We start from the raw sequence: 230,686 nt of genomic DNA, 5'->3' as shown, positions 1-230,686 counted from the left end.
CGATGACCCGGAAATGCGCGATATGGCGCAGGAAGAGTTACGCGATGCAAAAGAAAAAAGCGAACAACTGGAACAGCACCTGCAAATTCTTTTGCTACCTAAAGATCCTGACGATGAGCGCAGCGCCTTCCTGGAAGTGCGTGCCGGGACCGGCGGCGATGAAGCGGCGTTATTCGCAGGCGATCTGTTCCGCATGTATACCCGTTATGCCGAGTCGCGTCGCTGGCGTGTAGAGATCATGAGCGCCAATGAGGGCGAGCATGGTGGCTATAAAGAGATCATCGCGAAAGTGAGCGGCGAAGGCGTTTACGGACGGCTGAAATTTGAGTCCGGCGGCCATCGCGTACAGCGTGTTCCGGCAACCGAATCTCAGGGACGTATCCATACCTCTGCCTGTACCGTTGCGGTAATGCCAGAATTGCCGGAAGCCGAACTGCCGGACATCAACCCGGGCGATCTGCGCATTGATACCTTCCGTTCATCCGGCGCGGGTGGGCAGCACGTTAACACCACCGACTCCGCGATTCGTATTACCCACTTGCCGACAGGCATCGTGGTGGAGTGTCAGGACGAACGTTCTCAGCATAAAAATAAAGCCAAAGCCCTGGCCGTTTTGGGTTCGCGTATTCGCGCGGCGGAAATTGCCAAACGCCAGCAGGCGGAAGCCTCAACGCGTCGAAATCTGCTGGGTAGCGGCGATCGCAGCGATCGTAACCGCACCTATAACTTCCCGCAGGGGCGTGTGACCGACCACCGTATCAACCTGACAGTCTACCGTCTGGACGAGGTGATGGAAGGCAAGCTGGATATGCTGATTGAGCCGATTGTGCAGGAATATCAGGCCGACCAACTGGCAGCGCTCGCCGGACAGGATTGATGGACTATCAACACTGGTTGCGTCACGCGATAAATCGACTTTCGCACAGCGAAAGCCCGCGCCGGGATGCGGAGATTTTGCTGGGCTTTGTGACCGGAAAAGCGCGCACCTTTATTCTTGCTTTCGGCGAAACTGCGCTTTCGGACACTGAGCTCGCGCGGCTTGATGATCTGCTGGCCCGCCGTGAACAGGGTGAGCCGGTCGCGCATCTTGTGGGGGTACGCGAGTTCTGGTCGTTGCCGCTGTTTGTCTCGCCTGCGACGTTGATTCCGCGCCCGGATACCGAATGTCTGGTTGAGCAGGCGCTGAACCGTCTGCCGGAACAGCCGTGCCGGATCCTCGATCTGGGCACCGGCACCGGCGCTATCGCGCTGGCGCTGGCCAGTGAACGTCCGGATTGCCAGATTACGGCGGTCGACGTCATGCCCGATGCCGTCGCCCTGGCTCTGCGTAACGCGGAACATTTAGGAATAACGAACGTTTCGGTGCTGACCAGCCACTGGTTTAGCGCCCTGGAAGGGCAGCCGTTCGACCTGATTGTCAGCAATCCGCCTTATATTGATGAGCAGGACCCTCATCTTGCCATGGGGGATGTGCGTTTCGAGCCGCGTTCTGCACTGGTTGCGGCACAAGAAGGACTTGCGGATCTGGCGTGGATAATCGCACAATCAAGGCGTTTTTTGCGCCCTGGTGGCTGGCTGCTGCTGGAACACGGCTGGCAGCAGGGTGAAGCGGTACGTGCGCTGTTTGGCGAACAAGGATATGTGCAGGTGGAAACCTGCCGGGATTATGGTGATAACGAGCGTCTGACGCTCGGGCGCCTGCCGCAACAGGAGTAACAGGGAATGAGTGCGTTCACGTTTCTGATAAGCCTGCATTTGACCACGGTGGTTCTGACCATTAGCCTGTTTGTGCTGCGATACTGGTGGCGCTTTACGGGTGATCCTCGCGCACAGGCGCGCTGGGTGCGGGTTGTGCCCCATGCAGTGGACACGCTGTTATTGCTCAGCGGCCTCGGGCTTATCGTTGTAACGCGCTATATCCCATTTACTGCTAATGGCGCATGGCTGACGGAAAAGCTGTTTGGCGTTATCATCTACATCGTTTTGGGTTTCATTGCGCTGGGACGACATCGTCCGCGCAGCCAGCAAACGGGGTTTATTGCGTTTTTGCTGGGGCTGGTGGTGCTGTACATCATCATTAAACTCGCCGCCACAAAGATACCGATACTGGGGTAAGACATGCGGTCGTTAGCCGATTTCGAATTTAACAAAGCACCATTGTGCGATGGAATGATCCTGATATCTGAATTGATTCGTGATGATTTTCCCTCGCAGTTCGTGCACGACGAACTTGAGCGTCTGATCCGTCTGGCGCGTGAAGAAATAAGTGAGGCTCAACCGCAGGACTTGCAACTGGAGAAACTCCTTGAGCTGTTTTACGGCGAATGGGGTTTTAAAGACACCCGCGGTGTGTACCGTCTGTCGGATGCGTTGTGGCTGGATAAAGTCCTGCAAAACCGTCAGGGTAGCGCGGTGTCACTGGGCGCCATTCTGTTATGGGTTGCCGGGCATCTGGATATTCCGCTGATGCCGGTGATTTTCCCGACGCAGCTCATTCTGCGCGCTGAGTGGCTGGATGGGGAAATGTGGTTGATCAACCCCTTTAATGGCGACACGCTGGACGAGCATACGCTGGACGTCTGGCTTAAGGGTAACATCAGCCCTGTGGCTGAGCTGTTTAATGAGGATCTCGACGAGGCAGATAACGCGGAAGTCATCCGTAAGCTGCTCGATACTTTGAAATCGGCGTTGATGGAAGAGCAACAAATGGAACTGGCTCTGCGTGCCAGTGAAGCTTTGTTGCAGTTTAACCCGGAAGACCCGTATGAGATCCGCGATCGTGGCTTAATTTACGCGCAACTCGAGTGCGATCATGTTGCGCTGCACGATCTGAATTACTTCGTAGAGCAGTGTCCTGAGGATCCCATCAGCGAGATGATCCGTGCGCAAATTAACACCATTTCGCACAAGCAAATTACACTGCACTAAACTGAATTAATAGACTGAATCTTGATAAGGGAATTATATGACACAAAAAGTGGTTAGCATTGGCGATATCAATGTCGCGAACGATCTGCCGTTTGTTCTGTTTGGCGGTATGAACGTGCTGGAATCCCGCGACCTCGCGATGCGTATTTGTGAGCACTATGTGACTGTTACCCAGAAACTGGGTATTCCGTATGTGTTCAAAGCCTCTTTTGACAAAGCCAACCGTTCCTCCATCAAGTCTTACCGTGGGCCGGGCCTGGAAGAAGGGATGAAAATTTTCCAGGAGCTGAAACAGACGTTCGGCGTGAAAGTGATCACCGATGTTCACGAAGCCAGCCAGGCTCAGCCCGTTGCTGACGTGGTTGACGTGATTCAGTTACCGGCATTTCTGGCGCGTCAGACCGACCTGGTCGAAGCGATGGCGAAAACCGGCGCCGTCATTAACGTGAAAAAGCCGCAGTTCGTAAGCCCTGGCCAGATGGGTAATATCGTGGATAAATTCCATGAAGGCGGTAACGATAAAGTTATCCTGTGCGACCGTGGCAGTAACTTCGGTTACGACAACCTGGTTGTCGATATGCTCGGCTTTAGCGTGATGAAAAACGTCTCTGGCAACTCGCCGGTCATTTTCGATGTGACGCACGCATTGCAGTGCCGCGACCCGTTTGGCGCCGCGTCTGGTGGCCGTCGTGCCCAGGTTGCTGAGCTGGCGCGCGCGGGTATGGCGACAGGCCTGGCCGGTCTGTTTATTGAGGCGCACCCGGATCCAGCCAACGCGAAATGCGATGGCCCGTCCGCACTGCCGCTGGATAAACTGGAGCCGTTCCTGAAACAGATCAAAGCGATTGATGATCTGGTGAAAAGCTTCGATGAGCTTGATACCAGCAAGTAATCGGAGCAAAGCGTCTTAAGGTGACAGTTTGTCAACCGAACGGCGAGTAACAAAACAGGCATAGCTCCGGGCAATCTTTCATGTGTCAGATTGCCTCAGTCGGGTTGGTAGCTGTGCCTGTTTTAACAGCCTCCAGCCTGTTTTGTATCACTCTCACCGCGATCTAATGGCATCGGGAGCCTTATCGAGACTGCTGAGATCGCACTCCAGTTCAACATTATTCTTAGGTATCCAGATCCCCGCCGTAAACCCTCCCCATGCTTGCAGACGAAGCTGTGCGCGTCGTCCGCGGAACGCCACTTTGATGAGCGAGGGAGAAAAGGTTGGATGCAACGAGAACCAGGCAAAGTCGCCGATGCCGATATCCACTGAACGTCGCGCCTCTACGGTAAGAATGACCGTCCCCCAATGACGTCTTTTCGTCTCTTCGAACTCCACTTTCAGTAAGAACCCGTTATTCTCCGGCTTGCTACCAAAGCGCCCTTTATTGGGATCGTCCGGGAAGATAACAGGACGAGAAAAGGCGGGAAGTTCCGGTGAGTGTTCTGGCCGCAATTGGCCGGAAAAAGCACATGCTGTTTCCAAAACGCTTTGCGGAGGCGCCAGTCGAGGGGATCTCACGCTTTTTGGGCTCGATCGTGACAGGGTGATTTTTCCGGCGCTGATTTCGCCTTGAAAGATCACAAAAGTGTTATGCGTGGGAAGACGACCAGAAGGGGTCCGGTTTGGCGTGAGAATGTTGTACTTTTTAAGAGCGTCTAAATCGCGTGCAAGCCAGCTAAATGTTGGGCCGATACCACGTTGGAGTGGTAGCTCACGGCGCCAGCGTATATTTAGTCGTTCAAAGGTGCGTACTATCGCAGGCTGGATGGCTTCCCTATTGGTTTTGATGTAATTAGCTATACCTGACAACAGTTCATTGAATAATTGATTGGTATAACGGTAGTAGGGCGAGCCTGCTGTTTGTGCCTTTGCAAGGCTCAGAATTGCCTGCGCGACGGCGTGATGTTGCTCTTGTGAACCTTTTTCCTGCGCCGCAGAAAGAGATTTGCTGGCAATAATCACATGGGTATCAAACGCCCATGCGGCTCGTTCCTTGAGCGATATGATCGGGAAAGCATCTTGCTGCGCAAACAACTGCGGAAATCGTATCGACAGAAGACCAATAAGTATTGCGGCCCAGGGATCTGTGAATAATACAGTGACATCATCCTTGCGAATGATGTTATCCCTGACAGCCTGAACCTCTGCCGAGGTTCCTGCATCCAGTGCACGTAACAGCGCGCGTAATCGGGGGGCGGCAGGTGTAATGCTAAGCTCAAGATCTTCCGGGGCAAACGGAGGTGCCACTACCGTGATCAACGTACCACCTTGGTAAAGCGGCAACAAACAACGCTCAATCCTCACTTTTTCGATGGCTGCCGTTAACCGCACCCGATGACCCAGCCAGGGGGCGCGATCAGGCGCGTCCGGTATCTGGAGTTCAAGCCGCCCGGAAAATATTTCCATTTTTGATTCGCCGCGAAAGAGAGTAAACGTTTCTCGTCCGCCTTGTTCCTCGGACAGACCGAGCGAAATACGTCTTTTGTCTGGAGAAACCGCAACGGGCAATGTTTTGATCATCTCTGACACAGGCGCTGCACCGGAAGATCCCCATTCCTTATACAAGGGAAGGGCTGTTACATCAGAGCTAAACCATGGTGGAACTTTTGTCTCAGTCTGCTGCTTTATCGAATTAAAGAAAGTGGTTTTGCTTCCCGAAGACAGGAGGGCGGAAAAAGTGGGCAAGATAACGTTGTTCGTTTTTCCCGCTTCTACATAAAAAATAACCGATTGCGGTGCCATACCCGCAGGTGCAATGTCAGCCCAATAAATGCCGGGACTGATATTTTCTGATGAGAAGGTGCGGTTATTGGGTGTGGCAATCCAGTCGGCGAGAAATCGCTCTTTGTTTTGAATGCGAATCGTGCCAATGGAAAGGTCACGCGGTGCCACGAAATTAAGCGTTGTTTTCATGGGACGGTCACCCATTGTTCGAAGAGAGGCTCTTTAGGTTGAAAAAGCTGTGAGAAATGGCCTGTACCGTCTATCGCAATGGCATAAAGTGCGTTAATTCCCGGAGGTACGGTTGTACACCAGGGCAATGCATCACGTGTCTCTTTGTTTTTCAACCAGGGCGGTGAAGGTTCATCCCGCTGACTAATGGCAAAATCAAAATTGGGCATTCGCTCTGGCGGGTCGGTCATGACTACCAGGGGTAGCTCAAAGTTCTGTGGATAGACAAAGGGCGTGGGATCGCTTTGGGTTACAGCAAAATAGGGGTCGAAAGGTTCATTATCTCGCCAGTGTTCAAAGTAAATTCGCCGCAATGATTTGAGATCGCTCTGCAAATCGCGGCTATTGACTCCCCAACCTGAGCGGGAATAGCGCGCAGAGGAGCCGCTCAGCCCTTTAAGACATGTTTGCGTAAAGCGCCCAAATTTACGATTACTACCAGCGGCATCCGTCCCTTCATAGGCCAGTTGCCCTTCCGAGGCTGCACAGAGCAAGGAGACCTGATTACGGCTCACGGCAAAAAGATCCGGCTCAGGATAAAACAGACAAGGCTGCGCCTGAGGTCTCAGTTCGAATTTAGAAACAAATTGGCCGCATGCATCGGAAAATAAAAACGCAGCGGAAATCGTCTGGTTTTTTCTTAATGCGGTCGAAAGCTGCCCGAGATTGATGTGCGACCAGACATTGGTGATATCGTGGTTCAAGTCTTCCAAAAAGAGCACCGGTTGCTGCAGATGCGATGCACCATGGCCACAGCAATAAAAAAAAGCCACATCGCCCGGCTGTATGCATAAACGCTGATACCAGGCCAGTCCGCGTGTAGAGACGTTTAACTCTGTTGCGGGGTCAACAGGCACCGCAGCGGTCCATGGGTAGCGATTTGCTGTGACGGGTGGATCGGAAATCAATACATCGAGTGTTGCCAGCGGCGCGGCAAGGCGATCTTGATTATCGAGTAACCAGTCGCAGACAAGTTTTGCGCTATCTGCAGCGCTCGGTAAGGGAGGGACCGAGCGTAAGTCAGCGTCAACACCTTGCCCGGCGCGGGCGAAGGGATAATTTCCCACACCGACAACAAATGCGTGTGTCTTCGGGCCAATAACGTGACGATCCAAAAGTAGCGTCATTGACTGTCCCTCACAAAATACCAGACGCGTTAAGCCGCGCCCGGGTCCGTGCGTAAAACTGCGGACGCTGGAAATATTTCGAGTGCGTATCAGTAATGCCGGCCACAGAATTGAACATCACGTCTTCTGCTCCCGCATAAATCATGTCGGCACGGAAGGCCAGGGGATCGATCGGATCGAAGACATTGAACCAGTGCTTAACGCACTCCGGTCGGCGGCGAGGCGACCCGGCAGGAAGGTTAGAAGACAGGACACCGAGTGCGGCAAAAAGACCGGGTTGCGAGCCCACCGTGAAGAGCGCATCAACTTCAATATCCTTGGGTAATCCGGCGGCTTCCGGGTTGGTCAACATATCGGTGAGGATCACTCCTCCCATACTGTGTCCAACCACGATCAGCGGACCTTTAGCGGCTTTCTTCGCACTATAAGCGCGCATAAGGTCGCCACGTACAACATCCTGAATGGCATTTCGCGTTTTGCCCTCCTTGAGATAGACAAAAACATCTCCCATAAACAGACCGATGGCGGGGCTGAGACTTCCACGTACAGCATCAAACCCCAGCGTTGATGCCGCATTCGAGATACGTCCTGTTACTGCAGAAATCGCATTACTGATCGCACCTCCAATACTGAAAGTACCGTCGACGCCTTCTTTCAGCCGGTCACTAACACTTTGCGCTGTCGCATCCGCAGGAAACAGGCTGGCACTTTGCTCTGACGCAATGAGCGCAAATGCATTGCGAAACGCCTGAAGTTCCTCACCTGACAGCGGACGTTTTTGGCTCATGGCCTTGTCTGCAATCTCTGAACAAATTGCATCAAGGGCAGCAATAGGGTCTTGCTGCCCTAGCGCGACGATGGACAAATCAGACGTCTTACCGCCCGTGCTCCCGAGCCCTCCATCAAGACTGGTTAACAAGGGGAGATTTAGCGAGAAGGTGGCAATATCCGTATTGGTTTGAAATACCTCGGATGGAATGGGGGCGACAAATGTTCCCCACATCGGCGAATAGATGTCGACGGGGTTACCGTCAAAAACCAATTCCCGATAGAACGTATTGCGGTTAGCAACCGCGAGTGCGTAATCAGCGTCTGCACGTGTTGCGACACCATGGACAAAAACGAGTTGCGGCATGTTTATTCCCCATATCTTGTTATAAAGGGGGTCCTGAGTGTCCTTATGCCGGGCCTTCACCGTGAAGCACCACTTACCACGCTCAACTTTAAAAAGCGTAGCTAAGCGCAACGGTAAAGCAATATAAAAATCGGGGTTTTTATAAAGGGGAGAATAAAGGGGCTTTTACCTGTTATCGGATAGGAAAAGACGGAGAGTATGGCTGATCCTCTCCGCCTCTGTTGAAATAGTTTACATCGGGGTATATTCCGTCGGGAAAATACGACTGAATATCAGGCAAAAATCGTCATCAAATAGGCCGCAAACAGTGCCAGATGTGCGGCGCCGTTAAGGACATTGGTGCGACCCGTTGAAAACGAAATATGGCACAGCATCAATGACGCCAGCATCACCACCAGCTCCGGTTTGCCCAGGCCAAACATCAAATCATTCCCGGTCACCCAGGCAATCAGCGTGACAACCGGTACGGTCAACGAAATGGTCGCCAGAACTGAGCCGAAGAACAGATTCATTGCGCGCTGCACCTGATTATTTAATACCGCTTTCAGGGCGCCCAAGCCTTCGGGAGAGAGAATCAACAGTGCAACCAGGAAGCCGGTAAAGGCAACAGGCGCATTCATTTCCGTCAGCAGATTTTCCAGCGGATTGGCATTCATCTTGGTGACCGCAATAACGGCAATCAGATGGACCAGCAGCCAGACGGTGTGCCAGCCGCTACTGTGCGCAGACGGTTTGCCGTGGTGCGGGTCATCATCGTCGCCGTCATCTTCGTGCTCATAAACGAACAGACTCTGATGCGTTTTCGTTTGAATCAGCAGGAATACGCCATACATAGCGGCAGAAATAAGGGCCACCAGTAATGATTGTCCGGTCGTGAAATTGCCGCCTTCTAAGGCCACAGGGAAGACCAGAACAATAATGGCCAGCGGGAAGAGGGCAATCATATATTGCTTGATGCCGAACAGGTTCACATATTGCGTGGCAAATTTCCGCCCACCGAGCAATAACGAGAAGCCAACCAGACCACCGCTAACGATCATAATGATGGAATAAAGTGTGTCGCGCATGAGCGTTGGCGCAGCATCGCCGGTTGCCATTAACGCAGAAATCAGACTCACTTCAAGAATAACGACAGAAAGGCTTAAAATTAATGAGCCATAGGGTTCACCGAGACGGTGAGCAAGAACATCGGCGTGGCGTACGACGCTAAATGCGCTGGCAAGAATCCCCACCAGGGCCAGAGCATTCATTCCGATTATCACTGGCAGCGACTGACTGTTTCCCCAATAAAGCAGGGCTGCCAGTGCCAGAACCGGGAAAATGAGCGAAGTCTCCTTGTGGCGGGTTTTAACCGCCTCGTGCGTTGTTGTCATTGTTGATCTCCAACCAGCAGGTATTTGTAATTATAGAAAGAAATTCAGGGCGCATAAAATAACAAACATTCGCCTTTCATTATCCCTTTTTTACGCTTTTTTACGTCATGCGAATTTTCTGCATTGAGATGAATATTTATAAACATTTAATGGAAAATATAGTTAATTAACAATGTAATGCCGTTGGAGTTTTGTCGAAAATCAAAATCGGTTGGATAAGACGGGAAGAATAAACCAGACTTAAGTTTTTGCTTAAGGAGGTATATACGATGCCCTATAAAACGAAATCAGACTTACCCGACAGCGTGCAACATGTCCTGCCTGCCCACGCCCAGGAAATCTATAAAGAAGCCTTTAATAGTGCCTGGGAGCAATATAAAGATAAAGACGATCGCCGCGGTGATGCCAGCCGCGAAGAGACCGCGCATCGCGTAGCCTGGGCGGCGGTAAAAAATGATTATGAAAAGGGTGACGATGATAAATGGCATAAAAAGCGATAACTCTCTGAAATAGTGAGCCACATTTTTATATTGTCAACATGATGAATCGCCCTTCGCCTTACGCCCTATAGAGTTCACTTGAAAACGGCCTGTGAATTGCATATCGTCATTGAAAAGCGCCAGGAAGGCAGCAGTAAAGTCGTCGCAAGGAAGCAGGCAGTGGCGGAGGTAGAAAGAGATGTTGACGCGTGATTTCTTGATGAAGGCAGATTGTAAAACGGCGTTTGGAGACATTGAGGAATCGCTGTTATGGTCGGCGGAGCAACGAGCAGCATCGCTTGCAGCGACGCTGGCTTGCCGCCCGGATGACGGCCCGGTATGGATTTTTGGTTACGGTTCGCTGATGTGGAACCCGGCTCTGGAATATGACGAGTCCTGTACCGGTACTCTTCCCGGCTGGCACCGCGCATTTTGTTTACGTCTGACGGCGGGACGCGGCAGCGCATGCCAGCCCGGACGTATGCTTGCACTAAAAGAGGGCGGGCGCACCACCGGCGTGGCCTATCGCCTGGCAGAATCCACCCTACACGAAGAGCTTTCCCTGTTGTGGAAACGCGAGATGATCACCGGCTGCTATTTGCCGAGCTGGCGCAAGCTGGAGCTTGACGACGGGCGTACGGTAAATGCGCTGGTGTTCATCATGGACCCGCGTCATCCGCTTTATGAGTCCGATACCCGCGCGCAGACCATTGCGCCGCTTATTGCCTCAGCGAGTGGCCCGCTGGGTACCAACGCGCAATATCTGTTCTCGCTGGAACAAGAGCTGATCAAACTGGGTATGCAGGATGATTGCCTCAACGAGCTGGTGGGAAGAGTGCGTCTGCTGCTGGAGGGAGAAAAACCAGGTCCGGAGATGCAACCTGGTTTCGCCTGAGTGTGATGCTAACTTATGCTGGAACGTAACTGATGGAATGTTCCAGCGACTGGCTGTGGCTATCGATCAGCACATTCCAGATGCCGCTATAAGGAACCGCCAGATACGCACTGGCACGATCCTGAACGCTTAACACATCAGTCTGACTTGCGGCCTGACTCTTTTCGCTCATCAGATGGATATGGCAGCTCTCAGAACAACGTACTACCACTGTATCCCCACCAAATAACTTCAAACTTGTTTTTACCAACGCCATTGTTTTAAACCCCGTATATATCGACAACGCACTCCCTGCGGGAAAATCCCGTGCGTGATTTTGTTCACAATTCACTCATTGCATAACACCAAAGGGAAGGGGTTCAGATGCTGACTTTGATCAAAAAATGGCGTAACGATTAAACAATAATGACAAAATTCGGCGGGGGATTATGTCGGCGCGTTAAATTCGGGGAAAAACGCGCCGACAGAAGATTAAATGCGGAAATGCCCCGCAGTTTCAGCAAGCTCGCCCGCTTGTTCCTGCAGCGCGCCTGCTGCGGCGGCTGACTGGATCACCAGTTCGGCGTTTTGCTGCACCATTCGGTCAAGATCGATGACCGCATGGTTAATTTCCTGGATACCTTTCATCTGCTCGTTCGTGGCGACGGTGATTTCACGCATAATGACCGAGACGCTGTCAATGCTGGAGACAATTTCCCCCATACTTTCCCCGGCCAGGCGCACGTAGCGGGAACCCGTTGCCACGCTGTCTGTTGTCGAATCAATCAACGATTTAATCTCTTTCGCCGCCTGCGCGCTGCGACTGGCAAGGTTGCGCACCTCGCCGGCAACAACCGCGAAACCACGCCCTTGCTCGCCTGCACGTGCTGCTTCGACCGAGGCGTTCAGCGCCAGGATATTGGTCTGGAAAGCGATCCCGTCAATCACGCTGGTAATATCACCGATTTTGGCCGACGCCACTTCGATTGTCTGCATGGTTGAAATGGCCTGCGATACCACTTTGCCGCCGCGTGACGCCGCCTCAGAGGCGCTGTGCGCCTGTTCGTTAGCCTGAGCGGCGGAATCGGTTGACTGGGCGACGGAGGCGGTAATCTGCTCGACGGCACTGGCGGTCTCGCGCAGGCTGGAGGCGGCCTGTTCGGTACGCCCTGACAGATCCTGGTTGCCTGTCGCAATCTCTTGTGCCGCCTGCTGAACAGAGTGGCTGGAATCGCGCAGTTTAACCATCACTACGGCGAGTTTATCGCTAAAGGCGTTAAATGCATGGGCGATTTGCGCCACTTCATCGTTACCCTGTTCCGGCAAGCGCTGCGACAGGTCATCTGTGCCGCTGCTAATCGCGTTCATCGCGTCACGAATGGTGATCAGGCGCTTGAGCATAGTGGCGACAATCCAGTGCATGAGGGCACCCGCCAGCACGACCAGTACAATCAGCGAAACGGCTGAGGCTTTTAATTGCGCACGCAGGCCCGCAGTGGCGTCTGCGCTGTCCAGTGCGACAACCAGCAACCAGTTGGTGCCGTTCACTTTGGTGGCAAGAAACGCTTTTTCCGCACCGGCAAAGAGGCCCGTGAGCGGTTTACCCGCTTGCAGATCGGCAAATTTTACTTCCCCGATGGCCTCGCCAAACGGTTTCAGCGTCAGTTTGCCATCGTTGGCGGCAATCACGCTGCCATCACTGTTAAGTAACAGTCCGCTGCTGTTTGGGGTGGGTTTAATACCCTGTACGTTGGCCACCACGCTGTCCATTGACACATCACCTGCGACCACCGCTTTAAGCGTACCGTTTTCTTTGACTGGTACCGCGAAGGTGACCACCAGTTTCCCGCTGCCTGCATCGACATAGGGTGCGGTGACTATCGGAGCATCCGCTTTGGCGGCCTGCTGATACCAGGGACGAATGGTCGGATCATAATCCGCAGGCACACCGTCCGGGTTTGAGAATTTGGCCGTTTTACTGGCGTACCCCACATAGACGTTGATAAAGCCGGCGGCCTGAGCAATCTGGGTGAACACCGGAACGGGGTCGTCGGTTAGGGCGACTTTCTGGAGAGAGGAGATGGCGGTCGTTTTACTGCTGACCCAGTCGCTGATAGCGAGGCTATGGCTGGAGCTGGTGCTGGTGAGGATGTCTTGCTGAGCGTCCTGATTATGCTGGCTGGTTACCTGGTAGTTAATAACGGTGTTAAGAAGAAGAGCAATAGCGAGACAGCCCGCCGTCGCCGCAATGATACGAGCGCGAATTGACCTGAACATATTTATGAGTACCTGCTGTGTTGTCTTTAATGCCTATCGGCAGCACAGCAGGCAAACTTGATGCCAGAGAGGCACCCATAAGAAAAAAGTATTAAAGAATGGTGAATATTAGAAGGTCAGCACTTTATCTGCCGACAGCGTCCACTGCGCCAGTTCGACCAGGGTGCCAATCGCCACGCCATCCACTAAGGGCAACGTCGTGATACCGCGCCCGTCGGTGCAGGTCTTACACAATTTCACCGGTACATTTTGCGCAGTAAGGATTTCCAGCATTTGCTGAATATTGTACCCCTCGGCGGGTTTTTGCCCACGCAGCCCGGCGGTCACCGCATCGGACATTAAAAACAGGCGTAAATCGAGGTCGGCTTCTTGCTCGCGCAGGGCGATGGCCAGACGCAGACTGTTAAATAAGGATTCACTACCGTACGCCGCGCCGTTGGCGACAATCACGATCTTTTGCATCTTCACTCCTTCGATAGGGCATGGTTATTGCTTATTACTCTCCAGCAGACAGCCATGGAGAGTAAGCATGAATAATTATACTGATGCGACACCCGACGCCACCGACTGGTTTCGCTATGCGCGTCAGGTCCAGAAACAACAGCTTTACCAGCTCACCCAGCTTGGCGTGCTGGCGGGAAAAATCAGCCATCTGACCCATATGTTGCAGTGCGAACGCGGCGCATCGAATATCTGGCTGTGTTCAAAAGGGCAGCTTTACGCGCTGGAATGTCGTGCCAGCAGCGCCCTTGCCGATGAGAACATCACCCCGTTTTTACCGTTACTCGCCACGCTCAGGCCACTTGCCAGTAGCGCATTATGCCACCGTATTGCCGCCGCTGTTGGGTGTCTGGAACAACTTCCACAGTTACGCGAACAAATAAAAACCCAGCGTATTACGGCAGAACAGGCGATGGCGCAGTTCAGCCGTACCATTAGCCATCTGCTGAGCATTATTCCGCAGCTTAACGACAGCGTTGATGATCCCAGAATCGTTAAACATCTGGTGGCCCTCTACAGTTTTATGCAGGGAAAAGAGCTGGTAGGGCAAGAGCGCGCGCTGGGGGCGATTGGGTTTACCCAGGCGGCATTTAGCGATGCATTGCGCCAGTCGCTGGTGGACCGCATTGATGGTCAGCAACCCTGTTTTGAAGCCTTCCTGTCGCTTGCGGCGCCTGATGTCAGTGCGATATTTGCCCGCGAATGTACTGCCGGGCTGGAGATTGAACAGCTCCGTCGCCAGGCCTGCACCCGCGTGCCCCCCGCAGACGGCGGCGAAGGGGCGCTACGCTGGTTCGCACTGCAAACCCAGAGGCTGGAACATCTGCGTGCGCTGGAAGAGTTGCTGATCAATGAACTGATGCACACGACAGCGACCATGCTGGAGGAAGACGACGACGTTAATGTCAGTAGCTGGATTGAGGAAACGACGAGCGACCGCCTTTCCGCGCGGCTCGACAAACAGCTCTTACCCCTGGTGCGCCAGCAAGCCCGTGAACTGGAGCAGCTTAGTGCGCAACTGGCCTCATTACAGGATTCCATGGAGGAACGCACGCTGATTGATAAAGCGAAAAATATCCTGATGAATCACCAGAACATGAGCGAAGAGCAGGCCTGGCAATGTCTGCGCAAAATGGCTATGGACAAGAATCAGCGCATGGTTGAAATCGCCCGCGCGCTGCTCACTGTACGGGCATTATGGCCTCTAACACCTAAGGAGTAGTTGCACATTCTGCGGGCATTCCCTGCACATGTGCAGTGCGAAAACATCCTGAAAACAGATGAAAAGCACGAAAAACAGCGGCTTGTAACCTGGCATAGTGGTTGCATTGTTAAGTGTGTAAATGAATACATTTGTGGCGGGGAACCAACGGCGGTTCACTGACCATACGGATAAAGGCGTCCATTGGTGCGAAAGCATCGACGGGCGCTTTTTTTTTGCTTCGGGAGTGGGTATGGGCGATTCATCGGTTTTACTAACGCGCAGGCGTTTTCTACAGGCAGGAGCAGCACTGGGCGGTGCGATGCTGATGCCCGGCCTGATGCAGTCCGCGTGGGCGGCAGGTTCCGACAAACCGGAACTGACTACTGTTCGTGTCGGGTTTATTCCGCTGACCGATTGCGCGCCGCTGGTCATTGCTGCCCTGAAAGGGTTCGATAAAAAGTACGGCATCACCCTGGTGCCAACCAAAGAGGCCAGTTGGGCGGCGGTGCGCGACAAACTGGTCTCCGGCGAACTGGACGCCGCGCACGTGCTTTATGGCTTGCTGTACGGGCTGGAACTCGGGATCGCCGGGAAAACCCAGTCGATGGCCAACCTGATGACCCTTAACCAGAACGGTCAGGGGATCACCCTTTCCAGCGACCTGCTGGATAAAGGCGTCACCGATGGCGAGAGCCTGAAAAAACTGATTGGGCAGAGCGCCCCCGGAACATACACCTTTGCCCATACCTTCCCGACCGGCACTCACGCCATGTGGCTCTATTACTGGCTGGCGAGTGCGGGCATCAACCCCTTTACCGACATTCGCACGGTGGTCGTGCCGCCGCCGCAAATGGTGATGAACATGCGGATCGGCAACATGGTTGGTTTTTGCGTGGGTGAACCGTGGAACGCCCGCGCCATTAATGACCGCATCGGATTTACCGCTGCGACCAGCCAGTCCGTGTGGCCGGATCATCCGGAAAAAATTCTCGGCACGCGCAGCGCCTGGGTCGAACAAAACCCACACACCGCCCGTGCGCTGGTCTGTGCGGTGATGGAGGCGTCCCGCTGGATTGATGCTTCCGATGATAACCGCCGGGAAACCGCCCGCATCCTCGCGCGTCGGGCGTGGCTTAACACCAAAGAGCAGTATCTGACCGGGCGCATGCTCGGTGAATACGACAACGGTGCGGGCAAGCGCTGGCAGGACGCGCACGCTATCCGCTTTTTCAATGACGGCCAGGTGAGCTACCCATGGCACTCCGACGGCATGTGGTTTTTAACCCAGTTTCGCCGCTGGGGGCTGCTGAAAAGCGCACCGGATTATGCCGCCATCGCCGGGCGCATTAACCGTATCGATATCTGGAAAGATGCCGCCACGGCTATCGGGGGCATTACGCCGCCTGCGCAGACCATGCGAACCAGCACACTGATGGATGGCACGCGCTGGGACGGTACCGACCCGGAGCAATACGCCAGACGCTTCGACATTCAACGAACAGGGGCCTGATATGAAACATCAACAGAACACACAGCGCGTTACGCCGCCGTCCATAGCTGGCGAAGTGATTACGCTGCCTCCGGTAAAAGTCCGTACCCGTAAGCCGGCCTTGTCGCGTAAAACTCGCGCGGTAGCCGAACGTGTTGTTCCCGCGCTGCTGGGGCTTGGGCTGCTGCTTATCGCCTGGGAACTGGCGGCAATCAACAGCAAAGGCTTTCCCACACCGCTCAGTACGCTGGATTCGGCAATGACGCTGTTTGCCGACCCGTTCTATCGGGGTGGGCCGAATGACATGGGGATCGGCTGGAACGTACTGGCTTCATTGCAGCGCGTCGCCATCGGTTTTGGTCTGGCGGCGCTGGTGGGGATCCCGCTGGGTTTTATGATTGGCCGCTTTATCTTTCTGGCGCGGATGTTCAACCCGCTGATTGCACTGCTGCGCCCGGTCAGCCCACTGGCATGGTTACCGATTGGCCTGCTGCTTTTCCAGAAAGCGGAACCGGCATCAAGCTGGACCATTTTCATCTGTTCTATCTGGCCGATGGTGATTAATACCGCCGAAGGGGTGCGCCGCATTCCGCAAGATTACCTCAACGTGGCCCGCGTTCTGCAGTTGTCCGAATGGACGGTCATGCGCCGCATTTTGTTCCCGGCGGTGTTGCCCGCCGTGCTCACCGGCGTCCGATTGTCGATCGGCATCGCCTGGCTGGTGATTGTCGCCGCGGAAATGCTCACCGGCGGCTTGGGGATCGGTTTTTGGATCTGGAACGAATGGAACAATCTCAATGTGGAAAACATTTTAATCGCCATTGTCATCATCGGTGTGGTCGGTCTGCTGCTGGAGCAGGGGCTGATGCTGGTGGCACGTCGCTTTAGCTGGCAGGAGAAATAAGATGAGCAAAAAAACCATTATCCAGGTGCAGGCGGTGAGCCAGCGCTTTTCGACCGCGGGCGGTGAGTTTGTGGCGTTGCAAAATGTCTCATTCGATATTCATGAAGGGGAAACGGTCAGCCTGATTGGTCATTCGGGCTGTGGGAAATCGACCTTACTGAATTTGATTGCCGGTATCACGCTCCCAACCGAAGGCGGTTTGCTGTGCGATAACCGTGAGATAGCGGGGCCTGGCCCCGAGCGCGCGGTCGTGTTCCAGAACCACTCTTTATTACCGTGGCTGACCTGTTTTGACAACGTGGCGCTGGCGGTGGATCAGGTGTTCCGTCGCACCATGCACAAAGCGGAGCGCCGCGAGTGGATTGAGCACAATCTGGAGCGGGTACAAATGGGCCACGCGCTGCACAAACGTCCGGGGGAGATCTCCGGCGGGATGAAGCAACGTGTCGGCATTGCCCGTGCTCTTGCCATGAAACCCAAAGTGCTGCTGATGGATGAACCTTTTGGCGCGCTCGATGCGTTAACCCGCGCCCACCTGCAGGATGCGGTCATGCAGATCCAGCAGTCGCTGAACACCACCATTGTGCTGATCACCCATGATGTGGACGAGGCGGTGCTGCTTTCTGACCGGGTACTGATGATGACCAACGGCCCGGCGGCAACCGTCGGTGAAATCCTTGACGTCAATCTGCCGCGTCCGCGTAACCGGGTGCAACTGGCTGATGACAGCCGTTATCACCACCTGCGCCAGCAGATCCTCCATTTCCTCTATGAAAAACAGCCGAAAGCGGCCTGAGGTGAGTGAGATGACCCTGCGACTGTTAATCATTGGCAACGGCATGGCGGCCACCCGCCTTGTCGAAAAACTCAGCGAATCGGCTGCCGACCGCTATGCCATCACGATGATTGGCGACGAGCCGGGCCATGCCTATAACCGCATCCAGTTATCACCGGTGCTGGGTGCAGAAAAAGCGTTCAGCGACACCGTCCTGCATGACGCGCAGTGGTACAAAGCGCGCGGCATCAGAGTACTGACGGGGGAGACGGTCACCCAGGTTGATGTGTCGGCGCGTCGGGTCATTACCACCCAACGCGAGTTGACCTGGGATGAACTGGTGTTTGCCACCGGATCGACGCCCTTTATCCCGCCCGTACCGGGCCACGACTTACCGCATGTCCATGGCTTTCGCCGTATCAGCGATGTGCAGGCCATTCTGGCAGGCAGTGGGCCGGTGGTTGTCCTCGGCGGTGGCGTATTGGGGGTTGAAGCGGCTGCGGCGCTGCGCCGTCATGGTGACAACGTCACGTTGGTGAACCGCGGCGAATGGCTTATGGAGCAGCAGCTTGACGCACAGGCCGGGGGGCTGCTGGCAGCGCATCTGCGTGAGCGCGGCATTGACTGCGAACTCTCTGCCAGCATCCGCTGTATTACACCCGATAGCGTCACGCTGACCAACGGCCGCGTTTTGTCGGCAGGTCGCGTGGTAATGACCACCGGCGTGCGCCCCGCGATAACCCTTGCCCAGGCCAGCGGTATTCCCTGTGCCCGTGGCATCGTGGTGGACGGGCAGTTGCGCAGTGCGGTCGCCGGGGTGAGCGCCCTCGGTGAATGCTGTGAAATTGCCGGACAAACCTGGGGGCTGGTGGCCCCTTGTTTGCAGCAGGCGGAGATTCTCGCTGCGCGTCTGCTCGGCACGCCTGAGGCAGACTTTCACTGGCAGGCGGGCGGGTTGCGACTGAAAGTGACCGGCATCGACCTGTTCAGTGCCGGGGACGTGCAGGCGCGTGATGGCGATGACATCTGGACCAGCCTCGATCCCCTCAGCGGCCATTACCGTCGCCTGCTGGTGCGGGAAAACAGACTGTGCGGCGTACTGCTGCTGGGCGATTGTGCCAGTGCGGCAGCACTCACCGAACGATTAAATACGCCGGAACCGCCGCAGGCGGGCTGGCTTTTTGACAGCTTTACAGCGCAGCCAGCGGCTGCCGGGATCCCAAAGATGACAAAACCTACTCTGGTTGTGGTTGGACACGGTATGGTCGGCCACCATTTTTTAGAACAGTGCGTGAGCCGCAACTTGCATCAGGCCTATCACATCGTGGTATTCGGCGCGGAGCGTTATGCCGCCTACGATCGCGTGCATTTATCCGAGTACTTTGCCGGACGCAGCGCGCAGTCGCTCTCCATGGTCGAGGGGGATTTTTTCGACCAGTACGGCATTGAGCTGCGTCTCAACCAGACCATCACTGATATCGACCGCGCGTTACAGGTGGTGCGGGATGCCCAGGGGCATGAAACGCGCTGGGATAAACTGGTGCTGGCGACCGGTTCATACCCGTTTGTGCCACCGGTTCCGGGGCATGATGCCCGTGGCTGTTTTGTCTATCGCACCCTGGATGACCTGGATGAGATTGCCGCGCGTGCGAAAAACGCCACGCGTGGCGTCGTGATTGGCGGCGGGCTGCTGGGGCTGGAAGCGGCGAATGCGTTAAAACAACTGGGGCTGGAAACCCACGTGGTGGAGTTCGCCCCGGCGCTGATGGCCGTTCAGTTGGATGAACAGGGCGGCGCTATGCTGCGCAAGAAAATCACCGCGCTGGGGGTGCAGGTTCATACCAGCAAGGCGACCCGGGAAATCGTGGCGAATGGCGACACGCTCACCCTCAACTTTGCCGATGGTGAGAGCCTGACGACCGACATGGTGGTGTTCTCCGCCGGCATTCGCCCACAGGATGCGCTTGCCCGCAGCGGGGCGTTGGACCTGGGGGAACGCGGCGGGATCACCATTAATGAACAGTGCCAGACCTCGGATGAAAACATCTTCGCCATTGGCGAATGTGCGGTGTGGGAGGGCAAAGTCTATGGTCTGGTGGCGCCGGGATATCAGATGGCGCGTGTAGTGGCGGCTCATCTCAGCGGCGAAGCGGCGGCGTTTACCGGTGCGGATATGAGCACAAAGCTGAAATTGCTTGGCGTTGATGTGGCGTCGTTCGGCGATGCCCACGGGCGCACACCCGGCTGCCTGAGTTATCAGTGGACCGACGGCCCGGCGCAAATCTATAAAAAAATCGTGGTCAGTGAAGATGGCAAACAACTGCTCGGCGGCGTACTGGTGGGGGAAGCCAGCGACTATGCGACGCTGCTGCAAACCATGCTCAACGGGCTGGCGCTGCCAGCACAACCGGAAAGCCTGATCCTGCCTGCGCTTGCTGGCAGTGCGCCAAAAGCGCTCGGCGTGGCGGCCTTGCCGGACAGCGCGCAGATTTGTTCCTGTCATAACGTCAGCAAAGGCGATATTTGCCAGGCGGTCAGCGCGGGCGCCAGCGACATGGGGGCCATCAAAAGTTGTACCAAAGCGGCCACCGGTTGCGGCGGTTGCAGCGCGCTGGTCAAACAGGTCATGGAACACCAACTGGCGTCGCAGGGCGTGGAAGTGAAAAAAGACATCTGCGAACACTTCCCGTACTCGCGCCAGGAGATCCACCATCTGGTGCGCGTCAACCATATCCGTACTTTCGCACAGTTAATCAGCCGTTATGGTCACGGGCAGGGCTGCGAGGTGTGTAAGCCGCTGGTCGGGTCGATTCTGGCCTCCTGCTGGAATGAGTATCTGCTCAAACCGGCGCACCTGCCGCTGCAGGATACCAATGACCGTTATTTTGCCAACATTCAGAAAGACGGGACCTATTCCATCGTGCCGCGGATGCCCGCCGGGGAGGTCACGCCGGATGGTCTGATTGCCATCGGGCAGATCGCCAAACGCTATCAGCTTTATAGCAAAGTCACCGGCGGCCAGCGTATCGATCTCTTTGGCGCCCGTCTGGAGCAGCTTCCGGCCATCTGGCAGGAGCTGGTCGATGCCGGGTTTGAAACCGGGCACGCCTACGGCAAGTCATTGCGCACGGTGAAATCCTGCGTTGGTTCGACCTGGTGCCGCTATGGTGTGCAGGACTCCACCGGGCTGGCGGTCACCCTGGAGCATCGATACAAAGGGCTGCGTGCGCCGCATAAGATAAAAATGGCGGTGTCCGGCTGTACCCGCGAGTGTGCGGAAGCGCAGGGGAAAGATGTGGGGGTGATCGCCACGGAGAAAGGCTGGAATCTCTATGTGTGCGGTAACGGTGGCATGAAGCCACGTCATGCGGATCTGTTTGCCAGCGATTTAGATGAGGCCACGCTGATCCGCACCGTTGACCGTTTTTTGATGTTCTACATCCGCACGGCTGACCGCCTGCAACGTACCAGCACCTGGCTGGATAACCTGGAGGGCGGCATCGACTATTTGCGCGATGTTATCCTGAATGACAGCCTGGAGATTGCCACTGAGCTGGAAGAAGAGATGGCGCGGGTGGTGGACAGCTATCAGTGTGAGTGGCAGACCACGCTTAACGATCCTGACCGTCTGGCGCTGTTCCGCTCGTTTGTTAATAGCGACGTGCCGGACGAAACCGTTCACCGCGAGGTTGTCCGTGACCAGCCGCAACTGGCGGCGGCACCGGAGCAGTCAGAAGGGCAACTGCCGTGGCGGCCATGGCAGGTTATCTGCGACATCGCCGCGATACCTGAACAGGCGGGGATTGGCGCACGGCTGGGTGAGCGGCAAATCGCACTGTTCCGCTTTGGCGAAACCATCTATGCGCTCGATAACCACGAACCGGGCAGCCACGCCCAGGTCCTGTCGCGCGGGATCTTAGGCGACACGAACGGTGAACCGCTGGTGATTTCGCCGCTCTACAAGCAGCGTATTCGTCTGCGTGACGGCTGCTATGCGGAAAGCGGTGAACCGGCGGTCCGCGCCTGGCCGGTTAAAATTGAAGGTGGCAAAGTGTGGGTCGGCAACCAGGTCCTGTTGATGCGCGCGGAGGCATCATGAGTACCCGCACCACCTGCCCGTATTGCGGTGTGGGCTGCGGCGTGGTTGCGACCGTCACTGACGATGGGGTGAGCGTGGCGGGTGACCGCGCGCACCCGGCAAACGCCGGTCGGCTGTGCGTGAAAGGGGCGGCGCTGGGGGAAACCACCAGGTTAGCGGGGCGGCTTCTGGCTCCGCAGGTGGATGAGCAGACGGTAAGCTGGCAGGCGGCGCTGGATGCTGCCGGGGAACGCCTGAACGCCATCATCAGCGAATTTGGTCCGCAGGCGGTGGCGTTTTATGCCTCCGGGCAGTTGCTCACCGAAGATTACTATGCCGCCAACAAGCTGATGAAAGGCTTTATCGGCGCGGCAAATATCGACACCAATTCACGGTTGTGCATGTCATCTGCCGTTACAGGCTACAAGCGGGCCTTTGGTGCAGATGTTGTGCCGTGCAGCTATGAAGATATCGAAAAGAGCGATCTGCTGGTGCTGGTGGGATCGAATGCCGCCTGGACCCATCCGGTGCTCTACCAGCGCATTGTGCAGGCAAAGCATGATAACCCGGCGTTAAAAGTGGTGGTCGTTGACCCGCGCGTCACCGCCACCTGTGATATTGCCGACCTCCATCTGCCGCTAGCGCCGGGGAGCGACGCCGGGCTGTTTGTCGGCCTGCTGAATATGATTGCGAAGGAAAATCAAACACTTGTCGATTTTGATGACAGCGAGGCCGCACTGGCTGCCGCGCGTGTGTGGACGCCGGAGGTGGTCGCGTCATTCTGTAATTTGTCGCGTGACGTTGTCACAACGTTTTATGACTGGTTTATTACCGCGCCACGGGCGATGACGTTGTTCACCATGGGAATTAACCAGTCATCGAGCGGCAGCGATAAGTGTAATGCCATCATGAATGTGCATCTGGCCAGCGGCAAATTTGCCCGTCCGGGATGCGGCCCGTTTTCGCTGACCGGGCAACCGAATGCCATGGGCGGGCGCGAAGTGGGCGGTCTGGCGACACAACTGGCGGCACACATGAATTTTGAAGCGGCGGACCTTGCCCGGCTGGCACGTTTCTGGGGGACGGAGCGGCTGGCGCAAACGCCGGGACTGATGGCGGTGGAGCTGTTTGAGGCCATCGGGCGTGGCGAGGTGAAAGCGGTGTGGATAATGGGTACCAATCCGGCGGTTTCGCTGCCGGACAGCCATGCGGTGTGCCGCGCACTGGCGGCCTGTCCGCTGGTGATTGTCTCTGAGGTGGTGGCGCAGACTGACACCAGCCGCTACGCTCATATCCGTTTTCCGGCGCTGGCCTGGGGGGAGAAAAATGGCACAGTGACCAATTCCGAGCGACGCATCTCACGCCAGCGACCCTTTTTACCCCCGCCGGGCGAGGCAAAAGCTGACTGGTGGATAATCTCACAGGTCGCGCAGCGCCTCGGCTTTGGCTCCGCGTTTGCCTGGCAGCATCCTCATGAGGTGTTTTCTGAACATGCGGCGCTCTCGGGTTTTGAAAACAACGGTACGCGGGCGTTTGATATCAGTGAACTGGCCGGGTTAACGCGCGAACAGTGGGACAGACTGGAACCCTACCAGTGGAGCGTGACCCCGGCGGCATTACAACGCGGCTGGCGGCCTTCCGGGCGTTTACGCATCGTACCTGTATCGCCCGCACGCGCAGTGGCGCAACCGACGGCGCACTATCCACTTTTACTTAACACCGGGCGGATCCGCGATCAGTGGCATACGATGACCCGCACTGGCACCGTTGCGCGGTTGATGCAGCACATTGCCGAACCCGTGGTGGATATTTCCCCGGCGGATGCTGCCCGTTTTGCACTCAGTGAGGGAGACCTCGCACATATAAGCTCTCCCCGCGGCGTTATGGTGGCTCGAGCGCGTATTCAGCACGGTCAGCGGGAAGGTGAACTGTTTACACCGATGCACTGGAACCACGCCTTTGCGCGGCAGGGGAAGGTTAACGCACTGGTGGCCCCGGTGTGCGACCCGCATTCCGGGCAGCCGGAGAGCAAACAAACGGCGGTGCGCATCGCCGCCTGGCAGCCAGACTGGCAGGGCGAATTCTATGCGCGTGAAATGCCGCCGCTCCCCGCCAATCTCTACTGGGTGCGCAAAGCGACGGATAGCGTTTTGCATTTCACCCTGGCGGGCAATGGCGATGCGTCGGCATGGCTGACGGCATGGTGTCAGATGCAAGATTGGCAGATACAGACTGTTCGTGCCGGTACGGTGAAAAATCTGCTGGCTTGGCATCACGGGCAATTGATGCTGGGGTGGTGGAGTGATACGCGGCTTCCGGTTATTGCACATGATGTCATTGTGCAGGCATTTATCACCGCGCCGGCAACGGCGCAGGCGCGGCATAGCCTGTTAGCCGGGCAGTCACCGTCCAGCTTACCTGTGCCGGGGCGCACGGTCTGTAGCTGTTACAGCGTGGGGGAAAATGCGATTCGCGCCGCGATTGCCAAAGGGTGCGACAGTACCGCAGCGCTGGGGAATGTCCTGCGCTGCGGCACAAACTGTGGCTCCTGTCTGCCGGAATTAAAAGCGCTACTGTCCGAAGCGGCCAATTAAACCTGCCGCGCCCAGGGTGTGGCCTTTGAGTTTGGCAAACAACTCGTCCCGGGTTAATCCTTTGGGGAGATCCGGGGCGAGGCTGGTGGCAATCAGGGTAAAGGTGTAGTGGTGTGCGCCGCTACCCGGTGGAGGGCAAGGACCATACCACTGCACGGTGCCGGGGGTATTTTTACCGCCGGTATAGCCTTTGCCGTCACGCAGATCATTTTCGGCAAAACCGGTGCCGGAAGGGGGAATGTTGTAGGCCACCAGATGGGTAACGCCAAGGCCCATCGCCCCTTCAGGGTCATGTACGACCAGGGCGAAACTTTGCGTTTTTGCAGGCGGATTGTTCCACACCAGTGCCGGGGAAATATTCTCTCCCGTGCAGTTAGGATTGCTGGTGGCGTTGCCCGCGAATCTTTTCTCCATCAGCGCGTTATCGCCAAAAGCAGGGGATTGCAGTTGGAAAATGTCGGTGGCGCTGGCCGACACGGCATACAACAAAATGGAACTGCACATGGCCCATCGTAGTGTCTGAGTCATTCGCTTTTTCTCAGTTATCAGCATTCAGTTAACTGTAGTCTGGCGAAACGGGAAGGATTAAGGATTTTCCTGAAATTTGCGCAAAAGCTGAAATTGTCGGGCAAAGCCGCTAACCTGAACGACTGGCGATCATTTCCAGCCCGGAGCGACCCCCTACAAACGTGATGCACTGGTTTTCCTCTTCCCCAATACTGCTTTTATTCTTGCCGCTGGCGGGAAGCGCGGTCAGTGGCGTACAGACCGCCCCGCAATCCTGGTATGTTCAGCAGGCTCAACATCCGTTTGATAATGATGGTGATTCTCTGCCCGATCTCGGTATGACGCCCGACAAAGGCAGCAGTGAAAAACATCTGGCCGAAATGGCGAAAGCCTTTGGCGAAGCCAGCATGACAGACAACGGGCTGGATGCCGGGGCACAGGCGCGCCAGTTCGCCTTTGGTCAGTTGCGTGATGTGGTGAGCGATGAGGTAAACCAGCAGGTAGAGTCCTGGCTGTCGCCCTGGGGCAAAGCGACCATCGATGTCAAAGTTGATGACAAAGGGGGCTTTAACGGCAGCCACGGCGACTGGTTTGTCCCTTTGCAGGATACGTCCCGTTATCTCAGTTGGAGCCAGCTTGGTCTGACCCAGCAGGATGAGGGGCTGGTCGGTAACGTGGGTATCGGGCAGCGCTGGATTTCCGGTGACTGGCTGCTGGGGTATAACACCTTCTACGACAACCTGCTCGATGAAAACCTGGCCCGTACCGGACTGGGGGCTGAGGTGTGGGGACAGTCGCTGCGTTTTTCCGCCAATTACTATCAACCGCTCACCGACTGGACGTATCGTTCGGCAACGCTCCAGCAGCGTATGGCGCGCGGCTATGACATTACCGCTCAGGCGCGTTTACCTTTCTGGCAGCAACTCGATACCAGTGTCAGTCTGGAACAATACTTTGGTGAGAGCGTGGATTTATTCGACTCCGGGACGGGGTATCGTAATCCGCTGGCGGTAAAAGTGGGGCTGGATTACACCCCCGTACCGCTGGTAACGCTCTCGGCGCACCATAAACAGGGAGAGAACGGCGAAAGTCAGAACGATTTAGGCCTGAAACTGAATTATCGGTTTGGGGTTCCTCTCTGGAAACAGCTTTCCGCCAGCCAACTGGGAGAGGAGGCCTCTTTGCGCGGCAGCCGTTACGATAATCCGGTGCGTGATACGGTGCCGGTATACGAATATCGCCAGCGCAAGACACTCTCAGTATTTCTCGCCACACCGCCCTGGGATTTACAGCCTGGCGAAACGGTGGCACTCAAACTGGATATCCGCAGCACGCACGGGATACGTGAGTTACGCTGGCAGGGTGATACTCAACAGCTTAGCCTGACGCCGCCTGCTCACCCCAGCAGTACGGAAGGCTGGTCGATCATTATGCCGAAGTGGGATAACAGTGAAGGGGCGACCAACGAGTGGCATCTGTCGGTGATTGCCGAAGATGAAAAAGGTCAGCGCGTCTCATCCAATGAGATTGTGCTGACACTGACGCCACCGCTGGTTGACACCTCTGACGCGACGCCGCGCTGGGAGCTGATGGCGCCTGACAATTAGAAAATGCGTTCCTGATGAACCCAGACCGCTGCTTCCACGCGGGATTTCAGGCGCATTTTTTTCAGCATATGTTTCACGTGCACTTTTACCGTACTCTCGGTGATGTCGAGGCGACGGGCAATCATCTTATTCGGCAGACCCTGCGCGATAAGCTTAAGAATGTCGCGTTCGCGCGGTGTTAACTGGCTGATATCGCGATCCGAGGTTGCACGGTTGGCGCGCAGGCTGGCAGCCAGCACGGGGGTTAGCGCATCGCTCAGAACCATCTCACCCGCTGCGGCCTGCTGGAGGGCTTTGAGTAAATCTTCTGGCTCCATATCTTTAAGCAGATAGCCATCGGCGCCGCGTTTAAGGGCAGTGACAACATCCTCTTCGTGATTCGATACGCTAAAGACCACCACGCGACCCGACAGCGTTTTTTCACGCAGTTTATCGAGCGTTTCAAGGCCGTTCATCCCCGGCATATTCAGATCTAACAGAATCAGGTCCGGGTCCAGATCCTCTGCCAGTTCGATGCCTTGTTCGCCATTGCTGGCCTCGCCGACGACGGTGATTTCAGGCGACATGCTGATAAGTTGCTTGACGCCGGTACGCAACATCGGGTGATCATCGATGAGCAAAATGGTAGCCGGTTCCTGGTTAGTCATAGTTATCTCCTTGCACTGATGAGAGAAGATTTTCGGGAATAAACGTCACGGTCACATCGGTACCGCCGGACTCACGCCGTCGAACCTGGCAATCGCCACGTAAACTTTGCGCACGGTCGCGCATGATAATCAAGCCATAATGGTTTGTTCGCGCTGCGTTTTCCGGCACGCCACAGCCGTTGTCGCGAACTTGCAATATTACCCGTTTTTCCTGCTGGACGACCGAGACGATAACCTCAGTCGCGCCGGAATGTTTCAGCGAATTGCTTAAGGCTTCGCGGGCAATCTGCAATAAATGGATTGCCTGATGTGAGGGCACGAGACGCGCAGGGAGCTGGTAATCCAGCCTGACCTGAAAACCGAAGCGCGCGCTGTATTCCTGACAACTGGACTCCAGGGCCGGGCGCAGTCCAGGCTCTGTTAATTGTAAGCGGAATGTCGTCAACAGCTCACGCAACTGCGCCCATGAGGTATTGAGCTCGTTTCGTATTTGCCCCAGCAACTGCTGGCTACTTTCAGGCAGGTCGCCGCCCTGCATCTGCAAACAACTGACCTGCATCTTCATACAGGAGAGAGACTGGGCAATGGAGTCATGCAGTTCCCTGGCGATGGTGGCACGCTCTTCCATCACCATCATCTGCTGCAGATGTTCCTGATGACGGTCCAGCGCCAGCGTCGCGGTTAACTGCTCGACAAGCGTATCCACCAGTTGTTGCTGATCGTGGCTAAGATGTCTGCCGTGGGGGAGCTGCGCGAGTAGCAAACCATATTGTGTATGGTTGTCCGCCAGGCGCCATTTCAGGGTGGAACTGCCGCCAGCGGGAGCAGGCAGGATGCCGCGCGGACATAAATGGCACCCCCGATCATCACAGGTAATATCCGAATGGCAGGTGAATTCCTGGTGGTTTTTCTCATCTTCCATGTCGTAAACGCGCAGCTCAATATCATGCAGCAGCGTCAGGTTTTGCAGCCCGTGAAGCACCGGTGACAAACGTTCGCACAACGGAATACGCGAATGCAGACGATGGTTGGCCTGCCACAGGAAAGAGAGAATCTGGTTTTTTTGTTCAAGTCCGGCGGTTTTTTCCTGAACGCGCTGTTCAAGGACGGCATAACTTTCCGCCAGCTCTTCCGACATATTATTCAGGGCGGTACCGAGGGTTGCCATCTCATTGCGTCCGCTGATTTGTGCCCGCCGGGTAAAGTTACGCTGGCTGACCGCCTGGGCCATTTTCAGTAACTGTTCCCACGGCTGGAGCAGGCGGGCGCGAAGCCAGACAACGGTAAAGAGCAGCAGTAAGCCCAGCAAGATGGCCATCACCCGATGCAGGATCACCACGCGCGCCATGCGCTGTTCGGTGCTGTGATCGAAGGCGGTAACCAGCGTGTCGATTCGATTTACGTAGGTGGCTATTTTATCGGTGACAGCCTGAGGCTCCTGGGCCTGCTTAAGGGCTGGCGCGACCTCGTTGCGCCAGAAATGTTGCAGCGCCTCTAACTGCTCTTGCTGCCCGTCACGTTCGGCGACATCGGCCAGTTCAGAACTGAACGCCGTTTGCTCCATCTCTTTGAGTAATACGTCGTCTGCCGGGCGCAGTGGCACGCTTGCCAGCAGCCGATAACTTTGCATACGCAGCGAGCCCGCTTTGTTGATGGCGTGGGCACTGCCCTGAACGCCAAGCACCAGCCAGCCGGAAACCGCCATGCCCGCCACACCGATAACCGTCGACAGCAGCATTGTCAGTGCGACCTGGTTAACCAGGGAGAGCGGTGTAAAGAGGCGTTTAAGCATAGAGGGCAAGGCTCCGGCGCACGGAAATAAAGAGTGGTCGATATTGTCCGCCATACCCTGAGGTATACCCATACCTACAAAGAAGTACTCCTTTATCGTTGCCGGTATCCATAAAAGGAGTGGGTCTTTTTCATCGGGCGACAGGGTTGTGAAAAACCACACTTTTTTAAGAAAAACGATCTACTCACTAATGAGCATGGCTATTTTTTGCTCGTCGTTACGCACACTTTTCCTTTGATTTATATCAACTTACCTTGCGCTGTAAAAACTAATGTGGCCTCGTCAAATCAATAACCAGAGGTGTCTATGAGTCACTCTTCTACCCCCCAAAGGGCGTCAGGCCGAATTATTAGCGACTGGCGTCCGGACGATCCGCTTTTCTGGCAACGACAGGGGCACGGCATCGCCAGCCGTAACCTGTGGATTTCGGTTCCGTGTCTGTTGCTGGCGTTCTGTGTGTGGATGTTGTTTAGCGCCGTTGCCGTAAACCTGAATAAAGTTGGCTTTCAATTTTCGACTGACCAACTCTTTATGCTGACTGCTTTACCGTCCGTGTCGGGCGCACTGCTGCGCGTACCGTACTCTTTTATGGTCCCGGTATTCGGTGGCCGCCGCTGGACCGCGTTCAGTACCGGCATTCTGATCATTCCTTGCGTCTGGCTGGGCTTTGCGGTTGAAGATACCTCCACCCCATTTAGCACGTTCATCATCATTGCGCTGTTGTGTGGTTTTGCCGGAGCGAACTTTGCCTCCAGTATGGCGAACATCAGCTTTTTCTTTCCAAAAGAGAAGCAGGGGAGCGCGCTGGGGATTAACGGCGGTTTCGGTAACCTGGGTGTGAGCGTGATGCAGCTTCTGGCACCGCTGGCTATTTCGTTTTCGATGTTTGCTGTGTTTGGCGCAACGGGTGTGGCGCAGCCTGATGGCAGTATGATCTTCCTGGCGAATGCCGCATGGGTATGGGTGCCGTTGCTGGCCGTCTTTACTCTCGCCGCCTGGTTTGGCATGAACGAACTGACCGCCTCGAAAGCGTCACTGAAAGCGCAGTTGCCGGTGTTAAAGCGTAAGCATATGTGGATCATGAGCTTTCTCTATCTGGCAACCTTTGGTTCGTTTATTGGCTTCTCTGCCGGTTTCGCCATGCTGTCGAAGACCCAATTTCCGGACGTAGTCATCATGCATTACGCCTTTTTTGGCCCACTCATCGGCGCGCTCGCCCGTTCTGCGGGTGGGGCGCTGTCGGACCGGCTGGGGGGGACGCGTGTTACACTCGTGAACTTCATCCTGATGGCTATTTTTAGTGCCTTACTGTTCCTGACGCTGCCAACCAATGGCGTGGGCGGGAATTTTACCGCCTTCTTTGGCGTCTTCCTGATGCTGTTCCTGACGGCCGGGCTGGGCAGTGGCTCTACCTTCCAGATGATTTCAGTCAATTTCCGCAAGATGACGCTGGAACGGGTGAAAAACGCTGGCGGCAGTGAAGCCACGGCGCTGCGTGAGGCGGCAACCGAAACCGCTGCTGCACTGGGCTTTATTTCAGCTATTGGGGCGATTGGCGGCTTCTTTATCCCGAAAGCCTTCGGCACCTCGCTGGCGCTCACCGGTTCCCCGGCGGGCGCAATGAAAGTGTTCCTGGTGTTTTATATCGCCTGTGTGGTGATCACCTGGGCTATCTACGGACGGAATTCTAATAAAAAGTAAGTAAATGTTGATTATCCTTGCGCGGGCCTGGCTCGCGCTTTTTTTTGATCTGCCTTAGTTACAACATACTTTAAGAAGGAGTTACCCACGACAGCGAAAAACCCTCGTCTTCAGAGGGCTATACCCCTTAATACCTGCTTAGCGCATTTTTTCTCGCTTGCTGTCATTTTGGTTATTTATTTTCTTTATATATCAATAAATTAAATTTAAAACCATTCTACCCTTTTGGAGGTAGATAGTGATTTCCCTGCCTTTATGAAGCCCTTACAGCTTGATCGCCATCAATTCTTCTCGCCTTTCAGAGCGTTACTTTCGCCGCAAATGCTGTAACCCCTAATTTGTGCAATGTCGATTTATCAGAGAGCCGTCAGGCTCCATACAGGAGAAACCCGATGAGTAAATTCCTGGACCGATTTCGCTACTTCAAGCAGAAGGGCGAAACGTTTGCCGATGGGCACGGCCAGCTTCTCGAAACAAACCGGGACTGGGAGGATGGATACCGCCAACGCTGGCAGCACGATAAAGTCGTGCGTTCTACTCACGGTGTAAACTGCACCGGGTCTTGCAGCTGGAAGATTTACGTCAAAAACGGTCTCGTTACTTGGGAAACTCAGCAGACCGACTACCCACGTACCCGCCCTGATATGCCAAACCATGAGCCACGCGGCTGCCCTCGCGGCGCCAGCTACTCCTGGTATCTTTACAGTGCGAACCGCCTCAAATACCCGCTGATGCGCAAACGCCTGATGAAAATGTGGCGTGAAGCGAAAGTGGCACACCCTGATCCGGTGAACGCCTGGGCCTCGATCATTGAAGATGCTGATAAAGCGAAAAGCTTTAAACAGGCACGCGGACGCGGTGGTTTTGTTCGCTCCTCCTGGCAGGAAGTGAATGAGCTGATTGCGGCCTCTAACGTCTACACCGTGAAAACCTATGGTCCTGACCGCGTGGCAGGCTTCTCGCCGATCCCGGCGATGTCGATGGTTTCCTACGCTTCCGGCGCACGCTACTTGTCGCTGTTAGGCGGTACCTGCCTGAGCTTCTACGACTGGTATTGCGACCTGCCGCCAGCCTCGCCGCAGACCTGGGGTGAGCAGACCGACGTTCCGGAGTCCGCCGACTGGTATAACTCCAGTTATATCATCGCCTGGGGTTCCAACGTACCGCAAACCCGTACCCCGGATGCCCACTTCTTTACCGAAGTCCGCTACAAAGGCACCAAGACCGTTGCCGTAACCCCGGACTATGCCGAAATCGCCAAGCTGTGCGACCTGTGGCTGGCACCGAAGCAGGGCACCGATGCGGCAATGGCGCTGGCGATGGGCCACGTCATGTTGCGTGAATTCCACCTCGATAACCCGAGCCAGTACTTTACCGATTATGTGCGTCGCTATACCGACATGCCGATGCTGGTGATGCTGGAACCGCGTGAAGGATACTACGCCGCGGGTCGTATGCTGCGCGCATCGGATCTTGTGGATGCGCTGGGCCAGGAGAATAATCCGCAGTGGAAAACCGTTGCGCTCGCTGATAACGGCGAAATGGTGGCGCCGAACGGTTCCATCGGTTTCCGCTGGGGCGAGAAGGGCAAATGGAACCTTGAACAGCGTGATGGCACGACCGGCGTTGAGACAGAGCTGCAACTGAGCCTGTTGGGGCGTCAGGATGAGATCGCGGACGTTGGCTTCCCGTACTTTGGCGGCGACAGCACCGCGCACTTTAGTAAGGTTGAACTGGAAAACGTTCTGCTGCATAAACTGCCGGTTAAACGTCTGCAACTGGCCGATGGCAGCAGCGTGCTGGTGACCACCGTTTACGACCTGACCCTGGCGAACTATGGCCTGGAGCGCGGTCTTAATGATGAAAACTGCGCCACAAGCTACGACGATATCAAAGCCTATACGCCGGCCTGGGCTGAAAAAATCACCGGCGTTTCCCGCGCCAATATTATCCGCACCGCCCGTGAATTTGCGGATAACGCCAACAAAACGCATGGCCGCTCGATGATCATCATCGGGGCCGGGATGAACCACTGGTATCACCTCGATATGAACTACCGTGGGATCATCAATATGCTGATCTTCTGCGGCTGTATCGGTCAAAGCGGCGGCGGCTGGGCACACTATGTAGGCCAGGAAAAATTGCGCCCGCAAACGGGCTGGCAACCGCTGGCGTTTGCCCTGGACTGGAACCGTCCGGCGCGCCATATGAATAGCACCTCCTACTTCTATAACCACTCCAGCCAGTGGCGCTATGAAACCGTCACCGCGCAGGAGCTCTTGTCGCCGCTGGCGGATAAATCACGCTACACCGGCAGCCTTATCGATTTCAACGTGCGCGCCGAGCGTATGGGGTGGTTGCCATCGGCACCGCAACTGGGCACCAACCCGCTGCGTATTGCCGAAGCGGCGAAAAAAGCAGGTATGTCGGCGGTGGATTACACCGTGAAATCCCTGAAAGAGGGCACCATGCATTTTGCGGCGGAGCAGCCAGAAAACGGCAAAAACCACCCGCGTAACCTCTTTATCTGGCGTTCAAATCTGCTGGGCTCCTCCGGTAAAGGCCACGAGTACATGCTCAAGTACCTGTTGGGTACGGAAAACGGTATTCAGGGCAAAGATCTCGGCAAGCAGGGCGGCGTGAAGCCGGAAGAGGTGGAGTGGAAAGATAACGGGCTCGACGGCAAGCTGGATCTGGTGGTGACGCTGGACTTCCGTCTGTCGAGCACCTGCCTGTACTCCGACATCGTACTACCGACGGCAACCTGGTATGAGAAAGACGATATGAATACGTCGGATATGCATCCGTTTATTCATCCGCTGTCTGCTGCCGTTGATCCGGCCTGGGAGTCTAAAAGCGACTGGGAGATTTATAAAGCGATTGCCAAAAAATTCTCCGAAGTCTGCGTGGGCCACCTCGGTAAAGAGACCGATCTGGTGACCCTGCCGATTCAGCATGACTCTGCCGCTGAACTGGCGCAGCCGCTGGATGTGAAAGACTGGAAAAAAGGCGAATGCGATCTGATCCCAGGTAAAACCGCACCGCACCTGATTGTGGTTGAGCGTGATTATCCGGCGACTTACGAACGCTTTACCTCCATCGGCCCGTTGATGGAGAAAATCGGTAATGGCGGTAAAGGTATTGCCTGGAACACCCAGAGTGAAATGGACCTGCTGCGTAAGCTCAATTACACCAAAGCGGACGGCCCGGCGAAAGGCCAGCCGATGCTTAACACAGCGATTGATGCCGCAGAGATGATCCTGACGCTGGCGCCGGAAACCAACGGCCACGTGGCGGTCAAAGCGTGGGCAGCGCTCAGCGTATTTACCGGTCGCGACCACACGCATCTGGCAACCAACAAAGAAGAGGAAAAAATCCGCTTCCGCGATATCCAGGCCCAACCGCGCAAAATTATCTCCAGCCCGACCTGGTCCGGCCTTGAAGATGAGCATGTCTCTTATAACGCAGGCTATACCAACGTTCATGAGCTCATTCCATGGCGCACTCTCTCCGGTCGTCAGCAGTTGTATCAGGACCATCAGTGGATGCGTGACTTCGGTGAAAGCCTGCTGGTCTATCGTCCGCCCATCGACACCCACTCAGTGAAAGAGGTGATGGGCGAGAAGTCCAACGGTAACCCGGAAAAAGCGCTCAACTTCCTGACGCCGCACCAGAAATGGGGGATTCACTCCACCTACAGCGACAACCTGTTGATGCTGACCTTAGGCCGCGGTGGTCCGATTGTCTGGATGAGTGAGACGGATGCTAAAGACTTGGGTATCGAAGATAACGACTGGATTGAAGTCTTTAACAGCAACGGTGCCCTGACTGCCCGTGCGGTTGTCAGCCAGCGCGTGCCAGCCGGGATGACCATGATGTACCACGCTCAGGAACGTATCGTGAACATTCCCGGGTCAGAAATCACCGGTCAACGCGGGGGTATCCATAACTCGGTAACCCGAATTACGCCAAAACCGACCCATATGATCGGCGGCTATGCCCAACTGGCCTATGGCTTTAACTACTACGGAACGGTTGGCTCCAACCGCGATGAGTTTGTGGTGGTACGTAAGATGAAGAACATTAACTGGCTGGATGGCGAAGGCAATGACCAGGTACAGGAGAGCGTAAAATGAAAATTCGTTCACAAGTTGGCATGGTGCTGAACCTCGATAAGTGCATCGGCTGTCATACCTGTTCCGTCACCTGTAAAAACGTCTGGACCAGCCGTGAAGGGATGGAGTACGCGTGGTTTAACAACGTGGAAAGTAAGCCCGGTGTCGGTTTCCCTAATAACTGGGAAGACCAGGAAAAATGGAAGGGCGGCTGGATCCGTAAAGTGAATGGCAAATTGCAGCCGCGGATGGGTAACCGTCCGATGCTGCTGGGAAAAATTTTCGCCAACCCGCATCTGCCGGGCATCGACGATTACTACGAGCCGTTTGATTATGACTACCAGACGCTGCACACCGCGCCGGCTGACAGCAAACACCAGCCAATCGCCCGTCCGCGTTCGCTGATCACCGGCCAGCGGATGGATAAAATCACCCGTGGGCCGAACTGGGAAGATGACCTGGGCGGCGAGTTTGAGAAGCTGTCGAAAGACAAAAACTTCGAGAACATGCAGAAGGCGATGTACGGCCAGTTTGAAAACACCTTCATGATGTATTTGCCGCGTCTGTGCGAACACTGTCTTAACCCGGCGTGCGTGGCGACCTGCCCGAGCGGCGCGATCTACAAACGTGAAGAAGATGGCATTGTGCTGATTGATCAGGATAAATGCCGCGGCTGGCGTATGTGCATCACCGGTTGCCCGTACAAGAAAATCTACTTCAACTGGAAGAGCGGTAAATCCGAGAAGTGCATCTTCTGTTATCCGCGTATCGAAGCCGGTCAGCCAACGGTCTGTTCCGAAACCTGCGTGGGCCGTATCCGCTACCTCGGCGTGCTGCTGTATGACGCGGATGCCATTGAGCAGGCGGCAAGTACAGAAAACGAGAAAGATCTCTATCAGCGCCAACTGGATGTGTTCCTTGACCCGAACGACCCGAAGGTTATCGAGCAGGCAATTAAAGATGGCATTCCGCTGAGCGTGATCGACGCCGCCCAGCAGTCGCCGGTGTATAAAATGGCGATGGACTGGAAGCTGGCGCTGCCGCTGCACCCGGAATATCGCACGTTGCCAATGGTCTGGTACGTGCCGCCTTTGTCACCGATTCAGTCTGCAGCGGATGCAGGTGAGCTGAGTAGCAACGGTATTCTGCCGGATGTGGACAGTTTGCGTATCCCGGTACAGTACCTGGCAAACCTGCTGACCGCAGGGGATACCGGGCCGGTACTGCTGGCGCTGAAACGCATGCTGGCAATGCGTCACTACAAACGTGCGGAAACTGTGGACGGCAAAATCGATACTCGTGCGCTGGAGGAAGTGGGGCTGACCGAAGCACAGGCGCAGGAGATGTACCGTTACCTGGCCATCGCTAATTACGAAGATCGTTTTGTGGTCCCGAGCAGCCATCGCGAGCTGGCGCGCGAAGCGTTTCCTGAGAAGAGCGGTTGTGGCTTTACCTTTGGTGATGGCTGCCACGGTTCGGACAGTAAATTCAATCTGTTCAACAGCCGTCGCATCGATGCCATTGATGTTTCAGTGAAAACGGAGCCGCATCCATGATTGAGTTGGTCGTTATTTCCCGTCTGTTGGAATACCCGGATGCTGCTCTGTGGCAGCATCAGCAGGAGTTGATCGAGGCGCTGCAATCGTCAACGCACTTCACGGCATCTCAGTCACAAGGTGTTATCGATTTTTTGCAGCAGTTGACCTCGCAGGATCTGCTGGATGCCCAGGCAAACTACAGCGAACTGTTTGATCGGGGGCGCGCCACCTCATTGCTCCTCTTCGAGCACGTACACGGCGAGTCCCGCGACCGTGGACAGGCAATGGTCGATCTGCTGGCGCAATACGCCCGGCAAGGTCTGGAGCTGGACAGCCGCGAGTTGCCGGATCACCTGCCGCTCTATCTGGAGTATCTGGCGCAACTGCCGCCGGCGGAAGCGTTGGGCGGATTGCAGGACATTGCGCCGATCCTGGCGCTGCTGAGCGCTCGTCTGCAACAGCGCGACAGTCACTACGCGATGCTGTTTACGCCGCTGATCGAACTGGCGAATACCGCTATCGATCAACAAAAAGTGGCTGAAAAAATCGCTGATGAAGCGCGTGATGATACCCCGCAGGCGCTGGATGCCGTCTGGGAAGAAGAGCAGGTGAAATTCTTTGCCGAACAGGGGTGTGGCGAATCTGACATTACTGCGCATCAACGTCGCTTCGCTGGCGCTGTCGCACCGCAGTACCTGAATATCACAACCGGAGGACAGCAATAATGCACTTCCTGAATATGTTCTTCTTTGATATGTACCCGTACATTGCCGGGACGGTGTTTCTGGTGGGGAGCTGGCTGCGTTATGACTACGGCCAGTACAGTTGGCGTGCCGGTTCCAGCCAGATGCTGGACCGCAAAGGAATGGTGATTTGGTCAAACTTGTTCCATCTGGGGATCCTCGGCATCTTCGCCGGGCACTTCCTGGGGATGCTGACGCCGCACTGGATGTACGAATCCTTCCTGCCCATCGAAGTGAAACAAAAAATGGCGATGATTGGCGGTGGGGCCAGCGGTGTGATGTGCCTGGTGGGCGGTATCATGCTGCTGAAACGCCGACTGTTCAATCCGCGGATCCGCGCGACATCCACGGCGGCCGATATTCTGATCATGACTTTGCTGATGGTGCAGTGTGCGTTGGGGCTGTTAACAATTCCTTTCTCCGCACAGCATATGGATGGCAGCGAAATGATGAAGCTGGTGGGCTGGGCCCAGGCCGTGGTGACGTTCCACGGCGGGGCTTCCGAGCATCTTGACGGGGTAGCGTTTATCTATCGTATGCATCTGGTGCTGGGGATGACGCTGTTTGTGCTGTTCCCGTTCTCGCGGCTGGTGCATATCTGGAGCGCGCCCGTTGAATATCTGACGCGCAAATATCAGATTGTCCGCGCCCGCCGCTAACTGGACCGTGTTTTGATTCCAACCCCGCATTCGCGGGGTTTTTTTTCACCCCAACCCAGGTTATTACCAGCGGCAGCAAACAGAATCAATACGCCGCCCATCAGTTGTGTGGCGTTGAGCGAATGACCAAAGACCAGTTTATCGACCACAATCGCAATCACGGGATAAATAAAGGAGAGCGATCCTGTGATGGGGGTTGGCAGCTTCTGGATCGCGCTATAGAGCAACTGGTACATCACGCCGGTGTGTACGATCCCAAGAGTAAGTAAGATCAGCCACGGATAGTCGGCGGAAAACACAGGCCTGCCGGTCAGTGGCAACAGGAGAACGACCCCGGTTAACACCTGGATAAAGGCAATATGCTGCGGCGCTATCCCGCTGAGTTTGCGGGTGATGATTGCAGTCAGCGCATAAAAAAAAGCGGCGCTCAGGGCCAGCACAATACCAGAAAACAACTGTGCGGAGTGGCCGGACGTGAGCTCGCCGGAGAGCAGTATCACCACCCCTGCGAAGGCCAGAAAAAGCCATCCCCATTTGACCAGGCTGACCCGCTCGCCCAGCGCCATCCCCATTAAGACCAGCATGAACGGCTGCGTATTGTAGACCACTGTCGACAGGCCAATTGAGATACGGCTATAGGCGGCGAACAGCAATAACCAGTTGACGACCAGGGCGATACCGCCCGCAATGGCTAATGCCAGCGTGACTTTAGTCAGCGGACTAAAGGGCTGTTTACTGGCGCGGATAAAGATAAACAGTGTGAGTGCGCCGATCAGGCATCGCCAGAAAACCACTTCCGTGACCGGTAATCCCGACAGCAAAACGAATGCGCCAATGGAACCGGAAATCAACATCGCCAGGCTCATCTGCCAGACGCCTTTTTGCCTGTTATTCATAAACCACCTCCTGAATGATGGCCCTTATTGTCGAAAATGACAGGCCACTTTTACAGAGATGATGTAAGGTGGAATTTGCGTATAACGTTTATTAATTAGGTAAAATCAATGGAAAACCTTATCGATGAGATCGACCGACAAATTCTGGCGTGTCTGGTGGAAGATGCGCGGATGTCGCTAAAAGTATTAAGTGGTCGCGTCGGGCTGTCGTCACCCAGCACGGCAGAAAGGCTCAAACGCCTGGAAGAAAAGGGGGTGATTGAGGGGTACGCGGCGCGGGTGAATCTGGCGGCGTTAGGGTATACCTTGCAGGCGTTGGTACGTGTTCGGCCATTGCCGGGGTTATTACAGAAGGTGGATAAGTACATTCAGGCGATGCCCGAATGTATCGAGAGCGATAAGGTCACCGGGGAGGATTGTTTCGTTATCCGGCTGGTGGTGCGCTCCATTGAACAACTGGATACATTGCTGGATGGTTTAGCGGAATACGCACAGTGCAACACCTCGATTGTGAAAAGCTCGCCAGTCAAACGCCGTTTGCCACCCGTGTAATGATTTTGGCATCCCGATGCGCTGCGTTTATTCGACGTACGGACCGGTAGCCCTGATAAGCGCAGCGCATCAGGGGAAAAGTTGCTTCTCATCCTTCCCGGCATGGGGAGGATATGTGGCATTGAGGATGTGATTTGGCAATGTGCTACATGAAGTGATGGTGGTGGGGGAAGGATTACTCGTCGCGCTGCTCCTCACCCTTCGGGCCGTTGCCTGCGGCAACGTTGTCTCGCTTTCGCTCGACTCGAACCTTAGTCGAAGGTTCTCACCCTTCCCGGCATGGGGAGGATATATGGCATTGAGGATGTGATTTGGCAGTGTGCTACATGAAGTGATGGTGGTGGGGGAAGGATTACTCGTCGCGCTGCTCCTCGCCCTTCGGGTCGTTGCCTGCGGCAACGCTTTCTCGCTGCGCTCGAATCGAACCTTAGTCGAAGCTTCTCACCCTTCCCGGCATGGGGAGGATATGTGGCATTGAGGATGTGATTTGGCAGTGTGCTACATAAAGTGATGGTGGTGGGGGAAGGATTCGAACCTTCGAAGTCGATGACGGCAGATTTACAGTCTGCTCCCTTTGGCCGCTCGGGAACCCCACCAGGGGTAATTCATATTGTCGGGAACTGCTTTGAAGATGGTGGTGGGGGAAGGATTGTTCGTCGCTTCGCTCCTCACCCTTCGGGCCGTTGCCTTTGGCAACGTTGTCTCGCTTTCGCTCGACTCGAACCTTAATCGAAGGTTCTCACCCTTCCCGATAAGTGCAAACTTCGCAAACTCTCACCGGTGTTACCACATTGCAGTGGTCAATAATGGTGGTGGGGGAAGGATTATTCGTCGCTTCGCTCCTCACCCTTCGGGCCGTTGCCTTTGGCAACGTTGTCTCGCTTTCGCTCGACTCGAACCTTAATCGAAGGTTCTCACCCTTCCCGATAAGTGCAAACTTCGCAAACTCTCACCGGTGTTACCACATTGCAGTGGTCAATAATGGTGGTGGGGGAAGGATTATTCGTCGCTTCGCTCCTCACCCTTCGGGCCGTTGCCTTTGGCAACGTTGTCTCGCTTTCGCTCGACTCGAACCTTAATCGAAGGTTCTCACCCTTCCCGATAAGTGCAAACTTCGCAAACTCTCACCGGTGTTACCACATTGCAGTGGTCAATAATGGTGGTGGGGGAAGGATTCGAACCTTCGAAGTCGATGACGGCAGATTTACAGTCTGCTCCCTTTGGCCGCTCGGGAACCCCACCACGGGGTAATGCTTATACTGGCCTGCCTCCGTTTCAGGAAGCGGGGCGCATCATACCAAATGACGCGCCGCTGTAAAGCTTTCCTTCAACGAAACTGAACCGTTTGCGTACTTTTCATCCGTAACGGATTAAAGCTAATCAATTCATTCCGTTAGCGATTAAAGAATAATCGTTCTGTTACCGTAAACGAAGACACGTTGCGCCAGCACCTGATACAGCGCACGGCTCAGGACATTCTTTTCAACATCGCGGCCCGCACGCATCATATCTTCGGCAGTGTAAGTGTGATCGACGTGAATGACGTCCTGCATAATGATTGGACCTTCGTCCAGATTATCGTTTACGTAGTGTGCCGTTGCGCCGATGATTTTTACCCCGCGCTCATAAGCCTGGTGGTAAGGACGCGCGCCGATAAATGCCGGCAGGAACGAATGGTGAATATTGATTATCTTATTCGGAAAACGGGAGACAAAACCCGGCGTCAGTACACGCATGTACTTCGCTAACACCACATAATCCGGTTGATGTGCTTCAATGGCTTGCGCCATCCGCTCATCGTGCTCTTCGCGGGTTAACCCTTCATGGCTGACCAGTTCAAACGGAATATCAAAGCGCTCAACCAGCGAACGCAGCGTTTCATGGTTGCCGATGACCGCTGCAATATCAATATCCAGCCCGCCGTAGTTGGCTTTCATTAATAAGTCGCCAAGACAATGTGCTTCTTTGGTCACCAGAATAACCACGCGACGCTGTCCTGCGGGGTTCAGTTCGCGGACAGAACCTTCCGGCAGCGCGCTGTCCAGGTCGGCCAGCAGGGTAGAGTCGTTAAAAATACCTTCCAGCTCGGTACGCATGAAAAAGCGACCGGTGCGGTGGTCAACAAACTCATTGTTTTGCACGATATTGAGTTCGTGTTTGTAACAAATGTTAGTAATCCGCGCGATGAGACCTTTTTGGTCAGGGCAAATGGTGCGTAATACTTTACGTTGTAATGAATGCATTGCCGGGTAAATCCTGTTGATGGTGTTTGCTATGAGTTATCGCTGGGCGTATTGCCCGCAGCACTTTTTGAATTTCTTACCGGACCCGCATGGGCACGGATCGTTACGGCCAAATTGCGGACGTGTGCCGTCAATATAATACCACCGGCCGTTCTCCTTTAAGAATCTGGAACGTTCAATAATTGCTCCCGCTTTGCCATCCTCATTGAAACGGGCAATAAAACTGACGTAACCTTCTGTGTCGTTTTTCCCGCTGGCATGTTCGAACACCGTCAAACCCAGCCACTGGGTACGGTTGAAACCGGCTTCAATGTCCGGACGAAACGTGGCGGCATGGCAAGTCGGGTGCCAGGTGCTGACCAAATAGTCGGCGTCTTTCATCACAAATGCGCTATAACGGGAGCGCATAAGATGTGATGGATCTGGCGCAACCTGTGAGCCAGACAGATAAGGCTGGCAACATAGGCTATACTCGACTGCGCTACCGCAGGGACAGAGTTGAGACAAAATCGGCTTCCTGTACAAAAATAACGGCACTATAAGCCAGAGTAGCGTTATGTTAACTGAGCTGTAGCTTCGTGGCTACGCCAGTCGTTCCGGGGGACAAAAATCCAGGTAATGAGAACGGTTAAAATTGGGTTGGCGCTGGGATCAGGGGCCGCCAGAGGCTGGTCACACATTGGTGTGATAAACGCATTGCAACACGCAGGGATCAAGATTGACGTCGTGGCGGGGTGCTCTATTGGTTCCCTTGTGGGCGCCGCGTACGCCTGCAATAAACTCCCCAGACTGGAAACGTGGGTACGCTCTTTCAGTTACTGGGACGTCCTCAAACTTATGGATCCGTCGTGGCGACGCGGTGGATTATTACGCGGCGAACGTGTTTTTAACCACTATCGGCAAGTCCTGCCCGAAACGCTGTTCACTGATTGTCAGTTGAAATTCGGTGCTGTAGCAACCAACCTCAGCACCGGGCGAGAGCTATGGTTTACCGAAGGCGATCTTCATCTGGCGGTGCGCGCATCGTGCAGTATGCCGGGTCTTATGTCACCCGTTGCCCATAATGGCTATTGGCTGGTTGATGGCGCGGTGGTGAATCCCGTTCCTGTCTCCCTGACGCGCGCGCTGGGGGCGGATATCGTTATTGCCGTCGACTTGCAGCATGACGCGCATTTGATGCAGCAGGATTTAGTGTCGACGACGTTGATGGAAGAGGCGCAAGAAGGTGTTGAGAGTGATGAGTTGCGCTGGCATGAACGTCTTCGGGACAGGCTAAGTAAAATGAAGGCCCGGCGCACTGTTGTTGCACCTACGGCAATGGAAATCATGACCACCTCCATTCAGGTGCTTGAGAATCGACTTAAGCGCAACCGAATGGCTGGCGATCCCCCCGATATTTTAATACAGCCACTTTGCCCGCAAATTTCGACACTTGATTTTCATCGGGCAGAGGCGGCAATCGCAGCGGGGCAACTTGCCGTTGAAAAGAAAATCGATGAACTACTACCGTTGGTAAGGACAATAGTCTAAGTATGTTTTTTTTATTCGAGTTCAGCAAATTCTGACAGGCGATTATTGATAGATCATGCCACTATTTATTTATCGTCGGGCAGGGGAGATAAGATGACGCAGCCGTTAGCAGGAAAACAGATACTGATCGTTGAAGACGAACCCGTCTTCCGCTCGCTGCTGGATTCCTGGCTCTCCTCTCTGGGAGCGGAAACACTGGTCGCAGATGACGGTGTCTCAGCGCTCGAACAGTTGGATAATGCTTCCCCTGATCTCATGATTTGCGACATTGCCATGCCGAGAATGAATGGCCTTAAGCTTGTTGAACATTTGCGCAATAAAGGCGACCAAATGCCGGTGCTCGTCATTTCTGCAACCGATAACATGGCAGATATTGCGAAGGCGCTGCGTTTAGGGGTACAAGACGTTTTACTTAAGCCGGTTAAAGATCTTAATCGTCTAAAAGAGACCGTATTCGCCTGTCTCTATCCCAATATGTTTAATTCGCGTGTCGAAGAAGAAGAACGTTTGTTCCAGGATTGGGATGCACTGGTTGAAAATCCCCAGGCCGCGGCCAAACTTTTACAGGAATTACAGCCGCCGGTTCAGCAGAAGATGTCGGGTTGCCGGGTTAATTACCGCCAGCTCGTGTCTGCCGATCAACCCGGTCTGGTGCTTGATATTGCGCCAATATCGTCACACGATCTGGCTTTTTATTGCCTTGATGTGACACGCGCAGGCAATAATGGTGTTCTGGCAGCATTATTACTGCGTGCATTGTTCAACGGCTTACTTCAGGAACAATTGTCACACCAGCACCAAAAACTCCCCGAAATGGGCAGCTTGCTTAAGCAGGTAAACCAGTTACTGCGCCAGGCAAATTTGCCCGGACAGTTTCCTCTGCTGGTTGGGTATTATCACAGCGAATTAAAGAACCTTATTTTAGTGTCGGCAGGCCTTAATGCGACATTAAATACTGGCGAACATCAAATTCAAATCAGTAACGGCGTACCGTTGGGTACTTTAGGAAATACGTATCTGAACCAATTGAGTCAACGGTGCGATGCCTGGCAATGTCAGGTATGGGGGGCCGGTGGCCGTCTGCGTTTAATGTTGTCTGCGGAATGAGCAATCGCAACGTATTACGCAGATAGCTTTACCTCCTTTTTAAAGCGAGTGGTACTATCGCCACAGTTTTGCGTATTAATCCTAATTAAACGTTATAGCGTCCTTTTCAGACCAGGTCATTACGATGGTACTGATATACTCAGATGCGAATTAATTCATGAACATGCTCAAAGCGTGAACAGACCAGGAGATTTTCAATGGCTGCCATAAATTCGAGAGTGACTAAAGCAGTTATCCCGGTTGCGGGATTGGGAACCAGGATGCTGCCTGCGACAAAGGCGATTCCTAAAGAAATGTTACCGTTGGTTGATAAGCCATTAATTCAGTATGTCGTGAATGAGTGTATCGCTGCGGGTATTACCGAAATTGTTCTGGTTACGCATTCGTCGAAAAATTCTATCGAAAACCATTTCGATACCAGCTTTGAGCTTGAGGCCATGCTGGAAAAACGCGTGAAACGTCAGTTGCTAGAAGAAGTTCAGGCTATTTGCCCGCCGCACGTTACCATTATGCAGGTCCGTCAGGGGCTGGCTAAGGGGCTTGGACACGCGGTGCTGTGCGCGCATCCGGTTGTAGGAAATGAACCGGTGGCGGTTATTCTTCCTGACGTTATCCTGGACGAATTCGAATCCGATCTTTCCCAGGATAACCTTGCGGAAATGATCAAGCGTTTCGACGAAACCGGAGCCAGCCAGATTATGGTTGAGCCGGTTGCCGATGTGACTGCGTACGGTGTTGTTGACTGTAAAGGCGCTGAACTCAAACCGGGTGACAGCGTACCGATGGTCGGTGTGGTTGAAAAACCGAAAGCGAATGTCGCGCCGTCTAATCTCGCTGTTGTAGGCCGTTACGTTCTCAGCGAAGAGATTTGGCCGCTGCTGGCGAAAACGCCTCCGGGAGCAGGCGATGAGATTCAGCTGACCGACGCCATCGATATGCTTATCGAGAAAGAGACCGTCGAAGCTTATCACATGAAAGGCAAAAGCCATGACTGCGGTAATAAGCTGGGTTATATGCAGGCTTTCGTAGAATATGGTATTCGCCATAACGTACTTGGTGAAGAATTTAAAGCCTGGCTGGAAGACGTTGTCGGTGTCGCTAAAGCGTAACCTGATTTAGTCCCAGAGAATAAAGCCGGATTGATGATTATCACTCCGGCTTTTTTATTGCCTGTAGACACCTTTGGCGTGCCAGACCAGGCGCCAGGAGAAATCTTTGTCCAAAGTGGGAATATCGATAGGGGAACGTTGGTGAGCAAATAGTATCAGCAATGCACGTTTATCTTCATCGTTACAGAATATTGCTCAGCAACAATGGCTAAAAAAATGGTCAAAAAAAATCCCGCCATCGGCGGGATTCTTCATAAAGGCTTAGGATTATTCCTGGATCAGGAAATCTTCCAGTTGTTTACCTTGTTCGTCCATCGCTTTTTTGATTACTGCTGGGGTACGGCCCTGGCCAGTCCAGGTTTTAGTTTCACCGTTTTCGTCAACGTAGCTATATTTAGCCGGACGTGCAGCGCGTTTAGCTTTAGTTCCGGTTTTAGCTGCGACCATGCTGTTCAGCAGTTCATTCGGATCAATACCATCAGCAATCAGCATTTCACGATATTGTTGCAGTTTACGAGTACGTTCTTCGATTTCAGCAGCTGCAGCGCTTTCTTCTTCACGACGCTCGTTAACTACCACTTCTAATTTTTCCAGCATTTCTTCGAGCGTTTCCAGAGTGCATTCTCTTGCCTGCGCACGAAGAGTACGGATGTTGTTCAGAATTTTAAGTGCTTCGCTCATTGTAGTAATCTCAAACTTATATTGGGGTGGTTTGTTGAGCTAATAATAGAGCGTTAATTTGAGTAGTGCAATAGGTGAGAATGTAAGGAATTCAAATTTCCTCTTTATTTACCACATTTTTAAAAACCGCTAACTTAAATTTTTCTTGAAGAACCGCACAAAAAAGCCATATAGAAAGCATTATCACCCGAACGGCTCAGGTGTTTAATCAGCGCTTTTAACTGATTAATCTCATACGAATTATAGTTTCGATGGATAAATATCAACCTTTTTTATTAGGGTTCACAACAGTGTCGTTTTGCATAAAACATTAATAATTTCTTGAGCCTGGCGCTGAAACTTCTTGTTTTTTATACCCAGAAAAGGCGCGGTGCGCTTATTGTCTGTTTCTTTGTCAGCAACAGCTTACGAGAGAAAAATAGCGTGAAGTATATCGCTGAAATCATGTCCGCAATGTAAGTAAAGTGTACGCCCGGCATTCCAGGTGGCATGTTAAAATATGATACAATCCTGCCGAGGAATATCACACTTTGATTGGGGTCTTGCGGGCAATGGCGCAACTTTATTTCTACTACTCAGCGATGAATGCCGGAAAATCCACGGCTTTACTGCAGTCTTCCTACAATTATCAGGAACGTGGCATGCGCACGCTGGTCTATACCGCGGAAATTGATGACCGCTTTGGGGCAGGGAAGGTAAGTTCACGTATTGGCTTATCGTCGCCGGCGCGTCTTTTTAACCAAAATACATCCCTTAAAGATGAAATTAATGCTGAGCACCAGCGCGAACCTATCCACTGCGTTTTAGTTGATGAAAGTCAATTTCTAACCCGCCAGCAGGTATATCAGTTGTCTGACGTTGTCGATGAACTTGATATTCCCGTGCTCTGTTATGGATTAAGAACCGATTTCCGTGGCGAGTTGTTTATCGGTAGCCAATATCTTCTGGCGTGGTCAGATAAACTGGTTGAACTAAAAACGATCTGTTTCTGCGGACGTAAAGCCAGCATGGTGCTACGCCTTGATCAGGCGGGTCGGCCATATAATGAGGGTGAGCAAGTCGTTATTGGCGGTAATGAGCGCTATGTATCCGTTTGCCGTAAACATTATAAAGAGGCTCTCACAGAAGGCTCTCTGTCCGCTATTCAGGCGCGCGTAAGAGGATAGTTCAACTGTAGCTACGTGCGCTGCTGATTGATTACGGGCTCAAAAACAACGCTTAAAAGCCTCAGGATTTGCGCCCGGGACAATAAGAGCGTCGTGTAGGGCATATCACCTTTATGCGGCGCTAACTGCTTCTACAGCGATATCAGGGCACACGGTCTGGTGGTTGGATACTCAGTGTGCCTCTCCGCATTCCCTTCGTTTATCCCCGCCACCTGCCTGCTCATACGTATCTGTGCGTATGAAAATACTCGCATAGCCAATATCAGCCAGCCAGTGACGTCTTTGGGATGTTTATGCTTACGGCTGTGGACTTAAGTCGATTCGACAGAAATAGTCTGCTGTTAGCAGAAGAATGAGGCGGATTTAGCGCGGTTAGAGATTACATCAAGGTATGTTGAAAATATAAAAAAGCCCCATCAAAGAATTGATAGAGCCTTTGTCGTTTACCTGCCGGAAAGTTCAACCGGTCATCTTGCTTAACTGACAGGTGTTACCCATCAGGCAGGTTATCGTAGCCAGGACAATTAAGCGGTTTTCTTCGCTTTTTTGTCTGCTTTATCCGCTTTTACTGCTTCGGCTTTCACTTCTGATGGCGCGCCTTCTTTGAACTCACGTCCGTAGTAGGTATCCAGCAGGATTTGTTTCAGCTCAGAGATCAGCGGGTAACGTGGGTTAGCACCGGTACACTGGTCATCGAACGCATCTTCGGACAGTTTGTCAACGTGAGCAAGGAAGTCAGCTTCCTGAACGCCTGCTTCACGGATTGACTTAGGAATGCCCAGTTCAGCTTTGATGGTTTCCAGCCATGCCAGCAGTTTCTCAATTTTCGCAGCAGTACGGTCACCAACAGAAGTCAGACCCAGATGATCAGCGATTTCTGCGTAACGACGACGAGCCTGCGGACGGTCGTACTGGCTGAATGCAGTCTGTTTAGTCGGGTTGTCATTCGCGTTATAGCGGATAACGTTGGAGATCAACAGGGCGTTCGCCAGACCGTGCGGAATATGGAACTGTGAACCCAGTTTATGCGCCATGGAGTGACACACACCCAGGAAGGCGTTCGCAAACGCGATACCCGCGATGGTAGCAGCACTGTGTACACGCTCACGTGCAATCGGGTTTTTAGAACCTTCATGGTAAGACGCTGGCAGGTTTTCTTTCAGCAGTTTCAGAGCCTGCAGAGCCTGACCATCGGAGAACTCAGACGCCAGTACAGAAACGTAAGCTTCCAGTGCGTGGGTTACTGCATCCAGACCACCGAATGCACACAGTGATTTTGGCATGTCCATGACCAGGTTTGCGTCAACAACTGCCATATCCGGGGTCAGAGCATAGTCTGCCAGCGGATATTTCTGACCAGTGGCATCGTCAGTTACAACTGCGAACGGCGTCACTTCTGAACCGGTACCGGAAGTGGTGGTGATAGCAACCATTTTCGCTTTCACACCCATTTTCGGGAACTTGTAGATACGTTTACGGATATCCATAAAGCGCAGCGCCAGTTCTTCGAAGTGAGTTTCCGGATGTTCGTACATGACCCACATGATTTTCGCCGCATCCATCGGGGAACCACCACCCAGCGCGATGATCACGTCAGGTTTGAAGGAGTTCGCCAGCTCTGCGCCTTTACGTACGATAGTCAGCGTCGGGTCAGCTTCAACTTCGAAGAAGACTTCTGTTTCTACGCCAGCCGCTTTCAGCACAGAGGTGATCTGGTCTGCATAACCGTTGTTGAACAGGAAGCGGTCAGTCACGATCAGCGCGCGTTTGTGACCATCAGTAATCACTTCATCCAGCGCGATTGGCAGAGAGCCACGGCGGAAGTAGATAGATTTCGGAAGTTTATGCCACAACATGTTTTCAGCTCGCTTAGCAACGGTTTTCTTGTTGATCAGGTGTTTCGGACCAACGTTTTCAGAGATGGAGTTACCACCCCAGGAACCACAACCCAGAGTCAGGGAAGGTGCGAGTTTGAAGTTATAAAGGTCACCGATACCACCCTGAGAAGCCGGGGTGTTGATCAGGATACGTGCGGTTTTCATTTCCGCGCCGAATTTCTGCACGCGAGCCGGCTGGTTATCCTGGTCAGTGTACAGGCAAGAGGTGTGACCGATACCGCCCATGGCAACCAGTTTCTCTGCTTTTACTACCGCATCGTCGAAATCTTTCGCACGGTACATTGCCAGAGTCGGAGACAGTTTTTCGTGAGCGAACGGCTCGCTTTCGTCAACAACAGTCACTTCACCGATCAAAATTTTGGTCGTTGCAGGAACCGTGAAGCCCGCCAGTTCAGCAATTTTGTATGCCGGTTGGCCAACGATGGCGGCATTCAGCGCGCCATTTTTCAGGATAATGTCCTGAACGGCTTTCAACTCTTTACCCTGCAGCAGGTAGCCGCCGTGGGTAGCAAAACGTTCGCGAACAGCGTCGTAAACAGAATCAACAACCACTACTGACTGTTCGGAAGCACAGATAACACCGTTGTCGAAGGTTTTAGACATCAGCACAGAAGCGACAGCACGTTTGATATCAGCGGTTTCGTCGATAACAACAGGTGTGTTGCCTGCGCCTACGCCGATAGCCGGTTTACCGGAGCTGTATGCTGCTTTCACCATGCCCGGGCCGCCAGTTGCGAGGATCAGGTTGATGTCAGGGTGATGCATTAATGCGTTAGACAGTTCAACAGAAGGTTGGTCAATCCAGCCAATCAGATCTTTTGGCGCGCCGGCAGCGATAGCCGCCTGCAGAACGATATCAGCCGCTTTGTTTGTTGCATCTTTAGCGCGCGGATGTGGAGAGAAAATGATTGCGTTACGAGTCTTCAGGCTGATCAGCGACTTGAAGATTGCCGTAGAAGTTGGGTTAGTTGTTGGAACGATACCGCAGATGATACCGATAGGTTCAGCGATGGTGATGGTACCAAAAGTGTCATCTTCCTCAAGGACACCGCAGGTCTTCTCATCTTTATAAGCGTTGTAGATATATTCAGAAGCAAAGTGGTTTTTGATCACTTTATCTTCGACGATACCCATGCCGGATTCGGCAACGGCCATTTTAGCGAGAGGGATACGGGCATCAGCGGCAGCCAGGGCGGCGGCGCGGAAGATCTTGTCAACTTGCTCTTGAGTAAAGTTGGCATATTCACGCTGGGCTTTCTTCACGCGTTCAACGAGTGCGTTAAGTTCAGCGACATTAGTAACAGCCATAATGCTCTCCTGATAATGTTAAACTCTTTTAGTAAACCAGCTGTCCGAAACGACAGTATAGACAGACCGGGTGCAGGTTGCGTAAATTACAGAAAAACAAGTAGTTAACGCCTTGCCCAACCTAACTGATTTACTGAAAGAGCCTCAACGAAACATCATTCAAACTGATGGTTCTACTCCCTGACGACGTCTCCAAGAGTACTCACTTCTGAGTACCGATTACGTGATCTAAATCAAGTTACAGCAAAGCTGACACCTTTCAGCAGGCTGTTTTTGGGCATTTGTATCAAATGTTAATGATAAAAGGGCGGCGCCAACTAACATTATCATAATTAGTACAAATGCATAACATGCCGGGATGTAAGGAAGATGACAGGATTTATGGTGAGTTGTGCTGCAAATAATCGTATATTTAGCAGGGTCTTATTGTTTCTATACTTTCTTCTTTGCCTTGCAATGCTGCGGAGCACTCTGTGACTCAAACACTGTTTGACTTTCCTACCTGGTCTAAGTTTTTTATCGGCCTGTTCGCGCTGGTCAATCCTATTGGAATTATTCCTGTCTTTATTAGTATGACCAGCTATCAAACGGCTGGGGCGAGGAACAAAACTAATCTCACCGCGAACCTTTCCGTTGCCATTATTCTCTGGACGTCGCTTTTTCTGGGAGACGGGATTCTTCAGTTATTTGGTATTTCGATTGACTCGTTTCGTATAGCCGGGGGGATCCTGGTAGTCACCATAGCGATGTCGATGATCAGCGGCAAACTGGGTGAGGACAAACAAAACAAGCAAGAGAAATCAGAAACGGCGATCAGAGAGAGTATCGGCGTTGTGCCGCTGGCTTTACCTTTAATGGCAGGGCCGGGGGCCATCAGCTCGACTATTGTCTGGGGCACGCGCTACCACAGCGTGGAGTACCTCGCGGGATTTTCAGTGGCAATAGCTCTTTTTGCTTTTTGTTCCTGGGGCGTGTTCCGCATCGCTCCCTGGCTGGTGCGCCTGCTTGGGCAAACCGGGATTAACGTGATTACCCGTATCATGGGTTTATTGCTGATGGCACTCGGTATTGAATTCATCGTTGCAGGCGTTAAAGGGATATTCCCGGGTTTACTACACTGATTGCTGCCTGGTGAAATAATGCTGCGCAGGGCGTTCGAAACGCAGCATTATCAGCAAATCATATAACTAAAGTCAGAAAAAACCATAAATATAATAAATCAACATGATTTAAATAAGTGCTTTTATTTCAGTGCATTACATTTCGTTACATTGCCAGATGGCGAGAAATTAATCCAACAACACTGTTATTTCCCTCACACGATACTCTGGGGCTTGCTGTCAGATAATTGAAATGATATTAGTAATTTCGTCGCTCAGACAGACAAATGTGCTAGATAATAATCGAATGTTGATTTTTTGTGCAAAAAACGCGCAATCGTATTGCGAATGTAACAACACCGATGAATTGCTGTCTATCTGTATGATTTAAAATACTAATTTTTTATTTAAGCATGGTTGCGCGCTCTTGCAACACGGTTGTAAAGCCGAATAAAAGAGAATTAGTTAACAAATTTGCAAATTGTATTGGCGACGTAATGGGCCATTTGGTACTTTCCGGCCCTGTATTTATCTTAAGAATCTACGCAGATGAGAATTATTTTCAAATACAAATCTCATCCTGCAAATGCAAGAGAAACAGGCGTCTCGACAGGGGAGACGTGTAACAAAATCGACGTAAGGGCGCCATCCGAGCGGCTCGTAAGAAATAAAGTCGGTGATAGCAAGCAGTAAAACGATGCCTGACAGCAGCCAAAAGCTCCTGCGCTGTACAGGCCCCCTTTAGGGGACAAAACAGGCTGGCATTAATGTCAGTAATTATAATGAGTGGAGTATCAACACAATGTCCATCATCACAAAAAAAAGTCTCGTAGCGGCGGGCGTTCTCTCCGCGCTAATTGCAGGTAACGTAGCCATGGCGGCGGATGTTCCTGCTGGCGTTCAACTGGCAGAGAAGCAAACGCTGGTTCGTAATAACGGTTCGGAAGTACAGTCTCTTGATCCGCATAAAATTGAAGGCGTGCCGGAATCAAACATCAGCCGCGATCTGTTTGAAGGCCTGTTAGTCACAGATGTTGAAGGCCATCCAAGTGCTGGCGTCGCTGAAAAGTGGGAAAACAAAGATTTCAAAGTCTGGACCTTCCATCTGCGTAAAGACGCGAAATGGTCCGACGGTTCGCCGGTTACGGCACACGACTTCGTTTATAGCTGGCAGCGTCTGGCAGATCCAAAAACTGCATCCCCTTACGCCAGCTACCTGCAGTATGGTCACATTGCGAATATCGATGACATCATTGCCGGTAAAAAACCGACCTCAGACCTGGGCGTAAAAGCGCTTGATGATAATACCTTCGAAGTCACGCTGAGCGAACCGGTTCCTTATTTCTACAAACTACTGGTACACGCCTCTGTGTCGCCCGTTCCTAAAGCCGTTGTCGAGAAATTCGGTGATAAATGGACGCAGCCCGCGAATATCGTGACTAACGGTGCGTACAAACTGAAAGATTGGGTTGTCAACGAACGTATCGTGCTTGAGCGTAATACCAATTACTGGGATAACGCGAAAACGGTAATTAACCAGGTAACTTACCTGCCTATTTCCTCAGAAGTGACAGACGTTAACCGCTACCGCAGCGGTGAAATCGACATGACCTATAACAACATGCCGATTGAACTGTTCCAGAAACTGAAACAAGAAATTCCAAAAGAAGTCCACGTCGACCCGTACCTGTGTACTTATTATTACGAAATCAATAACCAGAAAGCGCCTTTTACTGACGTTCGTGTTCGTACAGCGCTGAAACTGGCTCTGGATCGTGACATCATCGTCAATAAAGTGAAGAACCAGGGCGATTTGCCAGCCTACAGCTACACCCCGCCATACACTGACGGTGCGAAACTGGTTGAGCCGGAATGGTTCAAATGGTCACAAGACAAACGTAACGCAGAAGCGAAAAAACTGCTGGCTGAAGCAGGCTACACGGCTGACAAACCGCTGACTTTCAACCTGCTGTACAACACCTCTGACCTGCATAAAAAACTGGCTATCGCGGTTGCTTCTATCTGGAAGAAAAACCTGGGTGTAGACGTCAAGCTGGAGAACCAGGAGTGGAAAACCTTCCTCGACAGCCGCCATCAGGGCACCTTTGACGTGGCGCGTGCAGGCTGGTGTGCGGACTATAACGAACCGACATCCTTCCTGAATACCATGCTGTCTGACAGCTCCAACAACACCGCGCACTATAAGAGCCCGGCCTTTGATAAGCTGATTACCGACACGCTGCAAGTCACCGACGAAGCGCAACGTACGGAGCTTTACACCAAGGCTGAACAGCAGCTCGATAAAGACTCTGCGATTGTCCCGGTGTATTACTACGTGAACGCCCGTCTGGTGAAACCGTGGGTGGGTGGTTATACCGGTAAAGACCCGATGGATAATATCTACGTTAAAAACTTGTATATTATCAAGCATTAATGGCAATGAGTGGGGCAGGGTAATCCTGTCCCACAGTGTCTTATTTCATCGCACTACAAAGGCACAGGCCAGAAGGTACGGGCAATGTTGAAATTTATCCTACGTCGCTGTCTGGAAGCGATTCCGACGCTATTTATTCTTATTACTATCTCATTCTTTATGATGCGTCTTGCGCCGGGTAGTCCTTTTACCGGTGAGCGTACGCTGCCGCCAGAAGTCATGGCGAATATCGAAGCGAAATATCATCTGAACGATCCGATTCTGACCCAGTACGCCAGCTATCTGAAACAGCTCGCGCACGGTGATTTTGGGCCGTCATTTAAATACAAAGATTACACGGTGAATGATCTGGTCGCGGCCAGCTTCCCTGTTTCTGCGAAATTAGGCGCTGCGGCGTTTTTACTGGCGGTGATTTTTGGCGTGAGTGCGGGCGTCATTGCCGCGCTGAAACAAAATACCAGATGGGACTATTCCGTGATGGGGCTGGCGATGACCGGGGTTGTGATACCGAGCTTCGTTGTCGCTCCGCTGCTGGTGATGATTTTCGCCATCACGCTTAAATGGTTACCCGCCGGGGGATGGAATGGCGGCGCGCCAAAATTCATGATCCTGCCGATGGTCGCATTATCTCTGGCCTATATCGCCAGTATTGCGCGTATAACGCGTGGCTCGATGATTGAAGTGCTACATTCAAACTTTATTCGTACCGCACGTGCGAAAGGCTTACCGATGCGCCGCATTATTTTCCGCCATGCGCTGAAACCCGCATTGTTGCCCGTGCTCTCCTATATGGGGCCCGCCTTCGTCGGTATTATCACCGGCTCAATGGTTATCGAAACGATTTACGGTTTACCCGGTATTGGCCAGTTGTTTGTGAATGGCGCATTGAACCGTGATTACTCGCTGGTATTAAGTTTGACCATACTGGTAGGGACGTTGACTATTGTATTTAACGCGATTGTCGATGTGCTGTATGCCGTTATCGATCCGAAAATTCGTTATTAACACTGGAGTACGCCATGATGTTAAGTAAAAAAAACAGCGAGGCGCTGGAAAACTTCAGTGAAAAACTGGAAGTAGAAGGTCGCAGTCTGTGGCAGGATGCACGACGTCGCTTTATGCACAACCGTGCAGCGGTCGCCAGCCTTATCGTCTTGTTCTTTATCGCGCTTTTCGTGGCCCTGGCGCCGATGCTATCGCAGTTTAGCTATTTCGATACGGACTGGGGCATGATGTCCAGTGCGCCTGATACAACCTCCGGGCACTATTTCGGGACGGATTCATCCGGCCGTGATCTCCTGGTGCGCGTAGCCATTGGTGGGCGTATTTCGCTTATGGTCGGTATTGCTGCCGCGCTGGTTGCGGTTATCCTGGGAACACTTTACGGATCACTGTCCGGTTACCTCGGCGGTAAAGTGGACTCTGTGATGATGCGTCTGCTTGAGATCCTCAACTCATTCCCGTTTATGTTCTTCGTTATCCTGCTGGTGACTTTCTTCGGGCAAAACATCCTGCTCATTTTTGTGGCTATCGGTATGGTTTCCTGGCTGGATATGGCGCGTATCGTCCGTGGTCAAACGCTGAGTCTGAAACGCAAAGAGTTTATTGAAGCGGCTCAGGTCGGTGGGGTATCGACGGGCAATATTGTCATTCGTCATATCGTTCCCAACGTGCTGGGTGTCGTGGTGGTGTATGCCTCGCTGTTGGTGCCGAGCATGATTCTGTTCGAATCGTTCCTGAGTTTCCTTGGCTTGGGAACGCAAGAGCCGCTAAGCAGTTGGGGCGCGTTGCTCAGCGATGGCGCGAACTCGATGGAAGTTTCCCCGTGGCTGCTGCTGTTTCCGGCAGGCTTCCTGGTGGTGACGTTATTCTGTTTCAACTTTATCGGCGATGGGCTGCGTGATGCTCTCGACCCGAAAGATCGTTAAGGAGTGCTGTTATGAGCAAGCATGAAACCTCATTGGCGCCACAGGCGCAGCAGCATTCGGGCATTCTTCTGGATGTTAACGATCTGCGTGTGACGTTTAAAACCCCGGACGGTGACGTTACGGCGGTAAACGACCTGAACTTTAGCCTGCGTGCCGGTGAGACTCTCGGCATTGTGGGTGAATCGGGTTCGGGTAAATCTCAGACCGCATTTGCACTGATGGGCCTGCTGGCATCGAACGGGCATATTGGTGGTTCGGCGAAATTCAATGGCAAAGAGATTCTGAACTTGCCTGAGCATGCGCTGAACAAATTGCGTGCCGAGCAGATTTCCATGATCTTCCAGGACCCGATGACCTCACTGAATCCGTATATGCGGGTCGGTGAGCAGTTAATGGAAGTGCTGATGCTACATAAAGGCATGGGTAAGGCCGAAGCATTTGAAGAGTCGGTCAAAATGCTCGACGCCGTGAAAATGCCGGAAGCGCGTAAGCGTATGCGCATGTACCCGCATGAGTTTTCCGGCGGGATGCGCCAGCGCGTAATGATTGCTATGGCATTAATGTGCCGGCCAAAACTGCTCATTGCCGACGAACCGACTACCGCACTGGACGTGACCGTACAGGCGCAGATCATGACGTTGCTCAATGAGCTTAAACGTGAATTCAACACTGCCATTATCATGATCACCCACGATCTCGGCGTGGTAGCGGGCATCTGTGACAAAGTGCTGGTGATGTACGCCGGGCGTACTATGGAATACGGCGTGGCGCGCGATGTGTTCTACCATCCGGCACATCCCTATTCGATCGGTCTGCTCAATGCGGTACCGCGCCTCGACGCCGAAGGTGAAGAGTTGCTGACCATCCCTGGTAACCCGCCGAACCTGCTGCGGTTGCCCAAAGGGTGTCCGTTCCAGCCGCGTTGCCCGCATGCGATGGAAATCTGTAACAGTGCTCCGCCGCTGGAGGAGTTTGCCCCAGGACGTTTGCGCGCCTGCTTTAAGCCGGTGGAGGAACTGGTATGAATGCCGTCACAGAAGAAAGAAAAGTACTCCTGGAAATTGCTGACCTGAAAGTCCATTTCGACATAAAAGACGGTAAGCAATGGTTCTGGCAGCCATCCAAAACACTGAAAGCGGTAGACGGCGTTACGCTGCGTCTGTATGAAGGGGAAACCCTCGGCGTGGTGGGCGAATCCGGTTGCGGGAAGTCGACCTTTGCCCGCGCGATTATTGGGCTTGTCAAAGCAACTGACGGCAAAGTGGCCTGGCTGGGCAAAGACTTGCTCGGGATGAAGCCTGATGAATGGCGCGACGTGCGCAGTGACATTCAGATGATTTTCCAGGACCCGCTGGCATCGCTGAACCCGCGTATGACCATTGGTGAAATCATCGCGGAACCGCTGCGTACTTATCATCCGAAAATGCCGCGTCAGGAAGTGCGTGACCGCGTCAAAGCCATGATGATGAAAGTGGGCCTGCTGCCAAACCTGATTAACCGCTACCCGCATGAGTTTTCCGGCGGCCAGTGTCAGCGTATCGGTATTGCCCGTGCGCTGATCCTCGAACCGAAGCTGATTATCTGTGACGAACCGGTTTCTGCACTGGACGTGTCAATCCAGGCACAGGTGGTCAACTTGCTGCAAAAACTGCAGCGGGAAATGGGGTTATCGCTGATCTTTATCGCCCACGATCTCGCGGTGGTGAAGCACATCTCCGATCGCGTGCTGGTCATGTATTTGGGACACGCGGTGGAGTTGGGCACCTATGACGAGGTGTACCACAATCCGCAGCACCCTTATACCAAAGCGCTGATGTCTGCTGTGCCAATCCCGGACCCGGATCTGGAAAAGAACAAGCAGATTCAGTTGCTGGAAGGGGATTTGCCTTCACCAATCAACCCGCCGTCGGGCTGCGTGTTCCGTACGCGTTGCCCGATTGCCGGACCCGAATGTGCGCAGACGCGCCCGGTGCTGGAAGGTAGCTTCCGCCATGCGGTCTCGTGCCTGAAGGTTGACCCGCTCTAAATGAAAAAGGCTGACGAAAGTCAGCCTTTTCTTTTTACTACTCGCGCCAGAGAATGTGGCACAACTTATGATCTTTCTCACGACAGAGAAGTACGCGGGCAAAGACATCGTTGATTTCGCCACCGTCGCTATCCGCGAGGCCAATCACCACCTCGGCGAAAAAGTCCGGGTTCAGATCGTAATCAACATGCTCTTGCCAGTCTTCGCTGGGATCAAACAATTCCGCACCGCCACGCTCTTCAAACTGAAGATTGAACAGAATGATATCTGCCGGGTCGAGATTATCCGCCGCAAGTTCGAGAAAAATATCGTAAGCCTGCTCCAGCGTTTCGTCTTCGCTCAGGCGGTTGTTCAGATCCATTTCCATAATGACTACCTGTTTAATATCATTTGGGCACGTTTTACAGCAATGGGCTAAAGAAGTAAAACAGTCGTTCTGCAATCCGGTGCCAGAACGGACGTTTAACCCACAGACGTGCGTCCAGCAAGCGAGACCGCGAAATATAATCATCCTGCACGGCCGCCAGATCGCTGCCAAAGCCGGTATCGTCGATAACCAGTGTAATCTCAAAATTAAGCCACAGACTGCGCATATCAAGGTTCACTGTTCCCACCAGGCTTAACTCGCCATCGACCAGCACGCTTTTCGTATGCAGAAGTCCGCCTTCAAACTGATAAATTTTTACCCCCGCAGCCAGCAGTTCGGTGAAAAAGGCCCGGCTGGCCCAGCCAACCAGCACCGAGTCATTCTTACGCGGCAGGATAATGCTGACGTCAACGCCTCGTTGCGCGGCGGTACAAATGGCATGCAGAAGGTCATCGCTGGGGACGAAATAGGGAGTCGTCATAATCAGGTATTCGCGCGAGGCATAAACCGCGGTCAATAATGCCTGGTGAATAAGGTCTTCCGGGAATCCCGGACCAGAGGCGATGGTGTGGATTGTGTGCCCGCTGGCCTGCTCAAACGGCATGATATTGGCATCCGGTGGCGGTGGGAGGATGCGTTTCCCGGTTTCTATCTCCCAGTCGCAGGAGTAGACGATCCCCATCGCGGTAGACACCGGGCCTTCCATCCTTGCCATTAAATCGACCCATTGACCGACGCCCGCATCCTGTTTGAAGAAGCGAGGGTCCACCATGTTCATACTGCCGGTATAGGCGATGTAATTATCGATAAGAATCATCTTGCGGTGCTGGCGCAAGTCCATCCGACGCAGAAACACACGCATCAGATTAACTTTTAACGATTCGACCACTTCTATACCTGAATTGCGCAGCATGCCGGCCCACGGACTGCGGAAAAACGCCACGCTGCCTGCTGAATCAAGCATTAAACGGCAATGCACACCGCGGCGGGCCGCCGCCATCAAGGATTCGGCGACCTGATCGGCCATTCCTCCTGGCTGCCAGATATAAAACACCATCTCGATGTTATGGCGGGCTAGCTGAATGTCGCGGATCAATGCCTGCATCACGTCATCTGAGGAGGTGAGCAACTGGAGCTGATTACCTTTCACCCCCGCAATGCCCTGACGCCGTTCGCAGAGTTTGAACAGAGAAGTGGCGACACTGCTGTTTTCAGTCGCGAAAATATGGTGATACGTCTTAAGGTCTTTTAACCACTTGGCAGTGGATGGCCACATCGCACGAGCGCGCTCGGCGCGGCGCTTACCAAGATGTAGTTCCCCAACGGACAGATAAGCGATAATCCCCACCAGAGGGAGAATATAAATAATCAGCAGCCATGCCATGGCAGAAGGGACCGCACGGCGCTTCATTAGAATACGCAGCGTCACACCAGCGATGAGCAGCCAGTAGCCCAAAAAGATCAGCCAACTCACAACCGTGTAGAAGGTTGTCATAACAAAAAAATCCTTTTGAAAATCTGATATAAGGAGTTTACGCATAAGGACTCATCTGGCAAACAAAAACGGCGCTGAAAAGGACTGGTCTGGTGACGTCCAGGGTTTATAATGGGGGTTCTTTGTTAGGAAAGAGTCGTAGAAATGAAGCGTAGTAGAACGGAAGTGGGGCGCTGGCGTATGTCCCGGCAGGCCAGTCGTCGCAAGGCGCGCTGGTTGGAAGGGCAGTCTCGTCGCAATATGCGTATCCACGCGATAAGAAAGTGTATTCTTAATCGGCATCGCAACGCGTTAGTTTTTGATTTTTACGGGTTCTGATGGTTCTGGGCACCTTTATGGTGCCCATTGTTTTTTATCTCTTACTCAAAAAGGGTGAATGCTGCATGACTGTTATTGATAGTTTGATTGCTTTTACCCTTGCGGCGACACTGCTGACGCTCACTCCGGGTCTCGATACCGCACTAATTTTACGTACTGCCGCGGTGGAGGGACGGAGTCAGGCATTTAAAGCAGCCTTCGGCATTAACACCGGTTGTCTCATCTGGGGGGCTGCCGTTGCCTTTGGCCTTGGGGCATTAGTTGCGGTGTCGGAACTGGCATACTCTATTCTCAAATATTGTGGCGCTGCCTATTTATGCTGGCTGGGCGTGAATATGCTCATTCGCCCGCGTACCGCTGTTTTCTCTGTTGCGGGTGAAGATAAAAAGCAGAACTGGTTTATTCGTGGCATGTTAGGCAATGTACTGAATCCGAAAATGGGTATTTTCTACGTCTCTTTTTTGCCACAGTTTATTCCGCATGGGCAGCCGCTTATTATTTGGACATTTGGCCTTGTGATGATTCATGTGGTGCTGGGAACCATATGGTCAACAACGTTAATCGCGGCGACGCGCCCACTGTCATCATTTTTACGTAAAGAAGCTGTTATACGCTGGATGGATCGCACAACCGGCGTTGTGTTTTTGCTTTTCGCAACCCGCCTTGCGCTAAGTAAACGTTAATTCGCCTTTGGATAACCATGAATAAAGAAGCCATTATTTTTCTCGCCCTGGCGATTGTCAGTGAAGTCATTGCGACCACTGCGCTTAAAAGTTCCGATAGTTTTACCCGCCTGGTGCCCAGCATCATCAGTATTGTTGGCTATTGTATTGCATTCTGGTGTCTGACCATCCCAATGCGCACTATACCTACCGGAGTGATTTACGCCGTCTGGTCCGGGGTAGGGATTGTATTGATTGGTACAGTGGGCTGGATTATTCACGGACAGAAACTGGATTTTCCGGCGATGCTGGGGATGGGGTTAATTATTGCCGGCGTGGTTATTATTAATTTGTTCTCAAAAACGATTACCCATTAAAAACGGATAATACAAAGGGGTATTATGACGCTTACCCCTTTGTTATTTCTGACAGTCAGAACACTTTCTTAAATTGTCATTCCGCCCGAGTTGATTGGTTTCACCCTAAAACGAACCGTTACCCCACACCCCCGATTTAACAGTCCTTCCGACTGAAAAACCTAACTTTTTGCTTATCATCGTTACATTGTATGTATCTTTGAGCAACGTATTTTGTGTACACTTTTGAGTACCAGAAAATGCCAGGTACACACAGGATGCTTACCGACACCAGACTAAAAAAATTACTCGGGAAAAGAAGGGAAGCGGTAGAGATAGAATCAGATTCTCATGGCTTGAATGCCCGAATCAGCCTGAATTGCCACAGGCTTAACAGACACCTCAGAGTCATTTAAGATGACTTAAGGTAGTCAGTACACAAGCTATGAATGGTAGTCGTTCCTGAAATCGCACGGACTGGAGGGCAGTATGAGTCTTCGCGGTAACCATCATGACAACGCGGTTGCAGAAAGCTTTTTCCAGCTACTGAAGTGTGAACGGATAAAGAAGAAGATCTACGGAACGAGAGACGAGGCCAGAAGCGATATTTTTGATCACATCGAAATGTCTTATAACAGTGAGCGTCGGCATGGTTCGAGCGAGCAGATGCCACCGGCTGAATATGAAAACCTATATTATTAACGGCTCAGAAGTGTCCAGATCATCCGTGTCGATTCAAGAAGCTGTTTCAGGGTATCTCCAAAGGAATACCAAGAACTGTGTTGATGCAGATATTTAATGACTATGGTGTAGCAAGTGAGAGGCCCTGGTTATATTGAGATGGTGGAATCCAATAAAAAATAAGGATGTATAGTATGCGGCTGAATATTGTCTTGTTAGTGACGTTATCGCTGGTAGGATGCGCGAAGAGTGAAATGCCCGTTCAGTGTAAAGGTTATGCCACTTTCCAACCTGTACCCAACGATGAGAATGTGAAACCAAAAACTGCAAGCATTAAATTGGATAAGTTACGTCAAAATGCAAACGGTACCTGGGATTTTCATCGAATTAACGGAAAAGGAATGACATCACAATCGGCGTGGATGAAGCCTACGGAATATGATCGCATTGAATGTACTCAGGGACCAGTTGAGCAACTCATGAGTTTAAAAAACCGCAAAGGGCAACCAGTGACAATGCTTTAATTTAATTGCTTTGATTTTCTAAAATTACCTGTTCATAATACCAGTGACAGCCTGAACAACTGACAGCCTGCGCGTCATCATAAGGACCTTATGGCGCAGCTAAACTGATGAGGCTTTCGTTAAGGGGATTCCCCGGCTTAAGTTAATGGCACCTATAAAATCGGACCGGGGAAGGGGAAATTATTGTGGTAACAACGAACTAATTAACTTACTCCAGGCTTGTCATTTTAATCATCTTTATTTCACTAATACGGCGGTTATTCATGTTTATATTGCACCCCGTAGAAGCTGCTCCCAGGAAGTGTGTTCCTTGTGCATCGGTTGTTGCTACATTGCAGTAATTGCCACGGTATTTTAACCATTCGCTCTGGCTCTTCTTGAAAGTATCGATCATACGCTTTTTACGATCTTCATCGCCCATCCACCATTTGGTGTAATCAAAACCTTCCATTTCTTTAAGCTTTGCGGTGTAAGCTTTGTTAAGTGAATCGTCTGCTTTATCGCTGATTTCTTCCAGACATTCGCTGTTGTTTTCACCGTATTTTTGGATGCAGGCATCTACATCTTTATTCGACGTAATACTATCATCAGCAGAAGCCAGCGAAGCATTAGATGCCAGTAACAGGGAAACTAAAACAAGGAGCTTTTTCATTACTGTAGGTTCCTTACTCTTATGTTTGTTCTTCTAACATCGCTGCTAAGATTACTGTCGTTGCGCAGATAATCGATGATTTTCTGTCTGCTACCACCTTCGGCCATGATTTTAACCATTTGTTGCGCCGTAGCGTTACCCTGATATAGCGTGTCAATAAAGGTATCTCTGATGGCTTGATCTAAGCTGTTCCAATTAAGAGCATTGGTAATGCCCAAGCGCCGCACCTGACGGTTGTAAACACCTTTTCCATATTCAATTTTTTCACGGTATGCTATTTCGAATAATCGTATTTGCTGCTGGTGTGTAATTTCACCTACGAACGGACCATACACTTTTACGAATTGATCTGCTTCTCGGTTCTTAAGCCCGGCAGCTTTTGCACACAGTTGGGCTTTATATTCCTCAATACCCGCCAGCCTGAGCGTCGCCAGAATTTCCCCCGCACTGCGATTACCCATATCGTATCCTCTGCCCAGAGTTACACCTGACCCGCCAACTGGTGGCCAGTGCAGTATTCTGGAAAAATATGGATATGGATTCTGCCTGAATGGTATCACTGCGGTGATATAATCTGTGCCTTCAGCATCAAACGTTGTCTGCCCGATGCTTACCCGAAGAGGGCCACTGATATTTTTGGGCCGCCAGTGGGGTGTGGTTGCTTCTTCCAGTGCCTGCATAAACCAGTTATCAGTAGCATTTATCAGTCCTGATGGTGATAAATTCAGCAATCGTTGATACCAGCGTATTGCTTCGACGGTATCAAGGTTACAACGCCCATCAGGTTGAATATGTCTTCCTGTCGCTACAGAATATCCGGCATCGACAACCTTCTGCTGGACAATTTTAACTTCTTTCGGATCGTTCGTTCCACAATCGCCTACTGAGGAAGTCAGCCTGAATACCCTGGGGGCATGTTGCTGGCTATGTCTCATTTGACTCTCCTTTTTCACGACATAATTCTGATTTATGCATAATACTTTTTTTGCACATTGCATTGTAACTGGCTTATTCATTGAAATCCCGCAATAGAAATTTTGAATATTAGGTATGTGCTGATTGCATAATGTTTCCCGTTTTGCTTTTCCGTACGCAACGCCACTGCATCAGAAAGTCTTACCGGCACTGACGTTATGGCTGGACTTGGCCTGTCCGGGGCGAAATGCGGATTCGGCTTTGATCTTTATCTGGCGAAAATTGGCATTAGCAGCCTCGAGCGGGCAATGGAGTATCTTTATGAGTCATCCGTCGAAATATCAAGACGCTATAAAGCCATTTCAGAGCTCAATGAAGGTGTACGCAGGAGAGTTCTAGAAATCATGTGTACTTTCATCTGCAAGGTAAGCCAGGCATTCTTCACGCGTTTGGACCTGGGTAAATCGTCCACACATGAACACCTCCGATTGGTCAGGTTTAAAGTATAGGAGATGGAAGAATGCCGAAAGGGCTAAAGCAGGATCGGGATGGTGCGAATTACTTTGGAGGCGCGAAGTGGATTGTTAACCGTGCGGGTGAGGACGGTACCCAATTTTGTGAGTAATAAAAAGGACACAAAAAATAACGTGTACTTCAATGTGTCCTTTTTTAAATAAATCAATATTTATATATTAGTAACATATTGGTTTATTTAAGTTAATTATCGTTTTTAGAAAACCTTTTTAAACGGCTTAACGATGACGTGCTGATAAACACCCGCCGCGACGTACGGGTCCGCGTCGGCCCAGGACTGCGCCGCTTCCAGAGATTCAAATTCTGCGATAACGGTTGAGCCGGTAAAACCCGCCGCACCCGGATCGTTACTGTCTACGGCTGGCATAGGGCCTGCCGTTAATAAACGACCTTCGTCATGCAGCAATTGCAGACGTGCCAGATGAGCCGGGCGCACGGAAAGGCGTTTTTCGAGGGAATCAGCAACGTCCTGTGAGAAAATTACATAAAGCACGGGTAGGGCTCCTTCATGATGAGAAAACAACTACGTTATGTGAATCCATAAGTGCCTGCAACGCAAAGATGATGGCGCGTGAATATCCTCTTTCAGAGTGCGCTTTTTTTAACCGTATGCGCGCAAAATCTGGGTCAGACGCGATGGCTGGTTGAATATGATTGCTATTTGCATTTAGAATCTAGCTTTGCTTTTTCAACTGAAACGATTATGACTTCAATGGCCCTTGATTTACCCCGTCGCTTTCCCTGGCCGACACTGTTGTCCGTCGGTATGCATGGCGCTGTCGTGGCGGCCATCTTGTATGCCTCGGTACATCAGGTTATTGAATTACCGGCACCCGCTGCGCCGATTACGGTGACCATGGTGACACCGGCAGAGCTGGAGCCGCCGCAGGCGGTGCAGCCACCACCAGAACCCGTTGTGGAGCCGGAACCCGAGCCGGAGCCCGTTCCCGAGCCGCCAAAAGAAGCGCCGGTGGTGATCCACAAACCTGAACCGAAGCCAAAACCTAAACCGAAGCCGAAACCGGAGAAAAAAGTCGAGCAGCCTAAGCGTGAAGCAAAACCGGTAGAATCCCGCCCGGCGGCACCGGTAGAAAGTAACGCTCCGCCGCGCCCGGCGATGAATAACGCGCCAGCCATCGCCACCAAACCTGTGCCGTCGGTCCCGGCAGGCCCGCGCGTATTAAGCCGCACCCAGCCTCAATATCCGCCGCGTGCACAAGCCTTACGTATTGAAGGACGTGTTCGCGTGAAATTTGACGTACTACAGGATGGCCGTATCGACAACGTGGAAATTCTTTCAGCACAGCCGGCGAACATGTTTGAGCGTGAGGTGAAAACGGCCATGCGTAAATGGCGTTATGAACCGGGTAAACCGGGCACCGGCATCACGGTTAATATTATCTTCCGTATGGACGGTGGAGCGACAATGGATTAAGCAAGGAAGCCTCCTGATGGAGGCTTTTTTTATGCCTGCACGGGCAGCGGTCGCGGTTTGCCGTCGTTATCCACGGCAACATATATAAACAGTGCCTCCGTGGCTTTATAACGTTGACCAATAGGTTCTGAGGCGACCTTTTTAATCCAGACTTCGACGTTGATGGTAACCGACGTATTACCGCGTTTCACACAACGCGCATAACAACACACCACATCGCCCACGGCGACAGGGCGCAGGAAACTCATGCCATCGACGCGGACAGTGACGACGCGTCCGTGGGCGATCTCTTTAGCAAGGATCGCACCGCCCATATCCATCTGCGACATCAGCCAGCCGCCAAAAATATCACCGTTCGCATTGGTATCTGCCGGCATTGCCAGTGTGCGCAGAACAAGTTCGCCCTGCGGTGCATCCTGAGTGTTAGACATGGTTATCTCATCAATGAAGAAGGGGGAATTCTGGCGGGATGCTACTATGGATTTATGGCTGAAAACAATTAGATAAGCTGATATGTAGAAAAAAAACCGGGCTGTGCCCGGTTTTTTATGTGCCACTCAGGGTTTATCGTCCTGCGGCATGTGACGATAGATATAAACACCGCTTAATACGGTAAAGATAAGGGTCAGCGCCGTTAAGCCAAACACTTTGAAATTCACCCAGATATTTTGTGGCAGCCAGAAGGCGATATAAATATTGGCCAGACCACAAAGGATGAAAAACAGCGCCCAGGCAAGGTTGAGGCGCTCCCATACTACCGGGGGCAGGGTGAGCTCTTTACCCAGCATGCGTTGGATAAGTGGTTTTTTCATTACCCACTGGCTAAACAGCAAGGCACCGGCAAACAGGGCGTAGATAACCGTGACTTTCCATTTAATGAATTCGTCATTGTGGAAGAAAATCGTCAGTCCACCGAAAACGGCCACCAGTACAAAAGTAATCAGCGCCATTTTTTCGACTTTACGGTAACGCACCCAACTATAAATCAGGACAACAGCCGTAGCGATGATCAAAGCTGTCGTTGCTGCATAAATGTCATACAGCTTGTAAAAAGCGAAAAACACCACCAGTGGGAGAAAATCAAGAAACTGCTTCATTCTACGGTTCCGTTAAATTGCCTGCTATCGCAGGCGAAAAATCACTGACGTATCAGCATATACAGGCGAAACAGATAAATGAGCAAAGCGACAGATATCATGTTGCTCACCGTGTTTGCGACCACCGCACCGACTTCCGGCGTAAGAAACGCTAAATTATGTGCAAACATCAGCAGTGCGATTTTTGCCAGCAACCAGCCGATGACCGCAGGCGCGACCAGACGCATATTGTTCCAGCCCAGACGCATACTGCCGCGCATCGCCGAGAAGACGCCCACGCGATCCTGAACCATCATCACCGGTGCGAACGCCAGCAAAATTGCCAGTAATACGCCGGGTACGAAGATGAACATCATGCCAATTTGCACCATAAAGGTTGTCAACATGAACAGGATAAACAGCGCGGGCAAAACCGGCGCACTGGCACCGATAGCACGAAGCGCGCTAACGCGTTGCCCTGCCGAGATCATCCGGATCATCATCAACGTGCTGCCCGCCAGGATGGCATTCCCGATCAAACCGGAGAAGGTGGCTGCCGCTGATAAGCGTAGCAATACCTGCTGCTGTTCCTGCGTCATATTGCGCACCAGGTCAAACAACCCGGTGCTTTCCGCCAGATAATCACCTTCACCCAGGATCGAAAGCTGGGCGTCACTGGGCGAAAAGACGCGCCCTAACAGCACTGTAATAAATGCACATAGAAGTGCAATCAGTAAAATGGTAACAAACTGATTACGAAAAAAATTCCCCGTGTCACGGTAAACGGATTCTGCCGTGATAGACATGCACTCTCCTTGAGTTCTGCAATGTTAAATTCATCACAATTGTACCCTGAAAGCGTCATCGGTGGCAGCCTCCGTGGATGTATGGAAAAGCATATCTTTGTAAAGCGGTGGTAATCCGTAATACGCACGGGCGCGATCGCAGGCCTCATTGGCCTCGTCATTCTCGCCCGACATCATAAATTCGCGGCAAGGAGATGGTCGTTGCTCATAAATACGGCAACGCGCTGACTCACCCGGAATGCCTTCCAGCGCGACACAATGGCTTCGCTTCTGATTGGTTCCGCGCATACAGCGTAAAAAGGGGGTGACAGGCTCAGTCAGTTGAGCCGGTACGGAACCGCCAGCGTCATCCGCCTCGGCCCAGTAGAAAGAGACACGAAAATAAGCACAACAGGCTCCGCACGACATGCACGGGTTGAGATCACTCATGGCGCACCTGCAATAACTACGCATCAATTCAAATTGTGAGTTCATTAAAGTAGACCCACGAACACGCGTCGGCAAGAGGGAACGATGACGATTTTTTTAGCAAGTTTAAACGGCAAAATTGATGTGAATACAAAAACTAAAAGTGTGGACTGGCAGTCAAAATTAACTCAGATCAATAAATGTTAAATTAACGAATGTAATGTGATCCAGATTGGATCACGATGTACTTATTTATAGGTATATTCACGGCGCCTATGAAAAACCACATACATGGAGTGGATATGAATAAATTAGCCGTGGCAGCATTGATCCTCAGCAGTCTTTCCGCAGGTGCGTATGCGCATGAAGCGGGGGAATTTTTCATGCGTGCCGGTTCCGCGACTGTGAGGCCGACGGAGGGATCGGATAATGTGTTAGGGAGTCTGGGAAGTTTTAACGTCGATAATAATACCCAGCTCGGACTGACCATGACGTATATGGCAACGGACAACGTTGGCGTGGAATTGCTGGCAGCGACGCCGTTTCGTCATAAAGTAGGGACCGGCCCAACCGGTAATATCGCAACCGTTCACCACTTGCCCCCAACGCTGATGGCACAGTGGTATTTTGGTGATGCCGCAAGTAAAGTCCGCCCGTATATTGGTGCGGGTATCAACTACACCATGTTCTTTGATGAAAAATTCAACGATACGGGTAAATCGGCTGGACTTTCTGATTTAAGCCTGAAAAATTCCTGGGGCGCGGCAGGACAGGTAGGGGTGGATTATTTAATTAACCGTAACTGGCTGATTAATGCCTCGGTCTGGTACATGGATATTGATACGGACGTTCGCTTTAAAGCGGGAGGCGCTCAGCAAAGCGTGAGTACGCGGCTCGATCCGTGGGTATTTATGTTCGCTGCTGGTTATCGCTTCTGACAGGCACTATAAAAAACTGGCCGCATAAGGGTGGCCAGTTTTTATCAACGAGAAATTCAGGTGAGTTTTTTCAGCACACCGTACGATCCCCAATTGATGACTATTGCGGCAATAACCCCTATAAGCCATGGAATACGTGAACCGGCAAAATAGTAATGGCCAATATAACTGCCAAGGGTGAAACAGGTGAAAATCGTCGCAATTGTAAACCAGCCTCTTATCAATGCGGCTTTATTAAACATATGGACATCCTTCCCATTAAAGACATCAGCGTCTGACGGATGATGAATACGCTACGTTGTTTACTGTCATCCGTGTCCCACATATCCGCGACATTATTAAGCCTTAGCGTTATGCAGGCAACGCAGAATTGACCCGCTATAGCCGTCGCGAGTCAGGATTGTGTTGTAGTTAACAGTCAGCCACCGGGTGAAGAAACGGGAAACGACAGGCCGCTGAAAAACGAATAATAAGACAGACGCATCAGCAAAGAATGAGTGCTATTGGTGAAATGGGGCTGTGCCGAAGGTGCAGACGCTGTTTCAGTGAGCGGAAAAAAACGCCCGGCGGTGGGCCGGGCGTCAGGAGGCATTACTGACGAGTGCCGGCTTTCATCGCCCGGACAAATGCGCCAAGTTCTTCGAGCATCACGGCAGGTTTATCAAGGTTCTTCTCAATAATCTTGACGATAGCGGAACCTGATATTGCCCCGGCAGCGCCCGCATCAATGGCTGCGGTCACCTGGTCAGGCGCAGAGATGCCAAACCCTTGCAATGGCGGCGCAGCATGATACTCGGTCAGTTTTTCGACCAGGTGGTAGAGCGGCAACGCGGCACGGTTTTCCGCCCCGGTAACCCCGGCACGGGAGAGCAGATAGGTATAACCGCGACCGTTCGAGGCGATTTGACGCAGCAACTCGTCATCGGCGTTTGGCGGGCAGATGAAGATCGGCGCGACATTATGCCGCAGCGCGGCCTGACGGAACGGCGCAGACTCCTCCACTGGCACATCGGCGACCAGCACTGAGTCGACACCCGCTTTCTCGCACTGGGCATAGAACTCATCTATACCGCGGCTAAAGACGAGGTTGGCGTACATCAGCAGGCCAATCGGGATCGTCGGATGTTTCTGGCGAATCGCGGCCAGCATTTCAAAACACTGGCTCGGCGTGACGCCTGCGGCAAAGGCGCGCAGCGTGGCGTTTTGAATGGTCGGGCCATCTGCCAGAGGGTCTGAAAACGGGATCCCTAATTCCAGTGCATCGGCGCCAGCTTCAATCAGCGTATCGATGATTTTCAGTGATTGCTCAGGTGAGGGATCGCCCAGTGTGACAAAGGGAACAAATGCGCCTTCCTTGCGTTCCTTCAATTGTTTAAAAAGTGTCTCGTAGCGTTCCATCAGATTTCCCCTCGCGCTTTCAAAATATCGTGTACGGTGAAGATATCTTTATCTCCACGGCCAGACAGGTTAACCACCAGCAGTTGCTCTTTTTCCGGGTTCTCACGCATCATTTTCAGCGCATGGGCCAGGGCGTGGGAGGATTCGAGTGCCGGAATAATCCCTTCGTGGCGGCACAGCGTCTTAAAGGCTTCGAGTGCTTCGTCATCGGTAATAGAGACATAATCCGCACGACCGGTGCTGTTCAGATAAGCGTGCTGTGGCCCCACGGACGGGAAATCCAGCCCCGCAGAGATAGAGTACGACTCCTCGATCTGGCCTTCATCGGTCTGCATCATTGGGGATTTCATTCCGAAATAGATCCCCACGCGGCCATGCTTAAGCGGCGCGCCGTGTTCACCGGTTTCGATACCGTGTCCGGCAGGTTCGACCCCAATAAGGCCAACACTGGTCTCTTCAATGAAATCGGCAAACATGCCGATCGCATTGGAGCCGCCGCCCACGCAGGCGATGACGGCATCCGGCAGGCGGCCTTCTTTTTCGAGGATCTGCACTTTGGTCTCTTCACCGATCATCCGCTGGAATTCACGCACAATGGTCGGGAAGGGGTGCGGGCCTGCGGCGGTACCGAGCATGTAGTGCGCGGTATCGTAGCTGCCAGACCAGTCGCGAAGCGCTTCATTACAGGCATCTTTCAGGGTGGCGGAGCCGCTGTGTACCGGGATCACCTCTGCGCCCATTAAGCGCATACGGAAGACGTTTGGTGACTGACGCTCCACATCTTTCGCGCCCATGTAGATGCGGCATTTCAGGCCGAGCAGGGCGCTGGCGAGCGCCGATGCCACACCGTGTTGCCCGGCACCGGTTTCGGCGATGATTTCTGTTTTACCCATCCGTTTGGCCAGCAGCGCCTGTCCTAATACCTGGTTGGTTTTGTGTGCGCCGCCGTGCAGTAAATCCTCACGCTTCAGGTACAGGGTGGTATTCGTCCCTGCGGTAATGTTCTGGCATTTGGTCAGTGCGGTCGGGCGACCGGCGTAGTTTTTCAGTAAATCGGTGAATTGCGCCTGAAATTCAGGATCTTTTTGCGCGCTGACAAAGGCTTCTTCCAGCTGACGCAGTGCAGGCATCAGGATTTGCGGCACATACATGCCACCAAACTCACCAAAATACGGGTTTAATAATGTCGTCATGGTTTTCTTCCTTAATAAGCGCGTAAAGTTCGGAATACCGAGGCCACTTTATCGGCGTCTTTTTTCCCGGGTTCAGACTCTACGCCTGAATTGAAATCGAGTCCGGCACAGCCGGTTTTGGCCGCCTCCACGCAGTTATCTGCGCCAAGTCCGCCTGCCAGCAGTACGTTGTCCAGCGTTTGCCCTGACAGCAGGCTCCAGTCAAAACGCTTACCGCTACCGCCCTGGCCGTTATCAAACACATACTTATCGACATGGTTCAGGTCGCGGGCCGGCAGGGTGTCGCCCACGCTCAGCGCCTTCCAGATTTGTACGCTATCCGGTAACTGCTTACGCAGTGTGTCGATATAGTGCTGGTCTTCACTGCCGTGTAACTGTACGGCGACTAACCCCAGTTGCTCCACGTTGGCCGACACGGTTTCGACCGGCGCATTACGGAACACACCAACGTACTGGAGCGGTGCGCCCGCCATAACCGTGCGGGCCTGGGCGACGTTGACGGCACGGGGGGAAGAGGCGACGAAAATCAGACCGCCATAAATCGCTCCCGCTTCATAAGCGACCAGCGCATCTTGCGGGCGGGTCAGGCCGCAGACTTTATTTTCGCCAAGCAAGACGCGTTTAACGGCGGCGTCCAGATCGTCATGAGACATCAGCGCGGAGCCAATCAGGAAACCATTAGCGAAATGGCTCAGTTCACGCACCTGGGCGTAAGTGTTAATCCCTGATTCGCTGATAACCGTTACCCCTGCGCCCAGGCGCGGAGCCAACTGACGTGTACGATTCAGATCGATGGACAGATCGCGTAGGTCGCGGTTATTGATGCCGACCACTTTTGCCCCAAGCGCGATAGCGCGTTCCAGCTCTTCTTCATTGCTGACTTCGGTCAGTACACCCATGCTCAGGCTGTGGGCGACGGCAGAGAGCTGGCGGTATTGCTCATCATCCAGTACCGAGAGCATCAGCAGGCAGGCATCGGCCTGGTAAAAGCGCGCCAGATAAATCTGGTAAGGGTCGATAATGAAGTCTTTACACAGAATCGGCTGATGCGCGATCTGGCTGACAACAGGCAGGAAATCAAAACTGCCCTGGAAATATTTCTCGTCGGTCAGTACGGAGATGGCCGACGCATGGCGTTTGTAAACCCCGGCGATTCGCGCCGGGTCGAAATCATCGCGAATCACCCCTTTTGACGGGGATGCTTTTTTGCATTCCAGGATAAACGCGGTGCGCGTACCCTGCAGGGCGTCGTAGAAGCGACGAGTGCTCGGCACCACGTCATTCTGAAAACTGGCCAGCGGCTGCTGCTCCTTGCGGGCGGCTACCCAAATCGCCTTATCCGCGACGATTTTTGCTAATACGGTTTGCATTCTTTACCCTCTTGCCGCAAGTGCGGTGACTTTGTCATAGGCGGCGCCGCTGTGCAGCACCTGCATAACTTTTTGTGCGTTAGCTTGCAAATCCTCTTCACCATGTAAACGCATCAACATGGCGACATTTGCAGCGACGGCGGCCTCATGGGCGGCTTCACCTTTACCTTGTAGTAAGCGTGTCAGAATGTCACGGTTTTCTTCCGGTGTGCCGCCTGCCAGTTGCTCCTGGTGATAGGGCGTCAGACCGAAATCAGCAGCGGTAAGCTGGTAGCTTTTGATCTCGCCGTCACGCAATTCAGCCACCACCGTCGGGGCATGCAGTGACACCTCATCCATCCCACCGCTGTGCACAACGGCCGCACGTTGATAGCCCAGAACACGCAGGGTTTCGGCAATGGGTAACACCAGTTCCGGGCTGTAAACACCGATCAACGCCAGCGGCGGGTGCGCCGGGTTAATCAATGGCCCCAGGACGTTAAACAAGGTGCGCGTTTTAAGCTGCTGGCGCACCGGCATCGCGTGACGGAACCCGGTGTGATACTTCGGTGCAAATAAGAAACAGACCCCCAGTTCATCCAGCGCAGTGCGGGATTTATCCGCATTCATATCCAGATTAATGCCGAAAGCTGCCAGTAAATCGGATGAGCCGGAACGGCTGGAAACGCTGCGGTTACCGTGTTTGGCAACCTTAAGCCCGCAGGCCGCCGCCACAAAAGCGCTGGCGGTGGAAATATTGATACTGTTGCTGCCGTCGCCACCGGTGCCCACGATATCGGCAAACGGATAGTCCGGGCGTGGGAACGGCGCGGCATTTTCCAGTAACGCGGTGGCCGCCCCGGCGATTTCATTGGGGTGCTCACCACGCACTTTCATACTGACCAGCGCTGCGGCCAGTTGTTCAGGCTTCAGCTCGCCGCGCACCACGGCAGAGAAAAGCTGGTGGCTTTCCTGTTGGCTCAGGGTTTGCGCCTGATACAGTTTTTCCAGTACTGGTTGCAGGGTATTGGTCTGCTCCAGTTTCTGCAGCGCCCAGGCCAGGGTTTGTTCCAGCAAGCGGGCGCCTTGCGAAGTCAGAATGGATTCCGGATGGAACTGGAAGCCACACACGCGATCCGCATCATGACGCACGGCCATCACCATGCCATTAAAATGCGCGTTGATGGTTAACCCTGCTGGAATGTTGCTGCCCACCAGTGAATGGTAGCGCGCCACCGGCAGCGGGTTCGCCAGCCCGGCAAACATGGCCTGACCGTCATGTTCAATGCTTGAGGCTTTACCGTGCAGGATTTCGCCTGCCTGACCGACATAGCCGCCATAGGCTTCTACAATTGCCTGATGTCCCAGACAGATGCCGATAATCGGCAATTTGCCGCGCATGCGGGTCAGCAACTCAGGCATGCAGCCTGCTTCTGACGGCGCCCCTGGCCCTGGCGAGAGCATCAGCACCGGGTTTTTCATGGTCGCCAGGCGGTCAATCAGGGTTTGTGCCGGAACATGGTTACGGTAAATCACCACGTTATGCCCGCTGGCGCGCAACTGATCCGCCAGGTTATAGGTAAATGAGTCGATATTATCGAGCAGCAGAATGTCAGCCATCAGAATGTCTCCTGAGCGTTATGCGCTTTAGCAATGGCGCGCAGAACCGCGCGGGCTTTATTACGTGTTTCATCGGCTTCTGATTGCGGTACTGAATCCAGTACCACGCCAGCGCCTGCCTGAACGGTGGCGACACCGTCTTCAACCCAGGCAGAACGAATCACGATGCAGGTATCCAGGTCACCGTGGGCGGTGAAATAGCCCACCGCGCCGCCGTAACTGCCACGGCGGGAGCCTTCTGCATCGGCAATAAGCTGCATGGCGCGTACTTTTGGGGCCCCACTGAGCGTGCCCATGTTCATACAAGCGCGATAGGCGTGGAGCACGTCCAGGTCCTGTCGCAGTTCACCGACCACACGCGAAACCAGATGCATTACGAAGGAGTAGCGGTCGACTTTGGTCAGATCTGCCACATAGCGACTGCCTGGAGTACAAATGCGTGCCAGATCGTTACGCGCGAGGTCAACCAGCATCAGATGCTCGGAAAGCTCTTTATGGTCGGTACGCATTTCGAGTTCAATACGGCTGTCCAGGTCACGATCCAGGGAACCGTCGGCGCGACGTCCGCGTGGGCGAGTCCCGGCGATCGGGTAGATTTCGATCTGGCGTGAGGTGGCGTCATATTTGAGAGAGCTTTCCGGCGAGGCGCCAAACAGGGCGAAGTCATTGTCCTGCATAAAGAACATGTACGGGCTTGGGTTGCTCTTTTTCAGCACTTCATAGGCGGCCAGCGGTGACGGGCACGGCAGGGTAAAACGACGAGACGGCACGACCTGAAAAATCTCACCGGCACGAATCGCTTTTTGCATCTGACGCACAACCGCACCGTACTCCTCATCGCTCTGGTTGCATTCGCAGCGCATATCGCTGACAGATTCAACCGGCAATGGCCCTGGCGGCACATTTAATTGTTCATGCAGGGTTTCAATTCGTTGAGTCAGTCGCGCTTTTTCGTCAGCATCGGCGGAAAACAGGCTCACCTGAATGCGGGTGTGACGCTTCTGATGGTCGATCACCAGTAAGGTTTCTGCCAGATAAAAGCAGTAGTCCGGGCAGCGACGGTCATGGCGCAGCGCGGGTAAATCTTCGAATCCGGCCACCAGGTCGTAGGCAAACAGGCCGCCGAAGAACATGGCTTCGCGCTCATCGGCAGGGACATCGACCAGCCCCTGTAACAGACGGAAGGCATCGAAAACAGAGAGTGAACACAGGCGTGCGTCTTCGTCGAGCAGGGTGCTGACGGGCGGAAAACGTAAGACGCGAGCATCTGCCCGGACGGTGTTTTCTACACCAGCCGGAAGCGCGGCATCCAGCAGCGATAACAGAGACGCGCCGTTTTGCGTTAACGCCTCAATAGTGACAGTGTCACCCAGCGCGGTAATGCGCAGCGCGCTATCCACCAGCAGCAGGCTTTTTAAATCGTTTTTGCTGTCGATGTCGGCGGATTCCAGCAACAAGGTTGCCGGACGTGCACCACACAGTTGATGGAATAACGCGGTCGGGTTCTCCCGGTACAGCGCGTTGCTAGTGAGCAATTCGAGTGTCGGTTTTTGCGTTTGCATAGTTGCTCTCATAAATGTGTTCAAAAAAAAGCCCGCTCAGTTGGCGGGCCGGGTATCGGTGTGCTGAATACGCACGTGAAACACTGCCCAATGTCAGGGAGTGCGCCACCAGCGGTTTACGGAAATATGCATATTCATCAGTGATACCTCGTGGAGTGAACTTGCGTACTAGTTAACTGGTTCGAGCGAGGAAAGTCAACCCTCGATTTCAGAAAATCGCCGCAGAACGTTATGATAGGGCACAGTTATTGTTTTATCGGCCACGGGAGCCGCTTTTGAGCGACACGAATTACGCAGTGATTTATGACCTGCACAGCCACACTATTGCCTCCGATGGCGTCCTGACACCACAAGAACTGGTCCACCGTGCGGTTGCAATGCGCGTAGGGACCCTGGCGATTACCGATCATGACACTACCGCCGCCATTCCCGCTGCGCGTGAAGAAATTGAACGTGCCGGGCTGGCACTCAAACTCATTAGCGGTGTGGAGATTTCCACCGTCTGGGAAAACCACGAGATCCACATCGTGGGGCTGAATATGGATATCGAAAACCCGACGCTGTGTACTTTTTTACAGGATCAGCATGAACGACGCCAGCAGCGCGGCAGACTGATTGCCGAGCGGCTGGAAAAGGCGCATATTCCGGGCGCATGGGAGGGCGCGCAGCGACTGGCGCAGGGGGCTGCCGTCACGCGTGGCCATTTTGCCCGCTTCCTGGTGGAGTGCGGCAAAGCCACCAATATGGCCGATGTATTCAAAAGGTATCTTGCGCGCGGGAAAACCGGATATGTTCCACCGCAGTGGTGTACAATAGAACAAGCTATTGAAGTGATTCATCATTCTGGCGGAACGGCAGTCCTGGCCCATCCGGGTCGATATGATCTCTCCGCTAAATGGTTGAAAAGACTGCTGGCGCATTTTGCCCAAAGCGGCGGAGAGGCGATGGAAGTTGCCCAATGCCAGCAGGCTCCCAATGAGCGTAAACAACTCGCCGAGTATGCCCGCCAGTTTGGTTTACTGGCCTCGCAGGGATCGGATTTCCATCAGCCATGTCCATGGATTGAGTTGGGGCGCAAGCTTTGGCTACCGGCTGATGTTGAGGGCGTCTGGTGCAAATGGGAGCAGCCGCAAAACAGTGAAGAGAGGGAAGTATGAGTCAGTTTTTTTATATTCATCCGGAAAATCCTCAACCGCGTCTGATTACCCAGGCCGTTGAGATTGTCCGTAAAGGCGGGGTGATTGTTTACCCTACCGATTCCGGCTATGCGTTAGGCTGTAAAATTGAAGACAAAGGGGCGATGGAGCGTATTTGCCGTATCCGTCAATTGCCGGATGGCCACAACTTTACCCTGATGTGCCGCGATTTGTCTGAGCTATCGACCTATGCGTTCGTCGATAATGTGGCTTTTCGTCTGATCAAAAATAACACCCCAGGTAACTACACCTTTATCCTGAAAGGAACGAAAGAGGTGCCGCGTCGCCTGTTACAGGAAAAACGTAAAACCATCGGTCTGCGTGTCCCGGCGAATCCAATTGCGCTGGCGTTACTCGATACCCTTGGCGAGCCGATGCTCTCTACCTCGCTGATGCTACCTGGCAGCGAATTTACCGAGTCCGATCCGGATGAAATTAAAGACCGTCTGGAAAAGCTGGTGGATTTGATTATCCATGGCGGCTATCTGGGGCAACAACCGACAACGGTGGTCGATCTTACCGACGATGCCCCGGTTGTTATTCGTGAAGGCGTCGGCGACGTTAAACCTTTCCTATAATGAAGCAAGCCGCTATACTACGCGGCCATTTCACAGGCGCCGCAGTGGCCTGATGACCTTATTCGACGCCTGTGAAGGCGACACCCGAGGAAGCTCTATGAGCGAAAAGTTACAGAAAGTGCTGGCGCGAGCTGGCCACGGCTCCCGCCGTGAAATCGAAACCATCATCGAAGCAGGCCGCGTCAGCGTAGACGGCAAGATTGCCACGCTGGGCGATCGCGTTGAAGTGAACCAGGCGCTGAAAATTCGCATCGACGGTCATCTTATCTCGATAAAAGAGTCCGCTGAACAAATCTGCCGCGTGCTGGCGTATTACAAACCAGAAGGTGAGCTGTGCACGCGTAACGATCCGGAAGGCCGTCCGACCGTTTTTGATCGTCTGCCAAAACTGCGCGGCGCTCGTTGGATTGCGGTTGGACGTCTTGACGTCAACACCTGTGGTCTGCTGCTGTTCACCACCGACGGTGAACTGGCGAATCGCCTTATGCACCCAAGCCGTGAAGTGGAACGTGAATACGCGGTGCGTGTATTCGGCCAGATTGAAGAGGCCAAGGTGCGTGAACTGTCACGTGGCGTTCAACTGGAAGATGGTCCGGCAGCATTCAAAACCATTAAATTTAGCGGTGGTGAAGGGATCAACCAGTGGTATAACGTGACCCTGACCGAAGGGCGTAACCGCGAGGTGCGTCGCCTGTGGGAAGCGGTTGGCGTGCAGGTTAGCCGTCTTATTCGTGTGCGTTACGGCGACATTCCACTGCCGAAAGGATTGCCGCGCGGTGGTTATACCGAACTGGATCTGGCCCAAACCAACTACCTGCGCGAGCTGGTAGGGTTGCCGCCGGAAACCGCATCAAAAGTGGCGGTCGAAAAAGATCGTCGCCGCATGAAAGCCAATCAGATTCGTCGTGCGGTGAAACGCCACAGCCAGGTGTCAGGCAATCGTCAGGCACCGGGTAGCCGTCGTTCCGGTGGGCGTAACAGCAACGGCTAATTTCCTGACGTTTCCGGTTACCTTGCCGGAAACGTCCTCTCGTTCCCGCATATTATAATTTCCGCCATACTGCGCTGGAAAAGCGTGACGCTGTCACATGTGTGGGCGAGTGTGATGGTTGAACAAATCATTGGCTTGGCAGCAGTGCCGCATTGCTACGCTGCTGCCAGCGGTGTCTTAATAGTCGATACCAATCTGTGCCTTGACGCCCGCTTCGAAAGCATGTTTTACCGGGCGCAGTTCACTGACCGTATCGGCAATCTCCAGGATATCGCGGTGACAGCCGCGACCGGTGATGATCACCGTCTGGTTTGCCGGGCGCTTTTCCAGCGCATCAAGAACGGTTTCCAGCGGCAGGTAATCGTAAGCCACCATATAGGTCAACTCGTCGAGCACCACCATATCCAGCGATTCGTCCGCCAGCATACGTTGCGCATGTGTCCATACCTCAAGGCAGGCGGCGGTGTCGCTCTCGCGGTTTTGCGTGTCCCAGGTGAACCCGGTTGCCATCACCTGAAATTCGACACCGTGCGGTTCCAGTAAATTACGTTCACCATTAGGCCAGGTGCCTTTAATAAACTGAATGGCACCAACCTTCTTTCCGTGGCCGACGGCACGTGCGGCGGTGCCAAATGCGGCGGTGGTTTTGCCTTTACCATTACCGGTAAAAACGATAATGATGCCGCGCTCTTCCTGCGCTGCCGCCACGCGGGCATCGACTTTATCTTTCACCCGCTGCTGGCGTTGCTGGTAACGTTCTTCACTCATTGTGATATCCCCGGTTTTCGTCCTGGCTGAGCATCAAAGCTCATGCCTGTTTTGCGACGGCTGTCATCGCCCATCAGCCATAGATAAAGCGGCATAATATCGGCTGGCGTTTTTAATTTCTGCGGATCTTCGCTCGGGAAGGCGCTGGCGCGCATCTGCGTCCGGGTACCGCCCGGGTTGATGCAATTGACCCGTAAACGGTTTTGGTACTCCTCAGCCAGCACTTGCATCATGCCTTCGGTGGCAAATTTAGAGGCGGCATAAGCCCCCCAATTTGCACGGCCCTGGCGGCCAACGCTTGACGATGTGAAGACCAGCGAGCCGCTTTCCGCTTTGAGTAATAAAGGAAGGAGCGCCTGGGTCAAATAGAAAGTGGCGTTGACGTTAACCTGCATTACGTTATCCCAGACGGCTGGCTGCTGTTCGCTCATTGGGCAAACATCACCCAGCACGCCAGCGTTATGCAGCACACCGTCCAGTCTCGGGTAGTGTTGCGTTATCTCGTTAGCAAGACGCTGACAATCATCGGGTGTACAGGTGGCCATGTCCAGTGTGAAGAGGCTGGCGGCCTGGCCGCCTTCGGATGCTATCTGTCCGGCAACGGCCTGGAGTTTGTCTTCGTTACGCCCCAGTAAGATGACGCGCGCGCCGTAGCGGGCATAAGTCAGCGCCGCTTCTTTGCCGATGCCGTCACTGGCACCGGTGACCAGAATAATGTGGTTTCGCAACAGGTCGCGTTGTGGCTGGTAATGCACGCTAACTCCTTGGTCTCAACCCGTTTTTAAATCGTGTTGGCTTTATGCCTGAAACAGAAAGCGATTTCAATCAGTCTGGCAGAGAGTCTCCCGTGCGTTGGGATAATGTATAGCGGAATGTGCTGAAACTGGTCGACTGAATATCCGAAAGGGTGGCAATGCGAGACTCGCCAGAAAGGCTCATGTACACTGAATGCGATTGTTAAGTGGCTGAACCAAGGTGGAATGCGTGGAATTACTGTCTGAATATGGTTTGTTTTTAGCCAAAATTGCGACTGTTGTGGTTGCGATTGCGGTGGTCGCAATTCTTATTGTTAATCTGACACAGCGCAAACGTCAGCGGGGGGAATTACGTATTACCCGCATGAGCGAAGACTATAAGGAAATGCAGGAAGAGATGGCTGTGGCGTTGCTGGACAGCCAGCAGCAAAAGCTGTGGCATAAAGCCCAAAAGAAAAAAGCCAAACAGGATGCAAAAGCGGCAAAGGCCAAAGCAAAATCTGGCGACATGGCCTCAGCGGGCAAACCACGCGCCTGGGTGCTGGACTTTAAAGGCAGCATGGATGCCCATGAAGTGGGCGCGCTGCGCGAAGAGGTAACCGCAGTGTTGACGCTGGTGAAGCCAGAAGATCAGGTGGTTCTCCGTCTGGAAAGCCCCGGTGGCGTTGTTCATGGTTACGGGCTGGCTGCGTCGCAGTTGCAGCGTCTGCGCGATAAGCAGGTTCCGCTCACCGTCGCGGTTGATAAAGTCGCCGCCAGCGGCGGTTATATGATGGCCTGCGTGGCGGATAAAATTGTTGCGGCGCCGTTTTCTATTATTGGATCGATTGGCGTTGTGGCGCAGATCCCCAACTTCAACCGCTTCCTGAAAGGTAAAGAGATTGATATCGAACTGCATACCGCCGGGCAGTTCAAACGCACGCTGACTCTGTTGGGTGAAAACACCGAAGAGGGAAGGCAGAAATTCCGCGAGAGCCTCAATGAAACGCATGACCTGTTCAAAGGCTTTGTGCATCAGATGCGCCCGCAATTGGATATAGAACAGGTAGCGACCGGCGAGCACTGGTATGGTTCGCAGGCACTGGAAAAAGGGCTGGTCGATGCGGTCGGTACCAGTGACGAGCTGCTGCTGGGGCTGTTTGAGAGCCATGAGGTCATTGGCTTGCGCTATCAGCAGCGCAAAAAGCTCATCGACCGCTTTACCGGAAGCGCTGCAGAAAGCGCAGACCGGTTGCTGATGCGCTGGTGGCAGCGCGGACAGAAACCGCTGATGTAAGGCGAGTACAAACAAAAACGCGAGGCCATGGCCTCGCGTTTTTGTTTAATCGATCAGATGGTATTTTTCAGACAGTTCATGCGCCAGATATTTGAACATATTGAACACTGCAGTGCTTTTCCCGGTCGGCAGCCCCTGTTCATCCAGAAAATACTCGCCGCTAAACACCAGCACCCCGTTGCGCTGGCTTACGCCGGTTGCTTCAATGCCGGACAGTGTGTCTTCATGATCGCGGATAAGTTGGTTTGCCAGCTCAAGCAGAGACTGACGATCGATAGGTTGCTTAGTCGGCTCCATTTCGCCCCTCCTTAAAAATTTAACAAGTTTACGCCCCACGCGGCCCAGGGGCAAATTTTCCCTGTGCAGGCAAGGGGTTTCCCGTTACGGTAGTGCTGGCGTGATTCGAATTTGCATGCTAATAAAGTTGCGTAACAAATTTTATCAGGTACAGTGTGACCCTTTCGTCAATCTGGCAACAGATTTGCTTGACATTCGACCGTAAAATCGTCGTGCTGTATCGTAGACTAGCGAAAAAGCCTGTTAACTCAATCATCTGCTAGCGATTACTTTCGCTTATGGTCAAGAAAAGGGTTGATATCCATTGTCGCCACCGCAATATCATTGGCTCGTCGCCAGCGGAAGGTGAATCAATGTGCGACGTATTCCTGGAAGAATTTTATTAGGTAAAGGTGAATATGGGTAAAGCTCTCGTCATCGTTGAGTCCCCGGCAAAAGCCAAAACGATCAATAAGTATCTGGGTAATGACTACGTGGTGAAATCCAGCGTAGGTCATATCCGCGATTTGCCGACCAGTGGCTCAGCACCTAAAAAGAGCGCTGACTCTGCCTCCACCAAAACGGCTAAGAAGCCTAAAAAGGATGAACGCGGCGCTCTCGTCAATCGCATGGGCATTGACCCATGGCACAACTGGGATGCGCACTATGAAGTGCTGCCCGGAAAAGAGAAGGTGGTTTCTGAGCTGAAATCGCTCGCTGAAAAAGCCGACCATATCTATCTCGCAACCGACCTTGACCGCGAAGGGGAAGCCATTGCATGGCACCTGCGGGAAGTGATCGGTGGCGATGAAACGCGCTATAGCCGCGTGGTGTTTAACGAAATCACCAAAAATGCGATTCGCCAGGCGTTCGAAAAGCCGGGCGAGCTGAACATTGATCGTGTGAATGCCCAGCAGGCGCGGCGCTTTATGGACCGCGTGGTGGGTTACATGGTTTCTCCACTGTTGTGGAAGAAGATTGCCCGTGGCCTGTCCGCTGGCCGAGTACAGTCGGTTGCTGTGCGTCTGGTAGTTGAGCGTGAACGCGAAATTAAAGCCTTCGTTCCGGAAGAGTACTGGGAAGTTGACGCTAATGCCGCAACGCCGGGTGGCGATTCTCTGCCACTCCAGGTGACGCACGAAGGGGATAAACCTTTCCGTCCGGTTAACCGCGAACAAACGATGGCGGCAGTTAGCCTGCTCGAAAAAGCCCGTTATACGGTGCTTGAGCGCGAAGACAAGCCGACCAGCAGTAAGCCGGGCGCACCGTTTATTACTTCCACACTGCAGCAGGCGGCAAGTACCCGTCTTGGCTTCGGCGTGAAGAAAACCATGATGATGGCCCAGCGCCTGTACGAAGCGGGTTACATCACTTATATGCGTACTGACTCCACCAACCTGAGTCAGGATGCGGTCAGCATGGTGCGTACCTTTATTGGTGATAAGTACGGCAAAAAATATCTGCCGGAAAATGCCAACCAGTACGCCAGCAAAGAGAACTCCCAGGAAGCGCACGAAGCGATTCGTCCCTCCGATGTTGGGGTTGAGGCTGACGCCCTAAAAGATATGGAAACTGATGCGCAGAAACTGTATCAACTGATCTGGCGCCAGTTTGTCGCCTGTCAGATGACGCCGGCGCAATACGACTCCACCACTATTACCGTGGGCGCGGGTGATTATCGCCTGAAAGCACGCGGTCGCATTTTGCGTTTCGATGGCTGGACGAAGGTGATGCCAGCGCTGCGTAAAGGCGATGAAGACCGTACGCTGCCAGCGGTAAACACGGGTGATGTCCTGTCGCTGATTGATCTGACACCTGCTCAGCACTTCACCAAACCGCCTGCGCGCTTTAGTGAAGCGTCACTGGTTAAAGAGCTGGAAAAACGTGGCATTGGCCGTCCGTCAACGTATGCGTCGATCATTTCGACCATTCAGGACCGTGGCTATGTGCGCGTGGAAAACCGTCGCTTCTATGCGGAAAAAATGGGTGAAATTGTTACCGACCGTCTGGAAGAGAACTTCCGTGAGTTGATGAATTACGATTTCACCGCGCAGATGGAAGACCGTCTCGACCAGGTGGCAAACCACGAAGCGGAATGGAAGAAGGTGCTGGACAGTTTCTTCGGCGATTTCTCCCGTCAACTTGACCAGGCGGAAAGAGATCCGGATGAAGGCGGCATGCGCCCGAATCAGATGGTGCTTACCAGCATTGATTGCCCGACTTGCGGTCGTAAGATGGGGATCCGTACCGCCAGTACCGGGGTGTTCCTCGGTTGCTCCGGTTATGCACTTTCACCAAAAGAGCGCTGCAAAACCACCATTAACCTGGTGCCGGAAAATGAAGTATTGAACGTGCTGGAAGGCGACGACGCGGAAACCAATGCGTTGCGCGCCAAACGCCGTTGTACTAAGTGCGGTACGGCGATGGACAGCTACCTGATCGATCCGAAACGTAAACTACATGTTTGCGGTAATAACCCGACCTGTGACGGTTATGAAATCGAAGAGGGCGAGTTCCGCATCAAAGGTTATGACGGTCCGGTGGTTGAGTGTGAAAAATGTGGCTCTGAAATGCACCTGAAAATGGGACGTTTCGGTAAGTACATGGCCTGTACCAACGACGACTGCAAAAACACGCGTAAGATCCTGCGTAATGGCGAAGTCGCGCCACCGAAAGAAGATCCGGTTCCGTTGCCGGAACTGCCGTGCGAAAAATCGGACGCGTATTTCGTTCTGCGTGACGGCGCAGCCGGGGTTTTCCTTGCGGCTAACACCTTCCCGAAATCGCGCGAAACGCGTGCACCGTTAGTGGAAGAGTTATATCGCTTCCGCGACCGTTTGCCGGAAAAACTGCGTTATCTGGCGGATGCGCCGCAACAGGATCCGGAAGGGAATAAGACCATTGTCCGTTTTAGTCGTAAAACGAAACAGCAGTATGTTGCGTCGGAAAAAGACGGCAAAGCGACAAACTGGTCGGCGTTTTACGTTGATGGGAAATGGGCGGAAGCCAAAAAATAACGCTGTAAGATTAATAGCTTAAATTGAGGGCCGGTTATCCGGCCCTTTTTTTATAACATGGTTATTATTTTTTGTTCGAATCTATACATAGAAGATATAAATGATATAGTGGTTATAGTTAAATCCTTTTTTATTATGAAATCGTCTTAAGCGATTGCCCGTTTGCGCGAATTTGGATGGTCTTTCATGAAATTACAGCAGCTTCGCTATATCGTTGAAGTGGTGAACCATAATCTCAACGTCTCCTCAACGGCAGAAGGTCTTTATACCTCTCAGCCAGGCATCAGTAAGCAAGTTCGCATGCTTGAAGATGAACTGGGGATACAGATCTTTGCCCGCAGCGGTAAACACCTCACGCAGGTAACGCCAGCCGGACAGGAAATCATCCGTATTGCCCGCGAAGTTCTCTCTAAAGTTGACGCCATTAAATCGGTGGCGGGGGAACATACCTGGCCGGATAAAGGCTCGCTCTATGTTGCGACCACCCATACGCAGGCGCGTTATGCGTTACCCAACGTGATTAAGGGATTTATCGAACGTTATCCCCGGGTCTCGTTACATATGCATCAGGGGTCGCCAACGCAAATTGCGGAAGCTGTCTCCAAAGGTAATGCGGATTTTGCTATCGCTACCGAAGCACTGCATCTCTATGACGACCTGGTGATGCTTCCGTGCTACCACTGGAATCGCTCGATTGTGGTGACCCCGGATCATCCTCTGGCAGGTAAGCCGTCGGTGTCGATTGAGGAGCTGGCGCAATATCCGCTGGTGACATACACCTTTGGTTTTACCGGGCGTTCTGAGCTGGATACCGCCTTCAATCGGGCAGGGCTGTCGCCGCGTATTGTCTTTACGGCGACCGATGCGGACGTTATCAAAACCTATGTGCGTCTGGGGCTTGGTGTAGGGGTGATTGCCAGTATGGCCGTCGACCCGATTTCCGACCCGGATCTGGTAAAACTGGATGCGCAGGAAATTTTCAGCCACAGTACGACCAAGATCGGTTTTCGTCGCAGCACGTTCTTGCGCAGCTACATGTATGATTTCATTCAGCGCTTTGCGCCACACCTGACGCGTGATGTGGTTGACGCCGCCGTGGCGTTACGTTCGAACGAAGATATTGAGGCGATGTTTAAGGACATTAAACTTCCGGAAAAATAATGTTAGCGGGGTAGCCTTTTATAGCAAAAGGAACCCCTTAACCTTCCCTAAGTCGAATTATTGTTATCATCCTCTTATTTCCATCTGATACTTTTGCCTGATTGATTTTCCCTCCTGTTACATAATCTGTCATAAATTTGCGACAAACATAGAAACTAAATTGCCCCTTCGCAAATTTTTCACTTCAATAATTTATTTGCGGTCAAAAGATTAAATATTCTTTGAACAGGATGCGTAAATTCACTAGCTTTTCGACTAAAGTTTCTTTAGGATTTATCTCATCCATGATTAATTGTACCGATTGTTGGTGCCTAAAATGATAAGTGATGTCGATTGTACGAGGTTAGCAATGCCATCAGGAAGCGAAGAACCGCAAAGGGACCCGCAGCTCAAGCGTAAAGCGTGGCTGGCGGTATTTCTGGGTTCTGCCGTCTTTTGGGTCGTGGTAGCGTTAATTATCTGGAAATTCTGGGGTTAAAATGGCTGTGACAGGTCGCTCTGAGCCAGTGAAGCAAGTGTGTCATCCGCATGACAAACCGAAAGCAGCGAAACCGCAAGCTTCAACTACTGTTCCGGCGTCCTGGAAATTGACGCCTCAGCAGCAAGCGTTTATTGACATCTTCGCGGAAGACGAAGTGCCAAAACAATAATTGTTATCATTAGAATTAGCGAGGTAATTAACTCGTGATTCTGATGTGTACTTGTGTACTGTTAAATAAATACACCACAGCAATAATAAATTGCGTCTCAACGCAGCTTCTATGAATACATTCTTTGGTGTGTATATGATGAATAATCGCCGTTCTGTAAAATACTGGTCATGGATGAGCGCGTTTTCTTTTTCCCTGTTGTTTTGGGGAGAGCTCATCAGGATATGGTTATCCTAATCAATTGAAAAACCTCGCTCAGGCGAGGTTTTTTGCTTTACTCTCCAGCACTTGCCCGCCTGACCTCAAGATTTAGCCTTTTGAGTTGTTATAAAAACGTTACGACATGTTTGTGTTATCTTTAATACAGACCCTGATAAGCATCAGGGTTTCGCTATCCCTGTTATTAAGGAGGAGCTTATGTCGTCTACCCTACGCGAAGCCAGTAAGGACACGTTGCAGGCAGAGAATAAAACGTATCACTACTACAGCTTGCCGCTGGCCGCAAAGGAACTTGGGGATATTGCGCGTCTACCCAAGTCGCTAAAAGTATTACTCGAAAATCTCCTGCGCTGGCAGGATGACGATTCTGTCACAGAAGAAGATATCCGTGCCCTTGCGGGATGGCTGAAAACAGCCCATGCCGACCGTGAAATTGCTTACCGTCCCGCCCGCGTTTTGATGCAAGACTTTACCGGCGTCCCGGCGGTGGTCGACCTTGCCGCCATGCGTGAGGCGGTTAAACGTCTCGGTGGCGATACCGCTAAAGTGAATCCGCTTTCCCCCGTTGATCTCGTTATCGACCACTCCGTCACTGTCGATCATTTTGGTGATGATGACGCTTTCGAAGAGAACGTCCGCCTTGAAATGGAACGTAATCACGAGCGCTATGTTTTCCTGCGCTGGGGACAGCAGGCGTTCAGCCGTTTTAGCGTCGTACCGCCGGGAACCGGAATTTGCCACCAGGTCAATCTGGAATATCTGGGCAAAGCGGTATGGAGCGAATTACAGGACAAAGAGTGGGTGGCGTATCCGGACACCCTGGTGGGAACCGACTCGCATACCACGATGATCAACGGTCTCGGCGTGCTGGGGTGGGGTGTTGGGGGGATTGAAGCGGAAGCGGCTATGCTGGGCCAACCCGTCTCCATGCTGATTCCTGATGTGGTCGGATTCAAACTGAGCGGTAAATTACGCGAAGGGATCACCGCCACAGACCTCGTTTTGACCGTAACCCAGATGCTGCGCAAGCATGGCGTAGTGGGCAAATTCGTTGAGTTTTACGGTGATGGCCTGGACTCGCTTCCTCTGGCTGACCGGGCGACTATTGCCAATATGGCGCCGGAGTATGGCGCGACCTGCGGCTTTTTCCCGATTGATGGCGTAACGCTTGAGTACATGCGTCTTAGCGGGCGTAGCGAAGAGCAGGTTAGCCTCGTTGAGGCTTATGCCAAAGCGCAGGGGATGTGGCGTAACCCAGGCGACGAGCCCATCTTTACCAGCACGCTTGAACTGAACATGAATGATGTTGAAGCCAGCCTGGCCGGGCCGAAACGTCCCCAGGACCGTGTGGCCCTGGGAGATGTGCCTAAAGCTTTTGCTGCCAGTACTGAACTGGAACTCAATACTGCCCAGAAGGATCGTAAGCCAGTAGAGTACGTGTTCAAAGGTGAAAAACATGAGCTTCCTGACGGCGCGGTAGTGATCTCTGCGATTACCTCTTGCACTAACACGTCGAATCCAAGTGTCCTGATGGCTGCGGGGTTGCTGGCAAAAAACGCGGTCAAGGCCGGGTTAAAACGTCAGCCATGGGTGAAAGCCTCACTGGCGCCGGGCTCGAAAGTGGTTTCTGATTACCTCGCTCAGGCGAAACTAACGCCGTATCTCGATGAGTTGGGATTCAACCTCGTCGGGTACGGTTGTACTACCTGTATCGGTAACTCGGGGCCGCTGCCAGAACCTATCGAGCAGGCCATCAAGCAGGGGGATCTCACGGTTGGCGCGGTGCTCTCGGGCAACCGCAACTTCGAAGGGCGCATCCATCCTCTGGTGAAAACCAACTGGCTGGCATCACCGCCGCTGGTGGTCGCTTATGCGCTGGCGGGTAATATGAACATCAATCTGACCACGGATCCGCTGGGTCACGATCGTAAAGGCGATCCGGTCTATCTGAAAGATATCTGGCCATCCAGCCAGGATATCGCCCGCGCTGTCGAGCAAGTCTCCACCGATATGTTCCGTAAAGAATACGCAGAAGTTTTCGAAGGGACAGCGGAATGGAAGGCGATTCAGGTGGAAAGCTCGGACACCTACGACTGGCAGGGTGATTCAACTTATATTCGGCTGTCTCCGTTCTTTGAGGATATGGAAGCGAGTCCGAAACCGGTTGAGGATATTCACGGTGCGCGCATCCTGGCGATGCTCGGCGACTCCGTCACCACCGACCATATCTCACCGGCGGGTAGCATCAAAGCCGATAGCCCCGCAGGTCGTTATCTACAAAGCCACGGCGTCGAGCGGCGGGATTTCAACTCGTATGGCTCGCGTCGCGGTAACCATGAAGTCATGATGCGCGGCACATTTGCTAATATTCGCATTCGTAACGAAATGGTTCCCGGTGTGGAAGGGGGAATGACCCGTTATTTGCCGGGTGAAGAAGTGGTTGCTATCTATGATGCCGCGATGCGCTACCAGCAGCAGGGTACGCCGCTTGCGGTCATTGCCGGTAAAGAGTACGGTTCCGGCTCCAGCCGTGACTGGGCGGCGAAAGGGCCGCGCCTGTTGGGCGTGCGGGTGGTGATTGCGGAGTCTTTCGAACGTATCCACCGCTCAAACCTGATTGGGATGGGCATCTTACCGCTGGAGTTCCCGCAGGGCGCAACGCGTAAAACGCTGGGGCTGACCGGGGAAGAGAAACTGGATATCGCCGGGCTGAATCAGCTTACACCCGGTGCGACCATTCCGGTGACGTTAACCCGCCCTGACGGTACGCAAGAGGTGGTGAATTGTCGCTGCCGTATCGATACGTCCACAGAGCTGACCTACTACCAGAACGACGGCATTCTGCATTATGTGATCCGCAATATGCTGCATTAAACGTCCGCTATGCCGGGTGGCTGCGTGACAGTTACCCGGCATATTCAGTGTTATTCGCTCAGCAGATGACCCATCTTCGCGGCTTTGGTATCGAGATAGTGCGCATTTTTCGGGTTGCGCCCGACAATCAGCGGCACGCGTTCAACGATATTGATTCCGGCCTCGGTGAGGATCTCGACTTTGAGTGGGTTATTGGTCAACAGACGTACTTCATCCACACCCAGCAGTTTGAACATATCGGCGCACAGGGTGAAGTCGCGTTCGTCGGCGGCAAATCCTAACTGATGGTTTGCTTCCACGGTGTCGTAACCCTGATCCTGCAGCGCATAGGCGCGAATCTTGTTGAGCAGGCCAATATTACGACCTTCCTGGCGGTGGTACAGCAATACGCCCCGGCCTTCCTCGGCAATGTGCGTTAATGCCGCTTCGAGCTGAAAACCGCAATCGCAGCGCAAGCTGAACAGCGCGTCGCCCGTCAGGCATTCCGAATGGACTCGTGCCAGAACCGGTAACTGCCCGGAAATATCCCCAAAGACAAGTGCAACATGATCCTGCCCGGTTGCCAGTTCTTCAAAACCCACCATCAGGAAATCGCCCCATGGGGTTGGCAGTTTGGCTTCTGCCACGCGTTTAAGCTGCATGTGATTCTCCAGATTTATGCTGGCCGTCAGACGATTGGCCTTTTGTATAACGTCATTTTGCCACAATGCGCTTTACATCACTAACCACCTCCTGACGCATTGCTGTTAAAACGCACAAATCTGGCACTTTTCCCGAAAATGTTATTTATCAGTTATGATTGTGAAGTTACAGATCAAAGGAGAAGAGATGTTTTCTATTGCAAAGCGCACGACAGTCGGTGCGGGAATACTGTTAATTATGCCGGTTGTTGTATGGATATCAGGCTGGCGCTGGCAGCCTGGGGAAAGCAGTGGATGGCTGCGCGCAATGTACTGGATGACGGAGACCGTGACCCAACCCTGGGGCATTATCACCCATGTGATTCTCTGCGGCTGGTTTTTGTGGTGCCTGCGTTTTCGATTAAAAGCGGCACTCATGCTGTTTGCTATCCTGGGCTGTGCGATCCTTGCGGGCCAGGGGGTGAAATCCTGGGTGAAAGAACGGGTACAGGAACCCAGGCCATTTGTGGTCTGGCTTGAAAAAACACATAATATTCAATCCGATGAGTTTTACAGCCTGAAACGTAAAGCGCGAAGCCAACTCGTGGAAACACAGTTGATCAACCAGGCGGCTATTCCTGAGTTTTTACGCAAACACTGGCAAAACGAAACGGGGTTTGCCTTCCCCTCAGGCCATACCATGTTTGCTGCAAGTTGGGCGCTCCTTGGTGTCGGTTTGCTTTGGCCTCGTCGTCGTACCTGGACCCTTGTCGTGTTACTGCTGTGGGCTACAAGTGTCATGGGAAGCCGATTACTGCTGGGCATGCACTGGCCTCGCGATCTGGTTGTCGCGACACTCATCTCTTGGATGCTGGTGACAATCGCCACCTGGCTTGCGCAACGCCTGTGTGGACCGTTGACGCCACCCGTCGAAGAGAAGCAGGAAATCGCCGAAAGGGAGCAGGAAAGTTGAAATTCTGCATTTAGACCCTAAATCAGTATGAGGTGTCACGCATTTCCGTTTCCCGCCAGACGCTAAAATGGTAGTTTATAAGGCTGGATGCAATCAGTTGAACATAACTTATTCGCTCATAACCACATAACGGGAAGTAATGTGAAATATTTACTCATTTTCTTATTGGTGCTGGCGATTTTTGTCGTTTCGGTCACGCTTGGTGCACAAAACGATCAGCAGGTGACCTTCAATTATCTGCTCGCCCAGGGCGAATATCGCATCTCGACATTACTGGCCGTTCTTTTTGCTGCTGGTTTTGTCATTGGTTGGCTGATTTGTGGTCTGTTCTGGCTGCGCGTACGTGTTTCTCTGGCGCGTGCGGAGCGGAAAATTAAACGACTTGAGCATCAACTCGCGCCTGCTACCACGGCTGCTGTGAATCCCGGTACGCCGGTAGTAAAGGAATAATCGTATATGTTGGAGTTGTTGTTTCTGCTGTTACCTGTTGCGGCTGCATACGGCTGGTACATGGGGCGCAGAAATGCTCAACAAACTAAGCAGGACGAAGCAAACCGGCTATCGCGTGATTACGTAGCCGGTATGAACCTGCTTCTGAGCAACCAACAAGATAAGGCGGTGGACCTGTTCCTCGACATGCTCAAAGAGGATACCGGCACTGTCGAAGCCCATCTTACCCTCGGAAACCTGTTCCGCTCGCGCGGCGAAGTCGATCGCGCTATCCGCATTCACCAGACCCTGATGGAAAGCGCGTCGCTCTCTTATGACCAGCGATTGCTTGCCGTTCAGCAACTGGGCCGTGACTACATGGCCGCAGGGATGTATGACCGTGCGGAAGATATGTTCAATCAACTTGTTGATGAGACAGATTTTCGTATCAGCGCGCTCCAGCAGCTCTTGCAAATTTATCAGGCGACCAGCGACTGGCAGAAAGCCATTGATGTTGCGGAGCGGCTGGTTAAGCTTGGTAAAGATAAGCAGCGAGGCGAAATTGCCCATTTTTACTGTGAACTGGCGTTACAGCAAATGGGGAATGACGATATGGACAAGGCGATGGCCTTGCTGAAAAAAGGAGCGGCCGCCGACCGCGATAGCCCGCGCGTGTCGATCATGATGGGACGCGTGTTTATGGCAAAAGGGGAATACGCCAAAGCGGTAGAGAGCCTTCTGCGTGTCATCGACCAGGATAAAGAACTGGTCAGCGAAACGCTGGAAATGCTGCAGGTGTGTTATCAGCATCTGGGCAAACAGGACGAGTGGGCCGCGTTCCTCCAGCGCTGTGTCGAAGAGAACACCGGCGCAACAGCGGAATTGATGCTGGCGGAAATTATGGAAAACCGCGAAGGGCAGGATCCTGCGCAGATGTACGTCACGCGTCAATTGCAGCGCCACCCAACGATGCGTGTTTTCCATAAATTGATGGATTACCATCTGAACGAAGCGGAAGAAGGGCGCGCAAAAGAGAGTCTGATGGTACTGCGCGACATGGTAGGCGAACAAATTCGCAGCAAACCGCGCTATCGCTGCCATAAATGTGGTTTTACCGCCTTTACGATGTACTGGCATTGCCCGTCCTGCCGTGCCTGGTCGACCGTTAAGCCTATTCGCGGTCTCGACGGGCAGTAGTATTAAAAAAAAGCGCGCTTTAGTTACAACATACTAATGGTTTTTTTCACCCGTCAGATTTAGCACCGCAGTCTCATCGCCTGGCAGTGGGTGAATGGAGCCTGTCAATTCCGCTTTAGCACAGGTAGAATGCTCGCCGTTTATTATTCGCGCCTGAGCGGGTGCCCTCATCAAAGAAGGTCTCATCATGACGTCCACTGCTTCATCTATTTCCCGCGCGTTAACGTCTTCTCCGGTCGTGGTCGCGCTTGACTACGATAACCGTGATAAGGCTCTGGCCTTTGTTGACCGCATCGATCCCCGTGACTGCAGGCTGAAAGTCGGCAAAGAGATGTTCACGCTGTTTGGCCCGCAACTGGTTCGCGACCTGCAACAACGCGGTTTTGACGTGTTTCTGGACTTAAAATTTCATGACATTCCAAACACGGCAGCGCACGCGGTAAAAGCAGCGGCAGATTTAGGTGTGTGGATGGTGAACGTACATGCTTCTGGCGGTGCACGAATGATGACCGCCGCCAAAGAGGCGCTTCTCCCTTTCGGTAACGATGCGCCACTTCTTATTGCAGTAACGGTACTCACCAGTATGGAAGCCAGCGATCTGCAAGGATTAGGTATTACCGCTACCCCTGCTGAATACGCAGAACGTCTGGCGGGCCTGACGCAGCAATGCGGTCTGGACGGTGTCGTCTGCTCAGCGCAAGAAGCGGTGCGCTTTAAAGCGGCTTTTGGTCAACAATTCAAACTGGTGACGCCGGGTATTCGTCCGCAGGGCAGTGAGGTGGGCGATCAGCGTCGCATTATGACCCCGGAGCAGGCGCTGGCAGCCGGTGTAGATTATATGGTGATTGGTCGCCCGGTCACGCAGTCTGCTGATCCTGCTCAGACCCTGCGCGATATTAACGCATCTCTTGGCCTGGAGGCGTAATGAGCGATAACAATAGTCGTCTGGTCTATTCCACCGAAACCGGGCGAATTAATGAAGAAAAAGCGCCCTTTGAGCGCCCGAAAGGCGATGGCGTTGTGCGTATACAGCGTCAGACCAGTGGCCGTAAAGGGAAGGGGGTATGCCTGATCACCGGTGTTGAAGGTGATGACGCCGCGCTTGCAACCTTAGCCGCTGAGCTCAAAAAGAAATGTGGCTGCGGCGGCTCAGTAAAAGATGGCGTTATTGAAATTCAGGGCGATAAACGTGATTTGCTTAAATCGTTACTGGAAGCGAAAGGGATGAAAGTTAAACTGGCAGGCGGGTAAGATTTCTGCCTAAGAGAAAGGCCGCGATTTTCATCGCGGCCTTTTTAATACTGCTTATTCAGACCTGAAAGAAAGTATCTTTATTCTGTTTTAAATGCCGTGATGAAGCGAATTATTTACCAACCTGGTGACCGATAATACCACCAACCGCCGCGCCACCCAGTGTACCCAGCGTGCTACCATCGGTTAAGACAGCACCACCTAAAGCACCCGCGCCGGCACCGATTGCGGTATTACGATCGCGTTTAGACCAGTGACCGCAAGCACTCAGAGACATTGCCAGGGTTACAGCCAGCAGAGCGGCTGCCATTTTTTTGCTTGTTAACATCATCATACTTTCTCCTGAATAGTTGATTCACGGAAAGTGTTCTCTTTAAGTATAGTGCCTTTAGCCTGTACTAAAGACTTTCCGTAAAACCTTATGGCGCAGGTGTTACTAAATTCACGCGTGTGATAGTTACGTCCTGTTATATCGCTGAATATAATTTTACGTCCGAACATTTTTACCGGCAGGGTAAATAGTCTTAATTGGCGGGTCAGAATAGTCTCAGATATGAAGGAGATAGCCCGACTGAGCGGGCTGTTTCTATTAAAGCGAAGCGGCTGTGTTGACGATATCGACCAGAAGACCAGATTCCTGCAACTGGCGCTGAGCATCTGCGGGGATACCCGCATCGGTGATTACACGATTAAAGCAGTTGCCCACGCCCAACGTGTATGGATGCACCGCGCCAAATTTTGAGCTGTCGGTCAGGACAATGGCTTCGTTGCCTTTTTCCAGCACCGCGTTAACCACGTCAGAGCGCATCATATCTCTGCCGGTAAAACCGGTATCAGGCAACCAGCCATCAATACCAATAAATGCCTTGCTGAAATGCACTTGCTGAACGTATTGCCGGGTAAGGGGGCCGACGACGCTTTCACTCTTCTTCTGATAGATACCGCCCAGCAGAATAACGTCACACAGGGCATCTTTAAGGAGATGTGCGATATAGCTGCTAACGGTAATGATAGTGATGCCACGTTGCTCACCAAGACGACGGGCCAGCAGCGCGTTGCAGCTACCGTTTTCGATAAATACCGTTTCGCCGTCACTTACCAGCGATGCGGCGTAGTCAGCAAGCTCACGTTTTACGGTGTAGTTATTCATCATGCGCGTTTCGACGTCGTCGCTATCCAGCGGAACGGCAAAACCGTGCGTACGACGCAGGTAACTCTGTTTTTCAAGGGTATTGAGGTCCTGTCGGATGGTCACTTCGGAAACCCCTGTCATTTTTGACAGATCCGAAACGCTCATTCGCCCTTTATCGATTACCGTCTGCAGTATTAATTGTTGTCGGGAATTCATGTCCACTACTTTCAGAGTCGTTACGTCTATTAATAAAAAGCTATAACGGCGCCACCTTCCTGTGGTCCGCTAACGCGAGAGGGTATCAGTCAGACTTCCCAGGGTGTTTTAGGGGTGCCTGCAGGTGCGGATTTATCCGCGTTATCAAGGTGCTGTAATTCAGCCTTCAGAATTTCCAGGTTACGAATGGCGGATTGGTAATCGCCCGCAACCAGAATGTCCAGCACGGTATCGAGCCGTCCGGTCAGTTGCTTTACATCAATGTCGGCCATGTCTTCACCTTTATGTTTGAAAATTAACAAAATGAATGATGCAGAAAACAGTGTAAAAAGAGAAGGGGAAAAGCGAAATCTCAAAATATTATAAGTACCAATTATATATTCATTAAGTTACATACAGCTAAGGTTGCTGCTGGATTAGTCTTGCTCTGCGCACACTGCGCTTTTATTTCCGGAGGAGTAAGTCTATGACAGTTATCAACCAGGCTACGTGTAAACTTTTTACGGATAATGAACGTTTTACGCAACTTTCGGGCTACTACGAAGAAGAACGCCGCACTGTATGGATGATGTTGCGCGCTCAGCCTCGGCCCTGTTTTAACCATGTATTAATCGAAGAGATCATGAACATCTCCTGGCTTGTCCGGCAAGCGGGATTTGCCGTCGATTTTTGGGTAACGGGCTCGCTGGTACCCGGCATGTACAACGTGGGGGGCGATCTGAACTTCTTTGTTGAGTGCATTCAAAATGGCCGCCGGGAAGCACTGCGTGCCTATGCCCGTGCTTGCGTCGATTGCGTACATGCGGCGTCTCGCGGGTTCGATACTGGCGCGATTTCGCTGGCCATGGTCGAAGGCAGTGCATTAGGCGGCGGCTTTGAAGCGGCGCTGGCGCACCATTTTGTCCTGGCGCAACGCGATGCTCGCCTCGGATTTCCGGAAATTGCCTTTAACTTGTTCCCGGGCATGGGAGGTTATTCGCTGGTGGCCCGTCGCTCAGGGATGAAACTGGCGGAGGAATTGATCTACAAAGGCGAGTCTCATACTGCGGAGTGGTATGCGCACCAGGGTCTGGTGGATGAGCTTTTTGAGCCCGGACAAAGCTATCTGGCTGTACGTACGTTTATTGATACGCTGCAACCCCGGCTCAATGGTGTCCGCGCGATGTTGCGCGCGCGTCAGCGCGTAATGCAGCTTCCTCGCAGTGAGCTCATGGACATTACCGAAGACTGGGTTGATGCCGCCTTCTGCCTGCAACCGAAAGACGTGGCTTATATGGAACGTCTGGTGCAGTTGCAGAACCGGCATTCATCCACCAGTTTAAGTAAAGCAAGCTAGCCCTTTTTCCGCGCCTGATAGCGCTTATACCATCGCTCGAATACGGCAGCGGGCATGGGTTTAGCAAATAAAAATCCCTGCCGTTCGTTGACGCCGTTCTTGGTAAGGAAGGCGTCTTCTTTCGCATTTTCAACCCCTTCGGCAATCACCTGTAAATTCAGCGCCTGTGCGACCGCAACAATCGCCCGCACCAGTGACTGCGAAACAGACTGCTTATGGATATCCTTAACGAAGGATTGATCGAGTTTTATCGCATCTATAGGAAAACGCGCCAGTTGTGAAAGGGAAGAGTAACCGGTACCAAAGTCGTCGAGATGTACCTGAGAGCCCAAATCGCTGAACTGCTGAATCACCGACAGCGCAAGATCCGCATTTTCAATCAGACAACTTTCTGTCAGTTCAACGTCTATCGGGCAATATTCAAAATTCAGATCATGCAAAGCCTGTTTTAAATCGCTGAATATCGACTGGTCTGCTAACTGCCGTGCTGAGACGTTTACCGCCACACGCAAATTGATGCCCTTATCGCGCCACTTCGCAACCTGACGCACGACATCGAGCATAACCCAGCGCCCCAGGGGCACAATCAGCCCTGATTCTTCTGCATAGGCAATAAAATCCTGCGGCGGAATTAACCCACGTTCCGGCGACTGCCAGCGCACCAGGGCTTCCAGGCTGCGCACTTCACCACGCCAGGTGACTTTGGGCTGATAGTGAATCACCAGTTGGTCATTATCGAGTGCTTTACGCAGGTTAGTATCAAGCCATAAATACTCGAAAACCCGCTGATTCATCTCGGGAGTGAAAACACAGAATTTCCCACGTCCGTTTTCTTTTGCGATATACATCGCGGTATCGGCGTTACGAATAATGCTTTCGCGATCGTTACCATGCTGTGGGGCAAGGGAAATCCCCAACGAACAACCGGTGTAAATCTCGATTAGGCCAATCCGGAATGGCTGGCGCAGACGGGTGATAATACGCGAAGCCATCGCCTCCAGCGCGCTTTGCGACGAATCTGTCGCCAGGACAATAAACTCATCACCTCCCAGGCGCGCCAGAGTCTGGCCTTCGTCCAGACAGCTTAAAATCGCCAGGGCCACGGCCTGTAAAAGTTGGTCGCCGAACATATGGCCATAGGCATCGTTTACTTTTTTGAAATTATCCAGGTCCAGGTAAACGATACCAATTTGCGTGTCGCCACGATTATCAATCGCGTTGCTGATTAACTCATGAATAGCATTACGATTGGGCAACCCGGTAATGGTGTCGGTATTCGCTAAAACCCGTAAACGCTCTTGTGCCCGACGTTCTTCGGTAATATCGGTGCCAGAACAAATAAGGAAGATTTCGTTTTTTCCGCTGCCGCTGTGTACGAATTTATTGCGAAATAAGAACAGACGTTGCCCCTTTCGCGTTTTAATCCAGCGTTCGACTTCGTAAGAAGCGCCGTTACGGAAAAATTCAGAGATATTGCGTTTAGAGGCTTCGGCTTCGTTATGGCTCATAAAGAGTTTAAAAACGTTTTGCCCTATAACCTCTTGCTCTTTTAAACCCGTATATTCTTCACAAAGTCGATTAAAGCGCTGGATATTGCCATGGCGATCGAGGATGACGATTACGGAATTGGCTTCGGAAACAACCTGTTCGGCAAAGGAGAGCCCTTGAACCAGATCCCGTGCCACGGATGACGTGTCATTCCACGCTGACGCGGTTCCGGCCCACTCGGTTTTATTGATTTTGCGGCCAACTAAATGAACGGGAACATTATCGCCAAATAAAGATATATGCATAGTCAGGCTGGAAGTAATAACGGTCATTTGTCGTAGCTGTGTTGCCTGCTCATCATTAAGTGTCACCACCTGACTTGACTCAGAGTCTTCATCAGGAGCGAAATGTAATGCGTTGCTGTCAGCGGTCAATCGCCAGAATGGGCTGCTGGAACCCAGGTAACGAAACAGTAGATTCTGTTCCTGATCGTCTCTCATGCTGTCTCCCAACCCACCAAAAAGCGCAACGGTTACTCATCTAATGACGGATTAACCCCCTTTTATTAAGGGGTAATCAGGGATGAAGGTATTGTTTTTATTTACAATCTTATAATAAAACGAGTTCCGTACAAAAGAACATCAGATGCGAAAAAATGGATAAAACGCCGCAAAAATGTGCAAAGTTATTTTATTGTGGTCGCTTTTAATGCTTTTTGTGAGGATTTGAAAAAAAATGAGGGTGGTATCGCTTTCACAAAGAAATTTTTGCTCCCTCTGAATGAAAGAGGGAGCAAAACAACGTGGTTTATCAGGCGGCTGGGCGCGCGATAATACTACGGGTTTCCATACGAACTTCCGCAATGGTGACATCAATAACGTCAGTCACTTTATAAACGGTTTCGCCCTTAATTTGCACGGTCCCGGTTTCCTGGCTGCATACTAATTCATCGCGTACTGCATGCAGGAACGGTGCCGGGATAAACGCAATGGCGCCGTTATCCACCAGACGAACACGCATGCCGCCACGGCTGATATCGATAATCTCGGCACTAAATCGGGTTTCGGTACCGGCTTTATTCTGCAAGAAACGGGCATACAGCCAGTCACCAACATCGCGTTCCGCCATGCGATTAAGACGACGACGTTCAGCCATCTGCACGGTAGCTTCGGCCTGTGGGCGTTCTGCGGTTTCACCTTTGATTACCGCTTTCAACAGGCGATGGTTGATCATATCGCCATACTTACGAATAGGGGATGTCCAGGTGGCGTAAGCTTCGAGACCCAGACCAAAATGTGGACCTGGATCGATGCTGATTTCCGCAAAGGACTGGAAGCGGCGAATGCGACTGTCGAGGAAACCGGACGGCTGTGCGTCCAGCTCGCGACGCAGCTTACAGAAGCCATCCAGCGTCAGCACTTCTTCCGCATCCACGTGCATTCCGTGGCCTTTCAGTAGCGTGGCAAGCTGTTCACTGTTCGCCGGGTCAAAGCCCAAATGCACGTTATAAATGCCAAAGCCGAGCTTGTCTCGCAGTACGCGAGCCGCGCAGATATTGGCGGCAATCATTGACTCTTCCACAATACGGTTTGCGATTCGACGCGGCTCGGCAACGATATCCAGCACTTCGCCTTTTTCGCCAAGAATAAAGCGATAGTCTGGGCGGTCTTTAAACACCAGCGCATGGGTCTGGCGCCACTGAGAACGAGCCTGACATACGCGCTGCAGCAGACGAATTTGAGTAGCGATAGCCTCGTTTTGTGGCTGCCAGCTACCGCTGTTTTCCAGCCAGTCAGAGACCTCGTCATAAACCAGTTTGGCTTTTGACGTAATCGTCGCGGCGAAGAATTCGATATTGTCTTCGATAGCGCCTTGCGCATCCAGCGTCATGCGGCAGGCCAGTACCGGGCGAACTTCATTAGCGCGCAGTGAACACAAGTCATCAGACAGTTCACGCGGCAGCATCGGAATGTTGAAGCCTGGCAGGTAGTTGGTAAAGGCACGCACTTTGGCGATGTTGTCCAGCTTGCTACCTTCTGCGATCCACGCGGTTGGGTCGGCAATCGCAACGGTCAGTTGCAGTTTGCCTTCGGCGGTCTCTTCAACATACAGCGCATCATCCATATCTTCGGTGCTGGCGCTGTCGATGGTAACAAAATCCAGCGAGGTCAGATCGATACGCTCAAGGCCTTCATCCAACATGGCGGTCGCAACACCATTTGGTGCTTCTTTTTCAAGATTATGACGTGCCAGGGTGACCCACCATGGCACAAAATGGTCGTCACCGAAGGTGATGAATTGCGTCAGCTCAGCATAAAAGCTGCGATCGCCTTTGAGCGGATGACGGCGCATTTCAGCAACCGCCCAGTCACCATCTTTGAAATCGTGCGTCACGCCACGTTCAGCGCGGCAGGGGATAACATCTTTAATTAACGGATGGTCAGGAACGATAGAAAGACGGTCATCTTTCTTCTGCACCCGGCCAACAAAACGGCTCAGGAACGGCTCAACCAGCTCTTCAGGTTCAGCGGATTCGCGTTCCTTTTCTGTGTGGATCACAGCGATAATTCGATCGCCGTGCATCACTTTTTTCATCTGCGGCGGCGGAATAAAGTAGCTTTTTTGCGCATCGACTTCGAGGAAACCAAAGCCTTTTTCCGTGGCTTTAACGACACCTTCCGCACGGGGTGTTTGGGAATGAAGTTGCTGTTTTAGCTGCGCGAGCAGCGGGTTGTCCTGAAACATAATTTTGTATTTTCGTGGCTGAAAGAGCGGCTGACAGTTTTACGCGAATCTGCCTGTTGCAGCAAGCGCTGTTTCAGCAAAATGCCCGTCCCTGACTTAGCAGAAAGCCACATGCCGGGTAAGGGCGCTTGTAGCAGAATCAGGCGATGTCACCGAGGGCAATTTTCAGACGGTTTAACCAGCCGCATAACGCGCACCAGATAAGCAATCCAATGGCTGATGCTTCGTTAATGCCATTCTCTTTCAACTGAGCAAAATGCGCCGGGCTAAAACGGTCGGGCGCGCAGGTCAACATCTGAACAGCTTGCACAATGGCACCTTCTTTCTCGCGAGTTTGTCCGAGGCATTTCAGTACCCGATCACCATTCCGCACCGCTTCGGCAAGGTCATCATCACCGTGCCAGCGTTGCCAGGCTTCGCTAAAGCAATTTACGCTACCATTTATACGTGCAGTGTAGAGAGTGACCAGTTGTGTAATGTTGTCGTCCACCAGCGCCGGGAGCGCGCCGCTATAAATTTCACCCAGCGCATCCAGTGAGGGGTACTCATGGGCCAGTACGGGCGCGAGAAGCTGAAAAGCAGGCAACGGTTGCCAGTTGGCAAGTGATTCCATCTGACGTGCGCTGGCGGTGCGTAAATCCACCGGCGCAATGCCTGGCGTCCACTGTGCTTGCGTTGCGTCAAACAAGGCATGTTCGGCCTCTTGCTGCATTTCCATGCCGGGGATCCAGCGCACAGGCTGTCCCTGTAGCGCCTGAAAAGTGGCGATGGCGCGCGCCTGAAAACCAATAAAACCGATAACCTGGCCCATCAAAATAATGTCGTATTCTGTTAATCCCACGTCATCAAGCTGCTGGCGGGCACGGGCGTCAATAACGCCAGGTGACAGCGCGAGCTGGCGGGCATATTGCGTAATTTGCGCCAGACGTCGATTGCTCTCCCGCGAAGAGTCCGGGCCGGGAAGGGGGGCCAGACGTGCGGCATAGTGATTACACAGGCGCTGCACGCCATATACCTGAGCGACAGTCAGTGCAGTACTCAGGCGGTCGTAGGCGCTGAATGTGTGCAGGCGATTGACCGTTACGCGCTGGGGAAACAGGAATTTGTACAGTGTTCGTGCTGGCATCAGCCAACTGTTGCACGCCTGAATTAATGCATCGGGCAGGGTGAGGTTTAACAGAAACGGGTCGTCAACAGTGGCTGCTTCGGGAACTAAGGGTAGCGCCTGAGCCTGACGGGCGCTCGACTGGGTTTCATGATACCAGTGGCTTTTGCCGGAAACACGGCGTTGTTCCATGGTCGTTCCTTGGTCTAAAAGTGGCGATCCGGACTCGTCGTTATGCTGGTACGCGGATCTTTTTCGCTGTTTTATCCTGGCGTAAGCGGTGGAAGGGATGAAAGAATGTTACGTGATAATAAATATCAGAAAGATATATATAACGTTAAAACACACAGAGTGCAGGATGTGGGGGACAAGCGGGAATGCAAAGGGGAAAAGGGGTAATGAAATGCGCCCCCTGTGGCAGGGGGCGAGGGCGATTATTTCAGTTCCAGCTCATTCATTGCAGCGATGTTGAAACCGCCATCAACGTGAACAACTTCACCGGAAATACCTGCGGACAGGTCAGAACACAGGAACGCAGCGGTGTTACCGACATCTTCAATGGTAACGGTGCGGCGAATCGGGGTAACTGCTTCGCAGTGGGAGAGCATTTTACGGAAATCTTTGATACCAGATGCCGCGAGGGTGCGGATCGGGCCAGCAGAGATACCGTTAACACGAACACCTTCCGGGCCCATCGCGTTCGCCATGTAACGAACGTTCGCTTCCAGAGAGGCTTTTGCCAGACCCATAACGTTGTAGTTAGGAATAGCACGTTCTGCGCCCAGGTAGGACAGAGTCAGCAGTGCGGAGCCTGGGTTCAGCATTTCGCGGCAGGACTTAGCCAGTGCCACAAAGCTGTAGGAGCTGATGTCATGTGCGATTTTGAAGCCATCGCGGGTTACGGCATTTACGTAGTCACCGTCCAACTGGTCGCCCGGCGCAAAACCGATGGAGTGAACGAAACCGTCAAATTTCGGCCATACTTTAACCAGTTCACTGAACAGGGCTTCGATGCTGGCATCTTCCGCAACGTCACATGGCAGTACGATGCTGGAACCCAGTTGAGCGGCAAACTCTTCCACACGGCCTTTCAGTTTGTCGTTCTGATAAGTGAACGCCAGTTCAGCGCCTTCGCGGTGCATAGCTTGCGCGATACCGTAGGCGATGGAAAGTTTGCTGGCAACACCCGTTACCAGAATGCGCTTACCGGTAAGAAAACCCATAGCTTTAATCCTTATAGTCATTGCTTTTATTTACTTTAACAATCAACAGCTTATGATTGCCATTTCAACATAAATCAAAACGAAACCGAATTATCCCAGCAGCCGCCGTCGGTGTCACGTTTTTTCCGTGATGGCAGGACACGCCCAAGGATATGTATAAGACTGACTCATTAACAGTTCGATACCGCAAAAGTATATCATCACTCTGTCATTTCGGGTCATCCAACCAGCGGGAAAAATGGAAATATAAGTGGAGCCATATGAATGAGACATCTGGGTGATATCTGTCCATGTTCTTTTAAAGGGCAATGATATTTTATTGGGATAGAAAACGTTTTAATTTATCAAGTATACTTTTTCACGAGACGCTTTTGTGAAGAATATGTCGTTATGTTACTAGTTTCTTCTCATTCACCTCTAATTTGTAGGTTTGTGACACTGAATTGGCTGTGAAGAAAGGCAAAATTGATTTTGCTCAGTTTTTCTGACGACGTTTAACTTTCAGCACCAATGGAAAAATACACTCTTTACATAAACCGGATTTTAATGCTTATCATATTCAAAGATTAATATGTTTGATAATTTTCGCTTAATGCATTCTTTATGTGAATTACATGATCTTGTTCTATGTAAAAAACTAATTAAAAAGATCTATTTTTTTTGTTTGGGTGTCCTCATTCTGGATGGATCTAATATCTATCCATGATGAACTATTGTATATTCACCTCAATGGATGGTACCTGAAAAGCAAGGAGTTCACTATGAGAAAATTTATAACAGTAATAAATGTGATGCTGATGTTAACTGGGAAGACAGTTTATGCGGAAGATATTGATATCGTTGTAACAGGGACAGTCACAAGATCTTACAGTGTCAATCTCACAAACAAAGTTACGCTGGGAAGTGGTCTGTCGAATTGCGCAATGATAGGCAGTGTTAATTCAATCGACATGGGCGGAACCGTTGCAACGAAAAATGATGGAAGCGGAAAGGTAGCCTATTATACACTTATAGAAAGGTCATCGAGTTCAGCAGTCGAAGTTTGTTCGGGACAATATGCGAATTATCGAATTTACAAAACGTCGGTTGACGGTATTGGTATCTCCTATAATGATGCAGACCCCAGTTCAGAATCCAAAGGAAGTCCAATAACACCAACCGCGCTGACTAAATATATAGCAAATGTAAACACAACTAACGTCCATGTATGGGTCGACGTACGTCTGTGGCGTTATTCGGCGGCAGCAGATTCACTACCATTCGGTTTATTAAATATTCAGGGGCCAGCTATCGCACAGGGGGTTGGAGCTAGCTCGGCTGGCGATGTGATAGATCGTTGTAGTTCTCTTTCAACAGGAACCAACCCCAGGTTATGTCTAACGGACATCATTAAATATCCGCAAATTACAACATCCGTCTATTCCGGTACCTGTGAATTTGTCAATACGTCAAAAACCGTACAAATGGGCAAGCGTAATATCCCGGCGAATTCTGCCGAGGGATATGGCACCGCATGGGTGGATGCCAGTTTTCAGTTACGTTGCCCGGATGCCTGGGGCTATTATTCAAACCCTTCCAGCCCTACGACTATAACAAGAAACAGTGCCGTGATGGTCACCGTTAAGCCGCGTGATGGTGTGGTTAATGCTTCCAAAGGCATTTTCAAACTCGACGGCTCCGGGGCGCAGGGGGTAGGTATTCAGCTTGCCTGGGGAGATTACGGCAGCCAGGGTCAGACACCAGCGAAACCGGTACAGCTCAATACGCCGACTAATGCGAGCGGCATAAGCAGTAATTTTGCCGCCGGACCTTACGCCAAAGGCAGTAATGCCGTGTCGGGGGACGGTACGATAAAAATGGCCGCCCGGTATATTCGCACAACGGGTACAGTACAACCAGGACCGGCGAATGGCCTGGTAGAAATCCTGGCCAATTATCAATGATGTATGGCAGAAGAAAAATCGGTCCGCCGGAACGGGCCGATAACGCTGCACAACCCCTTTCAGAATAATAAAGATGGTCAGACATATTTACCTGATAAAATCCGGGCAAATAACCAATAGCCTCAAATGAAAATCATCATGGAACTATTTGCCGGGCGCGAAGAGCGCCCTACGCATTATCAGCGATCCTGCCGCCAGGCATCGGCGGTCAGCGCCTCGCCAAAATGTCCGGCAATCAAGCGCTTAGTCAGATCGTGAAGCGGCGAAGCCAGCACGCTCGCGGTACTTCCGCGTTCAACAACTTCACCCTGATGCATCACCAGAACCTGATCGCTGATATGTTTCATCATACCGATATGCTGGGTCACATAAATATACGAAATACCCTGTTTTTCCTGTAATTCCAGCATCAGGTTAATCAGTTGCGAGCGCATTGACATATCCAGCGACGCCAGCGCTTCGTCGGCAATAATCACCTTCGGGCGCAATATTAAGGCGCGAGCCAGCCCCAGACGCTGTTTTTGCCCCGGCGCGAACATGTAAGGATAGTAACTGGCGTGATCGGGCAGCAGGCCAACCATGCGCAACGTTTCATAGATGCGTTTTTGCCGCGCCTCCGGCTCCAGGTCTGTGTTCAGACGTAGCGGGAAATCGAGGATCTGCGAGATGCGCTGACGCGGGTTTAGCGAGGTCGACGGGTCCTGGAAAATCATGCGGATACGTTGACTACGAAATGAATAGTCGCCGTAATGCAGAGGATGATCGTCAATCAATAACTCACCGGTGGACGGTTCCACCATGCCTGCCAGCATCTTTGCCAGGGTCGATTTGCCAGAGCCATTCTCGCCGATAATGGCCAGCGTTTGCTTCTCACGCAGGGTAAAACTGAGCGATTTAACCGCTTCCACGGTTTGTGGACGAAACCACCCGGTACGATAGCGGAACGTCTTACTTAGATTGCGCACTTCGAGCAGCGTTTCAACCATCTCACTCTCTCTCCATATTCAACGGGAAATGACAGGCATACAGATGGTTTTTCGCACCACTCAGACGCGGTCTTTCTACACATTTACGCTGGGCATAAGGACAGCGCGGCCCAAGGCGACAGCCGATCGGCAGATGTTCGAGCAACGGAATGGCACCCGGCATGGTGTTCAGGCGGCTTTTATGCGGCATGGCACTGCCAAAATCAGGAATGGCGCGAATCAACGCCTGGGTATAGGGATGATGCGGTGTCGTCACCAGTTCTTCGCTTGGTGCGGTCTCCACGGTTTGCCCACAGTACATGACATTAATGCGGTCGGCCCATTTACTCAGCATCTGCAAGTCATGACTGATCAACAAAATGGTGGTGTTGTTGTTCTGGTTTAGTCGAGTTAACAGACGGAAGATTTGCGCCTGCGTTGTCGGCTCCATGGCGTTTGTCGGTTCATCGGCAATCAGCAGGCGTGGTTGGTTGGCCAGTGCGATAGCGATCATCACTTTCTGGCATTCCCCTTCGGTCAGCTCATAGGGGAAGCTGCGCATCGCGTCTTTATGATCTTTAATGCCCACCCGGTGCAGCAGCTCAATAGCGCGCTGTTTGCGCCAGCCAAAACGACGGAAGAAGCCGCCTTTCCACGTCCAGCCGGGGATATTTTGCATCAACTGTTTGCCAATTCGTTCAGACGGGTCGAGACACGACTGCGGCTCCTGAAAAATCATGGAGACGTTATGGCCAAGCAGCTTGCGGCGCTCGCGCGCGGAAAGCCGCATCAGATCGATATCATCAAAACGCATACGGTCGGCGGTCACCCGCCAGTTCTCTTTCGTCACCCCGCAAATGGCTTTGGCGATAAGGCTCTTACCGGAACCGGATTCACCCACCAGACCGCGGATTTCCCCTTCGGCCAGCGTCAGACTGACCCGGTCAACGGCCTTAACCCAATCGTCACCGGTCTTCACTTCAATGGTCAGATTGCGAATATCCAGCAGTGGCATTATTCCACCCCCGCATTAATCGCGCGGCGAATACCATCGCCCAGCAGATTGACTAACAAGACGCTCAACATAATTGCAGCACCCGGTAGCATTACTGTCCAGGGGGCAACATAAATGAGTTCCAGTGCATCACCGAGCATGGCGCCCCATTCCGGGGAAGGGAGCTGTGCGCCTAAATCGAGGAAGCCCAGCGCCGCGATATCCAGAATGGCCATCGATAGCGAACGGGTAATTTCGGTGACCAGCCCGGCGGTCATGTTTGGCAGCACGGCAAACCACAGAATATTCAGCGTGGATGCGCCATCAAGACGGGCGGCAATAACGTACTCTTTTTCCAGTTCATCATGCACCAGGCTGTAAACCGACCTCACCATGCGCGGCAGAAGCGCCAGCCAGACGGCAAACATGGCATGAGAAAGGTGCGGCCCGGCGAAGGCCACCACAATGATGGCCAACAGCAGAGACGGAATAGAGAGCAGGGTGTCGAGAATATGGTTGAGTACCGCAGAGCGCAGACCATGGGTCGCCCCGGCGAAGACGCCCAACACCAGCCCAACGAGCGTGGCGGCGAGCGTCACCACAAACGCGCCCCCGACAGTGGGGGCCGCGCCGCTCAGTAAACGGCTTAACACATCGCGCCCCAGGTCATCGGTGCCGAGAAAGAAAGAGACCTCGCCATAGCGTGACCAGGACGGCGGCAACAATTGGTAGCCCAAAAATTGCTGATCAATGCCGTAGGGCGCAAACCAGCCACCGAACACGCATAACACCGCCAGCGCCGCACAGCCGTACAGGCCGATCATTGCCGGCGTGTCGCCATAGAATTTTCGCCACGCGGTGAGCAGGGTGCTGGGCGGGCGCTTTTCGCTATAGACGCTATCGTAAGGCATACCATTCCTTATGTTTCAACGGGTTCGCCAGTGCGCCCAGAATGTCAGAAAGCACGTTCACGATGATAACCAGTGAGCCTATCACCATTACCCCGGCAGAAATTGCCGCATAATCTTGCTGGCGGATTGCGTTGATGACCCAGCGCCCCAGGCCTGGCCAACTGAACACCATTTCGGTAATCATCGCCAGCGTCAGCATGGTCGAAAACTGCAATCCCAGGCGTGGGATGACCGGCGGCAGGGCATTATGCAGAACGTGGCGGCGCAAAATAGTCAGGCGTGACATACCACGCGTGGCGGCGGCCTTAATATAATTTTTGTCGAAAACGTCGATGGTGCTGATACGCATTAAACGAATGACTTCGGTGGTTGGAGCAACCGCGAGTGTCAGAACTGGCAACACCATATGACGGATGGCGCTGATAATCATCTCGTCACGCCACGGCGAATCAGAAAGCCATGCATCGAGGATAGCGAACCCGGTAACAGACTTCACTTCATAGAGCAGATCGAAGCGGCCAGAAACCGGCAGCCAGCCCAGAGTCAGCGAGAAGAACAGTGTTAAGAGCAGCGCCAGCCAGAATACAGGAATGGAGAAGCCGAGCAGGGCGATGGCGCTTATCAATTTATCCTGCCACTTATTGCGCATAATTCCTGCCATCATGCCTATGGGAATACCCACCAGCAAGGCAAAGCCAAAGGCGAGGATGCACAGTTCCATGGTTGCCGGGAAAACCTCTTTCAGTTGTTCAGAAATCAACTGACCATTGATGCTCGACACGCCAAAATCCCAGTGCAGTAGCCCGTTAAACCAAAAAACCCAGGCGTTCCACAGCGAGGCGCCCTGCAATGGCGCATGGGGGGTGAAATAGCTCAAACTAAAGCCGATAAAAGTCAGCAGAAAGAGCGTCACCAGCAGGAGCAACAGGCGGCGTAAGGTAAAAATGATCATGGTTTTTTCACCTCTTCTTCTTTTTCCCGCGTCACCCCGGCAAACGAGGCGCTGCCAAACGGGCTCAGCACCAGCCCTTTAATATCGTAGCGATAGGCCTGCAGACGAAGCGATGAGGCGAGCGGCAGTACCGGCAGTTCCTGCGCCAGAATATTTTGCGCCTCATCGTAGGCATCAATGCGCGAGGCAAGCTGCTGCGACGCCAGCGCTTTTTGCAGGACGCTGTCAAATTCGCGGTTACACCAGTGGGCGAAATTGGTTTGGGAATCGATAGCCGCGCAGCTCAATAACGGACGAAAGAAACTGTCCGGATCATTACTGTCGGTTGCCCAGCCAGAGAGGGTGAGGTCATGATTCATGTCCATCAGACGCGCCTCCTGGAAACGGCCTTCAACGGGAACAATCACCACCTTCACGCCAACCTGCGCCATATCGGCCTGAATCAGTTCTGCTGTTTTGAGCGGACTGGGGTTCCAGGCCTGCGAGGTGGTCGGCACCCATAAATGCAGCGTCAGGTTTTCCAGCCCCAACTCTTTAAGACGCTTTCGCGCTTTCTCCGGATCGTATTCGGTAACCCTGGCTTCACCGTCATAAGCCCAGGACGCGCGTGGTAAAATCGATGCCGCCGTTTCAGCCGTGCCGTAATAGATGGACTGCATCAGGCGCTGGTTGTTAATCGATAAGGCCAGCGCATGGCGAACTTCCGGGTTATTGAGCGGCGCTTTGTCAGTATTAAACGCCAGATAGGCGATATTCATGCCCGGACGCAGGGTCAGGCGCAGGCGCGGATCGTCACGCAAAATCGTTAACTGGCTCGCGGCAGGCCAGGCCAGCACATCGCACTCACCGGTCAATAATTTCGAGAGTCGGCCTGTACCACCGGAACCCAGATCCACCACCACTTGTGGCATCAGCGGTGTGCCACGCCAAAAATGGGCGTGACGTTGTAACCTGACATACTGCCCGGCGCGGTACTCTGCTAACTGGAACGGTCCGGTGCCGACGGGCTGGCGATCAAGAAGTTCCTGACGGTCGGATTTTGCCAGCATTGCCGCATACTCCGCAGACATCACCGAGGCGTAGTGGGTCGCCAGATGCCATAAGAAGGAGGCGTCTGGCTGGCGCAGACGAAACTCGACGGTGTGGCTATCGAGCTTACGCACGCTTTGCACAGAATCAGCGAATTGCAGACTGTCGAAATATGGGAAGTTGGTGCCGTTAACGTTATGCCAGGGGTTGTCGCGATCAAAAATGCGCTGAAAGGTAAAAACGACATCGTCTGCGTTGAAATTACGTTTGGGCTTGAACCACTGCGTCGTCTGGAAAGCAACGCCATCACGCAGGTGGAAGCGGTAGGTCGCACCGTTATCCATCACTTCCCAGCTTTCCGCCAGTTCGGGCACCAGGCGGTAGGTATAGGGGTCAACGTCCAGCAGGCGGTCATAAAGTTGCGCTGCCAGCGTATCGACAATCAGGCCGCTGCCCGCTTTCTGTGGATTAAACGTGCTCACTTGCCCGTTGACGCAATAAACGAAGCCACTGTCGCGAATATCGGCAGTCGCCGCCTGCGGTGAAGCAGAGTGCGCAATACCGGCCCACAGGCTCGCGGTGATTAGCAGGAAAGGGGAAAGCAGACGCATGTTTTATTCAACGATTTTAGGTTCATGTGCAAAGTGTATCGCACTTGCCATAGCTTCGTACAAATGTCTGATAACGACTGCTGTTATTGTCAGCGATTTCAGCTTATCTGGTGCTTTTTCAGCAGCGCCCGCAACTGGTGATAGGTCAACCCCAACAGCTCCGCCGCCCGTTTCTGATTAAATTTTGCCTGCTGCAAGCTGTTTACCAGTAACTCGCGTTCCTGCTGATGCTGGAACTGGCGGAGGTCGACAGGCAGCGTCGGTAAACCGCCCGACTCAGGCAAAACCGCTTCAACGATTGGCGTCTCGTTGTTAAAGGGGTCAATGATGATCTCATCAAGTGGCGTTTCGCTTGTCCCGTGCCGGTAAACCGAGCGTTCAACGACGTTTTTAAGCTCGCGAATATTCCCCGGCCAGTTATAACGCATCAATGTTTCGCGCGCGCGCTCTGTAAATCCGGCAAACAGCGGCAATTTAAGTTCGCGGCACATTTGGATGGCAAAGTGATCCGCCATCAGCATGATATCGCTCTGGCGCTGGCGTAACGGGGGAAGTTGCACCACATCAAAGGCCAGACGGTCCAGTAAGTCGGCGCGGAAAGTGCCTTTATAAACCATCTCCGGCAGGTTGGCGTTGGTGGCGCACACCAGGCGTACATTCACCTGCAGAGGCTGGCTGCCGCCGACGCGCTCCAGCTCACCGTATTCAATCACGCGCAGCAGTTTTTCCTGAACCAGCATCGGGGCGGTGGCAAGCTCATCAAGAAACAGGGTGCCGCCGTCGGCGCGCTCAAATCGACCTGGATGACGTTTTTGCGCACCGGTGAAGGCGCCCGCTTCATGGCCAAACAGCTCGGTATCAAGCAGATTTTCATTGAGGGCAGCGCAATTGAGGGAGATAAACGGCCCTTGCCAGCGGCTCGACAGATAGTGCAGACGGTTGGCGATTAACTCTTTCCCTGTGCCGCGTTCACCGATGATAAGTACCGGTTTATCGAGCGGCGCCAGACGCGAAACCTGTTCCAGCACCTCAATAAAGCTGTTGGACTCGCCCAGCAGATTGTCTCTTTGTTCAGCCATGATGAATTTCGCCACTTGTTAGCGTTATTCACCACTCTAAACTAAAAATACGCAACGGTAAAATAGAGTGTTTCTTTTAAAATCAATAAATTAAAAAATTGGCACGAAGATTGTAATACCTGAGAGCAGGGCAAGGCCCGATTACAGAAATTAAGAGGAACAGATTATGGGTATTTTTTCTCGTTTTGCCGACATCGTGAACGCCAACATCAACTCGCTGCTGGAGCGCGCTGAGGATCCGCAAAAGCTGGTGCGTCTGATGATTCAGGAAATGGAAGACACGCTGGTCGAAGTACGTTCAACCTCAGCCCGTGCGCTGGCAGAGAAAAAACAGCTCGTACGCCGCGTTGAGCAGGCGACCGCGCAACAGGTTGAATGGCAGGAAAAAGCCGAGCTGGCTCTGCGCAAAGATAAAGACGATCTGGCGCGTGCGGCGCTGATCGAGAAGCAGAAAGTGACGGCGCTTATCGATACGCTGGAGCAGGAAGTGGTGCAGGTTGATGAAACTCTCGCCCGGATGAAAAAAGAGATTGGCGAGCTGGAGAGCAAACTCAGCGAAACGCGCGCACGCCAGCAGGCGCTCTCTTTACGCCACCAGGCGGCGAGCTCGTCCCGCGATGTGCGTCGCCAGCTTGATAGCGGCAAGATTGATGAAGCGATGGCCCGTTTTGAGTCTTTCGAACGTCGTATTGACCAGATGGAAGCCGAAGCGGAAAGTCATGGTTTTGGTAAACACAAAACGCTGGATCAGCAGTTCTCTGAACTGAAAGCGGATGACGAAATCAGCGAACAACTGGCGCAACTGAAAGCAAAAATGAAACAAGATAATCAATAACATTTTTGCAAGACATTGCAGGCGGCATCGGGAGATGTCGCCCCATTATCACCTGTAAGGAGTACACATGAGCGCGCTTTTTCTGGCCATTCCCCTGACGTTATTCGTTCTGTTTATTTTGCCGGTCTGGTTATGGCTCCATTACAACAACCGTACCTCACGCGGTGAACTACCGCAAAGTGAGCAGCAACGGCTGATGCAACTGACCGACGATGCACGGCGAATGCGTGAACGTATTCAGGCGCTGGAAGACATTCTTGATGCAGAGCATCCGAACTGGAGAGATCGCTGATGGCAGGTTTAAACAGCAATAAAAAGTTATGGCGTATCCCGCAGGAAGGCATGGTGAAAGGGGTATGCGCCGGTGTTGCGCATTACCTGGATGTACCAGTGAAGTTGATCCGTTTGATAACAGTGTTGGCCATGCTGTTCGGGCTATTTTTCCCGGTAGTGGTGGTCTATATCGTTATGACCTTCGTTCTGGACCCGATGCCGGAGAGCGCAGTGGATGCCGAAAATACCCCAACCAGCAGCCAGCTTCTGGATGCCGTGGACGCGGAACTGGAAGCCGGTGAGCGTCGTCTGCGCCAGATGGAGCGTTATGTCACCTCCGACACGTTCTCTCTGCGCAGTCGTTTCCGACAGCTTTAATGAAGAGGTATCAGGCAATGGCAACCTGGCGACAGGCTACACAGAAAGTTAAACCGGGGATGAAAATCGCCGGGAAAGTTGTCCTGCTGGCCGCGTTGCGCTATGGCCCGGCAGGAGTTGCAGGCTGGGCGGTGAAATCGGTGGCGCGACGCCCGGTAAAAATGTTGTTGGCTTTTGCGCTTGAACCGTTGCTCAATCGCGCGGCGAGCCGATTCTCGAAACGCTTTATGAAGTAACCCGTGCGCAAAATGCGATAACAGCGCTACAACCGGGTTGTAGCCGGGCGTATAGTTGGCGAAGGAATTAACAAAACCAAAGGAAGGAAAGATGTTAAAACAAACGGTTATCGCCGCTGCGCTCGCTGCCAGCACACCCACTTTTGCCGCGGAGCACTGGATCGACGTACGGATCCCGGAGCAGTATCAGCACGAACATATTCAGGGCGCACTGAACATACCGCTCAGTGAGATTCAGGCCGGAACCTTCTCGCCACTGGCAAAAGAGGACACCCTGTACCTGTACTGCAATTCCGGGCGTCAGGCGACGCTGGCCCAGGAGGCATTACAGCAAATGGGTTACCAGCATGTCATCAATATGGGCGGTATAGCCGGTCTGAATAAGCCTGTCGTTACCTCCAAATAAACCTTCTGGCGGCGGGGCATTCGCCTCGCTACCGTTGATATCTGCCGAAGTGCACCTCATCTCATATATCCTATGAATAAATTTTCTGATTTCATGGCGGCACGGAATGACGATTGAACGCTGGAAAAATGAACTTAATGCCCTGGTAAACCGGGGAATGGATCGCCATCTGCGGTTAGCCGTTACGGGGCTTAGTCGCAGCGGAAAGACGGCGTTTATCACCGCAATGGTGAATCAATTACTTAACGTTCACGCAGGCGCGCGGCTTCCCTTGTTTAGCGCGGTACGTGAAGAGCGGCTGCTTGGTGTTAAACGCGTTCCTCAACGTGATTTTGGTATTCCGCGTTTTACCTATGACGAAGGGCTTGCGCAGCTCTATGGTACGCCACCCGTCTGGCCAACCCCGACACGCGGTGTCAGCGAGATTCGACTCGCGCTGCGCTTCCGGTCGCAGGAGTCGCTGCTGCGCCATTTTAAAGAGACCTCCACGCTGTATCTGGAAATTGTCGATTATCCAGGGGAATGGCTGCTGGATTTGCCGATGCTGGCTCAGGATTATCTAAGCTGGTCACGACAGATGCGCGGCCTGTTACAGGGACAACGTGGCGAATGGTCGCAGAAGTGGCAGGCCTTGTGTGAAGGGCTGGATCCTTTAGCGCCTGCCGATGAAAACCGTCTGGCAGACATTGCCGCTGCCTGGACAGATTATTTGCATCAGTGCAAACGCGAAGGGCTGCATTTTATTCAGCCGGGGCGTTTTGTTCTGCCCGGTGATATGGCTGGCGCACCTGCATTGCAATTTTTCCCATGGCCCAATGTGGACGAAACGGGGGAAGCCAGACTGGCGCAGGCGGGCAAACACACTAGCGCGGGCATGCTGCGCGAGCGGTTTAACTACTATTGCGAACATGTGGTGAAGGATTTTTATAAAAATTACTTCCTGCGTTTTGACCGCCAGATTGTGCTGGTGGATTGCCTGCAACCGCTCAACAGCGGGCCACAAGCCTTTAATGATATGCGTCTGGCGCTGACGCAACTGATGCAAAGCTTTCACTACGGTCAGCGGACGCTGTTTCGCCGTCTGTTCTCGCCGGTTATCGATAAGTTGCTATTTGCCGCCACAAAGGCGGATCATGTCACGCTCGACCAGCATGCCAATATGGTGTCGTTGCTCCAGCAACTGATTCAGGATGCGTGGCAAAACGCTGCGTTTGAAGGGATCAGCATGGACTGCGTTGGTCTGGCCTCTGTCCAGGCGACACAGAGTGGCTTGATTGATGTTAATGGCGAGAAAATTCCCGCCTTACGTGGCCACCGGCTGAGCGATGGTTCTCCCCTGACATTTTACCCCGGTGAGGTGCCGGCGCGTCTGCCAGGCCAGGCATTCTGGGAAAAACAAGGGTTTCAGTTTGAGTCCTTCCGCCCTCAGGCGCTGGATGTGGATAAGCCATTGCCGCATATCCGTCTGGACGCTGCGCTGGAATTTTTATTGGGAGATAAATTGCGATGAGTGAACCCCTGAAACCGCGTATCGATTTCACCGGGCCGCTGGAAGCGGAGACCGTCATGCAGGTCAAGGCCGCGCAAACATTCAGCGACGATCTGGCTGATAACTTCGCGCCAGTCAATCCCGACGAGATCCGCGAAGAAGGCCCGGCAGAAGCCGCAGTAGAAGCGGCGCTGCACCCGAAACGCAGCCTGTGGCGCAAAATGGTGCTCACCGGGATGGCGCTGTTTGGCGCAAGCGTTGTCGGTCAGGGCGTGCAATGGGCGATGAATGCCTGGCAAACTCAGAACTGGGTCGCCATGGGCGGGTGTGCCGCTGGTGCATTGATTGTCGGTGCGGGCGTTGGGTCTGTGGCGACGGAGTGGCGTCGGCTATGGCGATTGCGGCAGCGAGCCCAGGCACGAGACGAGGCGCGGGAACTGCTTCACAGCCACGGTACGGGGAAAGGGCGCGCATTTTGTGAAAATCTGGCGCGCCAGGCCGGGCTAGACCATGCGCATCCTGCACTCCAGCGTTGGTATGCTGCGATTCATGAGACACAAAATGACAGGGAAGTGGTCTCGCTGTATGCCCATATCGTCCAGCCTGTATTGGATAACCAGGCGCGGCGTGAAATCAGTCGCTCCGCGGCTGAGTCAACATTAATGATTGCCGTCAGTCCGCTTGCGCTGGTGGATATGGCGTTTATCGCCTGGCGCAATCTGCGTCTGATTAACCGCATTGCCACGCTTTATGGTATTGAGCTGGGGTATTACAGTCGACTGCGTCTGTTTCGCCTGGTGCTGCTCAATATTGCCTTTGCCGGCGCCAGTGAAATGGTGCGTGAAGTGGGCATGGACTGGATGTCGCAAGACCTTGCCGCACGTCTTTCCGCCCGTGCCGCGCAGGGGATTGGCGCTGGCCTGTTGACTGCCCGATTAGGCATCAAAGCCATGGAACTGTGCCGCCCGTTACCGTGGCTTGGCGATGACAAACCGCGTCTTGGCGATTTTCGTCGCCAGTTGGTGGTGCAGCTCAAAGAGACGGTGCAAAAAGGCAAAGCGTCGAAGCGAGATGGATAGTTCTCTCTTGCCGTTAAGTTTACTGTGGTTGTTTTTACAGAAGTCCCATTTTGGGATAAAATGGATAGGGTCCCACGATGGGACAGGGATAATTCAATGAAGATCATATCCATCAAAGCGCTCAGAGATTTTTGGACGACACATCCGGATGCGGAACAGCCCTTAAAAGCATGGCACGATGAGGTTCAGCAGGCTGAATGGAAAACGCCTGCAGACATTAAATCTCAATACCGTAGTGCAAGCATCCTCAAAAACCGGAGGGTCGTGTTCAACATTAAAGGTAACGACTACCGTTTAATTGTCTCGATTGCGTATCAACGAGGCTGGGTGTTTGTGAAATTTATAGGTACACATCATGAATATGATGTTGTCGATGCAGGCAACGTTGAACGAGGGTAATCTGTATGCAAATCAAGTTAATCAAAACGGAACAGGATTACGAAGCCGCGTTAAAAGCGGTTGCCCCTATGTTCGACAATGAACCTCAAATGAACACACCTGAGGGTGATTACTTTGAGGTGATGTGTTTGCTTATCGAAGAGTATGAAAAAAAACATTATCCAATCGATCCTCCTGATCCGATTGAAGCCATAAAATTCAGGATGGAGCAGCAAGGATTGACCGTCAGCGATCTGGAGTCTGCAATTGGCAAATCGAACCGGGTATACGAAATTCTGAACGGTAAGCGCAATCTGACGTTACCGATGATTCGAAAACTCCACTGTCAGTTTGGCATTCCCCTGGAAAGCCTTGTTGGACTATAAATTGTGCGCTGCGCGTTTAACTTTACGGCACAGCGCCCACTTTTCCGCCATGCTGTCAATATTTCTTGACAGACATCTTCCTGCCAGAGAGGAACTGACATATTATCCCGGCATTCGTTGATTATCTGGGGTGATATTTCCATGCGTCTTGAAGTCTTTTGTGAAGACCGACTCGGTCTGACACGCGAACTGCTGGATTTACTGGTGTTACGCGGCATTGATTTACGCGGAATCGAGATAGACCCTGTCGGGCGCATCTACCTGAATTTTGCTGCTCTGGAGTTCAATACATTCAGCAGCCTGATGGCAGAGATTCGCCGTATCCCTGGCGTAACCGACGTGCGCACCGTGCTGTGGATGCCTTCCGAGCGTGAGCATCGTGCGCTGAGCGCGGTGCTGGAGGCGCTGCCGGAACCCGTTTTATCGCTGGATATGAAAGGGAAGATTGAACTGGCGAACCCGGCGAGTTGCCAGCTATTTGCGCTGGACCAGAGCAAACTGCGCAATCACAACGCGGTACAGCTCATTTCCGGTTTCAATTTCACGCGCTGGCTGGAAAGCAACCCGCACAACTCTCATAGCGAACATGTTGCCATTAATGGGCAAAATTTCCTGATGGAAATCACCCCGGTCCATCTGGAAGGCGAATCCGGCGAACCGGTTCTGACCGGCGCGGTGGTGATGCTGCGTTCCACCGTCCGAATGGGACGTCAGTTACAAAACCTTTCGCAACAGGATCTGGGCGCTTTCAGCCAGATTGTCGCCGTCAGTCCGAAGATGCGCCAGGTGATGGAGCAGGCCCGGAAGCTGGCAACACTTACGGCACCGCTACTGATTACCGGTGACACAGGGACGGGTAAAGATTTGCTGGCACGAGCCTGTCATATGGCCAGTCCGCGTGCGGCGAAACCCTACCTGGCGCTGAATTGCGCGTCGATTCCGGAAGATGCCGTCGAAAGTGAACTGTTTGGTCATGCCCCGGAAGGGAAAAAGGGCTTTTTTGAACAGGCGAATGGCGGTTCTGTGTTGTTGGATGAAATCGGCGAAATGTCGGCGCGAATGCAGGTTAAACTGCTGCGTTTTCTCAATGACGGGACTTTCCGCCGGGTTGGGGAAGACCATGAGGTACACGTCGATGTGCGGGTGATTTGCGCCACCCAGCGCAACCTGGTGGAACTGGTGCAAAAGGGGATGTTCCGCGAAGATCTCTATTATCGCCTGAATGTTCTGACGCTGAATCTACCGCCGTTGCGGGAGCGTCCGCAGGATATCATGCCGCTGACCGAACTCTTTGTTGCCCGTTTTGCCGATGAGCAGGGCGTTCCCCGGCCTAAATTGTCGGCCGATCTGGGTAATGTTCTGACCCGTTATGGCTGGCCGGGCAACGTTCGTCAGTTGAAAAACGCGATCTACCGTGCGCTTACCCAACTGGAAGGCTACGAGCTACGCTCACAGGATATTCTGCTGCCGGACTTTGATGCCGCTACCCTGCCTGTCGGCGAAGATGCGATGGAAGGGTCGCTTGATGAGATCACCAGCCGCTTTGAGCGCTCGGTACTGACACAGCTTTATCGCAGTTTCCCCAGCACGCGTAAGCTGGCAAAGCGCCTTGGCGTCTCGCATACGGCGATCGCGAATAAACTACGGGAATATGGTTTGAGCCAGAAGAAGGGTGACGAGTAATACGAATTGCCCGGTAAACAGCGCGTTACCGGGCAGACTTTATTAGCCTTTCAGCACTTCAAGTGCGGCAGCATAGTCAGGCTCGTTGGTGATTTCATTCACCAGTTGGCTGAAAATGACATTGTCGTTTTCGTCAATGACCACCACAGCACGTGCCGCCAGACCTTTCAGCGCGCCTTCGGAAATGCCCACACCGTAGTTTTCCAGAAACTCAGCGTTACGCAGCGTGGAGAGGGTGATCACATTGCTCAGACCTTCCGCACCGCAGAAGCGAGACTGGGCGAATGGCAGGTCAGCGGAAATGCACAGAACGACAGTGTCGTTTACGCCTGTTGCCAATTCGTTAAATTTACGCACAGATGCGGCGCATACGCCGGTATCAATGCTCGGGAAAATGTTCAGAACTTTACGTTTTCCTGCAAACTGGCTTAATGCAACGTCAGACAGGTCTTTCGCCACGAGAGAGAACGGTGCGGCTTTGGAACCGACCTGCGGAATCTTACCGGCAACGGAAACTGGATTACCCTGGAAATGGACAAGCTGTGACATATATATCTTCCTGTTTACATATAGTTAACTTCGTCGCTAGTGTATTCTGAAAGCAAGGACCACGGCAAACCTAATTTCACATCTATAATCGTGGAAAAGGCGGCAGAGGAGAAAGGGATGAGAAGCGTTAAGGTTTATGATGAAACCTGGCCGTTACACACGCCATTTGTCATTGCTCGAGGTGCGCGCAGCGAGGCTCGGGTAGTGGTTGTTGAACTGGAAGAAGACGGCGTCAAAGCCGTAGGTGAATGCACGCCATATCCCCGTTATGGCGAGAGCGAGGCTTCGGTGATTGCGCAGATTATGACGATCCTGCCGCAACTGGAAAATCGTTTGACCCGTGAAGAACTCCAGACACTGCTTCCTGCCGGTGCGGCGCGTAATGCCGTCGACTGTGCGCTTTGGGATCTGGAAGCCCGGCGACAGGGAATGACGCTTGGGCAGTATGTGGGCGTGACATTGCCCGCCACAGTCACTACTGCGCAAACCGTGGTCATCGGTACGCCTGAGCAAATGGCCGCCAGTGCCTCGGCGCTGTGGGAGACGGGGGCAAGGTTGCTTAAGGTGAAGCTTGACGATCATTTGATCAGCGAAAGGCTGGTGGCAATACGTGCCGCTGCACCGGAAGCCACGTTGATCGTTGATGCCAATGAGGTCTGGCAAAGTGAAGGTCTTGCTGCCCGTTGCCAGCTTCTGGCCGATCTTGGCGTGGCAATGCTCGAACAGCCTCTTCCGGCAGGCGATGATGCCGCGCTGGATAACTTTATCCATCCTTTGCCCATCTGTGCCGATGAAAGTTGCCACACGCAACGGGATCTCGCCGCGCTGGCGGGGCGCTATGAGATGGTTAATATCAAGCTCGATAAAACCGGCGGGTTGACAGAAGCGCTGGCGTTGGCCCGTGCGGCGCACGAGCAGGATTTTGGCCTGATGCTGGGCTGCATGATCTGTACTTCACGCGCCATTGCCGCGGCACTACCGTTGGTGGGTGAGGTTCGCTTTGCCGATCTCGACGGACCTACCTGGCTTGCGGTAGATGTCGAACCATCGCTGCAATTCACCCCTGGTCAGCTTCATCTCTCCACATCATGACGCAGTAGCGCTGTCATCGCGCTGAGGTATTTCTCGCTGGCTTCATCGGCTGAAACTGGCGGGAATTCCAGTGTGATGCAGTGCAAATTCATATCCGCGCACCAACTACCGAAAGAGCCGGGTGTTTCGTAGCCGACACTGGTGACCAGCGGTAAATTAAACGCCTGCGCCAGCCACTGACCAAAGGCGCTGTTGCGTGGATCTTCCACACAGGCCAGCGGATCGTGAAACGACACCACCCAGGCGGGGCGGACCTGGTGAATCAACTGGCACAATGCTTTAGTTTCGGGTTCGGAGCCGGGGGCATCACCTGTCGATAACACTACATCACGCGCTTCGGCGGCGCTGTTCCAGCGGTAAACCGTTTCGCCGGGTTTCCAGTTTGCGGCCGGAAAATTACGATTCAAATCCACGCCGCTGGCATTCGCACGCAGGCCAAGCTGGCAACCATCCGGATTGACGGCCAGCACAACATGGTGTCGACGAAGTTCTGGTTTCAATGTCCGCAAGGCGCAGGAAAGCGTCACAATAGAAGAATTTTCATCACCATGGGTTCCCGCAATGATAAGCCCGCTGGCATGTGAAGCTTCGGTTGCCGGAAACCAAATGAGTGGGGCACCTAACAGAGAGTGTCCGTAATATTCGCTACCGGAAGGAAAGGCGCCCCGTTCCGGGCGTGGGCGTGAAGCAGGCATAGTCATCCTTATTCTGGTTGGCTTATTGCAAGTGTTGGGCATATTTCTCGCCTGGGCAAATTATTGCTGTATTCAGGCAAAAAGGAATAGCCGTCAACTTTCCATCGACGAAAATTTGCATTCGCTCTTTCTAAAACAAATAATTACCTCATCTTTCGTTTTGCTTCAAAACATAAAAGGGGATCTCATGAAGCATCCTGTCTCGTTGCTCAGTTGTGCGCTTTTACTCTGTGGTTTTTCCTCATCGCCCTGGGCTGCGGATGTTCCGCAGGGCACGGTGCTGGCTCAGAAACAGGAGTTGGTTCGCCATATTAAAGACGAACCCGCATCGCTTGATCCGGCGAAGGCGGTAGGGCTGCCGGAGATTCAGGTCATTCGCGATCTGTACGAAGGCCTTGTCAATCAGAATGAGAAAGGCGACATCATCCCTGGCGTGGCCACCAAATGGCAGACCAGCGATAACCGCGTCTGGACATTCTCCCTGCGTAATGATGCGAAATGGTCCGACGGCACGCCGGTCACCGCACAAGATTTTGTTTATAGCTGGCAGCGCCTGGTCGATCCGAAAACAACGTCACCTTTTGCCTGGTTTGCGGCGCTTGCAGGAATCACCCACGCGCAGGATATCGTTGATGGCAAGGCGACGCCGGATAAACTTGGCGTGACGGCGGTCGATGCCCATACGTTGCGGGTGCAACTCGATAAACCGTTGCCATGGTTTGCGAACCTTGCTGCGAATTTTGCGTTTTACCCGGTGCAGAAAGCCAATGTTGAAAGCGGCGCTGACTGGACGCGTCCAGGCAACCTGGTCGGCAATGGCGCTTATGTGCTGGAAAACCGGGTGGTGAATGAGAAAATTGAACTCAAACCGAATACCCATTACTGGGATAACCGTAAAACCGTCATTCAGAAAGTGACATTTGTGCCGATCAATCAGGAAACGGCGGCGACAAATCGCTATCTTGCCGGGGGAATTGATATCACGGAGTCCTTCCCGAAAAATCAGTACCAGAAATTGCTCAAGGAGATTCCCGGCCAGGTTTACACCCCGCCGCAGCTCGGCACCTATTACTATGCCCTTAATACGCAAAAAGGGCCGACAGCCGATCCGCGCGTACGTCTGGCGCTGAGTATGACCGTAGACCGCCGCGTGATGGCTGAGAAGGTGCTGGGTACAGGGGAAAAACCGGCCTGGCGATTCACACCGGACGTTACCGCAGGCTTTAAACCACAGCCTTCGGCGCTGGAAAAGATGAGCCAGGCGGAGCTCAATGCCCAGGCGAAAACCCTGCTCCAGGCCGCGGGTTATGGCCCACAACGTCCGCTGGAATTGACGTTATTGTATAACACCTCCGAAACGCATCAGAAAATCGCGATTGCGGTGGCATCGATGTGGAAAAAGAATCTGGGCATTGATGTCAAACTGCAAAACCAGGAGTGGAAAACGTATATCGATAGCCGTAATACCGGCAACTTTGATGTTATCCGCGCCTCATGGGTGGGGGATTACAATGAACCGTCTACCTTTCTGTCGCTGTTAACATCTACCCATAGTGGCAACATCGCGCGTTTTAACGATCCAGCATATGACAAGGTCATGAATCAGGCTGCGCAGGAGACACAGGCCGAAGCTCGCAATGCGGATTACAATACGGCTGAGAAGATCATCGCGGAAAAAGCACCCATCATTCCTATCTATCAATACACCAATGGTCGCCTGATTAAGCCATGGCTTAAAGGCTATCCCATCACTAACCCGGAAGATGTGGCGTATACACGCACAATGTATTTGATTAAGCACTGAGTTTTCTGACGGGTATAACGTCTTTCGACATCTCCGCTGGCGCTTAAGCAGCGCCAGCGCCGCATTTTCCCCGTTTACCCATAGGCCGATGCCTGCCATCGAAGGAATGTAAAGCGTGGAGACGAACGCGCATACGACTTTGGTCAAAAAATGGTCGAAATAATGTGTTGTAGTGATTATGTTTTAACCACACATGAGGATTATATGCACACCGAATTAGACCCCACTCAGTTGGCAATTGAATATCTCCGTCGCGATAAAAGCGGATTGTCGCCTGCGGAATACCTTAAGAAATTAAAACAACTCAGGCTGGAATTCGCGGATTTGCTGACGCTCTCGCATAGCGAGCTAAAAGAAGAGATCGATTTTGCCTGGCGGATGGGCATCCACTAAATAACGCCCATCGTTGAAAAGCGCCCTCGCAAGGGCGCATTTTTTTGTCACGAATTCAGGCTGCCAGCACTTTATTACGCCCACTGTTTTTTGCACGGTACAGCGCTTCATCCACACGCTTAAACAGATCATCCAGCGATTCTCCCGCCAGATGGCGAGCCACGCCAATACTCACAGTACATCCCGGAAGTTGGGGAATATTGATACTGGCGACGGCCTGGCGTAACTGTTCAGCGATGCCAACAGCGGTTTCCTCTGTCGTATGGGGCAACAGCAACAGAAACTCTTCGCCGCCCCAGCGGAAAACATAATCTCCGTGACGGCAATGTTGCTCAAGCGTGCGGGAAAGTTGTATCAGGACTTCATCACCTTTCTGATGCCCGTATTGATCATTGATGCGTTTAAAGTGGTCGGTATCGACCAGCAACAGGCTGAAATCGAACGCGGTCGGCATAATCTGTTCAGTCAGATGGTAGAACTGTCGGCGATTGAGTAAACCGGTGAGTAAATCGCGGTGCGCGGCATATTCCAGTTCCTGCTCAAGGCGTTTCTGCTCAGTGATATCGTGAATAATGCATAGCATCAGTCGGTCATTATAGATTTCAACCGGGCCAGCATACGTCTGAACATGGCGGGTTGAGCCATCAGCCAGCTTGTGTACAAAATTGAGCGGCTTATGGCCGCCAGGCAGATGGGCGATTTCAGCCATCACTGGCAAAATACCACGTCCGAGGGTGTTGATCTCCCAGGTGTGTTTTTGGCACATCTCATCGTACGAGTAGCCGTAAAAACGCAGTGCAGCGAGATTGGCATCAACGATCAGGCCATCTCTGGCGGGGTCGATAAGCAGGATAGGTGCGGAGTTGGTATAGAAAAAACGGGCATAAAAGCCCTGTTTGCGATGGCGGTATGTTGTTGAGCGGCTGGCTTTAACTCTGGCGGATGTTCCCGAGGATAATCCTTCAAAAAATATCACTTCACCTATGCCACTGATTTCGCGCAGGGAGGCTTTACAACTTAAACTCACCTCTTCGCCATCCATGTGAACAGTCCAGACTTCGATAATATTGTGTTGATTCCTGAGACCCGGCAGGTACATGGCCAGGCTGTGATGTGCATATGCCGAATATGTCCCGGTTCTCAATTCCCGTACTGAACGCTCAGCGGTCAATTTCTTCGCCACTGCGTTGGTGAAGAGCAATTCTTCTGTCTCAGGTGAAATCACCCAAACGGGTGTTGTCAACAGGTTTAGCGCATCCAGGCGATCTGTAAGCATGGATTTATCCCCTTATCGTGCGCGTCGCTTTAGTCTTTGTAACTTATCGAATAATAGCGTTTTCGGCAGTTTTATTATCAGGCTTGAGGAAAATCTAACGCAAAAAAATGTGAATTGATATGTATCGTTGCAATAAGCAAACTTTACTTTTGGTTGATTGATATATCAGAGAGGAAAAAAGGAGTGTTTGCCGCATTGTGAGTTATTGCCGGATGCCAGACTTCCCAGCCATTACGCCCATTTTGTTTGACGCGATACATCGCGGCGTCCGCTTTAAATTTCAGATCCTGAACGGTGTCACCGTGCAGGGGATAAAAACTGATGCCCACACTTAATGACACGTTTATGACATGCCCTTGTTCGTAAAATGGAAAATGAATAGTGTCTACCAGTCTTTTTGCCAGTATGGTGATTTCCTCATCTATACAATCAGGTACCAGCAAAATAAACTCATCGCCCCCAAGGCGCGCCAGCGTCATTTTTGCATTGACGCAGGTCGAAAGTCTTACGGCGACGGACTTCAATAATAAATCGCCAATGTGGTGTCCAAAGGCATCATTGACCTGCTTAAAACGGTCAAGATCCATAAACAATACGGCAAATCGCTGCCGCTGGGCTGCTGCGCTGGCAAGGCAAGCATCCAGTAAAATATCGAATTGGATCCGATTTGCCAGGTTGGTCAGGGGGTCGAAATGGGCCTGCATCTCCAGTTGATGGTTTAACTGACGCAGGCTCTCGGTGAGTCGCGAGGTGCGGATCTGGGAGTCAATAAGTGAAATAAACAGCATTATTCCCAGTACAATCAGCGTGGAGGTCGAGACCCAAATTGAAAGGCCGGCTTCGCTCACGCTGGTATGTGTAGAGTAATAGGCAGTACTGCGAACAATAATTCCAGCGCTGTCTTTACCATTGCTGAACTCAACGGCGCTCATCGCCACATAATGCATGGCGCATATCGTGATACCGAGAACGAGACCAGCGAAAACCCGATAGATAAATGCGCCGTGATGGTTGACCTTGCGAACAAAGGCAAGCCATAGCGAAAAACCGGAGGCAAAGAAAGCAATGGTTACAGAGAGGATGAGACGCGGCGTGTTCCAGTAGAGAGTGACGTAATCGGTGAGGGCGGCCATACCGAGAGCATGCATTCCCACTATGCCCAGACACAATAAACAGGTCGCCAGGATAAGACGTTTAAAGGGCAGTATCTCTTCGCTGACAACAACGTTGATGGCCAGTGTTGCGGCAATTAAGGCAACAACGAAGGAAGCAATGGTTAACACCAGGTCGTAATGCATCACGATAGGCATGCGCATTGCCAGCATACCAACAAAATGCATTGACCAGATTCCCATGCCTAGTGTCGCACCGCCACAGAGTCGCCAGAACAGCGCGCCGCGAACGGTGGATGAAAAAATTTTGCTGGCGCTATCCAACGCCACGAATGAGGCAATGAACGCCACAACAAAAGAAATACCGATAAGTATGGGATCCCACGATACATAAAGCATTATGCATTTCACGCCCGCTGAAAAGGAAAGAGTTAATTCTAATTTTTATTCTAGCAGCTAACCTGGCGAATTTATGTTGTTGGAAGTATTTATTATTTATACTGCTATTTAAGTTGAATTAAAAGTAAATTATTATTATCGGCATTCACATAAACAACTTTAGGGTTATGAATCATTTTAGCACGGCTTAAATATAATTTAAGTAGCGTGATGGATTAAATTATAGAGATGTAAAGCTGCTTTTTGTATGGCGGATTACCTCCTGATATGACAAATTATTTAGATATCTTAACTTTAAAATTTGCTGTATCTCTGGTTTTTTGGATTTTAATGTCGCCATTAAGTTAAATTTAAGTGAAGGTAAGCTAAACATGTCTTACGATCAAATTCGGGGTGAAAAAGTTATTTTCGAATGCTATAAGAATATTATCCCTCGCGAAGTATTGTTGGTGCCCCCATGCTTAAAAATATTAGTGTAAGAAGCTTTATATTATCATTCCTGATTGTCTCTTTTTTCATCATCGACCTTTTAGTGATCGCCATCTCAAAAAATATGGCCTTATTTACAGCAATTAGCGTGGTTTCGGTAGCAACATTGAGTTTGCTTTGGCTGTATATGACGTATTATTTAGTCACGCCAATTAATACGGTGAAAAAAAGTATCGAAGAGGTGACCGCTGGCAACCTGTCGATTACGATTCCCGAATTTGGCAACAATTGTGCCGGGCGCTTAATTCCAGGCATTAATAGCCTTTCTGCAAGTATCGCAACGCTGGTTAATGAAATTCGTCTCTCTTCACAGAACGCAATGGATCTCTCCGATCAACTGGCATCGCGAAGCGGCGAGCTGTCGGTTAAAACTGAAGAGCAATCTGCGGCACTGGTGCAGACAGCGGCCAGTATGGAACAGATAGCCAGTAGTACCCAAAATAATGCCGAAAACACGCGGCTTGCCAGTACCCGGGCGAACGACGCCAGTGCGAATGCGCGAAAAGGTGGCGACTTGATGGGGCAGGTGGCGAAAAATATGCAGTCCATTACTGACTGTGCGGGCCAAATGGCAGATATCATCTCCCTTATTGATGGCATTGCTTTTCAGACAAATATTCTCGCGCTGAACGCTGCTGTGGAAGCGGCAAGAGCGGGGGATCACGGTAAAGGCTTCTCTGTGGTAGCAGGAGAAGTCAGAGGCCTGGCGCACCGCAGCGCCGAAGCGGCCAAAAATATTAAGTCGCTGATTGCCGTCACCACGGAAAACGTCACGCAAGGGGCGACAGTCGTCAACCAGGCCGAACAAAATATGCATGAAATTGTCTCCGGTGCGAGTGTGGTCAGCAAGTTAATGGGTGAAATTGCTGTATCGACCCTGGAGCAAGAAAAAGGCATTTCGCAGATTACACTGGCACTGTCTGAGCTGGAAAAAGTGACGCAGAGTAATGTCACTATGGTAGAAGAACTGGCGGGTTCTTCTGACATTCTGAAAAACCGGGTTATCGAACTGCAGGCTCGTACCTCTAAGTTCCGTCTGGCGGACAACCAGGTAACAGACACTGGTCCCGTTACGACACCCTCAAGCATTCCTTCCGAAAATCGTAGAAATCGTCAGGCAAGCCCTGCTATCGGTAACCAGGAAAATTACTGGCATTCGTTCTAATTTTCAGGTCATCCCGCCTCTGGCCCGCTCATGCGGGCTTTTTTTTAATATTTGTAACGAATTCAGCATGATGGTTGCTTAACGGGCGCAGAGAGCTAGACTGACAACAGCACTTATGTTGATTGGGAGGCGCTGTGGAAGCGATCAAAGGAACGGATGTTGATATTCCGGATGCGGTTTTCGCCTGGCGTCTGGATGGAAAGGGCGGAGTCAAACCGCTGGAACCGGATGATGTGATTGATGCACAGCATCCTTGCTGGCTGCACCTGAATTATACCAATCAGGAGAGCGCGCAATGGCTCGCATCAACGCCGCAGTTACCTAATAGCGTGCGTAACGCGCTGGCCGGTGAAAGCCTGCGTCCACGTGTCAGTCGCGTAGGGGAAGGTACGCTTATCACGCTGCGCTGCATTAACGGCAGCACAGACGAGCGCCCGGACCAGTTAGTGGCCGTGCGTGTTTATATGGATGAACGGATGATTATCTCAACGCGTCAGCGCAAGGTGCTGGCGCTGGATGATGTCGTGAGCGACCTGGAGGAAGGGACCGGGCCGACGGACTGCGGCGGCTGGCTGGTGGATGTTTGTGATGCATTGACCGACCATGCCAGCGAGTTTATTGAAGAGCTACACGATAAGATTATCGACCTTGAAGACAATTTGCTTGATCAGGAGATTCCCCCCAGAGGTTTCCTTGCATTACTGCGTAAACAGTTGATCGTGATGCGTCGCTATATGGCGCCACAGCGCGATGTTTTTGCCCGTCTGGCCAGCGAGCGGCTGCCGTGGATGACCGACGATCAGCGTCGTCGTATGCAAGATATTGCAGACCGACTGGGGCGGGGACTTGATGAGATTGATGCCTGTATCGCGCGCACGGCGGTGATGACGGATGAAATCACGCAGGTGATGCAGGAGTCGTTAGCACGCAGAACTTATACCATGTCGTTGATGGCAATGGTCTTCCTGCCCAGCACCTTTTTGACCGGGTTGTTCGGTGTCAATTTAGGCGGAATACCCGGCGGTGGCTGGCGATTTGGCTTCGCACTTTTCTGCATTATGTTGGTCATCCTGATAGGGGGTGTTACCTGGTGGTTGCATCGTAGTAAATGGCTGTAAAATTTCACTTTTTTAACAAAAATTGAACATAAAAACGCCGTTTACTTTGAGCGATATCAATAAATGCTCTACGCAACCAGTGCAATATTGCACTCGCAGGTGAATGCAACGTCAAGCGATGGGCGTTGCGCTCCATATTGTCTTACTTCCTTTTTTGAATTACTGCATAGCACAATTGATTCGTACGACGCCGACTTAAAAGAGTCGGCTTTTTTTTGCCTCTCAGTTTGTCCGGTCTACCCTTAAAGGATGGCAACGCGAAAGAAGGAGGCGAAAATGCGTACATTAACCCCACTGCAGATGAGCGACCCACTTCCAACAGATCCGGTTCCAGTGCCTGACCCTATACCAAAACCGCAGCCCATTCCCGACCCGCCGTTCGACCCGGACCCTCGTCCCATTGTCGATCCACCGCCGCACAGATAGAAAAAAGCCCTCTGTGAAAGAGGGCTGACGGCTTACTTGATTTCAAGTATATCGAGGCGACTGGCAGCGAAATCGCCGTCGTCTTCATCAGGCTGCCAGCCTGCTGGCCGTAAAGGGATCTCTTCGCGGTCAAAGGCGAGGTCGCCACCGTCCACTACCGCAGAACCGTGATGAATAGATTTGAAATCAAACAGGGTGGTATCGCTCAGATGTGAAGGCACGACGTTTTGCATCGCACTGAACATCGTCTCAATACGCCCAGGATAACGTTTATCCCAGTCGCGCAACATATCGGCAATAACCTGACGTTGCAGGTTCGGCTGTGAACCGCACAGGTTGCAGGGAATGATAGGGAATGCTTTTGCTTCGGCAAAACGCTCGATATCTTTCTCGCGGCAGTAAGCGAGCGGGCGAATCACGATATGTTTGCCATCATCGCTCATCAGCTTGGGCGGCATGCCTTTCATTTTGCCGCCATAGAACATGTTCAGGAACAGCGTTTGCAAAATGTCGTCACGGTGATGGCCCAGCGCGATCTTAGTGGCACCCAGCTCAGTGGCCGTACGGTACAAAATGCCGCGACGCAGGCGTGAGCAGAGCGAACAAGTGGTTTTCCCTTCCGGAATTTTCTCTTTTACGATCCCGTAGGTGTTCTCTTCGACGATCTTATATTCGACACCCTGCTGGTCCAGGTAAGCTGGCAGAATGTGCTCCGGGAAGCCCGGCTGTTTCTGATCGAGGTTGACCGCCACAAGGCTGAAATTGATCGGCGCGCTTTGTTGCAGATTGCGCAGAATTTCCAGCATGGTGTAGCTGTCTTTACCGCCGGAGAGACAGACCATGATGCGGTCGCCTTCTTCAATCATATTGAAGTCGGCAATCGCTTCGCCCACATTACGGCGCAGACGTTTTTGCAGCTTGTTCAGATTGTATTGTTCTTTTTTGGTAATTTCTTGATTTTGCGACATGAAAAAAAGGCTCAATTCAGGTGTTCAACGTCAACCAGGCATGCCTGACCAACAGATATGGGCGCTAAAGCGAGATTGTAGCAATGCTTGACGGCGAATACAGGATTTTTATCGCGGAGACGATGGCAGGAATGAATGCCGCTATTAGCCCGGCGTAGCGTAGCCACCGATAATAAACCAACTGAGAAATGCGACAGCGACGATAAATACGATGATGGGGAAAGCAATACCCAGTCTCATAACTGTTCTCTAATGCCAGAGGTGAAAAAGCAGAAGAGCACATTACCCAAACCGGATCGGCTCTGCAAATGTTATAACGCGAAAAATGACTATTGCTTAACGGCTCTCACCAGAATGACCGTTGTGAGTACTTATTGCGGCGTTTAGCGGTAAGAGGAAAGGGCATTGCCGTTACGTTGAGGGAACATAACGGCGGACAAAAACAGGTATTCAGGATCTGCGGTTAGTCAGCACAAGGCTGAACTTCTTCCATTGGTTTTCGCGTTGACGCTGCAGGCTCCAGTGAATCTGCATCGTGCGGCGAGTTCTGCTTAATTTCATTCAATCGTTCTCAATGGCTAAGGAGTCGTCAGACCAATGTTCAGGTCTGAACATGAGTATGGCGCACTTATTTGACAGTTTTATATCAGCGGCGTCTGTTTGGCAGGATTTTCAGACAATGCGCCACTTTTTTACATGTATTGTGAGGTTTTGCCTGCCTTTCAGGCCACTTTCTTTTCCGGAAATTTGCCTTTCACTACGCCATCGTAATAGCGGCCTTTCGATACAACCGTCAGAAATACTGTGAAAATTCTTTCGGGCACGCCGTGGTACTGCCAGGTGCTTTTATCGTGAAAACGGACTTCCAGCGTGTTTGTGCGTTCATCATAGGCAATGGACGCAATACGGGAGGATTTTACGGGATGGTGTCGCATGCTGGGTGTCCTTTACAACTCGGCGCGGGGAAGGTTTATCATCCACCAGATGCGCCGTCTGTTGCAAGACGCACAGGAATAAAAAGCCTGCAAACATGCAGGCTTTTTATTCAACTTATCTTGTTATTCCGTCGAGCTTTTTTCCGATTTTCCTGCCATTTGGGCGAGGAAATCATAGCGTTTTTGCAGATCGGCGGCGGCATCTTTCCAGAGCTGTTCTGCCACTTCCGGTTGCTGGGCGTTAAGCCGCCTGAAGCGTTGCTCGTTGAGCAGCGTTTCGGCCAGCGCATCAGACGGTGGACGGGAATCGAGCGCCAGCGGCAATTTGCCTTCATCCGCACGGCGCGGGTCGAAGCGATACAGTGGCCAGAAGCCGGTTGCCGTAAGTTGACGCATCTGATCATGGCTTAACGCCAGATCATAACCATGCTCCTCACAGGGACTATAAGCAATGATCAACGACGGTCCAGGGTAGGCTTCCGCTTCCTGAATCGCTTTTACCGTCTGGTTGAGCTGCGCGCCAAGTGAAATCTGCGCGACATAAACATGGCCGTACATCATCATACTGACGCCAAGATCCTTACGTGCCTTACGCTTGCCATGTTCACCAAACTTGGTGACCGCACCAAGCGGCGTGGCTTTGGATGCCTGACCGCCGGTGTTGGAATAACATTGCGTATCGAGCACCAGGATATTGACGTTCTCGGTGAGGCTGAGCACATGGTCCAGACCACCAAAGCCAATGTCATAGGCCCAGCCGTCGCCGCCAATCAGCCAGATCGATTTTTCGACCAGCGCATCAGCATCGGTTAACAGCTCTTTGGCTTCCTCGACACCGGCCAGTGCCTGACGCAGCGAGGCAACCTGTTCACGACGCTCTTCCGGTGTCGCATCGGCATGCAGCGCATCGTTGAGTTCGCCTGGAATATGCGCGGCGAACTGTTCCAGCAGGCGCATCACGCGTTTGCGGTGCTGATCGACCGTCAGGCGGAAGCCCAGACCAAACTCGGCGTTATCCTCAAACAGGGAGTTCGCCCATGCCGGGCCACGTCCTGCCGCATCAGTGGTATACGGTGTGGACGGTAAGTTACCGCCATAAATCGACGAACACCCGGTGGCGTTAGCTATCAGCATGCGATCGCCATACAGTTGGGTTAACAGCTTGATGTACGGCGTTTCGCCGCAGCCGGAACAGGCGCCGGAGTATTCAAACAGCGGGCTGATAAGCTGCGAGGTGCGAATATCGATACGTTCCAGTTTGCTGCGGTCAATTTCCGGCAGATTGAGGAAGTAGTCGAAATTCACTTTCTCTTCTTCAACGTGCTCCAGACGCGACATCATATTGATGGCTTTGATTTCCGGGTTCTGACGATCTTTGGCCGGGCAGACTTCCACGCACAGGTTACACCCGGTGCAATCCTCTGGCGCCACCTGCAGCACGTACTTCTGTCCACGCATATCACGAGATTTCACATCCAGTGAATGCAGGCTTGCCGGAGCCTGTTCCATCGCTTCGGGTGAAACCACTTTGGCGCGAATGGCTGAATGTGGGCAGGCCGCAACGCAGTGGTTACATTGCGTACAGAGCTCCTCTTTCCAGACAGGGATCTCTTCGGCGATGTTGCGTTTCTCCCAGCGAGTGGTGCCCATCGGCCATGTACCGTCTGGCGGCAGCGCAGAGACGGGCAGGGCGTCACCCAGGCCTGCCAGCATGGCGGCCGTAACGGTTTTAACGAAATCGGGAGCGGCATCGGAGACTACGGGTGGGCGGGGCGCGCTGGTCGGATTCACCTGTTGTAGCGGAACCTCGAACAGCGATTCGCGCGCCATTGCCAGGGCCTGCCAGTTGCGCTCAACCAGTTCCTGACCTTTGTTGCTGTAGCTTTTGGCAATGGCCCCTTGCAACTCCGCCAGCGCGCTGTCGCCTGGCAGGATGCGGGTCAGATGGAAGAAGGCCATCTGCATTACCGTGTTGATTCGTGCGGCCAGGCCACATTCGCGGGCAATTTTCGCGGCGTTAATGACGTAGAAATGGGCTTGCTTTTGGTTCAGCACGGCCTGAACTTCCTGCGGCAGCCGATCCCACACTTCGTCGGCACTGTACGGGGTGTTGAGCAGGAAAATGCCGCCAGGTTTCAGGCGCTCCGCCATCTGATATTTATCAATAAACTGCAATTGATGGCAGCCAACGAAATCCGCCTGCGAGACCAGATAGGCTGAGCGAATCGGGTGCTCACTGACGCGCAGGTGCGAAACTGTCAGGCCGCCCGCTTTTTTGGAGTCGTAAACAAAATACCCCTGTGCATACCACGGCGTTGAATTACCAATAATCTTGATGTTGTTCTTGGTGGCTGAAACACTCCCATCACTGCCAAGGCCATAAAACAGGGCTTCCAGCCGGGATTTTGATGGCAACGTGTTTTCCGGCAATGGCAGCGACAGGTTTGTCACGTCATCATAAATGCCGACGGTAAAACGCGGTTTAGGTTTGCTGGCGCGCAGTTCATTGAAGACGGCCAGAACGCAATCCGGGCCAAACTCTTTGGATGATAATCCGTAGCGTCCACCGATAACCCGGGGCAGGGTTTCGCGTTCACCGCCATTAAAGGCTTCTGCGAGCGCGGTCATCACGTCCAGATAGAGAGGTTCAGCCAGCGCACCTGGCTCTTTTGTGCGATCGAGTACGGCTATAGTTTTTGCCGATTCCGGTAAGACGGCAAGCAGATGCTGCGCGCTGAACGGACGGAACAGGCGCACTTTCAGTACACCGACTTTCTCACCGCGGGTGAGCAGTTCGTCGACGACTTCTTCACAGGTACCAATTGCCGAACCCATCAGGATAATGACGCGCTCAGCCTGAGGATGACCGTAATACTCAAACGGCTTGTACTGGCGTCCGGTGGCGGCGGCAAACGCATCCATAGCCTGCTCAACGTGGTCATAGACAGCGTTGTACCAGGGGTTAGTCGCTTCACGTGACTGGAAATAGGTATCCGGGTTGGCGGAGGTACCGCGAATGACGGGGTGCTCAGGATTGAGCGCACGGGAACGGTGGGCATCAATTTCGTCCTGTGGCATCAGGGCGCGGATCGTATCGTCAGAGAGCGGTACAATCTTGTTAATTTCGTGCGAGGTACGAAAGCCATCAAAGAAATGAATAAACGGCACACGGCTTTTGAGCGTCGCGATATGTGAAATCAGCGCAAAGTCCTGCGCCTCCTGCACACTCCCCGCACAGAGCATCGCGCAGCCAGTCTGACGGACAGCCATCACATCGGAATGATCGCCGAATATAGAGAGCGCATGGGTAGCAACCGTACGGGCCGCCACGTGCAACACGAACGGCGTGAGCTGACCGGCGAGTTTATACAGCGTCGGGATCATCAGTAACAGACCCTGCGACGAGGTAAAGGAGGTAGAAAGCGCGCCCGTTTGCAATGCACCGTGTACCGCAGCAATGGCCCCGGCTTCGGATTGCATCTCCACAACGCGTGGCGTATCACCCCAAACGTTATTTAGCCCATTCCCGGCCCAGGCGTCTGCCTGCTCAGCCATGGTTGAACTGGGGGTAATAGGATAGATGGCGATAACTTCACTGGTACGGAACGCCACCGAAGCGACCGCGCCATTACCGTCAATAGTGATCATATGGAAACTCTCATTGCTTAAATGTCAGTTTTAAAGCGGCTTTATGCTTGCATCGCGACTCTCTGGTGCATCAGCAGGGCAGTTACAAGCATTTTTTTATTAAATAGATTTATTACGTTCGTTCTGGTGTATGTTCGCTTCGCTTTCAGGGTTATGCCTCATAGTCCGTTCTTCTTTCATACCTGCAGCCGCCCCTCATCATGCTTTCAGTCAGTATAGACAGCCAGGAAGCAAAGGTTTTTGATCTCATGGGCTTTAGCGAAAGTTATAAGCCTGAGGAATGTATTGCATTCCGTCGTTCGGCGCTGGTCGTAACCTGTTGAGCATGTCGCGTCATGTCCACTCCCGGAAAATAGCGCAATTTTGTGATCGCCATTTTCCCTTGAGTAGCACTAATTTTCGTTTTGCGAGGAGGGTAGGCGAACGTCTGTAACGGGCCGCAGAAAAAAATTTTTCTTCAGGGCTTGAAAAACCGTTTTCGGCGCTTATTTTTATCAGCGGACAAGCCACGCTTGCCTTTAACTTGAACTTTTGAATCCAACATTCAGGAGGTTAATTTATGGCACTCAGAACCTTGTCAGCACTTCCGGGCTTTTCTGATTCTGTCTTTGCTGACCGATTCAACCGTATCGACAAACTTTTTAGTCAGTTAACCGGGGATTCGCCTGTTTCGGCGTTACCGGCCTATGACCTCAAAAAAGTCGACGAAAATAACTACCTTCTAAACGTAAGCGTTCCAGGCTGGAAAGAAGACGAGCTGGAAATCGAAACCGTAGGCGGCACGCTGCATATCTCTGGTAAACGTGCGGTAAATGACTCTCAGGATGAACAAGGGTGGATTTACAGAGGCATACGCCGTTCTGATTTTCGGTTAAGTTTCTCGCTGCCAGAGCATGCTAAGGTCAGTAATGCGAAACTGGAAAGCGGCCTTTTAGAGGTGAATATCTACCAGGATATTCCTGAACATGAAAAACCCAGGAAAATTGCCATTGAGAACAGTCAAAAAGTGATTGAGCATCACGCCGGATAATTTCCGTTAATAGTTTGCCTGTCTTAGGCCCGCTCTGGCGGGCCTTTTTTGTACACGCAATCTGCCTTTTATCAGGGTATCCGCAGGGGCCTGTTGGCGCGCAATGTCTTTTCTGCCAATGCAGTTGCTCACAGCTTCCTGGATACGTTTAAACATCGCATACAGCTTTTTACTTTTGCTCCCGCAATATAGCCGCTGCAAGTTATCAACTTACAGGGTCATTGATGATGGGTAAGACGTTAAGAACGGCGTGGTTTTTACTGATTTTATCATTGGGCTCGGCGGCAGCTTATACAGAACAGCCTCCGGTTCTTCTGCAAGGGCATAATAATATTGTCCGACATTCCTCAGGAGAGGGGGATCTTGCCGAAAATCCGGATGAACATGTCCGGGAATCGATGGAGCAGTTCTTCCGTAAGGCACAACGCTAAAAAGGTGTGTGAGTAAACGTCTTCGAAGCCTGTCCATCTGACAGGTTTTTTTATTTCCAGCCTGCACAATGGCGCACGATTGTCTCGTTATACATTAATTTTGACTGCGTCTTATCTCTAAATCCGTTTCAGGCATAACGTCAATGACTGTCTTGCGATGTGCTATTTTGCGTTTGCGCAAAAAAATAGCATCAAAATGTTTCCAGAGCGCATAAAGGTGCAGTTTCGGTCTCGACGTAACGGACTGTGCTGCCTATGATGCTTAGGTTTTGCTAAATCATTGGGGGATGAGAAATGCGTTCAGCGTTTTGGGTAGGGTGTGCTGTTTTATTACTCTCTGCATGCAGCAGTGAACCCGTTCAGCAGGCAACGGCCGCACATGTGGCGCCGGGGTTACGTGCGTCAATGTCCAGCAGCGGTGAGGCGAATTGCGCAATGGTCGGTGGGTCATTGTCTGTCGCACGCCAACTGGATGGATCTGCAATCGGGATGTGTGCACTCCCTAACGGCAAACGTTGTAGCGAACAGTCGCTTGCCGCCGGAAGTTGTGGCGCTTACTGAGCCTGATCGGCCTGGGTATAAATTAACGTTTGATCGGCAGTTGTCAGCGTAAGCTGACCATCGGTCAGATCGGCCTGGGCACCTTCACTGAGCATTTTACCGATGATGTTGTCCAGTGCGTTGCGCTGGGCATCAGCACACATCATGCGCGTCATGGCCATCTTTTTCACCGTCAGCGTGCCTTCGGACAATTTCCCCTGACCCGTAAAGCGATTGCACATACTGCCAGAGACAACCATTTTATTGTCAAAATGGATGTCTGCCGGATGCTCGCCTTTCTCGACAGCTTGTCCGTTGACCGTATCGAGCACGAAACGATGCTGTGCAAGCTGCGTCTCGTTTACTGAATTCTTGCTCACACCATGGCTTACACAGCCGGATAGCAGCACGCCAAAGGCTAACAGGGTAATGATCCTTTTCATTGGGTCCTCAAAGAAAATCAACGTAACGGCAGGATAGTAACAGACTGCGGTAATTGAGTGTTGGCAGGAATTGTCTTAAAGGGTTCCCTTCGGATGAAGGGAACCGTAGTGTTTACACCAGTGCGTTCGGGCAGGTTTCGCCATTCTCAAGCTGGCGCAGATTATTCAGTGTGGTTTCTGAAATGCTGATCAGCGCTTCTGCCGTCAAAAAAGCCTGATGGCCAGTAAAGAGCACGTTATGGCAGGCTGACAGTCGACGGAAAATGTCGTCCTGAATGACGTCATTAGATTTGTCTTCAAAGAAGAGATCGCGTTCGTTCTCGTACACATCCATCCCAAGCGAACCGATTTTCTGGTTTTTCAGCGCTTCAATCGCTGCCTGCGAATCAATCAGACCGCCACGACTGGTGTTAACGATCATGACACCATCCTTCATTTGATCGAAGGCCGCGTGGTTAAGCAGGTGATAGTTTTCCGGCGTCAGCGGGCAGTGCAGGGAGATAACATCGGACTCGGAAAAAAGCGTCGTAAGGTCGACATATTCTACGCCTAACTCGAGTGCGGCAGCGCTCGGGTACGGATCAAACGCCAGCAGTCGCATGCCAAAACCTTTCAGGATCCGCAGCGCGGCAACGCCAATTTTCCCGGTACCGATAACCCCCGCCGTTTTACCGTACATGGTAAAGCCCGTCAGCCCTTCGAGTGAGAAGTTGGCGTCGCGGGTACGCTGATACGCGCGGTGAATACGACGGTTCAATGCCATCATCATCCCGATAGCGTGTTCTGCCACGGCTTCCGGGGAATATGCCGGGACACGTACCACGTGGAGTCCCAGCTCTTTTGCTGCATCCAGATCGACATTGTTGAAGCCGGCACAACGCAGTGCGATGAATTTAACGCCATGCTTTTTCAGCTCTTCCAGAACCGGGCGACTGCCGTCATCGTTAACGAAAATACAGACGCCTTCGCAGCCATTAGCCGTTTTTGCCGTTTTCTCTGTGAGTAGAAAGTCAAAAAATTCAATCTCGTAGCCGAACTGCTCGTTTACGTGCTGCAAATACTTTTTATCGTATTGCTTTGTGCTGTATACCGCGAGTTTCATAAGACTTTCTCCATTAGGTTTGTCACCACATTAACATGGTTAAAATAATTGTGTAAATACTAAAAAATAATTGATAAACAGAGACATATAAAACAGTTTAAAACATCTACGCTTAAAAGGGGCAGCGACTTCACCTGTCAGGCTAAACATGCCACAATAATGGCCAGAATCGGCTTAATTATACGCAAAATCAGGATATTAACTGCCCATGAAGGGTAAATACAAAGCCGCAATCGCATTGCTACTGCTGTTTATTCTGCTGCCGTTGACGCTGCTGCTGACGCTCGCGTATTGGGTGCCGACGCTTGCAGGCATCTGGCTGCCCGCAGGCACACGGATAGTCTTCGAAGAAAGCCCACGTTTTACCCGTCACTCGCTGCAAATCCCGGACCTGCATTACCTGATTGAAGATTGTCCTGTGGCGCTGGTCAAAAATGCGCAACTGACGCACCCGAGTCGCTGGAAACTGGATATAGGGTCGCTGGACATCAACACCTCCTGTTTAGCGAAACTTCCCGAGACAGAACCGTCGCCTGGTGCGCCGACAACGCTGGCCGAATGGCAATCCATGTTGCCGAAAACGTGGGTTAACATTGACCGTTTCACCGTCTCGCCCTGGCAAGAGTGGCAAGGAAAAATCTCGCTGGCGTTATCCAAAGAGAATCAGGATCTCCACTATGACGGCGACCAGGTCTCCTTTAAGGCCAGGCTGCGCGGGCAGATGCTCACCCTGACACAAATGCAGTTACGTCTGATCGAGGGCGAACCGCCTGTCACGCTGGGCGGCGAGTTTGTCCTGCCAAATGTACCGAACGGCATACCGGTTAATGGTCATGCCCAGACCACGCTCACGCTGCCAATGGAACCGTCGCTGGTCGATGCCGATCTGGAGTGGCGCAATAATGAAGGGCAACTCATTATTACCGCACGCGACAATCCGGAACCTATTTTGGATCTGCCCTGGCAGGCGACACGTGAACGGTTAACCATCAGCGATGGCCGCTGGAACTGGCCTTATCAGGGTTTCCCACTAAGCGGACGCGTCGGATTACGTATCGATGGCTGGCAGGAGGGGTTGCAGAAAGCAGAAATCAGCGGTCGTCTGAACGTTCTGACGCAGGGCGATGCCGGAAAAGGGAATGCGGTACTCACCATAGGGCCGGGGCGTCTCAATATGGTGAACAGCGATATGCCACTGCAACTGACGGGTGAAGCTAAACAGGGAGAGATGATCTTCTACGCCGTGCTGCCTGCGCATCTGACGGGCGGGCTTAGCGACCCGACACTGGCATTTACACCCGGCGCGCTATTGCGCTCAAGCGGACGCGTGATCGACGCGCTCAATATTGATGATATTCGCTGGCCACTGGCGGGCGTCAAAGTTACCCAGAAGGGCGTGGACGGGCGCTTGCAGGCCATTTTGCGTGCCCATGAAAATGCGATGGGGGATTTTGTTTTACATCTTGACGGCCAGGCGCGTGATTTTCTACCAGACGATGGTTTGTGGCAATGGCGTTACTGGGGGACGGGTAACTTTACCCCAATGAACGCCCGCTGGGATGTCAACGGGCGCGGCGAATGGCGTGATAAAACCATTTTGCTCAGCGATCTATCTACCGGTTTCGACCAGTTGCAGTACGGCACGATGCATGTAAGCTCGCCACGTCTGGTATTGAATGAGCCGGTGCGTTGGTTGCGCGATGAGGATCACCCCTTTTTTAGTGGCGCGTTAACCCTGGATGCCGGAAAGACGACCTTCACTGGCGGGAGCGTGCTGCCACCTTCAACGTTAACGTTTAGCGTAGAAGGGAGCGAACCCACCATCTTCCAGTTCAAAGGCGATTTACGCGCTGAAAAAATTGGCCCGGTACGGGTAAACGGGCGCTGGGACGGTGAGCGCCTGCGCGGCCAGGCCTGGTGGCCGCGCCAGTCGCTGACGGTGTTCCAGCCGTTGGTGCCGCCAGACTGGAAGATGAATTTATTGGACGGTTCTTTGTATGCCCAGGTGGCCTTTTCTGCCGCCGCCGGGCAGGGTTTTGAGGCGGGTGGGCACGGGGTGTTGCGTGGCGGCAGCGCCTGGATGCCGGATAACCAACTTTCCGGTGTCGATTTTGTTCTTCCTTTTCGTTACCGCGAAGGTAACTGGCAACTGGGTACACGCAGGCCGGTTTCGTTGCGTATTGGCGAAGTGGTGAATCAGGTGACGGCACGCAATATTGCCGCCGATTTACAGGGCAGTTATCCCTGGAGTGAAGAAAATCCCTTACAGTTGAGTAACGTCAGTATTGATGTACTGGGCGGCAAGGTCACGATGAGTCAGTTACGTTTACCGCAACACGATCCGGCTCTGCTCCGCTTGCGCAATATCTCATCAAGCGAGTTAATCAGCGCCATTAACCCTAAACAGTTTGCGATGTCCGGTCCTTTTGACGGCGCGCTACCGTTATGGCTCGATAACAACGGCACATGGATTATCAAAGACGGCTGGCTGCATAACCCCGGCCCCATGACTTTGCGCGTGGATAAAGATACGACAGACGCGCTGGTGAAAGACAACATAGCAGCCGGTGCGGCTATCAACTGGCTGCGCTATATGGAGATTTCACGCTCCTGGACGACGCTCAATTTGGACCGTCAGGGCGTGCTAAAAATGAAGGCGGCCATTAAAGGCACCAGTTTTGTGGAAGGAAAAAGTAATACGGTGAACCTGAACTATACCCACGAAGAGAATGTCTTTGCGTTGTGGCGCAGTTTGCGCTTCGGCGACAATCTTCAGTCGCTGCTAAAACAAAAGGCAAAGCTGCCTGCGGTTCCCTGTGCGAACGGAAAAGAGTGTGAGGATAAACAATGAAAACCCTGCCAGTGATAATGATGACGATGATGCTGGCTGCCTGTACGCCGAGGATTGAAGTGGCTGCGCCAAAAGAGCCGATCACCATCAATATGAATGTGAAGATCGAGCACGACATCAATATTAAAGCGGATAAGGAAGTGGAGACATTGCTGGAGAAACAGAACCCTCCTGCGAGCGCAGGAGGGTAATAACACTTAGGCTGCGACCAGGCTGTCGATCGCCGCTTTTGCGTCGGTCTGCGCTTTGGTGGCAACTTCCGGACCGTAAGCAATACCTTCTGCAAACACGAAGTTCACGTCGGTAATACCGATAAAGCCCAGGAACAGTTTCAGGTACGGTGCAACCAGATCGCTTGGGGTATCTTTGTGAATACCGCCGCGGCTGGAAACAACAACAACGCGTTTACCGGTTACCAGACCTTCCGGGCCTTTCTCGGTATAACGGAAGGTGACGCCAGCACGAGCCACCAGGTCAAAATAGTTTTTTAGCTGTGTCGGGATGTTGAAGTTGTACATCGGGGCATTAATGACGATCACATCATGCGCTTGCAGTTCAGCAATCAGCTCGTCAGAAAGGGCCAGCGCTTCCTGCTGACGCGGTGTCAGCGGGGCATCTGAAGGACGCAGCGCGCCAACCAGTTCGCCATCCAGTACCGGAATAGGGTTTGCCGCCAGATCGCGAACGGTGATCTCATCAGCGGCGTGTTTTGCTTTCCACTGATCAACGAAATAGTCAGCCAACTGACCAGACTGAGAGTACCCTGCCAGAATACTGGATTTAAGAACTAATACTTTGCTCATGGGTGTATCCTTGTTATTTGATATGGGGGCGCGTGCCCCGTTACTGAATGACACTCTATTCACAAAATTGCTGCATGAATAGCGCAATATATCGAATCCTCTATTCAAATTTCTTGAACAAGAAATGATTTATTACGATGTGGTATCCTACAAGTATTAAGCCAAAGAGATTTTTCCCGTCAGTGCGCTGACCGATAACACTATGACAGAACAAAAGAAATTGACCTTATCCGATCTTCATCAGCAGTTAGACTCGCTGATGCTACGCGATCGGTTGCGTTTTGCCCGCCGCCTGCAGGGGGCAAAGAAAGTTAAAAATCCTGAAGCACAGCAGGGCATTTTTCAGGCGATGGCTCAGGAGATGAACGAAGCCGCAGGGAAGGTTATGCTGCGTGAAGCCTCACGTCCCGCCATTACCTATCCCGATAACCTGCCGGTAAGTCAGAAGAAACAGGCGATCCTTGAGGCTGTACGTGACAATCAGGTCGTGATCGTTGCGGGTGAAACTGGCTCCGGGAAAACCACCCAGTTACCAAAAATTTGTATGGAACTGGGGCGTGGGGTGAAAGGGCTGATTGGTCATACCCAGCCGCGCCGCCTGGCGGCACGCACCGTCGCAAACCGCATTGCCGAAGAGCTACAAACCGAGCCGGGCGCTTGTATCGGCTATAAAGTCCGTTTTAGCGATCATGTCAGCGACAACACCCTGGTGAAGTTGATGACTGACGGCATCCTGCTGGCAGAAATCCAGCAGGATCGCCTGTTGATGCAGTACGACACCATTATTATCGATGAAGCGCACGAGCGCAGTCTGAACATTGATTTCCTGCTCGGCTACCTGAAAGAGCTGCTACCCCGGCGTCCGGATCTGAAAATCATCATTACATCGGCGACCATCGATCCGGAACGTTTCTCGCGCCACTTTAATAATGCGCCGATCATTGAGGTATCCGGTCGTACTTATCCGGTGGAAGTGCGCTACCGGCCTATTGTTGAAGAAGCGGACGATACCGAGCGCGATCAGCTACAGGCCATTTTCGATGCAGTTGATGAACTAAGCCAGGAAGCGCCGGGCGATATCCTGATTTTTATGAGCGGTGAGCGTGAAATCCGCGATACCGCCGATGCGCTGAACAAGCGCGATCTGCGTCATACGGAAGTGTTGCCACTCTACGCGCGGCTGTCTAACAGTGAGCAGAACCGCGTTTTCCAGTCACACAGCGGGCGACGCATTGTACTGGCGACTAACGTTGCGGAAACGTCGCTGACGGTGCCGGGGATTAAATATGTGATTGACCCCGGTACTGCGCGTATCAGCCGCTACAGTTACCGTACCAAAGTACAACGCCTGCCGATTGAGCCGGTTTCCCAGGCGTCTGCTAACCAGCGTAAAGGGCGCTGCGGGCGTGTTTCCGAAGGGATCTGTATTCGTCTCTATTCAGAGGACGATTTCCTCTCCCGTCCGGAATTTACCGACCCGGAAATCCTGCGTACCAACCTGGCGTCCGTTATTCTGCAAATGACCGCGCTGGGGCTGGGCGATATTGCCGCGTTTCCTTTTGTTGAAGCGCCGGATAAACGCAATATTCAGGACGGTGTGCGTCTGCTGGAAGAGCTCGGTGCTATCACCACTGACGAACAGGCCACTGCTTACAAGTTAACCCCGATGGGGCGTCAGCTCAGTCAGTTGCCGGTAGACCCGCGTCTGGCTCGCATGGTGTTGGAAGCGCAAAAACACGGCTGTGTACGCGAGGCGATGATCATCACCTCGGCGTTGTCTATTCAGGATCCGCGTGAACGTCCGATGGACAAGCAGCAGGCGTCCGATGAAAAGCACCGTTGTTTCCACGATAAAGAGTCTGATTTCCTTGCGTTCGTGAATCTGTGGAACTACCTTGGCGAGCAACAGAAAGCCCTCTCGTCAAATCAGTTCCGCCGCCAGTGCAAGCTGGACTACCTCAACTACCTGCGCGTGCGCGAGTGGCAGGATATCTATACCCAACTGCGCCAGGTGGTGAAAGAGTTGGGGATCCCGGTGAACAGTGAACCGGCAGAGTACCGCGAAATCCATATCGCATTGCTGACCGGGCTACTGTCGCATATCGGGATGAAAGATGCCGATAAACAGGAGTTCACTGGTGCCCGCAATGCGCGTTTCTCTATTTTCCCTGGTTCCGGTTTATTTAAAAAGCCGCCGAAATGGGCCATTGTGGCTGAACTGGTGGAGACCAGCCGCCTGTGGGGGCGCATCGCGGCGCGCATCGATCCGGAATGGGTAGAGCCTGTCGCCCAGCATCTGATCAAGCGTTCTTACAGTGAACCGCACTGGGAACGTTCGCAGGGCGCGGTGATGGCGACGGAGAAGGTGACGGTTTACGGTTTGCCGATCGTGGCTGCCCGTAGCGTGAACTACAGCCAGATTGATCCGGCCCTGTGCCGCGAGTTGTTCATTCGCCACGCGCTGGTGGAAGGCGACTGGCAGACGCGCCATGCGTTTTTCCGCGACAACCTCAAACTGCGCGCCGAAATCGAAGAGCTCGAACATAAATCCCGTCGCCGCGACATTCTGGTCGATGACGATACGCTGTTTGAGTTCTATGATCAGCGCATCAGCCATGATGTGATTTCTGCCCGCCACTTTGATAGCTGGTGGAAGAAGGCGAGCCGTGAAACCCCGGATCTGCTCAACTTTGAAAAGAGTATGCTGATCAAAGAAGGGGCGGAGAAGGTCAGCAAGCTGGACTACCCGAACTTCTGGCATCAGGGCAACCTGAAACTGCGTCTTACCTATCAGTTTGAACCGGGTGCGGATGCCGACGGCGTGACGGTGCATATTCCGCTGCCGTTGCTCAATCAGGTTGAAGAAAGCGGCTTTGAATGGCAAATACCGGGGCTGCGTCGTGAGCTGGTCATTGCCCTGATTAAATCGTTACCCAAACCGGTACGACGCAACTTTGTGCCGGCGCCAAACTACGCGGAAGCGTTTTTAGGCCGCGTAACGCCGCTTGAACTGCCGCTATTAGATGCGCTGGAGCGTGAACTTCGACGCATGACGGGGCACACGATTGATCGCGATGACTGGCACTGGGATCAGGTTCCCGATCATCTGAAAATCACCTTCAGGGTGGTAGATGAGAAGAACAAGAAATTGTCAGAAGGGCCGTCATTAAGTGCACTGAAAGCGTCGCTGAAAGGAAAAGTGCAGGAGACTCTGTCTGCGGTGGCAGACGACGGTATCGAACAAAGTGGGCTGCATATCTGGAGCTTCGGCCAGCTTCCGGAAAGTTACGAGCAGAAACGCGGCAACTATAAGGTGAAGGCCTGGCCCGCGCTGGTGGATGAGCGCGACAGCGTAGCCATCAAGCTGTTTGATAATCCGCTTGATCAGCAACAGGCTATGTGGAGCGGCTTACGTCGTCTGCTGTTGTTGAATATTCCTTCGCCCATCAAATATTTACATGAGAAGTTGCCAAACAAAGCCAAGCTCGGGCTGTACTTTAACCCGTATGGCAAAGTGTTGGATCTGATTGATGATTGTATCTCCTGCGGCGTTGATAAGTTGATTGACGAGGCGGGGGGGCCAGTCTGGACGGAAGAGGGCTTTACGGCGCTGCATGAGAAAGTCCGTGCTGACTTGAATGAAACGGTGGTTGAGATAGCCAAACAGGTCGAGCAGATCCTCACGGCGGTGTTCAACATTAACAAACGTCTGAAAGGGCGTGTGGATATGACCATGGCGCTGGGGTTGTCGGATATTAAGGCGCAAATGAGCGGGCTGGTCTACCGTGGTTTTGTTACTGGCAATGGTTTCCGCCGTCTGGGTGATACGCTGCGCTATCTGCACGCCATTGAGAAGCGTCTGGAGAAGCTGGCGGTTGATCCGCACCGCGACCGGGCACAAATGCTGAAAGTCGAGCAGGTTCAGCAGGCGTGGCAGCAATGGCTGAACAAGCTACCGCCAGCGCGTCGTGAAGATGAAGAGGTCAAAGCGGTTCGCTGGATGATTGAAGAGCTTCGCGTCAGTTATTTTGCGCAGCAACTCGGCACACCGTATCCGGTTTCCGATAAGCGCGTGTTGCAGGCGATGGAGCAGGTGAGCGCGTAGTTTTTTCTTGCATCCCGAATGCGGCGCAGATTTTCTCCCTCTCCTGTGGGAGAGGGATCCCCACAAAAAATGCGAGCACTAATGGTCCCCTCTCACTGAGGGAGAGGGCCTGGGTGAGGGCATCAGGCCGCACGATGCCCTCCGGGAACTAACGCTTACGCATTCACCCACGCCAGGGTAAATCCATCCCACCCTTTAACGCCTACGGTCTGTATCGCGGTCGCGGTCAGCCGTGGGTCTTCGCCCAGCATCTCAATAAAGGTTCTGACGCCCTGAACCCTTGCGTCATCACTCTGTGGGTTGGTCACTTCACCGTCGCGAACCACATTATCACCAATGATTAACGTACCGGGGCGGGAATAGCGCAGCGCCCAGCGCAGGTAATCCGGGTTGCTCGGTTTGTCGGCATCAATGAAAATCAGATCAAACGGCGGATGTTCGCCCAGTTGTTCAAGGGAATTGAGTGCAGGGCCTTCAATAAGTTTTACTCGCTCAGCCATTCCTGCCAGTTGCAGATTCTGCCGGGCAATACTGGCGTGATGCGCGTCGGCTTCCAGCGTCAACAATTCTCCGTCGGTCGGTAATTCTCGCGCCATCCAGATGGTGCTGTAGCCACCGAGAGTCCCTATCTCAAGGATACGTTTAGCCCCCGTCATGCGCACAAAAAGGGCCAGTAACTGACCCTGGTTGGCCGCCACATCAAAGGCGGGAAGCCCTGCCTGCTGGTTATTCACCAACACCTGCTCAAGGATGTCATCTTTTGGGATGAGTTTTTCAATCAGACAGTTATCAACATTGGACCACTGTTTCTGCATAACATAACTCCCTGGTTAATCGCGCACTGCGGGCGTGGACCATCCACCGCCGAGAGCGCGATATAAATCGATTTGTGCCAGTAACAGGTTACTTTTGGCCTGAACGACGCTGAGCTGCGCGGAGAAGAGCGTGCGTTGGGCATCAAGCTCATCAAGATAGGACGAGTAACCATTGCTATAGCGGTTTTGCGCAATGCGTAATGCCTCCTGCGCGACCAGCGTCTGCGCCTGCAATTCCGCCAGTTGTTCCTGCAAATGCGTTATCGCATCCAGACTGTCGTTGACCTCTTTAAAGGCATTTCTTACCGTCTTTTCATAGCTATACAGCGCCTGGTTTCGTTGTGACGCCGTCACGTCTACCTGCGCATTCAGCGCCTGACGATTAAGCAACGGAGCCAGAATACTGCCGCCAACACTCCATAGCCGGAGCGGGTTATCCAACAAGCCGGGGAGGGTTCTGTCCTGAATGCTGCCCGTGGCGGTGAGATTAATGGATGGCAGCAAACTGGCGCGCGCGGAAGCCAGCGTGGCATCGGCGGCGATCAACTGTTGCTCCGCCTGGGCAATATCCGGGCGACGATTAAGCAGTGACGATGGCAGGTTTGACGGGATGCTCAGCGGCGTGAGTTGATCGAGCTCATTTTGCCGGGCGATGCTGCCAGGGTTGGCGCCAATGAGCAGACTAAGCGCATTTTCCTGCTGGGCGATTTGGTGGCGTAAACCGGGAATTTGTGCCCGCGTTGCGCGCATCTCAGAATCTGACTGCATCAGTTCCAACCGCGAGCTGTATCCCGTTTCATACTGACGCTGCGCCAGCCTGAACGCTTCTTCCCGGGCTTTTAAGGTCGATTCTGTTACCCGTAATTGATTATCAAGCGAAAGCAGACTGACATAGCCGGAGGCAACCGAGGCGGCGACGGTTAAATCAGCCGCTGCGGCTGCGGCTTTTTGTGCCGCCAGCGAGGCCTGTGCGGCATCGCTGGTAGTGCGATGAACGCCCCAGATATCCACATCGTAACTGGCCGTGAGCGTGCCTTTATACAAGGTGCTGTAGATAGGCAGGCCGGTGGCCGCAGACTGGCTCCGGGCGCGCGTGCCGCTCACACCGGCACTGAGCGAAGGAAAAAGACTGCCCTCTGTGCCGTAAACCCGTGCCTGGTACTCATTGACCCGCTCACGGGCAATCAGCACGTCACTGTTATAGCGCAGCGCCTGGTCTACATAACCGTTGAGCGCATTATCGTGAAAATTGCGCCACCAGACCTTTTCGACCGGGCTCGACGGACCAACGGCACTCCGCCAGGCCGCCGGGATCTGTAACGTGGGTTTCGCCGGTTTTACGTCAACGGACTGACACGCTGTCAGCAGCAGGCAGGTGAGTGCCACGAGAGGACGCACAGTCATTGCTTCGCCTCCCGGGTATCAATATGGACCTGTACCGACATGCCGGGGCGCAGGCGGGCGACGTCTTCTTCTTTGCCATTCACTTCAATGCGTACCGGGATACGCTGGGCGATTTTCACAAAGTTGCCCGTGGCGTTGTCCGGTGAGATGGCGCTAAATTCCACGCCAGTCGCCGGAGAGATACTCTCCACACGACCTTCAAACGCTTTACCGTCGAGCGCATCGACGGTGAATCGTACCGGCTGACCAGGATGAACATTCGCCAGTTGCGTCTCTTTAAGATTGGCGATAACCCAGTGTTGGGCGGGGACCAGCGACGTCAGGTGCGTACCGGCGGTGACATATGCCCCCAGTCTGACGCTAATTTGTCCAAGCTGGCCGTCGCGCGGGGCGACAATGCGGGTGTTTTGCAGGTCGATATCTGCCAGTTCTAGCGCCGCTTTGGCATTTTCCACATCCGCTTCCAGGGAACCGCGATTAACGATAGTGGTTTGCAGATCCTGACGGGAGACGTCAAGGGTGGCCTGTGCCTGCGCAATACTGGCATTGCCCTGCGCCGCACTGGCGAGAGCCGCGTCGCGTTCACGAACAGAGAGCGAACCGTCTTCACTCAGGGCTTTTACGCGTTTAAGGTTCGCCTGCGACTGGATATTCTGCGCTTTCGCACTGGCCAGCGCTGCCTCGTTACGCTGAATCACCGCCTCGGCACTTTTCCGTTGCTGAATATTGTTATTCAGCGCGGCGATTTTCATTGCCAGTTGCGCCTGTGCCTGATGGACGCGCTGACGATAAATACGATCGTCAATCTGCATCAGCAGGTCGCCTTTTTTTACCCTGGCAAAATCCTGAACATTCACCTGCGTAATATAGCCGTTCACCTGAGGACTGATGAAAGTCGTCAGACCGCGCACGTAGGCGTTATCGGTAAACTGGGTTTGCCGGGTAAAAGGGGGCAACTGCCAGGCATAAAGAATCACCAGTACGCCAACAATGCCAATAGCGGCAGCGGCGAAAATTGATACAACACGCAGGTTACTGCGGGTATTTGCCCGCTCTTTGGCGGCATCCTGCTGGCTCATAGATACTCCAGTAAAGTTAACACTCTTATTTTTTGGTTCCGGTTGCCTGTCTTAATACGATACGCGCGGTGATACGCAGGCGTAGCAGTCGCCAGAATATCCACACCAGGGTGGCTGCCGCGACGGAGGCGGTTAACAGATAAGTATCGTTATAAGCGAGAATATTCGCTTCCAGCGTCGAGACGTTTTGCAGTTGGGTGGCGGCCTGTACGCTCAGTAACGTACTGTCACCGATCATGCTCTGGTACATCTGGCTGTAGAGTTGCAGCCGTTCGTTGACCAGTGGGTTAAGCGTGGTGAGCTGGTCGGCAATCAGGCTGGAGTGGTATTTCTCACGCCAGGTCTGAAATGTCCCCAGAATGGCCGAACCCAGTAGGCCGCCAATATTCTGGCTCATCCCAAACAGTACCGAAAAGCTAACCAGATTACGCGGATCGGCTACCACGCCGCCGATCCCGGCCAGCATGGCGGGCGCGAGGAAGAAGGCGCTGCCAAAACCGAGCAAAAACTGGCTTATCATCAGTTGGTCCGGGCGCGTCAGGCTGGTTGACTGGCTGTCCATCAGCGAGGCAATGATCATCAATACCAGCGAGGTAACGATAGGCCAGGACAGGCGTTGGGGCTTGATCGTCAGACAACTGGCGATAATGCCGCAAATGATCCCGGCAAGAATAGACCACGCAAGGTTGGTCATCTGTTCGTTCTGCAAACCGACATACTGCAACCAGCCAAACACACCGGTGTTTTGCTCTGCCAGCACAATACGGATTAACAGCATGATTAAACCAAGCCGCACAATGCTGCCGCTGGAGAGCCAGCGCGTATTTAAGAGCGGGTTGCTGCGGTTATGCTCGAACACAATGGCACTCACGATTAGCACCACAGCCAGCGCCAGTGACCAGCCAATCCACGGCGCTTCAAACCACCAGTCGAGACGACCCAGTGACAGTACGGCGCAAATCAGCGCCATACCGGGCGCCAGCAAAAAGAAGGTAATAAAATCCTTCTTTTCAAAGACTTTTTTGCGATCGCCGGGCGGAAGTTTGAGCATCATCACGCAGGCGAGGGAGATCAGCGCCAGACCCAGTTCGAAAAAGTACAGGCCACGCCATTCATCAAGTTGCAGGAGTTCGGTGGAAAACAGCCTCGCGATGGGAATGGCCAGCGACGAACCGGTGATGCCGATCGTCAGGGCTTTCAGTCGATGACGGGCAGGCCAGGCCTGAATTTGATAATAGATCCCAAGCGAACTGAGTGCGGCAGCGACCATGCCGTGGGCCGCGCGCACCAGTAAGGCTGAACTGAGATCGTTAACGAAGAGGTGAAAGAAGGTCACCAGCACGTACAGTACCAAAAATCCTTCGGTAAAGGCGCGCAGCCCAAACTGCTGGCGGAACTTGACCAGCAGCAGGTTAATAGACACATTCGTCATTACGTAGACGGCGGGCAGCCAGGCAATTTCCGTCGACCAGGCGGCAAAGGTACCTTGCAGGTTTTGCAGATTAGCGGTGACCATGGCATTGCCCAGCGCCCCGGTCATGCAGACCAGCAGGCCAACGATGCCATAGGCGATGCGTTTCGGCGTGCTGTGAAACGGGGTCGAGGGTGATCCCAGCAGCATTGGCTTTTCGTGTGGTGCCCATTCTCGTGGCGCATACGGATCGCTTTTCGGCAGGCGCATTACTTCTTCTCAACCTCAGTGAGCAGTTTTTCCAGCACCCGGCGGGTTTGTGCCTGCTCCTCAGGGCTGATGACCGATAAAATTTCTTCGCGCAGGCTATCTGCCACGGTCTTTACCTGATGGTAAAGCGCCATGCCTTGCTCTGTTGCGACCAGCAGGCGTTTGCGCTTGTCCTGATCGGTCAGTACGCGCTCTACCAGTTGCTGTTCCACCAGGCGATTAATCAGCGGCACCAGCGTGGCGTTCTCAATGCCCAACTCCTGTGCGAGTTCACTCTGCGACAGCGGGGTTTCATTGCGCGCGATAGCGGCGACCGCAACCCAACTGGCCTGACTCATGCCCAACCCTCGCAGGCGACGGTCAACCGCCAGGCGCCAGTGATGGGCCGTGAGATAGAGCAAGTGAGAGAAAGTGAGGTCGCGGTTATCCATATCGTTTTCTGATGATTAGTTAGATATCTAACGAGTTTATCGTTCACGGCGTGAATATTTCAAGTGTATTAGAAAGCTCAGGTTTTGTTGGAAAGCGCTTAAAGATAACAATGCCTAGGGAAGGGTCGGCATAATGGACGAGATCGTAGGGTGCTTTACGCTGTAGTTACGCTTCACTAAGCTGTACTGAGGCTTAAAAATGGAGGGCTCTTTCCATGATGAATTTTCCCCGCCTGGCTGAACAGACGCTTGCGGCTGCCAATACGCTGGGTCAGTGGCTGGCGCAAAATGATTTTGTTAGCAAGCCGACCCCCGTGCGTGCCGATGCGGTCATCATTCCTGGCCATTCGGTGATTCCAGTGATTGATGCCGCCTGTGCTATAGCTTCGGCTCAGCATATTCCGCTGATCATTAGCGGCGGTATTGGGCACTCCACGCCATTCCTTTACGCCGCGGTTTCCCGGCACTCTGCCTACAATTTAATCCCTACCACGGGGCGCAAAGAGGCGGAAATCATTGCGGATATCGCAGAGAAATTCTGGAAGATTAAGCGCAAAACGATTTTTGTCGAAAAGCAGTCGACGAATTGTGGCGAAAATGCCCGGTTCTCGATGGATATGATGTTGTCGCACGGCATGAACGTCAAAACCGTATTGATTGTGCAAGATCCTGCTCTGCAGCGCAGAACGATGGCGACATTTACCCGGGCAAGCCAGGGCTGCGCCAGTGCCCCCCACTGGCTGAGTTACTCAGGGATTACCCCTGAGCTGATGAATACCGCTGATGGTCTGGCTTTTGTATCCCCGAAAGAAGGGCTATGGCCAGTTGATCGGTATTTATCACTGATTCTGGGCGAAGTGCCGCGCTTAAGAGATGACGCGCAGGGCTATGGCCCGGCAGGACGCGATTTTATTGTTCACGTTGATTTTCCCCCGGCGGTTGAGGATGCATGGCAGGTTCTTCAGTCCGATGCGCTGCTTTACGAAACGCTGCGCCGGCGTTCGCTGGTTTAAACGATGCCCGTTTGCGTCGACGCTGGCGCAAACGGGCAATCAATGTTGGTTTGATGTTATTCCATTGTTGCGTTTATGCTTTTCTTTTATGAGTTGACTCACAAAACTCGCTCTCCACCCTGGGAAACAGACCGTGCACTTGTAGATTTTTAACAATGAGTTCACTTGTTAAAAACAATGTCATTACAGGAGCAGGTCATGACAGCACCCGTACAGCACCCTATGTATATCGATGGTCAATTTGTTACCTGGCAGGGCGATGCCTGGATTGATGTCACCAACCCGGCAACGGAAGCGTTGCTCTCGCGTATCCCGGACGGGACCGCGGAAGATGCGCGCAAAGCGATTGATGCCGCTGATAAAGCGCAGCCTGCGTGGGAAGCATTGCCTGCCATAGAACGTGCCGGGTGGTTACGCAAAATTGCCGCCGGTATTCGTGCCAGAGCGAGCGAAATCAGTGCGCTGATTGTTGCCGAAGGCGGCAAAATCCAGCAACTGGCGGAGGTGGAAGTCAATTTCACCGCCGACTATATCGATTATATGTCGGAGTGGGCGCGTCGCTATGAAGGTGAAATTCTCCAAAGCGATCGTCCCGGCGAAAATATCTTTGTCTTTAAACGTCCGCTGGGTGTTACCACCGGGATCCTGCCATGGAACTTCCCGTTCTTCCTGATTGCCCGCAAACTGGCGCCAGCGCTGATTACCGGCAACACCATTGTCATCAAACCGAGTGAATTTACCCCTAATAACGCCATCGCTTTTGCGCAGATAGTGCATGAAGTGGGATTACCCAAAGGGGTCTTTAACCTGGTGCTGGGCCGGGGTGAAACCGTGGGCCAGGAGCTGGCGGGCAACCCAAAAGTGGCGATGGTCAGCATGACGGGCAGCGTGGTCGCGGGTGAAAAAATCATGGCCGCGGCGGCGAAAAATATCACCAAAGTCTGCCTCGAACTGGGCGGCAAAGCCCCGGCTATCGTTCTTGACGATGCCGATCTGGAATTAGCGGTGAAAGCCATTGTCGATTCCCGCGTGATCAACACCGGACAGGTCTGTAACTGCGCCGAACGTGTTTATGTGCAGAAAGGCATTTACGACCGTTTTGTTAATCGCCTGGGCGAGGCGATGAAGGCGGTGCAATTTGGTGATCCGGGCCAGCGCAATGACATCGCAATGGGGCCGTTAATTAACGCCGCCGCCCTGGAGCGCGTGGAATCCAAAGTCGCCCGCGCGGTGTCGGAAGGGGCGCGTGTGGTGCTGGGCGGTAAAGCGGTAGAAGGTAAAGGCTATTTCTACCCGCCAACGCTGCTGCTGGATGTGCGTCAGGAGATGTCCATTATGCATGAAGAGACATTTGGTCCGGTGCTGCCGGTTGTGGCATTCGATACGCTGGAAGAGGCGCTGGCGATGGCCAATGACAGCGATTACGGCCTGACGTCCTCTGTCTATACGCAAAACCTGAATACCGCGATGAAAGCCATTAAAGGGCTTAAGTTCGGCGAAACCTACATTAACCGTGAGAATTTTGAAGCGATGCAGGGCTTCCATGCCGGCTGGCGTAAGTCGGGGATTGGCGGCGCGGATGGTCGTCATGGGTTGGAAGAATATCTGCAAACCCAGATGGTCTATCTGCAGGCATAACGGGATATCCCCGGTGGCGCTTCGCTTACCGGGGCTACTCAGGGATACGCAACCACACCGCACACATTTCGCGAGTGGCGCGATCGCGTAGCCAGGATAAGGCGGTTCACCGCCACATCCGGGACATCACACAACTCACACCTTCGTTTCAATCCAGTTCATCATCAGATCCGGCCATACCGCGGCAGGTAACCCCTGCGCATCGCGGATACCAAAACCATGTGCACCCTGCTCGAAAAGGTGCATCTCAACCGGCACGCCAAGACGACGTAGCGCGCTAAACATCACCACACTGTTTTCTACCTTTACCGCCGGGTCATCCACCGCGTGGAGTAAAAAGGTCGGCGGCGTATTACTATCCGCGCGTTCTTCTAACGAATAATGATGAATCTGCTGCTCCGCAGGCGTATCGCCAATGAGTTCGTGGCGAGAGCCGGGATGGTCAATCTCCGCCCGCATGGTGATAACCGGATAAACCAGCGCCATAAACGCCGGACGGGCACTAAATCCATCAATGTCATCCAGAACCGGAGAGACCTTTTCGGCGTAGCGTGTCCCAAGGCTGGCGGCGGCATGGCCCCCTGCGGAAAACCCCATTACGCCAAGGCGCTCCGGGTCAAGCTGCCATTCCTGCGCCCGCGCCCGCAGGGTTCGCATCGCGCGCTGAACATCGGCAAGCGGGGCGTTGGCACCTTCGATATGACCGTCACCCGGAAGGCGATAAGTCATCACAAAGAGTGTGTAACCCCGGGCGTTGAAGAAGGGCGCCAGGGCGCTGCCTTCTTTATCGAGTACCACGCGGCGATACGAACCGCCCGGCGTCACGAGGATACCAACCCCATTGGGTTTTTCCGGCGCGTAAACGGTAATTTGTGGCGCACGAACGCCGGTGACAGAACGGTCAAACGCTGACGGGCCAGTATGATTTTCTTCCAGTTGAAAAACCGTCGGGCTGGCAATGGCGCCGGGCGCTTCGCCCTGCGGCCAGACCGGAAATGTCGCGCAACGATCTATCGCGTCTTGCATAAGGGCAACTAACTCTTGCGTACTGATGTGCTTCACGCCGTATCTCCACAAATTGAAACGGTGGTTTATATCACAGGCATCAGCCAGAAAATGTGGGCGAGGTGGGAAAAGCGGGTGGCAAAACCACCCGCTTCATAACTTAGAGTTGGCGGTATTTTTCCAGAACGCGAACCAGTTGGGTGACGAAGCCATATTCGTTATCGTACCAGGAGACCGTTTTGACTAATTGCAGGTCGCCCACCTCGGTGATTTCGGTCTGCGTGGCGTCAAACACCGAACCGAAATGGCTGCCAATCACGTCAGAAGAGACAATCTCCTCGTCGGTATAGCCGAAGGATTCGTTATTCTCGGTGGCTTTCTTGAGCGCCTGATTAACGTCGTCCGCAGTGACTTTTTTGCCGAGAACGGAGACCAGCTCTGTGACGGAACCGGTTTTCACTGGTACGCGTTGAGCATGACCTTTCAGCTTACCGCTCAGGTCCGGAATGACCAGACCAATCGCTTTAGCTGCCCCTGTGGTATGCGGAATAATGTTTTCCGCAGCGGCACGGGAGGCACGAAGATCCTTCCCGCGAGGTCCATCTACCAGTGCCTGGGTGCCAGTATAGGCATGGATAGTGGTCATCGTACCCACCTTAATGCCAAAACTGTCGTGCAGTGCTTTTGCCATCGGGGCAAGGCAGTTAGTGGTGCAGGAGGCAACGGAAATAATGGTGTCCTGGGGGGTGATCGTGTCGTCATTGACGTTAAAAACGATGGTTTTCATCTCGCCGGCCGGGGCAGAGATCAACACTTTTTTCGCCCCTGCTTCCAGATGCGCCTGTGATTTTTCGCTGGAGGTATAGAAACCGGTACACTCCACGATGATCTCAGCGCCTGCGCTGCGCCAGGGAATGTGTTTTGCCTCTTTTTCTGCATAAACGGTGATTTTTTTACCGTCGACGATCAACGAATCTTCTGTGAAGTCCACGCTCCAGCGGAACGGGCCGTAGTTTGAGTCGTGCTTTAACAGATAAGCCAGCACTTTCGGGGAGGTTAGATCGTTGATAGCAACAACTTGTGCATCGCTGCCCACTTCGAGCAAACGGCGCAATACCAGACGACCAATACGCCCGAAACCATTAATGCCAATTTTACTCATCACTCTTCTCCATCGGGTTCAAAAAAATCACTTCACCAGGCATAGCCTGGGTTACACACAACGGCAAATGACAGCTTCTCATCCAGACGTAAGCGATTGATAATTGATAAAGAAAAGTTAATGAATTTTTAAGAAAAGCCCGGTATGTTGGCTTTTCTTCTGTTTCGTTTCAGGATTTTCATATGCGCAGCAACTATTCCGGGCTTCAAATTGCTATACACTGGCTGGTGTTTCTTCTGGTCATTGTCACGTATTGCGCCATGGAGTTTCGTGGTTTTGCGCCGCGCGACTGGCGTCCCTATTTCAATATTGTCCATGTCTCCTGTGGCATCACTATTTTGGTATTGATGATCGCACGCCTGTTGGTTCGCCTGAAAAGCCCGACACCGCCCATCGTGCCGAAACCGTCACCGATGCTGACCGGAATGGCGCATCTTGGCCACCTGATCATTTACCTGCTGTTTATCGCTCTGCCGATTCTGGGCCTGTTAATGATGTATAACCGCGGCGGTAACTGGATTGCTTTTGGTTTGTCGATGCCACACGCAGCCGAAGCCAACTTCGATCTGGTTGATATGCTTAAGGAATACCATGTGACGCTGGCGATGTTTGGTTATTATGTCATCGCCCTGCATGCTTTGGCCGCGCTTGCGCACCATTATTTCTTCAAAGACAACACGTTATTGCGCATGATGCCGAAGAAACGTGTATAAATATAAATGCGATAGCGGTGTCATCATGCCGTTATTTTTAAGCCTCGCCTGGTTGCGGGGCTTATTTTTTGCTTAAAAGAAATGTGATCGTCTTTGGTTTTTCACCGAGAAAGCAGGGCGGCTATCACATTTTGGGCGTTAGTTGCTGTGCGAAATTCGAACTGTCAGTGTAGATAGTATATCTATTATAGAAACACTGTCATAAATGGAGGGGCTATGACACAGCCTGCACAGCAATCTCTCGAACGGACGGTTTTGTCGGAGGATGCCACTACGTCACGCAAATTACGTAAAGTTCTGCTGGCCACGGGCGTCGGCCATTTCGTCGAATGGTTCGATTTTGGTCTCTACGGAACACTCGCGGCCATCATCGGTTTACAATTCTTCCACGCGGAAAATCCCAGCGTGGCGCTGTTGTCATCGTTCGCCGTCTTTGGCGCGGGCTTTGTCATGCGTCCACTCGGCGGTCTGTTTTTTGGTTCTCTTGGCGATCGGAAAGGGCGGCAAAAAGTTCTTGCTACCGTCATTCTTCTGACCTCGGGCGCGACCTTTGTGATGGGGTTGTTGCCAACCTATCAGCAGATTGGTATTACGGCCACCGTGTTGCTGGTAATAACCCGACTCGTGCAGGGCTTTGCCGCCGGTGGTGAAAGTTCCGGTGCAACAACCTACCTGGCAGAATACGCGCCCGTTAACAAACGCGGCTACTTTACTTGCTGGATAGATAACTTTGGCTTTATGGCATTTGTGGCAGGCTCAGGGCTGGTCTTTCTGTTGACGGCATTTCTGGGCGAAAGCGCCATAAATGACTGGGGCTGGCGAATCCCGTTCCTTATCGCCGGGCCATTAGGCTGGGTTGGTCTTTATCTGCGAACGCATCTGGAAGATTCACCCGAGTTCCTGGAAGCGAAAAAACAGGGGCAAACGGACGCCACACCGCTGCGCTCTGCGGTGACCCACGCCTGGGCGGCGCTGCTTTTCTGCGTGGGATTTGTGGTCATCAAAGCGGTCGGCCACTGGACGCTGCAAACCTTTATGCCCGGTTACCTTTCGACAGAGCTGCACTATTCGAAGCTGGATTCGTATGCCATCACCACGATAGGCCTGTTTTCGGTCGCGGTACTGGTACCCTTTATGGGCTATTTATCCGATAAATTTGGCCGTAAGCCGTTGATGCTGACGGGATGTGCCGGTTTTATTCTGCTGAGTTACCCGGCGATGATGCTCATGGCCAACGGTGATATGTTCTCAGCGGTGCTGGCAATGGTGATGCTCGGCGCGTTTATCGCGGCCTTTGACGGTGCCTGCAGCGCGGCAATGGCGGAGCTCTTTCCCACCAGTGTACGTTATGGCGGGTTGTCCATTGCCTACAATTTCGCTGTCGCCTTCTTTGGTGGTATTACGCCGTGGTTCTCTATCTGGCTGATAACCTCGACGGGGGACAAATTCTCTCCGGCGTATTATGTGATGGCCGCTGCGTTGATTACCTTCCTGACAGTCCTGCGCGCCCGCGAAACGGCTGGCTTGCCCCTGAAACGTTAATAGGTCGCCCGGTAGCCATGTTGCTACCGGGTTTTTATCTCTTGTGCTAAAGGCGATCAAAAAGTGATCATTCGATCGGTTTTGTCGATCAATGATATATTTTTATTTGATTAATCCTTTCAATGGCATAGACTCAATTCTGTTCTGCCTGTTAGGCCAACACCAGAAAAGGCAGAACATGTTGCCCTGGCAAGACCTACGCGGTCTTTCAGTTAGCTCAAGGATGGCGTAATAGTTCTTGCCAGGGCGACACCCTTGAATCCAGCCATGATATTTTACCGTGGTCGTGCTTTATTTATGTCGGTATGTTATTGAATGAGATTGAACAGACCCGACGTTGATAACGCACCTTAAAGGAACACGTTATGCTGGAATTGAGACCTGGCTGCGAATGCTGCAATACCGATCTTCCCCCCGATTCCACCCAGGCGCGCATTTGCTCGTTTGAATGCACATTTTGTGAGGATTGCGCGCAGAAGATGGCAATGCGCTGCCCGAACTGCGGCGGTGAACTGGTCAGCCGACCCCGCAGGCCGGCGGCAAAACTGGTGAATAACCCGCCATCAACAACCCGCATTTTTAAACCGCAGGGGTGCGCTTAATTATTTACGCTCCGGTAAGATTCCGGGCGTAATAATGCAGCGCTTTTTGATAGCGTTTAATATTCTCTGTCGGTGGATGTTGTGCAAGGAGTTCCAGCATCATCGACATCGCCTTATCGTGTTCGCCAAGGTTATGCAGGCACAGGGCATAAAAGGGGATAATTTCCGTTGCCTCAGGCCAGGTCGCCAGTGTTTCGGCAAAACGGGCTTTGGCTAAAGTGTATTTCCCCAGACACCGGTAAGTGCAGGCGAGGCCAAATAGCGCTTCAAACTTGTCTTCTCCTTCAAGGCCTGCCTCTAAAGCGGCTTGATAATATATTTCCGCTCTATCCTCAACGCCCTGGTTGTCCCAGGACCAGGCAATATTGAGCAGCGCGCGTGCCTTTAATTCCTCAATATTAATCAGGCTTTCAAGTAATTCACGGCTTTTTTCATATTCGCCCCCTTTACGCAGAGCAATGGCGGTGTGCAGGTTCTTTTCCATAGGTTCTGTTTCAAATCCTCATCCAGATTTACGTCATCCCCGACAGTAAAATGAATAACAGGAAAGAGAAAGAGGATTTTCCTCGATACGCGGCGTCATTGATGCTGACCTTGCGTTCGCGCTGAGATGTGCTTTGGTTGAATAAAGTGACAGTCGTGAGGATAAATAAGGAAGCGAAAAATGGTGACTGATTTATTGCTACGCGTGGCACTGGCGGGGCTACTTGGCGGGCTTATTGGTCTTGAACGTCAGTTGCGCGCGAAAGATGCTGGATTAAGAACGCATGTTCTTGTCGGGATTGGTAGCGCGCTGTTTATGATTGTCTCCAAATATGGTTTTGAGGATATTTTGCAGGAAAATCATGTGGCCCTGGATCCCAGCAGGGTGGCGGCACAGGTGGTCAGTGGCGTGGGTTTTCTGGGGGCCGGGACCATTATTATTCAAAAGCAGATCGTCAAGGGGCTGACCACAGCCGCAGGGATGTGGGTCACATCAGCCATTGGGCTGGTTATTGGCAGCGGAATGTATGCCATTGGCATCTATGGCGCATTTATGACGCTTTTCGTGCTCGAAGTCTTCCGGCAGTTAAGTCATCATTTTTTGAGCAAGCATTATGGCGTGCAGATAAAACTGAAACCGGAAAGTGTACCCATCGTTTTGGTCGCGTTGCAGGAGAGGAACGTTAAATTTGCCTTTCGCTCCCTGAAAAATAGCCAGACGGGAGATAAAACAAGTGAATTATTTCTCGTGTTAACGCTACGCCCCGGTACGCCAATAAGCGATATTGGCGCGGATTTATCCCGCATTGAAGGCGTGAAATCGCTGGCGGTTAAATGAAAACCGGCTTATGGCGAAAACGCCTGTGCGCCAGGATGGCGATCCTGGCGCACAATAAGACTTAAACCACGCGGAACGTTCCTACCGTTTGTGTCAAGGTTGACGCCTGTTCCTCCAGAGAGGCTGCAGCCGCTGCGGCTTGTTCAACTAACGCGGCGTTTTGCTGCGTCACGTCATCCATCTGGTTCACCGCCACTCTGATATGTTCAATGCCGGAAGATTGTTCTCCGGATGCTGATGAGATTTCGGTCATCAATGAAGAGACTTCATGAATAGAGGCCATGATTTCATCCATTGTGGAACCGGCCTGACCGACCAGCATCGAGCCTTCAGATACTTTGGCACTGGACGCTTCTATCAACTCTTTTATTTCCTTAGCAGCGGTCGCGCTTCGCTGCGCAAGTCCCCGGACTTCACTGGCGACGACAGCAAAACCACGGCCTTGTTCTCCCGCTCTTGCCGCTTCAACTGCCGCATTTAATGCCAGAATATTCGTCTGGAAAGCGATCCCCTCGATGGTCGCGATGATCTCAACGATTTTTTGCGAACTGTCGGAAATAGAACTCATTGTATTAATGACATTGTGCACTACCTTGCCACCACGCTCCGCGACAGATGAGGCAGTGGCTGCCAGCGTACTGGCATGCTGCGCGTTAGATGTGTTTTGGCGCACCGTTGCCGTTAGTTGTTCCATGCTGGCCGAGGTCTCAATAAGTGATGCGGCTTGCTCCTCAGTCCGGCTCGATAAATTCGTATTTCCGATCGCCACTTCTCTGGCGGCCTCGTCAATTGACGCCGCTGAATCCTGAATTTTTTCGACAAGTGAACGTAACTGCATCTGCATGGCATCGAGCGCGCTAAGAAGTTGCCCGGTTTCATCACGGGAGTGTCCTTTAATCGAAGACGTCAAATCACCTTGCGCAATGGACTCTGCGGTTTTTACGGCAATCTGCAACGGTGCAGTAATGATACGCGCAACAATAATGCACAGTGCCACAGCAATAATCACGCTCAGGAGGGCGCCAAAAAGAAGAATTGAGCGGGTTTGCGTCTCAGTAGACTTCACGGTGTCTTGCCTGACGAGTAGTAATGCACTTTCCGCATTAATCATCTCATCAATTATGCCCCGCATAGTGTCCATCTGACTTTTGCCTGTATTCGCTTCGAAACTGGCATTAAAGTCATCAATACTCATCTTTTGGTTCACGACTTCCCGGCGCTGGTTAATAATTTTCTCGGCGACGTCGTGTAACCACAGCGAATACTGTTCAGAAAGGTGTTTTAGGCGCTCTTGCTGAGCGGGATTGTCGGCGGTAAATTCTTTAAGTGCGTCCCAGTGGCTGGAAAATGATTTCATGCCGATGTTGTAAGGTTCCAGCATCTCCTCTTTACCCGTGAGCGCAAAACCGCGTAAGCCGGTTTCCATATTTACCAGGCTTAATGTCAGTGCTCTGTTCTCATCAATGACTTGATAAGTATGCACATTCCAGTTGTTTGCGTTAACCAGAGTGGAAAAATTATAATAAAATACGCCACTTAGCACCAATAAGACCAAAATAATCAAGCTAAAAGCCGATGTTAACTTCCGACGGATGTTCATATTCTTAACCATATCTTCCTGCTCCAGCGTGAAACCAAAAATAATGCGACTGTATAAGTTTTCAATAAAAGTATTATCGTCATGGGGTTTTAATAATTTATATTTCGTGAGAAATAAATGAGTCTGGCGTTACACATAGCTATATATCAATAAGTTGAAGGCGACGGAATCTTTTAAAAATGAGGGTTATTAACATTGCTGCTTGTTATTATTTAGTGAAGCTGAATTAATGCAAAGCATGGCTAAACTTCTTCCGATAATATATTTATTTTATTCTTCACTCACACATCTTGCCGTTTCGCAAGATATATTCCTGTGCGTATGTAGGACGCAACAAAATTGCACATGCATTGCTTAAAAATATATCGGTTATAGATGACGCTATACCAGGGCGTTTATCCTGGGTCGGGATAATTATCTGGCCAGCGGGAAAAAGCAGGGGGAATGGGTTCACTTTTGGCCTTTCCGATGGTGCTGACGATGCAGGCCAATCCCCATACAATTCAACCAGTGAGTCATTAAGACGCGAAGGGTAGCTTGTGTGCTGGTTTTTTTATTTGTTAACGCAACACATTAATTTTACAGCAAGACATCGAATCATGTACCATACCCCCCTATAGTATAAAAAGGAGTGGCTATGCCGCATTCACCTGAAGATAAAAAACGTATCCTCACACGGGTTCGTCGTATCCGTGGGCAGGTCGACGCACTGGAGCGCGCGCTGGAAAACGGCGATCCCTGCATTGCTATCCTGCAACAGATCGCTGCCGTACGCGGTGCAGCGAACGGTCTGATGGGGGAAATGGTGGAGATACACCTGAAAGATGAACTGGTCAGTGGTGATACTACGCCCGATCAGCGCGCCGCCCGTATGGCGGAAGTCGGTCATCTTTTACGCTCTTATCTAAAATAAATTCTAACGTACACCTAAAAAGGAAGTGTCTGATGAAATCACGTGCTGCTGTTGCGTTTGGGCCGGGTCAACCGCTCAAAATTGTTGAGATTGATGTCGCGCCGCCGAAGAAAGGCGAAGTTCTGGTACGCATCACCCACACCGGCGTTTGCCATACCGATGCCTTTACTCTTTCAGGTGATGATCCGGAAGGCGTATTCCCGGCGGTCCTGGGCCACGAAGGCGGCGGTATTGTTGTGGAAGTCGGTGAAGGGGTGACCAGCCTGAAACCCGGCGATCATGTTATTCCGCTGTACACGGCAGAATGTGGCGAATGTAAGTTCTGTAAATCCGGTAAAACTAACCTTTGTCAGGCCGTTCGCGCCACACAGGGTAAAGGCCTGATGCCAGATGGCACCACCCGTTTCTCCTACAATGGTGAACCGATTTACCACTACATGGGCACCAGTACGTTTAGTGAGTACACGGTGGTGGCAGAAATCTCCCTGGCAAAAGTCAACCCGCAGGCGCCGCTGGACAAAGTCTGCCTGCTCGGCTGCGGTGTGACCACCGGTATTGGTGCAGTACACAACACGGCGAAAGTGAAAGAGGGCGACACCGTTGCGGTGTTCGGCCTGGGCGGGATTGGTCTGGCGGTTATTCAGGGTGCGGTTCAGGCCAAAGCCGGTCGTATTATTGCCGTGGATACCAACCCGGATAAATTCACCCTGGCGAAAGAGATGGGGGCCACCGATTTCGTCAATCCTAAGGATTACGAAAAACCGATTCAGGAGGTGATTGTTGAACTGACTGACGGCGGTGTTGATTTTAGCTTTGAATGCATCGGCAATGTGGATGTGATGCGCGCGGCGCTCGAGTGCTGCCATAAAGGCTGGGGCGAAAGCGTCATTATCGGTGTGGCCGGTGCGGGCCAGGAGATCAAAACCCGTCCGTTCCAGTTGGTAACCGGTCGCGTCTGGCGTGGTTCAGCATTTGGTGGCGTAAAAGGGCGTACTCAATTACCGGGAATGGTGGAGGATGCGATGGCAGGCAAGATTCGTCTCGACCCGTTTATTACCCATCGACTCCCGTTAGATCAGATCAACGACGCCTTCGATCTCATGCATCAAGGCAAATCCATTCGTACCGTCATTCATTTCGGCGACAAATAAGTACACGACTGGCCAGCGGTTACGCCGCTGGCATTTTCAATGTCTAAATCTGTGACCCGCCTGACATTTTTCCCCTTAACATAAATCCCACAATTGCCGATACCTTTCTTACAGGCGTGTTTTACGCATCTTATATAAAAGAGAGTCGATAGCCATGGATAACACAGCAGCGATGCACAGACAGCAAAGCATTGGATTTATGCACAATATTCGATTGGTTCCCTTATTTTCCGCTATCCTGAGTGGCATTTTGCTGTTATTTGCGCTGAGTTCCGGGTTAGCAGGGTATTTCTTGATGCAGGCTGACCGAGACCAGCAGGATGTTACGCAAGAAATCCAGGTTCGTATGGGGTTATCTAACAGTTCCAATAACTTACGTATAGCGCGTATCAGCCTGATCCATGCCGGGGCGGCCAGCCGCATTGCGGAAATGGATGATATGAGAAAGAACATTGCGGATGCGGAAAAACGTATCAAGCAAGCGCAAGATGGCTTTAATACCTATATGGCCCGTGCGGTGAAAACGCCGGAAGATTTAGCGCTCGATGGCGAATTGACCACGCGCTTTAACGCCTATTTCGACGGTATGCAGCCGATGCTGAAATATGCCAAAAACGGCATGTTTGAAGCGATCATCAACCATGAAAATGAGCAGGCGCGCGTTTTAGACAGCGCATTTAATGAATACCTGCTTAAAGCCATTCAGATTCGTAGCGATCGCGCTGCTCGCCTCGGTGAACTGGCTCACCAACGCACTCAGCTTGGGCTGATCTTTATGGCAGGGGCTTTTGCTATCGCGCTGTTCTTAACGGTCATAACCTTTACCGTATTACGTCGTGTGGTCATTAATCCGCTGCAGCGCGCTGCCAAACGTATTGAACATATCGCGGCCGGAGACCTTACCGTCGCGGAAGAGGTCACCGGACGCAGTGAGATTGGTCGTTTGACCCACGATTTGCAGTTGATGCAGCACTCCCTGGTCAAAACCGTTACCACTGTGCGTGATGGCGCGGAAGAAATTTATCGCGGGACCAGCGAGATCTCTGCCGGGAACACCGACCTTTCTTCACGTACTGAACAGCAGGCTGCAGCGATTGAGCAGACCGCAGCCAGTATGGAAGAGCTTACAGCGACCGTGAAACAGAATGCGGACAATGCGCATCATGCCAGCAGCCTGGCGCGTGATGCCTCCGGTAAAGCGACGAAAGGCGGTGAGATTGTTGATGGCGTGGTACAGACCATGGGCAATATCACCTCCAGCTCGAAGAAAATCTCTGAAATTACTGCGGTCATTAACAGTATCGCCTTCCAGACAAATATTCTCGCGTTGAACGCCGCGGTTGAAGCTGCGCGTGCCGGTGAGCAAGGCCGCGGTTTTGCAGTGGTAGCCAGCGAAGTCCGTACACTGGCAAGCCGCAGTGCGCAGGCAGCGAAAGAGATTGAAGCACTGATCAGCGAGTCAGTGAGTTTGATTGATAAAGGCTCAAGTGAAGTCGTGGCCGCAGGTGAAACGATGGATGAGATCGTGACGGCGGTGAAACGCGTTACCGATATCATGCTGGAAATTGCCGCTGCGTCGGATGAGCAGAGTAAAGGGATTACTCAGGTAAGCCAGGCTATCACCGAGATGGATAATGTCACCCAGCAGAACGCCTCACTGGTAGAAGAGGCAACGGCGGCGGCAACGTCTCTGGAAGAGCAGGCTGCGCGTCTTACCGAAGCGGTTGGCGCGTTTCGCGTGCATGCCGGTGGCACAAGTCGTCCGGTGAAATCTTCATCAACCCCGACGAAACCCGTCAGTACTCAGCGCCCTGCGATGGCACATGGCAGCGAGAACTGGGAAACGTTCTAATGGTATGAGGGCCGTAAGGTTCGTCGTAGAGGCCGTGGTGAATATCGCCACGGCTTTTTTTATGAATGAATTGGGCGTGAATCGCAAGGATGTTGTAAATTACCGGCAATATGACGTGAGACTACGTTGTAATAAATAGCGAGCAGGTATTTGTGACAGGAGTCTTTAGTAATGAATAAGCTACTTATTTTTATACCACTTTTATTTATATCCTATGGTTTATCGGCGGCCTCCACTGGCAATATAACCACCTCAAAAATAGTGGACCAATGTTTCGATAAGTACGGTGAAAATAATGTTGAGTGTTTAGAGGAGATGAGTGACAAATCTGAACATCAACTTAAAAAAAGCTATCAGAAAAAATTAAAAGAAATCAACAGTTTTGATTATACAAAATGGTGGATGGCAGATGAAAACCGAAGAACTGGCATGGCTGACGCCTTAAAGAAAAGTCAGGTGCAATGGTTGAAATATCGTAGTGATTACTGCAATGCGGCGACGACCGCTGCACAAGGCACGCACTATCTCGGCGCTGCTTTTACAAGTTGCGAAATTAATATGAACAAAAGGCGAATTGCTGAAATTGAAATGATCAAACTGGATACAGAATAAGCTCATTTTTTGTTAGAGATCCCACAACTTGCCAGCATAAAAAAATCTTAGTTAAAACTTCATGTTGAATAACAAACCCGCCATTGCGGCGGGCTTGTTGATAACGCGGCCAGTTTACGGCTTATCTGGCAACGCGTAAGCAATAATATAATCACCGCGATCCGGGGACTGACGTGCGCCACCCGCATTGATAATGATGTACTGTTTGCCCGTTTTTGGCGAAACATAGGTCATCGGGCCAGACTGGCTGCCGACCGGCAAACGCGCCTTCCAGATTTCTTTCCCCGTTGCGGTATCAAACGCACGCAGATAGAAATCCTGGGTGCCTGCGAAGAACAGCAACCCGGACTGGGTAGACAGCGATGCGCCCAGCGTCGGCATCCCGACCGGGATCGGCATATGCATGCGGATACCCAGCGGACCGGTATCCTGAACGGTACCCACGGGAACCTGCCACACTATTTTCCCGGAGGTCAGGTCGATAGCGGACATTGTCCCGAACGGCGGTTTCTGGCACGGAATACCCAGCGGTGACAGGAAACGTTCGCGCATTGCGCCAAACGGTGTGCCGTCCATCGGTACAATACCCATCTCAATCCCACTGGCGTTTTTCGCTACGTTTTCACGCGGCACCATATAGTTTGCCAGGCCCAGACGCATATCGTTCACAAACATCAGGTTGTTAGTCGGATCGACCGAAACGCTGCCCCAGTTCATGCCGCCCAGCGACCCCGGATATTGCAATGCGCGATCCAGCCCCGGCGGTGTGAAGACACCCTGATGACGCATCCCTTTAAAGGCGATACGGCACATCAGCAGATCGACAGGCGTTGCTCCCCACATGTCGGACTCTTTCAGGTTTTCATTACCGATCATCGGCATGCCCACCGAGTACGGCTGAGTAGGGGAATAACGTTCGCCTTTCACATTACCAGCCGGAACCGGGCGTTCCTCAACCTTCGCCACCGGCTCACCGGTTTCGCGGTTGAGCATAAAGATCATGCCCTGTTTACTGGTCTGTACCAGTACCGGCGTGGTCCCGCCTTTGCCATCCGGTAAGTCATAGAGCAGAGGCTGTGAGGGTAAATCAAAATCCCACAGATCGTGGTGGGTGGTCTGAAAATGCCAACGCACATCGCCGGTTGTCGCATCAACCGCCACAATCGACGAGCTGTATTTATCATCCAGCGCGGTACGTTCACCCGCCCAGAAATCTGGCGTGGCGTTGCCGGTTGGCAGATAGATCAGGTTCAATTTGGCGTCGTAAGACATCGCCGACCAGACGTTTGGCGTACCGCGTGTGTAAGTTTTCCCCTCAGGCGGCAAGCCTTTCAGGTCCGGGTTACCCGGATCCCACGCCCATGCCAGTTTGCCTGTATGGACATCATAGGCGCGAACCACGCCCGGCGGTTCGCCGGTGGAGAAGTTATCCGCCACGCGGCCACCGATCACAACAATATTGCCGGCCACCAGCGGCGTGGACGTTTGCTGATAATAACCCGGTTTGATGTCGCCCATGCCGATGCTCAGATCAACGGTGCCGTTATCACCAAAGTCTGCGCAGGGTTGCCCGTTATCGGCATTCAGTGCCACCAGACGTGCATCGGTGGTGGGCAGAAACAGTCGACGTTCGCACGTAGCAGGCTGAGCCTGTACCGTTGGAGAGGCGGCAGTGTGCGGCTCTTCGTAATATCCTAAGCCACGACAGCGCTGCCAGTTTGGCGCTGTCGCTTTTGCGTCGTAGCGCCATTTCTCTTTACCGGAATCCACATCCAGCGCCAGCACTTTGCTGTATGGGGTACAGACATATAACGTGTCACCAATTTGCAGCGGCGTGTTCTGATCTTCCGCGCCGGAGCCATTGCTCTGCGGAATATCCCCGGTATGTGCTATCCAGGCGACTTGCAGCTTGTCGACATTCTGTTTGTTGATCTGGTCAAGCGCCGCAAATCGATCGCCATGGGTGGTATTGCCCCAGTGCTTCCAGTCGTGCTGTTCACTGCCAGGCTGAACCGGTTTAACGGTAATCGACTCGGTTGGGGAGATCACATTCCACGTTTTAAACATTCCGCCAATACTGACCAGAAGTAAAACGGCGAGGATCGCCGCGACGCTAAACGCAGATTTGTTAACCGGTTTTACCGTCTGCCGGGCGCGCATAAATGGCCACAGCAGTGCCGCCAGAAATGCCAGCACGGCAAAGGTAAACAAGCGTGAGAACAGGGGCCAGAATGCCCAGCCGGCATCGTAAATTGCCCAGATGATGGAAACGATAAAGCCCAGCGCATACAGAATGAGGCCGCCGGGACGATTTCGCAGGATAAGTATTGCGGCAATCAGCATCACGACACCCATCGCGGTAAACCAGACGCTGCCGCCTAATGTGATGAGTTTGATGCCAGGAATGCTGATAGCCAGACCGATGACGAGCATCAGAATGGCAAGGAGCCAGCGCAGAAGGGTAACCAGCCTGCGTGGGGTGCTGCCAGGTGCCATATCCATCTCCTTAAACACACCGTTTATCCGGTACGCAATGACAAAGTCTGTACCAAATGGATAACGGTTTTAGAAGGTTATCGTTTTATTGCAGATGTTATCGAGGGAATCCGCGTGAAAAACTCACTGTTTGCATGGTAAGCGAACCATTTGGTGAATTTGCAAATATGATAAATCTGTTAAATTGCTTGATGCAATTGTTAATAAATTAGATCGCATTATTTGAGAATTGGCCCGCACAGGGCGGGCCTTGCTGTTCAGGCGATACGCAGCGTATCGGCGCTTTGCGACGGGGTAATCGTGACAGGGATGGATTTAGAGGTTGGTGTGCCGGTACCGTCACCGTAGCGGGTCAGGGGAACCAGTGGGTTCGTTTCCGGGTAATAGGCTGCGAGATTACCGCGAGGGATAGCGTACGCAACGAGACGGAAACCGGTAACCTGACGCGTAATGCCGTCGGTCGACAGGGTGGTGATATCGACGCGGTCGCCATCGCTCAGCCCCAGGGCCAGAATATCATCCGGATGCATAAACAGGACGTCGCGCTGACCATAAACGCCGCGATAGCGGTCATCCAGACCATAAATCGTGGTGTTGTACTGATCGTGGGAGCGTAGTGTTTGTAACACAAAGGGTGCGCTGATCTCCGGGCAGACGGCATCCGGCAGCGGCGCGCTGCTGAATTCCGCTTTCCCGGATGGTGTGGCAAAGGTGAGAGATGCCGCCGCGTTCCCCAGCCAGAATCCACCGGGTTCTTCGCAGCGGGCGTTGAAATGAGTGAAGCCGGGGATGGTAGCGGCAATATGATCGCGAATCAGGTTGTAATCATCGGCTAAGGCCAGCCAGTCCAGCTTGCTGTTGCCCAGTACCGCATGGGCGATACCGGCCACAATCGCGGTTTCTGATTTTTGCGTGTCTGCCAGTGGTTTACCGATGCCTTCTGAGGCGTGCACCATGCTAAATGAGTCTTCGACGGTCACGAACTGACGGCCTGTCGCCTGCATGTCTTCTTCGGTTCGTCCCAGGGTCGGTAAAATGAGCGACTGCGCACCCGGCATCAGATGGGTACGGTTGAGTTTAGTACTGATGTGCACAGTTAAACCGCAACGTTTCAGCGCCTCACAGGTCAACGTGGTATCCGGCGCGGCGGCAGCCAGATTACCGCCCAGCGTGATAAGCACTTTCACTTCATCACGCAACATAGCCTGAATCGCGGCCACGGTGTGATGTCCCGGAGCGCGTGGAGGTTCGAAACCAAAGTGACGCGCCAGGCTGTCGAGCAGGGCGGCAGGCGGTTTTTCATCAATTCCCATTGTCCGGTTGCCCTGCACATTACTGTGTCCGCGCACCGGGCACAGTCCCGCGCCCGGTTTGCCCAGATGGCCGCCGAGCAACTGCAAATTGACGATTTCACGTACCGTGTCCAGCGAGTGTTTATGCTGGGTAATGCCCATCGCCCAGGTGCAAATAACACGCCTGGCGCTCTGCCAGACGGCGGCGGCGTCACGTAATTGCTGCTCACTCAAACCGGATTGCGCTTCAAGGGACTGCCAGGACGTGGCATCGATTTGCGCAAACCAGGCCTCAATGCCGTTAGTGTGTTGCGCGATAAAGGCATCATCAAAGATACCGGCTTCGCCGTTCGCCAGGCGCTGACGATGGGTTTCCAGTAAGGCTTTTGCCATCCCGCGTACGGCGGCCATATCGCCACCCAGATTTGGCTGGTAATAGGCAGAACTGATCGCGCCCGCCATCGAGGTGACCACTTCCAGCGGTTTTTGCGGGTCAGCAAAACGTTCCAGACCACGTTCACGCAGGGTATTAAAGGTGACGATACGCGCACCGCGATCGGCAACATGACGCAGGCTGTGCAGCATACGCGGATGGTTGGTGCCGGGATTCTGCCCAAAAACGAAAATGGCATCGGCCTGTTCAAAATCGGTGAGATGAATGGTGCCTTTACCGACGCCAATGCTGCGTTTTAGCCCGGCGCCGCTGGCCTCGTGGCACATGTTTGAACAGTCGGGGAAATTATTCGTGCCGACCATCCGGCCAAAGAGCTGGTAAAGGTACGACGCTTCATTACTGGCGCGACCCGAGGTGTAGAGTTCCATCTGGTTCGGGTGGTCCATCTCACGGATATGGCGCCCAATCAGGGCAAAGGCATCATCCCAGCTCACCGGTTCGTAGTGATCGGTTTGGGGGTTATAGCGCAGCGGTTCCGTGAGTCGGCCCTGATATTCCAGAAAATAGTCGCTCTGGCGGTTGAGAGCGCTGACGCTGTGTTGCGCAAAAAAGTTGGCGTCAATCTGGCGGCGTGTTGCCTCCCAGGTCACCGCTTTCGCGCCGTTTTCGCAGAAACTGAAAGTACTTTTATTGTCATCACCTCAGGCACAACCGGGGCAGTCGAAACCACGGGCTTTATTCATGCGCAGCAGGTTGCGCAAGTTTTTAAGGGCATTTTTGCTGTCGATAACGAAGCGGGTGGTTGCTTCAAGAGAACCTAATCCACCGGCAGCGGCGCGATAGGGTTTTATGGCAGTTTTGAATTTCATGTGTTCTTCCGGACAGCGGATTGCGCTTACGCAAATACTACGCTGCGTAACAGCAATCCTTAATCAACAACTATCTTTTATCACACAATTAACAATAAGTTTACCATTTGCGCAACTGCCCGTGCCTGCCGCGCGTGCAGATTAATCCGGCACGGTTTTACGAATAGCGGCGATCAGCGTTTGTACGCCGATGGAGAGGGGGGCATCCACGCGGGTAAGAATGCCAATAGGATCGCCCATACCCGGCGGAACAATGGGGAGCGCGGTGAGTGAACCTTCGCGTAAATCGTTTTTAACTGCGCCGGAAGGGACAAACCAGACATAATCAAAATTGACAGTCAGTTGTCGCGATAGCGACGCAGACAGCGTTTCAATACAGCCAGTCGGCAGTTTGCAGCCCTGACTTTGCAGCAAATCCTCTGTGTTCTGGCGCGGCACCGTACCGGTAGGCAGCACAACGACGGGCCACTCCAGCACCCGGCTCAGTGTTATCGTGGTTTGCAACAGCGGATGGTTGGGGCGTACCACCAATTTGAGCGACTCAAGGAACAGCATCTCATAGGTCAATCCGCTCATCAGTTCCGGGTCTGACATACGACCAATGCCGACATCCAGCTCACCCGATTTCAGCCCGGCCAATAACATCGGATTGTTAGTGGTGGCCACCTGAATGGTGATATCGGGTTGCTGCTTATGGACCTGGCCAATTACCGACGGCAGAATGCCCAGAGCCGCAGTAGGTAACGCGCCAACACGGATCACCGCATTGTTCTGCTCGGGTTTGTAGTTGAGCGACTGCCCTGCGGTATTGAGCGCATCAAGTACCCGAACTGCATGTGTTAAAAACTGCTCGCCCACCAGGGTAAGTTGCGCCCCCAGACGACCACGTTCAAACAGACGTGTGCCGGTGAGTTGTTCCAGTTCATTGAGCGTCTTGGACAGTGCTGGTTGACTAAGGTTAAGGGTCTCTGCCGCACGCCCCAGGGTTCCCTGCTGAGCGACGGCGACGAATGTATGCAGATGGCGCAAGCGTATGCGCTGATTGAACAAACCGTTTTTTTCCATAAGATGATGTAAAAACGAAGCGATGTCCGTGGCAAGTAAAGTTGCTTAATTATGTTAACTTGGTAGCAAAACATTCTTAACATTTAATCTCGTTGAGTTACAAACAAATTTTCCCGGCAGTGTGATGTCAACCGCATGTCTGTGGGGGTTTAAGCATAATTTTTGGTTATGCAAATAGCCGGAAATACGGCATTTTTGGTTTTATGCCGCGATCACACTTCGTAAATTATCTCCCACAGGCCAGCAAGGGCTTCTCTACACTCCAGGTAATACACACTGGAGACATGACAACATGGCGAACACCATCACGGCTGATGAAATTCGGGAACAATTTTCGCAAGCAATGTCAGCGATGTACCAGCAGGAAGTTCCACAGTACGGCACCTTGCTGGAGCTGGTTGCGGACGTCAATCTGGCAGTCCTTGAGAATAATCCCCGCTTGCATGAACAACTGGTTAACGCAGATGAACTGGCGCGGCTGAACGTCGAACGTCATGGGGCGATTCGTGTTGGACGCCCGGATGAGTTGGCGACGCTACGACGGATGTTCGCGATTATGGGTATGTTTCCGGTAAGCTATTACGACCTGTCGCAGGCGGGTGTTCCGGTACACTCCACCGCCTTTCGCCCCATTGATGATGCGGCTCTGGCGCGTAATCCCTTTCGCATCTTTACGTCGTTATTGCGCCTTGAGCTGATTGAGGATGTGCAGCTTCGCGATAAAGCCGCCGCCATTTTACAACGCAGGGATATTTTCACCCCGCGTTGCCATGAACTCATTGCCCTGCATGAACAAACCGGCGAGTTCACTGCCTCTCAGGCGAGTGAGTTTGTGAAAGAAGCGCTGGAGACCTTTCGCTGGCATCGTCATGCCACCGTGGACGCCCTGACATACCATGCGCTCCACAATGAGCACCGCCTGATCGCCGATGTGGTCTGCTTCCCTGGTTGCCATATCAACCATCTGACACCACGCACCCTGGATATTGATCAGGTACAGGCGCTGATGCCGAAATATGGAATCGAGCCCAAAATCCTGATTGAAGGTCCGCCACGCCGTGATGTGCCGATTTTATTGCGCCAGACCAGCTTCAAAGCGCTTGATGAACCGGTATTGTTCGCCGGTGAGCAGCAGGGGACACATACTGCCCGTTTTGGTGAAATCGAACAACGTGGCGTGGCCCTGACGCCAAAAGGCCGGGCGCTGTATGATCGGCTACTTAACGAAGCGGGAACCGGAAAAGACAATCTGACCCATCAGTTACACTTACAGGAGATGTTTCACGCTTTCCCCGACAGCGAAATGCTACTGCGCCGCCAGCAACTGGCCTACTTCCGTTATCGCCTGACGCCCTCCGGCGAGGCTCACCGGAAGGCGATTCGTCCGGGCGACGATCCGCAGCCGCTTATTGAGCGCGGTTGGGTTGTTGCGCAACCTATCATCTATGAAGATTTTCTCCCCGTCAGCGCGGCCGGGATCTTTCAGTCAAACCTTGGCAATGAAACGCAACAGCGTAGCCACGGTAACGCCAGCAAACTGCGTTTCGAAGAGGCGCTTGGCTGCGAAGTGCTTGATGAGTTTACCCTCTACGCGCAAGCGGAAGAGCGCAGCAAACGACGTTGCGGTCTGTTGTAAAAAAGGTACTCTGCTACGGATGTGAATAAACAGGATGTTGTCATGGAAAATCCCTCCGCCCCGATAGCAGAAACCCGCCACGGCACGCTTTTGGGCACACTGGATGATGATTGCCTTAGCTGGCGCGGTATCCCTTACGCGGCGCCGCCCGTTGGTCCACTACGCTGGCGGGCGCCACAGCCGCCAGCGCCCTGGCAGGGGATCCGCGTTGCTGATACATTTTCTGCCGCCAGTTGGCAAAACAGTGAAACCTGCACGCAGATCGCCGGTGGCGATCCGGGAAGGCTTTCCGAAGATTGCCTTTATCTGAATATCTGCGCGCCTGCCGCGCGTAGTGGGTCACTTCCGGTGATGGTCTGGCTGCACGGCGGCGGTTTTACGATGGGGGCGGGCGATCTGCCGCCCTATGATGGCAAAGCACTTGCCCGGCGCGGCGTGGTGCTGGTTACGCTCAATTATCGCCTTGGCCATCTCGGCTTTTTTGCCCATCCGGCCCTGCAAGGAGAAGAGGAGGAAACCCTCTGTAACTTCGGCCTGCTCGATCAAATTGCGGCGCTGCATTGGGTTAAAGAGAATATCCACGCTTTTGGCGGTGATGCCCGCAATATTACGCTGTTTGGCGAATCCGCCGGGGGGCGTAGCGTGATGTCGCTGATGGCCTCGCCGAAGGCAAAAGGGCTGTTCCATAAAGCCATTATCCAGAGTAGCTATACCTTGCCGGATACCCCGCTTGAGCGTGCGCTGGAAAAAGGGATTGCCGTTGCAGAGCATCTCGGCGTGCCTGACGCCACGGCAGAGACACTGCGTGCGATCCCGGCTGAGGCATTCTGGCCGCTCGCTTCCCCGTTAAAAATTGCCCCCGCGCCGATTGCCGGAGACAGCGTCTTACCCGTGCCAGCGCTGGACGTTTTTTTCAACGCAACGCAGCATCCGATGCCGGTTATTGTGGGGTCGAACAGCGATGAAGCCAGCGTAATGGCCGAGTTTGGCGTCGACCTTGCCGGGCAAATTGATAAGTTACGGCGCGAGCAGCGTTTTGGCCTGGGGATCATTAAGCTGCTTTACCCTGGGGTAAAAGGGGATGCGGAACTGGGGCGTCAGGTCTGCCGGGACATGGCGTTTACCTCGCTCGGGCTGGTGGTGATGCAGGCGCAACAGCGCATCGGGCAGCCGTGCTGGCGTTACTGGTTTGACTACGTTGCAGAGGCCGAGCATGACACCTACGCTAACGGCGCGTGGCATGGAAACGAAGTGCCGTATGTGTTTGATAACCTCATGCTGACGGAACCGGCGTGCCATTACGTCAATGAGCGAGACCTGGCGTTTGCGGCAAAGGTTGCCGATTACTGGGTAAGTTTTGCTCGCGAGGCCAGCGTCACCTGCGATGTGCTGCAGGGGCCTGTACGCTGGCAGTCCTGCGGCAAAGGGCGCGACAGATTGCTACGCATGGGACTGAATAAACATGCGGGCTTTCGCATGACCAATCGCTTTATGCGCGCACGCCTGATGCTGTTTAAACGGGTCATGAGGCATCACGTCAAACTTGATTAATTATTCAGTAAACTCGTACGAAATGCCGCCAGCCCGGCGGCATTATTCTGTGAATCTCTCAGTACCAGACGATAGCTCGCCCCCGTCTTCACGCTTTGCGCATAGGGGCGCATCAGCCGTCCGGCACGAATATCCTCCGCGACCAGGGTTTCATCGGCAATCGCCACCCCCAGCCCCTGGATGGCCGCCGTGATCGCCAGATCCATGGTGTCGAAGTGTTGATTTTTTTTCATAACCCACGCTGCGCTGTCCTGTTTCGCCAGCCACAGTGACCAGTCCGTTTTATCTCTGGTCGGATGCAGAAAGGTCACATTACTGAGCCTTTCATCGGCCGTTAATTGCGTGCTCATTACCGGCGTCAGCGCTTCATCAAACAGCAGATCGCCCGCGCTGAAATGGGTACCAAAAACGATCGCCGCATCATACGGCTCGGTTTTGAAGTTAACGCCATGGTCAGTGGTGGTGGTCAGTGCTACCTGCACGTCCGGGCAGGTCTGCTCAAGCTGGATAAGCCGTGGAACCAGCCAGCGCATTGCACAGGTTGGCGCTTTCAGACGAACGACCTTTTGTTGCGCGCGCGCCTGTGCGGCAAGCGTTTGCAGGTGTTCAAAAGCCGAGCGCAATTCCGGCAGCAGGGCGCTACCCTGAGGCGATAACCGCAAACCACGCGCATGACGTTCAAACAGCGGGAAACCAAACCATGCTTCCAGCGAAGCAATCTTACGGCTTACCGCGCCCTGCGTCAGACATAACTCTTTTGCCGCATGGGTAAGGTTTAAATGGCGGGCTGTGACCAGAAAAGCGTCAATAGCGTTCAGTGGCAACGTACGGTTCGGCATGACGACTCCAGCTATGCAATTTATTCATGGCTATTATGACAACAAATCGATTGTGGACTCAACGCGCTTTTATTTGAATGGTTATGCACTTTTAATGAGAAAGGATTAAGAATGACTCTGCGTACACCGGTGAAAACCCGCTCTAAATTACCCGACGTGGGTACGACCATTTTTACCGTTATTGGCCAGCTTTCCGCACAGCATAATGCGATTAACCTTTCTCAGGGCGCGCCCAATTTTTCCTGCGACCCGCAACTGATCTCCGGCGTGACCAGGGCGATGCAGGCCGATCATAACCAGTACGCCCCGATGACGGGTTTACGCCCGCTGAAAGCGCGCATTGCGCAGAAAATTCACGACCTGTACGGCACGCAGTATGATGTGGACAGCGAAATACTGATTACCGCCAGCGCCAGTGAAGGTCTCTATTCGGCCATCAGTGGTCTGGTTCATCCGGGCGATGAAGTTATCTATTTCGAGCCGTCGTTTGACAGCTATGCGCCGATTGTCCGTCTGCAAGGGGCGACCCCCATCGCCATTAAACTGACGGTCCCTGATTTTGCGGTGAACTGGGATGAAGTTCGCGCGGCCATCACACCCCGCACGCGCATGATCATCATTAACACGCCGCATAACCCGAGTGGCCAGGTCTTTTCCGCTGATGATTTGCAACAACTGGCGGCGTTAACGCGTAACACGGATATCGTGATTCTGTCTGACGAAGTGTACGAGCACGTGGTCTTTGATGATCAGCCGCACCACGGTATGGCGACCCATCCGCAACTTGCGGAGCGCAGCGTGATTATCTCGTCCTTCGGTAAGACCTATCATGTGACGGGCTGGCGCGTGGGTTATTGTGTCGCGCCTTCTGAGTTGATGGATGAGATTGTGAAAGTCCATCAGTTTTTAATGTTTTCCGCCGATACGCCAATGCAGTACGCTTTTGCCGAGCATATGACCGATCCCCAGACCTGGCTGTCGCTGTCGGCGTTCTACCAGCGCAAACGCGACTTGTTGCAAACCCTGCTGGCAGAATCGCCATTTCGCTTATTACCGAGCGCGGGCTCGTTCTTCCTGTTGGCGGATTACAGCCATTTCAGTGACGAGAGCGACAGCGAGATGGTCAAAAGGTTAATTACCGATTACGGCGTTGCCACCATTCCGTTATCGGCGTTTTACACTGATGGCACTGATAACAAATTGATTCGCCTCTCTTTTGCCAAAGATGAGGCCACACTCAGAGCAGGCGCGCAGGCCCTGTGTCGTGTTAAGCCACGCTAAGGAGCGTTAATCGTGAAATTGAAAGCACTCTTTCTGGGCATGGGCATGCTTTGCTCATTATCTTCTTTCGCCGCCACCCAGTTACGCTACGGCCTGGAAGCGGAATATCCGCCATTCGAAAGCCGCAATGCGTCCGGCGAACTGGAAGGCTTTGATATTGAGCTGGGCAATGCCATCTGTAAAGCCGCAGAACTGAAATGTACCTGGGTTGAAACCTCGTTTGATGCGCTGATCCCAGGCCTTGTGGCGAAAAAATTTGACGCCATCAATTCAGCGATGAATATCACCGAGCAGCGTCGTCAGAGCATTGATTTCACCCAGCCTATCTATCGCATTCCCTCTCAGTTAGTGGGCAAATCGGGTGATGGGATGGAAGCGACAGCCGAAGGTCTGAAAGGCAAAACCATCGGTGTATTGCAGGGTTCCATTCAGGAAACTTATGCAAAAGAGCACTGGGAAAAGCATGGTGTCACCGTGGTGTCTTATAAAGATCAGAATATGGCATGGGGTGATTTGCTAAATGGCCGCATTGACGCCTCGCTGGTCATGTCGGCGGCCGGGCAGGCAGGTTTCCTGAGCAAACCGCAGGGTAAAGGTTTTGGCTTTATTGGCAAACCGGTATCAGACGATACGATCCTCGGCAGTGGCATCGGCTTTGGGTTACGTAAAGGTGACGAGGCCACCAAAAAGCAACTTGACGCCGCAATTGATAAAGTCCGCGCCGACGGCACTATCAAAACCCTGGCGGAGAAATATTTCCCGGGTATTGATGTTAGCGTCAGCGCTAAATAACAAGCCCACCTTTTCTGACCCCAGCCGTCGATGTCCGGAAGGGGTCTTTTTATATCCGAAATCATCTCGTGTTCCGACCCAATACGCCATGGGGTGCTTAATGCGGCAATGGCGTATGCGCCGTTACGTTTGCGCTATGACCAGGCGCGAAAAAGAGTGGCGATACATTTAGCAACGTAATGGGATGTTTTCCGCTCCGCCAAAATTATACCTTTCTTTACACCGTATTCAGGTCGATCCCATCGACAAAAATATTTCAAGCTTTGCGCAGAATATCACCCGTCAACAATTGGATTCTCAATCAATTTTGTCTAGAGTGTGCGGTCATAACCGTTAGCTTTTGCCGTGGTTTTGTTTTGTACAAAACCGCTTCTCACGACCATAAGGACGTATTATCAGGCATGAACCGCAGACGTTTCATTAAGGCATCAATGGCGCTGGCCGCAGCGTGCGGGACTTCCGGCTTTGCTTCTCTGTTCTCCCGTGCGGCGTTTGCTGCTGATTCCGATATCGCCGATGGTCAGAGTCGTCGTTTCGATTTTTCCGTATTGCAGTCCATGGCACATGACCTGGCGCAACAGCCGTGGGGCGGTGCGCCGCGTCCACTGCCGGATACGCTCGCAAACATGACGCCACAGGCCTACAACGCCATTCAGTACGATGCGCAACATTCATTGTGGAACAATGTTGAGGGTCGTCAGCTTGATGTGCAGTTTTTCCATATGGGGATGGGTTTCCGTCGCCGCGTGCGCATGTTCTCGCTTGATCCCGCAACCCAACAGGCGCGTGAGATTCATTTCCGTCCTGAATTATTTAACTACCATGATGCAGGCGTCGATACGAAGCAGCTTGAAGGGCAGAGCGATCTGGGGTTTGCCGGTTTCCGCGCCTTTAAAGCGCCTGAACTGGCTCGTCGCGATATTGTCTCTTTCCTGGGCGCCAGCTATTTCCGTGCGGTAGACAGTACTTACCAGTACGGGCTTTCTGCACGTGGTGCGGCAATCGACACCTTTACAGACACACCGGAAGAGTTCCCGGATTTTACCGCCTTCTGGTTTGAAACGGCGAAAGCCTCTGATACCTCTTTTACGGTCTATACGTTGCTCGACAGCCCGAGTCTGACCGGGGCCTACAAATTCGTGATCCACTGTGAACAGAGTCAGGTGATCATGGAGGTGGATAACCACCTGTATGCGCGTAAAGACATCAAACAACTGGGTATCGCGCCGATGACCAGTATGTTTAGCTGCGGTAACAATGAACGTCGCGTGTGCGACACTATTCATCCGCAGATCCATGACTCCGACCGTCTGGCCATGTGGCGTGGGAACGGGGAGTGGGTTTGCCGCCCTCTGAACAATCCGCAGAAACTGCAATTCAATGCCTTTTTGGACAACAACCCGAAAGGCTTTGGTTTACTGCAACTTGACCGCGACTTCTCTCACTATCAGGACGTGATGGGCTGGTATAACAAACGCCCAAGCCTGTGGGTCGAGCCGCGTAACCAATGGGGTAAGGGCAGCGTTGGATTAATGGAAATCCCGACCACCGGTGAAACCCTGGATAACGTGGTCTGTTTCTGGCAGCCGGAGAAGCCGGTTCGAGCGGGTGATGAGCTGGCATTTCAGTATCGTCTGTACTGGAGCGCAATGCCGCCGGTACGCTCGCCGCTGGCGCGTGTCTATGCCACCCGCACCGGTATGGGCGGCTTCCCGGAAGGGTGGGCGCCTGGCGAGCATTACCCGGAAAAATGGGCGCGCCGTTTCGCCATTGATTTTGTCGGTGGTGACCTGAAAGCCGCTGCGCCGAAGGGGATTGAACCGGTTATCACCTTGTCTAACGGGGAAGCCAAACAGGTTGAAATCCTGTATGTTGAGCCTTTCGACGGCTACCGTATTCTGTTCGACTGGTACCCAACGTCCAACTCCACCGACCCGGTTGAAATGCGCCTCTTCCTGCGCTGTCAGGGGGATGCGATCAGCGAGACCTGGTTGTATCAATATTTTCCGCCTGCGCCGGACAAGCGCAACTATGTGGATGATCGCATCATGCGCTAAATCGGTAACCTCCCTCGGGGAGGGAGGTTCTGATACGAGGAGATGTCATGGATTCCACCGACAGCCTGATCGTCGTCAACGACCATCTGGCACTGCATGCCATTGATGAGCGTTTTGTTCACGATCTGCACCAACTGATCGTTAAAAACCGCGAATGGCTACAGCATTTTCTGGACTGGCCGCAGTATGTGCGCTCGGTTGACCAGACCCGGCAAACCGCGCAAAGCAATATTATTCTGCATCAGCGCGGCTACGCCAAAATGTTCCTGATCCTCGAAGATAACGTGCTGGTGGGTGTGCTCTCCTTTAACTCCATCGAGCCGACCAACAAAACCGGTTATATCGGTTACTGGCTCGATAAAGACAAAGAGGGAAAGGGGATTGTCTCCACCTGCCTGCAGGCGTTTATGGCATTTTACGCTCGTCGGGGTGATGTCCGCCGTTTCGTCATTAAATGCCGGGTTGCGAACGAGGCAAGCAACCGTGTCGCGTTGCGTAACGGCTTTATCCTCGAAGGGTGTCTGCGGCAGGCGGAGTTCCTGAACGGCAGCTTTCATGACCAGAATATCTACGGGCAGATTATCGATCGCTCATCATAGCAGCCCGGCCAATGGCGTGCGGGTAATATACTGTGCGCCATTAATCACCTTCTGACCACGCAACAAAATACTTTCGCCATCCGGTGCCTCAACCACCGCGTCATCGGTGATTTCAATATGATTCTCGATCAGCACATTGCCTTTGATACGCGCATTTCCCTGGATAACAACTTTTTCATCCAGCAAAATCGGTCCGCCGATTAAATGCGCATTGCCACCGACAAGCACGTGGTGTTTGAGCACACAGTTGCCTTCGATGGTGGCATTTTCCGCAACCTGAGCACTGTAGCGCAACGTAGGAATGGCATCTTCATCACTTCCGGCCACAACGCGCGCTTTGCCGTAAACTTTGGCACAGTCGCACACCCAGACATCATTTTGCTCATTGCCTTCCAGCAGGGCGAAATCAAACACCTCGGCGCGATGTTCTATAAACGCGAACTTAACGATGGCATCGCCATAAATTTGCGCCTGGTGGACCACGCGCGAATGGGTAACCGTGGCGCGGTCATAAATTTGCAGTATTTGTTGATTATCCGGCGTAAGGCCCTGCGCGGCGATGATTTCACAGCCGTGTAGAATACGCGCGTTACCGAACAGGTGGCAGGTACCACGCACAGTGGATGTCTGCACAGTGACGTTGTCACTTAATACGACACCATGACTTAGCTCTGCCGCATCAACCCAAGTGTTACCGCCAATTTCAACGTCATGGCAAACAAGACAGGGTTGCGTCAGACGGGCGTCATCACGCACATGACTGTTGGCAAACACCATGCTGTTCACATCATAAATCCAGCAATCTCCTTCTTGTGAGAGGGTAGTTTCATCCTCCACCCAGCCACCAACGGTGCCGGCCGTTACATCACCAAAATCACGCAACGCAATAATCTGGCGCAGCGAGACCTTCTGTTTTTCGCCGTTAATCTGATAACTGAACGCACGGCGCTCATCACTGAGTCGGTATTTAGTCATTGTTTGCTTCCATTAATTCCCCACGATAAACGTAGCAAACTTTGCGATACTGGCTATTCAGAATGAAAAAACATAAAATGCATTTAAAATACATCTTATAAGTTTGCGCTTATATAGGGAAAAAATAAGGAACAACCATGACCACGTTTGACGACAGCTATTTTACTGAAAAATATGGATTGACCCGCACCCACTCAGAGGTACTGCATGCCATGCAGTTTGTGAAACCGGGCAAAACACTGGACCTGGGCTGCGGCAACGGGCGTAACAGCCTCTATCTGGCGGCCAATGGGTTTGATGTGACGGCATGGGATAAAAACGCCGCGAGCATCAATAATATCGACACCATTCGTCAGGCCGAAGGGCTCAACACGCTGCAAACCGCCGTTGTGGATTTGAACGCACTTAGCTTTGAGGGCGAATACGATTTTATTCTCTCGACCGTGGTGATGATGTTTCTTGAGCCGCAAACCATTCCGGGGCTTATCGCCAATATGCAGCGTTGCACCAAAGCGGGAGGTTACAACCTGATTGTGGCGGCGATGGACACGGCCGATTTCCCCTGCACCGTTGGTTTCCCGTTTGCCTTTAAAGAGAATGAATTGCGTGATTACTACGCAGGGTGGGAACTGGAAAAATACAATGAAGACGTCGGTGAGTTGCACCGCACCGACGCCAATGGCAACCGTATCAAACTGCGCTTTGCGACCTTACTGGCGCGTAAAGCTTAACGCGCCGCCAGCAGGCATAACTGTAACGCGACCTGGTATGAGGCCTCGAACGATTTCACCGGCAGAAATTCAAATTGCGAATGAAAATTGTGCGCGCCGGTAAAGAAATTCGGGGTTAATAACCCTTTTGCAGACAGCGCCGCGCCGTCTGTGCCGCCGCGCATGGGGGTGGGTTTGGGAGTGATGCCAAGCGTGGTCATCGCCTCGAACAGTAAATCAATTGCGCGTTTGTCTTCGCCGATGGCGTTACTGATATTGCTGTAAATATCGCTGATGCTGTACTCCACTTTCGCGGTGGGGTACTGCGCGGCGATTTTTTTTGCGACATCGGCAATCTGCTGTTTCCTGCGCTCAAAGCTCGCTTTGTCGAAGTCACGGATGCTGGCGCTGAGATGCGCGTGCCCCTGAACAGCTTCCATCCCATTGAACCACACATAGCCTTCGCGGCCTTCGGTATGTTCCGGCGTTTGCTGGCGGTCAAAGTGGCTGATGTAATCCATGGCCATCAGCAGTGGGTTAACCAGCACACCTTTTGCCGACATCGGATGCGCGGTGACGCCTGTAAAATGGATAGACGCCGAGGCGGCATTGAAGTTTTCAAAAACAATCTCGCCTTTTTCGCAGCAGTCGATAGTCCAGGCAAAATCGACATCAAAGCGTTTTAAATCCAGTGCCTTCGCCCCACGCAGGCCGACTTCTTCATCCGGAACAAACGCCACGACAATATCGCCATGTTGCTGTTCTGCCGTCAGGTTTTCCAGCAACGTCATCACAACCGTGACAGCGGCTTTGTTATCTGCCCCCAGTACGCTGGTGCCATCGCTAAAGATGATCTCTTCATCAAGGTAGGCGTTAATTTCCGGGTGTTCCTCCACACGCAGCCAGATATCTTTGCTGGCGTTCAGACAGAGATCTTCTCCCTTGAAACGCAGAATTTGCGGATGAATATCCGGCGACAAACCCACGTCTACGGTGTCGATATGGGTGATAAAACCAATACGCGGCGCGCCCGGCACCGTGCCTTTTTTCACCGCAGTGACCGTGGCGTGTTCATCCAGCACAATCTCATCCAGGCCCAGCGTTTGCAGCTCTTGCGCCAGTGCGCGCGCCATGTCTAATTGCCCGGGCGTGGTCGGTAATGTCGTGGCGGCAGCGTCACTTTGGCTGGTGATAGCAAGATAGCGAAAGAAGCGTTGCGTTAATTGACTGGCGAGGGGCGATGTCATAGTGATTCCTTCTTTATTTGACTTATCAGGTGCTTGCAATATTACTTTAATGTTATTTATGGAAGCGCAAACAACAAGCACTATTTGGCTCATGGAAAGAAAACGACAGGAAAATCTATGACTAGAAAACAGACAACAGTTGCGCTGGCCTTGCTGGCCCTGGCAGTGAGTTCCTCTGTGGCGGCAAAAACCCTGGTCTACTGTTCAGAAGGATCGCCAGAGAATTTCAACCCGCAACTCTATACCTCAGGCACCAGCGTCGACGCCAGCGCGGTTCCGGTTTATAACCGGCTCGTCGATTTTAAAGGCGGGACGACCGAACTCCAGCCAGGGCTGGCTGAGAATTGGGAGGTCAGCGAAGACGGCAAGGTGTATACCTTCCATCTGCGTAAAGGGGTGAAGTTTCAGAGCAATAAATTCTTTACGCCGACGCGCGATTTTAATGCCGACGACGTCATTTTCTCTTTCATGCGGCAAAAAGACCCGCAGCATCCTTACCATAATGTCTCTAACGGCAACTACTCCAATTTCGAAAGTCTGGAATTTGGCAAGCTGATTACCGCTATCGATAAAGTGGACGACAACACCGTGCGCTTTACGCTGGCACATCCCGAAGCGCCCTTTGTGCCTGACCTGGCCTGGTATTTCGCCTCTATCTTATCTGCTGAATACGCCGATGCGATGCTAAAAGCCGGGACGCCGGAAAAAGTGGATATGGAGCCAATTGGTACCGGTCCATTCAAACTGGCTCAGTACCAGAAAGATTCTCGCATTCTGTTTACCGCCTTCCCGGAATACTGGCAGGGCAAAGCAAAGATCGACCGTCTGGTGTTCAGCATTACGCCAGATGCCTCAGTACGTCTTGCCAAGCTTGAGAAAAATGAATGTCAGGTGATGCCATTCCCGAACCCGGCGGATTTGCCGCGTCTGAAAGAGAACAAAGACATTACGCTGATGAGCAAATCGGGGTTGAATACCGGTTTCCTTGCCTTTAACACGCAAAAAGCGCCGCTTGATAACGTTAAAGTGCGCCAGGCGCTGGCGATGGCCATCAATAAACCGGCCATTATCAATGCGGTTTTCCAGGGCACCGGAACCGCGGCGAAAAATCTTCTGCCCCCTGGCGTCTGGAGTGCGGATAGCGAATTGCAGGATTACGCTTACGATCCGCAAAAAGCCAAAGCTTTATTGAAAGAAGCCGGGTTGCCAGAGGGCACCACCATTGATTTGTGGGCGATGCCGGTTCAGCGGCCTTACAACCCGAATGCCAAACGGATGGCCGAGATGATTCAGGCCGACTGGGCGAAAGTCGGGGTCAACGCGAAAATTGTCACATATGAGTGGGGGGAATATTTAAAACGGGTGAAAGGGGGCGAGCATCAGGCGGCGCTGATGGGGTGGACAACGGCGACCGGCGACCCGGATAACTTCTTCGGCCCGCTATTTACCTGTCAGTCTGCCAATGGCGGTTCTAACTCGTCGAAATGGTGCTACCAGCCGTTTGATAAAATTATCGCCGAAGCGAAAACCATTACCGATCACGACAAGCGCGTGGCGCTGTATAAAGAAGCCCAGCAGATGATGCACGATCAAATGCCTGCGGTGATGATTGCCCATTCCACTATTTTTGAACCGGTACGAAATAACGTGAAAGGCTATGAAGTCGATCCGTTCGGTAAACATATTTTCTACCAGGTCGATATCAATAAATAATCAGGCGCGCCGGTGCCTTGCGCCGGCGCAAGTGTCCTTTATTAGAACAGTGAGTATTATATTTTTCTGAAATTTGAGCGTAACAGCTTTTTTCCGCCATCGCTGTAGCCAGTTGTTTGCTATAACTTTTAGTGCATATACAAACTCAAAGGGACCTTCCATGCGTACTGTATTTAAAGTTGCCGTGCTTGCCGGCCTGCTTGCGTTATCAGGCTGTGCGTCAAAAGTGACTCAACCTGAACAATATTCCGGCTTCTTAAAAGACTATTCCAACTTACAACAAACAACGTCCGCAAGCGGTAAGCCCGTATTGCGTTGGGTTGATCCTTCATTTGATCTGAGTAAATACGACAGTATTGTCTACCATCCGGTAACCTATTACCCGGTAGCAAAACCGACCAGCCAGGTGAGCCAGCAAACGCTCGACGGGCTGTTGACCTACACGAACACCAAATTGAAAGCTGCCGCCGCGCAGCGTAAACCGCTGGTGACCTCTCCGGGGGCGCATAGCCTGATTTTCCGTGGCGCCATTACCGGCGTGGACAGCAGCAAGCAAGGCCTGCAATTCTACGAAGTGATCCCGGTTGCGATGGTGATTGCCGGTACGCAGGCCGCTACAGGTCACCGGACTATGGACACGCATCTCTATTTCGAAGGTGAATTGATTGATGCACAGACCAATAAGCCGGTGATTAAAGTGGTGCGTCAGGGCGAGGGTAAAAGTCTGAGCAATGCCAATGCGCCGATGACGGTAGATACGCTGAAACAGGTCATTGATAACATGGCGACCGATGCCACCATGTTTGATGTTTCCAAAAAATAAAAACAGGCGCGCCATCCCAGAGGATGGCGCTTTTTTTCAGGCTAACTTCCGTATAAACGACAGCGTTCCCGGTCGCGAAAACATCACTAAATTTCCCGTCAGAATCAGCAGCAGGCCGACAACCCCGTTCATATGCCAGACATAGCCTTCATAGACCGTTGAAATACTCAGCGCAACCAGCGGAAACAGCAGAGTACTGTAGGCAGCATTACTGGCACCGATACGGCCCACCAGAGTGAAATAGGCACCAAAGGCAATGACCGATCCAAAGAGGGCGAGATAGACCAGCGCACCCAGATAGCTGAAGGTCCACTCAGGGGTAAAATCATCGCCGTGAAACAGGGCTATTGCGCCCATAATGATTGTCCCGTAAAGCATCGCCCAGGCGTTGGTGGTCATGGTTTCCAGCCCGTTGCGCTGGTGGCGCATGCTGATCATATTGCCAAGGGAAAAGCCAAATGTACCCAGCATCGAAAGCCCAATACCCAGTAACAGCGTGCTGTTCAGACCGCTGGCCAGCAAATCATCCCAGAATAGCGTCACAATGCCCGTCAGCCCCAGAAAAGCCGCAGGATAGAAGCGCGAAGGGGGTTTCTGACCGAAGAACAGAAAACTGTTAACCGCATTAAACAAGACGGCCATTGAGAAAATGACCGACTCAAGCCCGGTGTTAATCCACGCGGCGGCGTTGTAAAAACAGAGGAAGTTGAAGCCAAACACACAGCATCCTTGCAGGATGCAAAAAAGATGATCCCGCAGGACAAGTTTGCGCAGCCGCCGCAGGGCAATCAACACCACCATGATGGTGAGTGATGCGAGCGCAAAGCGCCAAAAAATAGAGACCGGCGCCGCGACCGGACCCTGTTGCAGAAAAATGGCAATCCATGTCGTGCCCCATATCACCACCACCAGACAATATAAAAAAATGTTCATTGCGATCCCCGTTACGCCAACAGGTTTCCAGTCTTGCCAAAAAATGCCTCTCCGGCTTGCATAAACCCGCCGGTCACTTGCAAATTCTTGCGTTTTTTTGGCGAAACACTGGTATCGGGCAGGCGCAATTCATAGACTGAGATTCTGGTGACATTTTTGTTAATTGCGTCCATGACTGTTTATAAAGCCTTCGAAAATTTGCAACATCACAATGCCGTTCTGCATGACTCGGTTGCGCTGCATTCTGGTATTCAACTGGCGGCATGGTCTAATAAGCGCGATAACATCACCCAGTATTGTGATCATCACACCCTGAGCCTGTACATTGCCGACGGTTACGAGAGCTACCATAAAACGTCGCAGGGCTGGAAAAATGGCGGAGGGCCGGACAGGTTTTGCCTGATGCCAAAAGAGAGCGAATCCAGTTGGGATATCCGTGATGATTTGTCGTTTGTGCATCTTTATTGCACTGACGAACATCTGCGGGAGATTGGGGAGAAGGTGTGGGATCGCAGTCCGGCGTCGTTTACCCTTGATGAGAAAACCTTCGCCCAGGATGAGCGCATTACCGCGCTCTACCGCCAGTTCTTACTTGGCAGCGACTGGCATCAGCAGGCGAATCAGCTCACGCTCAGTACGGCTTCTACGCTGCTTCTCACCCATCTTGTCCAGCATTACAGCAATGTGCAGTGGCGTTTGCCCACCGTTAAAGGCGGTCTTGCGCCTGTGGTACTGCGTCAGGTGCTGGACTGGATAGAGGCGAATCTCGCCCAGCCGCTGTTGCTGAGCGATCTGGCGGCGCAGGCAGCGTTAAGTGAATACCATTTCGCGCGGATGTTCCGCCAGTCGATGGGGGTTGCGCCGCATCAGTATGTGATGCATCGCCGGATGGTGCAGGCGAAAGCGCAACTGTTAAATACCGGGCTGCCGCTGACGACAATCGCGATGGCCTGCGGTTTCAGTTCTGCCAGCCATTTCAGTAACCGCTTCCGCGCCGTTTTTGGCATGACGCCGTCGCAATTACGCGCGGCGCGCCAGTGACAGTGCGGCATAGCAGACGCCCCCTGCAACCAGCCCCCAGAAGGCTGACCCCACACCCAGTAACGTGACGCCGCTGGCGGTAACCAGAAACGTCACGATGGCGGCATCACGCTCTTTTTCCTGGGACAGCGCCTGGAACAGGCTGCCGCCTATCGTACCGAGTAAGGCAAGCCCTGCCAGCGTCTGGATCCAACTCAGCGGTAAGGCTGCCAGCAATGCGGTGATCGAGCCGCCAAATACGCCCGCTAGCAGATAGAATACACCCGCCGCCACCGCAGCCTTCCAGCGCTGTGCGGCGTCGGGGTGCGCATCCGGGCTTTGACAAATTGCCGCCGTAATGGCGGCGATGCAGATAGAGAAAACCCCAAACGGCGAGAAAAGCAGCGCCAGCCCTCCGGTAAAAATGATCAGCGGCGACACAGCCGCACGGTAGCCCGCCGCCTGCATTGTCGCGAAGCCTGGCGCATTTTGTGACGCCATAGTGGCGAGAAAAAAGGGTATGCCGATACTGATAAACGAGGTCCAGTTAAAGACCGGACGGGTAAATTCCGGCACCACAAAGGCAACATCCAGTTTCGCAGTGACAATATCGCCGCTAAGCCAGGCGACCAGAGCGCCAATAATCAGTGTCGCCACAATGGCATAGCGTGGGGCGAGGGCTTTACAGACCAGCCAGGCCAGTAGCATACTGCCGCACAGCACAAAATGGCCCTCAACGTTGTGAAACGCCTGCAAGCCGAAACGCAACAGGATCCCGGCGAGCATAGCTGCCGCGAGGGTATGCGGAATAATTTTCATCAGCCGGGCGAACAGTCCGGTCACGCCGCAAAGCACAATCAGCGCATTAGCAAAAATAAACACGCCGATGGCTTCGGCAAGCGTCAATCCTTGCAAGCTCGTCGCCAGCAATGCGGCACCGGGCGTGGACCAGGCGGTCAGTATTGGCATGCGATACCACAGCGACAGCGCGATGGTGCTGACACCCATGCCTAAACCGAGCGCCGTCATCCAGCCGGCAATTTGTGTGGCGCTGGCCCCCGCTGCGGCAGCAGCCTGCCAGATAATAGCGGCAGAACTGGCATAGCCGACCAGTACGGCCACAAAACCCGCCAGAAGCGTGGTAAAAGGAAACACGTGAGTGCGCATGATCTTTCCTCGTGCGTTATAGCGTCCAAAGAATGTACCATTGTGCGTTATAGCGTACAAGCATGCGCAGCGAGACTGACAGGAGGAAAAATGGATCTAACACATTATCTGGCGAGCACCTTAAAAAATCTCCGTCAGGCACGCGGCTGGAGCCTCTCACGTCTGGCTGACGAGACGGGCGTGTCAAAAGCGATGCTCGGGCAAATTGAACGTAATGAGTCCAGCCCCACGGTGGCTACGCTGTGGAAAATCGCCACCGGTCTCAATGTGCCGTTTTCGTCCTTTATTGCGCCGTCGGAAAGCGAAACACCTCATTCCTTCGATCCGCAGCAGCAGGCTATGGTGGTCACTCCGCTGTTCCCCTGGGATGAAGCGCTGCATTTTGATCTCTTCTCGATAATCCTGGCGCCGGGCGCCCTGAGCGAATCAACGCCGCATGAGCAGGGGGTCATTGAACATGTGGTGGTGATTGGCGGGGTGCTGGAGATGTGCATTGAAGGGCAGTGGCGAACCCTGACGGCGGGTAGCGGGATTCGTTTCGCTGGCGACCGTCCCCATGCCTATCGTAATAGCTCAGCACAGAGCGCGCATTTCCACTCGCTTATCCACTACCCAAAAGAAAAAACCGCAAGCAAGCTTGCGGCAAAGAACGACGACGAGTAAACAACAACGTACAACGTGACGAGGAATGTCCGATTACGCGTCCTCTTCCAAATGGCCTCTTTGAGCCTGCCCCGGCCACTCAGTTACTTACTTATGTAAGCTCCAGAGGTTGCCGCTTGCCGCCGCGACGCCATTTGAACGCTTTCGCGTAATAGTGGTTACCTTAACCTGCGCCGTTACGGCTGGAAAATAGCAATTTCATCAATGCTTTGCCGCCTGGCGGAAATTGGCCTTCGCCACAGGTGGTGAAAAGCCGGGGATGTGACTACAATAGCCGCCATTTTGCACATAATGGATAACGACGATTGTATGCGCCTGCAACCCCATCATCTTGAACTCTTAAGCCCTGCCCGTGACACCGCGATCGCTCGCGAAGCCATTTTGCACGGTGCGGACGCGGTCTATATCGGCGGCCCGGGGTTCGGTGCCCGCCATAACGCCAGCAACAGCTTGCAGGATATTGCCAGCCTGGTGCCGTTTGCCCATCGCTATGGCGCGAAAGTGTTTATCACACTGAACACCATTCTGCATGATGATGAGCTGGAGCCTGCTCAGCGCCTGATTACCGATCTGTACGAAACCGGGGTGGATGCCCTGATTGTGCAGGATATGGGGATCATGCAACTCGACATCCCGCCGATTGAGCTGCATGCCAGTACCCAGTGCGACATCCGCAGCGTAGAAAAGGCGAAGTTCCTCTCCGATGCCGGTTTTAGCCAGATTGTATTGGCGCGTGAGTTGAATCTGCAGCAGATCCGCGATATTCACGCCTGTACTGACGCGACCATCGAGTTCTTTATTCATGGCGCGCTGTGCGTGGCCTATTCCGGGCAGTGTTATATTTCCCACGCCCAGACGGGGCGCAGTGCCAACCGTGGGGACTGCTCGCAGGCCTGCCGCCTGCCGTACACCCTGAAAGACGATCAGGGGCGCGTCGTGGCCTATGAAAAACATCTGCTGTCGATGAAAGATAATGACCAGACCGCTAATCTTGGTGCGCTAATTGATGCCGGCGTACGCTCCTTCAAGATTGAAGGGCGCTACAAAGACATGAGCTACGTAAAAAACATTACCGCGCATTATCGCCAAATGCTGGATGCGATTATTGAAGACCGCGGCGACCTGGCGCGGGCATCGGCGGGGCGCACAGAGCACTTCTTTATTCCGTCCACCGATAAAACCTTCCATCGCGGTAGTACTGATTATTTTGTGAATGCGCGAAAAGGCGATATCGGTGCGTTTGATTCGCCGAAATTTATCGGCCTGCCGGTCGGTGAAGTGCTGAAAGTAACCAAAGAGTACCTGGACGTTGAAGCCAGCGAACCGTTGGCAAACGGGGATGGTCTGAACGTACTCATCAAGCGTGACGTTGTCGGTTTTCGCGCCAACACGGTAGAAAAAACGGGCGAAGGTCGTTACCGCGTCTGGCCGAATGAAATGCCCGCGGAGATGTATAAAGTGCGCCCGCACCATCCGCTGAACCGTAACCTGGACCATAACTGGCAACAGGCACTGACCAAAACCTCCAGTGAACGTCGCATTGCCGTGGATATTGAAGTGAGCGGCTGGCAGGAACAACTGGTGCTGACTCTGACCAGTGAAGATGGGGTCAGCGTGACCCATACTCTCGACGGGCAATTCGATGAGGCGAACAACGCGGAAAAAGCGATCAATAGCCTGAAAGAGGGCGTGGCAAAACTGGGGCAAACCATCTACTACGCCCGTCATATCGCTATCAACTTGCCGGGTGCGTTGTTTGTGCCGAACAGTATGTTAAATGCGTTTCGTCGCGACACCGTTGAAATGCTTGATGAGGCGCGTCTGGCGAGTTACCAGCGCGGCAGCCGTAAAGCTGTCTCCGATCCGGCACCGGTCTATCCTGATACCCATCTGACTTTCCTGGCGAACGTTTACAACCATAAAGCGCGTGAGTTCTATCAGCGTTTCGGTGTGCAACTGATTGATGGCGCATATGAAATGCATGAAGAGAAGGGCGATGTGCCGGTGATGATCACCAAACACTGCCTGCGCTTTGCCTTTAACCTGTGCCCGAAACAGGCCAAAGGGAATATCAAAAGCTGGAAGGCAACCCCAATGCAACTGGTGCATGGCGATGAAGTGCTTACGCTGAAATTCGATTGCCGGCCATGTGAAATGCATGTGGTTGGGAAAATCAAAAATCACATTCTGAAGATGCCGCTCGCCGGGAGTGTTGTGGCATCGGTCAGCCCTGAGGATCTGTTGAAAACGCTGCCTAAGCGCAAAGGCGTTTAAGACAGCACATCCCGCACAGTCGCGGCAGGGTATGTGCCGCGACTGTATTTAAATCTTAGCGTTTATCATCCGGCAACGGCAGTTTTTTACCGTCTTTGGGCGGCTGTTTGCCGTCATGCTTTGGCGGCTGGCCGTCGCGGTGATGCGCGCTGTCATCATGCTTCCACGCTTTCCCGTCATTATTCCTGTGCTCCCGCGCATGTTGCGAGTTTTTGTCGTCATGACGCGGCGACTGACCGTCGTGCGTTAGCGGATATTTTTGCGGTGGGACAGGCGCGTTGTCTGCGGCAAACACATAAGACGACAAACTCATAGCCACAATGGCAGACAGTGTCACGATCTTTTTCATACTCACTCCTTCTCTCATTTATCTGAGTGACACGGATTTCAACAACAAATCGTGGAGAGAGTATGAAGACATCTTTAATTAAGAATATTCCTTCCATAGTAACTGTAAAAAATAAACGAATATGTTACCTGACAGACAGTAATTTTATTATTTGCTGCAATTTATGCGTTGCATCACACTATTAACATAATTTTCACAGGTCAAATAGTGATACTCGCATCTCATTTTATTAACCTTTGATTTTTATAGTTTTAATTTCATTATGCCCGTGTGGACTTTATTGGGTTTCGTTAAAGATTTCACTTAGTTTGACGATAATTACACTGTGATCAAAATATATTCGTGGAATTTCCCGGCACTGTAAAAATCATAGACTTGATGTATAGCCTGCTAAGTTCCATAAATTCACCAGACGCTCCACCCTATAAATGATCTCATAATACATAAAAGGTGAAATATGTTATCTATGGCGAAAAGGTTTTTAACCGCACCCTTAGGTCGCAGCCGCTCACAGCCTGCGAATGGTACCTATGATTGCCAGAATATGCCTCAGTCATTATCAGCAGCGGGTTTAAGCAATAAAGCCAGCGGTATCCTCATGACATTCGTCCCCCCTGGTGCCGACTATTCAAGCGTGAGCCAGGCGTGGCAACGGTTTTCTTCTCCAGCCTTAACGGTTATTACGCTTTCTTCCAGTGGCGCATTGAGCAGTAGCTGTCGTGAGACGACCTATTGTGATGCGGCGGGGCAACAGGGTAGCTGGTTAATGCTGCCCAAAACACTCATTGCCGGGCACGAAACCCATATTATTGATTTACATGTTAAAGATACCCGAACAGCAACAGATCGCATCATTGCAATTCAGAACGAGCTGGAGCGGTTACAGGTACGCATGCCGCTCTCCTCAGATCATACTTTTGCCATGGTGTACTGTGACGGGCTCTCTGCCTCCGAAGGCTTTCTGATGCAGGCCTGGTATAATTGTGGGCGTTTTCCCTGCCTGGCTATCGGCGGTTCAGCAGGCGGCAAACTCACCTTTGACGGCACCTGGATAAGCGTGAATGGCAAAGTGCTGCAGGGCAAAGCGGTGATTATCTTTTGCAAAATGGCACCGGGAAAATCCTTCGCACCCTTCAAAAGCCAAAACTTCAAACCACGCAATAAAAGCTGGCTGATTGCTCAGGCGGATCCGATCGCCCGGACGGTGACGTCAGTCTTTAATGAACAGGGTGAACAAAAGCCTTTCACTGCTGTTCTGGCCGAACTCCTGCAATGTGGTGAGCAGCAGGTGGCCGAAAAACTAAAAGGGCTCACTTTCGGGGTTAAAGTCGGAGATGAATATTTCATTCGCTCTGTCGCAAAAATCGATGCTGAAGGCGTTCATTTTTTCTGTGATCTGGAATTTGGCGATCGCTTGCATTTACTGGAAGAAACCGACTTTAAACAAGCGACACTGCATGACTGGAAAAACTTTATTACCGGACGAGGTAAACCGGCGGCCATTCTGATGAATGACTGTATTTTGCGCCGTCTTGGCAGCGAATCACACTTACACAATGCCCATTTCTTTAAAGGCTTGCCCGCTGCCGGTTTTTCCAGCTTTGGGGAGATCCTCGGCGTTCCCATTAATCAGACGCTCTCCGCGCTGGTCTTTTTCAATCATGATGTGAAAGCCATGGCGCATTTCCCGGTGGAATATGCACGATATGCCGGGCATTACGCCCAGCGTGCGCTGCGCCGTTGGGAGGCACTGAATGATTTTCAAAGCGGTGTGATTAATCGTGTTGTGGCATATCAACAAAAATTGGGTCCCCTGATGACGGCATTACCGATGCTGGAAGCCGCGACGCAGACACAAAACGACACCTTAGGAATGGCAGAAAATAGCATCCGTTCGATCAGCGATATTGCGCTCAAGAGCCAACAGGCGCAAAACCGGCTGGTGGAAGGGCTGGACGACCTGGAGAAAATCTCAGCGGGGATTAATGAGATAACCAGCGGGATCAGTAACATTGCTTTTCAGACGAATATTCTCGCGCTCAATGCGGCGGTGGAAGCTGCGCGGGCGGGTGAAGCCGGGCGCGGATTTGCCGTGGTGGCAAGCGAAGTCCGGCGGCTGGCGCACTCGTCCAAAGAGCAGGCAGACGCGACGGCCGCCAATATCAACCAGGCGGTAAATACGATTTCCCGCATTCGTACCGTTGCCAATAATACCGTGGAGACCGCCAGCAATATGGCTCAGCACTCCATTTCCGCGGCTGACACCATCGCGGCCATGAGCAGTAAAACCAATAACGAACGGGATAATATTGTGAAGCATCTCAGTAGCCTGCACGCCCTGACATCCGGCATGGATGCGATGCAGGAAGCGGTGGCGCAGCTGACAGTGTTGCAAAAACTCTCTACCCGCCACGGCCAGCACTAAAAAAGCTGCCCTGATGTTCAGCATCAGGGCAGCTTTGCAAGCCGCTTGTATACGTCGCCGGGTCATAAAACTAGTGCGACTTAAACCCCGCGGCGGTCATCAGTACGCGGAAAAACAGGCCGACCAGCGCAAGGGCCAGCACACTGCCACCCCACAAAACGACCAGCCACATCAGGCGCTTCCATAAAGGTTGTTGCATCAGTGATATCCCTCCCCATGCTGAACTTTGCCGCGAAATACGTAGTAGCTCCAGAAGGTATAGACAAGAATAATCGGGATAATCAGCAGCGCGCCAACCAACATAAAGCCCTGGCTTTGTGCGGGGGCTGCCGCCTGCCACAGGGTGATGGACGGCGGGATAATATGCGGCCAGATACTGATGCCAAGCCCGCTGAATCCGAGGAAGATCAGCCCGAGCGTCAGCACAAACGGTAATTTTTCGCTCTGTGGATGATTCAGGCTGCGCCATTGCCACAGGCTCAGCAATACGACTAATACAGGGACGGGCAGCAGGAAAAACAGATTTGGCAACGTAAACCAGCGGCTGGCGATGGCCGGATGGGCGAGCGGTGTCCAGAGACTGATTACTGCAATTACCAGCAGCAGGGCCAGTAAGAGCCGCTTTGCGAGCTGGCGCATCCGCGTCTGCAAGCTGTTTTCGCTCTTCATCACCAGCCACGTCGCCCCCAGCAAGGCATAGGCGACCACCAGTCCGAGGCCACAAAACAGAGTAAACGGGCTCAGCCAGTCGCAGGGCCCCCCGGCGAAGGTGCGCCCGCTAACCGGAAAACCGTTAATCACCGCCCCAACAACGACCCCCTGTGTGAAGGTTGCCAGAATCGAGCCGCCTAAGAACGCTTTATCCCAGAAAGGACGGTGCGCGGGTGTCGCTTTGAAGCGAAACTCAAAGGCTACACCGCGAAAAATTAACCCCACCAGCATCAGCGTGAGCGGAATGGTCAGCGCATCGATAATCACCGCATACGCCAGCGGGAAGGCGCCAAACAGCGCCGCACCGCCGAGCACCAGCCAGGTTTCGTTGCCGTCCCATACCGGGGCGACGCTATTCACCATCACATCGCGGTCTTCGGCGTTTTGCGTCGCGGGAAAGAGAATGCCAATCCCCAGATCAAAACCGTCCATCACGATATACATCAGGGTGGCAAAGACGATAATCACAAACCAGATAAGCGAAAGATCGATACCCATTACGGTTTCTCCTGCAGACTGTCGTGAGTATTCACCGCCGAAAGCGGCCGGGCGGGGCGTCCATCCTGTTCACTGGCAAAGGATTCATTCGCCTGAGGCCCTTTTTTAATCAACCGCACCATGTAGCTGTACCCCACGCCAAACACCGAACTGTAAACGAGGATAAAACCCAGCAGGCTAATGCTCATGTGCAGCGTGCCATGGGCGGAAACGGCATCGGCGGTGCGCTGCAAGCCATAGACCACCCACGGCTGGCGGCCCACCTCTGTGGTTACCCAACCGGCAAGAATCGCCAGCAAACCCGATGGCCACATCAATAATGCGAACCACAGAAACGGGCGCGAGTGATAGAGGCGCTGCTTGCGGCGCAGCCACACGGCGACAACACCCAGCAATATCATCAACAGACCAAGCCCCACCATCAGGCGAAACGACCAGAACACCACGGTCGAATTAGGCCGGTCTTCTTTGGCGAACGATTTCAGCGCGGGAACCTGTTTGTCCAGGCTGTGGGTGAGGATCAGGCTACCCAGCGCCGGAATCGCCAGCCCATAGCGGGTGCGCTCTTGTTCCATATCCGGCCAGCCAAACAGCAACAAAGGCGTCGGCTCGCCGGGTGGGTTTTCCCAATGGCCCTCTATCGCCGCAATTTTGGCGGGCTGATGCTCAAGCGTGTTCAGCCCGTGCATATCGCCGATCAGCGCCTGGATAGGGGCCACAATGAGGGTCATCCACAGCGCCATGGAAAACATGGTGCGAATGGCCGGTGAATGATTGCCCTTAAGCAAGTGCCAGGCGGCCGACGCGCCAACAAACAGCGCGCTGCTAAGGAACGCGGCAACGGACATATGCAACAGGCGATACGGGAAGGAGGGGTTAAACACCACCGCAAACCAGTCGACAGGTACCACCTGGCCATTCACAATTTCATAGCCCTGCGGCGTTTGCATCCAACTATTGGAGGCGAGGATCCAGAAGGTGGAAATGATCGTCCCCAGCGCCACCATGCAGGTGGCGAAGAAGTGCAGCCCTGGGCCAACCTTGTTCCAGCCAAACAGCATCACCCCTAAGAACCCGGCTTCGAGGAAGAACGCGGTCAGCACTTCATAGGTCAGTAACGGGCCGGTGATGCTACCAGCAAACTGGGAAAATCCGCTCCAGTTGGTGCCAAATTGATAGGCCATCACCAGACCGGAGACCACGCCCATGCCAAAATTGACGGCGAAGATTTTCGACCAGAAGTGGTAGAGCGAACGCCACACCGGATTGCCGGTTTTCAACCACAGCCCCTCCAGCACCGCAAGGTAGCTGGCAAGACCGATGGTGATCGCCGGAAAAATAATGTGGAAGGAAACCGTAAAGGCAAACTGGATCCTTGCCAGATGAAACGCATCTAAACCCAACATACTTAACCTCTGAAAAATGGCTCTCCCGCAAATGGTAAAGAGCGGCGGAGAGGATTATCAGAGGCAGAAAAGCCAAATTTATCTATAACAGTTGGTAAAAATGTGCTTTTTAAGCGCGCTGATATAGAATGAATGCAGGGAAGGAGAGAGCGATGAAAAAATACCAGCGCCTGGCGCAGCAAATCATTTCGCAAATTGAACTGGGCGTCTGGCGACCCGGCGACAGGCTGCCCTCGTTGCGTGAACAGGTGACCAGCAGCGGGATGAGTTTTATGACCGTCGGCCACGCTTATCAGTTGCTCGAAAATCAGGGCTATATTACCGCCCGGCCTCAATCGGGCTATTATGTGGCGCCGCGCTCTCATCGTCCGCAAACCTTACCGCCCGCCACCTTAAAGCAAGACGAAGCGGTGGATATCAATACCTATATTTTTGATATTTTGCAGGCCAGCCGCGATGCCTCGATCTTGCCCTTCGGTTCGGCGTTTCCGGATCCGCGGCTGTTTCCTCTGCAACAGCTTAATCGCTCATTAGCCAATGTCAGTAAAAGTGCGACTGCGGTCAGCATCATTGAAAACCTGCCGCCGGGAAATTCCGGATTGCGTCATGCCATCGCCCGTCGCTACGCCCAACAGGGGATGACCATTTCACCAGATGAAATCGTCATTACCGCCGGGGCGCTGGAAGCGTTAAACCTGAGTTTGCAGGCTGTAACAGAGCCAGGTGACTGGGTGATTGTCGAAAATCCCTGCTTTTATGGTGCGCTACAGGCGCTGGAGCGCCTGCGCTTAAAAGCGCTGTCGGTGCCGACGGATATTAACGAAGGTATCGATTTACAGGCGCTGGAGCAGGCGCTGAAATCCTACCCCGTTAAAGCCTGCTGGCTAATGCCTAATAGCCAGAACCCGCTTGGTTTTACCCTGAGTGCAGAGAAGAAAGCGCAACTGGTGGCGTTGCTGATGCAGCACAACGTGACCTTGATCGAAGACGATGTCTACAGCGAGCTCTATTACGGGCGGGAAAAACCGCTACCTGCAAAAGCCTGGGATACCCAGGACATGACGTTACACTGCTCATCGTTTTCCAAGTGTCTGGTGGCCGGGTTTCGTATCGGGTGGGTCGCAGCCGGGAAACATGCCCGTCGGATCCAGCAGTTGCAGTTGATGAGCACCTTATCCACCAGTTCGCCCATGCAAATGGCGCTGGTCGATTACCTTGGCACGCAACGCTATGACGCGCATCTGCGGCGTCTGCGGCGCGCCCTGGCTGAACGCAAGCATCAGGCATGGCAGGCTCTGGTGCGTCATCTGCCTGCGGAGGTGAAAATTCACCGCAGCGACAGCGGTTATTTTTTATGGCTGGAGTTGCCGCCAGAGCTGGATGCCGGAGAATTAAGTCAGCGTGCCCTGGCCCATCAGGTCAGCATCGCGCCGGGCAAAATGTTCTCCACCTCCAGAGAACCGACGCCGTTCTTTCGCTTTAATGCATCCTGGCAATGGGGCGAGCGGGAAGAACGTGGCGTTATTCTGCTTGGCAAAATTATTCGCGAAATGATGAAATAAAAACGCAGGCGGTTGTTCTTATTTTCTGAATAATATTTTCTCAAATTAAAAATATCTCTGTGGAAATTTAAGCCGCAGAGGTCATTATTTTCTGTACTTGCCCATCAGGCATTCATACGAAATGTGAATGGCAACATAAATTAACCTTTCTCTGCTAACTCCTTGTCTATACTCCAGAAGATGCACCGCCAGCATTTTCGTAATAAATGTAATGCGCTGTATGTCACAACCTGGCGAAATTTCTCATTGACGGGATTCAGCCTTTCGGCGCTCCGTCTACCTTTAAATCAGGAGATATTTTTACGGCAAGGCGGCCGCTCATTTTCATTACGACAGGAGTAAAACATATGAGCAAGAAATTTGCCCCGAGCTGCCTGTGTGCGCTGGGCATGACCCTTATGACAGCACACGCCGCCGAGCCGACGGAAGTAGGGAAAGGAGAAGGGCGTCTGGATATTATCGCCTGGCCGGGGTATATCGAACGCGGTCAGACGGACAAGCAATATGACTGGGTTAGCCAGTTTGAAAAAGAGACGGGCTGCGAGGTCAACGTAAAAACGGCAGCGACCTCCGATGAGATGGTCAGCCTGATGGCTAAAGGCGGTTATGATCTGGTGACCGCATCCGGCGATGCCTCGCTGCGTCTGATCATGGGCAAACGCGTACAGCCCATTAATACCGCGCTCATCCCGAACTGGAAAACCCTCGATCCGCGCATTGAGAAAGGTGAATGGTTTAACGTCGGCGGTAAAGTGTACGGCACGCCCTATCAGTGGGGGCCAAACCTGCTGATGTATAACACCAAAACATTCCCGACGCCGCCAGATAGCTGGTCGGTCGTCTTCGTGCAGCAAAATCTGCCGGATGGCAAAACCAACAAAGGCCGCGTGCAGGCCTATGACGGGCCGATTTATATCGCCGACGCCGCGCTGTTTGTCAAAGCCACTCAACCGCAGCTTAGCATTGAAGACCCCTACCAGCTAACCGAAGCGCAGTATCAGGCGGTGCTGAAAGTGCTGCGCGATCAGCACGCCTTAATCCACCGTTACTGGCATGACACCACTGTTCAGATGAGCGACTTCAAAAACGAAGGCGTTGTGGCGTCCAGCGCCTGGCCGTATCAGGCCAACGCCCTGAAAGGGGAAAACCAGCCTATCGCCACCGTGTTCCCGAAAGAGGGGGTAACGGGATGGGCAGATACCACCATGTTGCACGCGCAGGCGAAACACCCCAATTGCGCCTACAAATGGATGAACTGGTCGCTGACTCCGAAAGTACAGGGTGACGTCGCCGCCTGGTTTGGCTCACTGCCGGTGGTGCCGCAAGGCTGTAAAGCCAGTGATTTGCTGGGTGAAAAAGGTTGTGAGACCAATGGCTATAGCTTCTTTGACAAGATTGCGTTCTGGAAAACGCCTGTTGCGGAGGGTGGCAAATATGTCCCTTATAGCCGCTGGACGCAGGATTACATCGCCATTATGGGTGGACGTTAATCGGTCAGGAGTGATGTATGACCTATGCTGTTGAATTTGAAAATGTCTCGCGGCTGTATGGTGATGTTCGCGCCGTCGACGGTGTCAGTCTGGCGGTAAATGACGGGGAGTTCTTCTCAATGCTGGGGCCATCTGGCTCCGGCAAAACCACCTGCCTGCGTCTTATCGCCGGTTTTGAGCAACTGAGCGGCGGGGCTATTCGTATTTTTGGCCGTGAGGCCAGCGAACTGCCCCCCTGGGAGCGCGACGTCAATACCGTTTTCCAGGATTACGCGTTATTCCCCCATATGTCGATCCTCGATAACGTGGCGTATGGCCTGATGGTCAAAGGGGTGGACAAGAAAACACGCCATGCCAGCGCGCGCCAGGCGCTGGAAAAGGTGGCGCTGGATTTTGTTCACGCCCGTAAGCCATCGCAACTTTCCGGCGGCCAGCGCCAGCGTGTGGCTATCGCCCGGGCACTGGTTAATCAGCCTCGCGTTTTACTCCTTGATGAACCGCTGGGAGCACTGGATTTAAAATTACGCGAGCAGATGCAATTTGAGCTGAAAAAGCTCCAGCAGGATCTGGGGATCACTTTTATTTTTGTCACCCACGACCAGGGTGAAGCGCTGTCGATGTCCGACCGGGTGGCGGTGTTCAACAATGGCAAGATTGAGCAGATTGATACGCCGCGTGAACTCTATCTGCGCCCACGCACGCCTTTTGTGGCGGGTTTTGTCGGCACGTCTAATGTTTTTGACGACAGGCGCGCGGGCGCGTTGTGCGCGATGAACGGCGTTTACTCTCTGCGACCCGAGCATATTCGCCTTAATCAGCCGGGGGAAATTCAGGTCCAGGGGGTAGTACAAGCGGTACAGTATCAGGGGGCGGCTACCCGTTTTGAACTGAAACTTACCGACGGCGAAAAACTGCTGGTCAGCCAGGCGAACATGTCCGATGCGCTGTTGCCTGATACCTTAGCACCGGGGCAAACGGTGCTGGCGTCGTGGTCGCGAGAGGCGATGGTGCCGTTACAGGGAGCGGGGTGATGGAGATGAGCCTTTCCCGTTCACCCCAGCGTAAACCGGGCAGCCGCCTGAGTGGCCTGTTCTGGCGCAAACCGGCGCTGGGGTTGTTCCTGTTGTTGCTGGGGCCACTGATGTGGTTCGGCATTGTGTATCTGGGGTCGTTGCTGACGCTGCTATGGCAAGGCTTCTACACCTTTGATGATTTCACCATGTCGGTAACGCCGGATTTCACCCTGGCGAACCTGCAGGCGCTGTTCAATCCCGCCAATTACGATATCATCTTACGTACCTTCACCATGGCGGTCGCCGTGACGCTGGCAAGCGCTATTCTGGCCTTCCCGATGGCATGGTATATGGCGAAATACACCAGCGGAAAATGGAAAGCCTTTTTCTATATTGCGGTGATGCTGCCCATGTGGGCGAGTTATATCGTCAAAGCTTACGCCTGGACGCTGCTACTGGCGAAAGACGGTGTTGCCCAATGGTTTCTCGGTCATATGGGGCTGGAACCTGTACTCGGCGCGCTGCTAACGCTGCCTGGCATCGGCGGCAATACCTTGTCGACCTCCGGTCTGGGGCGTTTTCTGGTCTTCGTCTACATCTGGCTGCCGTTTATGATCCTGCCGATTCAGGCGGCGCTCGAACGGTTGCCGCCGTCGTTATTGCAGGCGTCAGCGGATCTTGGCGCCCATCCCCGGCAAACCTTTCGCCATGTGGTTTTGCCGCTGGCAATTCCGGGTGTGGCCGCTGGCTCTATCTTTACCTTCTCCCTGACGCTGGGTGATTTCATTGTGCCGCAACTGGTGGGGCCGCCGGGGTTCTTTATCGGCAACATGGTCTATTCGCAACAAGGGGCAGTCGGCAATATGCCAATGGCGGCAGCCTTTACGCTGGTCCCCATTGTATTGATTGCCCTTTATCTGGCGTTCGTGAAACGTTTGGGAGCGTTCGATGCACTCTGACCGCGCACCGTTATTTCTCAAAATTGCCGCCTGGGGTGGGGTTATCTTTCTCCATTTCCCGTTATTGATAATCGCCATCTATGCTTTTAATACCGAGGATGCCGCGTTCAGCTTTCCCCCGCAGGGCTTTACGCTGCGCTGGTTTAGCGTGGCGGCGGCGCGGGGCGATATCCTGGATGCCGTGACACTGTCACTGCAAATTGCGGCGCTGGCGACCCTTATTGCCTTAATCCTTGGCACGCTTGCTGCAATGGCTCTCTGGCGCAGTGAGTTTTTTGGCCGGAACGCCATCTCACTGTTGCTGCTGCTGCCGATCGCCTTGCCCGGCATTATTACCGGGCTGGCGCTGTTAACGGCATTTAAAACGGTGGATCTGGAACCCGGTTTTTTCACCATCGTTGTTGGTCATGCCACGTTTTGCGTGGTGGTGGTTTTCAACAACGTGATAGCCCGATTTCGTCGCACGTCGTGGAGTCTGGTTGAAGCCTCAATGGATTTGGGTGCCACCTCATGGCAGACGTTTCGTTATGTGGTGTTGCCCAATCTCGGTTCGGCGCTGCTGGCCGGGGGAATGCTGGCGTTTGCCTTGTCGTTTGACGAAATTATCGTCACGACCTTTACCGCAGGGCATGAACGCACCTTGCCGCTCTGGTTGTTAAATCAACTGGGGCGCCCGCGTGATGTACCGGTAACCAATGTGGTGGCGCTGCTGGTAATGCTGGTAACAACCATCCCGATTTTGGGCGCCTGGTGGCTGACCCGTGACGGTGAAACCGTAGCCGGAAGCGGCAAATAACTGACAACTCTGAAAGGATAGCGCTATGCAACATCAATTATTTATCAATGGAGCACTGGTCGACGGCGAAGGCGAGAAACAGGCCGTGTTTAACCCGGCCACCGGCGAGGTGTTGCTGGAGATTGCCGAAGCCTCGCCTGCGCAGGTAGACGCGGCGGTGAAGGCGGCCGATGAGGCCTTCAAAACATGGGGACAGACCACGCCAAAAGCACGCGCCGAGTGCCTGCTGCAACTGGCGCAGGTGATTGAAGACAATGCCGAAACCTTTGCAATGCTTGAGTCACTGAACTGTGGCAAACCCTTGCATTGTGTGCTGAGCGATGAAATTCCGGCGGTCGCGGATGTCTTTCGCTTCTTCGCAGGCGCCGCGCGTTGCCTGAACGGACTGGCCGCCGGGGAGTATCTGGAAGGGCATACCTCAATGATTCGCCGCGATCCGGTTGGCGTTGTGGCCTCTATCGCCCCATGGAACTACCCGCTGATGATGGCCGCCTGGAAGCTGGGGCCAGCGCTCGCGGCAGGTAACTGTGTGGTCATTAAGCCTTCAGAAATCACGCCGCTGACGGCGCTCAAACTTGGCGAGCTGGCGCAGGATATTTTCCCGCCGGGAGTACTGAATGTGCTGTTCGGTCGGGGGAAAACCGTTGGCGATCCGCTGACCGGGCACGAAAAAGTGCGCATGGTCTCGCTGACTGGCTCGATTGCCACCGGTGAGCACATCATCGGTCATACCGCCTCTTCGATTAAACGTACCCATATGGAGCTGGGCGGCAAAGCGCCGGTTATTGTGTTTGATGACGCCGATCTGGATGCGGTTGTCGAAGGCGTTCGTACCTTTGGTTTCTACAATGCCGGGCAGGACTGTACCGCCGCTTGTCGCATTTATGCCCAAAAAGGGGTTTACGATGCGCTGGTTGAAAAACTGGGTGCCGCGGTGGCGAGTCTGAAAATGGGCCCGCCGGATGATGAAACCACCGAGCTGGGCCCCCTGAGTTCCGAAGCCCATTTGGCGCGCGTCAGCAAAGCGGTGGACGAGGCGAAAGCATTAAGTCATATCCGTGTGGTGACCGGCGGCAGCAAGCGTGAGGGGGCGGGGTTCTACTTCCAGCCCACATTGCTGGCCGGGGCAAAGCAAGACGATGCGATAGTGCAACGCGAAGTCTTTGGGCCGGTCGTCAGCGTGACGGTATTTAATGATGAAGAGCAGGTGCTGGACTGGGCCAATGATTCGCAATATGGCCTGGCATCGTCCGTGTGGACCAAAGATGTTGGCCGCGCGCACCGCCTCAGTGCGCGTCTGCAATATGGCTGCACCTGGGTCAATACCCACTTTATGCTGGTCAGTGAGATGCCCCACGGTGGACAAAAACTTTCGGGGTACGGCAAAGATATGTCGATGTACGGGCTGGAAGATTACACCGTGGTTCGCCACGTGATGATCAAACACTGAGCTTTTAACCCGGCTTAGCGTGAGCGTGGGAGTTACCGTTTCTGTAGCTGTTTATTCACAGGTACAGAATAATTGAGGTAACTCTCACGCTTTATAATTTCTTGTGTGTCAAAAAACGTAAAGATGGTATATTTCTGACAATACTTAACGCGCCTTACCCGCGTAGCGTGACCAACATTAAAATAAAACCTACAAATGTAATACTGCATATCACGGCTGGGATTGTCACATTAATTTAATTAGTGCGACAACTTATCATCACATCCCGCCATTGATAATGTTGCTTTTTTAGTCTCTGGGGGAAACAAAATGAGTAAAGTCGTTGTGGTACTGCTGCCTGGCGGTATCCCTGAGTATTTGACGGTTAATGATAGCGACACCACCGTAACCTGGTCCGTAAACCAGACAGCAGAAGGCGCGTCCGGTCTGACGTTGCCTATAGAAACTTATTTCTGTGAAGGCGAGGAGCTTCATTTTGCCCGCTATGAACCTGCGTTAAGTAGCGCAATGACCGGGCAGTATTTTTTAAACGCCTGAAAACCATGCCGGTTAATTGTGCAATTGACAGGTAATAGCGTTTCATAAACGTTTTAAATAAACTTAGCAGGCTATGTGAAATAGAGCATGACCGGTGATGCGACGGCAGGGATGCACGGCGTAAAGCGTATTGCATATTAAACGCGTGAAAATAAAAAAGGGCGCAGCGGCCCTTAATATTCAAATGATTCGCAGGCTAGCGTTTCAGGATGTTTTCATTATCCCGTGGAGCCCAGTCTTTTTCTGAGAAATCATATATAGAATAAAACTGATCGCGTAACCCATTGGCGCGTAACATTCCCCGGACATCCGCTGGCAAATTCTCATCACGAAAAAGCTCAGCTATCACAAACATTGCGTCGCTAAAGGAGAGCTGTTTAATTTCAAAGGGTTTCCAGCCAGTACGCTTGAAAATAAGATGCCACAGAGCTTCTTCCCCGGCCAGTGCCACATAAGGGCTGGCATACTTCTCCCGATGACGAGACAGCAGGACTTCCAGAGTAAAAATATGTGCGACGCGTTGCTTCGCAGCAGATCCCCTGGCCGTCGTTTCGTTCGTCAGTTCCTCGTGCGTTATGTCATTGTTTTCACACACTCTGGTCTCGATGGCTTGCCATAGATCGTCAAACTTTTGCATTACTGTTACCCTGTAAGAATTAGTTACGGCATTGAGACAATACCAGAGAAATCAGCCATCCGCCAAAGCAAGCATCCGGTGAATTTATGACAAAAATGAAAGCATCCCGTTCTCTTTTTTTATGTCAATTTCATGCCAGGCTTAATCTTATGATTTATAAAAAACTTAACGTAAATCAAAAAAGAAAAATATATAACTCACGGACTGAGTGGCCTGAGAAAACAACCGGATGTTGCTTGCGATCAATATTGTCGTGGGGGGAGCGTCCTACATTGAAAGTTCATCTCCTCCTTAATGAGACGCCTCAATGAGAATCACACCGTGGGTGTTGATCGTGCTGGCTGTAACCAGTGTGCTGAGCATTGAAAACAGTCTGGCTAAAACACAGATATTGAGTGATGCACAGGTTAAACAAAAGGTGATTGAGGAGTCCATTGCAGCTTACCCGGGGCCATGTGCCTGCCCGTTTAATCAGGCCAGAAATGGCAGTAACTGTGGTAAGCGCAGCGCATGGAGCAAACCGGGTGGCTATGATCCTGTCTGCTATGCCAGTGAGGTGACACCGCAGATGATCAAAGACTGGCGTGAAGAACATAAACAATAGATGGCTCATGCAGTAGTGTCAGTTTTTGTGACTGAGCGCTTAAGCCCGCCATCCTGATGTTCAGCACGTTTTAATGCCGTTTACTCTCGCTGTTATATAGTGGCGCCAGTGAGATATTCAGGACGTTAAAATGTTCGAATTTGCATGCGATAAATGCGGAAAAACCGTGATTATCGAAGATTTGGCAGCCATCGCCAAAGATAAGGCGAGGGGAATAACCTATTGTCCCCATTGCCACGCCAGCATTGCAGACGAAAAAATTGTCGCTCATGCAAAAATCAGGGCGACTGAAATGATTCACGCCGCTCTCGATTCCCTTCAGGCGAGACGTAAAGCCTCCGGCACCGGGTCGACCACCACCACCAGAGAACTTCAAACGCATTCTTAAACGCCTTTTTCTTTCGTTGAATTATCAGAGCCAGCCTGTCATGTCCTTTGAAGGTAGACTGAGATGCCACAGTGTATGTTTAAGGGTTGAACAAGGGAGGTTTACATGTTCAGGCGTGCTTTCGTGAGTTTTTTCCTGTTTTGCGCATTTGCCGCAAACGCTGCTAATGGCGGAAATGGGGGGGACGGGGGAAACGGTTCTGATGGCGGCAACGGATCGGATGGTACGGCTGGCGTCAGCGCTGCGGGCCGCGCGGGTTGTCCGGGTGGCACAGATCCAGATCGGTCGGGAAAATTTTATCTTCCGGGTACAAAAGAGCAATGCAATCCCGGCAAGCAGGATGCAATGAAAAGCGCCAGGCAGTAGTGTTGAAGCGGGCTGATTTGCATCCAGCGATGGCCCGGCTTCGCAACGCGGGCATTACGAATACGGGTAAAGTACAGTAACAAGAAACGACGGTCACGCGTTGCCAGTCCGTAAAATCAGGGTGACATCAATTCCCCCCTCATGATAAAGCGCACGATTAGTGAAAAAACTTGATAAATATCAATAAAAGCGGCATATTGCGCCCGTTTTGTTATCACAGGGTTAGTGTGGCTATGTCGCTTTATCAAAAAATGCTGGTTTTTTACGCAATCATGGCGCTGCTTTGCGCAATTATTACCTGGTTTTTATCCAGCGACCGTAAACGGATCCGTTTTCTGAGCGCGTTTCTGGTGGGCTCAACGTGGCCGATGAGCTTCCCGGTGGCCTTACTGGTCTCACTGTTTTGATCTTTTGATAAAGAGTGACGCAAGGCGTGACCGGTTAGACAAAAATAACCTTAAAAAATGTGCAACATAGTCTGCGTATGTTTTCCATGGAAAGGAGGCGGACGATGGACTTGTTCATTAAGATGTTAATGTTTTATGCCGTGATGGCATTACTGACGGGCGTAGCGACCTGGTTTTTATCCAAAGAGACTCACCGGATCAAAACGCTCAGCGCGTGCTTAGTCGGCGCAACATGGCCGATCAGTTTCCCGGTTGCCCTGGTGTTCTCATTTTTCTAGCATACTGAGCGCGTGTAAAGCGATAAGGCCCGACCCACCGGTTATGGTGGCCGGGTCTTTTTTATGGCAGCAGCGTTTTGAGTTTCTTGCGCGCGGTGGGAGAAATATCATGCGGATGGCTATAACCCATGTTTTCCACTGACCGGGTATAGAGAGCGACCAGCCAGTCGTAAACATAGCGCGTTGCAGCATGAACAGGTTGTTCGCCTAAACGCGTTAACCGTTCCGTCGAGCCAGAACTCGCGGAGGCGAACACAGCGCTGCCTTTCTGCACGCGGCTGGCAGGGCGCTGCGCTTCCGGAACATCGGCATAACCCAGCCAGGCGACAAAATTACCAATGGCGGCGTACAACTGCGCCGCAGAAGCGGTATCGCGCTGCATAATCTTCTGCAACTGCTCCGGCATATTCAGTCGGTAGCTACTGATGATGATGATTTCCGCCATCTGCCGCACGGTGGCGGACGAGAGGCCAAGCCGGGCGGCGTTCTCATCATTACGACTCCACTGACGCAAGTGATTGATCCACATCGCGTGCGCCTGTTGGCCCGCATCACGCGCCACTTGAGGCTGTTCGCTGCTCTCTGCCGCCTCGCCAAACAGGTCGATGGCATCGTTAAACAAGCCACTGACCTGTTCTTCGCGCGGTTGCTGAACCTTCCACAGAGAGTCAAATTGCTGCATATCCGGCAGCAGGCCTTCCAGCAACTCGCCATGACGCGCCGCATGGGTCTGCAACTCACGCACGACCGCTTCTGCGCGGGTACGCTGAGCGGCATTCTCTTTTGCGGGGGCGATAAGCCAGGCCTGCATCAGATCGCGCAGCGCCAGTTGATGACGTTCACGCAGGGATTTGAAGCGATGCTGACGCAGCGCCGGGGCGGTTGCCTGGGCGAGCCACTCAAGAACCCGTTGTAAACTGCTGGCATCCAGCGCCTGCAGCGTACCCCAGTGCTGGCCCGGTTTCCCGACCAGTTGTTGCACCACTTCATCAAGATTCTGTCCGCTGGTAAAACGGGCATCGTGCGGGGTGATGGTCCAGACCAGGCCAGGCAGTGCGGTCTCATGGCCCGATTGCGTCTCCTTCACCCAGTTCAGTAACGCTTTCGCCGTTGCCGTCGTGGTTGAGCGATGCGCTGTGGCATTGCAAATCAGTAAGACATCCGGCTGTAATTGCTGACGATAGCTTTCCAGCAGCCAGCGGCATTTACTGTTCCACAGCGGATGTCTCTCCTGCGGCGCCGGGGTGGGGATATCCAGAATATCCACACCGTTCAGTTCACTGTTTTCGACCGGAAGCACCAGCTCTTTGGTTAACAGCGCCAGCGTCGAAACAGGAATACTGACCGCATTCTGTAATTGATCGTCCGACCACGGATGCACTACCACCTCACCGGCAATGGCTTCATTGTCCTGTTCCGTAGGGGTGAGAAAACCTTCGGTCGGCAGGGCGAAGTTATCGACTAACAGGCTCAACGGCGCCGCCAGTTCCCTGGCGTTTCCGGTCTGGTGCAGCGTATGCGCCAGCGATAGCCACTGTTGAGTTAACTCCTGTTGCTCACCCCACAGCAGTGCCCAGGCACTGGCGCGAGCGCTCAAGTCCAGCGATGGGAGAAGGCAGGCGAACTGATACCACAGCGCGTCGTCCATATGCTGTTGTGATGACGGCACCACCGAGCGCCAGAAACGGGCAATTCCCCCGACATCTTCCGCGCTAATGCCCGGTACCGGGTTTGGCTGGCGCAGTGCGCGCCATTTTGCCAGACGGCTTTCAATAACCGTCTTGTCGACGACACGCACTTCCGGCATGGCCTGCGCGTGCGCGATGAAGACCTGCACCAGTTCCGCCTCGCTAATCAGACGTAAGCGCAGGGGGAAATTATCATCAACACGCGGATTTTCGCGGCTGAAACGCAGCGCCATACTGGTCAACATATGGCCGGGGTTGAGATGGCTGAAATAATCCAGCGTCTTCTCACCCAGCAAGACATGTAAACGTCCGTTGCCGCTGTCGCACAGCGCGGCAAGTAAATGGGCTTTGGCTGCCTGAGCATGCCCGTACAGCCCAACGGTGCAGGGCATTTTTACGGCGCTTTCCAGCGCAGACTCCTGCGCCGTTAGCGCCGTTAAGCGCGCCCGTAGCGCGTCCGCGTCATCATCCAGCAACGGTGAAATCTGACGGTTTTCATTGATCCATGCACTGATCGCCTGGGTCGTGCTCATACTTGCACTCATTTCAGATACACACTCCCGCTGTCGATCCAGTAATGGCTGCCACTGTGGCGGCGATCGGCCAGCGTATTCAATTTGAAGGTTAACGCATCGGCGGGAACCGGCGTACCATCCTGCAGCCAGGCTTCGCTCAGAATAAACGATTCCGGCCCCTGGTGTTTGTTGCCGCCGCTAAATTGCAGCCGCACATTCAACACCCCGTCGCCTGCGATGGTTTTCGCCAGGTCAGAAGAGTTAATGCTCAGCGTGTAGAGCGGGGTGGCAGGCCAGCGGGCGTTTGCCAGTTGACGAAAACCGAGCGTGACATTACCACGCAGCGGGAAATGCAGACGGGCATCCAGCTTCGCGCCCGGTTTATCCAGATCGATATCGTGATACCAGATATTCTCATCGCGCAGGGTGTTGACCACGTTATCCAGCACGCCGAGATAGCGCACGGTCGAGTAGGCGCCGATGTCAGCGGCTTTAAAGTTAAAGCGCGGCAGACGCAGATCCAGCGCCAGGCTGCACAGCATTGCCCCTACCGCCGCGGTCGATTTCGGGTTGCCGATTTTGCCTTGCTGGCTGAACGGATACCACTCATGCACGCGGTACTTATCAAGCCAGATCATGCGGTTAACCGGCACCGGCTGCAAATGGCGAATCAACGCCTGCACACCCGGCAGACAGCCAGGACGTCCGGTAATCAACAGGACATCACAACAGTAATGGCTGATGGCTTCGCAGACCGCGTGCAGCGGCGAGGCAAGAGTAAATTGCCCGGCTAGCATCGCGTCCTGTAATTCGCGGAAGTTGACCTGAATCGGCACGCTCAGCACATCAAACTCCGGCGAGCCGGCAGGGAGCGCATGGTCGATCGCCTGTTTGAGGTAGTTCATCACGTTGCGCGTTGGCAACTGGCTCAACAGTTCGCCGAACGTGGCATACAGTCCGGCAAGCGGATCGTTAACATCACTCTCTTCCCACGCCGCCAGAATGGCATGGCCAATGGGCATGAACAGTTGCAGGGTGGTTTGTTGGCGCAACACCGCCTGCGTATCAATACGCCCGGAGTCGCCAAACAGGGTTGCCAGCAACGAGGCGGCATCCGTAATCCCGGCTTTTTGCAATTGGGTTTGCATCGCAGGCAGCACGCAGCGCTGAATCACATCCAGCAGCACATCGTCACCCGCCACTTTAAACCCTTCACGGAACAGCAATTGCGGGGTGATTTTAACGTTGCTGCCGGTACCATCATCAAGCTGATAATGGGTGATCGCCATATCGGTTGTGCCGCCGCCGATATCCACCGAGGCAACGCGCAGGGAGCGTCCCGGCCGCGCGCCTGGGGCTTCGGCCCGATCGGGACGGGCGAGGGAGGCAAAAAAGGTTTCGGTTTGCCCGGCGTAGCGGGAAATCGCCTCGTTATACAGCCAGACGAGTTGACCGCAACTGGCTTCGTCCCACTCCATCTGGATATGCGGAACCGGCACCACGCTTTTTTCCTGCTGCTTGCGATGCGCAAAGTCATCATCTTGTGGATGCCAGCCCATGGCTTTCCAGACCAGCGCAATGGCTTCGAACATCCGGCGGCGGAAAATTTCACGTTCCTGCTTCGGCATCGCCGACGGCAGGGTCAGAATAATGGTGCGCAACTGACGCGGCGAGGCGGGAAAGCCCAGACGCAAACGGGTGGCGACGCTATTAATCTGCCCGAGCGCCTGTGCCAGCAGCTCGCACAGCATATGTGTCATCAAGGTGCTGCGACTGTATTGTGGCGAAAAGACGGGCAGGCGCTCATCGACGGGTAGGGTATACAGCGGCTGACCTTCATCGTTCATCAGGTTCATCAGCGGAAACGCGGTTGCCAGAGGTTCGCGCTGCGTTTTGCTGTTCATCTGGCTAAAACGCCAGTCCTGCAATACCGGGGTTTCATCCCAAAGGTAACGGCGCGGGCTGGAAATTCCGCTGTTGCCTTCGGTTCCCAGACGCTGCATCGCCAGTTTGCGGGCCTCGTCGCCGACACGCACAATAGAAGGCCAGATAAACGCGTCTTCGCGTCCGCTTTCTACCGAGAAATGCTGTTTGCCAAAGCGTGCTTCGGAGAACTCCAGGCGGCTGGTGAACAGGGGTTCATTAAGGAATTGCGGTTCGCTTAAGGAACGCACCTGCAGCTCGGCGGTCTGGCGCAGGCCATCGTTGGCATCGCCATGATCTTCAATAATGACGCCACAAGTGTGGGTGTTGCCAACATCGAGAATTAAATCCACCGGGATCGCCGGGGTGCTCAGCGTGTGGGTGACAATTTTCACCTCAGGCACCAGAAGCTGCGTTCCCAGCAGGGTAAGCAGGTTCAGCCAGTGCGCCTGATATTCAAAGCTGCGCAACGCCTGGGTAATTTCACGCTCACTGCGTTGTTCATCCTGATTGATGTGCTGAAGAAACGCTTCCCGTAACCAGCCATCTACCCAGGTTTGATCGAGAAAATCCGCCACTTCGTCATCACGCCAGGCCAGCGCGAAGCGTGTGCCGTTAAGAATATCGTTCTCTTGCGGTGCCAGCGCTGACGGGGAGTTGCCGTTGATCTGGCTGTCGAGGGCCAGGGTTACGCGGTGGGTATTCCCGGCGCCATCCGGTTCACTCAGTTTACGAATCTGTACCCGCGCCCAGTTTTCTGGCCCTTCGACGAAGGTACGCGGCGGGTTGAAGCGTAAGAACGGTATGGGCAGCCACACGCCATCGAGCACCGCCAGCGACGCGTGCAGCGACTGGGTGCTTTCCGGTTTGACCACCTCGGGCATGCCGCCATTGTGCGCCGGTAGGGTATAGCGTTCATTGACCAGATCGTAATCCAGGCGCAACAGTGGACCGTTCGCCGTCTTACGTACAAAGCGACCGCTTTGTGCCGACTCCTGTGGCGTCAGGCCAAAATCAAGAAACTGGACGCCACTGTTGGCGATAAGTGTGACGCTCTGTTTGTAATCACAAAGATTAACCAGCATAAAATCAGGCACCTGTTTTTCTGAAGGTCACCGCAACGGGCGTGGTATTCGCTTCAAAGCGCGCACTGCATTCCGCGATATCATTGGTTCCGGCTTTGCAGGAAATCTCCGGCATTGGGTAGCGGGAACCGTCGGTGCAACGTGCCGTGCTGCGACTCTTGATCATTAAAACCCCGGTTTCGTGCAGGCCGGAGTACAGGTCGGCGCGACAGCTCAAATTATTGCCCTGAATAACGCGCGCCGTGCCTTTATTGTTCTGAATCTGAAAACGCATAGTGACATCTTTGCCGGTGGCCTGGTCTTTCACGTCCATCACGACGCGCCAGTTACCATTGAGGAAACGGGTCGAGCCCGTTTTTACTTCCAGCGCGTCCATGACCAGCGCATCTTTCGGGATAGCGGTGATCACCAACGGTTTTTTCTCATGTACCACGGGTTCAGGTGTTTCCACTTTGGGCGCAATCACCTCGGCCTGATGGAGCGGCAGATTTGCATTCAGCGTTGGGGTGTGACGCACAACGGCGACCGGCGCAGGTTCGGGGCTGGCCACCACAGGCGCAGACTGTACGGTTTTCGGGGCGGGGGCTTCATGTTGCTGATTTAACCATAATGGCACCGCAACCGCCGCAGCCACGGCGGCCGCAATCGGCAAAACCCACAGGCCGTAGCGGCGACGTTTTACCGCGACAGGGGCTGGCGTCGGTTCCGGCTCGGGAACGGGCTCAGGTTCAGCAACCGGCGAGGCCATTTGCATTACCGGTTCGTCTTTCGCTACGGCTGTGCTGATTCCCGGCACAGGCGCGAGCAGCGGTTCGTCGGCGTGGCTTATCGTGACCGTGGCAACAGGCTCTTCGGCAGGTTCCGGTTCTGGCTCGATAACGGCAAGCGGCTCCGGAATATCTTCTCTGCGCAGGCATTCCAGCACATCGTCTCTGGCACTCTCATTGAGATTAACAAAGCCCCAGAAGGTGATGACCGGCTTACCGTCGACAAGAAAAACGTGGTTTTCACCGGGAAACTGCAACGCTTTTTCCAGCAGTGAACCAAACAGTTGCTGTGCCGTTTTTGGCGACTGCATGCATTTGCGGCTGAGGGTCGCGGCGCTGTCCAGGGTGCTTTCCAGGTAACGTAAGGCACGAAAGCGCGCATCTTCATCGGCGGCTTTCCAGGCCTGGGCGCGGCCTTCGACAGGGGAGTACCAGTCAACGCGGTCGCCTTCATCATTCACCTGCGGTATGGCAAGGCAGTCAACCAGCGCCTGCTGCTTACGCAGACGCAGGGCTTCACGAATTTGTAACGCCGAATCAAATACGGCCTGACCGCCGCCGCCCACGGCTTGAAAATCATCAAGATCGCCGCTGCGCAAGAGTGTTTTTGCCACGTTTTCATCCCATAGACTTTTTCACGCGTCTACTGTACGCAATGTCATCACAAACAAACGGCAGAAGAGAGCGCAAAACCATTGAATTCTCGACGCATTGAGACCATCTCATAAACCTTGACGGCAAGAAGTTCGTTTAAGTTGAATGATAAATTTAATTTTGCTGGAAAATTCAGCAAAAACAACTGGATTAGAATAACCTGATAGTGATTCGTTATTTGCCAGTTCACTTCTGCTGTGCTGAGATTAATACTCCAAATAATAAATAAGGCCCGAATCTATGTTCGCAAGGAAATCCCTGCTCGCGCTGGCGCTGAGCACGCTGTTACCTGCAGGCGCCGTGTGGGCGGCAAACAATGACACCCTTGTCTATTGCTCCGAAGCCTCGCCGGAATCGTTCAACCCGCAAATCGCCAGCTCTGGCCCATCGTTTGTCGCCAGTTCACAGGTGCTGTATAACCGACTGGTGAACTTCGATCCGGTGAAAAACACCCCGATTCCATCACTGGCCACCGCCTGGACAATCTCGCCGGACGGGAAAACATACACCTTTACGCTGCGCCAGGGCGTTAAATTTAACAGCAATAAATACTTTAAACCGACCCGCGATTTTAATGCGGATGACGTTATTTTCTCCGTCATGCGTCAGAAAGACCCTAAGCATCCTTATCATAATGTTTCGAAAGGAAATTACGAATATTTCAGCGATGTTGGGCTGGATAAACTGATTCAGGATGTCAAAAAGGTTGATGACTATCACGTTCAGTTTGTTTTGAGCGAGCCTAACGCCGCGTTTCTTGCCGACTGGGGAATGGACTTCGCCTCCATCCTCTCGGCGGAATATGCCGACGCCATGCTGAAAAAAGGGACGCCGGAGAATGTCGATAACTGGCCGATCGGTACGGGCCCGTATGTCTTACAGCAATACAAAACCGACGCGCAAATTCGCTATCTCGCAAACCCCAACTACTGGGACGGCGAGGTGCCGACAAAACACCTGATTTTTGCCATCACCCCGGATGTCCAGACCCGTCTGGCGAAACTGCAAACCAACGAGTGTCAGATTATCCCGGCGCCTGCGCCGGTTCAGTTTGAGCAGATTAAGGGCAATAAAGATCTGACCCTGCACACTATCGATGCGCTGAACGTCGGCTATCTGGCGTTTAACACCGAGAAAAAACCGTTTGATAATGTCCTGGTGCGTCAGGCGTTGAATTACGCTACTGACAAAAAAGCGATTGTCGATGCGGTCTTCCTGGGGTCGGGTACCGTGGCGAAATCACCGTTGCCGCCGAACATGCTGGGCTACAAAAAAGATCTGAAAGATTACGGCTACGATCCGGAAAAAGCCAAAGCACTGCTGAAACAGGCCGGGCTGGAGAAGGGCTTTGAAACGACCCTCTGGTCCATGCCGGTACAGCGTCCGTACAACCCGAACTCACGTCGCATTGCGGAGATGATCCAGAGCGACTGGGCGAAAGTGGGCGTGAAAGCGAAAATTGTCTCTTATGAGTGGGGCGAATACCTGGCCGGGATGCGTCGCGGTGAGCATGATACCGCGCTGTTTGGCTGGATGTCGGATAATGGCGACCCGGATAACTTTGCCGACACCCTGTTAAGCTGCGCCAGTGTGAAAAGCGGTTCGAATGCCGCACGCTGGTGCGATAAAGCGTATGATGGCCCGGTATTGCAGGCTAAACTGACCAGCGATCCGGCAAAACGCGCCGGGCTTTATGGTCAGGCACAAGAGGTCTTCTATCAGCAGGCGCCGTGGATTGCGCTGGCGAACGGTAAAACCTTCTATGCCACACGCAGTAACGTCACGGGTTATAGCGTGAGCTTAATGGGCAGTGATTTTTCGAAAGCAAAACTGAATTAACAGGGGGAGGCATGTCACATCTGGATGAGGTAATCGCCCGCGTGGACGAAACCATTGCACAAAGCGTGATTGCAAATATGAACGAGCTGCTGATTGCACTGAGCGACGATAGCGCGCTGAGCCGGGAAGAGCGTTATACCCAGCAACAGCGCCTGCGTCACGCCATCTCGCAGCATGGTCGTCAGCATAAAGAGGATATGGAAGCGCGACGCGAGCAGCTCACCAAAGGTGGCAGTATCCTGTAAATCAGAACTGGCGTCTGGCAACCAGCCAGGCGCCAATCACCAGCAGAACCGCACCGCATACCGGGCCAATCAGGGCTTTGAGTGCCACCCCCTGGCTTCTGACCACATCCATCACCAGCCCTCCAATCAACTGACTGGCTACCAACACGGCAATGGTGGTGGCGGCCCCCACGTACTGATAACCACTGATACTGGCGAAGACAAAAAACGAACCGAGCAGACCGGGGATCAACGTCCACCAGCGGACGGTTGCCGCCAGTTCGCTAAAGCCGGACAGGCCGTGTTTTACCAACAAGATACTGACAAACAGAACGATCCCCACCAGCGAGTTCAGCAACATCGCGATCAATATAGTGGATGACGACTGGGTGATGCGTACCATAAGGGTGTTTTGCACCACCAGGCCAATGCCAGCGGCAACCAGAAAGCAGAGGGTAAGGGTCTGATTCATCAGATGGCGTCCGGGTCCTGGCGCTGATCCAGTTGCAATTGCATAAACGTCAGATCCAGCCAGCGGCCAAATTTGGTGCCCACCTGCGGCATCTGCGCAGTGACGGTGAAACCCAGTTTCTCATGCAGATGGATAGAGGCATGGTTCTGCGACTCGATGCCAGCAACCATTACATGTTTGCCAACGCGTTTAGCCTCGTCAATCAGTCGCGCCATCAGCGCCTGACCGATTTTCTTACCCTGGTGATCCGGATGGACGTAGACAGAATGCTCGACCGTGTGACGGAAACCGTCGAACGCGCGCCAGTCGCCAAACGACGCATAGCCAGTGACAACGTCACCTTCTTCGCTTACCAGTACGGGATAACCCAGTAGCGCACGTGCTTCGAACCAGGCAATCCGGTTATCCACGTCAACAGTTTTGTCATTCCAGATGGCCGCAGTGTGCACGACGGCGTGATTGTAGATCTCTGCAATTGCCGCGCAATCGTCTTTACTGGCGTAACGAATATTCATGGTTGAACCTCAGTGATTGTTCACTATAGTATTACGATATGAATACTATTACAGACAACATAAATCAACGGATCAGTGCGCGAATTCGCGTTGAACGGGAATCCCGAGGCTGGTCGCTTAGCGAACTGGCCGAGCGCGCTGGCGTCTCGCGCGCCATGATCCATAAGATTGAACGCGGGGAAAGTAGCCCTACGGCGACACTGCTTGCCCGCTTATCCGGGGCGTTTGGCATTAGCATGTCTACTCTGATTGCGCGCGCTGAGATGCAAGAGGGTAAGCTGTTGCGCTTTGCCGACCAGCCCGTCTGGCGCGACCCACAGACGCATTATTTGCGCCGTCATATCTCGCCGCGCAGCGATCTGCCCATCGACCTGGTACAAATCGATTTACCCCCTGGCAGCAATATCCCGATGCCAGCCTCTTCTTACGCACTTGCCAGGCAATTGATCTGGCTGCAGGAGGGGGAGCTGGTCTTTATGGAGGGTGATACGCGCCATGAAATGAAAGCGGGGGATTGCCTGGAGCTCGGCCCGCCTAACGACTGTCGCTTCATTAATGAAACTGACACATCCTGTCGCTACCTGGTAGTGCGCCTTAATCCAGGCAGTTAACAATGAATGTGCATCTCCTGTTTTCCACGACTAGTATCAATAGAACTTTTCATGGGAACAGGAGAGCAACATGAAACAACAGCATGACCGCAACCGCCGTTGGGTTCTGGCCTCAAGGCCAAAGGGCGCACCGACAGTCGACAATTTTCGGCTTGAAGAAGATGCCATTGCCACCCCAGGCGAAGGCCAGGTGCTGCTGCGAACCGTCTACCTTTCACTTGACCCCTATATGCGCGGCAGGATGAGCGATGCGCCATCTTACAGTCCGCCGGTGCCGGTTGATGGTGTCATGTGCGGCGCTACCATCAGTCGCGTCGTACAGTCACAGCATAACGATTTCCACGAAGGCGACTGGGTGCTGGGCTACAGCGGCTGGCAGGATTACGAGATTTCCGGCGGTGAAGGGCTCGTCAAACTCGGCGAAAATCCTGAACATCCATCGTGGTCGCTCGGCGTGCTCGGGATGCCGGGTTTCACTGCCTATATGGGGTTACTGGATATCGGGCAGCCGAAAGCGGGAGAGACGCTGGTCGTCGCTGCGGCTACAGGGCCGGTAGGGGCGACGGTCGGCCAGATAGGTAAAATCAAAGGGTGCCGGGTTGTGGGCGTTGCTGGCGGCAGTGAAAAATGTCGCCATGCGGTGGATACACTTGGTTTTGATGCCTGTCTCGATCACCATGCCAGCGATTTTGCCGAACAACTGGCGAAAGCCTGTCCACAAGGCATCGATATTTATTTCGAAAATGTCGGCGGCAAGGTATTTGATGCGGTATTGCCATTATTGAATACCGCAGCACGAATTCCGTTGTGCGGGCTGATTAGTGGTTATAATGCGACCTCTTTGCCGGATGGTCCGGATCGTGTCCCGTTATTAATGGGGACGCTCCTGAAAAAAAGAATTCGCTTGCAGGGGTTTATTATTAGCCAGGATTATGGTCACCGCATCAACGAATTTCAGCGTGACATGTCGCAGTGGGTTAAAGAGGGGAAAATCCATTATCGCGAGCAAATCACTGACGAACTTGAAAGCGCGCCAGAGACCTTTATTGGCTTACTTGCCGGGAAAAACTTCGGTAAAGTTGTGATTCGCGTCGGCGAGGATGACTAAAAATGGTGGTGACGGTGAAAACCGTCATCATAATACGTGCAAAATTTTTAAAAACGTCTTTAATTATACAAGCATAAGGAATCGACGACCTTATCGGTAACGGTTCCTGGTAGTTGTGCATAAAAAATAAGATTTTGTTCTAACTTTACGCGTCAATCCAATACCAGGCATGCTTATACATAATATATCTTCGTAAATTATGTTCACCGACACGCTACCAGGCTGAAAATAAATAAGAATTTGGACGGGACACAATCACATGCTTGATTTGGAAAAAGCGCAGCGGACGAGCCTTACTATGCAGGTAGAAGCCAGTCTAAAGAGTGCGCTTATTATTGGTGCGCTTAAACCTGGCGCCCGGCTCATCACGAAAGAAATTGCAGATCAATTAGGAACCAGTATTACGCCTGTCAGGGAAGCATTGTTGCGTCTTGTTTCCGCAGGGGCACTTCATGCTACTCCTGCGCAAGCATTCCTTGTTCCGGACGTGGGTAAGGCGCGATTCATAGAAATTAGTGATATCCGCAAAAAACTTGAAGGCATGGCTGTACGCGCTGCCTGCAAAAATATGACAGCAGGTAAAGTTCATGAATTGCGTATTCTTGCCGAGGCTTTTAGTGAGGCGGCAAAAACAGGAAATACTGAATTGACTTTGCAGTCGAATCGCGTATTTCGTTTTGCCGTATATCATTATGCGGAAATGCCCACGCTTGCCGCAATAATTGAACAATTATGGGTTCGGATTGGCCCATGCTTTAATTATCTTTATCCTTCATCACCTGAGTTATCGCGTGGATATGATTATGGCGATTTATTATCCGCATTCGAGAAAGGCGACGAAAACGGTTGCGAAAAAGCAATATACCGCACCATTGATGATGGCGCAGGCATACTGTTAAAGCAGTTCAATAGCTGAGTGATAGTTTAGTCTCGAAATCATTCAGTGCAATTTGATGATTTTTAAATGCTCCCCACCAAAAATTTGGCAAAGGGGAGCATCATCATCACGTTTTTTGTCTTCAGCGATTTTCCCTCTTAACTCCCTGGGCTGCCTGCCGATAATCGATGAGTGCTAAGTTGAGCGCTAACATTGATGTGACGCAAGGAGTTTGGGATGTCTTTTAGCCAGGGGTTGAAAAATATAACTATCAGTAAAAAGCTGTCAGTCGGGTTTGGGATTGTGCTTTTTCTGGTTGCCATTGCTACCGTTCTGAGCGTATTGCGGTTTAAAGAGATCCGCGACGTCTACGCAAAAACCAACCTGATTTATAGCGTTAACATTGAGGTCTTTCAGGCCAAGATTAACCGCCTGAAGTATCTTTATGGTGATGAGAAAGCCGGTCCGATCATGTCCGACTACGTAAAACATGCGTCGCAGCTCACCGCCAGTGCAAGTGAAATGTCATGGAATGATGACGAGAGCGCGCTGTTGCATACGCTGTCAGGCCATCTGGCGAACTTTGAAGCAGGGTCTGCGGAAATGCAGCAGGCGACGAACGCCATGAAATCCGTTCGCGAGACCCTGGACCTGCTCGGAGCAGACGATAAGCATGCACGCTTTAGTACACTCATCTCCACACCTGTGGCTGATAACGCATTAAGCGCCCGGATTTTTGATCAACTGATTGCCATCGGTGGGGTGCGCGATGCTGCGTTAATGGTGCGTTTTAGCCCGACGAAAGAGACGCGCAATATTCTCGATGATCGCTTCAACAAAGCGCAGGCTGGGGTACAAACGCTTTCAGGCGAGCTTCCGGCTGAGCTGCTTTCTCCGATGCAGGCATTGTGGGATGAAACCGCCCGTTATCGCGACCTGAGCATCAACTATTTTACTGCGGTTCAGGCGATCAAAACGGCTGAGGATAAAGTTAAAGTCGCTGGCGATGACAGCAGCGCTGACATCAAGAAACTGATTGCACGGGTGAAAACTTATAACGATGCGCTGGCGGATAACTCCAGTACCACAGCGGCCATTATCGGCATTATTGCCATTCTGATTGGCGTAATTGTCTCGTGGTGGATTATTCGTCAGATCACCCGTCCTGTTGTCCATAACCTGGCGCTGGCCGAGCGTATCGCCAGTGGCGATCTCAGTTCGCAGATCACCGCACAAAGCGACGATGAACTGGGCAAACTCACCGCTGCAATGGGGCGTATGAATAGCCGTCTTCGCGAGATGATTTTTGACGTTCGTAATAGCGTGGCACAGGTTTCCCATGCGGCAACGGAGATTGTCGAAGGTAATACCGATCTCTCTTCTCGTACAGAGCAACAGGCCGCCGCCGTCGTGCAAACGGCGGCCAGTATGGAAGAGTTAACCGCGACGGTGAAAAACAACGCGGATAACGCGCGTAATGCCAGCAGGCTTGCGGCGCAGGCCTCGAACACGGCCAGTGAAGGTGGCAACGTGATGCGTGATGTGGTGAAAACGATGAGTGATATCCACAATAGCTCAAACAAAATTGCCGACATTACCGCGGTCATCAACAGTATTGCCTTCCAGACCAACATTCTTGCACTTAACGCGGCGGTAGAAGCAGCCCGTGCGGGAGAGCAGGGGCGCGGCTTTGCGGTGGTCGCCAGTGAAGTGCGTAGCCTGTCTCAGCGCAGTTCCCAGGCGGCGAAAGATATCGAGCAACTGATTACCGAGTCGGTGTCTCGCATCAATACCGGCAGTGAACTGGTGGCTAAGGCCGGGGAAACGATGGGGCAAGTGGTGCAGTCGGTCACCCGTGTTAATGACATCATGGGTGAAATTTCTTCTGCCTCTGAGGAGCAAAGCCGCGGGATTGAACAAATTGCCCGCGCGGTGGGTGAACTGGACAGTACCACGCAGCAAAACGCCGCCCTGGTGAGCGAGTCGTCAAGCGCAGCAGGTTCCCTTGAAGAGCAGGCGTTACGCCTGGAGCAACTGGTTGCGACATTCCGTCTTGAGTCGGGCGCGACGCCGGTAAAATCATCGACGCCTGCCAGGCCGCAGCCGCCAGTCTCAACGCCGCGTAAACCGGCTGAGGTGACCAGCGACGACGGCTGGACGACCTTCTGATACGACAGAGGCCCGCTTTGCAAAAAGAGGGCCTCTGGTTATTCAACCGCCATCACTCAAAGCGATAAGCAACTGACAAACCTACGCCATAATTGCGCCCCGGCGCCGGTTCGTAGTAACGGTTATTGGATTCGTTAACAATCACCGATCCCACATATTCACGATCAAACAGATTATCCACGCGCCCGAACACATCCATCATCCAGTTACCGTAGTTAAATTTGTAGCCGGTGTTCAGGCCGACCACCGTCCAGGACGGTGCGGTTGCCGTGTTTTCGTCATTAGCGGCGATATCACTCATATAGTGCACATCCGCACCCGCATACCAGCCTTGTTCGGGGACATAGCCCAGTGATGCAAAGCCCATATTGCGCGCGATACCGGGGATCCGGTTGCCGTTGCAATTACTGTCGCCGCAGACGTCGCTGCGGTAGGTCGCATCCAGATACGTCCACGCCAGTTTTGCCCGCCAGTTTCCGGCGAACTGCTGATCGAGCGCCAGCTCCGCACCCTGACGGCGCGTTTTGCCAGCGTTTTTATAAGTGGTGCGTCCGCCGCTACTGGTATCGGTGACAATTTCGTTATCGGTATCGGTGCGAAAGAGTGCTGCACTGAGTAAGCCATAACCCACGCGAGTTTTGCTGCCGATTTCGACGGTATCGTTTGTCGATGGCTTAAGGGCAAAATTGAGTCCACTTTGCCCGCCAGAACGGTAAGAGAGCTCGTTAATGGTAGGCGTTTCAAAACCACGCCCCGCCGCCGCATAGAGATTCCAGCTATCGGTCAGCGCATATTTCAGCGACCCGGCAGGCAGCCATTTGTGATAGCTGGCATCACCGCTGTCATCGCCGTTGCTCGCCGTAATATAGTGATCGTTTGAATCAAACCAGACCGAGCTATAACGCAGACCCGCATCCAGCGACAGCTTATCGGTCAACTGCCAACGGGTTTGCACATAAGGATCGACGTTCCACATCAGGTTGCGTTCGTTACGACGCAAATTCCCTTCACGACCATAATCCGGCGCGCCATTGACCATCACAAAGTTTTCATAGCCTTTGCGCTGCTCACTCATGGTTTCGTAATTCAACCCGCTGGTGATAGTCACCGGTACCAACAGTTCGCCGCGATGGGTCCAGCGAGTATCGATCCCCTGGTAATGGCGGGTCAGGTCGATTACGCCCCCGGCGTGCTGTGGGTTCAACTGGGGGCCGCGAGGAATTGACTGGTACTGGGTGGTTTCACGCTCCCCGGCGTACATCATGACACTCACATCGTCCTGCGCGCTGAGCTGGCGCTCATAACGCAGTCCGGCCTGTGTCTGTTTAACCGTTTTGCGCGTGTCGTACTGTACGGCACGCGGTGACTGGCGCGGGTTAGCGTGCCACTCCTCTTTCGTGAGACCGCCCGGATCGTTCGCCTTGATGTCCACGCTGTTGAAAATCAGCGTCAGCTTACTGGCCTCGTCGATACGCACACCCAGTTTGGCGTTGGCAAGATTTTTACGCGCACCGCTGCGATCGCGATAGCCATGGGTGACAAAACGGGTCGAGGAGACCGTGTAATCCACATCGCCCGGCTGTGTGCCATCGCCCACCGCACCGCTGGCTTTAGTGCCATAGCGCCAGCTTCCGTAACTGCCGTAATAACTGCTGGCTTCAAGTTCCGTTGGCTGATGGCCCGTCTGGGTGGTCACATTCACCACACCGCCAGATGCATTGCCGTACAGAGCAGAGAAGGGGCCGCGCAGGACGTCGATACTCTCGACACTGGTGAGATCGATATTCGAGGTTTGCCCCTGTCCGTCCGGCATGGTGGCAGGAATACCGTCGACATACATGCGAATACCGCGCACGCCGTAGGTCGAGCGGGAACCAAAACCGCGAATGGAGAGCTGTAAATCCTGCGCATAGTTCTGGCGATTTTGCACCTGTAAGCCAGGCACGCCGCCCAGCGATTCCGAGAGGTTTATTTGAGGCGTGGCCTGACGAATATCGTCGCCGTTCACGACACTGATAGCCGCCGGGGTGTCGAGTTCTGAAACTGTGCGGGGTGTCGCGCTGACGATCATCGTTTGTTCATTGTCGGCCGCCAGCACGGCAGGCGCGTAGATGACCGGAAGTAACAGCGCTGGAAACGCTGTTCTTGAAAGGGCAAAAATATTCATAAATTGACCAGAATAAGAAACGAACCAAATGGGAACATGGCGTAATGTTAATATCTTTAACAATTCATGAAAACTTTAAGGGCACATTACGTTAACAAAAAGTGTAGACGTTACCGCCGATGACAGTAAAAACAGATTTACTGCTCCACATTGCACGCAATAATGATTACTATTCTCAATTAATAAGGCAGGGCTATGACCCTGGCGTCATGGAAGCATGTGAAGCAAAACTATATTTGTTTATCAAAGGGAGTCGTCATGTCTTTACGTCATTTATCTGCGCCACGTCTGCGTCGTTCACTGTTGTTAGGTTCACTGCTGCTCGCCGGGACATTTCACGCCCAGGCCAGCGAAGAGATGCTGCGTAAACCGGTCGGTAAAGGTGCCTACGAAATGGCCTGGAGCCAACAGGACAACGCGCTGTGGGTGGCTACCTCACAGAGCCGTAAAACCGATAAAGGCGGCGTGGTCTACCGTCTGGATCCACTTTCACTGGACGTGACGCTGGCTGTCCATAACGATCTCAAGCCGTTCGGTGCCGCCATTAACTCCCGGACGCAAACCCTGTGGGTGGGTAATACCACTAATGGCGCCGTCACTGCCATTGACGCAAAAACGGGCGATGTGAAAGGGCGCCTGGTGCTTGATGACCGTAAGCGCAGTGAAACTGTGCGTCCGCTGCAGCCGCGTGAACTGGTGGTGGATGAAACGACTAACACTGTTTACATCAGCGGTATCGGCAATGAGAGTGTGATTTGGGCGGTAAATGGCGAAACCATGACGCTCAAATACACCATTACGGGGACCGGTAAATTCAGTACGGGTCTGGCCATCGATGCGGCGGCAAAACGCCTGTATAGCACCAACGGTGACGGGGAATTGCTGACTATCGACACCGCCACCCACAAAATTGTGACGCGTAAGAAATTGCAGGATGACGGTAAAGAACACTTCTATCTGAATCTGAGCCTGGACACCGCAGGCCATCGCGCCTTTATTACCGACTCCAAAGCGCCTGAGGTTCTGGTCGTTGATCTGCGTAATGGAGCTGTACTGCAAAAGATCGCCGCGCCGGAATCCCTGGCGGTGCTGTTTAACCCGACGCGTAACGAAGCGTATGTCACCCATCGTCAGGCGGGCAAAGTCAGCGTGATTGATGGCAAAACCTATAAGGTGGTGAAAACCTTCGATACGCCAACGCATCCGAACAGCCTGGCGCTCTCCGCCGATGGTCAGACGCTCTATGTCAGCGTGAAACAGGCGGCCAGCAAAGAGAAAGAGGCCACTGAGCCGGACGACATCATCCGTATTGCCCTCTAAGCACGCATAAAAAAAGCCAGCCGGTGGCATACCTGGCTGGCTTTTATTTTTACACGTCAGATTATTTCGCGGTTTCTTCTACAAGCTCAGTGGGAGCAGCGGTAGCGTCAGCCACGACCGGCGCGGTGCTGTGAATTTCCGCTACGCGTTTACGCACACCGAACCAGCCAATCACCAGCAGCACAATCAGCAGTGGGAGACAACCGATGGTCAGGGTGCCGTTCGGGTAGTCAAACGCCATCAGAACCAGCACAGAGAAGAGGAACATCAGCGTTAACCAGGAGGTGAACGGTGCCCCAGGCATTTTAAAGCTGACTTCCGCCGCTTTGCCTTGTTTGATGGCTTTGCGCAGACGCATCTGGCAGAGCACGATAAAGCCCCACGACGCGATGATGCCCACAGACGCCTGGTTAAGAACGATTTCAAACACCTGTGCCGGAACCAGATAGTTCAGGAACACGCCCACAACGTAGACTGCCAGGGTCGCGAGGATCCCCGCGTACGGTACGTGCTGTTTGTTCATTTTGGACATGAACTTAGGCGCGGAACCCCCCATCGACATGGAACGCAGGATACGCCCCGTGCAGTACAAGCCGGAGTTCAGGCTCGACAGCGCAGCGGTCAGGACCACGATATTCATCACGTCGCCCATGTACGGCACGCCCAGTTTAGAGAAGAAGGTCACAAACGGACTCTGCCCCGGCTGATACGCCATCCACGGCAGCAACAGAACCAGCAGCACCACGGAACCAACGTAGAACAGGCCGATACGCCAGATAACGCTATTGATCGCTTTCGGTACGGTTTTTTCCGGGTCTTTACATTCACCGGCTGCGGTACCGACAAACTCGATAGAGGCAAAGGCGAAGACCACACCCTGGATCAGAACCAGCGCAGGGAGCAGACCGTGGGGGAAGAAGCCGCCATTATCGGTGATCAGATGGAAACCCGTCGCGTTGCCGTCCAGCGGTTTACCGGATCCCAGGACGATAGTCCCGACAACCAGGAAAGCGACAATGGCCAGTACTTTGACCAGCGCGAACCAGAATTCCATTTCAGCGAACCACTTCACGCCGATCATATTCATGGTCCCGACGATGGCGAGCGCACCAAGGGCAAATACCCACTGCGGTACATCGCCAAACGCACCCCAATAATGCATATATAACGCAACGGCGGTGATATCCACGATACCGGTCATCGCCCAGTTTACGAAATACATCCAACCGGCGACATAGGCCGCTTTTTCACCCATAAATTCACGGGCATACGAGACAAAACTGCCGCTGGAAGGGCGGTGTAATACCAGCTCACCCAGTGCACGTAAGATGAAGAAAGAGAAAAGACCACAAACCAGATAAACGATCGCCAGTGATGGCCCCGCCATCTGCAGACGCGCTCCGGCGCCTAAGAATAACCCCGTTCCGATTGCGCCGCCGATAGCGATCATCTGTACGTGGCGGTTGCCCATCGCTTTGTTATAACCCTCTTCGTGAGAGTTTAACCAGCGTCGTTTCGCGGCCTGATGCTCCGCCGCGTTGTTGTTGGTTGTTTTCATTGCGTTACCCGTTGACCTGTCTGAATCTTTTGGAACTTCCTCGACCCCACAGAGCAGCAAGACAATCGTTTGCTCTGTTGGGAAAGCGTTCTGTCTTTTCAATCATTCTACGTATGAATAAGACACAACATGGCGCAGCATCCTACCTGCATTTTTTTGGCGACGCAAAACATACCAGACGAAAAAACGATGGGTATGAGTTGAATTTGTGACGTAAGTGTTACTTGACAGTTTAACTGATTCAATATGGCGAAAAAGACGGCAGAAATGACTAAGCATGCAAAAGGAAAGACGATGTCGGCGAGGTTGCACGGCACAGGGGAATGCGGCCTTATTCATAAGCGCAAATAATGACTACCGTCCCTCTGCGGGGGCTACTTTGCAAATTTTTTGCTTATTTAATGTAAATTAATTGTTTCACAAGGCCGTAAGCCCATTCCAATAATGCAGACATGTTACCCAATAAGAGCGTGCTGCATGTCTTATCGTCTGAGTTTGCTGGATAAAAGCCCGATTGCGGAAAATGAAACCGCACAGGATGCGCTGAACCGTACGTTACAACTGGCGCAACAGGCAGAAAGAGGCGGCTTTCACCGCTTCTGGATTGCGGAACATCACAATACGTCCCAACTCGCCAGCCCATCCCCTGAACTGCTTATCGCCTGGATTGCCGGACAAACGCAGCGGATCCGCATCGGCTCCGGCGGCGTCATGTTGCAACACTACAGCCCTTATAAAGTCGCGGAAAACTTCAACGTGCTGGCTTCGCTGGCTCCTGGCCGTATCGATATCGGTATCGGTAAAGCGCCAGGCGGACTGCCTCTGTCCACGCGCGCATTACAGCGAGGATTGCATCCGGAAGATAAGGGGAGCTTTGCCGACCAACTCGGTGAGCTGGATAACTGGCTTAACGCGAAGCAGGCTACTGCCGATGCGGAATCTCTGGCCGCCACGCCGCTTCCCACAGAACGTGCGCAGGGGTTTCTGCTCGGCGCGAGCCTTGAGAGCGCGAAACTGGCGGCGAAACTCGACTGGAATTTCGTTTTTGCGGCCCATCTCAATGGCGACAGAACATTGCTACGTGACGTTGTCACGCAGTGGCGAGCGCTGAGCCAGCGAGACCTGATTGTCGCCGTGCAGGTGATTGTTGCCGACACGCAAAACGATGCCGAACGGCTGGCGCAGCAGGTGGAGATTTGGGGTGTTGAACTGGAAAACGGTCAACGGGTCAGCGTTGCCAACGAAGCCCAGGCTCAGGCCTTCGCACGTCAGGCCGGAAGCCCGGCGGTACGAATTTTCCGCCGGGAACCGTCGCTGATTAAAGGCACCGCAGAAACTGTGCTGGCCGGGCTGGATGCGCTGGCAGCGGAATTTGGCGTGGATGAGTTCATTCTTGATAACCCGTTGGTTGACCCCAATGCGCGTATTGCTTCATTGCGCCTGCTGAGTGAATCCTGGCGGCAAAGCACGGTTATCCAGGAGGTGGCGCAATGAGTTTTGCTCAACAATTGATAGACTGGCGGCGTGAGTTGCATCAGTACCCGGAACTGTCGTTACAGGAGTTTGAAACCAGCCGCCGGGTAAGTCACTGGCTGGAAAATGCCGGGCTGCGCTTAGTCCCCATCACTTTGCCTACGGGCGTGGTCGCGG

Annotated in this window: 205 protein-coding genes, 2 tRNA genes, 5 other RNA genes, 2 pseudogenes and 1 other annotated feature (2 of these 215 running past the window's edge); of the genes and pseudogenes, 119 read left to right on the top strand and 95 right to left on the bottom strand. The window is 52.9% G+C overall.

What is annotated here, in order from left to right:
- The 5 genes in view from prfA to kdsA are tightly spaced (at most 37 nt apart) and all read left to right on the top strand, a layout consistent with a single transcriptional unit that may run on beyond the window.
- Positions 1-877, top strand: partial view of a peptide chain release factor 1 gene (prfA, locus tag C5523_RS14760; RefSeq protein WP_039079199.1) — the 3' portion only. 206 nt of this gene lie to the left of the window's left edge; 877 of the gene's 1,083 nt are visible here — the last part of the coding sequence; its start codon lies off the left edge, out of view; the stop codon is at positions 875-877.
- Positions 877-1,716 (top strand): peptide chain release factor N(5)-glutamine methyltransferase, encoded by an 840-nt coding sequence (gene prmC, locus C5523_RS14755; RefSeq protein ID WP_039079198.1) that lies wholly within the window; start codon positions 877-879, stop codon positions 1,714-1,716. Before prfA ends, prmC begins: the two co-directional genes overlap by 1 nt.
- A gap of 6 nt (positions 1,717-1,722) precedes the next feature.
- Positions 1,723-2,115, top strand: a complete 393-nt coding sequence (gene sirB2, locus C5523_RS14750) for an invasion regulator SirB2 (protein WP_039079197.1) — start codon at positions 1,723-1,725, stop codon at positions 2,113-2,115.
- A gap of 3 nt (positions 2,116-2,118) precedes the next feature.
- Entirely contained in the window at positions 2,119-2,928 is an 810-nt protein-coding gene (gene sirB1 / locus C5523_RS14745; protein ID WP_039079196.1) for an invasion regulator SirB1, read from the top strand.
- A gap of 37 nt (positions 2,929-2,965) precedes the next feature.
- Positions 2,966-3,820: a 3-deoxy-8-phosphooctulonate synthase gene (kdsA, locus tag C5523_RS14740; protein ID WP_039079195.1), complete on the top strand. Its 855-nt coding sequence runs from the start codon at positions 2,966-2,968 to the stop codon at positions 3,818-3,820.
- Between the two features lie 153 nt (positions 3,821-3,973).
- On the opposite strand, the gene C5523_RS14735 is transcribed toward kdsA, so the two are convergent.
- The 4 genes from C5523_RS14735 to chaA form a co-directional block, all read right to left on the bottom strand.
- Positions 3,974-5,836, bottom strand: coding sequence for a pYEATS domain-containing protein (locus C5523_RS14735; RefSeq protein ID WP_108701392.1), 1,863 nt, complete (start codon positions 5,834-5,836; stop codon positions 3,974-3,976).
- Entirely contained in the window at positions 5,833-7,002 is a 1,170-nt protein-coding gene (locus C5523_RS14730; RefSeq protein ID WP_039079193.1) for a caspase family protein, read from the bottom strand. Before C5523_RS14730 ends, C5523_RS14735 begins: the two co-directional genes overlap by 4 nt.
- 10 nt (positions 7,003-7,012) lie before the next feature.
- Positions 7,013-8,137, bottom strand: a complete 1,125-nt coding sequence (locus tag C5523_RS14725; RefSeq protein WP_108701391.1) for a hypothetical protein — start codon at positions 8,135-8,137, stop codon at positions 7,013-7,015.
- Between the two features lie 272 nt (positions 8,138-8,409).
- Positions 8,410-9,510 carry a sodium-potassium/proton antiporter ChaA gene (gene chaA / locus C5523_RS14720; protein WP_039079191.1) on the bottom strand — a complete coding sequence of 367 codons (1,101 nt, stop codon included), beginning with the start codon at positions 9,508-9,510 and terminating at the stop codon, positions 8,410-8,412.
- A gap of 269 nt (positions 9,511-9,779) precedes the next feature.
- Between chaA and chaB the strand changes: the two genes are divergently transcribed.
- Positions 9,780-10,010, top strand: a complete 231-nt coding sequence (gene chaB / locus C5523_RS14715) for a putative cation transport regulator ChaB (RefSeq protein ID WP_039079190.1) — start codon at positions 9,780-9,782, stop codon at positions 10,008-10,010.
- A gap of 178 nt (positions 10,011-10,188) precedes the next feature.
- Positions 10,189-10,884, top strand: a complete 696-nt coding sequence (locus C5523_RS14710; protein WP_039079189.1) for a gamma-glutamylcyclotransferase — start codon at positions 10,189-10,191, stop codon at positions 10,882-10,884.
- A gap of 13 nt (positions 10,885-10,897) precedes the next feature.
- Here the strand turns inward: C5523_RS14710 and C5523_RS14705 are convergent, their stop codons facing one another.
- From C5523_RS14705 to ychN, 3 genes are all read right to left on the bottom strand, one after another.
- Positions 10,898-11,140 (bottom strand): DUF1883 domain-containing protein, encoded by a 243-nt coding sequence (locus tag C5523_RS14705; RefSeq protein WP_039079188.1) that lies wholly within the window; start codon positions 11,138-11,140, stop codon positions 10,898-10,900.
- 215 nt (positions 11,141-11,355) lie between these two features.
- Positions 11,356-13,140, bottom strand: coding sequence for a methyl-accepting chemotaxis protein (locus C5523_RS14700; RefSeq protein ID WP_071194059.1), 1,785 nt, complete (start codon positions 13,138-13,140; stop codon positions 11,356-11,358).
- Between the two features lie 108 nt (positions 13,141-13,248).
- Positions 13,249-13,602 (bottom strand): DsrE/F sulfur relay family protein YchN, encoded by a 354-nt coding sequence (gene ychN / locus C5523_RS14695; protein ID WP_071194060.1) that lies wholly within the window; start codon positions 13,600-13,602, stop codon positions 13,249-13,251.
- 67 nt (positions 13,603-13,669) lie between these two features.
- Between ychN and nasR the strand changes: the two genes are divergently transcribed.
- From nasR to C5523_RS14665, 6 genes are all read left to right on the top strand, one after another.
- Positions 13,670-14,863 (top strand): nitrate regulatory protein NasR, encoded by a 1,194-nt coding sequence (gene nasR, locus C5523_RS14690; protein WP_071194061.1) that lies wholly within the window; start codon positions 13,670-13,672, stop codon positions 14,861-14,863.
- Positions 14,864-15,095: 232 nt separating this feature from the next.
- Positions 15,096-16,355 carry a CmpA/NrtA family ABC transporter substrate-binding protein gene (locus C5523_RS14685; RefSeq protein WP_071194062.1) on the top strand — a complete coding sequence of 420 codons (1,260 nt, stop codon included), beginning with the start codon at positions 15,096-15,098 and terminating at the stop codon, positions 16,353-16,355.
- Between the two features lies 1 nt (position 16,356).
- The gene (gene ntrB / locus C5523_RS14680) at positions 16,357-17,238 is read left to right on the top strand and encodes a nitrate ABC transporter permease (RefSeq protein ID WP_071194063.1); all 882 of its coding nucleotides are present in this window, start codon (positions 16,357-16,359) and stop codon (positions 17,236-17,238) included.
- 1 nt (position 17,239) lies between these two features.
- Positions 17,240-18,034 carry an ABC transporter ATP-binding protein gene (locus C5523_RS14675; protein ID WP_108701390.1) on the top strand — a complete coding sequence of 265 codons (795 nt, stop codon included), beginning with the start codon at positions 17,240-17,242 and terminating at the stop codon, positions 18,032-18,034.
- A 10-nt stretch (positions 18,035-18,044) separates the two neighbouring features.
- Positions 18,045-22,112 carry a nitrite reductase large subunit NirB gene (gene nirB, locus C5523_RS14670; protein WP_082027082.1) on the top strand — a complete coding sequence of 1,356 codons (4,068 nt, stop codon included), beginning with the start codon at positions 18,045-18,047 and terminating at the stop codon, positions 22,110-22,112.
- Positions 22,109-24,685, top strand: a complete 2,577-nt coding sequence (locus C5523_RS14665; RefSeq protein WP_071194064.1) for a nitrate reductase — start codon at positions 22,109-22,111, stop codon at positions 24,683-24,685. The genes nirB and C5523_RS14665 overlap by 4 nt, the downstream gene beginning before the upstream one ends.
- Here the strand turns inward: C5523_RS14665 and C5523_RS14660 are convergent.
- Positions 24,662-25,213 carry a YbhB/YbcL family Raf kinase inhibitor-like protein gene (locus C5523_RS14660; protein WP_039079180.1) on the bottom strand — a complete coding sequence of 184 codons (552 nt, stop codon included), beginning with the start codon at positions 25,211-25,213 and terminating at the stop codon, positions 24,662-24,664. The genes C5523_RS14665 and C5523_RS14660 overlap by 24 nt on opposite strands.
- Before the next feature lie 164 nt (positions 25,214-25,377).
- Between C5523_RS14660 and C5523_RS14655 the strand changes: the two genes are divergently transcribed.
- Positions 25,378-26,799, top strand: a complete 1,422-nt coding sequence (locus C5523_RS14655; protein ID WP_071194065.1) for a YchO/YchP family invasin — start codon at positions 25,378-25,380, stop codon at positions 26,797-26,799.
- Here C5523_RS14655 and narL read toward each other — a convergent pair.
- Entirely contained in the window at positions 26,796-27,446 is a 651-nt protein-coding gene (gene narL, locus C5523_RS14650; protein ID WP_039079179.1) for a two-component system response regulator NarL, read from the bottom strand. The two genes, C5523_RS14655 and narL, sit on opposite strands and share 4 nt — an antisense overlap.
- Complete coding sequence (gene narX / locus C5523_RS14645; RefSeq protein ID WP_039079430.1) at positions 27,439-29,238, bottom strand: nitrate/nitrite two-component system sensor histidine kinase NarX; 1,800 nt, start codon at positions 29,236-29,238, stop codon at positions 27,439-27,441. Before narX ends, narL begins: the two co-directional genes overlap by 8 nt.
- 306 nt (positions 29,239-29,544) lie before the next feature.
- On the opposite strand from narX, the gene C5523_RS14640 reads away from it, so the two are divergent.
- The 5 genes from C5523_RS14640 (at position 29,545) to narI (ending at position 37,994) form a co-directional block, all read left to right on the top strand.
- Positions 29,545-30,939, top strand: coding sequence for a NarK family nitrate/nitrite MFS transporter (locus C5523_RS14640; protein WP_108701389.1), 1,395 nt, complete (start codon positions 29,545-29,547; stop codon positions 30,937-30,939).
- Positions 30,940-31,331: 392 nt separating this feature from the next.
- Complete coding sequence (locus tag C5523_RS14635; protein WP_108701388.1) at positions 31,332-35,075, top strand: nitrate reductase subunit alpha; 3,744 nt, start codon at positions 31,332-31,334, stop codon at positions 35,073-35,075.
- Positions 35,072-36,610, top strand: coding sequence for a nitrate reductase subunit beta (gene narH, locus C5523_RS14630; RefSeq protein WP_039079176.1), 1,539 nt, complete (start codon positions 35,072-35,074; stop codon positions 36,608-36,610). The genes C5523_RS14635 and narH overlap by 4 nt, the downstream gene beginning before the upstream one ends.
- The gene (narJ, locus tag C5523_RS14625; protein WP_039079175.1) at positions 36,607-37,317 is read left to right on the top strand and encodes a nitrate reductase molybdenum cofactor assembly chaperone; all 711 of its coding nucleotides are present in this window, start codon (positions 36,607-36,609) and stop codon (positions 37,315-37,317) included. The genes narH and narJ overlap by 4 nt, the downstream gene beginning before the upstream one ends.
- Positions 37,317-37,994, top strand: a complete 678-nt coding sequence (gene narI / locus C5523_RS14620; protein ID WP_071194067.1) for a respiratory nitrate reductase subunit gamma — start codon at positions 37,317-37,319, stop codon at positions 37,992-37,994. Before narJ ends, narI begins: the two co-directional genes overlap by 1 nt.
- Here narI and C5523_RS14615 read toward each other — a convergent pair.
- On the bottom strand, positions 37,991-38,890 hold the full coding sequence (locus tag C5523_RS14615; protein WP_103245637.1) for a DMT family transporter: 900 nt from the start codon (positions 38,888-38,890) through the stop codon (positions 37,991-37,993). The genes narI and C5523_RS14615 overlap by 4 nt on opposite strands.
- 108 nt (positions 38,891-38,998) lie before the next feature.
- On the opposite strand from C5523_RS14615, the gene C5523_RS14610 reads away from it, so the two are divergent.
- Positions 38,999-39,442 (top strand): Lrp/AsnC family transcriptional regulator, encoded by a 444-nt coding sequence (locus C5523_RS14610; protein WP_071194069.1) that lies wholly within the window; start codon positions 38,999-39,001, stop codon positions 39,440-39,442.
- Positions 39,443-39,600: 158 nt separating this feature from the next.
- Here the strand turns inward: C5523_RS14610 and C5523_RS14605 are convergent.
- The 9 genes from C5523_RS14605 to C5523_RS14565 form a co-directional block, all read right to left on the bottom strand.
- Positions 39,601-39,732: non-coding RNA, RtT sRNA (locus tag C5523_RS14605), on the bottom strand.
- Positions 39,733-39,777: 45 nt separating this feature from the next.
- A non-coding RNA gene (locus C5523_RS14600) (RtT sRNA) lies at positions 39,778-39,908 on the bottom strand.
- A 45-nt stretch (positions 39,909-39,953) separates the two neighbouring features.
- Positions 39,954-40,038: transfer RNA gene (locus C5523_RS14595), tRNA-Tyr, on the bottom strand.
- A gap of 36 nt (positions 40,039-40,074) precedes the next feature.
- Positions 40,075-40,206: non-coding RNA, RtT sRNA (locus C5523_RS14590), on the bottom strand.
- 43 nt (positions 40,207-40,249) lie between these two features.
- Positions 40,250-40,381: non-coding RNA, RtT sRNA (locus C5523_RS14585), on the bottom strand.
- Positions 40,382-40,424: 43 nt separating this feature from the next.
- A non-coding RNA gene (locus C5523_RS14580) (RtT sRNA) lies at positions 40,425-40,556 on the bottom strand.
- A gap of 43 nt (positions 40,557-40,599) precedes the next feature.
- Positions 40,600-40,684: transfer RNA gene (locus tag C5523_RS14575), tRNA-Tyr, on the bottom strand.
- Positions 40,685-40,842: 158 nt separating this feature from the next.
- Complete coding sequence (gene purU, locus C5523_RS14570; RefSeq protein ID WP_039079171.1) at positions 40,843-41,685, bottom strand: formyltetrahydrofolate deformylase; 843 nt, start codon at positions 41,683-41,685, stop codon at positions 40,843-40,845.
- 36 nt (positions 41,686-41,721) lie between these two features.
- Positions 41,722-42,192, bottom strand: coding sequence for a YchJ family protein (locus tag C5523_RS14565; protein ID WP_072039740.1), 471 nt, complete (start codon positions 42,190-42,192; stop codon positions 41,722-41,724).
- A 111-nt stretch (positions 42,193-42,303) separates the two neighbouring features.
- Between C5523_RS14565 and rssA the strand changes: the two genes are divergently transcribed.
- From rssA to galU, 3 genes are all read left to right on the top strand, one after another.
- On the top strand, positions 42,304-43,215 hold the full coding sequence (gene rssA, locus C5523_RS14560; RefSeq protein ID WP_039079169.1) for a patatin-like phospholipase RssA: 912 nt from the start codon (positions 42,304-42,306) through the stop codon (positions 43,213-43,215).
- A gap of 93 nt (positions 43,216-43,308) precedes the next feature.
- Entirely contained in the window at positions 43,309-44,322 is a 1,014-nt protein-coding gene (gene rssB / locus C5523_RS14555; RefSeq protein WP_039079168.1) for a two-component system response regulator RssB, read from the top strand.
- Between the two features lie 197 nt (positions 44,323-44,519).
- Positions 44,520-45,431 carry a UTP--glucose-1-phosphate uridylyltransferase GalU gene (galU, locus tag C5523_RS14550; RefSeq protein ID WP_039079167.1) on the top strand — a complete coding sequence of 304 codons (912 nt, stop codon included), beginning with the start codon at positions 44,520-44,522 and terminating at the stop codon, positions 45,429-45,431.
- 267 nt (positions 45,432-45,698) lie between these two features.
- Here galU and hns read toward each other — a convergent pair whose 3' ends face one another.
- Positions 45,699-46,112, bottom strand: a complete 414-nt coding sequence (gene hns / locus C5523_RS14545; protein ID WP_039079166.1) for a histone-like nucleoid-structuring protein H-NS — start codon at positions 46,110-46,112, stop codon at positions 45,699-45,701.
- 551 nt (positions 46,113-46,663) lie between these two features.
- Here hns and tdk point away from each other — a divergent pair.
- Positions 46,664-47,278 (top strand): thymidine kinase, encoded by a 615-nt coding sequence (gene tdk, locus C5523_RS14540; protein WP_039079165.1) that lies wholly within the window; start codon positions 46,664-46,666, stop codon positions 47,276-47,278.
- Positions 47,279-47,802: 524 nt separating this feature from the next.
- Here the strand turns inward: tdk and adhE are convergent.
- Complete coding sequence (gene adhE, locus C5523_RS14535) at positions 47,803-50,484, bottom strand: bifunctional acetaldehyde-CoA/alcohol dehydrogenase (RefSeq protein WP_071194070.1); 2,682 nt, start codon at positions 50,482-50,484, stop codon at positions 47,803-47,805.
- Between the two features lie 473 nt (positions 50,485-50,957).
- Between adhE and C5523_RS14530 the strand changes: the two genes are divergently transcribed.
- From C5523_RS14530 to oppF, 6 genes are all read left to right on the top strand, one after another.
- On the top strand, positions 50,958-51,605 hold the full coding sequence (locus C5523_RS14530; protein WP_039079163.1) for a YchE family NAAT transporter: 648 nt from the start codon (positions 50,958-50,960) through the stop codon (positions 51,603-51,605).
- A 781-nt stretch (positions 51,606-52,386) separates the two neighbouring features.
- Positions 52,387-54,018, top strand: coding sequence for an oligopeptide ABC transporter substrate-binding protein OppA (gene oppA, locus C5523_RS14525; protein ID WP_039079162.1), 1,632 nt, complete (start codon positions 52,387-52,389; stop codon positions 54,016-54,018).
- A gap of 84 nt (positions 54,019-54,102) precedes the next feature.
- Positions 54,103-55,023, top strand: a complete 921-nt coding sequence (gene oppB / locus C5523_RS14520) for an oligopeptide ABC transporter permease OppB (protein ID WP_039079161.1) — start codon at positions 54,103-54,105, stop codon at positions 55,021-55,023.
- Positions 55,024-55,037: 14 nt separating this feature from the next.
- Positions 55,038-55,946, top strand: a complete 909-nt coding sequence (gene oppC, locus C5523_RS14515; protein WP_108701387.1) for an oligopeptide ABC transporter permease OppC — start codon at positions 55,038-55,040, stop codon at positions 55,944-55,946.
- An 11-nt stretch (positions 55,947-55,957) separates the two neighbouring features.
- Complete coding sequence (locus C5523_RS14510) at positions 55,958-56,971, top strand: ABC transporter ATP-binding protein (RefSeq protein WP_039079159.1); 1,014 nt, start codon at positions 55,958-55,960, stop codon at positions 56,969-56,971.
- The gene (gene oppF / locus C5523_RS14505; RefSeq protein WP_039079158.1) at positions 56,968-57,972 is read left to right on the top strand and encodes a murein tripeptide/oligopeptide ABC transporter ATP-binding protein OppF; all 1,005 of its coding nucleotides are present in this window, start codon (positions 56,968-56,970) and stop codon (positions 57,970-57,972) included. Before C5523_RS14510 ends, oppF begins: the two co-directional genes overlap by 4 nt.
- Positions 57,973-58,009: 37 nt before the next feature.
- On the opposite strand, the gene C5523_RS14500 is transcribed toward oppF, so the two are convergent.
- Both C5523_RS14500 and cls read right to left on the bottom strand, forming a co-directional pair.
- Positions 58,010-58,339 carry an HI1450 family dsDNA-mimic protein gene (locus tag C5523_RS14500; RefSeq protein ID WP_039076909.1) on the bottom strand — a complete coding sequence of 110 codons (330 nt, stop codon included), beginning with the start codon at positions 58,337-58,339 and terminating at the stop codon, positions 58,010-58,012.
- A 34-nt stretch (positions 58,340-58,373) separates the two neighbouring features.
- Complete coding sequence (cls, locus tag C5523_RS14495) at positions 58,374-59,834, bottom strand: cardiolipin synthase (protein WP_039076985.1); 1,461 nt, start codon at positions 59,832-59,834, stop codon at positions 58,374-58,376.
- Between the two features lie 144 nt (positions 59,835-59,978).
- Here cls and C5523_RS27260 point away from each other — a divergent pair, with 144 nt between their 5' ends.
- The 5 genes and pseudogenes from C5523_RS27260 to C5523_RS14475 all read left to right on the top strand — a co-directional run bounded on the left by C5523_RS27260 (position 59,979) and on the right by C5523_RS14475 (position 62,375).
- A complete protein-coding gene (locus C5523_RS27260) occupies positions 59,979-60,152 on the top strand; it encodes a YciY family protein (protein WP_125124753.1) in 174 nt (57 codons plus the stop codon).
- Between the two features lie 65 nt (positions 60,153-60,217).
- Positions 60,218-60,835 (top strand): LysE family translocator, encoded by a 618-nt coding sequence (locus C5523_RS14490; RefSeq protein ID WP_039076986.1) that lies wholly within the window; start codon positions 60,218-60,220, stop codon positions 60,833-60,835.
- A 17-nt stretch (positions 60,836-60,852) separates the two neighbouring features.
- The gene (locus tag C5523_RS14485; protein WP_039076910.1) at positions 60,853-61,191 is read left to right on the top strand and encodes a multidrug efflux SMR transporter; all 339 of its coding nucleotides are present in this window, start codon (positions 60,853-60,855) and stop codon (positions 61,189-61,191) included.
- A 405-nt stretch (positions 61,192-61,596) separates the two neighbouring features.
- Positions 61,597-61,872: pseudogene (locus tag C5523_RS14480) on the top strand (IS3 family transposase); the annotation flags it as partial.
- Positions 61,873-62,045: 173 nt separating this feature from the next.
- The gene (locus C5523_RS14475; protein WP_108701386.1) at positions 62,046-62,375 is read left to right on the top strand and encodes a hypothetical protein; all 330 of its coding nucleotides are present in this window, start codon (positions 62,046-62,048) and stop codon (positions 62,373-62,375) included.
- Positions 62,376-62,583: 208 nt separating this feature from the next.
- Here C5523_RS14475 and C5523_RS14470 read toward each other — a convergent pair whose 3' ends face one another.
- Together C5523_RS14470 and C5523_RS14465 are read right to left on the bottom strand one after the other, a co-directional pair.
- Positions 62,584-63,027, bottom strand: coding sequence for a lysozyme inhibitor LprI family protein (locus C5523_RS14470; protein ID WP_108701385.1), 444 nt, complete (start codon positions 63,025-63,027; stop codon positions 62,584-62,586).
- Positions 63,027-63,962, bottom strand: coding sequence for a hypothetical protein (locus C5523_RS14465; RefSeq protein ID WP_108701384.1), 936 nt, complete (start codon positions 63,960-63,962; stop codon positions 63,027-63,029). Before C5523_RS14465 ends, C5523_RS14470 begins: the two co-directional genes overlap by 1 nt.
- A 198-nt stretch (positions 63,963-64,160) precedes the next feature.
- Between C5523_RS14465 and C5523_RS14460 the strand changes: the two genes are divergently transcribed.
- Positions 64,161-64,451: an antitermination protein gene (locus tag C5523_RS14460; RefSeq protein WP_108701383.1), complete on the top strand. Its 291-nt coding sequence runs from the start codon at positions 64,161-64,163 to the stop codon at positions 64,449-64,451.
- Between the two features lie 221 nt (positions 64,452-64,672).
- Here the strand turns inward: C5523_RS14460 and C5523_RS14455 are convergent, their stop codons facing one another.
- On the bottom strand, positions 64,673-64,969 hold the full coding sequence (locus tag C5523_RS14455) for a YciI family protein (RefSeq protein WP_039076911.1): 297 nt from the start codon (positions 64,967-64,969) through the stop codon (positions 64,673-64,675).
- Positions 64,970-65,179: 210 nt separating this feature from the next.
- Here C5523_RS14455 and tonB point away from each other — a divergent pair, with 210 nt between their 5' ends.
- The gene (tonB, locus tag C5523_RS14450) at positions 65,180-65,911 is read left to right on the top strand and encodes a TonB system transport protein TonB (protein ID WP_108702327.1); all 732 of its coding nucleotides are present in this window, start codon (positions 65,180-65,182) and stop codon (positions 65,909-65,911) included.
- Positions 65,912-65,940: 29 nt separating this feature from the next.
- On the opposite strand, the gene yciA is transcribed toward tonB, so the two are convergent.
- From yciA to C5523_RS14430, 4 genes are all read right to left on the bottom strand, one after another.
- On the bottom strand, positions 65,941-66,342 hold the full coding sequence (yciA, locus tag C5523_RS14445; protein WP_107224635.1) for an acyl-CoA thioester hydrolase YciA: 402 nt from the start codon (positions 66,340-66,342) through the stop codon (positions 65,941-65,943).
- A gap of 126 nt (positions 66,343-66,468) precedes the next feature.
- The gene (locus C5523_RS14440; RefSeq protein WP_039076913.1) at positions 66,469-67,008 is read right to left on the bottom strand and encodes a septation protein A; all 540 of its coding nucleotides are present in this window, start codon (positions 67,006-67,008) and stop codon (positions 66,469-66,471) included.
- A 41-nt stretch (positions 67,009-67,049) separates the two neighbouring features.
- Entirely contained in the window at positions 67,050-67,793 is a 744-nt protein-coding gene (locus C5523_RS14435; RefSeq protein ID WP_108701382.1) for a YciC family protein, read from the bottom strand.
- 33 nt (positions 67,794-67,826) lie between these two features.
- Positions 67,827-68,222, bottom strand: coding sequence for a YkgJ family cysteine cluster protein (locus C5523_RS14430; RefSeq protein ID WP_039076915.1), 396 nt, complete (start codon positions 68,220-68,222; stop codon positions 67,827-67,829).
- 281 nt (positions 68,223-68,503) lie between these two features.
- Here C5523_RS14430 and ompW point away from each other — a divergent pair, with 281 nt between their 5' ends.
- The gene (ompW, locus tag C5523_RS14425; protein ID WP_039076916.1) at positions 68,504-69,139 is read left to right on the top strand and encodes an outer membrane protein OmpW; all 636 of its coding nucleotides are present in this window, start codon (positions 68,504-68,506) and stop codon (positions 69,137-69,139) included.
- A 56-nt stretch (positions 69,140-69,195) separates the two neighbouring features.
- Here ompW and C5523_RS14420 read toward each other — a convergent pair whose 3' ends face one another.
- From C5523_RS14420 to C5523_RS14395, 6 genes are all read right to left on the bottom strand, one after another.
- Complete coding sequence (locus C5523_RS14420; RefSeq protein WP_071194076.1) at positions 69,196-69,381, bottom strand: hypothetical protein; 186 nt, start codon at positions 69,379-69,381, stop codon at positions 69,196-69,198.
- Between the two features lie 349 nt (positions 69,382-69,730).
- On the bottom strand, positions 69,731-70,537 hold the full coding sequence (gene trpA, locus C5523_RS14415) for a tryptophan synthase subunit alpha (protein ID WP_108701381.1): 807 nt from the start codon (positions 70,535-70,537) through the stop codon (positions 69,731-69,733).
- On the bottom strand, positions 70,537-71,730 hold the full coding sequence (gene trpB, locus C5523_RS14410) for a tryptophan synthase subunit beta (protein WP_079497527.1): 1,194 nt from the start codon (positions 71,728-71,730) through the stop codon (positions 70,537-70,539). The genes trpA and trpB overlap by 1 nt, the downstream gene beginning before the upstream one ends.
- An 11-nt stretch (positions 71,731-71,741) precedes the next feature.
- A complete protein-coding gene (gene trpCF, locus C5523_RS14405) occupies positions 71,742-73,100 on the bottom strand; it encodes a bifunctional indole-3-glycerol-phosphate synthase TrpC/phosphoribosylanthranilate isomerase TrpF (protein ID WP_108701380.1) in 1,359 nt (452 codons plus the stop codon).
- 3 nt (positions 73,101-73,103) lie between these two features.
- A complete protein-coding gene (gene trpD, locus C5523_RS14400; protein WP_039076921.1) occupies positions 73,104-74,699 on the bottom strand; it encodes a bifunctional anthranilate synthase glutamate amidotransferase component TrpG/anthranilate phosphoribosyltransferase TrpD in 1,596 nt (531 codons plus the stop codon).
- Complete coding sequence (locus C5523_RS14395; protein WP_108701379.1) at positions 74,699-76,261, bottom strand: anthranilate synthase component 1; 1,563 nt, start codon at positions 76,259-76,261, stop codon at positions 74,699-74,701. The genes trpD and C5523_RS14395 overlap by 1 nt, the downstream gene beginning before the upstream one ends.
- A gap of 22 nt (positions 76,262-76,283) precedes the next feature.
- Positions 76,284-76,378 (bottom strand) — a sequence feature (Trp leader region).
- Between the two features lie 158 nt (positions 76,379-76,536).
- Here C5523_RS14395 and rnm point away from each other — a divergent pair.
- The 3 genes from rnm (at position 76,537) to rluB (ending at position 79,026) form a co-directional block, all read left to right on the top strand.
- Positions 76,537-77,418, top strand: a complete 882-nt coding sequence (gene rnm / locus C5523_RS14390) for an RNase AM (RefSeq protein ID WP_039076923.1) — start codon at positions 76,537-76,539, stop codon at positions 77,416-77,418.
- Positions 77,415-78,035 carry an L-threonylcarbamoyladenylate synthase gene (locus tag C5523_RS14385; protein WP_039076924.1) on the top strand — a complete coding sequence of 207 codons (621 nt, stop codon included), beginning with the start codon at positions 77,415-77,417 and terminating at the stop codon, positions 78,033-78,035. The genes rnm and C5523_RS14385 overlap by 4 nt, the downstream gene beginning before the upstream one ends.
- A gap of 97 nt (positions 78,036-78,132) precedes the next feature.
- Positions 78,133-79,026: a 23S rRNA pseudouridine(2605) synthase RluB gene (rluB, locus tag C5523_RS14380; protein ID WP_071194081.1), complete on the top strand. Its 894-nt coding sequence runs from the start codon at positions 78,133-78,135 to the stop codon at positions 79,024-79,026.
- A 177-nt stretch (positions 79,027-79,203) separates the two neighbouring features.
- On the opposite strand, the gene cobO is transcribed toward rluB, so the two are convergent.
- Both cobO and C5523_RS14370 read right to left on the bottom strand, forming a co-directional pair.
- On the bottom strand, positions 79,204-79,794 hold the full coding sequence (cobO, locus tag C5523_RS14375) for a cob(I)yrinic acid a,c-diamide adenosyltransferase (RefSeq protein ID WP_108701378.1): 591 nt from the start codon (positions 79,792-79,794) through the stop codon (positions 79,204-79,206).
- Complete coding sequence (locus C5523_RS14370) at positions 79,791-80,549, bottom strand: YciK family oxidoreductase (RefSeq protein WP_071194083.1); 759 nt, start codon at positions 80,547-80,549, stop codon at positions 79,791-79,793. Before C5523_RS14370 ends, cobO begins: the two co-directional genes overlap by 4 nt.
- A gap of 229 nt (positions 80,550-80,778) precedes the next feature.
- Between C5523_RS14370 and sohB the strand changes: the two genes are divergently transcribed.
- Positions 80,779-81,825 (top strand): protease SohB, encoded by a 1,047-nt coding sequence (gene sohB / locus C5523_RS14365; RefSeq protein ID WP_039076928.1) that lies wholly within the window; start codon positions 80,779-80,781, stop codon positions 81,823-81,825.
- 45 nt (positions 81,826-81,870) lie between these two features.
- On the opposite strand, the gene C5523_RS14360 is transcribed toward sohB, so the two are convergent.
- On the bottom strand, positions 81,871-82,122 hold the full coding sequence (locus tag C5523_RS14360) for a YciN family protein (RefSeq protein WP_039076929.1): 252 nt from the start codon (positions 82,120-82,122) through the stop codon (positions 81,871-81,873).
- Between the two features lie 398 nt (positions 82,123-82,520).
- Between C5523_RS14360 and topA the strand changes: the two genes are divergently transcribed.
- From topA to acnA, 6 genes are all read left to right on the top strand, one after another.
- Positions 82,521-85,118: a type I DNA topoisomerase gene (gene topA / locus C5523_RS14355; RefSeq protein ID WP_039076930.1), complete on the top strand. Its 2,598-nt coding sequence runs from the start codon at positions 82,521-82,523 to the stop codon at positions 85,116-85,118.
- Positions 85,119-85,304: 186 nt separating this feature from the next.
- The gene (gene cysB / locus C5523_RS14350) at positions 85,305-86,279 is read left to right on the top strand and encodes an HTH-type transcriptional regulator CysB (RefSeq protein WP_039076931.1); all 975 of its coding nucleotides are present in this window, start codon (positions 85,305-85,307) and stop codon (positions 86,277-86,279) included.
- A gap of 316 nt (positions 86,280-86,595) precedes the next feature.
- Positions 86,596-86,757, top strand: a complete 162-nt coding sequence (locus C5523_RS14345; RefSeq protein ID WP_075203587.1) for a YmiA family putative membrane protein — start codon at positions 86,596-86,598, stop codon at positions 86,755-86,757.
- A gap of 1 nt (position 86,758) precedes the next feature.
- On the top strand, positions 86,759-86,929 hold the full coding sequence (locus C5523_RS27435; RefSeq protein ID WP_165158723.1) for a hypothetical protein: 171 nt from the start codon (positions 86,759-86,761) through the stop codon (positions 86,927-86,929).
- A gap of 138 nt (positions 86,930-87,067) precedes the next feature.
- Positions 87,068-87,166, top strand: a complete 99-nt coding sequence (gene ymiC, locus C5523_RS27705; protein ID WP_334312449.1) for a small membrane protein YmiC — start codon at positions 87,068-87,070, stop codon at positions 87,164-87,166.
- A 180-nt stretch (positions 87,167-87,346) separates the two neighbouring features.
- Positions 87,347-90,022, top strand: coding sequence for an aconitate hydratase AcnA (gene acnA / locus C5523_RS14340; RefSeq protein ID WP_071194084.1), 2,676 nt, complete (start codon positions 87,347-87,349; stop codon positions 90,020-90,022).
- Positions 90,023-90,072: 50 nt separating this feature from the next.
- On the opposite strand, the gene ribA is transcribed toward acnA, so the two are convergent.
- On the bottom strand, positions 90,073-90,663 hold the full coding sequence (gene ribA, locus C5523_RS14335) for a GTP cyclohydrolase II (protein WP_039076933.1): 591 nt from the start codon (positions 90,661-90,663) through the stop codon (positions 90,073-90,075).
- A gap of 187 nt (positions 90,664-90,850) precedes the next feature.
- On the opposite strand from ribA, the gene pgpB reads away from it, so the two are divergent.
- The 5 genes from pgpB (at position 90,851) to yciH (ending at position 94,492) form a co-directional block, all read left to right on the top strand.
- Positions 90,851-91,615 carry a phosphatidylglycerophosphatase B gene (gene pgpB, locus C5523_RS14330; protein WP_071194085.1) on the top strand — a complete coding sequence of 255 codons (765 nt, stop codon included), beginning with the start codon at positions 90,851-90,853 and terminating at the stop codon, positions 91,613-91,615.
- A 141-nt stretch (positions 91,616-91,756) separates the two neighbouring features.
- On the top strand, positions 91,757-92,065 hold the full coding sequence (locus tag C5523_RS14325) for a LapA family protein (RefSeq protein ID WP_039076935.1): 309 nt from the start codon (positions 91,757-91,759) through the stop codon (positions 92,063-92,065).
- Between the two features lie 6 nt (positions 92,066-92,071).
- The gene (lapB, locus tag C5523_RS14320; protein WP_039076936.1) at positions 92,072-93,241 is read left to right on the top strand and encodes a lipopolysaccharide assembly protein LapB; all 1,170 of its coding nucleotides are present in this window, start codon (positions 92,072-92,074) and stop codon (positions 93,239-93,241) included.
- A gap of 187 nt (positions 93,242-93,428) precedes the next feature.
- The gene (gene pyrF / locus C5523_RS14315) at positions 93,429-94,166 is read left to right on the top strand and encodes an orotidine-5'-phosphate decarboxylase (protein ID WP_071194087.1); all 738 of its coding nucleotides are present in this window, start codon (positions 93,429-93,431) and stop codon (positions 94,164-94,166) included.
- Positions 94,166-94,492 (top strand): stress response translation initiation inhibitor YciH, encoded by a 327-nt coding sequence (gene yciH, locus C5523_RS14310; RefSeq protein ID WP_108701377.1) that lies wholly within the window; start codon positions 94,166-94,168, stop codon positions 94,490-94,492. Before pyrF ends, yciH begins: the two co-directional genes overlap by 1 nt.
- A 112-nt stretch (positions 94,493-94,604) precedes the next feature.
- Here yciH and osmB read toward each other — a convergent pair whose 3' ends face one another.
- From osmB to C5523_RS14295, 3 genes are all read right to left on the bottom strand, one after another.
- The gene (osmB, locus tag C5523_RS14305) at positions 94,605-94,823 is read right to left on the bottom strand and encodes an osmotically-inducible lipoprotein OsmB (RefSeq protein WP_039076988.1); all 219 of its coding nucleotides are present in this window, start codon (positions 94,821-94,823) and stop codon (positions 94,605-94,607) included.
- 258 nt (positions 94,824-95,081) lie between these two features.
- Positions 95,082-95,840 (bottom strand): DNA-binding transcriptional regulator YciT, encoded by a 759-nt coding sequence (locus C5523_RS14300; protein ID WP_039076939.1) that lies wholly within the window; start codon positions 95,838-95,840, stop codon positions 95,082-95,084.
- A gap of 89 nt (positions 95,841-95,929) precedes the next feature.
- A complete protein-coding gene (locus tag C5523_RS14295) occupies positions 95,930-96,112 on the bottom strand; it encodes a hypothetical protein (protein ID WP_039076940.1) in 183 nt (60 codons plus the stop codon).
- A gap of 194 nt (positions 96,113-96,306) precedes the next feature.
- On the opposite strand from C5523_RS14295, the gene C5523_RS14290 reads away from it, so the two are divergent.
- Complete coding sequence (locus C5523_RS14290; RefSeq protein ID WP_108701376.1) at positions 96,307-97,176, top strand: crotonase/enoyl-CoA hydratase family protein; 870 nt, start codon at positions 96,307-96,309, stop codon at positions 97,174-97,176.
- Here the strand turns inward: C5523_RS14290 and pdeR are convergent.
- The 4 genes from pdeR to fabI all read right to left on the bottom strand — a co-directional run bounded on the left by pdeR (position 97,173) and on the right by fabI (position 103,737).
- Complete coding sequence (gene pdeR, locus C5523_RS14285) at positions 97,173-99,164, bottom strand: cyclic di-GMP phosphodiesterase (protein WP_039076942.1); 1,992 nt, start codon at positions 99,162-99,164, stop codon at positions 97,173-97,175. The two genes, C5523_RS14290 and pdeR, sit on opposite strands and share 4 nt — an antisense overlap.
- Positions 99,165-99,474: 310 nt before the next feature.
- Positions 99,475-101,409: an exoribonuclease II gene (locus C5523_RS14280; RefSeq protein WP_108701375.1), complete on the bottom strand. Its 1,935-nt coding sequence runs from the start codon at positions 101,407-101,409 to the stop codon at positions 99,475-99,477.
- Between the two features lie 139 nt (positions 101,410-101,548).
- Positions 101,549-102,706, bottom strand: a complete 1,158-nt coding sequence (locus C5523_RS14275; RefSeq protein WP_079497519.1) for a CMD domain-containing protein — start codon at positions 102,704-102,706, stop codon at positions 101,549-101,551.
- Positions 102,707-102,948: 242 nt separating this feature from the next.
- Positions 102,949-103,737 carry an enoyl-ACP reductase FabI gene (gene fabI / locus C5523_RS14270; protein WP_039076945.1) on the bottom strand — a complete coding sequence of 263 codons (789 nt, stop codon included), beginning with the start codon at positions 103,735-103,737 and terminating at the stop codon, positions 102,949-102,951.
- Positions 103,738-104,498: 761 nt separating this feature from the next.
- Between fabI and C5523_RS14265 the strand changes: the two genes are divergently transcribed.
- On the top strand, positions 104,499-105,680 hold the full coding sequence (locus tag C5523_RS14265; protein WP_172960895.1) for a fimbrial protein: 1,182 nt from the start codon (positions 104,499-104,501) through the stop codon (positions 105,678-105,680).
- Positions 105,681-105,859: 179 nt separating this feature from the next.
- On the opposite strand, the gene sapF is transcribed toward C5523_RS14265, so the two are convergent.
- The 6 genes from sapF to pspF all read right to left on the bottom strand — a co-directional run bounded on the left by sapF (position 105,860) and on the right by pspF (position 112,221).
- Positions 105,860-106,666, bottom strand: coding sequence for a putrescine export ABC transporter ATP-binding protein SapF (gene sapF, locus C5523_RS14260; RefSeq protein ID WP_039076947.1), 807 nt, complete (start codon positions 106,664-106,666; stop codon positions 105,860-105,862).
- A gap of 1 nt (position 106,667) precedes the next feature.
- The gene (gene sapD, locus C5523_RS14255) at positions 106,668-107,660 is read right to left on the bottom strand and encodes a putrescine export ABC transporter ATP-binding protein SapD (RefSeq protein ID WP_039076948.1); all 993 of its coding nucleotides are present in this window, start codon (positions 107,658-107,660) and stop codon (positions 106,668-106,670) included.
- Positions 107,660-108,550, bottom strand: coding sequence for a putrescine export ABC transporter permease SapC (gene sapC / locus C5523_RS14250; RefSeq protein ID WP_039076949.1), 891 nt, complete (start codon positions 108,548-108,550; stop codon positions 107,660-107,662). Before sapC ends, sapD begins: the two co-directional genes overlap by 1 nt.
- A complete protein-coding gene (gene sapB, locus C5523_RS14245) occupies positions 108,537-109,502 on the bottom strand; it encodes a putrescine export ABC transporter permease SapB (protein ID WP_071194092.1) in 966 nt (321 codons plus the stop codon). Before sapB ends, sapC begins: the two co-directional genes overlap by 14 nt.
- Positions 109,499-111,142: an ABC transporter substrate-binding protein SapA gene (gene sapA, locus C5523_RS14240; RefSeq protein ID WP_039076951.1), complete on the bottom strand. Its 1,644-nt coding sequence runs from the start codon at positions 111,140-111,142 to the stop codon at positions 109,499-109,501. Before sapA ends, sapB begins: the two co-directional genes overlap by 4 nt.
- Positions 111,143-111,240: 98 nt before the next feature.
- Entirely contained in the window at positions 111,241-112,221 is a 981-nt protein-coding gene (gene pspF / locus C5523_RS14235; protein ID WP_039076952.1) for a phage shock protein operon transcriptional activator, read from the bottom strand.
- A gap of 166 nt (positions 112,222-112,387) precedes the next feature.
- Here pspF and pspA point away from each other — a divergent pair, with 166 nt between their 5' ends.
- From pspA to tyrR, 10 genes are all read left to right on the top strand, one after another.
- Positions 112,388-113,056 (top strand): phage shock protein PspA, encoded by a 669-nt coding sequence (gene pspA / locus C5523_RS14230; RefSeq protein ID WP_039076953.1) that lies wholly within the window; start codon positions 112,388-112,390, stop codon positions 113,054-113,056.
- 67 nt (positions 113,057-113,123) lie between these two features.
- A complete protein-coding gene (pspB, locus tag C5523_RS14225) occupies positions 113,124-113,348 on the top strand; it encodes an envelope stress response membrane protein PspB (RefSeq protein WP_071194093.1) in 225 nt (74 codons plus the stop codon).
- Positions 113,348-113,707, top strand: a complete 360-nt coding sequence (gene pspC, locus C5523_RS14220) for an envelope stress response membrane protein PspC (protein WP_071194094.1) — start codon at positions 113,348-113,350, stop codon at positions 113,705-113,707. Before pspB ends, pspC begins: the two co-directional genes overlap by 1 nt.
- Before the next feature lie 17 nt (positions 113,708-113,724).
- On the top strand, positions 113,725-113,943 hold the full coding sequence (pspD, locus tag C5523_RS14215) for a phage shock protein PspD (protein ID WP_039076956.1): 219 nt from the start codon (positions 113,725-113,727) through the stop codon (positions 113,941-113,943).
- Positions 113,944-114,034: 91 nt separating this feature from the next.
- The gene (pspE, locus tag C5523_RS14210) at positions 114,035-114,349 is read left to right on the top strand and encodes a thiosulfate sulfurtransferase PspE (RefSeq protein WP_039076957.1); all 315 of its coding nucleotides are present in this window, start codon (positions 114,035-114,037) and stop codon (positions 114,347-114,349) included.
- A 112-nt stretch (positions 114,350-114,461) separates the two neighbouring features.
- Entirely contained in the window at positions 114,462-115,859 is a 1,398-nt protein-coding gene (locus C5523_RS14205; protein ID WP_108702326.1) for a YcjX family protein, read from the top strand.
- Entirely contained in the window at positions 115,856-116,917 is a 1,062-nt protein-coding gene (locus C5523_RS14200; protein ID WP_108701373.1) for a YcjF family protein, read from the top strand. Before C5523_RS14205 ends, C5523_RS14200 begins: the two co-directional genes overlap by 4 nt.
- A gap of 96 nt (positions 116,918-117,013) precedes the next feature.
- Positions 117,014-117,316 (top strand): type II toxin-antitoxin system HigB family toxin, encoded by a 303-nt coding sequence (locus tag C5523_RS14195; protein WP_071194098.1) that lies wholly within the window; start codon positions 117,014-117,016, stop codon positions 117,314-117,316.
- A 5-nt stretch (positions 117,317-117,321) separates the two neighbouring features.
- The gene (locus tag C5523_RS14190; RefSeq protein WP_079497513.1) at positions 117,322-117,681 is read left to right on the top strand and encodes a type II toxin-antitoxin system HigA family antitoxin; all 360 of its coding nucleotides are present in this window, start codon (positions 117,322-117,324) and stop codon (positions 117,679-117,681) included.
- Between the two features lie 141 nt (positions 117,682-117,822).
- Entirely contained in the window at positions 117,823-119,364 is a 1,542-nt protein-coding gene (gene tyrR / locus C5523_RS14185; protein WP_039076990.1) for a transcriptional regulator TyrR, read from the top strand.
- A 42-nt stretch (positions 119,365-119,406) separates the two neighbouring features.
- On the opposite strand, the gene tpx is transcribed toward tyrR, so the two are convergent.
- Complete coding sequence (gene tpx / locus C5523_RS14180) at positions 119,407-119,913, bottom strand: thiol peroxidase (protein WP_039076959.1); 507 nt, start codon at positions 119,911-119,913, stop codon at positions 119,407-119,409.
- Between the two features lie 117 nt (positions 119,914-120,030).
- Between tpx and ycjG the strand changes: the two genes are divergently transcribed.
- Entirely contained in the window at positions 120,031-121,005 is a 975-nt protein-coding gene (gene ycjG / locus C5523_RS14175; RefSeq protein WP_108701372.1) for an L-Ala-D/L-Glu epimerase, read from the top strand.
- On the opposite strand, the gene mpaA is transcribed toward ycjG, so the two are convergent.
- Positions 120,987-121,700, bottom strand: a complete 714-nt coding sequence (gene mpaA / locus C5523_RS14170) for a murein tripeptide amidase MpaA (protein WP_039076961.1) — start codon at positions 121,698-121,700, stop codon at positions 120,987-120,989. The two genes, ycjG and mpaA, sit on opposite strands and share 19 nt — an antisense overlap.
- 187 nt (positions 121,701-121,887) lie before the next feature.
- On the opposite strand from mpaA, the gene C5523_RS14165 reads away from it, so the two are divergent.
- Both C5523_RS14165 and C5523_RS14160 read left to right on the top strand, forming a co-directional pair.
- Positions 121,888-123,504: an ABC transporter substrate-binding protein gene (locus tag C5523_RS14165; protein WP_039076962.1), complete on the top strand. Its 1,617-nt coding sequence runs from the start codon at positions 121,888-121,890 to the stop codon at positions 123,502-123,504.
- A 204-nt stretch (positions 123,505-123,708) separates the two neighbouring features.
- The gene (locus C5523_RS14160) at positions 123,709-123,897 is read left to right on the top strand and encodes a YdiH family protein (protein WP_155525398.1); all 189 of its coding nucleotides are present in this window, start codon (positions 123,709-123,711) and stop codon (positions 123,895-123,897) included.
- Positions 123,898-123,952: 55 nt separating this feature from the next.
- Here the strand turns inward: C5523_RS14160 and C5523_RS14155 are convergent, their stop codons facing one another.
- Together C5523_RS14155 and C5523_RS14150 are read right to left on the bottom strand one after the other, a co-directional pair.
- Positions 123,953-125,173 (bottom strand): sensor domain-containing diguanylate cyclase, encoded by a 1,221-nt coding sequence (locus C5523_RS14155; RefSeq protein ID WP_079497511.1) that lies wholly within the window; start codon positions 125,171-125,173, stop codon positions 123,953-123,955.
- Positions 125,174-125,316: 143 nt separating this feature from the next.
- Positions 125,317-126,684 carry a diguanylate cyclase domain-containing protein gene (locus C5523_RS14150; protein ID WP_052249181.1) on the bottom strand — a complete coding sequence of 456 codons (1,368 nt, stop codon included), beginning with the start codon at positions 126,682-126,684 and terminating at the stop codon, positions 125,317-125,319.
- A 457-nt stretch (positions 126,685-127,141) separates the two neighbouring features.
- Here C5523_RS14150 and C5523_RS14145 point away from each other — a divergent pair, with 457 nt between their 5' ends.
- Positions 127,142-128,338 (top strand): methyl-accepting chemotaxis protein, encoded by a 1,197-nt coding sequence (locus tag C5523_RS14145; RefSeq protein WP_108701370.1) that lies wholly within the window; start codon positions 127,142-127,144, stop codon positions 128,336-128,338.
- A gap of 134 nt (positions 128,339-128,472) precedes the next feature.
- Complete coding sequence (gene zntB / locus C5523_RS14140; RefSeq protein WP_039076965.1) at positions 128,473-129,456, top strand: zinc transporter ZntB; 984 nt, start codon at positions 128,473-128,475, stop codon at positions 129,454-129,456.
- A 458-nt stretch (positions 129,457-129,914) separates the two neighbouring features.
- Here zntB and ttcA read toward each other — a convergent pair whose 3' ends face one another.
- From ttcA to nifJ, 4 genes are all read right to left on the bottom strand, one after another.
- On the bottom strand, positions 129,915-130,850 hold the full coding sequence (ttcA, locus tag C5523_RS14135; protein WP_039076966.1) for a tRNA 2-thiocytidine(32) synthetase TtcA: 936 nt from the start codon (positions 130,848-130,850) through the stop codon (positions 129,915-129,917).
- A 144-nt stretch (positions 130,851-130,994) separates the two neighbouring features.
- On the bottom strand, positions 130,995-131,090 hold the full coding sequence (locus C5523_RS27255; protein ID WP_139153700.1) for a YoaK family small membrane protein: 96 nt from the start codon (positions 131,088-131,090) through the stop codon (positions 130,995-130,997).
- Between the two features lie 482 nt (positions 131,091-131,572).
- Positions 131,573-131,785, bottom strand: coding sequence for a KTSC domain-containing protein (locus C5523_RS14130; protein ID WP_108701369.1), 213 nt, complete (start codon positions 131,783-131,785; stop codon positions 131,573-131,575).
- A 123-nt stretch (positions 131,786-131,908) separates the two neighbouring features.
- Positions 131,909-135,433, bottom strand: a complete 3,525-nt coding sequence (gene nifJ / locus C5523_RS14125) for a pyruvate:ferredoxin (flavodoxin) oxidoreductase (protein WP_108701368.1) — start codon at positions 135,431-135,433, stop codon at positions 131,909-131,911.
- Positions 135,434-135,992: 559 nt separating this feature from the next.
- Here nifJ and C5523_RS14120 point away from each other — a divergent pair.
- The 3 genes from C5523_RS14120 (at position 135,993) to C5523_RS14110 (ending at position 137,455) form a co-directional block, all read left to right on the top strand.
- Entirely contained in the window at positions 135,993-136,463 is a 471-nt protein-coding gene (locus tag C5523_RS14120; RefSeq protein ID WP_039076969.1) for an Hsp20 family protein, read from the top strand.
- A 224-nt stretch (positions 136,464-136,687) separates the two neighbouring features.
- Positions 136,688-136,894: a hypothetical protein gene (locus C5523_RS14115; RefSeq protein WP_039076970.1), complete on the top strand. Its 207-nt coding sequence runs from the start codon at positions 136,688-136,690 to the stop codon at positions 136,892-136,894.
- A gap of 294 nt (positions 136,895-137,188) precedes the next feature.
- Positions 137,189-137,455, top strand: coding sequence for a DUF333 domain-containing protein (locus C5523_RS14110; RefSeq protein WP_072039689.1), 267 nt, complete (start codon positions 137,189-137,191; stop codon positions 137,453-137,455).
- Here the strand turns inward: C5523_RS14110 and hslJ are convergent.
- Both hslJ and C5523_RS14100 read right to left on the bottom strand, forming a co-directional pair.
- Positions 137,449-137,877 carry a heat shock protein HslJ gene (gene hslJ, locus C5523_RS14105; protein ID WP_039076971.1) on the bottom strand — a complete coding sequence of 143 codons (429 nt, stop codon included), beginning with the start codon at positions 137,875-137,877 and terminating at the stop codon, positions 137,449-137,451. The two genes, C5523_RS14110 and hslJ, sit on opposite strands and share 7 nt — an antisense overlap.
- A gap of 112 nt (positions 137,878-137,989) precedes the next feature.
- A complete protein-coding gene (locus tag C5523_RS14100) occupies positions 137,990-138,979 on the bottom strand; it encodes a 2-hydroxyacid dehydrogenase (RefSeq protein WP_079497506.1) in 990 nt (329 codons plus the stop codon).
- A gap of 208 nt (positions 138,980-139,187) precedes the next feature.
- On the opposite strand from C5523_RS14100, the gene C5523_RS14095 reads away from it, so the two are divergent.
- Together C5523_RS14095 and C5523_RS14090 are read left to right on the top strand one after the other, a co-directional pair.
- Positions 139,188-141,830 (top strand): YdbH family protein, encoded by a 2,643-nt coding sequence (locus C5523_RS14095; protein ID WP_108701367.1) that lies wholly within the window; start codon positions 139,188-139,190, stop codon positions 141,828-141,830.
- Positions 141,827-142,021 (top strand): YnbE family lipoprotein, encoded by a 195-nt coding sequence (locus tag C5523_RS14090; protein WP_039076974.1) that lies wholly within the window; start codon positions 141,827-141,829, stop codon positions 142,019-142,021. The genes C5523_RS14095 and C5523_RS14090 overlap by 4 nt, the downstream gene beginning before the upstream one ends.
- A gap of 6 nt (positions 142,022-142,027) precedes the next feature.
- Here the strand turns inward: C5523_RS14090 and azoR are convergent, their stop codons facing one another.
- Positions 142,028-142,633 (bottom strand): FMN-dependent NADH-azoreductase, encoded by a 606-nt coding sequence (gene azoR, locus C5523_RS14085; protein WP_039076975.1) that lies wholly within the window; start codon positions 142,631-142,633, stop codon positions 142,028-142,030.
- A gap of 202 nt (positions 142,634-142,835) precedes the next feature.
- On the opposite strand from azoR, the gene hrpA reads away from it, so the two are divergent.
- A complete protein-coding gene (gene hrpA, locus C5523_RS14080) occupies positions 142,836-146,738 on the top strand; it encodes an ATP-dependent RNA helicase HrpA (protein ID WP_108701366.1) in 3,903 nt (1,300 codons plus the stop codon).
- A gap of 155 nt (positions 146,739-146,893) precedes the next feature.
- Here hrpA and C5523_RS14075 read toward each other — a convergent pair whose 3' ends face one another.
- Genes C5523_RS14075 through C5523_RS14055 form a run of 5 tightly spaced genes read right to left on the bottom strand, consistent with a single transcriptional unit; the run spans position 146,894 to position 152,148 of the window.
- Positions 146,894-147,553: an O-methyltransferase gene (locus C5523_RS14075; RefSeq protein ID WP_108701365.1), complete on the bottom strand. Its 660-nt coding sequence runs from the start codon at positions 147,551-147,553 to the stop codon at positions 146,894-146,896.
- Positions 147,554-147,568: 15 nt separating this feature from the next.
- Positions 147,569-148,957 (bottom strand): efflux transporter outer membrane subunit, encoded by a 1,389-nt coding sequence (locus tag C5523_RS14070; protein ID WP_108701364.1) that lies wholly within the window; start codon positions 148,955-148,957, stop codon positions 147,569-147,571.
- Positions 148,954-150,036, bottom strand: a complete 1,083-nt coding sequence (locus C5523_RS14065) for an HlyD family secretion protein (RefSeq protein WP_039076979.1) — start codon at positions 150,034-150,036, stop codon at positions 148,954-148,956. Before C5523_RS14065 ends, C5523_RS14070 begins: the two co-directional genes overlap by 4 nt.
- Before the next feature lie 25 nt (positions 150,037-150,061).
- Positions 150,062-151,717: an MFS transporter gene (locus C5523_RS14060; RefSeq protein ID WP_108701363.1), complete on the bottom strand. Its 1,656-nt coding sequence runs from the start codon at positions 151,715-151,717 to the stop codon at positions 150,062-150,064.
- Positions 151,717-152,148 carry a MarR family winged helix-turn-helix transcriptional regulator gene (locus tag C5523_RS14055; RefSeq protein ID WP_039076981.1) on the bottom strand — a complete coding sequence of 144 codons (432 nt, stop codon included), beginning with the start codon at positions 152,146-152,148 and terminating at the stop codon, positions 151,717-151,719. Before C5523_RS14055 ends, C5523_RS14060 begins: the two co-directional genes overlap by 1 nt.
- Before the next feature lie 215 nt (positions 152,149-152,363).
- Here C5523_RS14055 and C5523_RS14050 point away from each other — a divergent pair, with 215 nt between their 5' ends.
- The gene (locus C5523_RS14050; protein ID WP_079497500.1) at positions 152,364-153,161 is read left to right on the top strand and encodes a YdcF family protein; all 798 of its coding nucleotides are present in this window, start codon (positions 152,364-152,366) and stop codon (positions 153,159-153,161) included.
- A 198-nt stretch (positions 153,162-153,359) separates the two neighbouring features.
- On the top strand, positions 153,360-154,799 hold the full coding sequence (gene aldA / locus C5523_RS14045; protein WP_039076983.1) for an aldehyde dehydrogenase: 1,440 nt from the start codon (positions 153,360-153,362) through the stop codon (positions 154,797-154,799).
- 135 nt (positions 154,800-154,934) lie between these two features.
- Here aldA and C5523_RS14040 read toward each other — a convergent pair whose 3' ends face one another.
- Both C5523_RS14040 and gap read right to left on the bottom strand, forming a co-directional pair.
- Positions 154,935-155,825 carry an alpha/beta hydrolase gene (locus C5523_RS14040; RefSeq protein WP_369944946.1) on the bottom strand — a complete coding sequence of 297 codons (891 nt, stop codon included), beginning with the start codon at positions 155,823-155,825 and terminating at the stop codon, positions 154,935-154,937.
- 139 nt (positions 155,826-155,964) lie between these two features.
- Positions 155,965-156,966 carry a type I glyceraldehyde-3-phosphate dehydrogenase gene (gene gap / locus C5523_RS14035; RefSeq protein WP_039079140.1) on the bottom strand — a complete coding sequence of 334 codons (1,002 nt, stop codon included), beginning with the start codon at positions 156,964-156,966 and terminating at the stop codon, positions 155,965-155,967.
- A gap of 182 nt (positions 156,967-157,148) precedes the next feature.
- Between gap and cybB the strand changes: the two genes are divergently transcribed.
- The 3 genes from cybB to C5523_RS14020 all read left to right on the top strand — a co-directional run bounded on the left by cybB (position 157,149) and on the right by C5523_RS14020 (position 159,823).
- Positions 157,149-157,679, top strand: a complete 531-nt coding sequence (gene cybB / locus C5523_RS14030) for a cytochrome b561 (protein ID WP_108701361.1) — start codon at positions 157,149-157,151, stop codon at positions 157,677-157,679.
- A gap of 216 nt (positions 157,680-157,895) precedes the next feature.
- The gene (locus C5523_RS14025) at positions 157,896-159,221 is read left to right on the top strand and encodes an MFS transporter (RefSeq protein ID WP_108701360.1); all 1,326 of its coding nucleotides are present in this window, start codon (positions 157,896-157,898) and stop codon (positions 159,219-159,221) included.
- A gap of 365 nt (positions 159,222-159,586) precedes the next feature.
- Positions 159,587-159,823, top strand: a complete 237-nt coding sequence (locus tag C5523_RS14020; RefSeq protein ID WP_039079137.1) for a DUF1272 domain-containing protein — start codon at positions 159,587-159,589, stop codon at positions 159,821-159,823.
- Positions 159,824-159,827: 4 nt separating this feature from the next.
- Here the strand turns inward: C5523_RS14020 and C5523_RS14015 are convergent, their stop codons facing one another.
- Complete coding sequence (locus tag C5523_RS14015) at positions 159,828-160,307, bottom strand: tetratricopeptide repeat protein (RefSeq protein WP_071194118.1); 480 nt, start codon at positions 160,305-160,307, stop codon at positions 159,828-159,830.
- 180 nt (positions 160,308-160,487) lie between these two features.
- Here C5523_RS14015 and C5523_RS14010 point away from each other — a divergent pair, with 180 nt between their 5' ends.
- Positions 160,488-161,144 (top strand): MgtC/SapB family protein, encoded by a 657-nt coding sequence (locus C5523_RS14010; protein ID WP_079497497.1) that lies wholly within the window; start codon positions 160,488-160,490, stop codon positions 161,142-161,144.
- Positions 161,145-161,205: 61 nt separating this feature from the next.
- On the opposite strand, the gene C5523_RS27930 is transcribed toward C5523_RS14010, so the two are convergent.
- Complete coding sequence (locus C5523_RS27930) at positions 161,206-162,756, bottom strand: methyl-accepting chemotaxis protein (protein WP_039079134.1); 1,551 nt, start codon at positions 162,754-162,756, stop codon at positions 161,206-161,208.
- 625 nt (positions 162,757-163,381) lie between these two features.
- Between C5523_RS27930 and C5523_RS14000 the strand changes: the two genes are divergently transcribed.
- From C5523_RS14000 to C5523_RS13985, 4 genes are all read left to right on the top strand, one after another.
- Positions 163,382-163,657 carry a metal/formaldehyde-sensitive transcriptional repressor gene (locus tag C5523_RS14000; RefSeq protein ID WP_039079133.1) on the top strand — a complete coding sequence of 92 codons (276 nt, stop codon included), beginning with the start codon at positions 163,382-163,384 and terminating at the stop codon, positions 163,655-163,657.
- A 32-nt stretch (positions 163,658-163,689) separates the two neighbouring features.
- Entirely contained in the window at positions 163,690-164,808 is a 1,119-nt protein-coding gene (locus C5523_RS13995) for an S-(hydroxymethyl)glutathione dehydrogenase/class III alcohol dehydrogenase (protein WP_107223063.1), read from the top strand.
- A gap of 154 nt (positions 164,809-164,962) precedes the next feature.
- Positions 164,963-166,660 carry a methyl-accepting chemotaxis protein gene (locus C5523_RS13990; RefSeq protein WP_071194121.1) on the top strand — a complete coding sequence of 566 codons (1,698 nt, stop codon included), beginning with the start codon at positions 164,963-164,965 and terminating at the stop codon, positions 166,658-166,660.
- A gap of 171 nt (positions 166,661-166,831) precedes the next feature.
- A complete protein-coding gene (locus C5523_RS13985; protein WP_108701359.1) occupies positions 166,832-167,272 on the top strand; it encodes a lysozyme inhibitor LprI family protein in 441 nt (146 codons plus the stop codon).
- Positions 167,273-167,386: 114 nt separating this feature from the next.
- On the opposite strand, the gene C5523_RS13980 is transcribed toward C5523_RS13985, so the two are convergent.
- The 3 genes and pseudogenes from C5523_RS13980 to C5523_RS13970 form a co-directional block, all read right to left on the bottom strand.
- The gene (locus tag C5523_RS13980; protein ID WP_108701358.1) at positions 167,387-169,768 is read right to left on the bottom strand and encodes a glucose/quinate/shikimate family membrane-bound PQQ-dependent dehydrogenase; all 2,382 of its coding nucleotides are present in this window, start codon (positions 169,766-169,768) and stop codon (positions 167,387-167,389) included.
- Positions 169,769-170,025: 257 nt separating this feature from the next.
- Positions 170,026-172,323 (bottom strand): annotated as a pseudogene (locus C5523_RS13975) (FdhF/YdeP family oxidoreductase).
- Positions 172,324-172,464: 141 nt separating this feature from the next.
- Positions 172,465-173,388 carry a LysR substrate-binding domain-containing protein gene (locus C5523_RS13970; RefSeq protein WP_039079126.1) on the bottom strand — a complete coding sequence of 308 codons (924 nt, stop codon included), beginning with the start codon at positions 173,386-173,388 and terminating at the stop codon, positions 172,465-172,467.
- Positions 173,389-173,680: 292 nt separating this feature from the next.
- Between C5523_RS13970 and C5523_RS13965 the strand changes: the two genes are divergently transcribed.
- Together C5523_RS13965 and C5523_RS13960 are read left to right on the top strand one after the other, a co-directional pair.
- Positions 173,681-175,024 carry a VOC family protein gene (locus C5523_RS13965; RefSeq protein ID WP_071194124.1) on the top strand — a complete coding sequence of 448 codons (1,344 nt, stop codon included), beginning with the start codon at positions 173,681-173,683 and terminating at the stop codon, positions 175,022-175,024.
- 42 nt (positions 175,025-175,066) lie between these two features.
- A complete protein-coding gene (locus C5523_RS13960; protein WP_108701357.1) occupies positions 175,067-176,575 on the top strand; it encodes a carboxylesterase/lipase family protein in 1,509 nt (502 codons plus the stop codon).
- Here the strand turns inward: C5523_RS13960 and C5523_RS13955 are convergent.
- Positions 176,572-177,414, bottom strand: a complete 843-nt coding sequence (locus C5523_RS13955; RefSeq protein ID WP_039079123.1) for a LysR family transcriptional regulator — start codon at positions 177,412-177,414, stop codon at positions 176,572-176,574. The genes C5523_RS13960 and C5523_RS13955 overlap by 4 nt on opposite strands.
- A 111-nt stretch (positions 177,415-177,525) precedes the next feature.
- Here C5523_RS13955 and C5523_RS13950 point away from each other — a divergent pair, with 111 nt between their 5' ends.
- The 4 genes from C5523_RS13950 to rimL all read left to right on the top strand — a co-directional run bounded on the left by C5523_RS13950 (position 177,526) and on the right by rimL (position 182,143).
- A complete protein-coding gene (locus C5523_RS13950) occupies positions 177,526-178,695 on the top strand; it encodes a pyridoxal phosphate-dependent aminotransferase (RefSeq protein ID WP_039079122.1) in 1,170 nt (389 codons plus the stop codon).
- A gap of 12 nt (positions 178,696-178,707) precedes the next feature.
- Entirely contained in the window at positions 178,708-179,487 is a 780-nt protein-coding gene (locus C5523_RS13945; RefSeq protein WP_039079121.1) for a transporter substrate-binding domain-containing protein, read from the top strand.
- 401 nt (positions 179,488-179,888) lie between these two features.
- Positions 179,889-181,544 (top strand): glucan biosynthesis protein D, encoded by a 1,656-nt coding sequence (locus C5523_RS13940; protein ID WP_039079120.1) that lies wholly within the window; start codon positions 179,889-179,891, stop codon positions 181,542-181,544.
- A 47-nt stretch (positions 181,545-181,591) separates the two neighbouring features.
- Positions 181,592-182,143: a 50S ribosomal protein L7/L12-serine acetyltransferase gene (gene rimL / locus C5523_RS13935; protein ID WP_039079119.1), complete on the top strand. Its 552-nt coding sequence runs from the start codon at positions 181,592-181,594 to the stop codon at positions 182,141-182,143.
- Here rimL and ydcK read toward each other — a convergent pair.
- A complete protein-coding gene (ydcK, locus tag C5523_RS13930) occupies positions 182,138-183,118 on the bottom strand; it encodes a YdcK family protein (RefSeq protein WP_108701356.1) in 981 nt (326 codons plus the stop codon). The genes rimL and ydcK overlap by 6 nt on opposite strands.
- 137 nt (positions 183,119-183,255) lie before the next feature.
- Between ydcK and tehB the strand changes: the two genes are divergently transcribed.
- Positions 183,256-183,849 carry a tellurite resistance methyltransferase TehB gene (gene tehB, locus C5523_RS13925; RefSeq protein WP_108701355.1) on the top strand — a complete coding sequence of 198 codons (594 nt, stop codon included), beginning with the start codon at positions 183,256-183,258 and terminating at the stop codon, positions 183,847-183,849.
- Here tehB and pepT read toward each other — a convergent pair.
- Positions 183,846-185,075, bottom strand: coding sequence for a peptidase T (gene pepT, locus C5523_RS13920; RefSeq protein ID WP_039079116.1), 1,230 nt, complete (start codon positions 185,073-185,075; stop codon positions 183,846-183,848). The genes tehB and pepT overlap by 4 nt on opposite strands.
- Positions 185,076-185,192: 117 nt before the next feature.
- On the opposite strand from pepT, the gene C5523_RS13915 reads away from it, so the two are divergent.
- Positions 185,193-186,788, top strand: coding sequence for an ABC transporter substrate-binding protein (locus C5523_RS13915; protein ID WP_108701354.1), 1,596 nt, complete (start codon positions 185,193-185,195; stop codon positions 186,786-186,788).
- Between the two features lie 160 nt (positions 186,789-186,948).
- Positions 186,949-187,611: a DUF3313 domain-containing protein gene (locus C5523_RS13910; protein ID WP_039079114.1), complete on the top strand. Its 663-nt coding sequence runs from the start codon at positions 186,949-186,951 to the stop codon at positions 187,609-187,611.
- 36 nt (positions 187,612-187,647) lie between these two features.
- On the opposite strand, the gene C5523_RS13905 is transcribed toward C5523_RS13910, so the two are convergent.
- Positions 187,648-188,544, bottom strand: a complete 897-nt coding sequence (locus C5523_RS13905) for a DMT family transporter (RefSeq protein WP_107223072.1) — start codon at positions 188,542-188,544, stop codon at positions 187,648-187,650.
- An 11-nt stretch (positions 188,545-188,555) separates the two neighbouring features.
- Positions 188,556-188,717 carry a hypothetical protein gene (locus tag C5523_RS27430; RefSeq protein ID WP_172600658.1) on the bottom strand — a complete coding sequence of 54 codons (162 nt, stop codon included), beginning with the start codon at positions 188,715-188,717 and terminating at the stop codon, positions 188,556-188,558.
- Here C5523_RS27430 and C5523_RS13900 point away from each other — a divergent pair.
- Entirely contained in the window at positions 188,716-189,585 is an 870-nt protein-coding gene (locus C5523_RS13900; RefSeq protein ID WP_039079112.1) for a helix-turn-helix domain-containing protein, read from the top strand. The two genes, C5523_RS27430 and C5523_RS13900, sit on opposite strands and share 2 nt — an antisense overlap.
- Here the strand turns inward: C5523_RS13900 and C5523_RS13895 are convergent.
- Positions 189,565-190,731: a benzoate/H(+) symporter BenE family transporter gene (locus tag C5523_RS13895; protein WP_039079111.1), complete on the bottom strand. Its 1,167-nt coding sequence runs from the start codon at positions 190,729-190,731 to the stop codon at positions 189,565-189,567. The genes C5523_RS13900 and C5523_RS13895 overlap by 21 nt on opposite strands.
- 90 nt (positions 190,732-190,821) lie before the next feature.
- Between C5523_RS13895 and C5523_RS13890 the strand changes: the two genes are divergently transcribed.
- Together C5523_RS13890 and C5523_RS13885 are read left to right on the top strand one after the other, a co-directional pair.
- Positions 190,822-191,394 carry a helix-turn-helix domain-containing protein gene (locus tag C5523_RS13890; RefSeq protein ID WP_079497484.1) on the top strand — a complete coding sequence of 191 codons (573 nt, stop codon included), beginning with the start codon at positions 190,822-190,824 and terminating at the stop codon, positions 191,392-191,394.
- Positions 191,395-191,703: 309 nt separating this feature from the next.
- Positions 191,704-193,668, top strand: coding sequence for a U32 family peptidase (locus tag C5523_RS13885; protein WP_039079157.1), 1,965 nt, complete (start codon positions 191,704-191,706; stop codon positions 193,666-193,668).
- A 55-nt stretch (positions 193,669-193,723) separates the two neighbouring features.
- Here the strand turns inward: C5523_RS13885 and C5523_RS13880 are convergent, their stop codons facing one another.
- On the bottom strand, positions 193,724-194,017 hold the full coding sequence (locus C5523_RS13880; protein WP_223878696.1) for a hypothetical protein: 294 nt from the start codon (positions 194,015-194,017) through the stop codon (positions 193,724-193,726).
- Positions 194,018-194,474: 457 nt separating this feature from the next.
- Between C5523_RS13880 and C5523_RS13875 the strand changes: the two genes are divergently transcribed.
- Positions 194,475-196,442 (top strand): methyl-accepting chemotaxis protein, encoded by a 1,968-nt coding sequence (locus tag C5523_RS13875; RefSeq protein ID WP_108701353.1) that lies wholly within the window; start codon positions 194,475-194,477, stop codon positions 196,440-196,442.
- 70 nt (positions 196,443-196,512) lie between these two features.
- On the opposite strand, the gene C5523_RS13870 is transcribed toward C5523_RS13875, so the two are convergent.
- Genes C5523_RS13870 through C5523_RS13860 form a run of 3 tightly spaced genes read right to left on the bottom strand, consistent with a single transcriptional unit; the run spans position 196,513 to position 199,057 of the window.
- Entirely contained in the window at positions 196,513-196,641 is a 129-nt protein-coding gene (locus C5523_RS13870) for a DUF2474 domain-containing protein (protein WP_071194133.1), read from the bottom strand.
- Positions 196,641-197,651: a cytochrome d ubiquinol oxidase subunit II gene (cydB, locus tag C5523_RS13865; protein ID WP_108701352.1), complete on the bottom strand. Its 1,011-nt coding sequence runs from the start codon at positions 197,649-197,651 to the stop codon at positions 196,641-196,643. The genes C5523_RS13870 and cydB overlap by 1 nt, the downstream gene beginning before the upstream one ends.
- Positions 197,651-199,057 carry a cytochrome ubiquinol oxidase subunit I gene (locus C5523_RS13860; protein ID WP_108701351.1) on the bottom strand — a complete coding sequence of 469 codons (1,407 nt, stop codon included), beginning with the start codon at positions 199,055-199,057 and terminating at the stop codon, positions 197,651-197,653. Before C5523_RS13860 ends, cydB begins: the two co-directional genes overlap by 1 nt.
- Positions 199,058-199,209: 152 nt before the next feature.
- Between C5523_RS13860 and C5523_RS13855 the strand changes: the two genes are divergently transcribed.
- The 7 genes from C5523_RS13855 (at position 199,210) to C5523_RS13825 (ending at position 206,864) form a co-directional block, all read left to right on the top strand.
- Positions 199,210-200,619, top strand: coding sequence for a PLP-dependent aminotransferase family protein (locus C5523_RS13855; RefSeq protein WP_039079105.1), 1,410 nt, complete (start codon positions 199,210-199,212; stop codon positions 200,617-200,619).
- 347 nt (positions 200,620-200,966) lie between these two features.
- Positions 200,967-202,109 (top strand): putative ABC transporter substrate-binding protein YdcS, encoded by a 1,143-nt coding sequence (gene ydcS, locus C5523_RS13850; RefSeq protein ID WP_071194136.1) that lies wholly within the window; start codon positions 200,967-200,969, stop codon positions 202,107-202,109.
- Between the two features lie 17 nt (positions 202,110-202,126).
- Positions 202,127-203,140 carry an ABC transporter ATP-binding protein gene (locus tag C5523_RS13845; RefSeq protein ID WP_079497480.1) on the top strand — a complete coding sequence of 338 codons (1,014 nt, stop codon included), beginning with the start codon at positions 202,127-202,129 and terminating at the stop codon, positions 203,138-203,140.
- Positions 203,140-204,081, top strand: coding sequence for an ABC transporter permease (locus C5523_RS13840; RefSeq protein WP_039079102.1), 942 nt, complete (start codon positions 203,140-203,142; stop codon positions 204,079-204,081). The genes C5523_RS13845 and C5523_RS13840 overlap by 1 nt, the downstream gene beginning before the upstream one ends.
- Positions 204,071-204,877 (top strand): ABC transporter permease, encoded by an 807-nt coding sequence (locus tag C5523_RS13835; protein ID WP_039079101.1) that lies wholly within the window; start codon positions 204,071-204,073, stop codon positions 204,875-204,877. Before C5523_RS13840 ends, C5523_RS13835 begins: the two co-directional genes overlap by 11 nt.
- Before the next feature lie 25 nt (positions 204,878-204,902).
- Positions 204,903-206,327: an aminobutyraldehyde dehydrogenase gene (gene patD, locus C5523_RS13830; protein ID WP_039079100.1), complete on the top strand. Its 1,425-nt coding sequence runs from the start codon at positions 204,903-204,905 to the stop codon at positions 206,325-206,327.
- A gap of 309 nt (positions 206,328-206,636) precedes the next feature.
- Positions 206,637-206,864 (top strand): hypothetical protein, encoded by a 228-nt coding sequence (locus C5523_RS13825; RefSeq protein ID WP_052249252.1) that lies wholly within the window; start codon positions 206,637-206,639, stop codon positions 206,862-206,864.
- A gap of 196 nt (positions 206,865-207,060) precedes the next feature.
- Here C5523_RS13825 and C5523_RS13820 read toward each other — a convergent pair whose 3' ends face one another.
- Positions 207,061-207,501, bottom strand: a complete 441-nt coding sequence (locus C5523_RS13820; RefSeq protein ID WP_108701350.1) for a hypothetical protein — start codon at positions 207,499-207,501, stop codon at positions 207,061-207,063.
- 307 nt (positions 207,502-207,808) lie between these two features.
- Here C5523_RS13820 and C5523_RS13815 point away from each other — a divergent pair, with 307 nt between their 5' ends.
- The 4 genes from C5523_RS13815 to C5523_RS13795 all read left to right on the top strand — a co-directional run bounded on the left by C5523_RS13815 (position 207,809) and on the right by C5523_RS13795 (position 209,544).
- The gene (locus tag C5523_RS13815) at positions 207,809-208,105 is read left to right on the top strand and encodes a hypothetical protein (protein ID WP_079497477.1); all 297 of its coding nucleotides are present in this window, start codon (positions 207,809-207,811) and stop codon (positions 208,103-208,105) included.
- A 130-nt stretch (positions 208,106-208,235) separates the two neighbouring features.
- Complete coding sequence (locus C5523_RS13810) at positions 208,236-208,493, top strand: hypothetical protein (RefSeq protein ID WP_108701349.1); 258 nt, start codon at positions 208,236-208,238, stop codon at positions 208,491-208,493.
- Between the two features lie 599 nt (positions 208,494-209,092).
- Positions 209,093-209,266 carry a GhoT/OrtT family toxin gene (locus C5523_RS13800; protein WP_064572403.1) on the top strand — a complete coding sequence of 58 codons (174 nt, stop codon included), beginning with the start codon at positions 209,093-209,095 and terminating at the stop codon, positions 209,264-209,266.
- A gap of 104 nt (positions 209,267-209,370) precedes the next feature.
- Positions 209,371-209,544 carry a GhoT/OrtT family toxin gene (locus C5523_RS13795; protein WP_108701347.1) on the top strand — a complete coding sequence of 58 codons (174 nt, stop codon included), beginning with the start codon at positions 209,371-209,373 and terminating at the stop codon, positions 209,542-209,544.
- A gap of 61 nt (positions 209,545-209,605) precedes the next feature.
- Here the strand turns inward: C5523_RS13795 and C5523_RS13790 are convergent, their stop codons facing one another.
- The 3 genes from C5523_RS13790 to C5523_RS13780 are packed head-to-tail and all read right to left on the bottom strand — an operon-like array spanning position 209,606 to position 216,136.
- Entirely contained in the window at positions 209,606-211,777 is a 2,172-nt protein-coding gene (locus C5523_RS13790; protein ID WP_108701346.1) for a virulence factor SrfC family protein, read from the bottom strand.
- Complete coding sequence (locus tag C5523_RS13785; protein WP_039079094.1) at positions 211,774-214,755, bottom strand: virulence factor SrfB; 2,982 nt, start codon at positions 214,753-214,755, stop codon at positions 211,774-211,776. Before C5523_RS13785 ends, C5523_RS13790 begins: the two co-directional genes overlap by 4 nt.
- A gap of 4 nt (positions 214,756-214,759) precedes the next feature.
- Entirely contained in the window at positions 214,760-216,136 is a 1,377-nt protein-coding gene (locus tag C5523_RS13780) for an SrfA family protein (protein ID WP_108701345.1), read from the bottom strand.
- Between the two features lie 280 nt (positions 216,137-216,416).
- Between C5523_RS13780 and C5523_RS13775 the strand changes: the two genes are divergently transcribed.
- Both C5523_RS13775 and C5523_RS13770 read left to right on the top strand, forming a co-directional pair.
- Positions 216,417-218,015, top strand: coding sequence for an ABC transporter substrate-binding protein (locus tag C5523_RS13775; RefSeq protein ID WP_071194146.1), 1,599 nt, complete (start codon positions 216,417-216,419; stop codon positions 218,013-218,015).
- An 11-nt stretch (positions 218,016-218,026) separates the two neighbouring features.
- Positions 218,027-218,260, top strand: coding sequence for a DUF2526 family protein (locus C5523_RS13770; RefSeq protein WP_039079091.1), 234 nt, complete (start codon positions 218,027-218,029; stop codon positions 218,258-218,260).
- A gap of 1 nt (position 218,261) precedes the next feature.
- Here the strand turns inward: C5523_RS13770 and C5523_RS13765 are convergent, their stop codons facing one another.
- Positions 218,262-218,711, bottom strand: a complete 450-nt coding sequence (locus C5523_RS13765; protein ID WP_071194147.1) for a DMT family transporter — start codon at positions 218,709-218,711, stop codon at positions 218,262-218,264.
- Positions 218,711-219,226 (bottom strand): L-methionine sulfoximine/L-methionine sulfone acetyltransferase, encoded by a 516-nt coding sequence (mddA, locus tag C5523_RS13760; RefSeq protein WP_039079089.1) that lies wholly within the window; start codon positions 219,224-219,226, stop codon positions 218,711-218,713. Before mddA ends, C5523_RS13765 begins: the two co-directional genes overlap by 1 nt.
- A 38-nt stretch (positions 219,227-219,264) precedes the next feature.
- Here mddA and C5523_RS13755 point away from each other — a divergent pair, with 38 nt between their 5' ends.
- The 4 genes from C5523_RS13755 (at position 219,265) to C5523_RS13740 (ending at position 223,991) form a co-directional block, all read left to right on the top strand.
- Positions 219,265-219,837, top strand: a complete 573-nt coding sequence (locus C5523_RS13755) for a helix-turn-helix transcriptional regulator (protein WP_039079088.1) — start codon at positions 219,265-219,267, stop codon at positions 219,835-219,837.
- Positions 219,838-219,907: 70 nt separating this feature from the next.
- A complete protein-coding gene (locus C5523_RS13750; RefSeq protein WP_103245624.1) occupies positions 219,908-220,945 on the top strand; it encodes an NADP-dependent oxidoreductase in 1,038 nt (345 codons plus the stop codon).
- Positions 220,946-221,204: 259 nt separating this feature from the next.
- On the top strand, positions 221,205-221,861 hold the full coding sequence (locus C5523_RS13745) for a GntR family transcriptional regulator (RefSeq protein ID WP_039079086.1): 657 nt from the start codon (positions 221,205-221,207) through the stop codon (positions 221,859-221,861).
- A gap of 198 nt (positions 221,862-222,059) precedes the next feature.
- A complete protein-coding gene (locus C5523_RS13740; protein ID WP_108701344.1) occupies positions 222,060-223,991 on the top strand; it encodes a methyl-accepting chemotaxis protein in 1,932 nt (643 codons plus the stop codon).
- A gap of 52 nt (positions 223,992-224,043) precedes the next feature.
- Here the strand turns inward: C5523_RS13740 and pqqU are convergent, their stop codons facing one another.
- Complete coding sequence (pqqU, locus tag C5523_RS13735) at positions 224,044-226,158, bottom strand: TonB-dependent receptor PqqU (protein ID WP_108701343.1); 2,115 nt, start codon at positions 226,156-226,158, stop codon at positions 224,044-224,046.
- Positions 226,159-226,416: 258 nt separating this feature from the next.
- Here pqqU and C5523_RS13730 point away from each other — a divergent pair, with 258 nt between their 5' ends.
- The gene (locus tag C5523_RS13730; protein ID WP_108701342.1) at positions 226,417-227,478 is read left to right on the top strand and encodes a YncE family protein; all 1,062 of its coding nucleotides are present in this window, start codon (positions 226,417-226,419) and stop codon (positions 227,476-227,478) included.
- Between the two features lie 61 nt (positions 227,479-227,539).
- Here the strand turns inward: C5523_RS13730 and ansP are convergent, their stop codons facing one another.
- Entirely contained in the window at positions 227,540-229,036 is a 1,497-nt protein-coding gene (gene ansP, locus C5523_RS13725; protein ID WP_039079082.1) for an L-asparagine permease, read from the bottom strand.
- 477 nt (positions 229,037-229,513) lie between these two features.
- On the opposite strand from ansP, the gene C5523_RS13720 reads away from it, so the two are divergent.
- The gene (locus C5523_RS13720; protein WP_108701341.1) at positions 229,514-230,530 is read left to right on the top strand and encodes an LLM class flavin-dependent oxidoreductase; all 1,017 of its coding nucleotides are present in this window, start codon (positions 229,514-229,516) and stop codon (positions 230,528-230,530) included.
- Positions 230,527-230,686: the start of an amidohydrolase gene (locus tag C5523_RS13715; protein ID WP_108701340.1), read on the top strand. Its footprint extends 962 nt past the window's final position; only the first 160 of its 1,122 coding nucleotides appear in the window; it begins with the start codon at positions 230,527-230,529; the stop codon falls past the right edge of the window. Before C5523_RS13720 ends, C5523_RS13715 begins: the two co-directional genes overlap by 4 nt.

The organism is Phytobacter sp. SCO41 (assembly GCF_003073275.1).
GTDB classification, from domain to species: domain Bacteria; phylum Pseudomonadota; class Gammaproteobacteria; order Enterobacterales; family Enterobacteriaceae; genus Phytobacter; species Phytobacter diazotrophicus.
This window is presented reverse-complemented; position numbering and strand designations above follow the sequence as displayed.

Excerpts from the sequence above, each read along its gene's own strand:
- kdsA (WP_039079195.1), top strand. The coding sequence starts at position 2,966 with ATGACACAAAAAGTGGTTAGCATTGGCGATATCAATGTCGCGAACGAT.
- nasR (WP_071194061.1), top strand. The coding sequence starts at position 13,670 with ATGAATAATTATACTGATGCGACACCCGACGCCACCGACTGGTTTCGC.
- C5523_RS14420 (WP_071194076.1), bottom strand. The coding sequence starts at position 69,381 with ATGTTTAATAAAGCCGCATTGATAAGAGGCTGGTTTACAATTGCGACG.
- C5523_RS14615 (WP_103245637.1), bottom strand. The coding sequence starts at position 38,890 with ATGAATAACAGGCAAAAAGGCGTCTGGCAGATGAGCCTGGCGATGTTG.
- C5523_RS14360 (WP_039076929.1), bottom strand. The coding sequence starts at position 82,122 with ATGGAGCCGACTAAGCAACCTATCGATCGTCAGTCTCTGCTTGAGCTG.
- C5523_RS13815 (WP_079497477.1), top strand. The coding sequence starts at position 207,809 with ATGAGAATCACACCGTGGGTGTTGATCGTGCTGGCTGTAACCAGTGTG.
- C5523_RS14065 (WP_039076979.1), bottom strand. The coding sequence starts at position 150,036 with ATGAGCCAGCAGGATGCCGCCAAAGAGCGGGCAAATACCCGCAGTAAC.
- C5523_RS14640 (WP_108701389.1), top strand. The coding sequence starts at position 29,545 with ATGAGTCACTCTTCTACCCCCCAAAGGGCGTCAGGCCGAATTATTAGC.
- mpaA (WP_039076961.1), bottom strand. The coding sequence starts at position 121,700 with ATGCCTGCTTCACGCCCACGCCCGGAACGGGGCGCCTTTCCTTCCGGT.
- pqqU (WP_108701343.1), bottom strand. The coding sequence starts at position 226,158 with ATGAATATTTTTGCCCTTTCAAGAACAGCGTTTCCAGCGCTGTTACTT.
- C5523_RS27430 (WP_172600658.1), bottom strand. The coding sequence starts at position 188,717 with ATGGACGCAATTAACAAAAATGTCACCAGAATCTCAGTCTATGAATTG.
- ychN (WP_071194060.1), bottom strand. The coding sequence starts at position 13,602 with ATGCAAAAGATCGTGATTGTCGCCAACGGCGCGGCGTACGGTAGTGAA.
- C5523_RS14155 (WP_079497511.1), bottom strand. The coding sequence starts at position 125,173 with ATGCTTACAGATCGCCTGGATGCGCTAAACCTGTTGACAACACCCGTT.
- sirB2 (WP_039079197.1), top strand. The coding sequence starts at position 1,723 with ATGAGTGCGTTCACGTTTCTGATAAGCCTGCATTTGACCACGGTGGTT.
- C5523_RS14705 (WP_039079188.1), bottom strand. The coding sequence starts at position 11,140 with ATGGCGTTGGTAAAAACAAGTTTGAAGTTATTTGGTGGGGATACAGTG.
- tdk (WP_039079165.1), top strand. The coding sequence starts at position 46,664 with ATGGCGCAACTTTATTTCTACTACTCAGCGATGAATGCCGGAAAATCC.
- C5523_RS14470 (WP_108701385.1), bottom strand. The coding sequence starts at position 63,027 with ATGAAAAAGCTCCTTGTTTTAGTTTCCCTGTTACTGGCATCTAATGCT.
- C5523_RS14300 (WP_039076939.1), bottom strand. The coding sequence starts at position 95,840 with ATGAATTCCCGACAACAATTAATACTGCAGACGGTAATCGATAAAGGG.
- C5523_RS13875 (WP_108701353.1), top strand. The coding sequence starts at position 194,475 with ATGTTATCTATGGCGAAAAGGTTTTTAACCGCACCCTTAGGTCGCAGC.
- C5523_RS13775 (WP_071194146.1), top strand. The coding sequence starts at position 216,417 with ATGTTCGCAAGGAAATCCCTGCTCGCGCTGGCGCTGAGCACGCTGTTA.
- sapB (WP_071194092.1), bottom strand. The coding sequence starts at position 109,502 with ATGATCATTTTTACCTTACGCCGCCTGTTGCTCCTGCTGGTGACGCTC.
- C5523_RS14090 (WP_039076974.1), top strand. The coding sequence starts at position 141,827 with ATGAAAACCCTGCCAGTGATAATGATGACGATGATGCTGGCTGCCTGT.
- fabI (WP_039076945.1), bottom strand. The coding sequence starts at position 103,737 with ATGGGTTTTCTTACCGGTAAGCGCATTCTGGTAACGGGTGTTGCCAGC.
- C5523_RS14475 (WP_108701386.1), top strand. The coding sequence starts at position 62,046 with ATGCGGCTGAATATTGTCTTGTTAGTGACGTTATCGCTGGTAGGATGC.
- narI (WP_071194067.1), top strand. The coding sequence starts at position 37,317 with ATGCACTTCCTGAATATGTTCTTCTTTGATATGTACCCGTACATTGCC.
- narJ (WP_039079175.1), top strand. The coding sequence starts at position 36,607 with ATGATTGAGTTGGTCGTTATTTCCCGTCTGTTGGAATACCCGGATGCT.
- C5523_RS14685 (WP_071194062.1), top strand. The coding sequence starts at position 15,096 with ATGGGCGATTCATCGGTTTTACTAACGCGCAGGCGTTTTCTACAGGCA.
- rimL (WP_039079119.1), top strand. The coding sequence starts at position 181,592 with ATGGATTCCACCGACAGCCTGATCGTCGTCAACGACCATCTGGCACTG.
- C5523_RS13755 (WP_039079088.1), top strand. The coding sequence starts at position 219,265 with ATGAATACTATTACAGACAACATAAATCAACGGATCAGTGCGCGAATT.
- C5523_RS14440 (WP_039076913.1), bottom strand. The coding sequence starts at position 67,008 with ATGAAGCAGTTTCTTGATTTTCTCCCACTGGTGGTGTTTTTCGCTTTT.
- C5523_RS13730 (WP_108701342.1), top strand. The coding sequence starts at position 226,417 with ATGTCTTTACGTCATTTATCTGCGCCACGTCTGCGTCGTTCACTGTTG.
- trpCF (WP_108701380.1), bottom strand. The coding sequence starts at position 73,100 with ATGCAAACCGTATTAGCAAAAATCGTCGCGGATAAGGCGATTTGGGTA.
- C5523_RS13835 (WP_039079101.1), top strand. The coding sequence starts at position 204,071 with ATGCACTCTGACCGCGCACCGTTATTTCTCAAAATTGCCGCCTGGGGT.
- tonB (WP_108702327.1), top strand. The coding sequence starts at position 65,180 with ATGACTTCAATGGCCCTTGATTTACCCCGTCGCTTTCCCTGGCCGACA.
- C5523_RS13845 (WP_079497480.1), top strand. The coding sequence starts at position 202,127 with ATGACCTATGCTGTTGAATTTGAAAATGTCTCGCGGCTGTATGGTGAT.
- C5523_RS14020 (WP_039079137.1), top strand. The coding sequence starts at position 159,587 with ATGCTGGAATTGAGACCTGGCTGCGAATGCTGCAATACCGATCTTCCC.
- C5523_RS14490 (WP_039076986.1), top strand. The coding sequence starts at position 60,218 with ATGACTGTTATTGATAGTTTGATTGCTTTTACCCTTGCGGCGACACTG.
- C5523_RS14395 (WP_108701379.1), bottom strand. The coding sequence starts at position 76,261 with ATGCAAACGCAAAAACCGACACTCGAATTGCTCACTAGCAACGCGCTG.
- nirB (WP_082027082.1), top strand. The coding sequence starts at position 18,045 with ATGACCCTGCGACTGTTAATCATTGGCAACGGCATGGCGGCCACCCGC.
- C5523_RS13795 (WP_108701347.1), top strand. The coding sequence starts at position 209,371 with ATGGACTTGTTCATTAAGATGTTAATGTTTTATGCCGTGATGGCATTA.
- C5523_RS13960 (WP_108701357.1), top strand. The coding sequence starts at position 175,067 with ATGGAAAATCCCTCCGCCCCGATAGCAGAAACCCGCCACGGCACGCTT.
- ydcK (WP_108701356.1), bottom strand. The coding sequence starts at position 183,118 with ATGACTAAATACCGACTCAGTGATGAGCGCCGTGCGTTCAGTTATCAG.
- ntrB (WP_071194063.1), top strand. The coding sequence starts at position 16,357 with ATGAAACATCAACAGAACACACAGCGCGTTACGCCGCCGTCCATAGCT.
- C5523_RS14010 (WP_079497497.1), top strand. The coding sequence starts at position 160,488 with ATGGTGACTGATTTATTGCTACGCGTGGCACTGGCGGGGCTACTTGGC.
- C5523_RS14075 (WP_108701365.1), bottom strand. The coding sequence starts at position 147,553 with ATGCAGAAACAGTGGTCCAATGTTGATAACTGTCTGATTGAAAAACTC.
- sapD (WP_039076948.1), bottom strand. The coding sequence starts at position 107,660 with ATGCCACTGCTGGATATTCGCAATCTGACCATTGAAGTGAAGACCGGT.
- C5523_RS14435 (WP_108701382.1), bottom strand. The coding sequence starts at position 67,793 with ATGTCTATCACGGCAGAATCCGTTTACCGTGACACGGGGAATTTTTTT.
- hslJ (WP_039076971.1), bottom strand. The coding sequence starts at position 137,877 with ATGAAAAGGATCATTACCCTGTTAGCCTTTGGCGTGCTGCTATCCGGC.
- trpB (WP_079497527.1), bottom strand. The coding sequence starts at position 71,730 with ATGACGACATTATTAAACCCGTATTTTGGTGAGTTTGGTGGCATGTAT.
- C5523_RS14070 (WP_108701364.1), bottom strand. The coding sequence starts at position 148,957 with ATGACTGTGCGTCCTCTCGTGGCACTCACCTGCCTGCTGCTGACAGCG.
- prmC (WP_039079198.1), top strand. The coding sequence starts at position 877 with ATGGACTATCAACACTGGTTGCGTCACGCGATAAATCGACTTTCGCAC.
- tpx (WP_039076959.1), bottom strand. The coding sequence starts at position 119,913 with ATGTCACAGCTTGTCCATTTCCAGGGTAATCCAGTTTCCGTTGCCGGT.
- azoR (WP_039076975.1), bottom strand. The coding sequence starts at position 142,633 with ATGAGCAAAGTATTAGTTCTTAAATCCAGTATTCTGGCAGGGTACTCT.
- C5523_RS14700 (WP_071194059.1), bottom strand. The coding sequence starts at position 13,140 with ATGTTCAGGTCAATTCGCGCTCGTATCATTGCGGCGACGGCGGGCTGT.
- C5523_RS13895 (WP_039079111.1), bottom strand. The coding sequence starts at position 190,731 with ATGCGCACTCACGTGTTTCCTTTTACCACGCTTCTGGCGGGTTTTGTG.
- C5523_RS14345 (WP_075203587.1), top strand. The coding sequence starts at position 86,596 with ATGATAAGTGATGTCGATTGTACGAGGTTAGCAATGCCATCAGGAAGC.
- C5523_RS14060 (WP_108701363.1), bottom strand. The coding sequence starts at position 151,717 with ATGCGCCTGCCGAAAAGCGATCCGTATGCGCCACGAGAATGGGCACCA.
- sapF (WP_039076947.1), bottom strand. The coding sequence starts at position 106,666 with ATGGTTGAAACGCTGCTCGAAGTGCGCAATCTAAGTAAGACGTTCCGC.
- C5523_RS13965 (WP_071194124.1), top strand. The coding sequence starts at position 173,681 with ATGGCGAACACCATCACGGCTGATGAAATTCGGGAACAATTTTCGCAA.
- galU (WP_039079167.1), top strand. The coding sequence starts at position 44,520 with ATGGCTGCCATAAATTCGAGAGTGACTAAAGCAGTTATCCCGGTTGCG.
- C5523_RS14050 (WP_079497500.1), top strand. The coding sequence starts at position 152,364 with ATGATGAATTTTCCCCGCCTGGCTGAACAGACGCTTGCGGCTGCCAAT.
- C5523_RS14385 (WP_039076924.1), top strand. The coding sequence starts at position 77,415 with ATGAGTCAGTTTTTTTATATTCATCCGGAAAATCCTCAACCGCGTCTG.
- C5523_RS13800 (WP_064572403.1), top strand. The coding sequence starts at position 209,093 with ATGTCGCTTTATCAAAAAATGCTGGTTTTTTACGCAATCATGGCGCTG.
- C5523_RS14190 (WP_079497513.1), top strand. The coding sequence starts at position 117,322 with ATGCAAATCAAGTTAATCAAAACGGAACAGGATTACGAAGCCGCGTTA.
- C5523_RS13970 (WP_039079126.1), bottom strand. The coding sequence starts at position 173,388 with ATGGAAAAAAACGGTTTGTTCAATCAGCGCATACGCTTGCGCCATCTG.
- C5523_RS27255 (WP_139153700.1), bottom strand. The coding sequence starts at position 131,090 with ATGAGACTGGGTATTGCTTTCCCCATCATCGTATTTATCGTCGCTGTC.
- C5523_RS13810 (WP_108701349.1), top strand. The coding sequence starts at position 208,236 with ATGTTCGAATTTGCATGCGATAAATGCGGAAAAACCGTGATTATCGAA.
- C5523_RS13825 (WP_052249252.1), top strand. The coding sequence starts at position 206,637 with ATGAGTAAAGTCGTTGTGGTACTGCTGCCTGGCGGTATCCCTGAGTAT.
- tehB (WP_108701355.1), top strand. The coding sequence starts at position 183,256 with ATGACCACGTTTGACGACAGCTATTTTACTGAAAAATATGGATTGACC.
- C5523_RS13905 (WP_107223072.1), bottom strand. The coding sequence starts at position 188,544 with ATGAACATTTTTTTATATTGTCTGGTGGTGGTGATATGGGGCACGACA.
- C5523_RS13900 (WP_039079112.1), top strand. The coding sequence starts at position 188,716 with ATGACTGTTTATAAAGCCTTCGAAAATTTGCAACATCACAATGCCGTT.
- C5523_RS14025 (WP_108701360.1), top strand. The coding sequence starts at position 157,896 with ATGACACAGCCTGCACAGCAATCTCTCGAACGGACGGTTTTGTCGGAG.
- C5523_RS14275 (WP_079497519.1), bottom strand. The coding sequence starts at position 102,706 with ATGGAACAACGCCGTGTTTCCGGCAAAAGCCACTGGTATCATGAAACC.
- cls (WP_039076985.1), bottom strand. The coding sequence starts at position 59,834 with ATGACAACCTTCTACACGGTTGTGAGTTGGCTGATCTTTTTGGGCTAC.
- C5523_RS13840 (WP_039079102.1), top strand. The coding sequence starts at position 203,140 with ATGGAGATGAGCCTTTCCCGTTCACCCCAGCGTAAACCGGGCAGCCGC.
- C5523_RS13750 (WP_103245624.1), top strand. The coding sequence starts at position 219,908 with ATGAAACAACAGCATGACCGCAACCGCCGTTGGGTTCTGGCCTCAAGG.
- lapB (WP_039076936.1), top strand. The coding sequence starts at position 92,072 with ATGTTGGAGTTGTTGTTTCTGCTGTTACCTGTTGCGGCTGCATACGGC.
- C5523_RS14150 (WP_052249181.1), bottom strand. The coding sequence starts at position 126,684 with ATGCTTTATGTATCGTGGGATCCCATACTTATCGGTATTTCTTTTGTT.
- purU (WP_039079171.1), bottom strand. The coding sequence starts at position 41,685 with ATGCATTCATTACAACGTAAAGTATTACGCACCATTTGCCCTGACCAA.
- C5523_RS14655 (WP_071194065.1), top strand. The coding sequence starts at position 25,378 with ATGCACTGGTTTTCCTCTTCCCCAATACTGCTTTTATTCTTGCCGCTG.
- C5523_RS13765 (WP_071194147.1), bottom strand. The coding sequence starts at position 218,711 with ATGAATCAGACCCTTACCCTCTGCTTTCTGGTTGCCGCTGGCATTGGC.
- sirB1 (WP_039079196.1), top strand. The coding sequence starts at position 2,119 with ATGCGGTCGTTAGCCGATTTCGAATTTAACAAAGCACCATTGTGCGAT.
- C5523_RS14635 (WP_108701388.1), top strand. The coding sequence starts at position 31,332 with ATGAGTAAATTCCTGGACCGATTTCGCTACTTCAAGCAGAAGGGCGAA.
- pgpB (WP_071194085.1), top strand. The coding sequence starts at position 90,851 with ATGTTTTCTATTGCAAAGCGCACGACAGTCGGTGCGGGAATACTGTTA.
- cobO (WP_108701378.1), bottom strand. The coding sequence starts at position 79,794 with ATGAGTGAAGAACGTTACCAGCAACGCCAGCAGCGGGTGAAAGATAAA.
- pspE (WP_039076957.1), top strand. The coding sequence starts at position 114,035 with ATGTTAAAACAAACGGTTATCGCCGCTGCGCTCGCTGCCAGCACACCC.
- C5523_RS14265 (WP_172960895.1), top strand. The coding sequence starts at position 104,499 with ATGAGAAAATTTATAACAGTAATAAATGTGATGCTGATGTTAACTGGG.
- pyrF (WP_071194087.1), top strand. The coding sequence starts at position 93,429 with ATGACGTCCACTGCTTCATCTATTTCCCGCGCGTTAACGTCTTCTCCG.
- C5523_RS13995 (WP_107223063.1), top strand. The coding sequence starts at position 163,690 with ATGAAATCACGTGCTGCTGTTGCGTTTGGGCCGGGTCAACCGCTCAAA.
- nifJ (WP_108701368.1), bottom strand. The coding sequence starts at position 135,433 with ATGATCACTATTGACGGTAATGGCGCGGTCGCTTCGGTGGCGTTCCGT.
- hns (WP_039079166.1), bottom strand. The coding sequence starts at position 46,112 with ATGAGCGAAGCACTTAAAATTCTGAACAACATCCGTACTCTTCGTGCG.
- C5523_RS14725 (WP_108701391.1), bottom strand. The coding sequence starts at position 8,137 with ATGCCGCAACTCGTTTTTGTCCATGGTGTCGCAACACGTGCAGACGCT.
- cydB (WP_108701352.1), bottom strand. The coding sequence starts at position 197,651 with ATGGGTATCGATCTTTCGCTTATCTGGTTTGTGATTATCGTCTTTGCC.
- C5523_RS27260 (WP_125124753.1), top strand. The coding sequence starts at position 59,979 with ATGAAGCGTAGTAGAACGGAAGTGGGGCGCTGGCGTATGTCCCGGCAG.
- C5523_RS14000 (WP_039079133.1), top strand. The coding sequence starts at position 163,382 with ATGCCGCATTCACCTGAAGATAAAAAACGTATCCTCACACGGGTTCGT.
- pspD (WP_039076956.1), top strand. The coding sequence starts at position 113,725 with ATGGCAACCTGGCGACAGGCTACACAGAAAGTTAAACCGGGGATGAAA.
- C5523_RS27435 (WP_165158723.1), top strand. The coding sequence starts at position 86,759 with ATGGCTGTGACAGGTCGCTCTGAGCCAGTGAAGCAAGTGTGTCATCCG.
- C5523_RS14280 (WP_108701375.1), bottom strand. The coding sequence starts at position 101,409 with ATGTTTCAGGACAACCCGCTGCTCGCGCAGCTAAAACAGCAACTTCAT.
- C5523_RS27930 (WP_039079134.1), bottom strand. The coding sequence starts at position 162,756 with ATGGTTAAGAATATGAACATCCGTCGGAAGTTAACATCGGCTTTTAGC.
- C5523_RS14055 (WP_039076981.1), bottom strand. The coding sequence starts at position 152,148 with ATGGATAACCGCGACCTCACTTTCTCTCACTTGCTCTATCTCACGGCC.
- hrpA (WP_108701366.1), top strand. The coding sequence starts at position 142,836 with ATGACAGAACAAAAGAAATTGACCTTATCCGATCTTCATCAGCAGTTA.
- yciH (WP_108701377.1), top strand. The coding sequence starts at position 94,166 with ATGAGCGATAACAATAGTCGTCTGGTCTATTCCACCGAAACCGGGCGA.
- C5523_RS14120 (WP_039076969.1), top strand. The coding sequence starts at position 135,993 with ATGGCACTCAGAACCTTGTCAGCACTTCCGGGCTTTTCTGATTCTGTC.
- pdeR (WP_039076942.1), bottom strand. The coding sequence starts at position 99,164 with ATGAGAGACGATCAGGAACAGAATCTACTGTTTCGTTACCTGGGTTCC.
- C5523_RS14460 (WP_108701383.1), top strand. The coding sequence starts at position 64,161 with ATGGCTGGACTTGGCCTGTCCGGGGCGAAATGCGGATTCGGCTTTGAT.
- pepT (WP_039079116.1), bottom strand. The coding sequence starts at position 185,075 with ATGACATCGCCCCTCGCCAGTCAATTAACGCAACGCTTCTTTCGCTAT.
- C5523_RS14665 (WP_071194064.1), top strand. The coding sequence starts at position 22,109 with ATGAGTACCCGCACCACCTGCCCGTATTGCGGTGTGGGCTGCGGCGTG.
- patD (WP_039079100.1), top strand. The coding sequence starts at position 204,903 with ATGCAACATCAATTATTTATCAATGGAGCACTGGTCGACGGCGAAGGC.
- topA (WP_039076930.1), top strand. The coding sequence starts at position 82,521 with ATGGGTAAAGCTCTCGTCATCGTTGAGTCCCCGGCAAAAGCCAAAACG.
- C5523_RS13980 (WP_108701358.1), bottom strand. The coding sequence starts at position 169,768 with ATGGCACCTGGCAGCACCCCACGCAGGCTGGTTACCCTTCTGCGCTGG.
- pspF (WP_039076952.1), bottom strand. The coding sequence starts at position 112,221 with ATGGCTGAACAAAGAGACAATCTGCTGGGCGAGTCCAACAGCTTTATT.
- oppF (WP_039079158.1), top strand. The coding sequence starts at position 56,968 with ATGAATGCCGTCACAGAAGAAAGAAAAGTACTCCTGGAAATTGCTGAC.
- trpA (WP_108701381.1), bottom strand. The coding sequence starts at position 70,537 with ATGGAACGCTACGAGACACTTTTTAAACAATTGAAGGAACGCAAGGAA.
- C5523_RS13915 (WP_108701354.1), top strand. The coding sequence starts at position 185,193 with ATGACTAGAAAACAGACAACAGTTGCGCTGGCCTTGCTGGCCCTGGCA.
- C5523_RS13720 (WP_108701341.1), top strand. The coding sequence starts at position 229,514 with ATGTCTTATCGTCTGAGTTTGCTGGATAAAAGCCCGATTGCGGAAAAT.
- C5523_RS14160 (WP_155525398.1), top strand. The coding sequence starts at position 123,709 with ATGCACACCGAATTAGACCCCACTCAGTTGGCAATTGAATATCTCCGT.
- C5523_RS14730 (WP_039079193.1), bottom strand. The coding sequence starts at position 7,002 with ATGACGCTACTTTTGGATCGTCACGTTATTGGCCCGAAGACACACGCA.
- ribA (WP_039076933.1), bottom strand. The coding sequence starts at position 90,663 with ATGCAGCTTAAACGCGTGGCAGAAGCCAAACTGCCAACCCCATGGGGC.
- rssB (WP_039079168.1), top strand. The coding sequence starts at position 43,309 with ATGACGCAGCCGTTAGCAGGAAAACAGATACTGATCGTTGAAGACGAA.
- C5523_RS13790 (WP_108701346.1), bottom strand. The coding sequence starts at position 211,777 with ATGAGTGCAAGTATGAGCACGACCCAGGCGATCAGTGCATGGATCAAT.
- narH (WP_039079176.1), top strand. The coding sequence starts at position 35,072 with ATGAAAATTCGTTCACAAGTTGGCATGGTGCTGAACCTCGATAAGTGC.
- C5523_RS14200 (WP_108701373.1), top strand. The coding sequence starts at position 115,856 with ATGAGTGAACCCCTGAAACCGCGTATCGATTTCACCGGGCCGCTGGAA.
- cybB (WP_108701361.1), top strand. The coding sequence starts at position 157,149 with ATGCGCAGCAACTATTCCGGGCTTCAAATTGCTATACACTGGCTGGTG.
- cysB (WP_039076931.1), top strand. The coding sequence starts at position 85,305 with ATGAAATTACAGCAGCTTCGCTATATCGTTGAAGTGGTGAACCATAAT.
- tyrR (WP_039076990.1), top strand. The coding sequence starts at position 117,823 with ATGCGTCTTGAAGTCTTTTGTGAAGACCGACTCGGTCTGACACGCGAA.
- sapA (WP_039076951.1), bottom strand. The coding sequence starts at position 111,142 with ATGCGTCTGCTTTCCCCTTTCCTGCTAATCACCGCGAGCCTGTGGGCC.
- narL (WP_039079179.1), bottom strand. The coding sequence starts at position 27,446 with ATGACTAACCAGGAACCGGCTACCATTTTGCTCATCGATGATCACCCG.
- chaB (WP_039079190.1), top strand. The coding sequence starts at position 9,780 with ATGCCCTATAAAACGAAATCAGACTTACCCGACAGCGTGCAACATGTC.
- C5523_RS13870 (WP_071194133.1), bottom strand. The coding sequence starts at position 196,641 with ATGCAACAACCTTTATGGAAGCGCCTGATGTGGCTGGTCGTTTTGTGG.
- C5523_RS14015 (WP_071194118.1), bottom strand. The coding sequence starts at position 160,307 with ATGGAAAAGAACCTGCACACCGCCATTGCTCTGCGTAAAGGGGGCGAA.
- C5523_RS13885 (WP_039079157.1), top strand. The coding sequence starts at position 191,704 with ATGCGCCTGCAACCCCATCATCTTGAACTCTTAAGCCCTGCCCGTGAC.
- C5523_RS13820 (WP_108701350.1), bottom strand. The coding sequence starts at position 207,501 with ATGCAAAAGTTTGACGATCTATGGCAAGCCATCGAGACCAGAGTGTGT.
- rluB (WP_071194081.1), top strand. The coding sequence starts at position 78,133 with ATGAGCGAAAAGTTACAGAAAGTGCTGGCGCGAGCTGGCCACGGCTCC.
- ycjG (WP_108701372.1), top strand. The coding sequence starts at position 120,031 with ATGAGAAGCGTTAAGGTTTATGATGAAACCTGGCCGTTACACACGCCA.
- C5523_RS14465 (WP_108701384.1), bottom strand. The coding sequence starts at position 63,962 with ATGAGACATAGCCAGCAACATGCCCCCAGGGTATTCAGGCTGACTTCC.
- C5523_RS14095 (WP_108701367.1), top strand. The coding sequence starts at position 139,188 with ATGAAGGGTAAATACAAAGCCGCAATCGCATTGCTACTGCTGTTTATT.
- C5523_RS13940 (WP_039079120.1), top strand. The coding sequence starts at position 179,889 with ATGAACCGCAGACGTTTCATTAAGGCATCAATGGCGCTGGCCGCAGCG.
- C5523_RS14485 (WP_039076910.1), top strand. The coding sequence starts at position 60,853 with ATGAATAAAGAAGCCATTATTTTTCTCGCCCTGGCGATTGTCAGTGAA.
- ompW (WP_039076916.1), top strand. The coding sequence starts at position 68,504 with ATGAATAAATTAGCCGTGGCAGCATTGATCCTCAGCAGTCTTTCCGCA.
- C5523_RS14040 (WP_369944946.1), bottom strand. The coding sequence starts at position 155,825 with ATGCAAGACGCGATAGATCGTTGCGCGACATTTCCGGTCTGGCCGCAG.
- C5523_RS14610 (WP_071194069.1), top strand. The coding sequence starts at position 38,999 with ATGGAAAACCTTATCGATGAGATCGACCGACAAATTCTGGCGTGTCTG.
- oppB (WP_039079161.1), top strand. The coding sequence starts at position 54,103 with ATGTTGAAATTTATCCTACGTCGCTGTCTGGAAGCGATTCCGACGCTA.
- C5523_RS14735 (WP_108701392.1), bottom strand. The coding sequence starts at position 5,836 with ATGAAAACAACGCTTAATTTCGTGGCACCGCGTGACCTTTCCATTGGC.
- C5523_RS13785 (WP_039079094.1), bottom strand. The coding sequence starts at position 214,755 with ATGCTGGTTAATCTTTGTGATTACAAACAGAGCGTCACACTTATCGCC.
- C5523_RS13985 (WP_108701359.1), top strand. The coding sequence starts at position 166,832 with ATGAATAAGCTACTTATTTTTATACCACTTTTATTTATATCCTATGGT.
- C5523_RS14510 (WP_039079159.1), top strand. The coding sequence starts at position 55,958 with ATGAGCAAGCATGAAACCTCATTGGCGCCACAGGCGCAGCAGCATTCG.
- C5523_RS13745 (WP_039079086.1), top strand. The coding sequence starts at position 221,205 with ATGCTTGATTTGGAAAAAGCGCAGCGGACGAGCCTTACTATGCAGGTA.
- C5523_RS13990 (WP_071194121.1), top strand. The coding sequence starts at position 164,963 with ATGGATAACACAGCAGCGATGCACAGACAGCAAAGCATTGGATTTATG.
- C5523_RS14110 (WP_072039689.1), top strand. The coding sequence starts at position 137,189 with ATGCGTTCAGCGTTTTGGGTAGGGTGTGCTGTTTTATTACTCTCTGCA.
- C5523_RS14710 (WP_039079189.1), top strand. The coding sequence starts at position 10,189 with ATGTTGACGCGTGATTTCTTGATGAAGGCAGATTGTAAAACGGCGTTT.
- osmB (WP_039076988.1), bottom strand. The coding sequence starts at position 94,823 with ATGATGTTAACAAGCAAAAAAATGGCAGCCGCTCTGCTGGCTGTAACC.
- ydcS (WP_071194136.1), top strand. The coding sequence starts at position 200,967 with ATGAGCAAGAAATTTGCCCCGAGCTGCCTGTGTGCGCTGGGCATGACC.
- C5523_RS14115 (WP_039076970.1), top strand. The coding sequence starts at position 136,688 with ATGATGGGTAAGACGTTAAGAACGGCGTGGTTTTTACTGATTTTATCA.
- ansP (WP_039079082.1), bottom strand. The coding sequence starts at position 229,036 with ATGAAAACAACCAACAACAACGCGGCGGAGCATCAGGCCGCGAAACGA.
- C5523_RS13740 (WP_108701344.1), top strand. The coding sequence starts at position 222,060 with ATGTCTTTTAGCCAGGGGTTGAAAAATATAACTATCAGTAAAAAGCTG.
- C5523_RS13890 (WP_079497484.1), top strand. The coding sequence starts at position 190,822 with ATGGATCTAACACATTATCTGGCGAGCACCTTAAAAAATCTCCGTCAG.
- C5523_RS13910 (WP_039079114.1), top strand. The coding sequence starts at position 186,949 with ATGCGTACTGTATTTAAAGTTGCCGTGCTTGCCGGCCTGCTTGCGTTA.
- mddA (WP_039079089.1), bottom strand. The coding sequence starts at position 219,226 with ATGAATATTCGTTACGCCAGTAAAGACGATTGCGCGGCAATTGCAGAG.
- C5523_RS14145 (WP_108701370.1), top strand. The coding sequence starts at position 127,142 with ATGCTTAAAAATATTAGTGTAAGAAGCTTTATATTATCATTCCTGATT.
- C5523_RS13955 (WP_039079123.1), bottom strand. The coding sequence starts at position 177,414 with ATGCCGAACCGTACGTTGCCACTGAACGCTATTGACGCTTTTCTGGTC.
- oppA (WP_039079162.1), top strand. The coding sequence starts at position 52,387 with ATGTCCATCATCACAAAAAAAAGTCTCGTAGCGGCGGGCGTTCTCTCC.
- C5523_RS13880 (WP_223878696.1), bottom strand. The coding sequence starts at position 194,017 with ATGAAAAAGATCGTGACACTGTCTGCCATTGTGGCTATGAGTTTGTCG.
- C5523_RS14500 (WP_039076909.1), bottom strand. The coding sequence starts at position 58,339 with ATGGAAATGGATCTGAACAACCGCCTGAGCGAAGACGAAACGCTGGAG.
- pspA (WP_039076953.1), top strand. The coding sequence starts at position 112,388 with ATGGGTATTTTTTCTCGTTTTGCCGACATCGTGAACGCCAACATCAAC.
- yciA (WP_107224635.1), bottom strand. The coding sequence starts at position 66,342 with ATGTCTAACACTCAGGATGCACCGCAGGGCGAACTTGTTCTGCGCACA.
- C5523_RS14660 (WP_039079180.1), bottom strand. The coding sequence starts at position 25,213 with ATGACTCAGACACTACGATGGGCCATGTGCAGTTCCATTTTGTTGTAT.
- C5523_RS14295 (WP_039076940.1), bottom strand. The coding sequence starts at position 96,112 with ATGGCCGACATTGATGTAAAGCAACTGACCGGACGGCTCGATACCGTG.
- C5523_RS14430 (WP_039076915.1), bottom strand. The coding sequence starts at position 68,222 with ATGAGTGATCTCAACCCGTGCATGTCGTGCGGAGCCTGTTGTGCTTAT.
- C5523_RS14290 (WP_108701376.1), top strand. The coding sequence starts at position 96,307 with ATGACAGTTATCAACCAGGCTACGTGTAAACTTTTTACGGATAATGAA.
- C5523_RS13950 (WP_039079122.1), top strand. The coding sequence starts at position 177,526 with ATGACTCTGCGTACACCGGTGAAAACCCGCTCTAAATTACCCGACGTG.
- C5523_RS13860 (WP_108701351.1), bottom strand. The coding sequence starts at position 199,057 with ATGTTGGGTTTAGATGCGTTTCATCTGGCAAGGATCCAGTTTGCCTTT.
- C5523_RS13770 (WP_039079091.1), top strand. The coding sequence starts at position 218,027 with ATGTCACATCTGGATGAGGTAATCGCCCGCGTGGACGAAACCATTGCA.
- acnA (WP_071194084.1), top strand. The coding sequence starts at position 87,347 with ATGTCGTCTACCCTACGCGAAGCCAGTAAGGACACGTTGCAGGCAGAG.
- pspB (WP_071194093.1), top strand. The coding sequence starts at position 113,124 with ATGAGCGCGCTTTTTCTGGCCATTCCCCTGACGTTATTCGTTCTGTTT.
- rssA (WP_039079169.1), top strand. The coding sequence starts at position 42,304 with ATGAGAACGGTTAAAATTGGGTTGGCGCTGGGATCAGGGGCCGCCAGA.
- C5523_RS14130 (WP_108701369.1), bottom strand. The coding sequence starts at position 131,785 with ATGCGACACCATCCCGTAAAATCCTCCCGTATTGCGTCCATTGCCTAT.
- gap (WP_039079140.1), bottom strand. The coding sequence starts at position 156,966 with ATGAGTAAAATTGGCATTAATGGTTTCGGGCGTATTGGTCGTCTGGTA.
- C5523_RS14195 (WP_071194098.1), top strand. The coding sequence starts at position 117,014 with ATGAAGATCATATCCATCAAAGCGCTCAGAGATTTTTGGACGACACAT.
- adhE (WP_071194070.1), bottom strand. The coding sequence starts at position 50,484 with ATGGCTGTTACTAATGTCGCTGAACTTAACGCACTCGTTGAACGCGTG.
- oppC (WP_108701387.1), top strand. The coding sequence starts at position 55,038 with ATGATGTTAAGTAAAAAAAACAGCGAGGCGCTGGAAAACTTCAGTGAA.
- trpD (WP_039076921.1), bottom strand. The coding sequence starts at position 74,699 with ATGGCTGACATTCTGCTGCTCGATAATATCGACTCATTTACCTATAAC.
- C5523_RS14165 (WP_039076962.1), top strand. The coding sequence starts at position 121,888 with ATGAAGCATCCTGTCTCGTTGCTCAGTTGTGCGCTTTTACTCTGTGGT.
- narX (WP_039079430.1), bottom strand. The coding sequence starts at position 29,238 with ATGCTTAAACGCCTCTTTACACCGCTCTCCCTGGTTAACCAGGTCGCA.
- pspC (WP_071194094.1), top strand. The coding sequence starts at position 113,348 with ATGGCAGGTTTAAACAGCAATAAAAAGTTATGGCGTATCCCGCAGGAA.
- C5523_RS14100 (WP_079497506.1), bottom strand. The coding sequence starts at position 138,979 with ATGAAACTCGCGGTATACAGCACAAAGCAATACGATAAAAAGTATTTG.
- aldA (WP_039076983.1), top strand. The coding sequence starts at position 153,360 with ATGACAGCACCCGTACAGCACCCTATGTATATCGATGGTCAATTTGTT.
- C5523_RS14675 (WP_108701390.1), top strand. The coding sequence starts at position 17,240 with ATGAGCAAAAAAACCATTATCCAGGTGCAGGCGGTGAGCCAGCGCTTT.
- ymiC (WP_334312449.1), top strand. The coding sequence starts at position 87,068 with ATGAATAATCGCCGTTCTGTAAAATACTGGTCATGGATGAGCGCGTTT.
- C5523_RS13855 (WP_039079105.1), top strand. The coding sequence starts at position 199,210 with ATGAAAAAATACCAGCGCCTGGCGCAGCAAATCATTTCGCAAATTGAA.
- ttcA (WP_039076966.1), bottom strand. The coding sequence starts at position 130,850 with ATGTCGCAAAATCAAGAAATTACCAAAAAAGAACAATACAATCTGAAC.
- chaA (WP_039079191.1), bottom strand. The coding sequence starts at position 9,510 with ATGACAACAACGCACGAGGCGGTTAAAACCCGCCACAAGGAGACTTCG.
- sapC (WP_039076949.1), bottom strand. The coding sequence starts at position 108,550 with ATGCCTTACGATAGCGTCTATAGCGAAAAGCGCCCGCCCAGCACCCTG.